At 57.2% G+C, this 230,686-nt stretch carries 198 protein-coding genes, 2 tRNA genes and 1 pseudogene (2 of these 201 cut by a window edge); 76 read left to right on the top strand and 125 right to left on the bottom strand.

Annotation, left to right across the window (positions count from 1 at the left end):
- From FIV03_RS20110 to hflX, 8 genes are all read left to right on the top strand, one after another.
- Positions 1 to 299 carry the 3' end of a nitrogen regulation protein NR(II) gene (locus tag FIV03_RS20110; protein WP_035909465.1) on the top strand. Its footprint begins 841 nt before the window's first position, so the window shows 299 of its 1,140 coding nt (coding positions 842-1,140); its start codon lies beyond the left edge, outside the window; the stop codon is at positions 297 to 299.
- 2 nt (positions 300 to 301) lie between these two features.
- A complete protein-coding gene (gene ntrC / locus FIV03_RS20115; RefSeq protein WP_022998584.1) occupies positions 302 to 1,741 on the top strand; it encodes a nitrogen regulation protein NR(I) in 1,440 nt (479 codons plus the stop codon).
- 383 nt (positions 1,742 to 2,124) lie between these two features.
- A complete protein-coding gene (locus FIV03_RS20120) occupies positions 2,125 to 4,389 on the top strand; it encodes a PAS domain-containing sensor histidine kinase (protein ID WP_152510741.1) in 2,265 nt (754 codons plus the stop codon).
- Positions 4,379 to 5,746: a sigma-54 dependent transcriptional regulator gene (locus FIV03_RS20125; RefSeq protein WP_022998586.1), complete on the top strand. Its 1,368-nt coding sequence runs from the start codon at positions 4,379 to 4,381 to the stop codon at positions 5,744 to 5,746. The genes FIV03_RS20120 and FIV03_RS20125 overlap by 11 nt, the downstream gene beginning before the upstream one ends.
- Before the next feature lie 50 nt (positions 5,747 to 5,796).
- Positions 5,797 to 7,173 (top strand): Trk system potassium transporter TrkA, encoded by a 1,377-nt coding sequence (gene trkA, locus FIV03_RS20130; protein WP_022998587.1) that lies wholly within the window; start codon positions 5,797 to 5,799, stop codon positions 7,171 to 7,173.
- 103 nt (positions 7,174 to 7,276) lie between these two features.
- Positions 7,277 to 8,140, top strand: a complete 864-nt coding sequence (locus tag FIV03_RS20135) for a D-amino-acid transaminase (RefSeq protein ID WP_022998588.1) — start codon at positions 7,277 to 7,279, stop codon at positions 8,138 to 8,140.
- A 187-nt stretch (positions 8,141 to 8,327) separates the two neighbouring features.
- On the top strand, positions 8,328 to 8,585 hold the full coding sequence (hfq, locus tag FIV03_RS20140) for an RNA chaperone Hfq (protein ID WP_173006241.1): 258 nt from the start codon (positions 8,328 to 8,330) through the stop codon (positions 8,583 to 8,585).
- A gap of 120 nt (positions 8,586 to 8,705) precedes the next feature.
- Positions 8,706 to 9,986 carry a GTPase HflX gene (gene hflX, locus FIV03_RS20145; RefSeq protein WP_152511997.1) on the top strand — a complete coding sequence of 427 codons (1,281 nt, stop codon included), beginning with the start codon at positions 8,706 to 8,708 and terminating at the stop codon, positions 9,984 to 9,986.
- A 40-nt stretch (positions 9,987 to 10,026) separates the two neighbouring features.
- Here the strand turns inward: hflX and mazG are convergent, their stop codons facing one another.
- The 8 genes from mazG to FIV03_RS20185 form a co-directional block, all read right to left on the bottom strand.
- Positions 10,027 to 10,848 (bottom strand): nucleoside triphosphate pyrophosphohydrolase, encoded by an 822-nt coding sequence (gene mazG / locus FIV03_RS20150; RefSeq protein WP_152510742.1) that lies wholly within the window; start codon positions 10,846 to 10,848, stop codon positions 10,027 to 10,029.
- A 271-nt stretch (positions 10,849 to 11,119) separates the two neighbouring features.
- Positions 11,120 to 12,265, bottom strand: a complete 1,146-nt coding sequence (locus FIV03_RS20155) for an ABC transporter permease (protein ID WP_152510743.1) — start codon at positions 12,263 to 12,265, stop codon at positions 11,120 to 11,122.
- Positions 12,262 to 13,152 (bottom strand): ABC transporter permease, encoded by an 891-nt coding sequence (locus FIV03_RS20160; protein WP_168693492.1) that lies wholly within the window; start codon positions 13,150 to 13,152, stop codon positions 12,262 to 12,264. The genes FIV03_RS20155 and FIV03_RS20160 overlap by 4 nt, the downstream gene beginning before the upstream one ends.
- Positions 13,153 to 13,304: 152 nt before the next feature.
- Positions 13,305 to 14,111: an ABC transporter ATP-binding protein gene (locus FIV03_RS20165; protein ID WP_152511999.1), complete on the bottom strand. Its 807-nt coding sequence runs from the start codon at positions 14,109 to 14,111 to the stop codon at positions 13,305 to 13,307.
- Positions 14,112 to 14,231: 120 nt separating this feature from the next.
- The gene (hydA, locus tag FIV03_RS20170; RefSeq protein ID WP_152510744.1) at positions 14,232 to 15,689 is read right to left on the bottom strand and encodes a dihydropyrimidinase; all 1,458 of its coding nucleotides are present in this window, start codon (positions 15,687 to 15,689) and stop codon (positions 14,232 to 14,234) included.
- Positions 15,690 to 15,758: 69 nt separating this feature from the next.
- Positions 15,759 to 16,529, bottom strand: a complete 771-nt coding sequence (locus FIV03_RS20175; protein WP_152510745.1) for an endo alpha-1,4 polygalactosaminidase — start codon at positions 16,527 to 16,529, stop codon at positions 15,759 to 15,761.
- Positions 16,530 to 16,629: 100 nt separating this feature from the next.
- Positions 16,630 to 17,886 carry a Zn-dependent hydrolase gene (locus FIV03_RS20180; protein WP_055654352.1) on the bottom strand — a complete coding sequence of 419 codons (1,257 nt, stop codon included), beginning with the start codon at positions 17,884 to 17,886 and terminating at the stop codon, positions 16,630 to 16,632.
- Between the two features lie 46 nt (positions 17,887 to 17,932).
- Entirely contained in the window at positions 17,933 to 19,261 is a 1,329-nt protein-coding gene (locus FIV03_RS20185; RefSeq protein WP_152510746.1) for an aspartate aminotransferase family protein, read from the bottom strand.
- 478 nt (positions 19,262 to 19,739) lie between these two features.
- On the opposite strand from FIV03_RS20185, the gene rutR reads away from it, so the two are divergent.
- The 3 genes from rutR to FIV03_RS20200 all read left to right on the top strand — a co-directional run bounded on the left by rutR (position 19,740) and on the right by FIV03_RS20200 (position 22,998).
- Positions 19,740 to 20,420, top strand: coding sequence for an HTH-type transcriptional regulator RutR (gene rutR, locus FIV03_RS20190; RefSeq protein ID WP_152510747.1), 681 nt, complete (start codon positions 19,740 to 19,742; stop codon positions 20,418 to 20,420).
- Positions 20,417 to 20,878 carry an alternative ribosome rescue aminoacyl-tRNA hydrolase ArfB gene (gene arfB, locus FIV03_RS20195; protein WP_152510748.1) on the top strand — a complete coding sequence of 154 codons (462 nt, stop codon included), beginning with the start codon at positions 20,417 to 20,419 and terminating at the stop codon, positions 20,876 to 20,878. Before rutR ends, arfB begins: the two co-directional genes overlap by 4 nt.
- Before the next feature lie 149 nt (positions 20,879 to 21,027).
- Positions 21,028 to 22,998, top strand: coding sequence for a PAS domain S-box protein (locus FIV03_RS20200; RefSeq protein WP_173013894.1), 1,971 nt, complete (start codon positions 21,028 to 21,030; stop codon positions 22,996 to 22,998).
- Between the two features lie 10 nt (positions 22,999 to 23,008).
- On the opposite strand, the gene FIV03_RS20205 is transcribed toward FIV03_RS20200, so the two are convergent.
- Positions 23,009 to 24,085 (bottom strand): D-alanine--D-alanine ligase family protein, encoded by a 1,077-nt coding sequence (locus FIV03_RS20205; protein ID WP_152510749.1) that lies wholly within the window; start codon positions 24,083 to 24,085, stop codon positions 23,009 to 23,011.
- 235 nt (positions 24,086 to 24,320) lie between these two features.
- Positions 24,321 to 24,815 (bottom strand): GNAT family N-acetyltransferase, encoded by a 495-nt coding sequence (locus FIV03_RS20210; protein WP_152510750.1) that lies wholly within the window; start codon positions 24,813 to 24,815, stop codon positions 24,321 to 24,323.
- Between the two features lie 324 nt (positions 24,816 to 25,139).
- Between FIV03_RS20210 and FIV03_RS20215 the strand changes: the two genes are divergently transcribed.
- Positions 25,140 to 26,006 carry an aminoglycoside phosphotransferase family protein gene (locus tag FIV03_RS20215; RefSeq protein WP_152512000.1) on the top strand — a complete coding sequence of 289 codons (867 nt, stop codon included), beginning with the start codon at positions 25,140 to 25,142 and terminating at the stop codon, positions 26,004 to 26,006.
- A gap of 244 nt (positions 26,007 to 26,250) precedes the next feature.
- Here FIV03_RS20215 and FIV03_RS20220 read toward each other — a convergent pair whose 3' ends face one another.
- From FIV03_RS20220 to FIV03_RS20250, 7 genes are all read right to left on the bottom strand, one after another.
- The gene (locus tag FIV03_RS20220) at positions 26,251 to 26,772 is read right to left on the bottom strand and encodes a regulatory protein RecX (protein WP_152510751.1); all 522 of its coding nucleotides are present in this window, start codon (positions 26,770 to 26,772) and stop codon (positions 26,251 to 26,253) included.
- Positions 26,762 to 27,604 (bottom strand): MBL fold metallo-hydrolase, encoded by an 843-nt coding sequence (locus tag FIV03_RS20225; RefSeq protein WP_152510752.1) that lies wholly within the window; start codon positions 27,602 to 27,604, stop codon positions 26,762 to 26,764. Before FIV03_RS20225 ends, FIV03_RS20220 begins: the two co-directional genes overlap by 11 nt.
- Positions 27,601 to 28,407, bottom strand: coding sequence for a TatD family hydrolase (locus FIV03_RS20230; RefSeq protein ID WP_152510753.1), 807 nt, complete (start codon positions 28,405 to 28,407; stop codon positions 27,601 to 27,603). The genes FIV03_RS20225 and FIV03_RS20230 overlap by 4 nt, the downstream gene beginning before the upstream one ends.
- A 144-nt stretch (positions 28,408 to 28,551) precedes the next feature.
- Positions 28,552 to 29,613, bottom strand: coding sequence for a DNA polymerase III subunit delta' (locus FIV03_RS20235; protein ID WP_152510754.1), 1,062 nt, complete (start codon positions 29,611 to 29,613; stop codon positions 28,552 to 28,554).
- Positions 29,613 to 30,299 (bottom strand): dTMP kinase, encoded by a 687-nt coding sequence (gene tmk, locus FIV03_RS20240; RefSeq protein WP_152510755.1) that lies wholly within the window; start codon positions 30,297 to 30,299, stop codon positions 29,613 to 29,615. The genes FIV03_RS20235 and tmk overlap by 1 nt, the downstream gene beginning before the upstream one ends.
- Positions 30,300 to 30,373: 74 nt before the next feature.
- Positions 30,374 to 31,453: a D-alanyl-D-alanine carboxypeptidase family protein gene (locus tag FIV03_RS20245; protein WP_209009724.1), complete on the bottom strand. Its 1,080-nt coding sequence runs from the start codon at positions 31,451 to 31,453 to the stop codon at positions 30,374 to 30,376.
- Positions 31,454 to 31,653: 200 nt separating this feature from the next.
- Complete coding sequence (locus tag FIV03_RS20250; protein WP_152512001.1) at positions 31,654 to 32,700, bottom strand: septal ring lytic transglycosylase RlpA family protein; 1,047 nt, start codon at positions 32,698 to 32,700, stop codon at positions 31,654 to 31,656.
- 859 nt (positions 32,701 to 33,559) lie between these two features.
- Here FIV03_RS20250 and FIV03_RS20255 point away from each other — a divergent pair.
- The 16 genes from FIV03_RS20255 to FIV03_RS20330 all read left to right on the top strand — a co-directional run bounded on the left by FIV03_RS20255 (position 33,560) and on the right by FIV03_RS20330 (position 48,529).
- Positions 33,560 to 33,649, top strand: a tRNA-Ser gene (locus FIV03_RS20255).
- A gap of 155 nt (positions 33,650 to 33,804) precedes the next feature.
- A complete protein-coding gene (locus tag FIV03_RS20260; RefSeq protein WP_152510757.1) occupies positions 33,805 to 35,067 on the top strand; it encodes an MHYT domain-containing protein in 1,263 nt (420 codons plus the stop codon).
- A 422-nt stretch (positions 35,068 to 35,489) separates the two neighbouring features.
- The gene (locus FIV03_RS20265; protein ID WP_152510758.1) at positions 35,490 to 36,356 is read left to right on the top strand and encodes a xanthine dehydrogenase family protein subunit M; all 867 of its coding nucleotides are present in this window, start codon (positions 35,490 to 35,492) and stop codon (positions 36,354 to 36,356) included.
- Between the two features lie 31 nt (positions 36,357 to 36,387).
- Positions 36,388 to 36,888, top strand: a complete 501-nt coding sequence (locus FIV03_RS20270; protein ID WP_173013995.1) for a (2Fe-2S)-binding protein — start codon at positions 36,388 to 36,390, stop codon at positions 36,886 to 36,888.
- Positions 36,885 to 39,305, top strand: a complete 2,421-nt coding sequence (locus FIV03_RS20275; RefSeq protein WP_152510760.1) for an aerobic carbon-monoxide dehydrogenase large subunit — start codon at positions 36,885 to 36,887, stop codon at positions 39,303 to 39,305. Before FIV03_RS20270 ends, FIV03_RS20275 begins: the two co-directional genes overlap by 4 nt.
- Before the next feature lie 130 nt (positions 39,306 to 39,435).
- The gene (locus FIV03_RS20280) at positions 39,436 to 40,317 is read left to right on the top strand and encodes a MoxR family ATPase (protein WP_152512002.1); all 882 of its coding nucleotides are present in this window, start codon (positions 39,436 to 39,438) and stop codon (positions 40,315 to 40,317) included.
- A gap of 3 nt (positions 40,318 to 40,320) precedes the next feature.
- Entirely contained in the window at positions 40,321 to 41,520 is a 1,200-nt protein-coding gene (locus FIV03_RS20285) for a VWA domain-containing protein (RefSeq protein ID WP_152510761.1), read from the top strand.
- A gap of 87 nt (positions 41,521 to 41,607) precedes the next feature.
- Positions 41,608 to 42,411 (top strand): XdhC/CoxI family protein, encoded by an 804-nt coding sequence (locus FIV03_RS20290; protein WP_152512003.1) that lies wholly within the window; start codon positions 41,608 to 41,610, stop codon positions 42,409 to 42,411.
- A gap of 21 nt (positions 42,412 to 42,432) precedes the next feature.
- The gene (locus FIV03_RS20295) at positions 42,433 to 43,038 is read left to right on the top strand and encodes a carbon monoxide dehydrogenase subunit G (RefSeq protein ID WP_173013895.1); all 606 of its coding nucleotides are present in this window, start codon (positions 42,433 to 42,435) and stop codon (positions 43,036 to 43,038) included.
- Between the two features lie 60 nt (positions 43,039 to 43,098).
- The gene (locus tag FIV03_RS20300; RefSeq protein WP_152510762.1) at positions 43,099 to 43,284 is read left to right on the top strand and encodes a hypothetical protein; all 186 of its coding nucleotides are present in this window, start codon (positions 43,099 to 43,101) and stop codon (positions 43,282 to 43,284) included.
- Between the two features lie 429 nt (positions 43,285 to 43,713).
- A complete protein-coding gene (locus FIV03_RS20305) occupies positions 43,714 to 44,784 on the top strand; it encodes a putative urea ABC transporter substrate-binding protein (protein ID WP_152510763.1) in 1,071 nt (356 codons plus the stop codon).
- Positions 44,785 to 44,857: 73 nt separating this feature from the next.
- Complete coding sequence (locus FIV03_RS20310; RefSeq protein WP_062488743.1) at positions 44,858 to 45,679, top strand: ABC transporter permease subunit; 822 nt, start codon at positions 44,858 to 44,860, stop codon at positions 45,677 to 45,679.
- Positions 45,676 to 46,518: an ATP-binding cassette domain-containing protein gene (locus tag FIV03_RS20315; RefSeq protein WP_152510764.1), complete on the top strand. Its 843-nt coding sequence runs from the start codon at positions 45,676 to 45,678 to the stop codon at positions 46,516 to 46,518. Before FIV03_RS20310 ends, FIV03_RS20315 begins: the two co-directional genes overlap by 4 nt.
- Positions 46,519 to 46,528: 10 nt before the next feature.
- Positions 46,529 to 47,767 (top strand): agmatinase family protein, encoded by a 1,239-nt coding sequence (locus tag FIV03_RS20320; RefSeq protein WP_209009726.1) that lies wholly within the window; start codon positions 46,529 to 46,531, stop codon positions 47,765 to 47,767.
- Between the two features lie 4 nt (positions 47,768 to 47,771).
- A complete protein-coding gene (locus tag FIV03_RS20325; protein WP_173013896.1) occupies positions 47,772 to 48,299 on the top strand; it encodes a hypothetical protein in 528 nt (175 codons plus the stop codon).
- The gene (locus tag FIV03_RS20330) at positions 48,296 to 48,529 is read left to right on the top strand and encodes a hypothetical protein (RefSeq protein WP_152510765.1); all 234 of its coding nucleotides are present in this window, start codon (positions 48,296 to 48,298) and stop codon (positions 48,527 to 48,529) included. The genes FIV03_RS20325 and FIV03_RS20330 overlap by 4 nt, the downstream gene beginning before the upstream one ends.
- A 43-nt stretch (positions 48,530 to 48,572) precedes the next feature.
- Here the strand turns inward: FIV03_RS20330 and FIV03_RS20335 are convergent, their stop codons facing one another.
- A complete protein-coding gene (locus FIV03_RS20335) occupies positions 48,573 to 50,531 on the bottom strand; it encodes a GGDEF domain-containing phosphodiesterase (RefSeq protein WP_152510766.1) in 1,959 nt (652 codons plus the stop codon).
- Positions 50,532 to 51,001: 470 nt separating this feature from the next.
- Here FIV03_RS20335 and FIV03_RS20340 point away from each other — a divergent pair, with 470 nt between their 5' ends.
- Complete coding sequence (locus FIV03_RS20340; RefSeq protein ID WP_152510767.1) at positions 51,002 to 52,651, top strand: alpha/beta-hydrolase family protein; 1,650 nt, start codon at positions 51,002 to 51,004, stop codon at positions 52,649 to 52,651.
- 22 nt (positions 52,652 to 52,673) lie between these two features.
- On the opposite strand, the gene FIV03_RS20345 is transcribed toward FIV03_RS20340, so the two are convergent.
- From FIV03_RS20345 to FIV03_RS20400, 12 genes are all read right to left on the bottom strand, one after another.
- Positions 52,674 to 53,618, bottom strand: a complete 945-nt coding sequence (locus tag FIV03_RS20345; protein ID WP_152510768.1) for a patatin-like phospholipase family protein — start codon at positions 53,616 to 53,618, stop codon at positions 52,674 to 52,676.
- A gap of 296 nt (positions 53,619 to 53,914) precedes the next feature.
- Positions 53,915 to 54,979, bottom strand: coding sequence for a BMP family ABC transporter substrate-binding protein (locus FIV03_RS20350; protein ID WP_152510769.1), 1,065 nt, complete (start codon positions 54,977 to 54,979; stop codon positions 53,915 to 53,917).
- A gap of 98 nt (positions 54,980 to 55,077) precedes the next feature.
- A complete protein-coding gene (locus FIV03_RS20355) occupies positions 55,078 to 55,992 on the bottom strand; it encodes an ABC transporter permease (protein ID WP_077292855.1) in 915 nt (304 codons plus the stop codon).
- On the bottom strand, positions 55,985 to 57,073 hold the full coding sequence (locus FIV03_RS20360; RefSeq protein WP_152510770.1) for an ABC transporter permease: 1,089 nt from the start codon (positions 57,071 to 57,073) through the stop codon (positions 55,985 to 55,987). Before FIV03_RS20360 ends, FIV03_RS20355 begins: the two co-directional genes overlap by 8 nt.
- On the bottom strand, positions 57,073 to 58,638 hold the full coding sequence (locus FIV03_RS20365; protein ID WP_152512006.1) for an ABC transporter ATP-binding protein: 1,566 nt from the start codon (positions 58,636 to 58,638) through the stop codon (positions 57,073 to 57,075). The genes FIV03_RS20360 and FIV03_RS20365 overlap by 1 nt, the downstream gene beginning before the upstream one ends.
- Positions 58,639 to 58,680: 42 nt before the next feature.
- Positions 58,681 to 59,694 (bottom strand): xanthine dehydrogenase accessory protein XdhC, encoded by a 1,014-nt coding sequence (xdhC, locus tag FIV03_RS20370; RefSeq protein ID WP_152510771.1) that lies wholly within the window; start codon positions 59,692 to 59,694, stop codon positions 58,681 to 58,683.
- Positions 59,694 to 62,030 carry a xanthine dehydrogenase molybdopterin binding subunit gene (xdhB, locus tag FIV03_RS20375; RefSeq protein WP_152510772.1) on the bottom strand — a complete coding sequence of 779 codons (2,337 nt, stop codon included), beginning with the start codon at positions 62,028 to 62,030 and terminating at the stop codon, positions 59,694 to 59,696. The genes xdhC and xdhB overlap by 1 nt, the downstream gene beginning before the upstream one ends.
- The gene (xdhA, locus tag FIV03_RS20380) at positions 62,014 to 63,498 is read right to left on the bottom strand and encodes a xanthine dehydrogenase small subunit (protein ID WP_152510773.1); all 1,485 of its coding nucleotides are present in this window, start codon (positions 63,496 to 63,498) and stop codon (positions 62,014 to 62,016) included. Before xdhA ends, xdhB begins: the two co-directional genes overlap by 17 nt.
- Before the next feature lie 337 nt (positions 63,499 to 63,835).
- Positions 63,836 to 64,786, bottom strand: a complete 951-nt coding sequence (locus tag FIV03_RS20385; RefSeq protein ID WP_152510774.1) for a LysR family transcriptional regulator — start codon at positions 64,784 to 64,786, stop codon at positions 63,836 to 63,838.
- 13 nt (positions 64,787 to 64,799) lie between these two features.
- A complete protein-coding gene (locus FIV03_RS20390) occupies positions 64,800 to 65,777 on the bottom strand; it encodes a quinone oxidoreductase (RefSeq protein WP_031268497.1) in 978 nt (325 codons plus the stop codon).
- Positions 65,778 to 66,007: 230 nt separating this feature from the next.
- Positions 66,008 to 66,724, bottom strand: coding sequence for a CDP-alcohol phosphatidyltransferase family protein (locus tag FIV03_RS20395; protein ID WP_152510775.1), 717 nt, complete (start codon positions 66,722 to 66,724; stop codon positions 66,008 to 66,010).
- Between the two features lie 180 nt (positions 66,725 to 66,904).
- Positions 66,905 to 67,780, bottom strand: a complete 876-nt coding sequence (locus FIV03_RS20400) for a DUF2182 domain-containing protein (RefSeq protein ID WP_209010550.1) — start codon at positions 67,778 to 67,780, stop codon at positions 66,905 to 66,907.
- Positions 67,781 to 68,018: 238 nt separating this feature from the next.
- Between FIV03_RS20400 and FIV03_RS20405 the strand changes: the two genes are divergently transcribed.
- The gene (locus FIV03_RS20405; protein WP_152510777.1) at positions 68,019 to 69,221 is read left to right on the top strand and encodes a UbiH/UbiF family hydroxylase; all 1,203 of its coding nucleotides are present in this window, start codon (positions 68,019 to 68,021) and stop codon (positions 69,219 to 69,221) included.
- Positions 69,222 to 69,241: 20 nt separating this feature from the next.
- Here FIV03_RS20405 and FIV03_RS20410 read toward each other — a convergent pair whose 3' ends face one another.
- Together FIV03_RS20410 and FIV03_RS20415 are read right to left on the bottom strand one after the other, a co-directional pair.
- On the bottom strand, positions 69,242 to 69,664 hold the full coding sequence (locus FIV03_RS20410) for a DUF1801 domain-containing protein (protein ID WP_152510778.1): 423 nt from the start codon (positions 69,662 to 69,664) through the stop codon (positions 69,242 to 69,244).
- Between the two features lie 42 nt (positions 69,665 to 69,706).
- On the bottom strand, positions 69,707 to 70,663 hold the full coding sequence (locus tag FIV03_RS20415; RefSeq protein WP_062488760.1) for an AEC family transporter: 957 nt from the start codon (positions 70,661 to 70,663) through the stop codon (positions 69,707 to 69,709).
- Positions 70,664 to 70,888: 225 nt separating this feature from the next.
- On the opposite strand from FIV03_RS20415, the gene FIV03_RS20420 reads away from it, so the two are divergent.
- The 3 genes from FIV03_RS20420 to hspQ all read left to right on the top strand — a co-directional run bounded on the left by FIV03_RS20420 (position 70,889) and on the right by hspQ (position 73,403).
- The gene (locus tag FIV03_RS20420; RefSeq protein WP_152510779.1) at positions 70,889 to 71,854 is read left to right on the top strand and encodes a lysophospholipid acyltransferase family protein; all 966 of its coding nucleotides are present in this window, start codon (positions 70,889 to 70,891) and stop codon (positions 71,852 to 71,854) included.
- Positions 71,855 to 71,936: 82 nt separating this feature from the next.
- Entirely contained in the window at positions 71,937 to 72,977 is a 1,041-nt protein-coding gene (locus FIV03_RS20425; protein WP_152510780.1) for a CoA ester lyase, read from the top strand.
- A gap of 102 nt (positions 72,978 to 73,079) precedes the next feature.
- Positions 73,080 to 73,403 carry a heat shock protein HspQ gene (hspQ, locus tag FIV03_RS20430; protein ID WP_022998644.1) on the top strand — a complete coding sequence of 108 codons (324 nt, stop codon included), beginning with the start codon at positions 73,080 to 73,082 and terminating at the stop codon, positions 73,401 to 73,403.
- A 100-nt stretch (positions 73,404 to 73,503) separates the two neighbouring features.
- On the opposite strand, the gene FIV03_RS20435 is transcribed toward hspQ, so the two are convergent.
- Positions 73,504 to 74,115, bottom strand: coding sequence for an invasion associated locus B family protein (locus FIV03_RS20435; protein WP_022998645.1), 612 nt, complete (start codon positions 74,113 to 74,115; stop codon positions 73,504 to 73,506).
- A 265-nt stretch (positions 74,116 to 74,380) separates the two neighbouring features.
- On the opposite strand from FIV03_RS20435, the gene FIV03_RS20440 reads away from it, so the two are divergent.
- The 4 genes from FIV03_RS20440 (at position 74,381) to FIV03_RS20455 (ending at position 79,898) form a co-directional block, all read left to right on the top strand.
- Positions 74,381 to 76,252, top strand: a complete 1,872-nt coding sequence (locus FIV03_RS20440; RefSeq protein ID WP_152510781.1) for an extracellular solute-binding protein — start codon at positions 74,381 to 74,383, stop codon at positions 76,250 to 76,252.
- A 24-nt stretch (positions 76,253 to 76,276) separates the two neighbouring features.
- On the top strand, positions 76,277 to 77,908 hold the full coding sequence (locus tag FIV03_RS20445; protein ID WP_152510782.1) for a class I adenylate-forming enzyme family protein: 1,632 nt from the start codon (positions 76,277 to 76,279) through the stop codon (positions 77,906 to 77,908).
- Positions 77,909 to 78,020: 112 nt separating this feature from the next.
- Positions 78,021 to 79,103, top strand: a complete 1,083-nt coding sequence (locus tag FIV03_RS20450; RefSeq protein ID WP_209009727.1) for a hypothetical protein — start codon at positions 78,021 to 78,023, stop codon at positions 79,101 to 79,103.
- 120 nt (positions 79,104 to 79,223) lie between these two features.
- Complete coding sequence (locus FIV03_RS20455; protein WP_152510783.1) at positions 79,224 to 79,898, top strand: DsbA family oxidoreductase; 675 nt, start codon at positions 79,224 to 79,226, stop codon at positions 79,896 to 79,898.
- 76 nt (positions 79,899 to 79,974) lie between these two features.
- Here the strand turns inward: FIV03_RS20455 and eno are convergent, their stop codons facing one another.
- Both eno and kdsA read right to left on the bottom strand, forming a co-directional pair.
- Positions 79,975 to 81,249 (bottom strand): phosphopyruvate hydratase, encoded by a 1,275-nt coding sequence (eno, locus tag FIV03_RS20460; protein ID WP_152510784.1) that lies wholly within the window; start codon positions 81,247 to 81,249, stop codon positions 79,975 to 79,977.
- Positions 81,250 to 81,390: 141 nt separating this feature from the next.
- Positions 81,391 to 82,239 carry a 3-deoxy-8-phosphooctulonate synthase gene (kdsA, locus tag FIV03_RS20465; RefSeq protein WP_152510785.1) on the bottom strand — a complete coding sequence of 283 codons (849 nt, stop codon included), beginning with the start codon at positions 82,237 to 82,239 and terminating at the stop codon, positions 81,391 to 81,393.
- Between the two features lie 393 nt (positions 82,240 to 82,632).
- Here kdsA and galU point away from each other — a divergent pair, with 393 nt between their 5' ends.
- The 3 genes from galU (at position 82,633) to FIV03_RS20480 (ending at position 85,563) form a co-directional block, all read left to right on the top strand.
- Positions 82,633 to 83,526 carry a UTP--glucose-1-phosphate uridylyltransferase GalU gene (gene galU, locus FIV03_RS20470; protein WP_022998652.1) on the top strand — a complete coding sequence of 298 codons (894 nt, stop codon included), beginning with the start codon at positions 82,633 to 82,635 and terminating at the stop codon, positions 83,524 to 83,526.
- A gap of 112 nt (positions 83,527 to 83,638) precedes the next feature.
- Entirely contained in the window at positions 83,639 to 84,943 is a 1,305-nt protein-coding gene (locus FIV03_RS20475) for a nucleotide sugar dehydrogenase (protein ID WP_152510786.1), read from the top strand.
- 185 nt (positions 84,944 to 85,128) lie between these two features.
- Positions 85,129 to 85,563 carry a DUF4864 domain-containing protein gene (locus FIV03_RS20480; RefSeq protein WP_022998654.1) on the top strand — a complete coding sequence of 145 codons (435 nt, stop codon included), beginning with the start codon at positions 85,129 to 85,131 and terminating at the stop codon, positions 85,561 to 85,563.
- 36 nt (positions 85,564 to 85,599) lie between these two features.
- Here FIV03_RS20480 and tgt read toward each other — a convergent pair whose 3' ends face one another.
- The 5 genes from tgt to coaD all read right to left on the bottom strand — a co-directional run bounded on the left by tgt (position 85,600) and on the right by coaD (position 89,635).
- Positions 85,600 to 86,754, bottom strand: coding sequence for a tRNA guanosine(34) transglycosylase Tgt (tgt, locus tag FIV03_RS20485; protein WP_152510787.1), 1,155 nt, complete (start codon positions 86,752 to 86,754; stop codon positions 85,600 to 85,602).
- A gap of 9 nt (positions 86,755 to 86,763) precedes the next feature.
- Positions 86,764 to 87,837, bottom strand: coding sequence for a tRNA preQ1(34) S-adenosylmethionine ribosyltransferase-isomerase QueA (gene queA, locus FIV03_RS20490; protein WP_152510788.1), 1,074 nt, complete (start codon positions 87,835 to 87,837; stop codon positions 86,764 to 86,766).
- Positions 87,838 to 88,030: 193 nt separating this feature from the next.
- On the bottom strand, positions 88,031 to 88,504 hold the full coding sequence (locus FIV03_RS20495; RefSeq protein WP_022998657.1) for a peptidylprolyl isomerase: 474 nt from the start codon (positions 88,502 to 88,504) through the stop codon (positions 88,031 to 88,033).
- Positions 88,505 to 88,548: 44 nt separating this feature from the next.
- The gene (locus tag FIV03_RS20500) at positions 88,549 to 89,088 is read right to left on the bottom strand and encodes a peptidylprolyl isomerase (RefSeq protein ID WP_209009728.1); all 540 of its coding nucleotides are present in this window, start codon (positions 89,086 to 89,088) and stop codon (positions 88,549 to 88,551) included.
- A 40-nt stretch (positions 89,089 to 89,128) separates the two neighbouring features.
- Positions 89,129 to 89,635 carry a pantetheine-phosphate adenylyltransferase gene (coaD, locus tag FIV03_RS20505; protein ID WP_022998659.1) on the bottom strand — a complete coding sequence of 169 codons (507 nt, stop codon included), beginning with the start codon at positions 89,633 to 89,635 and terminating at the stop codon, positions 89,129 to 89,131.
- A 165-nt stretch (positions 89,636 to 89,800) separates the two neighbouring features.
- On the opposite strand from coaD, the gene FIV03_RS20510 reads away from it, so the two are divergent.
- The gene (locus tag FIV03_RS20510) at positions 89,801 to 90,217 is read left to right on the top strand and encodes a hypothetical protein (RefSeq protein WP_022998660.1); all 417 of its coding nucleotides are present in this window, start codon (positions 89,801 to 89,803) and stop codon (positions 90,215 to 90,217) included.
- Positions 90,218 to 90,311: 94 nt separating this feature from the next.
- Here the strand turns inward: FIV03_RS20510 and gyrA are convergent, their stop codons facing one another.
- Complete coding sequence (gene gyrA, locus FIV03_RS20515; protein ID WP_055654254.1) at positions 90,312 to 93,119, bottom strand: DNA gyrase subunit A; 2,808 nt, start codon at positions 93,117 to 93,119, stop codon at positions 90,312 to 90,314.
- 226 nt (positions 93,120 to 93,345) lie between these two features.
- Between gyrA and FIV03_RS20520 the strand changes: the two genes are divergently transcribed.
- Positions 93,346 to 93,981 (top strand): MarC family protein, encoded by a 636-nt coding sequence (locus FIV03_RS20520; RefSeq protein WP_022998662.1) that lies wholly within the window; start codon positions 93,346 to 93,348, stop codon positions 93,979 to 93,981.
- Positions 93,982 to 93,993: 12 nt separating this feature from the next.
- On the opposite strand, the gene FIV03_RS20525 is transcribed toward FIV03_RS20520, so the two are convergent.
- The gene (locus FIV03_RS20525; RefSeq protein WP_152510789.1) at positions 93,994 to 94,371 is read right to left on the bottom strand and encodes a hypothetical protein; all 378 of its coding nucleotides are present in this window, start codon (positions 94,369 to 94,371) and stop codon (positions 93,994 to 93,996) included.
- Positions 94,372 to 94,500: 129 nt separating this feature from the next.
- Positions 94,501 to 94,905: a helix-turn-helix domain-containing protein gene (locus FIV03_RS20530; RefSeq protein ID WP_152510790.1), complete on the bottom strand. Its 405-nt coding sequence runs from the start codon at positions 94,903 to 94,905 to the stop codon at positions 94,501 to 94,503.
- A 106-nt stretch (positions 94,906 to 95,011) separates the two neighbouring features.
- Between FIV03_RS20530 and FIV03_RS20535 the strand changes: the two genes are divergently transcribed.
- Complete coding sequence (locus FIV03_RS20535; protein ID WP_152510791.1) at positions 95,012 to 96,025, top strand: zinc-binding alcohol dehydrogenase family protein; 1,014 nt, start codon at positions 95,012 to 95,014, stop codon at positions 96,023 to 96,025.
- Between the two features lie 84 nt (positions 96,026 to 96,109).
- Positions 96,110 to 96,445, top strand: a complete 336-nt coding sequence (locus FIV03_RS20540) for a TraR/DksA C4-type zinc finger protein (RefSeq protein ID WP_152510792.1) — start codon at positions 96,110 to 96,112, stop codon at positions 96,443 to 96,445.
- A gap of 23 nt (positions 96,446 to 96,468) precedes the next feature.
- Here FIV03_RS20540 and FIV03_RS20545 read toward each other — a convergent pair whose 3' ends face one another.
- From FIV03_RS20545 to guaA, 3 genes are all read right to left on the bottom strand, one after another.
- Positions 96,469 to 96,990 carry a hypothetical protein gene (locus tag FIV03_RS20545; protein WP_152510793.1) on the bottom strand — a complete coding sequence of 174 codons (522 nt, stop codon included), beginning with the start codon at positions 96,988 to 96,990 and terminating at the stop codon, positions 96,469 to 96,471.
- A 114-nt stretch (positions 96,991 to 97,104) separates the two neighbouring features.
- Positions 97,105 to 97,878, bottom strand: a complete 774-nt coding sequence (locus tag FIV03_RS20550) for a class I SAM-dependent methyltransferase (RefSeq protein ID WP_152510794.1) — start codon at positions 97,876 to 97,878, stop codon at positions 97,105 to 97,107.
- Between the two features lie 242 nt (positions 97,879 to 98,120).
- Positions 98,121 to 99,692: a glutamine-hydrolyzing GMP synthase gene (gene guaA, locus FIV03_RS20555; protein ID WP_152510795.1), complete on the bottom strand. Its 1,572-nt coding sequence runs from the start codon at positions 99,690 to 99,692 to the stop codon at positions 98,121 to 98,123.
- A 267-nt stretch (positions 99,693 to 99,959) separates the two neighbouring features.
- On the opposite strand from guaA, the pseudogene FIV03_RS32060 reads away from it, so the two are divergent.
- Positions 99,960 to 100,217: pseudogene (locus FIV03_RS32060) on the top strand (tetratricopeptide repeat protein); the annotation flags it as partial.
- A 6-nt stretch (positions 100,218 to 100,223) separates the two neighbouring features.
- Positions 100,224 to 101,159, top strand: coding sequence for a tetratricopeptide repeat protein (locus FIV03_RS20560; protein WP_286202211.1), 936 nt, complete (start codon positions 100,224 to 100,226; stop codon positions 101,157 to 101,159).
- A 19-nt stretch (positions 101,160 to 101,178) separates the two neighbouring features.
- Here FIV03_RS20560 and FIV03_RS20565 read toward each other — a convergent pair whose 3' ends face one another.
- The 4 genes from FIV03_RS20565 to FIV03_RS20580 all read right to left on the bottom strand — a co-directional run bounded on the left by FIV03_RS20565 (position 101,179) and on the right by FIV03_RS20580 (position 106,591).
- Positions 101,179 to 102,471: an RsmB/NOP family class I SAM-dependent RNA methyltransferase gene (locus FIV03_RS20565; protein ID WP_152510797.1), complete on the bottom strand. Its 1,293-nt coding sequence runs from the start codon at positions 102,469 to 102,471 to the stop codon at positions 101,179 to 101,181.
- Between the two features lie 50 nt (positions 102,472 to 102,521).
- Positions 102,522 to 104,024 carry an IMP dehydrogenase gene (gene guaB, locus FIV03_RS20570; RefSeq protein ID WP_152510798.1) on the bottom strand — a complete coding sequence of 501 codons (1,503 nt, stop codon included), beginning with the start codon at positions 104,022 to 104,024 and terminating at the stop codon, positions 102,522 to 102,524.
- Positions 104,025 to 104,228: 204 nt separating this feature from the next.
- On the bottom strand, positions 104,229 to 104,936 hold the full coding sequence (locus tag FIV03_RS20575; RefSeq protein WP_022998673.1) for an RlmE family RNA methyltransferase: 708 nt from the start codon (positions 104,934 to 104,936) through the stop codon (positions 104,229 to 104,231).
- Positions 104,933 to 106,591: a Ppx/GppA phosphatase family protein gene (locus FIV03_RS20580; protein WP_173013997.1), complete on the bottom strand. Its 1,659-nt coding sequence runs from the start codon at positions 106,589 to 106,591 to the stop codon at positions 104,933 to 104,935. Before FIV03_RS20580 ends, FIV03_RS20575 begins: the two co-directional genes overlap by 4 nt.
- A gap of 343 nt (positions 106,592 to 106,934) precedes the next feature.
- On the opposite strand from FIV03_RS20580, the gene FIV03_RS20585 reads away from it, so the two are divergent.
- Positions 106,935 to 107,008 (top strand) — tRNA-Gln (locus FIV03_RS20585).
- A 271-nt stretch (positions 107,009 to 107,279) separates the two neighbouring features.
- Here FIV03_RS20585 and FIV03_RS32065 read toward each other — a convergent pair.
- The 22 genes from FIV03_RS32065 to FIV03_RS20690 all read right to left on the bottom strand — a co-directional run bounded on the left by FIV03_RS32065 (position 107,280) and on the right by FIV03_RS20690 (position 129,596).
- Positions 107,280 to 107,477 (bottom strand): 5-deoxy-glucuronate isomerase, encoded by a 198-nt coding sequence (locus FIV03_RS32065; protein WP_353622176.1) that lies wholly within the window; start codon positions 107,475 to 107,477, stop codon positions 107,280 to 107,282.
- Between the two features lie 27 nt (positions 107,478 to 107,504).
- Entirely contained in the window at positions 107,505 to 107,633 is a 129-nt protein-coding gene (locus FIV03_RS32070; protein WP_353622177.1) for a hypothetical protein, read from the bottom strand.
- A gap of 261 nt (positions 107,634 to 107,894) precedes the next feature.
- Positions 107,895 to 109,739: a 3D-(3,5/4)-trihydroxycyclohexane-1,2-dione acylhydrolase (decyclizing) gene (iolD, locus tag FIV03_RS20595; protein ID WP_152510799.1), complete on the bottom strand. Its 1,845-nt coding sequence runs from the start codon at positions 109,737 to 109,739 to the stop codon at positions 107,895 to 107,897.
- Positions 109,736 to 111,652, bottom strand: coding sequence for a 5-dehydro-2-deoxygluconokinase (gene iolC / locus FIV03_RS20600; protein ID WP_152510800.1), 1,917 nt, complete (start codon positions 111,650 to 111,652; stop codon positions 109,736 to 109,738). Before iolC ends, iolD begins: the two co-directional genes overlap by 4 nt.
- A gap of 51 nt (positions 111,653 to 111,703) precedes the next feature.
- The gene (gene purU, locus FIV03_RS20605) at positions 111,704 to 112,588 is read right to left on the bottom strand and encodes a formyltetrahydrofolate deformylase (RefSeq protein WP_152510801.1); all 885 of its coding nucleotides are present in this window, start codon (positions 112,586 to 112,588) and stop codon (positions 111,704 to 111,706) included.
- Between the two features lie 55 nt (positions 112,589 to 112,643).
- The gene (gene iolG, locus FIV03_RS20610; protein ID WP_152512010.1) at positions 112,644 to 113,645 is read right to left on the bottom strand and encodes an inositol 2-dehydrogenase; all 1,002 of its coding nucleotides are present in this window, start codon (positions 113,643 to 113,645) and stop codon (positions 112,644 to 112,646) included.
- Positions 113,646 to 113,687: 42 nt separating this feature from the next.
- Positions 113,688 to 114,746 (bottom strand): Gfo/Idh/MocA family oxidoreductase, encoded by a 1,059-nt coding sequence (locus tag FIV03_RS20615; protein WP_286202212.1) that lies wholly within the window; start codon positions 114,744 to 114,746, stop codon positions 113,688 to 113,690.
- Positions 114,747 to 114,750: 4 nt separating this feature from the next.
- On the bottom strand, positions 114,751 to 115,569 hold the full coding sequence (locus FIV03_RS20620) for a 3-methyl-2-oxobutanoate hydroxymethyltransferase (RefSeq protein ID WP_152510802.1): 819 nt from the start codon (positions 115,567 to 115,569) through the stop codon (positions 114,751 to 114,753).
- 33 nt (positions 115,570 to 115,602) lie between these two features.
- Positions 115,603 to 116,790: an FAD-dependent oxidoreductase gene (locus FIV03_RS20625; protein ID WP_152510803.1), complete on the bottom strand. Its 1,188-nt coding sequence runs from the start codon at positions 116,788 to 116,790 to the stop codon at positions 115,603 to 115,605.
- Positions 116,791 to 116,793: 3 nt separating this feature from the next.
- On the bottom strand, positions 116,794 to 117,573 hold the full coding sequence (locus tag FIV03_RS20630; RefSeq protein WP_152510804.1) for a TIM barrel protein: 780 nt from the start codon (positions 117,571 to 117,573) through the stop codon (positions 116,794 to 116,796).
- A gap of 4 nt (positions 117,574 to 117,577) precedes the next feature.
- On the bottom strand, positions 117,578 to 117,889 hold the full coding sequence (locus FIV03_RS20635; RefSeq protein ID WP_152510805.1) for a MocE family 2Fe-2S type ferredoxin: 312 nt from the start codon (positions 117,887 to 117,889) through the stop codon (positions 117,578 to 117,580).
- Positions 117,890 to 117,910: 21 nt separating this feature from the next.
- The gene (locus tag FIV03_RS20640; RefSeq protein WP_152510806.1) at positions 117,911 to 118,981 is read right to left on the bottom strand and encodes a fatty acid desaturase; all 1,071 of its coding nucleotides are present in this window, start codon (positions 118,979 to 118,981) and stop codon (positions 117,911 to 117,913) included.
- Between the two features lie 5 nt (positions 118,982 to 118,986).
- Positions 118,987 to 119,943, bottom strand: a complete 957-nt coding sequence (locus tag FIV03_RS20645; RefSeq protein WP_152510807.1) for a sugar phosphate isomerase/epimerase — start codon at positions 119,941 to 119,943, stop codon at positions 118,987 to 118,989.
- Positions 119,940 to 120,944, bottom strand: coding sequence for a Gfo/Idh/MocA family oxidoreductase (locus tag FIV03_RS20650; protein WP_152510808.1), 1,005 nt, complete (start codon positions 120,942 to 120,944; stop codon positions 119,940 to 119,942). Before FIV03_RS20650 ends, FIV03_RS20645 begins: the two co-directional genes overlap by 4 nt.
- Positions 120,945 to 121,047: 103 nt before the next feature.
- Entirely contained in the window at positions 121,048 to 121,875 is an 828-nt protein-coding gene (locus tag FIV03_RS20655) for an ATP-binding cassette domain-containing protein (protein WP_152510809.1), read from the bottom strand.
- A 10-nt stretch (positions 121,876 to 121,885) separates the two neighbouring features.
- Positions 121,886 to 122,974 (bottom strand): ABC transporter permease, encoded by a 1,089-nt coding sequence (locus tag FIV03_RS20660; RefSeq protein WP_083660834.1) that lies wholly within the window; start codon positions 122,972 to 122,974, stop codon positions 121,886 to 121,888.
- 100 nt (positions 122,975 to 123,074) lie between these two features.
- Positions 123,075 to 124,028, bottom strand: coding sequence for a substrate-binding domain-containing protein (locus tag FIV03_RS20665; protein WP_152510810.1), 954 nt, complete (start codon positions 124,026 to 124,028; stop codon positions 123,075 to 123,077).
- A 209-nt stretch (positions 124,029 to 124,237) separates the two neighbouring features.
- Positions 124,238 to 125,269: an ABC transporter permease gene (locus tag FIV03_RS20670; RefSeq protein WP_152510811.1), complete on the bottom strand. Its 1,032-nt coding sequence runs from the start codon at positions 125,267 to 125,269 to the stop codon at positions 124,238 to 124,240.
- 10 nt (positions 125,270 to 125,279) lie between these two features.
- Positions 125,280 to 126,299, bottom strand: coding sequence for an ABC transporter permease (locus FIV03_RS20675; RefSeq protein ID WP_152510812.1), 1,020 nt, complete (start codon positions 126,297 to 126,299; stop codon positions 125,280 to 125,282).
- Positions 126,300 to 126,409: 110 nt separating this feature from the next.
- Positions 126,410 to 127,366, bottom strand: coding sequence for a substrate-binding domain-containing protein (locus FIV03_RS20680; RefSeq protein ID WP_286202312.1), 957 nt, complete (start codon positions 127,364 to 127,366; stop codon positions 126,410 to 126,412).
- A gap of 177 nt (positions 127,367 to 127,543) precedes the next feature.
- Positions 127,544 to 128,563, bottom strand: coding sequence for a sterol desaturase family protein (locus FIV03_RS20685; protein WP_152512013.1), 1,020 nt, complete (start codon positions 128,561 to 128,563; stop codon positions 127,544 to 127,546).
- 10 nt (positions 128,564 to 128,573) lie between these two features.
- A complete protein-coding gene (locus FIV03_RS20690; protein ID WP_152510813.1) occupies positions 128,574 to 129,596 on the bottom strand; it encodes a sterol desaturase family protein in 1,023 nt (340 codons plus the stop codon).
- Positions 129,597 to 129,766: 170 nt separating this feature from the next.
- Here FIV03_RS20690 and FIV03_RS20695 point away from each other — a divergent pair, with 170 nt between their 5' ends.
- Positions 129,767 to 130,795 carry a LacI family DNA-binding transcriptional regulator gene (locus FIV03_RS20695; RefSeq protein WP_152510814.1) on the top strand — a complete coding sequence of 343 codons (1,029 nt, stop codon included), beginning with the start codon at positions 129,767 to 129,769 and terminating at the stop codon, positions 130,793 to 130,795.
- 124 nt (positions 130,796 to 130,919) lie between these two features.
- Here the strand turns inward: FIV03_RS20695 and FIV03_RS20700 are convergent, their stop codons facing one another.
- The 5 genes from FIV03_RS20700 to FIV03_RS20720 are packed head-to-tail and all read right to left on the bottom strand — an operon-like array spanning position 130,920 to position 136,386.
- Positions 130,920 to 132,161: a hypothetical protein gene (locus FIV03_RS20700; RefSeq protein ID WP_152510815.1), complete on the bottom strand. Its 1,242-nt coding sequence runs from the start codon at positions 132,159 to 132,161 to the stop codon at positions 130,920 to 130,922.
- A 6-nt stretch (positions 132,162 to 132,167) separates the two neighbouring features.
- Entirely contained in the window at positions 132,168 to 132,854 is a 687-nt protein-coding gene (locus tag FIV03_RS20705) for a TfuA-like protein (protein ID WP_286202213.1), read from the bottom strand.
- Positions 132,855 to 132,889: 35 nt separating this feature from the next.
- Complete coding sequence (locus tag FIV03_RS20710; protein ID WP_173013898.1) at positions 132,890 to 134,059, bottom strand: YcaO-like family protein; 1,170 nt, start codon at positions 134,057 to 134,059, stop codon at positions 132,890 to 132,892.
- A 52-nt stretch (positions 134,060 to 134,111) separates the two neighbouring features.
- The gene (locus FIV03_RS20715; RefSeq protein ID WP_062488781.1) at positions 134,112 to 134,534 is read right to left on the bottom strand and encodes a hypothetical protein; all 423 of its coding nucleotides are present in this window, start codon (positions 134,532 to 134,534) and stop codon (positions 134,112 to 134,114) included.
- A gap of 25 nt (positions 134,535 to 134,559) precedes the next feature.
- Positions 134,560 to 136,386 (bottom strand): SARP family transcriptional regulator, encoded by a 1,827-nt coding sequence (locus tag FIV03_RS20720; protein ID WP_152510817.1) that lies wholly within the window; start codon positions 136,384 to 136,386, stop codon positions 134,560 to 134,562.
- 281 nt (positions 136,387 to 136,667) lie between these two features.
- Between FIV03_RS20720 and FIV03_RS20725 the strand changes: the two genes are divergently transcribed.
- Complete coding sequence (locus FIV03_RS20725) at positions 136,668 to 137,168, top strand: hypothetical protein (RefSeq protein ID WP_055654213.1); 501 nt, start codon at positions 136,668 to 136,670, stop codon at positions 137,166 to 137,168.
- 216 nt (positions 137,169 to 137,384) lie between these two features.
- Here FIV03_RS20725 and FIV03_RS20730 read toward each other — a convergent pair whose 3' ends face one another.
- The 3 genes from FIV03_RS20730 to doeA form a co-directional block, all read right to left on the bottom strand.
- A complete protein-coding gene (locus tag FIV03_RS20730; protein ID WP_209009730.1) occupies positions 137,385 to 137,999 on the bottom strand; it encodes a GntR family transcriptional regulator in 615 nt (204 codons plus the stop codon).
- Positions 138,000 to 138,109: 110 nt separating this feature from the next.
- The gene (gene argE, locus FIV03_RS20735; protein WP_152510819.1) at positions 138,110 to 139,285 is read right to left on the bottom strand and encodes an acetylornithine deacetylase; all 1,176 of its coding nucleotides are present in this window, start codon (positions 139,283 to 139,285) and stop codon (positions 138,110 to 138,112) included.
- A 7-nt stretch (positions 139,286 to 139,292) separates the two neighbouring features.
- Positions 139,293 to 140,477, bottom strand: a complete 1,185-nt coding sequence (doeA, locus tag FIV03_RS20740; protein WP_152510820.1) for an ectoine hydrolase DoeA — start codon at positions 140,475 to 140,477, stop codon at positions 139,293 to 139,295.
- A 176-nt stretch (positions 140,478 to 140,653) separates the two neighbouring features.
- On the opposite strand from doeA, the gene eutB reads away from it, so the two are divergent.
- The 5 genes from eutB to FIV03_RS20765 all read left to right on the top strand — a co-directional run bounded on the left by eutB (position 140,654) and on the right by FIV03_RS20765 (position 146,166).
- The gene (gene eutB / locus FIV03_RS20745) at positions 140,654 to 141,661 is read left to right on the top strand and encodes a hydroxyectoine utilization dehydratase EutB (protein ID WP_152510821.1); all 1,008 of its coding nucleotides are present in this window, start codon (positions 140,654 to 140,656) and stop codon (positions 141,659 to 141,661) included.
- Positions 141,651 to 142,646 carry a cyclodeaminase gene (locus tag FIV03_RS20750; RefSeq protein ID WP_152510822.1) on the top strand — a complete coding sequence of 332 codons (996 nt, stop codon included), beginning with the start codon at positions 141,651 to 141,653 and terminating at the stop codon, positions 142,644 to 142,646. The genes eutB and FIV03_RS20750 overlap by 11 nt, the downstream gene beginning before the upstream one ends.
- Positions 142,647 to 142,663: 17 nt before the next feature.
- Positions 142,664 to 143,179: an Lrp/AsnC family transcriptional regulator gene (locus FIV03_RS20755; RefSeq protein ID WP_173013899.1), complete on the top strand. Its 516-nt coding sequence runs from the start codon at positions 142,664 to 142,666 to the stop codon at positions 143,177 to 143,179.
- 90 nt (positions 143,180 to 143,269) lie between these two features.
- The gene (locus FIV03_RS20760) at positions 143,270 to 144,766 is read left to right on the top strand and encodes an NAD-dependent succinate-semialdehyde dehydrogenase (RefSeq protein ID WP_152510823.1); all 1,497 of its coding nucleotides are present in this window, start codon (positions 143,270 to 143,272) and stop codon (positions 144,764 to 144,766) included.
- 32 nt (positions 144,767 to 144,798) lie between these two features.
- On the top strand, positions 144,799 to 146,166 hold the full coding sequence (locus FIV03_RS20765) for an aspartate aminotransferase family protein (RefSeq protein ID WP_152510824.1): 1,368 nt from the start codon (positions 144,799 to 144,801) through the stop codon (positions 146,164 to 146,166).
- Positions 146,167 to 146,242: 76 nt separating this feature from the next.
- On the opposite strand, the gene FIV03_RS20770 is transcribed toward FIV03_RS20765, so the two are convergent.
- Together FIV03_RS20770 and FIV03_RS20775 are read right to left on the bottom strand one after the other, a co-directional pair.
- A complete protein-coding gene (locus FIV03_RS20770; protein ID WP_152510825.1) occupies positions 146,243 to 148,459 on the bottom strand; it encodes an ABC transporter transmembrane domain-containing protein in 2,217 nt (738 codons plus the stop codon).
- Complete coding sequence (locus FIV03_RS20775) at positions 148,456 to 150,048, bottom strand: ATP-binding cassette domain-containing protein (protein ID WP_173013900.1); 1,593 nt, start codon at positions 150,046 to 150,048, stop codon at positions 148,456 to 148,458. Before FIV03_RS20775 ends, FIV03_RS20770 begins: the two co-directional genes overlap by 4 nt.
- Before the next feature lie 328 nt (positions 150,049 to 150,376).
- Here FIV03_RS20775 and FIV03_RS31920 point away from each other — a divergent pair, with 328 nt between their 5' ends.
- The gene (locus FIV03_RS31920) at positions 150,377 to 160,558 is read left to right on the top strand and encodes a cadherin domain-containing protein (protein WP_286202214.1); all 10,182 of its coding nucleotides are present in this window, start codon (positions 150,377 to 150,379) and stop codon (positions 160,556 to 160,558) included.
- A gap of 112 nt (positions 160,559 to 160,670) precedes the next feature.
- Here the strand turns inward: FIV03_RS31920 and FIV03_RS20820 are convergent, their stop codons facing one another.
- Positions 160,671 to 161,990 (bottom strand): HlyD family type I secretion periplasmic adaptor subunit, encoded by a 1,320-nt coding sequence (locus FIV03_RS20820; protein WP_152510827.1) that lies wholly within the window; start codon positions 161,988 to 161,990, stop codon positions 160,671 to 160,673.
- 256 nt (positions 161,991 to 162,246) lie between these two features.
- Here FIV03_RS20820 and paaG point away from each other — a divergent pair, with 256 nt between their 5' ends.
- The 3 genes from paaG to paaK are packed head-to-tail and all read left to right on the top strand — an operon-like array spanning position 162,247 to position 164,828.
- Positions 162,247 to 163,041: a 2-(1,2-epoxy-1,2-dihydrophenyl)acetyl-CoA isomerase PaaG gene (paaG, locus tag FIV03_RS20825; RefSeq protein WP_022998693.1), complete on the top strand. Its 795-nt coding sequence runs from the start codon at positions 162,247 to 162,249 to the stop codon at positions 163,039 to 163,041.
- A gap of 12 nt (positions 163,042 to 163,053) precedes the next feature.
- Positions 163,054 to 163,479, top strand: a complete 426-nt coding sequence (gene paaI, locus FIV03_RS20830) for a hydroxyphenylacetyl-CoA thioesterase PaaI (RefSeq protein ID WP_152510828.1) — start codon at positions 163,054 to 163,056, stop codon at positions 163,477 to 163,479.
- Positions 163,480 to 163,517: 38 nt separating this feature from the next.
- Positions 163,518 to 164,828, top strand: a complete 1,311-nt coding sequence (gene paaK / locus FIV03_RS20835) for a phenylacetate--CoA ligase PaaK (RefSeq protein ID WP_152506576.1) — start codon at positions 163,518 to 163,520, stop codon at positions 164,826 to 164,828.
- A gap of 132 nt (positions 164,829 to 164,960) precedes the next feature.
- Here paaK and paaZ read toward each other — a convergent pair whose 3' ends face one another.
- The 8 genes from paaZ to FIV03_RS20875 form a co-directional block, all read right to left on the bottom strand.
- Entirely contained in the window at positions 164,961 to 167,009 is a 2,049-nt protein-coding gene (paaZ, locus tag FIV03_RS20840; protein WP_152510829.1) for a phenylacetic acid degradation bifunctional protein PaaZ, read from the bottom strand.
- Between the two features lie 31 nt (positions 167,010 to 167,040).
- The gene (gene paaE / locus FIV03_RS20845; RefSeq protein WP_152510830.1) at positions 167,041 to 168,114 is read right to left on the bottom strand and encodes a 1,2-phenylacetyl-CoA epoxidase subunit PaaE; all 1,074 of its coding nucleotides are present in this window, start codon (positions 168,112 to 168,114) and stop codon (positions 167,041 to 167,043) included.
- Between the two features lie 127 nt (positions 168,115 to 168,241).
- On the bottom strand, positions 168,242 to 168,754 hold the full coding sequence (gene paaD, locus FIV03_RS20850; RefSeq protein WP_152510831.1) for a 1,2-phenylacetyl-CoA epoxidase subunit PaaD: 513 nt from the start codon (positions 168,752 to 168,754) through the stop codon (positions 168,242 to 168,244).
- A 4-nt stretch (positions 168,755 to 168,758) separates the two neighbouring features.
- Positions 168,759 to 169,535, bottom strand: a complete 777-nt coding sequence (gene paaC, locus FIV03_RS20855; protein ID WP_152510832.1) for a 1,2-phenylacetyl-CoA epoxidase subunit PaaC — start codon at positions 169,533 to 169,535, stop codon at positions 168,759 to 168,761.
- The gene (gene paaB, locus FIV03_RS20860; RefSeq protein WP_152510833.1) at positions 169,535 to 169,819 is read right to left on the bottom strand and encodes a 1,2-phenylacetyl-CoA epoxidase subunit PaaB; all 285 of its coding nucleotides are present in this window, start codon (positions 169,817 to 169,819) and stop codon (positions 169,535 to 169,537) included. Before paaB ends, paaC begins: the two co-directional genes overlap by 1 nt.
- A 16-nt stretch (positions 169,820 to 169,835) precedes the next feature.
- Entirely contained in the window at positions 169,836 to 170,318 is a 483-nt protein-coding gene (locus tag FIV03_RS20865) for a DUF3291 domain-containing protein (RefSeq protein WP_152510834.1), read from the bottom strand.
- Positions 170,319 to 170,323: 5 nt separating this feature from the next.
- Entirely contained in the window at positions 170,324 to 171,316 is a 993-nt protein-coding gene (gene paaA, locus FIV03_RS20870) for a 1,2-phenylacetyl-CoA epoxidase subunit PaaA (protein ID WP_022998701.1), read from the bottom strand.
- 129 nt (positions 171,317 to 171,445) lie between these two features.
- Positions 171,446 to 172,306 carry a PaaX family transcriptional regulator C-terminal domain-containing protein gene (locus FIV03_RS20875; RefSeq protein ID WP_152510835.1) on the bottom strand — a complete coding sequence of 287 codons (861 nt, stop codon included), beginning with the start codon at positions 172,304 to 172,306 and terminating at the stop codon, positions 171,446 to 171,448.
- Positions 172,307 to 172,477: 171 nt separating this feature from the next.
- Here FIV03_RS20875 and FIV03_RS20880 point away from each other — a divergent pair, with 171 nt between their 5' ends.
- Positions 172,478 to 173,623 (top strand): zinc ABC transporter substrate-binding protein, encoded by a 1,146-nt coding sequence (locus FIV03_RS20880; protein ID WP_152510836.1) that lies wholly within the window; start codon positions 172,478 to 172,480, stop codon positions 173,621 to 173,623.
- Between the two features lie 80 nt (positions 173,624 to 173,703).
- Here the strand turns inward: FIV03_RS20880 and FIV03_RS20885 are convergent, their stop codons facing one another.
- On the bottom strand, positions 173,704 to 175,593 hold the full coding sequence (locus FIV03_RS20885; RefSeq protein WP_209009731.1) for a L,D-transpeptidase family protein: 1,890 nt from the start codon (positions 175,591 to 175,593) through the stop codon (positions 173,704 to 173,706).
- Between the two features lie 530 nt (positions 175,594 to 176,123).
- Between FIV03_RS20885 and FIV03_RS20890 the strand changes: the two genes are divergently transcribed.
- On the top strand, positions 176,124 to 176,600 hold the full coding sequence (locus FIV03_RS20890; RefSeq protein WP_152510838.1) for a hypothetical protein: 477 nt from the start codon (positions 176,124 to 176,126) through the stop codon (positions 176,598 to 176,600).
- Between the two features lie 61 nt (positions 176,601 to 176,661).
- On the opposite strand, the gene FIV03_RS20895 is transcribed toward FIV03_RS20890, so the two are convergent.
- On the bottom strand, positions 176,662 to 177,213 hold the full coding sequence (locus FIV03_RS20895) for a single-stranded DNA-binding protein (protein WP_152510839.1): 552 nt from the start codon (positions 177,211 to 177,213) through the stop codon (positions 176,662 to 176,664).
- A 584-nt stretch (positions 177,214 to 177,797) separates the two neighbouring features.
- On the opposite strand from FIV03_RS20895, the gene uvrA reads away from it, so the two are divergent.
- The 4 genes from uvrA (at position 177,798) to trmFO (ending at position 183,815) form a co-directional block, all read left to right on the top strand.
- Positions 177,798 to 180,728, top strand: coding sequence for an excinuclease ABC subunit UvrA (gene uvrA / locus FIV03_RS20900; protein ID WP_152510840.1), 2,931 nt, complete (start codon positions 177,798 to 177,800; stop codon positions 180,726 to 180,728).
- A gap of 244 nt (positions 180,729 to 180,972) precedes the next feature.
- Entirely contained in the window at positions 180,973 to 181,122 is a 150-nt protein-coding gene (locus FIV03_RS20905) for a DUF1127 domain-containing protein (protein ID WP_006933294.1), read from the top strand.
- An 830-nt stretch (positions 181,123 to 181,952) separates the two neighbouring features.
- The gene (locus tag FIV03_RS20910) at positions 181,953 to 182,102 is read left to right on the top strand and encodes a DUF1127 domain-containing protein (RefSeq protein ID WP_006933293.1); all 150 of its coding nucleotides are present in this window, start codon (positions 181,953 to 181,955) and stop codon (positions 182,100 to 182,102) included.
- 294 nt (positions 182,103 to 182,396) lie between these two features.
- A complete protein-coding gene (trmFO, locus tag FIV03_RS20915; RefSeq protein ID WP_173013901.1) occupies positions 182,397 to 183,815 on the top strand; it encodes a methylenetetrahydrofolate--tRNA-(uracil(54)-C(5))-methyltransferase (FADH(2)-oxidizing) TrmFO in 1,419 nt (472 codons plus the stop codon).
- A 129-nt stretch (positions 183,816 to 183,944) separates the two neighbouring features.
- On the opposite strand, the gene FIV03_RS20920 is transcribed toward trmFO, so the two are convergent.
- From FIV03_RS20920 to yajC, 5 genes are all read right to left on the bottom strand, one after another.
- On the bottom strand, positions 183,945 to 184,796 hold the full coding sequence (locus FIV03_RS20920) for a phytoene/squalene synthase family protein (protein WP_152510841.1): 852 nt from the start codon (positions 184,794 to 184,796) through the stop codon (positions 183,945 to 183,947).
- Between the two features lie 25 nt (positions 184,797 to 184,821).
- On the bottom strand, positions 184,822 to 185,199 hold the full coding sequence (locus FIV03_RS20925) for an Mth938-like domain-containing protein (protein WP_022998711.1): 378 nt from the start codon (positions 185,197 to 185,199) through the stop codon (positions 184,822 to 184,824).
- A 10-nt stretch (positions 185,200 to 185,209) separates the two neighbouring features.
- Complete coding sequence (gene secF / locus FIV03_RS31925; RefSeq protein ID WP_152510842.1) at positions 185,210 to 186,160, bottom strand: protein translocase subunit SecF; 951 nt, start codon at positions 186,158 to 186,160, stop codon at positions 185,210 to 185,212.
- A 16-nt stretch (positions 186,161 to 186,176) separates the two neighbouring features.
- Positions 186,177 to 187,787, bottom strand: a complete 1,611-nt coding sequence (secD, locus tag FIV03_RS31930) for a protein translocase subunit SecD (RefSeq protein ID WP_152510843.1) — start codon at positions 187,785 to 187,787, stop codon at positions 186,177 to 186,179.
- A gap of 71 nt (positions 187,788 to 187,858) precedes the next feature.
- Positions 187,859 to 188,194 carry a preprotein translocase subunit YajC gene (gene yajC, locus FIV03_RS20940; RefSeq protein ID WP_022998714.1) on the bottom strand — a complete coding sequence of 112 codons (336 nt, stop codon included), beginning with the start codon at positions 188,192 to 188,194 and terminating at the stop codon, positions 187,859 to 187,861.
- Between the two features lie 243 nt (positions 188,195 to 188,437).
- Between yajC and FIV03_RS20945 the strand changes: the two genes are divergently transcribed.
- Positions 188,438 to 189,310: an ATP-binding protein gene (locus FIV03_RS20945; RefSeq protein ID WP_152510844.1), complete on the top strand. Its 873-nt coding sequence runs from the start codon at positions 188,438 to 188,440 to the stop codon at positions 189,308 to 189,310.
- 119 nt (positions 189,311 to 189,429) lie between these two features.
- Here the strand turns inward: FIV03_RS20945 and FIV03_RS20950 are convergent, their stop codons facing one another.
- The 11 genes from FIV03_RS20950 to nagZ all read right to left on the bottom strand — a co-directional run bounded on the left by FIV03_RS20950 (position 189,430) and on the right by nagZ (position 199,425).
- Positions 189,430 to 190,860: a peptidoglycan DD-metalloendopeptidase family protein gene (locus FIV03_RS20950; protein ID WP_209009732.1), complete on the bottom strand. Its 1,431-nt coding sequence runs from the start codon at positions 190,858 to 190,860 to the stop codon at positions 189,430 to 189,432.
- A gap of 227 nt (positions 190,861 to 191,087) precedes the next feature.
- Positions 191,088 to 191,780 (bottom strand): protein-L-isoaspartate(D-aspartate) O-methyltransferase, encoded by a 693-nt coding sequence (locus tag FIV03_RS20955; protein ID WP_209009733.1) that lies wholly within the window; start codon positions 191,778 to 191,780, stop codon positions 191,088 to 191,090.
- 20 nt (positions 191,781 to 191,800) lie between these two features.
- Positions 191,801 to 192,559, bottom strand: a complete 759-nt coding sequence (gene surE, locus FIV03_RS20960; protein ID WP_152510845.1) for a 5'/3'-nucleotidase SurE — start codon at positions 192,557 to 192,559, stop codon at positions 191,801 to 191,803.
- A gap of 189 nt (positions 192,560 to 192,748) precedes the next feature.
- Positions 192,749 to 194,029 carry a serine--tRNA ligase gene (gene serS / locus FIV03_RS20965; protein ID WP_152510846.1) on the bottom strand — a complete coding sequence of 427 codons (1,281 nt, stop codon included), beginning with the start codon at positions 194,027 to 194,029 and terminating at the stop codon, positions 192,749 to 192,751.
- Positions 194,030 to 194,100: 71 nt separating this feature from the next.
- Positions 194,101 to 194,901 carry a twin-arginine translocase subunit TatC gene (gene tatC, locus FIV03_RS20970; RefSeq protein ID WP_152510847.1) on the bottom strand — a complete coding sequence of 267 codons (801 nt, stop codon included), beginning with the start codon at positions 194,899 to 194,901 and terminating at the stop codon, positions 194,101 to 194,103.
- Positions 194,898 to 195,326 carry a Sec-independent protein translocase protein TatB gene (gene tatB, locus FIV03_RS20975; protein ID WP_152510848.1) on the bottom strand — a complete coding sequence of 143 codons (429 nt, stop codon included), beginning with the start codon at positions 195,324 to 195,326 and terminating at the stop codon, positions 194,898 to 194,900. The genes tatC and tatB overlap by 4 nt, the downstream gene beginning before the upstream one ends.
- A gap of 41 nt (positions 195,327 to 195,367) precedes the next feature.
- Positions 195,368 to 195,592 (bottom strand): twin-arginine translocase TatA/TatE family subunit, encoded by a 225-nt coding sequence (locus tag FIV03_RS20980; RefSeq protein ID WP_022998722.1) that lies wholly within the window; start codon positions 195,590 to 195,592, stop codon positions 195,368 to 195,370.
- A 126-nt stretch (positions 195,593 to 195,718) separates the two neighbouring features.
- A complete protein-coding gene (locus FIV03_RS20985; protein WP_209009734.1) occupies positions 195,719 to 196,843 on the bottom strand; it encodes an ABC transporter ATP-binding protein in 1,125 nt (374 codons plus the stop codon).
- A gap of 14 nt (positions 196,844 to 196,857) precedes the next feature.
- Positions 196,858 to 197,565: an SMC-Scp complex subunit ScpB gene (gene scpB / locus FIV03_RS20990; RefSeq protein WP_152510850.1), complete on the bottom strand. Its 708-nt coding sequence runs from the start codon at positions 197,563 to 197,565 to the stop codon at positions 196,858 to 196,860.
- A complete protein-coding gene (locus FIV03_RS20995) occupies positions 197,555 to 198,394 on the bottom strand; it encodes a ScpA family protein (protein WP_062491667.1) in 840 nt (279 codons plus the stop codon). The genes scpB and FIV03_RS20995 overlap by 11 nt, the downstream gene beginning before the upstream one ends.
- Positions 198,395 to 198,405: 11 nt before the next feature.
- Positions 198,406 to 199,425 carry a beta-N-acetylhexosaminidase gene (gene nagZ, locus FIV03_RS21000; RefSeq protein ID WP_152510851.1) on the bottom strand — a complete coding sequence of 340 codons (1,020 nt, stop codon included), beginning with the start codon at positions 199,423 to 199,425 and terminating at the stop codon, positions 198,406 to 198,408.
- Between the two features lie 117 nt (positions 199,426 to 199,542).
- Between nagZ and FIV03_RS21005 the strand changes: the two genes are divergently transcribed.
- The gene (locus FIV03_RS21005; protein WP_152510852.1) at positions 199,543 to 200,556 is read left to right on the top strand and encodes an alpha/beta hydrolase-fold protein; all 1,014 of its coding nucleotides are present in this window, start codon (positions 199,543 to 199,545) and stop codon (positions 200,554 to 200,556) included.
- A gap of 18 nt (positions 200,557 to 200,574) precedes the next feature.
- Here the strand turns inward: FIV03_RS21005 and FIV03_RS21010 are convergent, their stop codons facing one another.
- Positions 200,575 to 201,498 (bottom strand): DMT family transporter, encoded by a 924-nt coding sequence (locus tag FIV03_RS21010; protein WP_152510853.1) that lies wholly within the window; start codon positions 201,496 to 201,498, stop codon positions 200,575 to 200,577.
- A 132-nt stretch (positions 201,499 to 201,630) separates the two neighbouring features.
- Here FIV03_RS21010 and FIV03_RS21015 point away from each other — a divergent pair, with 132 nt between their 5' ends.
- Entirely contained in the window at positions 201,631 to 202,548 is a 918-nt protein-coding gene (locus tag FIV03_RS21015; protein WP_152510854.1) for a LysR family transcriptional regulator, read from the top strand.
- Between the two features lie 55 nt (positions 202,549 to 202,603).
- Here FIV03_RS21015 and FIV03_RS21020 read toward each other — a convergent pair whose 3' ends face one another.
- The 3 genes from FIV03_RS21020 to FIV03_RS21030 form a co-directional block, all read right to left on the bottom strand.
- Entirely contained in the window at positions 202,604 to 205,000 is a 2,397-nt protein-coding gene (locus tag FIV03_RS21020) for an SPOR domain-containing protein (RefSeq protein WP_173013902.1), read from the bottom strand.
- A 208-nt stretch (positions 205,001 to 205,208) separates the two neighbouring features.
- The gene (argS, locus tag FIV03_RS21025; protein ID WP_152510856.1) at positions 205,209 to 206,978 is read right to left on the bottom strand and encodes an arginine--tRNA ligase; all 1,770 of its coding nucleotides are present in this window, start codon (positions 206,976 to 206,978) and stop codon (positions 205,209 to 205,211) included.
- Positions 206,979 to 207,075: 97 nt separating this feature from the next.
- On the bottom strand, positions 207,076 to 208,293 hold the full coding sequence (locus FIV03_RS21030; protein ID WP_152510857.1) for a deoxyguanosinetriphosphate triphosphohydrolase: 1,218 nt from the start codon (positions 208,291 to 208,293) through the stop codon (positions 207,076 to 207,078).
- Positions 208,294 to 208,447: 154 nt separating this feature from the next.
- Between FIV03_RS21030 and erpA the strand changes: the two genes are divergently transcribed.
- Both erpA and xth read left to right on the top strand, forming a co-directional pair.
- On the top strand, positions 208,448 to 208,789 hold the full coding sequence (gene erpA / locus FIV03_RS21035; protein ID WP_075283952.1) for an iron-sulfur cluster insertion protein ErpA: 342 nt from the start codon (positions 208,448 to 208,450) through the stop codon (positions 208,787 to 208,789).
- Positions 208,790 to 208,856: 67 nt separating this feature from the next.
- Positions 208,857 to 209,639: an exodeoxyribonuclease III gene (xth, locus tag FIV03_RS21040; RefSeq protein ID WP_152510858.1), complete on the top strand. Its 783-nt coding sequence runs from the start codon at positions 208,857 to 208,859 to the stop codon at positions 209,637 to 209,639.
- A gap of 655 nt (positions 209,640 to 210,294) precedes the next feature.
- Here xth and FIV03_RS21045 read toward each other — a convergent pair.
- Positions 210,295 to 211,152: a tetratricopeptide repeat protein gene (locus FIV03_RS21045; RefSeq protein WP_173013998.1), complete on the bottom strand. Its 858-nt coding sequence runs from the start codon at positions 211,150 to 211,152 to the stop codon at positions 210,295 to 210,297.
- Positions 211,153 to 211,739: 587 nt separating this feature from the next.
- Between FIV03_RS21045 and parE the strand changes: the two genes are divergently transcribed.
- The 4 genes from parE to FIV03_RS21065 all read left to right on the top strand — a co-directional run bounded on the left by parE (position 211,740) and on the right by FIV03_RS21065 (position 217,546).
- Complete coding sequence (gene parE / locus FIV03_RS21050; RefSeq protein ID WP_152510859.1) at positions 211,740 to 213,785, top strand: DNA topoisomerase IV subunit B; 2,046 nt, start codon at positions 211,740 to 211,742, stop codon at positions 213,783 to 213,785.
- Positions 213,786 to 213,884: 99 nt separating this feature from the next.
- Positions 213,885 to 214,613, top strand: coding sequence for a sulfotransferase family 2 domain-containing protein (locus FIV03_RS21055; RefSeq protein ID WP_152510860.1), 729 nt, complete (start codon positions 213,885 to 213,887; stop codon positions 214,611 to 214,613).
- Positions 214,614 to 214,912: 299 nt separating this feature from the next.
- Positions 214,913 to 216,361 (top strand): DEAD/DEAH box helicase, encoded by a 1,449-nt coding sequence (locus FIV03_RS21060; protein ID WP_152510861.1) that lies wholly within the window; start codon positions 214,913 to 214,915, stop codon positions 216,359 to 216,361.
- A gap of 123 nt (positions 216,362 to 216,484) precedes the next feature.
- Complete coding sequence (locus tag FIV03_RS21065) at positions 216,485 to 217,546, top strand: GGDEF domain-containing protein (RefSeq protein ID WP_152510862.1); 1,062 nt, start codon at positions 216,485 to 216,487, stop codon at positions 217,544 to 217,546.
- Between the two features lie 74 nt (positions 217,547 to 217,620).
- Here the strand turns inward: FIV03_RS21065 and tenA are convergent, their stop codons facing one another.
- The 9 genes from tenA to FIV03_RS21110 all read right to left on the bottom strand — a co-directional run bounded on the left by tenA (position 217,621) and on the right by FIV03_RS21110 (position 225,828).
- A complete protein-coding gene (gene tenA, locus FIV03_RS21070) occupies positions 217,621 to 218,283 on the bottom strand; it encodes a thiaminase II (RefSeq protein WP_152510863.1) in 663 nt (220 codons plus the stop codon).
- Between the two features lie 32 nt (positions 218,284 to 218,315).
- Positions 218,316 to 218,693: a Fe-S cluster assembly scaffold SufA gene (sufA, locus tag FIV03_RS21075; RefSeq protein ID WP_022998742.1), complete on the bottom strand. Its 378-nt coding sequence runs from the start codon at positions 218,691 to 218,693 to the stop codon at positions 218,316 to 218,318.
- A gap of 73 nt (positions 218,694 to 218,766) precedes the next feature.
- On the bottom strand, positions 218,767 to 219,162 hold the full coding sequence (locus tag FIV03_RS21080; RefSeq protein ID WP_006933232.1) for an SUF system Fe-S cluster assembly protein: 396 nt from the start codon (positions 219,160 to 219,162) through the stop codon (positions 218,767 to 218,769).
- An 11-nt stretch (positions 219,163 to 219,173) separates the two neighbouring features.
- A complete protein-coding gene (locus tag FIV03_RS21085) occupies positions 219,174 to 220,430 on the bottom strand; it encodes a cysteine desulfurase (protein WP_075283955.1) in 1,257 nt (418 codons plus the stop codon).
- 35 nt (positions 220,431 to 220,465) lie between these two features.
- The gene (gene sufD / locus FIV03_RS21090) at positions 220,466 to 221,785 is read right to left on the bottom strand and encodes a Fe-S cluster assembly protein SufD (RefSeq protein ID WP_152510864.1); all 1,320 of its coding nucleotides are present in this window, start codon (positions 221,783 to 221,785) and stop codon (positions 220,466 to 220,468) included.
- Positions 221,786 to 221,799: 14 nt separating this feature from the next.
- The gene (gene sufC / locus FIV03_RS21095; protein ID WP_152510865.1) at positions 221,800 to 222,555 is read right to left on the bottom strand and encodes a Fe-S cluster assembly ATPase SufC; all 756 of its coding nucleotides are present in this window, start codon (positions 222,553 to 222,555) and stop codon (positions 221,800 to 221,802) included.
- Positions 222,548 to 222,883, bottom strand: coding sequence for a TMEM14 family protein (locus FIV03_RS21100; protein WP_152510866.1), 336 nt, complete (start codon positions 222,881 to 222,883; stop codon positions 222,548 to 222,550). The genes sufC and FIV03_RS21100 overlap by 8 nt, the downstream gene beginning before the upstream one ends.
- 199 nt (positions 222,884 to 223,082) lie before the next feature.
- Positions 223,083 to 224,555, bottom strand: a complete 1,473-nt coding sequence (gene sufB / locus FIV03_RS21105) for a Fe-S cluster assembly protein SufB (protein ID WP_031268546.1) — start codon at positions 224,553 to 224,555, stop codon at positions 223,083 to 223,085.
- A gap of 103 nt (positions 224,556 to 224,658) precedes the next feature.
- On the bottom strand, positions 224,659 to 225,828 hold the full coding sequence (locus tag FIV03_RS21110) for a cysteine desulfurase family protein (protein WP_152510867.1): 1,170 nt from the start codon (positions 225,826 to 225,828) through the stop codon (positions 224,659 to 224,661).
- Between the two features lie 300 nt (positions 225,829 to 226,128).
- On the opposite strand from FIV03_RS21110, the gene FIV03_RS21115 reads away from it, so the two are divergent.
- From FIV03_RS21115 to FIV03_RS21125, 3 genes are all read left to right on the top strand, one after another.
- A complete protein-coding gene (locus FIV03_RS21115) occupies positions 226,129 to 226,797 on the top strand; it encodes an alpha/beta hydrolase (RefSeq protein ID WP_022998747.1) in 669 nt (222 codons plus the stop codon).
- Between the two features lie 60 nt (positions 226,798 to 226,857).
- Positions 226,858 to 227,334: a GNAT family N-acetyltransferase gene (locus FIV03_RS21120; protein WP_152510868.1), complete on the top strand. Its 477-nt coding sequence runs from the start codon at positions 226,858 to 226,860 to the stop codon at positions 227,332 to 227,334.
- A gap of 88 nt (positions 227,335 to 227,422) precedes the next feature.
- A complete protein-coding gene (locus FIV03_RS21125; protein WP_152510869.1) occupies positions 227,423 to 228,223 on the top strand; it encodes a GNAT family N-acetyltransferase in 801 nt (266 codons plus the stop codon).
- A gap of 27 nt (positions 228,224 to 228,250) precedes the next feature.
- Here the strand turns inward: FIV03_RS21125 and FIV03_RS21130 are convergent, their stop codons facing one another.
- On the bottom strand, positions 228,251 to 228,733 hold the full coding sequence (locus FIV03_RS21130; RefSeq protein WP_145903564.1) for a DUF2155 domain-containing protein: 483 nt from the start codon (positions 228,731 to 228,733) through the stop codon (positions 228,251 to 228,253).
- Between the two features lie 177 nt (positions 228,734 to 228,910).
- Positions 228,911 to 230,686 carry the 3' portion of a valine--tRNA ligase gene (locus tag FIV03_RS21135; RefSeq protein WP_152510870.1) on the bottom strand. Its footprint extends 1,155 nt past the window's final position, so the window shows 1,776 of its 2,931 coding nt (coding positions 1,156-2,931); its start codon lies beyond the right edge, outside the window; its stop codon occupies positions 228,911 to 228,913.

Raw genomic sequence — 230,686 nt, forward strand, 5'->3', positions numbered from 1 at the left:
TGCGGCTGTCTGTTCCCGGTACAGACGAAAAGGTCAGCCTGCCGTTGGAGTTCTGTGTTCAGGACAATGGACCGGGCGTTCCGGAAGACCTTCTTCCGCATCTGTTTGAGCCGTTTATCACGACAAAGACCAATGGCTCAGGCCTTGGTCTTGCACTCGTTGCCAAGATCATTGGTGACCACGGCGGTGTCATCGAATGTGACAGCCAACGCCAGAAGACTGTATTCCGCATTCTGATGCCCGCATTCACGGGTGACAGCACAGCTTCGTCCGACCGGACCAGCAGAGGAACCGAGTAACCATGCCGACGGGCACGATTTTAGTTGCAGACGACGACGCAGCCATCCGCACCGTTCTCAACCAGGCCCTGTCCAGGGCAGGTTATACGGTGCGGCTGACTTCCAACGCCTCAACGCTCTGGAGATGGGTCTCATCCGGCGATGGCGATCTTGTGATCACCGACGTGGTCATGCCGGACGAAAATATCTTCGACGTGCTGCCACGCATGAAAAAGATGCGGCCGGAGTTGCCGGTTCTGGTGATGAGCGCGCAGAACACCTTCATGACGGCCATCAAGGCGTCGGAAAAAGGGGCGTATGAATATCTGCCCAAGCCATTCGACCTGAAGGAGCTGACCAGCATTGTTCAGCGCGCGCTGGAAGAACCGAAGAAGCGGCCGGCTGTCGACCTTGATGATGCGGGTGAGGGCATGCCTCTTGTGGGGCGGTCTCCCGCGATGCAGGAGATCTACCGGGTTCTTGCAAGGTTGATGCAGACCGACCTGACGGTGATGATCAACGGCGAATCCGGTACCGGCAAGGAACTTGTCGCAAGGGCGCTTCATGACTACGGCAAGCGGCGTAACGGACCATTTGTTGCAATCAACATGGCGGCCATTCCACGGGACCTCATCGAAGCCGAGTTGTTCGGTCACGAGAAGGGCGCCTTTACCGGAGCACAGAACCGCAGCTCCGGCCGGTTTGAACAGGCAGATGGCGGTACATTGTTTCTGGACGAAATCGGCGACATGCCGATGGAAGCTCAAACCAGGTTGCTGCGCGTCTTGCAGCAGGGCGAATACACCACTGTCGGTGGTCGCACTCCGATCAAGACGGACGTCAGGATCATTGCTGCCACCAACAAGGACTTGCGGCACCTGATCAACCAGGGCCTCTTCCGCGAAGATCTTTATTTCCGGCTGAATGTGGTTCCAATCCGCCTGCCACCGTTGCGCGAGCGCGTGGAGGACATTCCGGATCTGGTGAGGCACTTCTTTACGCTCGTTGAAAAGGAGGGGCTGCCGGCAAAGCAGATCGACCAGGGAGCGCTCAATCTTCTGCGCCGGTATCGCTGGCCTGGAAACGTTCGCGAGCTGGAGAACCTCGTTCGTCGTTTGGCCGCGCTGTATCCGCAGGACGTGATCAGCGAAAACCTGCTGGAGCAGGAGTTGAGTCAACCTTCGGTCTCGCCGATGGAAGAGGAATCCCAGGAGACCGTCAATCTCGGTGGGTCGGTCGAGCGTTATCTATCCGGCTATTTCGACACGTTCGGAGATGCCTTGCCGCCTCCCGGCCTCTATCACCGCATCCTGAGGGAAGTGGAGTATCCTCTGATCAGCGCAGCATTGGCGGCGACGCGCGGTAACCAGATCAAGGCGGCAGAGCTTCTCGGGGTCAACCGGAACACACTGCGCAAGAAGATCCGGGATCTCGACATCCAGGTGATGCGGTCCACCCGATAGTCTTTTCAGGACAGGTGGCAAATTGCTGCGGTCAGGCCGAAAGGTCTGGCCGCTTTTTTGTTCCAGGTGCAGGTTGTCGTGACGAGTGGTCTAGTGATTCACAGAGTGGGAAACCGCTAAGGAGAGAATTTCGTCCTCAATATCAGCCTGGTTTCATGGGTTCATCTGAAGGAAAATTCCAATTTCAGGCAGGGCATTCATTTTGTGAATGCTGCAAAAAAAGAATAACGAATTCAGATGTGTGCGATAAAGTGATCGCCTGTCCACCGCAAATTTTCTGCGCCTCTTCTGGTCTGTCGCAATTTCGCAACATTGTGTGATAAGTTTGCCGCAAATACAGCAAGACAGTCCGCATTTGGCGAGCTGAAATCAAAAGAGACCGAATGATACTGGAAGCAGTACAAGAACCCGTCGCTCAATCCAGCGCCGCAGGCAAATTCTGGCGGCGTGTGGGTCTTGCGATCATCCTGCTTGCCCTCGTATCCATCGGTGTCACCTTCGTTATCCTGATGGGGTTGACATCCATCGATCCCACGCGTGAAGTCATCATGGTCGCAATGACCATAAATGGTGCGCTCGCGGCAATTCTCGTGGGTGTCATCGCCTTCGAGATCCTGAAGTTGTGGCAAGCGCGGCGGCGCGGACGGGCTGCTGCTCGCCTTCATGTGCGGGTCGTGGCCCTGTTCAGCGTGGTTGCGGCTGTGCCGGCCGTTCTCATGGCCATTCTGGCGGCGATCACGCTGGACCGCGGCCTTGATCGCTGGTTCGAGGACCGTACGCGTCAGATCATCGACAACGCCCTGACCGTCGCTCAGGCCTATCTTCAGGAACACGCCAGAGTTCTGCGCGGCGACCTGATCGCCATGACCAACGATATCGACCGGGCGAAGGCGGTTTATGAATTCGAGCCGACCCGTTTCGATCAGTTCTTTGCCACGCAGGTTTCGCTTCGCGGTATCCTCGCGGCCTTTATCCTGAACGAGAACGGCGAGGTGGTTACCCGCGTCGTCATAGATCCCAACGCGGAAGTGCCGCTGCCGCCTGCCGACAGTTTCTTCAAGGCGAAATCCGGGGATCCGATCCTGATCGCGCCTGGAAGTTCCAACCTTGTCGGCGGTGTCATGAAACTGTCCGCCTATGACAATTTCTATCTCTATGCCGTTCGCGCCATAGATCCGCGCGTTGTCGAATATCTGCGTCTTGCCGAGACGGGTGCTTCGCAATACCAGCAAATGGAGAATAGCCGTTTTGGCGTCCAGGTGGCCTTTGCTCTGGTCTATCTCGGCGTCGCGCTGGTGTTGCTCTTGTCGGCAATTTGGATAGGTTTCGGGTTTGCCAATCGGCTTGTGTCGCCGATCCGAACGTTGATTTCGGCAGCGGACGAGGTGTCCAAAGGCAATCTTGTCGTCAAGGTTCCGACCGAGAAATCCGGTGGCGACCTCGCCAACCTGGGCGAAACCTTCAACAAGATGACCGGTCAGCTTCTCGGCCAGCGTGATGCGCTTCTGGCGGCGAACGAACAGATCGACCGCCGCCGACGCTTCAACGAAGCGGTTCTTTCCGGAGTGTCCACCGGCGTCATTGGCGTTGACGATGAAGCCTCGATCATGCTGATCAACCGCTCCGCCCTCGAATTGCTGCAGCTGGATGAAGTGCAGATACTCAACAAGTCTCTGATCGAGGTGGTGCCGGAGCTGAACGACTGCATTTCCGATGTCTTGAAGAATGACAGTGACAGGGTTCCGGAAACGCAGATCGAGATTGCGCGGGGCGGACGGCTGCGGACGATCAACGTGCGTATAACGAGGGAGCAGTCTACTCGGCGTGAGCATGGTTTTGTGGTGACGCTTGACGACATTACAGATCTGGTTTCGGCACAGCGCAATTCGGCCTGGGCGGATGTTGCCCGGCGCATCGCGCATGAGATCAAGAATCCGCTGACACCGATCCAGCTCTCGGCAGAACGCATCCGTCGCCGCTACGGCAAACGCATCGAGGAGGACCGGGAAGTCTTCGATCAATGCATCGACACCATTGTTCGGCAGGTGGGCGATATCGGCCAGATGGTGGACGAGTTCTCGTCCTTCGCCCGTATGCGCAAGCCAACGAAGACATCTGGAGATCTGCGCGAGGCGGTGCGCGATGCAGCGTTCATGCAGTCGGTGGCAAATCCGGAAATCAGCGTTACCGCGGATGTTCCGTCCAGTCCGGTAACGGCCGTCTTTGACGCGCGCCTGGTTGGCCAGGCCCTGACCAATGTGGTCAAGAATGCTGCAGAGGCGGTGAGTGCGCGTATCGGAGACGATTTGCCCAAAGGCAAGGTGACCGTGCATTTGCGCGGTGAACTGGAAGACGGCAGCGGCCGGATCGTGATTGATGTCATCGACAATGGCATCGGGCTGCCGGAAGAAAATCGCAGCCGGCTTTTGGAACCCTATATGACAACCCGGGAGAAGGGGACGGGCCTTGGCCTTGCCATCGTCCGCAAGATCCTGGAAGACCACGGCGGTGGCATCGAATTGCTCGACGCCCCCAAAACCAACCCAGAGGACACGGGCACGCTCGTTCGACTGACATTGGCAGCACATGCCGAGATCGAGCCGGAGACCGACCTGCAAAACCAGACTGTGACTGCCCATGGCGCATGATATTCTTGTCGTAGACGACGAAACCGATATTCGCGAAATGATTGCCGGCATCCTGGATGATGACGGTTATGGAACGCGGACCGCGCACGATTCAGACAGCGCCCTGGCCGCAGTGAAGGAGCGCAAGCCTTCGCTTGTCATTTTGGATATCTGGTTGATGGGAAGCCGCCTCGACGGCCTCGCCCTGCTCGATATCTTCCGTGAAACGGATCCTGAAATGCCGGTCGTGATCATCTCAGGTCACGGCAACATTGAAACAGCGGTCTCTGCCATCAAGCGCGGGGCCTACGATTACATCGAAAAGCCGTTCAAGGCAGACCGGCTGGTTCATATCGTCGAACGTGCTCTGGAAGCTTCCAGCCTGAAACGTGAAATCCGCGATCTGAAGCAGCGCAGCGGCGAAACCAGCGAAATCATTGGCAACTCCTCGGCTGCCCACAACCTTCGGCAAACCATCCAGAAGATTGCGGGAACGAACAGTCGCATCCTGATTGTCGGTCCTTCCGGTGCGGGCAAGGAACGTGCTGCCCGGATGATCCACGACATGTCGCCGCGTGCCAAAAGCCCGTTCGTTGTGCTGAACGCTGCAACCATCACGCCGTCGCGGATGGAAGAAGAACTTTTCGGCATCGAGGATGAGAACGGCAATCTACGCAAGATTGGTGCGCTCGAAGAAGCACACGGCGGTACGCTTTACCTCGACGAAGTCGCCGACATGCCCGCCGAAACCCAGGGGAAAATCCTGCGGGTTCTCGTAGAGCAGAGCTTCGCCCGTGTTGGTGGCACACAGAAGGTTCAGGTCGACATTCGCATCCTGTCCTCGACATCGAAAAATCTCGAGGAACACATTGCATCGGGCCTGTTCCGGCAGGATCTCTACCACCGTCTGAGCGTGGTTCCCCTGCGTGTGCCCGGTCTTGCAGAACGGCGTGAGGATATTCCGGTATTGGTGCATCACTTCATGCACCAGATTTCCGGTGCTTCGGGCATTCCGCAAAGGCCTATCGGTGATGACGCCATGGCGGTTCTGCAAACGCATGACTGGCCGGGCAACGTGCGTCAGCTACGCAACAACGTCGAACGTCTGATGATTCTGAGCCGTGGCGATCCGGACAGCACCATCACCGCGGACCTGCTGCCAGCGGAAATCGGCGAAACTCTGCCGAGCCTGCCCACGTCAGGTACGGGAGAACACCTGATGTCCGTGCCTCTTCGCGAGGCCCGGGAGATCTTCGAGCGTGAATATCTTCAGGCCCAAATCAAGAGATTTGACGGGAACATCTCGCGGACTGCCGAATTTGTCGGTATGGAACGCTCTGCGCTTCACCGGAAGCTGAAAACCCTGGGCATGACCTGAGGTACTTCGGGAAGCGATAGGTAACGGCAAGGCGGGAAAGGGATCTTTCCATGAAAATCGTGATTTGTGGCGCGGGGCAGGTGGGCTACGGCATTGCCGAGCGTCTGGCTGCGGAACAGAACGACGTGTCCGTTATCGATTCTTCTCCCCAACTGATCAACGCCATTGGCGATCAGCTGGACGTGCGTGGCTTTGTCGGGCACGGCGCACATCCGGACGTTCTTGCACAGGCCGGGGCCGAAGAGGCCGACATGATTGTTGCCGTCACGCTTTATGACGAGGTCAACATGGTGGCCTGTCAGGTGGCGCATTCGCTCTTCAACGTTCCCACGAAGGTCGCCCGTATCCGGGCGCAGTCCTATTTGCAGGGGCGCTGGCGCAATTTGTTTTCGCGCGATCACATGCCGATCGACGTGATCATCTCGCCTGAAATCGAAGTTGGCGAGATGGTGCTGCGCCGTCTGGCGCTTCCAGGCGCCGTCGAGACTGTCAGGTTTGCCGACGATCAGGTTGTTGTTGTCGGGATCATGTGCGAGGAGGACTGCCCGGTTGTGGACACTCCCTTGCGCCAGCTTACTGAACTCTTCCCGGACCTTGGGGCCGTTGTCGTCGGCCTTTATCGCAATAACAGGCTGTTTGTTCCAAAGAGCAGTGATTCCATTCTGACGGGTGATCTTGCCTATGTGGTTGCCCGCCGCGACCAGGTTCGCAGAACGCTGAGCATTTTCGGCCACGAGGAACCGGAAGCGGCCCGTGTCGTGATTTGTGGTGGTGGCAACATCGGGCTCTATGTCGCCAAGGCGCTTGAACAGCGTCAGTCCGGAACGAAGATCAAGCTTATCGAAGCTTCCCGTGAGCGGGCGATGGCTGTTGCCGATGAGTTGAAGCGATCGGTCATCCTGCATGGCAGCGCGCTGGATCAGACGATCCTGAATGAAGCCGATGCCGGCGATGCCGATACCATGGTGGCTCTCACCAACGAGGATGAAGTCAACATTCTGTCTTCCGTCATGGCGAAGAAGCTTGGCTGCAAACGCTCCTTGTCGCTGTTGAACAATCCGAGTTACCCGGCTTTTGCCAATGCGCTGGGGATTGATGCGTTTATCAACCCGCGCGCCGTAACCATCTCTCGTATTCTCCAGCACGTGCGACGTGGTCGTATCCGCGGCGTTCATTCGCTTCAGAACGGGGCTGCGGAAATTGTCGAGGCGGAAGCGCTAGATACGTCGCCGCTGGTCGGCAAGCCGCTTAGGGTTATCGATCTGCCGTCCGGTATCCGCATTGGTGCGGTTTTCCGCGGCGGCGAGGTGCTTACGCCTAATGGTGACCTGCAGATCCAGGCGCAAGACCGTATCGTGATCTTCGCGGTTGCGAACCGCGTGCGTCAGGTAGAACAGATGTTCCGCGTCAGCCTTGACTTCTTTTAAGGCTGAGTGGCTTCTTTCTGGCCTTGCTTTTGTCTGACCGAAAGGTCAAAACTTTCAAAAATACCAATCGGTTCGTTTCGAACCGTCCTGTTCTGGAGGAACCATGAGCCGGATTGCCTATGTCAACGGCCAGTATGTACGTCATGCCGATGCTGCGGTGCATGTTGAAGACCGCGGTTATCAGTTTGCCGATGGCGTTTATGAAGTCTGTGAAGTCTGGCAGGGCAAGATCGTCGACGTTCCGCGCCATCTGGACCGCCTTGGCCGGTCCTTGAGTGAGCTGCGCATAGACTGGCCAATGGCTCGCAACGCCGTGGAATTCGTGCTGCATCAGGTAGTCCGTCGGAATCTGGTTCGCAACGGACTGGTTTATATCCAGGTGACGCGCGGTGTTTCCAAGCGCGATCACTTCTTCCCGCCGGCGCACGTTGCGCCGTCGATCGTTGTGACCGCCCGTTCGTCCAGCCCGACTGCTGCCAAGGCACAGGCCGAACAGGGTATCTCGGTGTTCAGTTATCCGGAAAACCGTTGGCCGCGCGTTGATATCAAGACCGTTGCGCTTTTGCCGAACGTGCTGGCGAAACAGAACGCCAAGGAACAGGGCGGCAAGGAAGCCTGGTATGTGGATGCCGACGGCAATGTCACCGAAGGCGGATCGACCAACGCCTGGATCGTTACCAAGGAAGGCGTTTTGGTCACCCGGCCGGCCGAGAGCGGGATCCTGCGCGGTATCACACGCGCCGTGGTTCTCGATCTCGTCCAAAAGGAAGGGCTGACGTTTGAGGAAAGACCGTTTAGCCTTGAGGAAGCTTTCGATGCGAAGGAAGCATTCGTCACGGCAGCGACGACTGTCGTGATGCCTGTGACACGTTTGGACGGCAGGATTATCGGAAACGGTCATCCTGGATCGGTGGCAACCCGATTGCGCGAATTGTTCCATACTGCTACTGATTTGCAGGCGGTATGATTCGATTGGCCTTATTGGGTCGAAAGTACGAAACTATTTTAGACCGAGGCAGACGGTCTTGACTGGTGGGCTATACGAAAAGCGGGCGGTGCGTCAAACATAAGTCATTGATACTGAACGGCTTTTGACGGTAGGCTGCTGAAACGCCGGATGCTCGGCCGCATCCGGGGCAAATAGGATAAAAAGACTGATGGCTGAGCGCGCACAAAATCTCCAAGACACTTTTCTTAATCACGTTCGCAAGCAAAAAACTCCTCTGACGATTTTTCTGATCAACGGTGTGAAATTGCAGGGTGTCGTGACATGGTTCGACAACTTCTGCGTTCTGCTGCGTCGTGATGGGCATTCCCAGCTGGTTTACAAACACGCGATTTCCACAATTATGCCAAACGGACCTGTTCAACTGTTCGATCAGGCTGAGGAAAACGCTGAAAAGGCAAGCTGATTGAAACCGAAGTCTCGCGCAGACGATTTTTCTAAATCCAACGGTTCCGAGGAACCTGGTCAGAAATCTCTAAGGTTGAAAGATACTGGGGTAGACCGTCTGCCCCAGCCCTTCCGTGCGATGATTCTGGAGCCGGTTCTGCAGTTGCGTGGCGAATCCGCGCAGACAGAACTTCGCGGCAATCGCAGCCCGGAAGCGCGGCTGGAAGAAGCCCTCGGCCTCAGTGCTGCCATCAATCTCAATATCGCGCATTCCGGCGTTGTCCGGGTCAACAATCCCAAGCCTGCAACCCTGTTTGGCGATGGCAAGGTTGCCGAGCTTGCCGGGATCGTTGCAAGCGAGGATCTGGATCTCGTTGTCATAGATCATCCGCTCACCCCGGTTCAGCAGCGCAACCTTGAACGCCGGCTGAAGACCAAGGTCATCGACCGCACAGGTCTTATCCTGGAGATCTTTGGCGATAGGGCCCGCACCAAGGAAGGTCGGCTTCAGGTCGATCTGGCGCATCTGACCTGGCAGAAGAGCCGTCTCGTCCGCTCCTGGACCCACCTTGAGCGCCAGCGCGGCGGCGCAGGTTTCATGGGTGGTCCGGGTGAAACCCAGATCGAGGCCGACCGGCGCCAGATTCAGGACCGGATCATTGCGTTGCAGAAACAGCTGGAACAGGTTCGCCGGACGCGTGACCTGCACCGCAAGAAACGCAAGAAAATTCCGCAGCCGGTTGTTGCGCTGGTCGGTTATACCAATGCCGGTAAATCGACGCTTTTCAATCGGATGACCGAATCTGACGTTTTTGCCAAGGATCTTCTGTTCGCCACGCTCGATCCGACCTTGCGCAAGGTAGCCTTGCCGCATGGTAAGGAAGTCATCCTGTCGGATACGGTGGGGTTCATCTCCGATCTTCCGACCCATCTGGTCGCCGCATTCCGGGCGACGCTGGAAGAGGTGCTTGAAGCGGATCTCATCCTGCATGTGCGGGACATTTCGCATCCGGACACCGAAGCGCAGGCAGAAGACGTCAAGAAGACGCTGACCGATCTTGGTGTTGACGCGTTGACGGGCGCGCCGATCATCGAAGTCTGGAACAAGATCGACTGCCTTGATCCGGCTTACCGCGACAAGTTGCTGGAAGATGCCGGTGAAGAGGGGCCGATTGCCCTTTCCGCGCTGACCGGCGAAGGGATCGAGCAGCTTTATGCCCGTGTCGATGCTTTCATGGCGCAGCACGACGACATCCTGACTGTGAAGATCCCTGTTGCCGATGGCGCTTTGCTGGCGAAACTTTATCAGATGGCAGAGGTGCTGGAACGCACCGATGCCGAAGATTTCGTAACGGCGGAAGTGCGCGTTTCCGACAAGCAACGTGGCCCGTTTCGCGAGCTTTATGCCGCTTATCTTTAGCTAGTCTGAAGGAAAGCCGGAACGAGCCGAGCAGGGGGAACTATTTGTTCTTCGCTGCCTGCCAGGCTGCTTCCATCTCATCCAGCGTCATCGCTTCAAGTGTCGTGTCCGTTTTCACTGCGTGATCTTCTATGGCTGCAAAACGCTTGCGGAATTTCCGGTTTGTACGCCTGAGAGATTCTTCCGGATCGATGTCCAGATGCCGGGCGAGGTTTGCAAGCGCGAACAACGTGTCGCCGAGTTCGTCGGAGATCCGGTCTTTGTCCGGAGCGGATTTGGCGAGTTCCTCGTCGAGTTCGTGGGTTTCTTCTCTGATCTTGTCCAGAACCAGTCTGGCATCGTTCCAGTCAAAACCAACCCTTGAAGCCCGTCGCTGCAGCTTTTCGGCTTCCTGAAGGGCCGGAAAGGCGGTCGGGACGTCGTCGAGAAAGCCCTTTTGCGCTTCTTCCATGCCGAGCGCTTCCCTGGCGGCTCGCTTTTCCGCTCGCTCTTCAGCCTTGATCCGTTCCCAGATACCTTTGACCAGTTCCGGTTTTTCTCCGTTTTCGTCACCGAAAACATGCGGGTGCCTGCGGATCAGTTTTTTTGTAATGGCTTCGACCACATCGCCAAAGTCAAAGTGGTCGTCTTCTTCAGCCATGCGTGCATGGTAGACGACCTGAAGCAACAGATCGCCGAGCTCCTCGCGCAGTTCCACCAGATCGTTCTTGGCAATGGCGTCCGCGACTTCGTAGGCCTCTTCCAGCGTATAGGGCGCGATGGTCGCGAACGTCTGTTCCAGATCCCAGGGACAACCGGTCACAGGTTTTCTGAGCGCTGCCATGATTTCGATAAGGCGGGAAATGTCGCGGCTGGGTTTCATTGTCGGTCCGTTACTAGAATGAGGTATGCGTCAATAATGCCAAGTCTTGAGCTTAAAATACGAGAGCATTATCGAACCGATTAATCCCAAGATGGCGACAGTCACCCTAAAAATCTTGAAGGGTTTGGAACCGCCCTCGACTACTCCATTGGCTGACTTTTTCCTTTGCCCACGTGCTCGCAAGTCGAGAAGCTTAGACATTACAAAAGCGCAGCCCAATACGATCACGACTAGTGCGACCACAAAGTCAGTTGAAAAAAATGCTGGCAAATCACCCCCTGACGGACGGATGCCAGAACGTGACAGCGCGTTCCAGGAGTGCGACGAGGCCGTAGAATAGCGATCCGGCGAGGGCGGCAACGGCGATTTCTGCCCAGACCATATCGACATTCATGCGGCCGACCTCCGTGGAGATACGGAAGCCCATGCCGACAATCGGTGTGCCGAAGAATTCAGCGACAATCGCGCCGATCAGGGCGAGCGTCGAATTGATCTTCAGCGCATTGAAGATGAAGGGCATGGCCATCGGCAGACGCAGCTTGAAAAGCGTCTGCCAGTAGTTGGAGGCATAGGTGCGCATCAGGTCGCGTTGCATCGCATCAGACGCGGCGAGACCTGATACCGTGTTCACAAGCATCGGGAAGAAGGTCATGATGATCACGACCGCAGCCTTGGACGGCCAGTCGAAGCCGAACCACATCACCATGATGGGGGCGACACCGATGATCGGCAGTGCAGACACCAGATTGCCGATCGGCAGCAGGCCGCGGCGAAGGAACGGCACCCGGTCCACCAGAATGGCAGTGATGAACGCCGAACCACAGCCGATGGCGTAACCGGCCAGAACGGCTTTCAGGAAAGTCTGGCGAAAGTCAGCCCACAATGTTGGTCCGGAATTGGTCAGGCGCACCCATATTTCGGAAGGGGCTGGCAGCAGAACCTTCGGAACGCCCGCGCCGGTGACCACGATTTGCCAAAGTACCAGAAGGGTAATGCCAAAGAGTGCCGGAATGGCGAGGTTGATGAGCCGGGCTGCAAGTGGCGACAGGTTGCGCCATGTGGCAAGTCGCTCAACGAAGAGCCAGGCCGCTGCCCAGGTTGCTGCTACCAGGGCCCAGAAACCGAGCGTGGCCTGCCCGACGTGGTGCGAGGAGGTTGAGATCAGCAGCCAGGCAGCAATGGCGGTAATGATGCCGAGGACAACGTCTCCAAAGGGGTTGCGCATGAAGCCTAGTTCGTAGCGCACACCGGCGACTGCCAGGATGACCAGGCAAAGGGCAAGACGCGGTACATCCATGATGCCGTAGTCCGGTCCGAAGATCGGACTGAACAGGCCAATTACCACCATGGCTACGATGAACCAGGCCAACAGTGCCGGCATATCGAGGCGGCTCTTTTTTTCGGTCATGGTGCTCATCCGGCCATCCCCATGCGTTTCAGCGTGCGCTTCTCGATCATGCCTATCAGGGCAACCAGGGACCCGGCCAAAAAGGCGGCCATCAGAAGTGCCGACCAGATCTGGACAGTTTGGCCGTAGTAGGAGCCGGCAAGCAAACGCGCGCCAAGACCGGCCACGGCACCGGTCGGCAGTTCACCGACGATCGCTCCGACGAGAGAGGCAGCCATGCCGATTTTCATCGATGTGAAAAGGTAGGGCACTGCATAGGGCAGGCGCAGTTTCCAGAACGCCTGGAAGCGTGTCGCCGAATAGGTGTGCATCAGGTCCATGTGAATGACTTCAGGTGATCTCAGTCCCTTCACCATGCCGACCGTGACCGGGAAGAAGGACAGGTAGGTGGAGATCATGGCTTTGGGCAGCAAACCTGAGATACCAACAGCGTTGAGAACGACGATGATCATCGGCGCGATGGCCAGAATGGGAATGGTTTGCGAGGAAATGACCCACGGCATCAATGATTTGTCGAGAACACGCGAATGAACGATGCCAATTGCCAGAAGAATGCCGAGTGTCGTGCCGATCAGAAACCCGAGGAGCGTCGAAGAGAGTGTGATGCCCGTATGATAGACCAGCGACCGCTTTGACGTGATCTTCTTGTTTACAGTCGTGTCCCAGATTTCCACAATCACCTGGTGCGGCGCAGGCAGGACCGGGCGCTCCTGGTAAAGCGTATCGGTGACAAGTTGAGAGAACCCGACATCACTTTGTCCGGCACGCTCATACATGTCTTTTTGGAATGGGGTGTTGAGTGCGACTGCGGCGACATACCAGAGCGCTATGATCGCCAAGACGACGACGGTGACCGGACCGACCGTTCCAGACATCAGACCGGCAAATGGGTTCATGCTACGGGTCTGCGAAAGAGAGGCGTCAGTCATGAATCCGCGCCTTTCCCGCAATCGCAGAAATGCGTTGCCAAACCCTGATCGCAAGACCATCGAGGGCCTGGATTTCCACGGCAGGGTCGACATCAACAAATGTCGCGGGTCGATGCGAATTAGTCTTCATAGGAGTGCCCTGCCTTCAGTCCATCGCGCACCCGGTGGGCGATTTTCAGGAACTCCGGTGTCTCGCGAATATCAAGACTGCGGTCGCGAGGCAGATCGCTTTCGATCACGTCGTAGATACGGCCCGGGCGCGGGCACAGCACGACGATCTTGGTCGACAGGAACACCGCTTCCGGGATCGAGTGGGTTACGAAGACAACGGTCTTGTTGGTCTTGGCCCAAAGCTGCAGCAATTGTTCGTTGAGATGGTCGCGGACGATTTCGTCGAGCGCACCGAAAGGTTCGTCCATCAGGAGCAGATCCGGCTCGACGGCGAGGGCGCGGGCGATCGACGCGCGCTGCTGCATGCCGCCTGAAAGCTGCCAGGGATACTTCTTTTCGAAGCCGGTGAGGTTCACCAACTCCATGTTTCGGGCAATCCGCTGTTGCTGCTCAGCCTTTGAAAGCCCCATGATTTCGAGAGGCAATGCCACGTTCTTGGCAATCGTGCGCCAGGGATAAAGGGCGGCAGCCTGAAAGACATAACCATAGGCCCGATTGAGGCGTGCTTGTTCCGGAGAGACACCATTGACCGTGATGGACCCCGCGGTCGGCTTTTCAAGATCGGCGATGACCCTGAGCAACGTGGTCTTGCCGCAACCCGACGGACCGATGAAGGAAACGAAGTCTCCCTCTTCGATCTTCAGATCGATGTCTGAAAGCGCGTGAACCGGGCCGTCGTTGGTCTCGAATGTTAGCGAGAGGTTCTCGATATCGATCACCCGGTTCGGGCTGGCGCTTTGTTTGTTTTCCACCATTTCGGTGTCCTTTGCGCTGGCAAGTGCAGTCATCAAGTTCCTCGCGGCACGAGTCGGGTCCGGATTGACGTGTTCGTTTCTTGAAGGCCCCGCCTGTTGGAAAGGCGGGGCCGGATTGGATCAGACGCCGCTGGCGGGAATGCCGGTGCGTTCCACCTTACGCGGTGCCGTCAGTTCCTTCCACGTGCTTAGCGCCTTGTTGACGGCCTGATACGGCTTGCGGGCGACAAATTCGCCATGACCCTGGCTGTGGTTGACGGTGCCGTCTTCCACCGCAACGCGGCCACGGGTGAGTGTGTAGCGCGGCAGCCCCTTGACGGCCTTGCCTTCGAAGACGTTGTAGTCGATGGCGGACTGTTGGCTGGAGGCGGAAATGGTTTTCGATTTTTCCGGATCCCAGACGACAAGATCGGCATCTGCGCCAACCAGAATTGCTCCTTTTTTCGGATAGATATTCAAGATCTTTGCAATATTGGTTGAAGTGACTGCGACGAATTCGTTGGGCGTCAGGCGACCTGTATTCACGCCATATGTCCACAACATCGGCATGCGGTCTTCAAGACCACCGGTGCCGTTCGGGATTTTGGTGAAATCGCCAACACCAGTGCGCTTCTGATCGGTGGAAAATGCGCAATGGTCGGTCGCAACCACCTGCAAGGAGCCGGACGCGAGACCTGCCCAGAGGCTGTCCTGGTGTTTCTTGTCGCGGAACGGAGGCGACATGACCCTGCGTGCGGCGTGGTCCCAGTCGGCGTGCTCGTATTCGCTGTCATCCAGCGTCAGATGCTGGATAAGCGGTTCGCCATAGGCGCGGATGCCGTTCTGGCGAGCCCGGCGAATGGCCTCATGTGCCTGTTCCGAAGACGTGTGAACGATATAGACCGGTACACCAGCCATATCCGCAATCATGATCGCGCGATTGGTTGCCTCGCCTTCCACTTCCGGCGGACGGGAATAAGCATGTGCTTCGGGGCCGTTGTTGCCTTCCGCCAGCAGCTTTTGCTGCAAGGTGGCGACGACATCACCGTTTTCCGCGTGCACGAGAGGCAGGGCGCCAAGCTCGGCGCAGCGTGAGAACGAGGCGAACATCTCGTCGTCATTCACCATCAGGGCGCCCTTGTAGGCCATGAAGTGCTTGAACGTGTTGATGCCCTTCTGCTGGACGATAGTCTGCATGTCATTGAAGACCTGTTCGCCCCACCAGGTGATCGCCATATGGAAGGAATAGTCGCAATGGGCCATCGATGACTTGTTGTCCCACATCTGCAGCGCTTCCAGCAGCGACTGGCCGGGCGAGGGCAGGGCGAAATCAACGACCATGGTTGTGCCACCGGCCAACGCGGCGCGTGTGCCGCTGTCGAAATTGTCCGAAGAGAATGTGCCCATGAACGGCATTTCGAGGTGGGTGTGCGGATCGATGCCACCCGGCATGATGTAACAGCCGGTCGCATCCAGGGTTTTGTCACCGGACAGGTTGGGTCCGATTTCGACAATGCGGCCGCCTTCGATTTTCACATCGGCTTCGTAGGAAAGATCGGCAGTTACAACCGTACCGCCCTTGATCACTTTGCTGGCCATTTGTGTTCCCCTTCTCGTTTGTTCACTCGTCCGGTGTGTTGCGCCGGAAATTTCCTTCGTCAGCCTGCCTCATGGACAGGTTTGTACCGGTGATGTCAGATCCCGGTCTTTCAGGATCATTGCAATGTTCTGCTGCGCTGCGACTTCGCAGGCTTCTTGAAAGTCTATCGGCCGGTCCGTGTATTCTGCATCGAAGATCGGCTTGCCTGCCCGGACATAGGCGTTGACGTCGTCGCACCATTTGTCCTGAAAACAGCTTTCGGCGATCAGGAAGTCCATGTGGTTGATCAGATCGGCAGTCAGGTCGGGCACATTCTTCTGCCCGATGCCGAGATCGAGAGAATGGGCAATGGCGGCCAGTCTGGCGACATAGGCAACAACGTCGTCTGCGGTGATCGGAAACCCGCTGTCGTTGTCATGAACGTCCATGTTGTCAGGTTCAATCGCGTCGAAACCCTCGTTCTTGCAAGCTTCGAAACGGGATTTCATGATGGGAAGCAGGACATCAAGGCGGCGGATATCGAGAAAACGCTCGTCCGGCCAGTCTTCGTAGGTTTTGCCGAGCACGTCATCCGGAAATACCTTGAAGTCCTCGGAGGTATTTTCCAGGGTTCCGATGCTGACATAGCAAATGGTGCGGACACCTTTTTGCCTGAGAGCTGCCAGATCCTCCGGTGTCACCAGGTCGGGGTGCAGATCCAGAACCCTGACATTCCTGTCGAGATCGACCGGCTCAGTGAGTTGCCAGTCCCAGCTGTCGCCAACGGAAAAGGCAAAGGCAGGTACTGCGGCCCAAAACTGGGCGCAGACCATTGCCAATGCCTTTCCGTTAAAAGTCATGTTCCTCTCATTTCCCTGTAACGGGCCTCGGTTCAGGTCCGGGGCAGCCAGGTGTTTGCTCAATCCCGTCGCTGACGCGACAGGTTGGCCGATGTTTGTGCTATTCTACGATCCCCGCAGTCTCGACCACCGCGTGGAACAAGACGTCAGCACCCGCTTTCGCCCAATCCTTGGAGATCTCTTCTGCCTCGTTGTGCGACAGACCGTCGACACAAGGGCACATGATCATCGCAGTCGGCGCGACCTTGTTGATCCAGCAGGCGTCGTGACCGGCGCCGGAGATGATGTTTTGATGGGAATATCCGAGACGCTCGGCAGCGTTGCGAACCGCCTCGACGCATCCCTTGTCGAATTCTACCGGGTCGAAACCGCCGACCTTTTCAAATTCGACGTCCAGTCCCATGTCATCGCAGATCTTCTTGGCGCCTGTCTTCAGGCGATCTTCCATATCCTTGATGACGGCAAGATCCGGAGAGCGGAAATCGATCGTGAACACAGCCTTGCCGGGGATCACGTTTCGTGAATTCGGGAAAACCTCGATGTGGCCGGCTGCACCCACGGCATGTGGAGCATGCGACCAGGCGATTTCATCGACCAGTTCCAGAATACGAGCCATGCCGAGGCCGGCATTCTTGCGCATGGGCATCGGTGTGGAGCCCGTGTGGCTGTCCTTGCCGGTTACCGTCACTTGCGTCCAGGAAAGGCCCTGGCCGTGGGTCACGACACCAATATCCTTGCCCTCGGCTTCCAGGATCGGACCCTGTTCGATGTGGAGTTCGAACATTGCGTGCATCTTGGTCTTGCGTGCACCGACTTCTTCATCACCAACCCAGCCGATGCGCTTCAACTCATCGCCGAACTTTAGGCCTTCGTGGTCGGCCCGGTCATAGGCCCAGTCCTGTGTATGAACACCTGCAAAGACGCCAGACGCAAGCATTGCCGGTGCAAAGCGAGTGCCTTCCTCGTTGGTCCAGTTGGTGACCACGATCGGGTGTTTGGTCTTGATGCCGAGATCGTTCATGGTTCGGATGACTTCGAGTCCTCCGAGCACACCAAGAACGCCGTCATACTTGCCGCCGGTCGGCTGAGTATCGAGGTGTGAGCCGACATAGACGGGCAGGGCGTCCGGGTCTGTTCCCGGCCGGGTCATGAACATGTTGCCCATGGTGTCGACAGCCATGGTCATGCCGGCTTCCTCGCACCATTTCTGGAACAGCTTGCGGCCCTCGGCGTCGGCATCGGTCAGGGTCTGGCGATTGTTGCCACCGGCAACACCCGGACCGACCTTTGCCATCTCCATCAGACTGTCCCAGAGGCGTTCTGCGTTGATCCTCAGGTTTTCGCCGGGGGCTGCCATGCTTGTGTCTCCTAAAACGTGTCTTTGTCTCTTGTCTTGCCGGATATCAGTCGATGGCGTTCAGCACGCTGCGCAGCTTGCCGAACAACTCGTCGATCTGTTCCTTCGAAATAATCAGCGGCGGGGACAGGGCGATGATATCGCCAGTCGTGCGGATCAGCAGCCCGTCGTCGTAGGCCTTCAGGAACGCCGAGAACGCCCGTTTCGTCGGTTCCCCTGCAATTGGCGTCAGTTCGATTGCGCCAATCAGACCGAGGTTGCGAATGTCGATGACATTCGGGCAATCCTTGAGTGAATGCAGGCCGTCTTCCCAATATTGGGCAAGGTCAGCCGCACGTGTCAGCAGGCCTTCTTCCTCGTACGTGTCGAGAGTTGCTAGAGCAGCTGCGCAGGCGAGCGGATGCGCGGAATAGGTATAACCGTGGAACAGTTCGATCATGTGTTTCGGGCCGGTCATGAACGTATGATAGATGTCCGATGTACAGAACACCGCCCCCATCGGGACGACGCCGGACGTCAGGCCCTTCGCTGTTGTGACAAGATCCGGCGTTACACCAAAGAAGTCAGTCGCAAACGGTGAACCCAGACGACCGAAACCGGTGATAACTTCGTCGAAAATCAGCAGAATGCCATGCTGAGAGCAAATTTCGCGCAGGCGTTCCAGATATCCTTTGGGCGGGATCAGAACGCCGGTCGATCCGGCAACCGGTTCAACGATGACAGCCGCGATGGTCGAAGGATCATGAAGCTGAATGATACGGATCAGCTCTTCGGCATATTCAGCGCCGTTTTCCGGCATGCCGCGGGAGAATGCATTGCGATCTGGATCATGCGTATGGCGCATGTGGTCGACACCGGTGAGCATCGTGCCGAAGGTCTTGCGGTTGGAGACGATGCCGCCAACCGATATGCCGCCAAAGCCGACACCGTGGTAGCCACGTTCACGGCCAATCAAGCGGGTGCGAGTGCCCTGACCGATCGCGCGCTGATAGGCGAGCGCGATCTTTAGCGCGGTGTCCACGCTTTCCGATCCGGAATTGGTGAAAAAGACATGGTCCAGCGGGGAGGGCATCATGGCCGCGAGGCGCGCAGCAAGTTCAAATGCCTTGGGATGGCCCATCTGGAAGGCGGGCGCATAGTCCAGCTCGGCAATCTGCTTCTGGACCGCTTCAACGACCTTGGGACGGGAGTGACCGGCGTTGCAGCACCAGAGGCCGGCCGTGCCGTCGAGAACCTGTCGGCCGTCGGCGGTGGTGTAATGCATGTCCTTGGCCGACACGAACATGCGTGGGGCCTGCTTGAATTGCCGATTGGCCGTGAACGGCATCCAGAAAGCTTCGAGATTGTTGGTGGCAGCCTGGCTCGATGCTGACATACGTCCTCCTTGCGACCCTTCGTGCTTGAAGCGGCCGACTGTTGCTGATTTGTGATGGAAGGAATAGCACGCGCACTGCGTCAACGGCAGTGCCGACTGCGCTGGTCCTCTCCCCACACTGTTCCCTGGCGTTCCGGATGGGCTTTTGCCTCTTTCCCGTTCGCCTAAATCCTCTGTCTGGCCTTGCAGCCGCCCCGGTTTGCCGGGATTTCCGAACTGGCCGATGGCTGCCGTTTGTTCAAGACATCCCCATTGCGAGGGACGGATCAATCGACTAGCCTTCTGACCATCTGGTCAATTTACCCTAGGAGGGATTTGACCAAATGGTCAAGATGCAAATCCGGTCGTCATGACTAATTTCTGGTCATTCCCTCCGGTGCTGAACTTGCCAGTTGTGAAATCGGTGTTTTTTCCGGAAAAATGCCGTGTGAATTGGGTGTAGGGTTGGGACCCTTCGCGGCAGAAAACGGAACGGTAGATGGCGGATTTGGGCGAGCAGACGCAGGCATCCTTTAAATCAGGCGGGCTTAGCCGGATCCAGGAAAAGAACCGGTCCCTGATTCTGGAGGCGGCGCTTGGCGAGTTTTCCATGAAGGGATTTTCCGGCGCGACAGTTGAGCGGATCGCTGCAGATGCTGGAATGTCGAAGTCCAACCTGCTTTATTACTTCTCCTCCAAAGAGGCGATCTATAGCGCAACGCTGGCCCATATCCTGGAGGTGTGGCTTGCTCCTTTGAAAACGCTCAATCCGGATGGAGAGCCGGCGCAGGAACTGGCTGCCTATATTCGCCAGAAGATCGAAATGTCTGCCAGGTTTCCGGAAGCCTCAAAGTTGTTTGCCAACGAAGTGATGCAGGGCGCGCCACAGATATTGCCGATCCTGCAAACGGATTTGAAGCGTTTGGTGGCCGAAAAAAGTCAGGTGATCGAAGACTGGATTGCGGCAGGCAAGATGCGAAGTGTCGATCCTGTCCATCTCATCTTCACGATATGGGCAACCACGCAGCATTACGCGGACTTTTCGGTGCAGATCAAGGCGTTGACCGGGAAGGACCTTTCCGACGCGGCCTTCCAGGCTGAAACGGTAGCCGCGGTTACGTCGCTTATCTTGAACGGTGTTGGCCTGAAGTTGCCGGCCGAGAGCGATCAGGTAGTATGAGCGGCGAGACGGACGATCCCTTCGCTGCTTCAAAGATTGCAGTGACCGGACGGCTGTTCATCCTCAAGGAGGATCTCACCGAAGATTTCATTCGCGCCTCCGGGCCTGGCGGGCAGAACGTCAACAAGGTCTCCACGGCAGTTCAACTGCGGTTCGACCTTGCCGGCAATGAAACACTTCCCGAAGACGTCAAGACGCGAGCGGCGAGGCTTGCAGGCAGCCGGCTGACTCTTGGCGGCGAGATCGTCTTGCAGGCGGATCGGTTCCGGACCCGCGAACGGAATCGGGAAGACGCGTTGGAGCGTTTGCTGGACCTGCTGCAAAAAGCTACGGAAAAGCCGAAACCCCGCAAGGCCACGAAACCGACCCTCGGATCCAAGAAGCGTCGTCTCGACGCCAAGAAACAACGTGGCCAGATCAAGAAAATGCGTGGCCGTTCAAGTGGCTACGACGGCTAAGGGACATAGAGCGTGGCGTCGATTACAGGGCCGTGCCGTACGTGTACGCAGCAACCCTAGATATATTTACCTATAGTTCACGTTAAACAAGATTCAAGAAGATGTCGCTAGTGTCCTTGGGGAAAACACCAACCTTAAGGCGATTTCTTATGACGTTGTTATTGCCGCAAAGTGACTGGCGAGAAATCGTCGACGCGTTTAGTCGTTCTCAAGCGATCATACAATTCAAACCCGATGGCACAATTTTGGAAGCGAATGAGAATTTTCTCAGGACCTTCGGATATTCTCTGGATGAAATAAAGGGACGGCATCACAGGATGTTCGTGGATTCGGAGTATGCGAATACGCCGGAATATGAGCGCCTCTGGAAAGCATTGGCGAAGGGGGAGTATCAATCAGCTGAATTCGCCCGGATTGCCAAGGGAGGCAAGGAAGTCTGGATCCAGGCAACATATAATCCTGTCATCAGCAGGTCGGGGACTGTTCGGAAGATCGTCAAGATTGCGACCGATATAACCGAGAAGAAGCGAAACGCGCTTGAGGCCCAGGGGCAGATAGACGCGATCAACCGTTCGCAAGCGGTTATTCACTTTGATCTGGATGGCACAATTCTCGATGCCAATCCAAACTTTCTGAAGGCGCTCGGTTATGAGCTTTCTGAGGTAAAAGGCAAACACCACAGCCTGTTCATGGACCCGGAAGAACGGAAAAAACCCGAATACAGGGCATTCTGGCAAGAGCTTGCAAAAGGTACTTATCAAAGCGGGGAATTCAAACGTCTTCACAAGGACGGAAGGGATATCTGGATTCTGGCCTCCTACAACCCGATCCTCGATGCGGCAGGTAATCCGTTCAAGGTGGTCAAATTTGCGACTGACGTAACCTCCGAAAAGCTTCGAAACGCTGAATATGAAGGCCAGATTGCGGCAATCAGCCGTAGCCAGGCGATGATTTCCTTCACCAGGGAAGGGATCATTCTCGACGCGAACGAAAACTTCCTGCGCACGACCGGATACGTTTCCGCCGAAGTGGTTGGTAAACACCACCGGATGTTCGTGTCGCCCAACTACGCGCAGAGCCAAGAATATGCCTCGTTCTGGAAAGACCTTGGCGAGGGCAAACATGCTTCTGCGATTTATCAGCGCTTCAGCAAGAGCGGTGACCCTATCTGGCTGCAAGCAACCTACAATCCGATTTTTGACGCGTCCGGCAAACTCATCAAGATCACGAAGTTTGCCACCGACGTTACGCAGAATATGAAAGCACGGCAGACAGCAATTACGGCTGCAGAGGCGACACTTGGAACCGTTGAGCAAACCGTTGCTTCTGCCAGGGAAATTACCGGCTCTGCACAAGATGTGTCGCGTGGAATGGACGAGGCACAGCGGGCGGTCGATGACATGCAAACCCGCTCCGAAGCAGCCGGAAGATCCACCGAAACTCTCCGCAACGCTGCGGCTTCCATGGACGATGTCGTTCAGTTGATTTCGAAAGTTGCGGATCAGATCAACCTTTTGTCTCTCAACGCAACGATAGAGGCCGCACGCGCAGGCGAGGCGGGACGGGGCTTTGCTGTTGTAGCGAACGAGGTCAAGGATCTCGCGAGCCAGACATCTCAGGCAACAACGCGAATTTTCGCAGAGATCGAGGAGATGCAGACCGTTGCAGGAGCTGTAGATGAAGCGCTGAAGGCGATCCAGTCGTCAATCACCGAAGTGCAGGAACTGGTTCAGGGAACATCAACTGCAGCGGAACAGCAATGTGCTGCCACGGACGAAATCAGCAGCAAGTTGATGCTCGCGTCCGAAAACGTGGCCTCTGTTTGCAGCAATCTGGATAATTGGGTCGTCGGCATGGAAAACCGGCGAAAAAGCGAACGAACCCGTATTCATGAACATGCCGAAATCCGGTTTGGCCAGAATGAGTGCGTGCAGTGTTCTGTAAGGGATATTTCGGAAAATGGGGCGCGGCTTCATCTGGCTAATGCCGGAAATGTTCCGAACCAGTTCACTCTCCATTTCAACGATGGAAAGCCTGAGAGAACATGCCGCGTTGTGCGCCGGGACGGAGACTACATCGGCACTGAGTTTGTGAAGAACGCTCTTGCGTTGAGCGCATGATAGCCAAGTTTCAGATATCCCGTTCTGCCCGGGCAATGCCGTGGGTGATCAGACGATCGATGATCTCTGGATAGCTGACGCCACTTGCAGCCATCGCTTTGGAATACATGCTGATATTCGTAAAGCCGGGTATCGTGTTTAGTTCGTTCAGCAGGAAATTCATTTCCTGCGTCACAAAGAAATCGACACGAGCCATGCCGTCGCACCCCAGGGCTCTGAACGCCTTTGCCGCCAGATCCTGCATCCGGCCTTCGACATCGTGCGGCAATTCTGCGGGCACCTTCAAGGCCGCGCCGTCTTCGTCGACATATTTTGCGTCATAGGTGTAAAAGCCATGGCTTTCGGCAGGAACAATTTCGCCCGGCCTGGAGACGAACAGCGTGCCGTCGCTTTCCTCCAGGACCGCGAATTCGATTTCGCGGCCAAGAACGAACTCCTCGGCAAGAAGCTTGTTGTCGTGCTTGAATCCTTCTTTCAAGGCGGCCTCAAAGTCGTCTGCCGTCTGAACCTTGCTGACACCGACCGAGGAACCCTGGCGGGCAGGTTTGATGAATACTGGCAAACCAAGTTCGCGTTTCAGGAGTTCGAAGTCCGGCACATCGTCCGGCCGAATTGTGAGTGACCTGGCCGTGGGGAGGCCGGCCTCGATGAGAAGCCGTTTTGCAAGATCCTTGTCGAGTGCATTTGCGGACCCTGCGATACCGCATCCAACGAGCGGAACCCGGGCCACTTCAGCAAGTCCCTGTACCGCACCATCTTCGCCATGGAGGCCATGAAGCACGGGAAAGACCGCATCGAGCTTGTCAAAGTCACGAGGCAACCCGTTTTCATCCAGTGCAACCACCCGGCCACGGCCACCTGGAACCGGACAGATTTCAATGCCTGTTGTCGGCCGTGCCAGTTGTCCATTTTCAAAATTGCTCAGCAGCCATTGTCCTTCACGGGTGACGTAGACCGGAACCGCGTCATACTTGGAAGGATCGAGCGCGTTCATGACATTTGTGGCGGAAAGGACCGAGACTTCGTGTTCCGCAGATCGCCCGCCAAACAGGATGGCTACACGCAGTTTTTGAGATAGAAGGGCCAAAAAGGTCTCCAATAGAATCGAATATGCAAATCAAAAGCTGCATCAGCGATAACGCGATATTGCGGCTACGCAAAGTCTGACTGGCGGCGTACTCGGGTCTAGTCCACTGAGACCCGGTTTGGTCTCACGATAAGATAGTGTTGTTAGTAAATGGCACTGTTTCGCCAGGAAAAAGGAGAGGGGGCAGAGATGGCATCCAGAAACGCTATGCTGCCCGGAAAAACAGCACAGGCTCTCACCCTGATGAACTGACCTTCATGGGGAGTATCAAGCCCCATTGTGTCGCCTGGGAGGTGCCAAACACTTCAAAACCTGCCTTCTCATATGCTGAAATGGCACGAGTGTTGTCAGGGTGGGGATCGGTCGCAACGACTGGAACGCCAGCCCCGAACAGTGCCTTCAGGTGCTGCAAGATAAACGCAGGGCCGTGCCCTTTACCTGTCATGTCTGCTTCGCCGATGTACTGATCGATGCCCCGAGATCCCTTGGGAAGCGAGAAAAAGTGGTGATCTTCCCAGCCGTGAACACTGTAGTCCTGCAAGTAGGCGAAGGGGCGCTGGGGTGTCTCAACAATCCAGCGATTCACCCGAGTGTCTTTGAACTTTTGCGCAGTAAAAGGCTCGGCCGAGTCCCACCACTTACGGACATGTGGTCGCGTCTGCCATTCCGACAGGAGAGCTAGATCTGCCGGGGTCACTTCTCGAAATGTGTATCGTTCGCTTGCTGACATTTCAGGACAATATCATACGGACATAAGCACGGGCGTCATGTGCGTCGATACTGTGTGCGGTTCAGGCTAGCTGAGAGGAGTGCAATGTTTTTCGGGAAATAACCCAGTAATAACAGTGCTTTATGGATTTCTGCGGGAAGGGGTGTCCAATCCGGATCTGTGATCTGCCGGACATGGGGGCGTCGTTTGACGCAGATCTTGAAGTGCCGCAAAAGCCAAGTTCACCCGGAAACGACTTCTTTTCCGGGTCATTTAGCTGGCATAAGACGCTGATTTGATTAGGTTTCAAGGTAAGATTTGATTGGAAAAGCAACCGTGGACAATATGGAAATCGACCGACACACAGTTGCGCGTCTCATCCGCCAGCAGTTTCCACATCTTGACCATCTGCCAATTGAACCGGTCTCCAAACAGGGCTGGGACAACACCACCTTCAGGCTCGGTGATGCTCTTTCCGTGCGTTTGCCACGAAATGAATCCTATGCCGAAGCAGTGAAAAAAGAAGCGCATGCGCTGACTGTCTTGAGCGAGCATCTGTCCGTTGAAGTGCCGAGTGTCGTCGCTGTCGGTCTGCCAAGCGAGACATTTCCGCTACCGTGGTCGATAAGGCGTTGGGTCGAGGGAGATACACTTGAAAGCGCTGACGGTGTAGATCCGGAAACAATCGCGGTTTCGCTTGGCAAAACCCTGTGTGATTTGAGAGCGATCGATACGGTTGGCGGGCTCGTTGCAGGCAAGCACTCATTCTATCGCGGTTGCCATCCCAGCGCTTACGGCGACGAAGTTCAAAAGAGTTTGGATATCCTCGGCAGCAAGGTGGACGCAATGCGGTGCCTTGAGGTCTGGCAGCGTGGCATGACGTCAGCCTGGACGGCCAGACCTGTCTGGTTCCACGGAGATGTGGCGGTCGGAAACATCATCGTCACCAAAAGCGTCGTCAAAGGTCTCATAGATTTCGGAACCTGCGGTATCGGTGATCCTGCCTGTGACTTCGTTATGGCCTGGACGTATTTCGGTCTCGAAAGCCGGAAGATCTTCCGGGATGCGTGCCAGGTAGATGATCAGACCTGGCATCGGGCCAGAGCATGGTCGCTCTGGAAAGCTCTGGTTTGCATGTCTGGTCTTTCAAGCCCGGACACCGATGGAACGCAAGCCAAAGCTCTGCAAGCTATCTGCAATGACGTCGACTAGCCGACACTGCCAAAGTCCAGAGCTGGAGCAATGGTGAGATAGGCCGATAGGTGACATTTGTTGCTGGGAAGATGGAGGGCTCCCAATCCACATCACTAATTCGCATAATCAATATTATGGAACATTTATAGCAAGGCGTGTTTGCCAAGCTTTGCCAATGCCTTAGTGATGGATCCGTTTGGCGTTGCCAGTCAGTTTGCGTTTCGGATCGTCATTCTGCGCCTCAGTCGTGCCGTGGCATAGATCAATCGCTGTCGTCCGCGTCGATCACCTTGCGAGCTATTTCAAAGGAAAAGCCCGCCCGGCACATTGCAGCCAGGTCCTTGTCTCGCCGGTCATCTCGATTTGGTGTCTTTCTGAATGGCCCAAGCCGCCTTCGTCTTGCGAAGATCCGAGCGGCTTCCTCGTCGCTGCGTTCGTCTTGTGCCAGCACCGTGTGTATCGTTTCTCTGTCAACGCCTTTGGCAGCCAACTGAGCTTCGATTTTTCGCGTTGAGCCACCACGGCGGCGCAGCCCGGCGGTCTTGGTTTCCGCGTAGGTCTTGTCGTTGACGAGACCTGTCTGAACGCATTTTTCAACGACCGCATCGATCAGGTCGGCATAGTCGGCGGGCTCGAGTTCCAGGCTCATGCAGGCTTTCAAAACCTTGCGTTCAAGAACCTTTCGAAGATTGGCGGCCGATGTCGCATAGCGTTCCAGGTAATGAAGCGCAGACTTGATCAGCCGATCTTCCGTCGGTTGTTTGTAGCGTGGCTTACCAGCCATCGGTGGTTAGAGCGCTTTCTTTGCGTGTGCCTGTGTCTTCAACGGACAGGAGCATACCGTCGTAGGCAGGTTCTATGGTTTCAGGCAGTTCCGCTGACAGGATTTTGTAGTCCAAGTCATTGTGAAGATTGGTGAAAATGGTGCGCCTGGGAGCAATTCTGGAAGTCCAGGACAGCGCATCCGCCAGACAGAAATGGCTTGGATGCGGTCTGCGGCGCAAGCAATCCAGGATCAGAAGATCCAGGTGTTTCAAATGGTTGAGGCTGTTCACCGGAATGTCCGAGACATCGGGAATGTAGGCTGTGTCACCAATGCGAAATCCAAGCGCATTGATCTCTCCGTGGACAACCTCGAAAGGTTCGAATGTTATCGGACCGCCGTTTCCCTCAATGGTGACTGGTGTATCCGGACGAAGATCACGGCGTTCCAGAATGGGCGGATAGTTCGAGCCGGCCGGTGTTTCAAAGCAGTAGCTGAATGCTGTGAGTGCCCTCGCGCTTGTCGCTTCGTCCATGTAGACGGGAACTCTTTTGCCGGATTGCACCCAAAAGGCCCGCAAATCGTCGACACCGTGCAGATGATCGGCATGCGAATGCGTATAGACAACCGCGTCCAGGTGCTTGACGTTGGCAGCCAGCAATTGCGACCTGATGTCGGGTCCACTGTCTATCAACACGGTTGTGCACTCGTTATCCACACGCTTTTCCACAAGAAGCGCACAGCGGCTGCGGCGGTTCTTCGGTTCACCTGGATCGCAATCGCCCCAATCATTGCCGACACGCGGCACGCCTCCGGAAGAGCCGCATCCTAGAATGGTCAGCGTCAAGGTCATGAAGCAATCGCTTTTGTCTGCAGGTTCTGACGAGGCACCTTGCTGAAGAGCCTGAAGAAATTCTCTGTGGTCTGCCGCGCAATCTCTTCTTCCGAAACACCCCTGGTTTCCGCCAGAACCGCCGCGGTCATCGCTGTATAGGCTGGTTCGTTGCGTTTGCCGCGCCTCGGCTGCGGTGCGAGATATGGGGCATCGGTTTCCACCAACAACCGGTCAGCCGGCAATTCACGGGCGATGTCACGGATCTCTTCCGAGCGCTTGAAGGTCAATATTCCGGAGAAGGATACATAAAGGCCAAGCTCTATTCCGGTCAGTGCAAGGTCACGGCCGGACGAGAAGCAATGCAGCAGGGCCGGGAAGGCCCCCTTCCCCATTTCTTCGCGCAAGATGGCTGCCATATCGTCATCCGCGTCGCGTGAATGAATGACCAGTGGCAAGCCGGTGCGCCGTGCGGCTTCTATGTGGATGCGCAGGCCTTCGGCCTGTGCATCGCGCGGAGCCTTGTCATAAAAGTAGTCGAGCCCGGCCTCGCCGATGGCGACCACCTTGGGGTGGTTCGCCAATTGCACGATTTCATCGGCTGGAATACCGCGCTCTGTGCCGGCGTTGTGCGGATGGGTGCCAACCGAACAATAGACTTGCGGGTATTCCTCGGCGATTGCCAGAACCTGGTCGAACTTGCGGATGTGGGTGCAGATGGTGACCATCAGTTCCACGCCGGCCGCCTTGGCCCGCGCGATCAGATCGGCACGTTCACCGTCAAAGTCCGGGAAATCGAGATGGCAGTGGCTGTCGACAAGCATTGAGGATCCAAATGAGTTTGATCGGTATGGCGCATATAGGTGTTGCTGCCACCTTTTAACAAAAGAATCGGGGCTTGCCCAAGTCACGAACTCTCGCTCGTGACGATTTCCAATCTGTGTTGCCGCCTGACGGGCGTTGACGGGTCAGGCTGCGCGCAAAGCGAAGAAAAAATCCAGCACGACCTGTTTCTTGTCGAGATTGAGCGCGTCCGCATCCCGGATCGCCCTGTTCATTTTTTCCCAGATCTCGACGATCCCATGTGCGTCACGCACACCCTTGCCAAGATCCCGGCGCATACGATCGTGCAGCCAGATCTGAACGATGTGCTGGAAGCTTTCCCAATTGTCGGATTGGCCGCGTGCGGCCACCAGGTCCGCCAATGCATGCGCAGCGGCAAGATCGAGTTGTTGCGGCCGGTCTGCGAGCTGACGAACGCCCTTGGCGATTGCTAGACCATCTCCCGAAAGCAATGTGATGGCAGATCGCAAGCTGCCGTCGGCTGTTTGAGCGAGTTCACGAAGGTCATCCGCCGAGGCAACCGATCCGCCAGATAGGTCCTGCAGGCCCTGACCGATCTCCTGCTCGCTTAAGGGATCCAGATCGAGGCGCCGGCATCTGGACCGGATTGTCGGCAGCAGGCGGCCCGGTGCATGGCTCAACACCAGGAACAGGCATCGTTGCGGTGGTTCTTCAAGGATCTTCAAGAGCGCATTGGCGGAACTGATGTTCATGTCGTCCGCAGCATCGACAATGCAGATCCGCCAGGCCTTGGCGGATGCTGTGGTGCCGAAGAAGGAAACGGTTCTTCGCACTTCATCCACCGGCAGGTCGGCTTTGAACCGTTTGGATTTCTCGTCCCAGGGTCGGCGCAAATGCAGAATGTTCGGATGCCCGCCAGCCTTCAGCTGTCGGGACACTGGATGGTCGGGCGCAACCGCAAGATCGCGCGCGGCGGCAACCTGCTGTCCGAATCTGTCCGGATTTGCGATCACGAAACGCGCGAATCGAAAGGCAAGCGTTGCCTTGCCGATCCCCTTCGGACCGCCCAGGATCCAGGCATGATGAAGCCGCTCGGACCTGTAGGCCTCCAGAAGAGCCTGTTCCGTTTTGGTGTGTCCGATCAGGATGTCCCGCTCATGGGGCAACGGATAGCCAGGAAGAGCATCAACTTCAGGAATGTCGATCGGTGCATTGGCACGGGCCATCAGTGCGCCCCTTCAGCAGTGACGCCCGATGCGCCGCCTTCATTCAGGTCGCCGGCAAAGGTTTCCTGCACGGCATTGCGAATGGCTGTTTCAACCTCGGCAGGCTCCTTGGCACCGTCGATCACGGCAAATCGGTAGGATTCGCTACTGGCGAGTTCGAGAAAAAGCTCACGTCTTCGCTGATGGACCTTGAGCTCTTCCCCTTCAAACCTGTCTGGGCCGCCGCTGTCATCAGAGCGGGAACGTTCTGCCACCCGTCCAAGCCCGACTTCTACCGGAACGTCGATGAGGATCGTCAGGTCGGGATAGATGCCTGCAACCGCGGCTGTTTCCAGCAGTTTCAGATAGTCGCGATCGACGCCCGCCTCGCCCTGATAAACCCAGGTCGAATCGGCGTAGCGGTCGCAGAGAACCCAGTCGCCGCGCTCCAGCGCCGGTTTGATGGTGGTATCGACATGGTCCGCGCGTGCCGCGGCAAAAAGCATTGCTTCGCCGCGTGGACCGAGATCCTTTGCGCCGCCAGACAACAGCATTGAACGGATCTTTTCAGCCCCCGGCGAGCCGCCTGGTTCGCGGGTTACGACAACAGATAGCCCCAGACCTTCAAGATAGGTTTTCAGACGGGCGATCTGGGTCGATTTTCCGGCCCCCTCGCCGCCTTCAAAGGTAATGAAATGTCCTGGCACCCTATCCCGGCTCCGCTTGTTCTTGTTGGTCTTTGTCACCGGCTTTAGCAGCAATTGCAATCTTTGTGCACCGTTTACCCGATCCAGCCGAACAGCAGCTCCTGCAGACCGTCCAGAGCTCTGCCGATCAGGGTGCCTTCCGCAACAGCGCCACCGGTTACCAATGGAGACCGGTAGACGATCCCATCCTTGCCGATGACCCGGATTTCGCCAACCTGCTCTCCAGCGTTGACTGGCGCGGGAAGCGGTCCGTTGTAGATAACGCGGATCCTGTAATCGAGTGTGCCTCCTCGCGGCAGCAGCACGTCGACGTTTTTCTCGGACACCAGCGGAACACTGCCGGTCACACCGCCAAACACCCGGCCGTCTGCTACAACATCGCCCGCTGAAAACAACGTCTGAACGGAAAAATACTCCCAGGCGCCTTCGATGACCTCCTTGAGCGTCTGAAGTCGGTGTTTGTCCGACGAAAGTCCCGCAACCGCGGCAATAACCCTGCGTCCATTCCGGTCCACCGAACCGAGGCCGGAATATCCCGCTTCCGCATCATTGCCGCCGCCGAGGCCATCAAGGTTGCGGATTTCTCCGAGCAAGGGGTTCTTGTTGCGCTGAAAAATCTTGTTCCAGGTGAATTCCGGGATTGCGAACATCGGATAAAGATCCGCGTGGCTCTCCAGAATGTACTCGGCAAGCCTTGCCTGATCACGGACTGTGGTCTGGCTTGGGATTTCCGGATAGCCAGTCGGGTTGCCGAAGCGGCTGTTCTTCATGCCGATGGATTGCGCGAATTCGTTCATGCGCACAGCAAACGCTTCTTCGGACCCGTCCAGGCATTCGGCAAGCACGATCGCGGAATCGTTGCCATTGTGAACCAGCAATCCCTTGAGCAAGTCCTCAACCGAGATATCGGATTTGATCGCGGCGAACATTGTGGCACCACGACCCGAGGGAGCGCCGCCGGTTCGCCAGGCGTGTTCACTGACCTTGCAAGTCTGGTCAAGCGAGAGATCGCCTTCTTTCACTGCCTTGAAAACCGTTGCGGCTGTCATGACCTTGGCGAGAGCGCCGGGAGCGAACGGCTGGTCAGGTTCCTTGGCAAACAGGATTGTACCGGAGCCGGGCTCATAGAGGAAAGCCATCGGAGCTTTCGTCACGATTGTTTCGGCTGCATTCCCTGGGAGAGCGAACGCAGAGACGACAAGAAAAGCAGAAAGCGCCCCTCGCCCTACAAGGCGACGAGACGCTTTCAAAAATTCGGATACAGAATATGCGGAGGCCATGAACCGCTTGCCCTATTTATGGATACAGGCGCGGCGTGTGGAAGAAGCCGGACCTACTCCGGGTTCCTGGCCGATTAGCCGTCGTTTTCCAGTTTGACCACCAACTCACGCATCGAAAGGCCCGTGTCGGCCACATTTGAAAGCAGCGAATGCGCGTCGGAAATTCGGCGGTTCGCAGCAAATGAGGAAATTGCACTGCCTGTCACGAGACCTGCGGACGTTCCCGGAGCCGGGACGCGCAGCACGCCGAGTGTTCCTTCCGCAGGTGCAAGACCCGGAGCGGAATAGGCCGATTCGACCGGCTCGAAGCGATTGTTGGAAGCAACCTCGATTGTCGGCTTGCCAGCTAAGAATGCCTGTGCCGGATCGAAGGCAACCGTCAAGGTGGTCTGCTGCGCCCGGAAAGCCGTGGTCGTGGATGCGGTCGTCAGATACGGACGTGCGCTTGGCGCCGGAACAGCTCCGAAGGTGACCTGCGGTGTGACTTGCTGAGGCGCAACCTGCTGCGGTTCTGCCTGTGCCAGCATTGTGCCCGGCATTGTCGCACCGGGTTCAACCGCACCTGGGCCACGGTAAGAGGCCATAAGGAAGCCTTCGTCCTGTCCGTGCAACGGTGCACGGCCGACGTACTCGACCTTTACCTTGCCGATGCCGGCGCTCTTGGTGCCAAGCATCGTTGCCGCGCGTTCAGACAGGTCGATGACGCGGTTGCCGTGGAATGGGCCGCGATCATTGACGCGAACGATCATCGATCGGCCGTTTTCCACGTTCGTCACGCGGGCATAGGACGGCAGCGGCATCGTCGTGTGCGCAGCAGTGAGGGAGTTACGGTCGAAAACCTCGCCGTTGGCTGTCTTGCGACCGTGGAAAGTCGGCCCATACCAGGAAGCCAGGCCGGTCTTCTTGTAGTCCGGATCTTCCTTTGGATAGTACCACTTGCCGGCAATCTTGTATTTCTTGCCGACGATATAGCGTCCGCCACCCTTCGGCACGGGTTGGCCTTCAGCAACCATTTTCGGGCTGCCTTTGACACCATATTTTTCCGGGCTGAATTTTGATTTCTGCTGCTGCGGCGCGGTGCTGCAGGCGGCCACGGCCGAAACCGCTGCTGCCACAATCAATCCCGTGCGCAACTGGGCGCTGAGTTTCCGTGCAGGACGCGATTTACCATCAAGCGTCACAGCTGGTTCCCCTGAAGACGTTCCTGCCACCTGGTTTGTCACCCGGCAAGATTTCCCGCCTGTCCCTTGCATACTGCCGTCCTACTCACTTACGCGCTGGCGGCCCCGCAGCTCACGCGATCATTCCGGCGTGTGGTTCGGTCCACACCGGTTTTCAAGGCATTGTTCCGATCTTCAGATCAGTCCCCGCAAGACGCACGAGCCCCCGCTGCACATCCCGCATATGCCCTTGTTAAAGCGTAGTTTTATTACTTCAAAGTAAACTGCCCGTCGAGGCCGCTGCGTTGCCCAAATTCAACTCTCCACCGGAATTAGACGTCTCCGGGTTTATTTCTCAAGGTCTGCTTGTTGTAACGGTCTGAAATATATGACTAAAAACTGCGTCAATTTGCCTGCTGCCGGCTGTTGCGCACAGGACACAGGTGAGAAGAAATCGTCATTCGGATCAGTTGTGACGTACATCACATTCAGACCTGTCAAATCAGCCTAGGGTGAACTCATTGCTGATGACCGCCCTGTCACAGCAATGCTGGACCCCACCTCCAGCTTCGGCCGCCGGTTCAAAACCCTGCCCACGACACCGGACCGGCGGCCCCTACCCTTTGGCGATGTTCCTGCGCCCGCACTGCCCGTCCTGCCCCTGTGTGCAAGCGGCGCGGGAACATCCCAAAGGAGCTTGATTCTCCCGCACATCCACACGATTTCGCCCGCCTGAACTTCATGCTGGTGATTCCGGCTTGACTTTCCGAGTGAGAAAAAGGAAACGGTTTGCACAGTCGGGCCGCCAAGGCACCGGCATGGTGAGGTGGCCGAGTGGTTTAAGGCAGCGGTCTTGAAAACCGCCGTGCGTGAGAGCGTACCGTGGGTTCGAATCCCACCCTCACCGCCATTCTTTTCTCAGCACGTTTCAAATTGATCCCGCCGCTGATGGACGTATACGTCGGCATCACGCGCAATTTGATGCGGATTTCTGTTTCCCCTATCATCTGATCCGGAGGAACCGTCGCTTGATGCGGCGGCGGCTACTGGGAGGAGATAGCCGGCATGTCAGTGATGCACGAGCCCTGGCTTGTTGCGCTGTCCCTGGTGATGGCCTTTCAGGGCAGTTTCGTGGGCTTGAACCTTGCTGTTCAGGTTCGCAGCGCAATTGACTCGAGACGTCGGCTGTTGCTTGCAGGGGCAGCATTGACCGTGGCCCTTGCCATCTGGTCCATGCATTTCGTCGGAATGCTGGCAGCCCGTCTGCCCGTCGCCGTCGATTTTCTCGTTCTGCCGACACTGTTGTCGTTTCTCGTCTGCGTACTTGTTGTCGGTATTGCTGTTTTCGCAGCTAGCAATGCGCGGCTGACCCCGATTCGCCTCGGCTTATCTGCCTTCGTCATGGGAAGCGGCATCTGCACCATGCATTATCTTGGCATGTATGCCCTGCATGGTTCGCTGCAAATGGAGCACGATCCGGCCTACGTCTTTGCAAGCTTCCTGATTGCCTTCAATGCGGCTGGCCTCGCCATGTGGCTTTTGTTCGGCCTTGGCCGACGTCCTCCTCTCGTCTTTTCTGCAGCTGTGCTGGCGCTTGCGATTTCAGCCATGCACTACACGGCGATGGCAGGATTGACCTATGAAACGTTGCAACCGGTTTCAGGTACTCTTGCGCCGGCCCTGAGCCCCGGAATGCTAGCGATTCTCGTGTCCTGCGTAGCATTTCTGGTGTCGGGGCTGTTTCTTCTGGCGCTCGTTCCCGCCCAGGAAGACCAGACCAAGGACGGCATGGTCAGGAACCAGCTGCCAGAGGAAGAGCAGCGAGAGGCACGTGAAGACAGGCAGAGCCAGTCAGCGCAAGCCGCAATGACTGTTGGCAGCAAATCCGCATCCGGATTGCAGGCGGCGGCCCAAGCGATCCGGCCTGGTCAGCCACTTGGCAAGGGAATGCTGCCGATCGAGCGGGACGGCCAGAAGACCAAGATCGGCGTGCTGGACATATATGCCATTCACGCGGACGCCCATTACACGCGTCTTTACGATGGCAGCAGAGAATTCTTCTGCCCCCTTTCCATCAGCGAAGCGGAACAGCAGCTTGATCCGCGCACATTCAACCGTGTCCACCGCAGCCACATCGTCAACCTCAGCCGCGTTGTCAGCTACAAGCGCTCCGGTGACGGAGGCGTCCTTATCCTGGCGGGCCAGGCGGGGCAGAGTGTTCCTGTCAGCCGGTCTCGTTGGGGGCGCGTGAAAGCGCGATTGAAGACGCTTGGCCAAAACAGGCATCAAAGCCACACGGGGCATGAACAGCCGGCTGCCGCCCAATAGCCAGATCATCGGATCGGTTCACTTTAGGTGTTGCAGTGCATGCAAGGCCGCAAAACACGCCGTTCGTGCAAATGCGCATCAAACGGACACTCTTCATAGTGGTGGTGTTTGCGGCTTGGGCTTCTATTGTAAGCTATTGTAATTAGATGCCCTTCTTGAAAGCATCTGAATTTACACCGTGAAATGCGTCAGAAAAGCTGTCGCATTTCGTGCAAGGCGGCACGTCATCCGTGTGGCCAGACAGGTTGTTTGTGCAAGCGTTCTTGAGTGTGCGCCGCACTGTTCCGCACCCTTTTCCAACGTGAACAATTCGGCCGTTTCCAGCGTCCGGATACGACGTTGCCGGTGGAAGGCGAAAGCAATCGCTTTTCGGGAAGACCGGCATCCGGCCCTGAGGTGGCCGGCAGAGGGAGGAGAAAGACGTGATACCTGGTGCATTCACCTATCACCGGCCATCGTCCGTGGCGGAAGCTGTCGCGATCCTGGTCAGCCATGGCGACGAAGCGCGGCCACTGTCCGGTGGCCATAGCCTGATCCCCATGATGAAGTTGCGCATGGCAGCGCCGGAACATCTGGTCGACCTTGGTGGCATTGCCGATCTCAAAGGCATTTCCGACGATGGCGGCACGATCACCATTGGCGCCATGACCACGCAGCATGAGCTGATCGCCTCGGATCTCTTGGCGTCAAAACTGCCGATCATTCGCGAAACGTCACTTCTCATTGCCGATCCGCAGATCAGATATGTCGGCACCCTTGGCGGAAATGTCGCCAATGGCGATCCGGGCAACGATATGCCGGCGCTGATGCAGTGCCTGAATGCGACCTATGTTCTGACCGGGCCGGACGGCGAACGTGAAGTCCCTGCACGCGACTTCTATGAGGCGGCCTATTTCACGGCCCTTGCGCCTGAGGAAATTCTGACAGCCGTTCGTATACCCGTCCCGCCTGCAGGGCACGGCTATGCCTATGAAAAGCTGAAGCGCAAGGTTGGCGACTATGCGACAGCCGCAGCTGCCGTCGTCCTGACGATGGAAGGCGGCAGTGTGTCCTTCTGTTCGATTGCCCTCACCAATGTCGCGGATACACCGCTTTTTGCGCAGGAAGCCGGAGTGATCCTGGCTGGTTCGACGCTCGATACGGCAACTGTTGCCCGCGCGGTCGCGGCGGCTGAGGCGATCACCGAGCCCGCTTCGGACGGACGTGGACCTGCAGAATATCGCACCAAGATGGCAGGCGTGATGTTGAAGCGGGCGCTCGCGAAAGCCGCAACACGCGCAACCAGTTGAACCAGGATCGAGGGAACCGACAATGAGCGATATTGAACAGATCCCCGTCACCATGACCATCAACGGCAAGAAGGTGCAGCGTTTTGTAGATCCGCGCACGCTTCTGATCCATTTCCTGCGAGAGGACCTCAACCTCACCGGACCGCATATCGGCTGCGAGACGTCCCACTGCGGTGCCTGCACGGTTGAGCTGAATGGCATCTCCGTGAAGTCCTGCACCATGTTTGCCGTCCAGGCAGACGGCGCGGAACTGACGACCATCGAAGGCATGGCCAATGCGGATGGTACCTTGTCAGCGCTTCAGGAAGGCTTCCGGCAGATGCACGGGCTGCAGTGCGGCTTCTGCACCCCGGGAATGATCCTTCGTGCACACACGCTGCTGAAGGAAAACCCGAATCCCACGGAAGAGGAAATCCGCATGGGCATTTCGGGCAATCTTTGCCGTTGCACCGGTTACCAGAACATCGTCAAGGCGATCCAGTACGCCGCTGCGAAGCTGAATGGCACTGAATTTCAGGAGGCTGCAGAATGAACGACATGACCCCGACACGGGAACAGCGCGAAGCCGCGCTGGAAGGCATGGGCTGCAAGCGCAAGCGTGTGGAAGATATTCGCTTCACGCAAGGCAAGGGCCAGTATGTCGATGATGTGAAACTGCCCGGGATGGTGTTCGGCGATTTCGTTCGTTCTCCCTATGCCCACGCCAAGGTTACGAAGATCGATGCTTCCGAAGCGTTGAAACTGCCTGGCGTGATCGCCGTCCTGACGGCGGAAGACCTGAAAGGCGTCAATCTTGCGTGGATGCCGACACTCGCCGGTGACGTGCAGATGGTGCTGGCCGATGGCAAGGTGCTGTACCAGAACCAGGAAGTCGCCTTCGTGGTGGCCGAGAACCGCTACATCGCCGACGATGCCATTCAGCTGGTGGAAGTCGAATATGAAGAGCTTCCCGTCCTGACGGACCCTTTCAAGTCGATGGATCCGGATGCGCCGGTTCTGCGGCCTGATCTCGACGGCAAGATGGAAGGCGCACACGGGCCGCGCAAACACCACAACCACATCTTCACCTGGGAAGTCGGCGACCAGGAGGAAACCGACAGAGCCTTTGCTGAAGCCGATGTCACCATCAAGGAGCTGATCTCCTATCATCGGACGCACCCCTCACCGCTCGAGACCTGTCAGTGCGTTGCATCGATGGACAAGATCAAGGGTGAGTTGACGGTCTGGGGAACGTTTCAGGCACCCCATGTCATCCGTACGGTGGCATCTCTGCTCTCGACTATTCCGGAGCAGAAGATCCATGTCATCGCGCCGGATATCGGCGGCGGTTTCGGCAACAAGGTCGGGGCTTATCCGGGTTACATCTGTGCCATCGTTGCCTCCATCGTCACCGGCGTGCCGGTGAAGTGGGTCGAGGATCGGATGGAGAACCTTTCGACAACGTCCTTTGCTCGCGATTATCACATGACCGCGGAAATCGCTGCGAAGAACGACGGCACCGTCACTGGTCTCAAAGTACATGTTCTGGCTGACCATGGCGGCTTTGATGCCTGTGCCGATCCGTCGAAATGGCCGGCTGGTTTCTTCAACATTGTAACCGGGTCCTACGACTTCCCGTCAGCGCATCTGGCTGTCGACGGGGTCTATACCAACAAGGCACCGGGCGGCGTCGCCTACCGCTGTTCGTTCCGTGTGACGGAGGCGGCCTATTGTATCGAGCGGGCGATGGATATCCTGGCGCAGAAGCTCGACATGGATCCGGCGGACTTGCGGATGAAGAACTTCGTCAAACCGGAGCAGTTCCCCTATCACTCGGCCCTTGGCTGGGAATATGACAGCGGCGACTATCACACCGCCATGCAGAAGGCGATGGACACGATCGGCTATCGCGAGCTGCGCGCTGAGCAAAAGGCCAAGCAGGAAGCTTTCAAGCGGGGGGAAACCCGCGAGATCATGGGCATCGGCGTGTCGTTCTTTACAGAGATCGTCGGTGCCGGACCGTCGAAGAATTGCGATATCCTCGGTGTCGCAATGTTCGACAGTGCCGAAATCCGCGTGCACCCGACCGGCTCGGTGATTTCCCGCATGGGCACCAAGTCGCAAGGCCAGGGGCATGAAACGACCTGGGCGCAGATCATCGCCACTGAAATTGGCATTCCGGCCGCCGATATCATGGTGGAGGAAGGCAACACGGATACCGCGCCTTATGGGCTGGGGACCTATGGTTCACGCTCCACACCGGTTGCCGGTGCCGCTATTGCGCTTGCGTCTCGCAAGATCCGCAACAAGGCACAGATGATCGCGGCTCACATGCTGGAAGTATCCGAATACGATCTGGAATGGGACGTGGACGGCTTCCAGGTGAAAGGCAATCCGCAGGCACGCAAGTCCATGAAGGAGATTGCCTGGGCTGCCTATCACGCTCCGCCACCAGGCATGGAACCGGGCCTTGAAGCGGTCAGTTATTATGACCCGCCCAACATGACCTATCCGTTCGGTGCCTACCTCTGTGTAATGGATATCGACGTCGACACCGGCGTTGCAAAGACACGGCGTTTCTATGCGCTGGACGACTGCGGCACCCGGATCAACCCGATGATCATCGAGGGACAGGTCCACGGCGGTTTGACCGAGGCCTTTGCCATCGCGATGGGTCAGGAGATCCGCTACGACGAGATGGGCAACGTGCTGGGGGCGTCCTTCATGGACTTCTTCCTGCCGACAGCTGTCGAGACACCTCACTGGGAAACGGATTTCACCGTCACCCCCAGCCCACATCACCCGATCGGGGCAAAGGGTGTGGGCGAAAGCCCGAATGTCGGCGGTGTGCCGGCCTTCTCCAATGCGGTGAACGACGCCTTCAAGTTCCTCGGGTCGACCCATATCCAGATGCCGCATGACGCCTGGCGGATCTGGCAGGCGGCCAAGGACCTGGGTGCGCACGCATAAAGCACTTCTTACCGCAGGCTGGCTCCTCCGGGACAAAGCCTGCGGTGACGTTCCGGTCGTCCTCATGTGAATGATCCTGGATCAGCGCCTGAAAGACGATGGAAGCGGCCTTTTCACCGAACGGACCAGCATGACCCAGACCAAGGATCAGATAGCGCTACAACTCGCGGATGCCGGTTATATCGCGGACGAAGGTCTTGCGACGGCACTTCTGCTGACCGGAATGCTCGGGCGACCGCTGCTTCTGGAAGGCGAAGCCGGTGTCGGCAAGACGGAAGTGGCGAAGGCTCTGGCGCGGCTGGAGAACACCGATCTCATACGACTGCAGTGCTATGAGGGCCTCGACCGTTCCGACGCCATCTACGAGTGGAACTATCAGCGCCAGCTTCTGGCCATCAAGGCGCGGGAAGGGTCTGGCGACAGTGCGGAAACTGTCGAGGAAGCGATTTTCTCCGAGAAATATCTTCTGGAACGCCCCCTTCTAGCGGCCATTCGAAAAGACGTGCCGCCGGTTCTGCTGATCGATGAAATCGACCGGGCAGACGAGGAATTCGAGGCATTCCTGCTTGAGATCCTGTCTGACTTCCAGGTGTCGATCCCGGAACTCGGCACGGTTCAGGCAACAACTATCCCGCGCGTGGTTCTGACCTCAAATGGTACGCGCGAACTCTCGGACGCATTGCGCCGGCGTTGCCTTTATCATTTCGTCGATTACCCCTCGCCCGACCGCGAAACCCGAATTCTGCTGGCGTGTGTCCCGGATCTGGATGCTGCTCTCGCCCAACAGATCGCCGAACTCATGAACAAACTGCGCAAGGAAGACCTTGTGAAGGTTCCAGGCGTTGCCGAAACCATCGATTGGGCGGCGGCTCTTCTCGGCCTTGGAGCCAAAAACCTGCACGAGAGCCGGGAGCTTGTCTTTGAGACGCTGTCTTGTGTCCTGAAAACCCGGGAGGACAGCGCCAGGGTCAGCCGCGAAGTCACCGACAGGTTGCTTGGAAAGGTGGCTTGAGCAATGTCCGGCCTTTTCCTTGAAACCAGAGCAGACATCGGGCCGATCCTGAGGCTGCGTCTGGCAGGGTTTGTCCGCTCACTGCGCGACAGCGGCTTCAAGGTTGGATTGGCCGAGACCCGTGATGCCAGCCGGTTGCTGTGTTCGCAGGTAATACAGCGCCCTGGAAGCCTGAAGGCTGCCTTTCGCAGTCTTTTTTGCGGACGCTTGTCCGACTGGCACCGTTTCGACGACATCTTCGATGCCTATTGGATCGGCAAGGGTGTCAAATCTGGCGTGAAGGTTACCGGGACGAGTACGCGCAAGGGCATGAAGACCATTCGCGAGCTGATAGACGCAAGTGGTAACCGCCAGGAGACAATTGCGGGCGACGTCGAACGCCTTCCCGGTGAAGAGGATGAAGCGAGCAACGACGCTCCCTCCGGGCGGCGGGAAGGCGCGAGCATTGCCGAAAACCTCGGCAAGGTGGATTTTCGAGATCTCCACGATCCGGACGCCCTTAAGCAGGCCCATGACCTTGCCGAACGTCTTGCCCGTGCGATGCGCATACGACTGACCCGCAGGGATCGTCAGAAACGAACAGGCCGAAAGCTGGATCTGCGCCGAACCATCCAGCGTTCCATTGCTCATGGCGGGACCCCCATCGAGCTTGTGCGTAAAGGCCCACGTGAGAAACAGCTCAGGCTGGTTATCCTGCTCGATGCGTCCGGATCGATGAACAACTACACGGGTGTCTTCACACGGTTTGTGCACGGCTTGCTGGATAACTTCCGCGAAGCCGAGGCGTTTGTCTTCCACACACGCCTTATGCACGTCTCGTCGGCTCTTTCCGAGCGCGATGCAGGCCGCGCTCTTGATCGCATGGGCCTGATGGCACAGGGGATCGGGGGCGGCACGAAGATTGGCGCGGCGCTGGCCGACTTCAACAGATGGCACGCCGCCCGTGTCGTCCATTCGCGCGCCTGCGTCCTGATCCTGTCGGATGGCTATGACACAGGCACGCCGGAAGCACTTGGCGACGAGATGGCACGGTTGCGGCGGCGATGCAGGCGCATTGTCTGGCTCAACCCGCTGCTTGGCTGGCAGGGCTATGAACCGACAGCCGGAGGCATGGCCGCCGCCTTGCCTCATGTCGATTTCTTCGCGCCAGCCCATAACCTCGCCAGCCTTGAAGCCCTAGAGCCTTATCTTGCGAGACTTTGAACGATGGGAGATGTCGAGATGAAACATTCCGTTCCCGTGTCCGGCAAAGAGGCCGCGCCAGAGGTCGTGCAGGACCTACCCCGCCTGATGAACCGTTTGCAAGGTGACAACGAACCCTTCGTTCTGGCAACCGTTGTACGCACCATATCGGTGACCGCAGCCAAGGCGGGCGCGAAGGCCGTCATCGACAGGAATGGGGATATTGTCGGCGGCTGGATCGGCGGTGGCTGCGCAAGATCGGCTGTCATCAAGGCGGCAAGGTCCGCTTTTGAAGATGGTCAGACACGATTGATCTCCCTTCAACCGGCAGACCTGCTGGCCGAGATCGGCGTAGAAGCCGGTGAAGAGCGCGAAGGCATTCAATTTGCCAGGAACATGTGCCCAAGCCAGGGGACCATGGATATCTTCATAGAACCGGTTCTGCCGCGGCCCATGCTTGTCATCTACGGCGCCAGTCCGGTTGCCGTGGCCCTTGCGAGCCAGGCGCCGTCCATCGGGTTTGACCTGACCTTCTGCGCACCTGCAGAAGACCTGCCCGTCTTTTCAGGTGCGGGCAAAAGAGCAGAAGGGTTTGACAGTCCCATTCACAGCAACGGGCAGATCTACACTATTATTTCGACCCAGGGACGTGGCGATCTGGTGGCCCTGAAGGCAGCTCTTCTGACGGATGCGCGCCACATCGGGTTTGTCGGGAGCCGCCGGAAGATTGCAGCCCTGAAGGAGAAGTTGCGCGACGAAGGCGCAGCGGATCAGACCCTCGACCGGATCAAGGGGCCCGCAGGCCTCGATCTGGGAGCCATTGCACCGGAAGAAATTGCGCTCTCTATCCTGGCGGAACTTTTGATGATCCGCCGCAGCGGACACCGCCAGACCAACATCCATCACGTTTGACCCCACCAGGGAAGCAACCACATGCAAATGAACGACAGCCAGCGGATCGAAGCCCCCAAGCATAAGGTTTGGGAGGCTTTGAATGATCCGGAAGTCCTGAAGGCCTCTATTCCGGGATGCGAAGACCTGATCAAGCTTTCCGATACTGAACTGGAAGCGAAGGTACGTCTCAAGGTGGGCCCGGTAAAAGCAACTTTCGGCGGCAAGGTGACGCTCAACGATCTCGACCCGCCGAACGGTTACACCATTGAAGGCGAAGGCTCTGGTGGGGTCGCCGGGTTTGCCAGAGGTGCCGCCAAGGTTCATCTGGAAGAAGACGGTCCTGATGCGACGATCCTTCACTACGAGGTTGATGCGAAGGTTGGCGGCAAGCTGGCGCAGCTTGGTGTCAGACTGATCGATTCAACCGCCAAACGGCTTGCCGGTGAGTTTTTTACCGCCTTCGGCGAACAGGTCGCCCCGGGAAAACCGGCTGCGACGAACGAAGTGGAAGCCGATACCGCGCCAGAAGACGCTTCTCCTTCCGGCGGCGAAGAGAAAAAGGGATGGATCAAAGGCCTTTTCACCGGCAAGAAAAAGCAGGACGTAGCTGGTGACGAGGGTAAGGTCGACGAACCTGCGGAATAAATCCCGACTGCAAGAGCTGCTTGCCTGGCTCTTGCAGATGTTCAAACCGGAGGAATTGTTATGGCACATACCGAAGTTCAAGCCATGAGTGGCATTCGCGAAGTGACGCGTGATCCATCGCTGGTTCTTGCACTCGTCACCGGTTCGGCCTTGACCGGATTTTTGCTGGTGGCGCACGCCTGTTGTCTGGGCATCACCGAACAGCATTTCCTGCCGTTGGTTCAGATCTGCTCTTTCACTGGCTGAGACTGTTTTTCGATAGATCAGCACAGCCTGCTTAAGGTCTGGGCATGGTGCATTCTTCACCATGCTGCCCATATTCTGCTCAGAATATCATTTGCCTCTGATTGGTTTCGACGAGCTCAATCCAGATTCTATTTCTTAAATTATTGAAACAATGTACGAATTTTTCGCCTTCGCCTTTCTGGCATTCCCCTTGCTTTGGTGATGATGTGCAGCGCGCCTAGGGATCCGGTCGCAAGACGACGCAGGACCGAGAGGTGCAAGCCGGTTGAGAGGCATATGCCGACATAGACCGGTGACACGGCGGGACAAAAACCCGGGAGACAACTGCACGAGGTTTCGCGCGCGCGAACCTGCTCCCGGCCGTGCGCAAAAACCTCATGACGTAAGTCCGGTTCTGATGACCGGGCCCAAGACAGGAGACGCGCACAGATGTTGAAATCGATTGCCAAAGCTTCCCTCCTCGCCGCAGCGCTGACGCTGCCTCTTTCTCTCACTTCGGCCAGGGCCGAGGAAAAGACGGATTTCAAGGTCTGCTGGTCCATTTATGTCGGCTGGATGCCCTGGGGCTATCTGCAGGACAGTGGCCTCATGAAGAAATGGGCCGACAAGTACGACATCTCCGTCGAGATCGTTCAGATCAACGACTACGTGGAGTCCATCAATCAATACACCGCAGGAGAATATGACGGCTGCTCCATGACCAATATGGATGCCCTTTCGATCCCGGCTGGCGGCGGTGTCGACACGACTGCGCTTATCGTCGGTGACTATTCGAACGGTAACGATGGCATCATCCTGAAGGACAAGTCCGAACTTGCCGATATCAAGGGACAAAGCGTCAACCTGGTGGAGCTTTCCGTCTCCCACTACCTGCTTGCACGGGCACTCGACACGGTTGGTCTCAGTGAACAGGATCTGACGGTCGTCAATACCTCAGATGCAGACATGATCGCTGCCTATCAGACGCCGGATGTCACGGCGGTGGTCACCTGGAACCCGCTCCTGTCTGAAATCGAAGCGGAATCAAATGCCACCAAGGTTTTCGACAGCTCTGGCATTCCGGGTGAAATCATCGATATCATGATGGTCAATACCGAGACGCTTGCGGACAATCCTGCCTTCGGAAAAGCCCTTGTCGGAGCGTGGTACGAGCTGATGGCGATCATGTCGTCCGATAGCGACGAGGGCGTCGCTGCACGCACCGCCATGGCCGAAGCCTCCGGCACGGACCTTGCCGGGTACGATGCGCAGCTCGCGACCACCAAGATGTTCTACACGCCCGCAGAAGCGGTCGAGTTCACCAAATCCGCAGAACTTCCCGAGACGATGAAATTCGTTGCCGAGTTCCTTTTCGACAAGGGCATTCTGGGTGAAGGGGCACCCAGCCCCGAATTTGTCGGCGTCTCTTTCCCGGATGGCTCGATCTATGGCGATACTGGCAACGTGAAACTGAAATTCGACCCGAGTTTCATGGTGATGGCCGCAGAAGGCACGCTCTAAGCATCCACTGCTGATCCGGCGGTTCCGGTGCCTCGGCGCCGGAGCCGCAGCCATAGACCGATCGGACCGTTTCATGCGTATCATCAACCGGAAACCCTCCCGGGTCACCGCCCTGGCGCTTGGGCTCCTGCCATTCGTGCTGACATTGGTCGCCTACGCGATTGCCAGCCATTACCGGCGGCTCGACAATCCGGCGGACAAGCTTCTCCCCTCCATCACCAGCATGGGAGAGGCCTTCTGGCGCATGGCGGCAGTGCCGGACCGGAGGTCGGGAGATCTTCTGCTCTGGCTGGATACTTTCGACAGTCTCTGGCGTCTCGGGACGGGGATGGCAGTGTCGACCCTTCTGGCGATCTCCCTTGGCATTGCAATCGGCTTCATTCCCCATATCCGCAGCGGACTGGCGCCTTATCTCGCGACATTCTCGCTGATCCCGCCGATCACCATCCTGCCGATCCTGTTCATCACCTTCGGCCTTGGCGAACTCGCAAAAGTCGCCTTGATTGTAATTGGCACGGCACCAGTGATGATCCGTTCCACGGCCCAAGCGGTTCTGGACATTCCCCGAGAGATGATCATCAAGGCGGAAACACTTGGGGCCAGCGTCTGGCAAATGGTTACGCGGCTCGTGTTGCCGCAGGTGCTCCCGCACCTGATCACCAGCCTGCGGCTCTCACTCGTGCCTGCCTGGATCTTTCTGATTTCGGCTGAGGCCATCGCGTCCACATCCGGACTTGGCTACCGCATCTTCCTGGTGCGCCGTTACCTCGCGATGGATGTGATCCTTCCTTATGTCGTCTGGATAACGCTGCTGGCGTTCCTGCTCGACAGAGCCTTACTGCTGTTGTCCCGCCGCGCATTTCGCTGGCACCATCTGGGAGGTGACGCGCTATGAGCACTGCGTCCAAACTCTCGGTCCAGAGCCTGGCAAAGTTATACGACGGCGTGCCTGTTCTCGAACGGGTCAACCTGGAAGTCCAGACCGGGTCTTTCTGCACGATCGTCGGGGCATCCGGCTGCGGAAAATCAACATTCCTGCGGATGCTGCTTTCCCAGGAACATCCAACCCGTGGACAGATCCTCCTGGACGGCGCTCGCTTGCCACTTGAGCCGACACCCGACCGCGGGATCGTCTTCCAGAAATACTCGGTGTTTTCGCATCTAACCGTGGCCGAAAACCTCATACTTGCACAAGAGTTTGAAACGTCGCGTTGGACCGGGCGGCTTTTTGGCAATTCCCGCAAGTCGGCTTTTCAGTCAACCGACGACCTGCTTGACAGGATCGGTCTGCGACCGGCGTCAAACAAATATCCTGCGCAGCTGTCCGGTGGCATGCAGCAACGTCTCGCGATCGCCCAGGCCTTGATCAAGAAGCCAAGTATCCTGCTGCTCGACGAGCCTTTCGGCGCGCTAGACCCGGGTATACGCGTCGATATGCATGAATTGCTTCTGGGGCTCTGGAAAGAGTTGTCCATGACGGTGTTCATGGTGACGCACGATATTCACGAGGCCTTCAAGCTCGGCACGCGTCTGCTGGTGTTTGACAAGATCCGCCACGACCCGCAGGCGCCACAGGCTTACGGCGCGACCATCACCTACGATCTGCCGCTCAAATCGCCAACTGGAGCCTCCCTGCGGTCTCCGGAGGCCATCGCAGGTGCAATTGGGGCTCCACAGACTAACCAGCCCACTCCGTCTTCCCAAAGCATCCACACCCCAAGCAATCAGGAATGAGGACCATCCCATGAGTTTCAATCGAGCCTCGGGCCCCAGGACGCACCACCTTGCAGCAGGTCAATTCACCCGAGACCCCAGCCGAAGACAGCATCATCCTGACTTCGACAAACTCCAATTGCGAGGTTGGAAGGCCGCTGAGAAGGAAGGTGCCCTGCCCTCTGCCGCGTGGGAAAAGGAAAAAGCCTGGGCACTGCGAATGGGACTGACAGGATCGGATAGTCTCACCGACAAATCGATCCCGACCTTTGCCCGTGGAGAACTGCCCCACTATGCGGGGATCAACACCTTCCTGAAGGCACCCTATATCGAGGATGTGACAAAGGTCGGGGCTTATGATGCCGCCGTCATCGGCATCCCTTTCGATGGGGGCACCACTTACAGACCCGGCACACGGTTCGGACCGCAAGGAGTCCGGAAGATTTCCGCGCTCTACACGCCCTACAACTACGAGATGGGTGTCGATCTTCGGGAACAGATGACGCTTTGCGATGTCGGTGACATCTTCACCATTCCTGCCAATATCGAAAAGACGTTTGACCAGATAACGCGGGCGGTCTCGCATGTCGCGTCGTCCGGAGCCTTGCCGATCATGATCGGCGGGGATCATTCAATCGGCTTTCCTTGCGTACGCGGGATTGCCCAGTGCACGTCCAAACGCATTGGTATCGTGCATTTCGATCGGCATATCGACATTCAGGAAAAGGATCTGGATGAGCGGATGCATACGACGCCCTGGTTCCACGCGACAGATCTCGTCAACGTACCGGCCGTCAATCTGGTTCAGATCGGTATCGGAGGCTGGCAGGTACCGCGCGAAGGTGTGGAAGTTGCCCGGGAGCGGAACACCAACATCTTCACCATGCGCGATGTTGAGGAACTGGGATTGGCGGAAACGGCCGCACGGGCGCTGGAACTGGCATGGAAGGACGCAGATGCAGTCTATATCTCGTTCGATATCGACAGTGTCGACTGCGGGTTCGTGCCCGGTACAGGCTGGCCGGAACCAGGTGGCTTCCTGCCGAGAGAGGCACTTGAGCTGGTGTCGCTGGTCGCGAAGGAAGGCATCTGCGGTCTGGAGGTCGTAGAAGTTTCACCACCTTACGATTGCTCCGATATCACAGCCCTTCTGGCAACTCGCGTGATTGTAGATGTTCTCGGGACCCTGGTTTCCCATGGTAAAATGGGCTCCCACAAATCCATCATCGACAAGCCGGTGTCCATTCCGGCCGGTCCGGACGTGGAGTAAGGCGATGGCGCGACATCATCACGGCCACGATCACCATGCTCATCACGATCATGGACATGGTGATCACCAGCATCACCGCCACCATACTCACCACACACATGACCACGATCACGGAGGTCTCGCCGGACATAATCACGGGGCGGCGGACCATCTGCATTCTCATGTTCATGGGGCCTCGCATGCGGACCGGGCCGAAGAACTGCAGGCACTTGCGGTGAGCTTCATCGACGGCTTTCGGGCTGCCGACGACAAGACCAGTTACCTGCGTCTTGCCGGCGTCCCATTTCACCGCCCTGGTACCGACGGTCTTATACAGCACCTTGTCGACGCAAAGATCGTCAGCAATTGGCAGGTCGGTACAGCCTCGCCTGCCTTTGCTTCCCGAGAACTCGTCTACATGAGTTTTCCAGGTTCAATGGTCCAGGCCCGGGAAACCATGACCTTCACCTTTGTATCCTTGTCGCAACGGTCAGACATTGACCTCATCGACATCCTCACCACTCGTCTGGCCCATGGAGATATCGCAGAATGAAACAGCTTTTGACGACGTCAATTCTTGCATTGGCGTCCACCCCCGCACTTGCACACCCTGGTGCGCACGATCATCTGGCCGGTTGGGAAGGCGCAGGAGAGCATCTGCTTGGCTCGCCATTTCATCAGCTACTGCTCGTGGTGGCTGTCAGCGGGTTGGTTCTGGCCGTTTCCCTGGTCCGGAAGTCGAAAAAGACAACCAGGAAACAGCCTGTAGAACGCAGGTCCTGAGGGTCTCTCCCCTTACAGCGGGGCCTTGATACCAACCGTGGTATCAGAGCCCCGCCAGAGTGCTTTTGGAATGATCCGAGAAGAACAGGGTCGTTATGTCATCGATCGCCATCGGACCGCCGAACAGGTAGCCCTGGCCGATGGTGCAGCCGATATCGACCAGTACATCGCGTTGCTCGACTGTCTCGATGCCTTCGATCAAGACCTGAGAGCCCATGGTTTCGGCAATACCAAGGACCATCTTGAGAATATCGCGAATTTTCTTGTCCTTGACCGCCTTGGTGGCGAACGACCTGTCGATCTTGATTTCGTCCCAGTCAAAGTCCGTCAGGTAAGACAGGGCGGAATAACCGACGCCAAAATCATCCAGCGAAATACCGATACCCAGTGATCGCAACTCAACGAGTGTTGTCTGAATGCGGCGCAGATCGCTCATCAGGGTTGTTTCGGTCACTTCCAGTTTCAGCCTGGAGGCTGGCAGACCGGTACGGCCGAGGCATTCGTCGAGCATTGCGACGACGTCGTCGCTCAGAATCTGCGCAACAGAAAGGTTGACCGACAGGCTCAGGTCCGATGGCAACAACTGAACTTCGGAACACGATGTCTCCAGGATCTTCCATCCCAGCGATACGATATCTCCATTGCGTTCGGCGATCGGGATGAATTCCGATGGTGAAATCCAGCCCAGTTCGGAATGGTACCAGCGTGCCAAAGCTTCCACGCCGAAGATACGTCCGGTCATGAGATTGAACTGTGGCTGGAAGTGCGGAAGGCATTCGTTCGCCTCAATGGCGCGGGCAAGTGCGTTTTCGACGATTGTACGCCGTTCCATTTCCGCGCGCATGGCCGGTTCGTAGGTCACGACGCGGCGGCGGCTGTAGCTGACGGCGTTACCAACCGCGAGATCCGCATTGCGAATGATGTCTGTGGCATCTCGCTCGACGGTGGAGGAATCCGCATAGCCGATAGCTGGTGAAATCAGGAAGGATCCGAGTGCCGTCGGGACCGGGCGCAGGAAGATGTCGTGGATCCGGTTTGCGACGACAGAAGCAGTCAGCCCAACCTCCTCATCATTCACGGTCATGAGGAGAAAACCCTTGCCTCCTGAGCGGGCAAGGCAATTTACACCTTCCATCCGGTCTACCGCGTGACGCAACAGGTCCGCAGTCGATGCCAGGATGGCTTCTTCCGTTACAAGGCTGAACTTGTTGATAGCCGGCAGTCTGGACTCCAGATCGATGTTGAGAATGCTCAAGGTCTGGTCAGGAGCGAGTGTCTCGTGAGTAGAGCGCACGATCTCTGCAAAGACGCGGGAATTTACCAGACCTGTAACACCGTCGTGGTCCAGCCGGTGCTCCAGAAGCCTGGTTTGCTCGCGGCTTGCCTCTGCCTGTCCTTGCAGCACCTGGCTGCGCTTGTTGGAGAACCAGATCCAGCCAAGGCTGACCAGAAGGAAAACAACAACGAGCGCGTCTTGTACAATCTGGTGGAAATGAAAGGTTTTTCTCGCCGCCGACATTTGCTTGGCAGCTTCCTGGGTCACCATCTGATTGATTTGCTGAAGGGAACTTCCTATCCCCTGCAAGATGATCAGAGCATTGCTCACGGAGGTCTGGTCATCGAGCGTATCCAGGAACGGCTTCAGCCGGTTGCTCGTACGAACGATGTGGACCAGTTTGTCCTGAATGTAGTCCGACGGCCCCACAATTTCGCTGTAGGCGTCGCTGGGCCACGTTTCGAAGGCGTTCAGCAGTGCTTCGTAGGTTTTTCCGGCCTCTGCAGCATCTTCCGGGCTTTTCAAGGCACTGTACCGTGCAATCAGCTTTTCCAGGGCCGTAGTGTTAAAGCGCAGCGTGTCGTAGAGGACCGAACGTTCCAACTGATCCTTGTGAAGGTAGTCGGCTTGCGCACTATAGAGCGAGTAGGCGTTTACACCGAGCAAAAGCGTAAGGGAGGCGCAAAGCGCCGGAAATCCTATTCGCAACAGTTTATCAAAAATCATTGGCTCAACCGCCCTGATGACAGATTACACCGCTCCAATTGGAGCTTATCGATAGTCCTTTCCGGCCCAATGTCTCTGTCACAGACGAACCGGTTCCCCCCGGCTTGCCATTTCCGGTATCAGCGGCAGGCCATCTACCTGCTGCGCTGGACCAGCGGTGGATTACGCCCGATTGTTAGCGCCGCAAACTTTCACGAAACTTGCGAGTAAAAAACGGTTGTAGACCCCAATCGCGGAAAGATCTTTTTGCCCTTCAATCCACGATGTAGGAATTTAGACCCGACAACGGTTAAGACCGTCTAAATGCCAAAAGACGCAACGTAAATTGTGCTTGGTTTTGCGGTGGATAACGGGGATGGGCACAAGATTGCTGTCATGCTGCCATTGTTTACCCAAGGTTGTCTTGACGCGTTCATTTCAAAACGAAATCCTGCAGCTGGATCATGAAATCGTGTTGGGAGCGGGGGCAAATGCCGATCTTAAGGACACTCCGAGATGGGCTTACGCCAACCGGGCTCATAGTAGCAGTCAGTTTCTTCGGTGCCGCCCTGACGCCGTCGATGATGCCGAGGGAGCCAATTGTACAAGCGACCCTCGCCGCCGTGGCAGCGACGTTTGGCTATGAAGTGACCCTTCTGGCAAGGAGTGTCTGGCGTTATCTGGAGTTGCCGGAACCCAAGGGACGTTTGTGGGCACTCTGGCTCCTTGCAGCTTGCGGCATCAGTCTTGCGATCATGGTCTATAGTCTGTCGAAAGCTGCCAGTTGGCAGAACGCGACCCGTGAAGCTGTCGGTTTGCCGCCACTCGAGAGCGCAGCGCCATTCTTCATCGTCACCGTTGGCGTGTTGATCGCACTTTTCTTGTGGCTGGTTTTCCGGGTCGCAGGTGCCTTGCGTAGAGCCGTCGCTGGTGTTCTGGACAAGTTGCTTCCAAGGCGCGTGGGCGTGGTCCTGTCCATCGTTCTTGTTGGCTGGTTCCTGTGGGCACTTGTCGATGGAGCCCTTGTACGCAATGCGTTTCGCATGGCCGATACGTCTTTTCTGGCTGCAGACCTGCTGCTTGAACCTGATATCGAAAAACCTGCAGATCCCGAAAAGACCGGCAGTACCCAGTCGCTGGTCAAATGGGACGAGATGGGGCGATGGGGTCGTCACTATGTTGCGACTGCTCCGACTGCAGCAGAAATCTCCGAATTCTTGCCGGATAATGCCGTTGATCCGATCAGGGTCTATGTTGGACGAAGGTCTGGTGCCACCGCAGAAGAACGCGCTCAACTTGCCTTGCAGGAACTAATCCGCGTTGGCGGATTTGACCGGTCGGTTCTTGTGGTCGTGGTACCACCCGGCACCGGTTGGATGGACCCGGGAGCTCACGACACAATCGATTTCATGCTTGGCGGTGATGTGGCGACGGTGGCTGTTCAATATTCCTATCTGACCAGTTTTCTGGCGCTGCTTGCCCATCCAGACTACGGGGTAGATCAGGCTCGAGCCCTCTTCAACGCGGTCTATGCCCACTGGACGCAGCTGCCCAAAGACAGTCGACCGGAGCTTTATGTTCACGGGCTCAGTCAGGGGGCCTTCAACTCCCAGGCAACACTTCCCCTGTTTGACATGTTGGGTGACCCGATCCAGGGCGCCTTCTGGGCCGGGTCACCTTTCTTCTCGCGCTATTGGTCGGAGGTCCGGGACCGGCGGAAGGGTGACAGTCCGGCATGGCGTCCGAACTACGGAAACGGCTCGCTTGTCCGGGTGATGGATCAATATGGCGGACTGGAGGGAAACTACGCACCCTGGGGGCCAATTCGTGCGGTATTTCTGAACTATGGTAGTGACCCTATCGTAAACTTCACGTTCGATACGGGATTCAGGCCGCCAGCCTGGATGGCCTCACCGCGTGCACCGGATGTTTCAGAAAAACTGTCCTGGTTTCCCGTGGTGACAATGCTTCAGATTGCGCTGGATTCCATGTTTGCGCTGGATGTTCCCAGATACGGGCACTACTACATTGCGCCTGATTACATCGACGGATGGGCTGCAGTTGTCGATCCGGACGGCTGGTCACCAGAAAGAGCGGAAGCGCTGAAAAAGATATTCGAGCGCCGTGATCCTGCGATCTAACGCCCGGAACCAATTGGTTCGACTATCGATTTTCCAAAAGGCTGGCCAGGCCACGTTTAAAGGTTTCTCCGGCTGGTTCTGCTGCTTTTACGATGTCTGCAACCTTGAAGAATTCCATGGTCTTGAAACGGCCGACTGGTGGTTCAATCAACAAATCAGGTTGATTGCAGGCCAATTTGGCGGCGACCAACGAGTGAAGGGTGATCGAGAACGAGCCGATCCAGGTTTCCAGGCCGGTTGGAAGCCCGCTTTTTCGTTCTTCGAAATTGCTGCCAGTGACATCGACAGCAACCGTCGGAATGCCGTCGTCTTGAAAGACATCAAATGGTGTCGGGTTGACGAAGCCCCCGTCTATCAGAACCTGGCCATCTATTCTGACAGGCGTCAAAAGCATAGGGAGAGCAGACGAGGCTGCAATTGCAGGCAGCAGGGCCCCCTCCTCCAGAACCACCTGCGACTGGGTATAAAAATCCGTCGCAACGATCTTCATTGGCAGTTTCAAATCCGAGAACTGCTCGGCGAGGTTTGCAGGAAAAACCGTTTCGAAAAGAACAATCGGATCTATAATCGCCGGACGGACGACATTGAAGAGCGACGACCAGGTTCGGCCATCCTTCAGAAACAGCTTTTGAATCAATTGCGTTTTCTGGGTAAAGAGATCAATAGCAAATTGCCGGATCTCTCGACCGCTCATACCGCTGGCATAAAAAGAGCCCAGGATCGACCCCATTGATGTTCCGGCAATTTCTACGGGTTTGACACCCAGGTCATCCATCGCTTCCAGAATGGGAATATGAGCGAATGCCTTTGCGGCTCCGCCACCAAGAGCCAGCCTAAACCCTTGGGCAGAGCTTCGGCTGTGTTTCGTCGTGTCTGCCGCTGGGGCGCTGCTGGTTGAGGCCAAGCCAGCCATGCTGCCAGATCCAACAGCGGCCGCGGCGAGCATCAGTTCTCGTCTGCGGATCATTCGTCAAAGGTCCGTATTGTGTGCATGCCGGCGATCCATCCTGGATGGAAACGAAATTATAGTTTCATTTGTAGAGGTGTCGGTGCTGCTATTCAACGTTGCGGCGATTTCTGCGCAAGTCTTCAATCAGAACGATCTCGATGGGTAGCAGTCGGTGAGCGCATTCAATTTACCCCCATCACACGGGGTGTTTCGGCTTCGGCATGTACGCACTACGGTCAGACATCCGGTCACCAGAATTGAAAACGGCCCGGAACCGCTGGCTCCGGGCCGTCCTGGATAGGTGATTACCGCGATTATTGCGGCAGTTTGTCGTCGATACCCTGCACGTACCAGTTCATGCCGAGAATGGCTCCATCGTCGAGCGCGACGCCATCTTCAGCGGCAACTGAGCCGTCTTGCTTGGTGATCGGGCCGGTGAACGGCTCCCAACCGCCGGAGATCTTGGCTTCGGTTTCCTTGGCCATTGCAACGACATCATCCGGAAGATTGGTGTAAGGCGCCATCACGACGTGACCTTCGGCAAGGCCTGCCCAGGTGCTCTTTGGCTCCCAGGTGCCGTCTATGACTTCCTGGATGCGCTCGATGTAGTACGGACCCCAATCGTCGATGATTGCCGTGTACTGGGCTTCCGGTGCGAACTGGATCATGTCGGATGCCTGACCGAAGCCATGCACGCCACGTTCCTGAGCTACCTGAAGCGGTGCGGTGGAATCGGTGTGCTGCGTGATGATGTCGGCACCCTGATCGATCAGCGCCTTTGCAGCGTCGGCTTCCTTGCCCGGATCGAACCAGGAATTGACCCAGACAACCTTCAGCTTGAAATCCGGGTTGACGGATTGAGCACCGAGCAGAAACGCATTGATGCCAGAGACGACTTCCGGGATCGGGAACGAGGCGATGTAGCCTGCGACGCCGGATTCGGACTGTTTGGCGGCGATCTGACCGATGATGTAACGGCCCTGGTGGAACTTGGAGTTATAGGTCGCGACGTTGTCGGCAGTCTTGTAGCCGGTCGCGTGTTCGAACTTCACGTCCGGAAACTTCTTGGCGACCTTGATCGTCGGGTTCATGTAACCGAAGGACGTGGTGAAGATGACATTGCAGCCTTCACGGGCGAAACGCTCGATCGCGCGCTCTGCATCCGGACCTTCCGGCACACTTTCAAGATATGCGGTTTCCAGCTTGTCGCCGAAATGCTTTTCCGCATCGAGACGGCCCTGGTCGTGCTGATAGGACCAACCGAAGTCGCCAACTGGTCCAACGTAGATAAAGCAGGCTTTGACGTCTGCCGCGTTTGCGGCAGAGCCGGCAGCTGCGAAGGCAACGGCGGCAACGGTTGCTTTCAAAAGAGATTTCATCTGGTTCTTTCCCCTCTGTTTCGATCTCTCTGTTGCGATCTTGTTCAAGGCCAAGCCCCCGATCGCACCGGGGCCGGGCCAACCGGTTGCTGGGAGGCTTACCGGTCTGGAACGAATGGCTTGCCGAGACAGGCTGGCGTGTTGACGAGCGTCAGTCTGCGGTTTGCCGAAATGAGCACAAGCACCAAAATAGTCGCAAGGTACGGCAAGCTGGACAGCAGTTGGGACGGAATGTCCAGCTCAACTGCCTGGGCGTGCAGGTTCAGGACGCTGACTGCACCAAACAGATAAGCGCCAATTACCACGCGCAGGGGCAGCCACGACGAGAACACGACCAATGCCAGTGCAATCCAGCCTCGGCCTGCTGTCATGTTTTCAACCCACTGAGGCGTATAGGCAAGCGACATGTAGGCACCCGCAAGACCTGCACAGGCGCCGCCAAAAAGAACCGCTGCGAACCTGATGCGAATAACGGAATAACCAAGAGCGTGAGCCGACACGTGGTTATCGCCAACAGACCGAAGTACGAGGCCAAGCCGGGTCCGGAACAGGAAATAGGCGACAGCGATGACCAAGGCGAAACTCACATAAACGAGCGCGTCCTGCTGGAAGAAGACAGGCCCGAAGAATGGAATGTCGGACAGCACAGGAATGTAGAGATCCGGCAGTTTCAAGCCTGGAATGCCGATGAAGGCCTCCCCTATCAGGCCCGAGAAGCCGACGCCGAGGATGGTCAGGGCAAGACCAGTTGCCACCTGATTGGTTACCAGGACAAGCACAAGGAAGCCGAAAAGTGCCGACATGGCCATGCCGGCGGCAATTGCCGCAAAGACGCCAAGCGTCCCGGATCCGGTCTGATTGGCGACGGCGAAACCGACTACGGCCCCCATGATCATCATGCCCTCGACACCAAGGTTCAAAACACCGGAGCGTTCGACCACGAGTTCGCCGATAGCAGCAATCAACAGCGGTGTCGCTGCGGTGATAACGGTCAGGAGAACGGCTTCAAACATGGGAGACCTCCCCTGCCGAACCGCGCCGGCCGACAAATCTGATGCGATAGAGGATGAGTGTGTCGCAGGCGAGCACGAAGAACAGCAGAAGGCCCTGAATGACACTGGCAATCTTGTTGGAGACACCCATAGCCGATTGCACCGCTTCTCCGCCGATATAGGACAATGCCAATACGAAACCCGCGACGATGATACCGAAGGGGTTCAGCCTTCCCAGAAAGGCGACGATGATGGCTGTAAAACCATAACCGGGAGAGATGGTCGGGAGGAGCTGGTTGAGCGCGCCGGATACCTCCATCGTGCCGGCAAGGCCTGCAAGACCACCGGCAATGGCGAAGGAAAACAACGTCAGTTTCTTGGCAGAAAAACCGGCAAAGCTGCCTGCGCGAGGGCTTTCGCCCATCACCCTGATTTCGAAACCCTTGATGGTCTTGCCGAGGACCACCGCAAGCACGACTGCGACGAGCAAAGTGATGGGGGCCGCATAGCTGAGTGACGTTCCGGGAATGGTCGACAAGGTGGCGGCGTCGGAGAAGATCGCCGATTCCGGGAAGTTGTAACCACCTGGATCCCGCCACGGTCCGCGAACCAGGTAGTCCAGCAGGAGACTGGCGACATAGACCAGCATGAGGCTGGTCAGGATTTCGTTGGTATTGAACCTGGTTTTCAACAACGCCGGGATCAGGGCCCAGAGTGCCCCTCCGATAGCGCCGAAGGCCATCATCAAGGGAAGCGTGGCAGCACTTTCGAAGTCCGGCATCAGAATGGGCAGTGCAGAGCCGAACAGCGCGCCGACGACAAACTGGCCTTCAGCACCGATGTTCCAGTTGTTCGACAGATAGCACACCGACAAGCCGCAGGCGATCAGGATGAGCGGTGTTGCCTTGGCGATTGTCGCGTTGAGAGACCATTCTTGTGTCAGAGGTTCGATGAAGAACTTATATAATCCGAACAATGGGTTATGTCCGGATATTGAGAAAATGAGTCCGGCTGCGATTGCGGTCAGACCAACAGCGATCAATGGCGACAGCAGTGCCATCTTCCGGCTGTGTTCTTTTCTTTTGACGAGTTCGACGCGCATCAGGCAACCTCCCCTTGCGCTTCCGCGCCGCCTGCCATGAGCAGGCCGACCCGCTCGCGGTTCATGTCTGAAGTCGGCTCGGCCGCAGACAGATAGCCTCTGGAAATAACCGCAATCCGATCGGCGATTTCAAAGATTTCATCCAGGTCCTGGCTGATCACCAGCACCGCGGATCCGGAGCGGGCAAGATCGATGAGTGCCTGCCGGATAAGAGCGGCGGCACCGGCATCGACACCCCAGGTTGGCTGGTTCACGATCAACACACCAGGTTTGCGGTCCAGCTCGCGGCCGACTACAAATTTCTGAAGATTGCCCCCTGAAAGGGAACGCGCTTCCGGATCGTCATGGGACATGCGCACGTCGAAGGACTTCTTGATGCGCTGTTCCATCTTGCCTGCATTGGCATTGGAGACAAAGAAACCACTGACCAGCTTGTCACCGGTGCTGTGGCGCGTCAGAACGATGTTCTGCGATAGTTTCATGCCCGGTACGGCGCCGTGGCCGAGACGTTCTTCAGGCACGAAAGCCGCGTTCTGCCTGCGTCGCCAGGTAATGTTCCTGTTGCCGCAAGGCTTGCCATCCAGAACGACCATGTCGGCTACCACTGGCATTTCACCGGAGATCGCGTCGAAGAGCTCACCCTGGCCGTTGCCTGCAACACCGGCGATCGCGACCACCTCACCGGCCCTGAGATCCAGCGAAACCTTGTTCAGCGCTGTTGCGAATGGCGTTGCGGCTTTTGCGGACAGGTTCTTCAGGGCAAGCCGGGTTTCGCCGATCTGCGGCTTTTGAGAGCTGGCGCTTACGGAGGCAACGTCGGCTCCCACCATCATGCTGGCCAGAGATGCCGGTGTTTCCTTGGTCGGGTCACATTCGCGCACCACCTGGCCATGCCGAAGGATCGTCGCGTGGTGACAGATGCGTTTGACCTCTTCCAGCCGATGGCTGATGTACAGAACGGCACAGCCTTCCTTGGCCAGACGCTCCAGCGTCAGGAAGAGAAGATCCGCTTCCTGGGGCGTGAGCACCGATGTCGGCTCGTCCATGATGATCAGCTGCGGTTCCTGAAGCAGGCATCGGACAATCTCGATACGCTGGCGGATGCCGACCGGCAAATCCGCGACAATGTCGTCCGGATTCAGGGGCAAGCCGTAGTCGCGCGACACGGATTGGATCCGATTGGCGAGTTCAGACATTCGCCCCGGATTTGGCAATGCCAGCGCGATATTTTCTGCAACCGTCAAGGCTTCGAACAGCGAAAAATGCTGGAACACCATACCGATGCCGAGTTCGCGAGCAGCTGCCGGGTTGCCGATGTCGACCCGTTGGCCCTGCCAGAGAATTTCACCGCCATCCGGCTCCAGTGAGCCGTAGAACATTTTGACGAGAGTCGATTTGCCCGCGCCATTTTCGCCAAGGAGTGCGTGTATTTCACCCTTGTTTATGACGAGATCGACCCTGTCGTTCGCCAGAATGTCGCCAAATCGTTTGGTCAGGCCCCGGGCATCGAGCAAAGTATCCTTTCCGGATCTGCTTTGCCGCGCCGTGCCGCCGTCCCCTGTCATCGTTTCTGTTTCTGCCACGCCGTCCCCCAAGCGAATGCCGCCTTATTGACCAAGTGTTAGTTTTTGTGCAAGCCCCCCGCCTGCAGCTGCCTGTTGATGATTTCCAGCTTCGTCCCGAACCAGCAGATCGACAGCTATTCCTGCAGCGATTGCAGCGGGTTGTTTTGATTTGACTGAAGTCACCCCGACGGGACAGACCATGTTTGCCGTCAAAGTGTCATTCAGCCCCCGGGCCTTCAGTCGTTTCAGGAAGCGAGCCCTCTTGGTTTTGGAGCCGATCACACCGCAATAGGCAAAGCGTTGTTGAAGCAAGGCACGTGCCATGATGTCTTCATCCAGGGCGTGCGAGTGGGTCATCGCCAGGACAAAGGCGCCATCAGGGGCTTGTTCAAGGCAGGCAGCTGGATCAGAGCTTGCAACTTTCCTGACATTTCCCGGAACCGCAGCCGGAAACTGGTCCGCCCTGCTGTCTATCCATGTCACGCTGAATGGCAGAGGTGCGAGCGCCAGGACAACCGCTTTTCCTACATGCCCTGCACCAAAAAGATAAAGATCGCGCCGCTTGCTGCCAAATTGCTCGATCAGCAACTGCTTGCCCGTTTTTTGGTCAAGTTGAAGGAGGAAGCGGTTCGCAGGAACGTCCGGCAGCAGATCGCGTGTCTGCACCACACCGTTCACAACACTGGCCTCGGTGGAAAACTGCGTTCCGTCGTTCTCCCGAAGCGAGAGTGTCTGAGCCATTTCAAGCGATGACGTTGTCAGCACCTCGATTGCGATTTGCGTACGTCCACCGCAGCACTGACCGAGGTCCGGGCCAAGCGAGACATTGTGGAGCTCGAAGCTGGCCACGCCATCCCGGAGAGCTTTGTGGGCACGGCGGATGGCTTCGAACTCAAGCGTGCCGCCACCAATCGTGCCATAAAATCCACCACCAGCCGTTACAACCATACGAGCACCGTCTTCACGCGGTGTCGAGCCATCGGCACGAGCAACGGTAACGAGTGCACAAGCGCCGTTTCGCGTCAAACAGTCGGCAATGTGCCCCCACACCTTCATCAGGAGATCTTCCTCCGGCGCATATCCTGGACGGCTTTCATGATTGCTTCAGGCGTTGCCGGCGCGTCCAGATTGGGAACAACTCCTGGGCTAAGGCTCGCGACGGCATCATTGATCGCGCAAAACACCGCATTGGCCAACATGACAGGCGGTTCGCCAACGGCCTTGGACCGGTAAACGGTTGCCTGAGGATTGCCGCTGCCTTCATAGAGACGAACGTTGAATTCTTCGGGAATATCGGATGCTGTCGGGATCTTGTAGGTCGAGGGAGCGTGGGTACGAAGGCGGCCCTTTTCGTCCCAGACCAGTTCTTCGGTGGTAAGCCACCCCATCCCCTGAACAAAGCCACCTTCGATCTGCCCCAGGTCAATTGCGGGGTTCAGCGAATGGCCGACATCGTGAAGAATATCCACCCGGTCGACGGTCATCTCGCCGGTCATCGTATCGATCGTCACCTCGGCGCATGCGCCTCCAAAGGCAAAGTAATAGAAGGGGCGCCCGGTAGCGCTTTCCCTCTCCCACGTTATCCCTGGCGTTGCGTAAAAGCCTGCGTGTGAAAGCTGAATACGTGCCATGTGCGCCAGCTTGGCAACTTCCGAAAGGGCAAAGCTCTGGTCACCGACAACCACCTTGTTGTCGCCGAAGAAGATTGCTTCCGGTCCGCATTGATACAGTTCGCACAGGAAGGTTATCAGTCGGTTCTTGATTTCCTTCGCCGCCAGCTTGGCGGCCATGGCGTTGAGGTCTGTGCCGGAAGATGCAGCCGTTGGGCCCGTGTTGGGAACCTTTGAGGTGTTGGTGGCGGTGATGCGTACCTTGGTCAGGCTGACACCGAATTCTTCCGCAACAACCTGCGCAACTTTCTGATAGAGTCCCTGGCCCATCTCGGTGCCACCATGGTTCAGGTGAATCGAACCGTCGGTATAAAGATGAACGAGCGCACCGGCCTGGTTGAGATGTTTCAGCGTGAAGGAAATGCCGAACTTAACCGGTGTCAGGGCCAGGCCCTTTTTCAGAACAGCGTTGTTTTCGTTGAAGAAGCGCACATCATCACGTCGTGCCCAATAGTCTGAACTCTCTTCCAGTTGGGCGATCAGGTCATGCATGACCTGAAACTCTTCCACCGGCATGCCGAAAGGCGTCAGGTTCCGTTCCCCGTCATAGAAATTCAGCTTGCGGATTTCGAGCGGGTCCTTGTCGAGACTGATCGCGATCGCATCGATCATGCGTTCGGCAGCGAGCATACCTTGCGGTCCACCGAACCCGCGGAATGCGGTGTTGGAGCAGGTGTCCGTACGCAGGCGCCGGGAGCGAATGAGCGCATCCGGGTAGAAGTAGCTCGAATCGGCATGAAACAGCGTTCGATCGTTCACACCGAGTGAAAGATCGACCGAATAACCGCAACGGGCCAGAAACTCCATGTCGACGGCGCGGATGCGACCTTCGCTATCGTGGCCGACCTGCCAGTTGACCTTAAAGTCGTGCCGCTTGCCGGTCATGATCATGTCGTCGTCGCGGTCGAGGCGGATCTTGCAGGTTCGGCCCGTGTGACTGGCAGCGACGGACGCCAGGGCAGCCCATTGGTTCGCCTGCGATTCCTTGCCACCGAAACCGCCTCCCATGCGGCGAACCTCAGCCGTAACAGCGGCATCGGGTACACCAAGCACCTTGGCAACCGTGTGCTGAATTTCGGTGGGGTGCTGGGTCGAGGAATACACCAGCATGCCGCCGTCTTCCTGTGGCTGGGCCATGGCGATCTGGCCTTCCAGGTAAAAATGCTCCTGTCCGCCTATTTTCATGCTGCCAGTGAGGATTTCCTCGGCTGCGTTCATGCCGGTTTCAGGCGAACCACGCCGGAACTGATAATCCGGAAGCACTGTGGTGTCGGCGCCGACAGCGTCCTCAGCCGTCAGGATGGGGGTGATCGGTGCAATATCGATTTTTGCCTTCAACGCTGCTTTGCGCGCCAGGTCTCTTGTTTCGCCAACGACAGCGAAGGCGACCTGCCCGTAAAACAGGATTTCATCCTCGGCGAAAACAGGATCATCGCCAAAAGCGGATGAACAGTCGTTCTTTCCCGGGACATCCTTCGCGGTCAGGACGGCAACCACACCTGGAGAAGCCTGGACTTCTTCAAGATCCATTGCCAGGATCCTGCCCCTGACAGCCTGTCGTGACCAGCCGGGCACCACGTGAAGCGTGCCAACGGGTTCGACCATGTCGTCGATATAGGTCGCCGTACCGGAAACGTGTTTTGTCGCGCTGTCATGCGGCAACGCCTTGCGGACATGCTTCAGGGGTGTTGTCAGGTCGTTGGGATCAAGCTGCGCGGTCATGGCCTGCCTCCCGCTTGGCAAGCACACGTAGTTCTTCCGGTGCGGTGCCGCTGACCTCCATAAGAGCCTTTGCGAGCAACGCCCGCGCCGTTTCCATTCGGTACTCGGCACTTGCGCGCATATCTGTCAGTGGCGTGTAATCGGACAGCAATGCCTGCATGGCCGCGCCCCAGGTGGACGGATCGTCCAGCGAAGCTCCTTTCAAGGCAGCTTCCGCACCGGTTGCCCGTTTCGGTGTTCCAGCCATGCCGCCAAAGGCGATCCGGGCATCCGTAACCACGCCGTCTCCATCCACCGTCAGGCGGAATGCCCCCATGACGGATGAGATGTCCTGATCGAAGCGCTTGGTGATCTTGTAGCAACGGAAAGCCTGATTTGCAGAAAGCCGGGGCACGAAGAGACCGGTTACGAACTCTCCCGGTCTACGATCCTGCTTGCCATAGTCGATGAAAAATTCTTCCAGCGGCAGCGCCCTCGAGCCTTCTGCGGAATGCAGTTCCAGAGTTGTCCCCAGAGCGATCAATGCAGGGGGCGTGTCGCCGATCGGCGAGCCATTGGCAATGTTTCCGCCGACTGTTCCCGAGGCGCGAACCTGCTTCGAGCCGATCCGGCGCCAGAGTTCACCCAGGTTTGATGAAATGCCGCTCATGGCTTCTTCGGTCGCGGCATAGCTAGCCGTTGCGCCGATCAGCACCCCGGACGGACTGTCTTCCACACGGTCGAGGCCCTCTATTCGGCCAAGCCAAATCATCTTTGGCAAGTCGCGCAGATGCTTCGTTATCCAAAGACCGACATCTGTCGCCCCGGCAACGAGGGTCGCATTGGGGTGCTGGCCGTAAAGTGCCGCCAGACCGTCAAGCGTTGCCGGCGAGGAAAAGAAGCAGTCGCTATCTCCGATGAAGACATCGCTGCTGTCGGAAAGTTGTCGCAACTGTTCCCGCGTTTCATGAGCCCGCCACGAAAAAGCATCGTCTGCAGCGTCAAAACAAGAGTCCAACGCGGCGTCGATAATCGGTCTGTATCCCGTGCAGCGACACAGGTTTCCGGCCAGCCATTCTGTGACGGTCTTGCGTGATTTTTCCGCCCCTGCGTCATGATAGAGCGTGAAAAGCGTCATGATGAAGCCGGGCGTACAGAACCCGCACTGTGAGCCATGCATCTCGACCATCGCGGCCTGAACCGGGTGGAGCCTCGTATCGTCGGAAAGGTCTTCGACAGTCACCAGTTCGGCGCCATCGATCATGCCGAGCAACTGGATGCAGCTGTTCACGGGCTGATAGACCAACTTGCCGTCGATCAATCGGCCAAGCGCGACGGTGCAGGCCCCGCAGTCGCCCTCGCCGCAGCCTTCCTTCGTGCCGGTTTCGCGGCGGCGGAGGCGCAGGTAATCGAGAACGGTTTCCGTTGGACCGACATTCGCAAGTTCAACGACTTCACCACCTTTAAGGAAACGGATCGTGTCACGCATGGGCCTGCTTCCCTATCTTGGCCAGCAGCTGACCGGAGACATTTGATGCGTAACAGTTTGAACATTCCGCACGCTTGAGGTGCTTTGCATCACGAGCCGCAATAAGGTGGTCATGGCGTTTCCGGTGCGAAGAATGCTGACCAGGTGCCTTACCCATGCTCCACAGCCTGCTCATCAGGCCGCTTTCGGGCCTCACCCGGGCTGTATTCAGATCGTGCGTTGGTAAACGCCCCATCAGTTTTCTCCCTCGCACGGCGCATTGCCGCAAAACTGTCACAAAAAAATGTGCCTTAAAAAAACATGGAACCAAAGCGCTCATTTGAGACCGCAATGTTGCCTATTTGGCATCAAGAGCTGAAAGTTGGTCCCTCAAAGCGAACACGGCATGGTCGAAAAACATGCCCGGCGCAAGCGCAAGTGCACGCAGAGACGACGTTACCACACAGAGCCGGTCGGCCTGAAGCGGCGTATCGGACAAAGGTTTGAAGATCAGGAATCCGTTGGCAAGATCATCTTCGCAACCGATCATCGTCTGAAAGCCAATTACCTGTTCCTCCCTGGCAAGGGCTCGCATCAGCCTGAGCGAATTGGCTTCCACATATGTGCGCGATGCACCGGGTATTCGGCTTCGTACGATGTCGAGGCGAGTGCGCAGTGACAGTCCCTCTGCGGGCAGCGCCACCGGATATTTCAGGCAGTCCTGCAGTCCAAGTGTTTTCGCGTCGGCCAACGGATGATCCGGACGCATGAGTGCGCCGATCACGAGATCATGGTGAAAGGCTGTTGTGAGCGCCGAGGTCTCCGGAGGGTCGAAGGTGAAGCCAACGTCGGCTTCAGCGGCCTCCACCTTGCGGGCGGCTTCTCTGGATGAGGAAATCGAGACATTCACGTGAATGCCGGGATAGCTCTTGCGAAACGTGCTGATGACCGCCGGGAGGAGCTTTTCGGCGACGCTTTCGACGCTTGCAATCGAAACCGTACCGCGTCGCAGTCCCTTCAAAGCGTCGAGTTCGGCGACCGTGCCCTCGAAATCGGAATAGGTGCGCCGGATATGTGCCAGCAGCAATTCTCCGGCTTGCGACAGACGCAGGCGCCGGCCGACACGGTCAAACAACTGCAGTCCGAGCGCCTCTTCCAGCCAGAGAACCTGCCGGTTGATGGCAGATGACGCCACGTTGAGCTCCCGGGACGCGGCGCGGATCGAGCCGGCCTCGGCGACGGCCAGAAAATAGCGCATCGCCGGGCTGTAAAGATTTCGAGAAAGATCCTGTGCTCGTCCGGACCGCATGAATTTTCAGCTCTTAGGGGATCAGGACCGTGGTACCTGTGGTCTTGCGGCCTTCAAGGTCCTGATGCGCCTGGACGGCATCGGCAAGCCTGTATTCCTGGTTGACGCCGATCTTGACGATGCCTTTCTGGACGACATCGAACAATTCGCCCGCGGTTGCTTCCAGTGCTTCGCGGCTGGCGATGTAGCTGAACAGCGTCGGCCGGGTTGCGAACAGAGAGCCTTTCTGGGCGAGGAGCGCCAGGTTGAAGTCGGCAATTGGCCCGGAGGACTGACCGAAAGTGACCCAAAGGCCCCTCGGTTTCAGGCAGTCGAGCGATCCGGGATAGGTGTCCTTGCCGACGCTGTCATAAACAACATCGCAGCCCTTGCCGCCTGTTATATCCTTTACCCTGTCGACAAAGTTTTCAGTCCGGTAGTTGATCACGTGCTGGTAGCCATGTGCCTTTGCAAGTTCGACCTTTGCTTCCGAACCGGCAGTACCGATGACAGTGGCGCCGAGATGTGCTGCCCATTGACCGGCAATCAGGCCGACGCCTCCGGCAGCAGCGTGAAACAACAGTGTCGTGTCCGGGCCAACGGAATAGGTCTGGCGCAGAAGGTACTGTGCCGTCATGCCCTTCAGCATCATGCCAGCAGCGGTCTTGTCGTCGATCCCGTCTGGCAGGACGACAAGACGATCTGCAGGCACGATTCTTTCCTGCGCGTAGGCACCGAGCGGGCCAACATAGGCCACACGGTCTCCGGGGCTGAGATGTGTCACACCCTCGCCGACTGTCTGTACAACCCCTGCCCCCTCGTTGCCGGGGCTGAACGGCACGCCGGCAGGGGCTGGATAGAGGCCGGAGCGGAAATAGGTGTCGATGAAATTGAGGCCAACTGCTGTGTGGCGGATGCGTGCCTCGCCCGGGCCGGGCTCACCGACTTCGATATGTTCCCAGCGCATGACATCCGGTCCACCGGTTTCGTGTACGCAGATTGCTTGAACCATGACTTTATCCCCGGGATGATGGGCCGACACCGATTTGGTCTTGCGGCAATTGAAGTTGGCAAGACCATAAATGATTTCAACGCCATCGGAAAAGGTCATTCCGAAGCATAAATGGCATCAAGCGTTCGTGACGCTTCTTTCCGGCCAGCGCCTCAAGAAAAAGTGCGGCACGACACCGGCGCCTTAGGTCGCGCCAGTGCCAAAACTGGATTTGGAATGTAGGGAAAGGGTCAGTCGACCCTGTCGAGCAATTGCTGAACAGCAGAGACCAGTAGCAGATAGAAACTGGCTGCCGTGAACGCCCATGCGAGCGGGCCGTTCAAAGCCATACCGTCCAGAATGGCGTAAGCGGCCAATCCCATCCAGAGCAATGTCACCGGCAAGGTAATCATGCGCCAGCGACGCACGCGGACAGGATGGACAAAGCGGACAGGAGCGAACGTCAATGCGCAGCACAAGAGCACGAACATGATCGTGAAGCTTTGCGATGGCGACAGAACCATGAGGCCGAAAACGACCATGTTCCATCCGGCGGGAAAACCCTTGAAGGAGCCGTCGGGTGTCTTCATGCCGTTGTCGGCAAAATAAAGAGCGCCGGTAAAGACCACGAGCCCGCCACAAATCCAGTTCCAAGGGCTTGTCAGCATCAAGCTCCAGGAAAGCGCGAAAGCTGGAAGAAACACGTAGGTGGCGTAGTCGATCACGAAATCCAGCGAGGCACCGGACCAGCGAGGCAGACGCTCTGCAATCTTGTAACGGCGCGCCAGCGGACCATCGATGCCATCGATGAAAAATGCCAGTCCAAGCCAGGCGAACATCTCCGCCCAGTTCTCGCGCGCACCTGCCAAGAGGGCAACAAGAGCGATCGGAGCACCGGAAGCCGTCAGGATATGGATCAGGAACAGAGCGGGCTCAGTCCTCTCTTTACCTGGTGTAATATCCGCCACGGGGTTCCCTCACTTTATGATCTGAACGCAGTAAACTGGTGCACTTGCGTTCTGAGATGTGTGCGGTTCACGATTGACCCGCTGGCCCATGGATCACACACTGACGCTGATACGGTCCTTTATTGCAATCGTATGACAGTGTGAACCTAAAAAACAGTCCCCGCACCAATAGCAGTGAATTTAGGTTGCCGCATTTCCCAAAAGGATGAGGGAAACGAGGATACCTGCCCAGACCAGCAGAACAGCCCCGATGGCAGGCGGGAGAATGCGGCTCGGGAACGTTTTTTCAATTGCCATCAACGCGCCGAGCAGCGCGATCCAGACAATGTTCATCAGGCCGACCGCGAACATGACTGTCATTACCGCCCAGCAGCAGCCAAGGCACACCCAGCCCTGCACCAGTCCTTCCCGCAAGCCCGACATCGCTCCCGGCCCAGCATCGTTATTGGCAAACACCCAGCGCGGATACCAGCAGCGCCGGAGACAGGCTTTCTTGGAGGGAGTGAACTGATACAAACCCGCGGCAAAGAGGACCGATGTCGTCAGAGCCATGCTTGCAGGTGCCATCATATCCGTCATGGCGCCTGCCCGGGACAAAGCCCATTGCGCCGCGGTTGCTGCGACCGCGTAGCCAAGCCAGACCGCCAGATAGCCGAACATTGCGGTGATAACGAGAAGTACCGGCGTTGCCGTGCTGCCCGGCTCTGCCGAAATCTCGGTGTAATAGGCCCGAAGCATCGGCACCGCCGTAGGCAACATCATGGCAATGGCCATCATTGCCCACATCAGAAAGATCTTCACAAGATCAACCGTCGTCATGTCCGCACCTGGCATTCCAAATGTTGCGCTGGTCGGCAGGCAAAGAACCGCAAGTGCGGCCCGCGCTTCCGCAGGCAAACCTGCGAACTGGTTGAAACTGTTGAGAATCACCATGCCGGGTCCGGCTTCGCTCATATCCATGACCGGTACCATGTCGGCAACCATTGCAATCAGATATGCCCAGCCGGCGGCGGCCAGTATCGAGACCAGCACAAGCACCAGCGGCCAGCCACGCATGTTTTGTTCCGGCTTGGCGGAACCGGCCTGATTGGAAGGTGTGCGGGTCAAACTCGTCATTTCGGCCTTAAGGTGGCGTGTTGGTCCTGGGTCTTGAGACGTCTTAGCGGATTAATCGAAGCAGGCATTTGATCTTACTCATGGTCGACCTTGAATGCCCTGCGTGTATTCGTCCCGTTGATTTTGAGCCCACAAACAGCAATTTAGATCTCAAGATCAAATCAGATGGAATTTTACCATGTCCAGCAGCCACGCGCCGGAACAGTTTGACATTGCAATCGTCGGCGGAGGGCCATCCGGGCGAATTGCTGCTCTTGCTCTGGCCCAGCAGGGGCTTTCCTGCGTCCTGATTGCCCCCTCAATGGAAATCAAGGATGGCCGGACAACCGCGCTGTGGCAGCGTTCCATCGATCTGTTGCGCGATATTGGCGTCTGGTCGGACATAGAAGGCAACGCCGCATCCTTGAAGAAGATGCGCATGATCGACAGCACGGGGCGGCTTTTTCGTGCACCTGAAGTGGTCTTCGACAGTTCTGAACTTGGCTTGGAAGAGTTTGGTTTCAATATCTTGAACAGTGAACTTAATGTAGTGCTTGAAAAATTCTGTGCTGCGCAAGCCGGGCTTGAAGAGATTTCGGAAACCGTCGAGAGTGCCGAGTTCGGAGACGAACACGCTACTCTCGTCACCCGTGGGGGTCGGACGATTTCTGCCAAATTGGCCGTAGCCGCAGATGGCCGCCGGTCAACACTGCGTGAAGCGGCAGGGATTGAAGTTAAAAGCTGGTCGTATCCGCAGGTGGCTGTTGTTCTGAATCTTGAGCACCGGCTTCCACACCAGCAGGTCTCGACCGAATTCCATACTGCGACTGGTCCGTTCACATTGGTACCTCTCCCCGGCAGACAGTCGTCACTTGTTTGCGTGGAAACTGCGGACGGTGCTGCAGATCTGTTGGCGATGACGGAGGAGGACCTGGAAGCGGAACTCGAACGGCGGGCACATTCGATACTGGGTCGTTTCAAACTGTCTACGAAACCACAAAGTTTTCCACTTTCAGGACTGACTGCCACTTCCCTGGTTGGGCCGCGTCTGGCGCTTGTGGGCGAGACCGCGCATGTCTTTCCGCCCATTGGCGCGCAGGGTCTGAACCTGTCGTTGCGTGATATCCGGGACCTCATCTCCGTCGTGGCATCGGCGGTGCGCGCGCGCGCCGACTTTGGTGGCAAGACCGTTTTGAGTGCTTATGAGAAGAAACGGTTCAGCGATATCCGGACACGGACAAACGCGGTGGACATGCTGAACAGATCACTGCTGACAGGCTTTCTGCCGGTCCAGGCTGCGCGAAGCGCGGGCATGTATCTGGCCGGCAAGATTGGTCCGTTGCGGCGCTTGCTCATGCGGGAGGGCATTGCACCGGGAACCGCGTTTCAATTGCATCGATAGACGGTTTTCCGGTTATGCTTTCAAACACGTGACCGTGCTGCTGATCGCTTGGCGCTGTGATACGTCAGAGCCATGGCGATCATCTGGCGGAGTGCATCTTCTGGCAACGGCCGACCTTGACTGAAGTGAACGCTTCTATCGCCGCCAAAGACGAGATCCGGAAACATTGTGCGCCAGTCAGACACCAGTGAAGATTGACAATTGACATAGAGAGCAACATCCCCTGCCCCGGAATTGTCCCGGTCTATCCGGATTGTCGTTCCGGTTTTCGGGCGCTTCGTCAGATAGCTGGCCTGACCCCATTTCAAGGTTTCTTCCAGTTCTCCGATATCGTCGCGCTGCGTCGCCGTCTCGGTGATCAGTGACCTGATGGTCAGCAGTCTTTCGCGGATATCCGGCGGGTAACTTTCGAATATCGCAAGGACTTCCGGATTGTCTTTCACCACAAGCCCTCTTGTTGATACCGGGATGTCTGGTTTGATCTTCTAGCCACCGGTTGGAAGGAAACCGCTCGTCAGCGCCCAGATGAAACCGGTAACGGTGACGATCGACAAGGCCGTTCCTATCAGTACGAAGCTCGACGCCCGCTGAACATACGTCCCATATTGCTGCGCGATAACAAAGACGTTTGTCGCCGGCGGCAGGCAGGACATCAGAACTGCAGTTGCGATCCAGTTGGGATCGAAGCCGCCAAGCCATGTCAGGAGCAGAAAAATCAGGATCGGGTGCAACAGCAACTTCACACCCAGCACCAGCGGCAGTTCCAGCGGTATCCGACCGATCGGACGAAGCGCAATGCTGACGCCCATGGCAAAGAGAGCGCAAGGTGCTGCCGCATTGCTGAGATAGCGCAAAAGCGTATCTATCGCTTGAGGTGGCTTGATCTCCAGCGCGGCGGCAAAGACGCCGGCAATCGTAGCCAGGATGAACGGATGGGTGAAGATCCTGACAACAATCTTCTTCAAGGTCCCAAGGATCGATTCTTCTTCGGTACCGGCCAATGCCATCATCAGCGGTGCGAGAATGAACATCAGTGCGTTGTCAAAGGCCAGAATGAGCGCGGTCGGTACGGTTGCCTGCTCACCCAGAACAGCCAGCGTCAAACCCGGCCCCATATAACCGATGTTGGAATAGGCGCCGGCAATGCCCAGGATCGTGGATTCGCCGATGTTGCCGCGTGTTGCGACCACACCTATGCAGAAGGAAATCGCGAACACGATGTAGGTCGTGAAGGTCGTGGCGGTAATGTAGGACGCATTTGCGAGCTCTTCGATCGGCGTCTCAGACAACAGACGGAAGAAGAGCGCCGGAAGGGCCAGGTAGATCACGAAGAAGTTCATCCAGCTCAGGCCTGCTTCGGGCAGGTTCTTGATCTTGCCGGCACCGAAGCCGAGAAGGATCAGTCCGAAAAACGGAAGAGCCAGTGAAATGACGTTCTGCATTCAAATACCAAAGATGAAGACGACGCGTTGTATCGCGGTTGGTTGGGTTTGAAGGCGCTTGCATCTTGCGCCTGGCTTGGATATGGACGCGTGACTTGGAGGTCACCTCGGTGATCCGCATTCCAATCAGGTCTGAGGGCGCATCGCAAGGCCCCAATCAGTCGGACAAGGTCGGAAGTGCCCTCTTTTCAGGACGGGCGGACAACATGAAAGCATTCGGTCGTAATGTCCCGCAAAAAAAAGCATCGTAAACACCCGAAGCTCACAGCTGTGCAAAACCGGGTGGAAGGCTTTGCGCTGACGTTGGCCATCTGGCTGTTCCGCCTGATCCCCGTAGACGTTGCCTCCTATGTCATGGGCGCCTTCTGGCGTCGGCTGGCACCGTTCAATCCCAGACACAAGCGTGCTCTGCGCCACTTGAAGAAGGCCTTTCCGGGCATGCGGCGCGCGGAACGAGAACTGATTGTGCGTGGGATGTGGGAGAACCTCGGCCGCGTGGCAGCCGAAACATTCCACATCGACCGGCTTCTGAAACAGGATTACCGGTTTGAAGCAGTTGCGGATGAAATCACCGGACAGGTTCTGAACGGCGAGCGTGCCTGTTTGTTCGTTTCATTCCACAGCGCAAACTGGGAATTGTGTGTTCAGCCCGCCGTCCGGCGCGGTATCGAGATAACGGGCGTCTATCAGGCTCTGCGCAATCCGGAGGCCGACAAGGCCCTGCAGGCGCTGAGGAAAGACCTCTACAAAGGCGGTCTTTTGTCGAAAAGCCACCAGACAGCTCGCAAGATCCTGGCGACCCTGAAAAGCGGCGGTATCGTCGCGATGATGGGAGATCTCAGGGAAACGCGCGGCGTGCAAGTGCCCTTTTTCGACCAGATGGCATACGCCACGCCGGTCCCGGCTTCGCTCGCCCGGTCCTGCAAGGTGCCGATTGTTCTCGGCCGGGTCGTACGCAAGAAAGGTGTGCATTTCCGGATTGAGGCCCAGGCCGTCGAAGTACCTGTAACGGTTGACAGGCAGGCGGATATCGAGGTCGCAACAGCAAGGATCCACGCAATTTTCGAAAGCTGGATCCGCGAACACCCCGAACAATGGATGTGGATCCACAAGAAGTGGGCGCCTCCAGGTAAAACGTCTGCCCAGAAGCAGGCCCGGCGCGCAGCAGCGGCTCGCCTGGAAGACGATTAAGCCTGTTCTCCTTTCGGGGTATGGTTGCAGCGCAGCATTGACGTTATAGCTATTCCTCAAACTGGTGGAGGGCAGCTGTTTCATGAAAACCCCAAGCGCATTCTACAAGCCGCTCGCAATCGGCGCGCCGGACCCGTATCGCGAACTTCCCGTCTCGCTGGAGCGCATGATCCATTTCGTCCCTCCGCATATTGAAAAGATGCGGTCCAAGGTGCCGGATCTCATCAAGAACGTCGATGTCGTACTCGGCAACCTTGAAGATGCAATCCCCGCCGATGCCAAGACGGACGCCCGGAAGGGCTTCATTCAGATGGCGCAGGATAATGACTTCGGCACCACTGGCCTGTGGACCAGGGTAAATTGCCTCAACAGTCCCTGGTTTCTCGACGACCTTCTTGAGATTGTTCCTGCGGTTGGAGAAAAACTCGACGTGGTGATGCTTCCCAAGGTGGAAGGTGCCTGGGATATTCATTATCTCGACCAATTGCTTGCGCAGCTGGAAGCCAAGGCTGGTCTTTCCAAGCCGATCATGATCCACGCCATTCTGGAAACGGCCGAAGGCGTCAAGAACGTCGAAGAGATTGCAGCAGCCAGTCCGCGGATGCATGGCATGAGCCTGGGACCGGCAGACCTTGCGGCTTCGCGCGGCATGAAAACAACACGTGTGGGCGGCGGCCATCCCGACTATGCGGTCCTTTCAGATGCTGACGGCGCAGGTGGCCGAACCGCTTATCAGCAGGATCTTTGGCATTACACGGTCGGAAAGATGGTCGATGCCTGCCTGTCTTACGGCCTGAAGCCTTTCTACGGCCCGTTTGGTGATTTTTCCGATGCGGCAGCCTGCGAAAGTCAGTTCCGCAATGCATTCCTGATGGGTTGCCTTGGCGCGTGGTCCCTGCATCCGACACAAATCCAGATCGCGAAGAAGGTTTTCTCTCCGGATCCGGGCGAAGTCGCCTTTGCCCGCAAGATCCTTGAGGCTATGCCGGATGGAACCGGTGCCGTGATGATCGACGGCAAGATGCAGGATGACGCAACCTGGAAGCAGGCAAAGGTGATCGTCGACCTTGCAAAACTGGTTGCATCCAAGGACGCGGAACGCGCGGAGGTCTACGGCCTTTAGACTTTCGCAAGGCTCGTCGTCTAAGGTTTAATGTTACAATGCTTGCACGCCGGCTGCCGACACGGTATCCCGGCAGTGCATGCAGTATGCGGACGAGTAACCATGCGAACGGCAAAATTCAGAATTGGCCAGGTCGTCCGGCACCGGATCTACCCCTTCCGTGGCGTTATTTTCGATGTCGATCCGACCTTCAGCAATACGGAAGAATGGTGGAACGCCATCCCGGAGGACGTGCGTCCTTTGCGCGACCAGCCGTTCTATCATCTCCTCGCCGAGAACGAGGAGACCGAATATGTGGCCTATGTCAGCGAACAGAACCTGGAAGCGGATATGACCGGGGAACCGGTGCGCCATCCGCAGGTTGAAGAGATTTTCGAGGAACAGACGGACGGCTCATATCTGCCGCGCAGCGTAGAGATCCACTAATCGTCCCAATTCCCGGCGGTTTTCAGTCTTGATCTTCGAATACAAAAAAGGCCGGAACTTTCAAAGTTCCGGCCTTCTTCAATTCTGGCAAAGCAGCCTGTTACTGGCTTTGCTTCTGAGCGTCGATCAGCTTCTGACGCGCTTCGTCAGCGCGCTTCTGCAATTCGCTCTGCAGTTCTTCCTGACGCTTTTGCAGCTCGGCAATGTTCATCGGCTCGCCGTCGTAAACCTTGGTGAAGCCGATCAGAGTCATCTTGAAGACGATTTCCTTGGCTTGCTGGTTATACGGAGCCACAATCACCTCACCACCCTGCTTCATGGTGTTGATGAACGAGTCATCAATCGCCAGTTCAGCGTAGCAGGCATTGGGTGCGCAGATGCTGTACTTGCCCTGTACGGGCTTGCCATCATCGATTTGAATGCGCACACCCGGCTGGATAAGAACGCCGGTCGGTACAGCGACCAGCAGTTTCTTGCGGGCTTCGCCCTCAGTTTCCTGAATAGCAATGTTACTCAGGAACTGTCCGGTATTTGTGCGCAATTCAATCGAAATAAAGCAGATTTCCTTCTGCGTGTTCGGATTGGTGTTACACGCTTTCGTCCATGGGCTTTTTTCTTCCTGGGCGATTGCGGGTGCACCTGCAAAAGAAGATAGGGCTACGAACGCACCTACTGCACATCCGAACAATCCTCTTTTCAAAACACTCGTCATCGATACGTCCTCAATCGTGCGTGTACGAAACTTTCGCGTTGTTCTGAGCCATTCCGGAACCAACCGCAAGGCCCGTAACGACATTCAAACCGTGAAACCATGGTAAGACACTTAATTTGGGCGAGAGGGTGGCCGATTTGCAACGCACCCCTGTTGGCGAATTGAAACCTGAATATCTTGCGGTTTGTTGCTTGTCCCGGGCGCGTCCGTAGGAACCCTGTGCTACTGTAATCGCTGAGAATCAACAGAATCTCCGGCGGTGGTGATGCGTAGTTCGATAGTTTCCGGTCTTCTTTTTCATGCCGGCAAGGCGATCGGTTTGGCAACCTCGTCTGCATGCCTGCTTGCCTTGGCAATCAGCCTGCCCGTCAGCGCGGACGATGAAAACGTGCCCTGGACGCATGCCATCGCCATGCACGGGACACCAGCACTTGGACCTGACGAACCATTTCCCTATGCCAACCCCGCTGCGCCCAAGGGCGGCACAATCACACTTGGTGTACAGGGAACCTTCGACAGCCTGAATTCCTTCATTGTTCAGGGCGGCTGGACCTCGGCACGTGGAATGCGCGAACGCGAATTCGGCAACAACATACTGGAAAGCCTGATGGTCCGCTCGTACGCGGAACCTTTTTCCCTTTACGGTCTTCTGGCGCAACGTGTGCGCATGCCGGACAGCCGGGAGTGGATCGAGTTCGAGCTTAATCCGGATGCAAGGTTTTCCGACGGGACACCAGTCACAGTCGATGACGTCATCTTTTCTCTGGAAGTGATCCGCGACAAGGGGCGCCCGCCCTATCGAAACTGGTATGCGGCTATCACCGAAAAGCAGGTGACCGCACCCAACCGGCTGAAGCTGGTATTCGAAAACGGTGACAATCGCGAACTGCCGCTGTTAATCGCGTTGGCTCCAATTTATTCCAAGGCAGCCACCGATGCGGAGAATTTCGACAAATCGTCGTTGAACCCGCCCATCGGCACAGGGCCGTACACCTTCAAGACGATCGAGCCAGGCAGGCTCGTCGTTTATGAGAAGAACCCGGACTATTGGGCCAAGGATCTGCCTGTCAAAGCCGGTTTCGACAACTTCGACGAGATCCGGGTGGAATATTTCCGCGACGAGACGACCTTGCAGGAATCCTTCAAGAAGGGCCTGGTCCAGGCGTTGCAGTTCCGGGATCCTGCCCGTTGGGCAACGGGGCTAGATTTTCCGGCAGTGAAAAATGGCGAGGTTCTCAAGCGGGCAATTCCGCTCGGGATTCCCGCCGCCATGCAGGGCATCGCATTCAACACCCGCAAAGACCAGTTCTCCGACCCGGCCGTGCGCAAGGCCTTGCGCATGCTGTTCGATTTTGAATGGGTGAACCGCAATCTCTATTACGGACTTTACACGCGCACGGCAGGGTACTGGGACAATTCCGAGCTTTCATCGATCGGCCGCCCGGCAAGCGACCGGGAAAAGGAATTGCTGGCTCCCTTCCCTGACGCCGTCGATCCCGAAGTGATGGACGGCACCTGGCGTCCGGCGGAAGCAGACGGTTCAGGACGTGACAGAAAAGTGCTGCGGGCAGCGCTGGAAGCCTTCGGCAAGGCCGGTTACAGGCTCAAGGACGGAAAACTCCTGCACTCCGAGAACGGCAATCAGCTTTCGTTTGAAATTCTTGCCAAGAATGAGGACGAAGAAAAGCTGGCTCTTGCCTATATCCGTACTCTTGAGTTGCTCGGCGTATCTGCAAGCGTACGCAGTGTAGATCCGTCGCAGTTCGAAGACCGCAGGACGAAACGCGAGTTTGATATGGTGTTCAACACCTGGTTCTCCTCGCTGTCTCCCGGCGCCGAGCAATATGGACGCTGGTCATCAAAAGCAGCGGAAACGGAAGGATCCTTCAACTTTGTGGGCGCACATGAACCGGCGATCGATGCGATGATCGACGAGATTGTCGGTGCAAGAAGCCGCGATGACTTCGTGGCTGCGGTTCGCGCATTCGACCGCGTTCTGATTTCGGGAGCCTACGCAGTCCCGCTTTATCATGTCGCGGACGATTGGGTGGCGCACTGGAAGCAGATCGTTCCGCCGCAAAACGAGTCGCTCTACGGCCACGAGTACGACACCTGGTGGTCGGCCACGGCGCAATAATCGGACCAATGGACGAAAAATAAAATGAAAGCCACGCCTGAAAGCCTGTCCACGGAGTATCATGAAAGCGGAGCCTGGTCCGATGTGCCGCTTGATGAAATGTTCCGCAAGACAGCCGCAGAACACCCCGACCGGCTTGCGCTGGTTGATGCTCCTGACAGGGCTACCTGGACAGGTGGTGCTCCCCGAGCGTTGAGTTATGCCGAAGCCGATCGGGAAATTGATCGTCTTGCCGCTTTCTACACGACCGTCGGACTGTCATCTGATCATGTCGTCGGTGTCCAGGCTCCCAACACGGTCGATACCGTAATCGCGATCCTGGCAGCCCTGCGAGCAGATCTGATCATTTCTCCCTTGCCATTGCACTGGCGGCAGAAGAACGTTCTGGAAGCCTTGAACTCCATAGGCGCCAAGGGATTTGTCGCGGCCGACCGGGTAGAAACACGCGAGGTTGGTGTTGCCGCACGCGATGTTGCTGCGGATCTGTTCTCGTTGCGGTTTGTTTTCGGCCTTGGCAAGGACGTTCCCGATGGATTGATTGAATTGGGGCCGATGCTTGCCGAAATGGGTGAAGATCTGAAGTTCACTCCGAGTGAGCGCCCTGATCCGGCTGACCACACAGCGACCATCTGCTGGAGCCGAAGCGGCGAGGAAAACGTTCCGGTTACCCGCTGCCATAACCATTGGGTATCGGTCGCACATATGATCGTGCAGGAAGCTCATGTGCGCGATGCCAGCGTGATGGTCCTCCCCTATTCGCTCAGTGGCTTGACCGGCCTGGGTGGAGGACTGGTTCCCTGGTTGCTGACCGGCGGCACCTTGCATCTGCACCACCCGACTTCACTTGCCAATCTCGCTGCTCATGCCAACGAGGTTCAGGCGGATATCGTCATGACACCCGGGCCGCTGGCACAGACGCTCGACCGTAAACTTGAAAACACCAAGACGACGCTACTTGCAGCCTGGAATATCGCGGCCCCGCATCCGACGACTTTCGTTGCGCGGCGCCGTCTGATCGATCTTCACATCGCTGACGAATTCGCACTCGTTGCCAAGGCGCGAGGTCCCTCGGCGAAGATGAAGGCCACCGCGCTGGGAAAGCATAGCGGGCCGATCGGGTGTGAAAGCGGGCCAGCCCTTCTTGAGATTGCGGTCACCGACGAGGTGGATACGCAAGCTCCAACGCTTCTGGTGAAGGGACCCATGGTTCCCGATGTCGGGTGGCGAACCATCAATGGTGACCAGCGGCGCGTCCGCTGGGAAGGAACCGGTTTTCTGAATACCAACATCAAGGTTGAACTGACGGATGGCGGCATTGCTGGTTTCGGTATCCCGGGCCAATATGCCCTTGGTACCGGCAACCTTGAAACGGTGGATGTTGTCTACGCAGGGTACCCGGGCGTCAAGGAAGCTGCCGCCTTCATAGTGGAAGACCCTCTCCTCGGAGCCAGGATGTACGCAGCGCTTGTACCCGAGGCCGGGAACGTTCCTGATGCGGGTGCCTTTTTCGCGTATCTGGATGCCGAAGGCGTGGACCTTGCCAAGATCCCCCATCGTGTGTTGATTTTACAGTCTCTGCCGCGGAACGAGGATGGAACCATCAGCCGTGAACGGCTGACCATGCGGACACAGCGATTGCCTGCTGCCGTGGCGTAGGTGGGGATAAGGAATGGATGTTGAAACCTCGCTTTCCTGGCGCGGCCCGTATTGGTATGCGGGACGTCGGCCAAGGCGGAGCAGCAATGGTGATGCGCCAGAAGATTTAGACGTGTCGCTTATCAGCATGTTCGACCGTCGCAGCAAGCTGCCCATGGCGCTGCCTGCAGCGATCGTGGTTGATATAAGCATCCTGGAAGACGACCGCAGAGACGAATTCTTTTCCTGGCTGCTTCCGCAAATCAGACGCCTTCCAAGTGAAGTCCCTTTCTACATCCTCACCGGAAGCGACGATATTCTGCCCCCCGGTCTGCAACCGACTGCAATTATCGACAAGGTCGTTCCCGATGAAGTCCTGCTGATGTTGATATGCATTCATCAGCGCGCATTGCTTCGGTCAGAGGAAGCACAACTTCGCAGACGTATTTTTGGCAGGATTCCGGGTTTCGGGAGCGCGCCGCATCATTCAGGAACCAGCAGCCTGCTTGTCGTTGGCCTGAGCGGTCGGTTCCTGGAATGGCAGGACGCCAGTGAAGAAAAGGTCGAGGTTGTCGGTGCATTCGACGGCAGCATGGCGGTTGAATTCATGTCCAAGCGTGCATTTGACGCCGTGGTCATTGATGCCCCCTTCGAAGATGCCGTCGACTATATGCAGCAGATCCGCCGGGATGCCCGTTTCGCGGGGTTGCCGGTTCTGGCTGTCTGTGAGCGGGAGGAAGATCTCGTTCAACTGTTCCGAAACGGAGCTTCGGACGTGCTGGTTGGAGAAAACCGCAAGGAAACCCTCGCCCGCCGGCTAAACTCCGCCACCCGCTTCGGCAAGAGGCGCCGTCTTGCAGACCGGGTGCTCGCGGAAAGCCACATGTGGTTGCGTCAGCAGATCCACCAGGGCGGACTTGGCGTGGATGATTATACGAACTATCTCGAAGCCTGCAGCAATGGCCTTGCGGCGCGTGGCCTCGATCTTTGGGAAATGAGGCTTCAGCCGGAAAACTTCGGCATTGCCGTCACTTCCGCTGAAGAACTGGAAGACATCAACACGACATTGCTGTCCATCGCGGACGCCACCAGCCGTGACGAGGACCTTGTCTGCCTGGTCAAGGACTTCGGGCCGGTTGCCGTCTTGAAGAACGAGGCTGGCACGACAAGGCTGCAGAAGCGGATCAGCTCGATCCTCACACACACTGTTCTGTGAACAGACGCTGGTCTGTATGCGTCTTTCGTCGATTGCCTTAACACTGCCGCGAATTTGGGGTTGGCATATTTGTCAGAGTCTTTAGCCTGACAAAAATATCTCCAACGTTCTGGATGTCCGATGACCCTATCATCCGCCCTTACCGTCGATGTCGTATCCGATGTGATGTGCCCCTGGTGTTTCATTGGAAAAAGACGCCTTGAAGCGGCGTTGAAGTCGGTTCCGCAGCTCGATGTGCTGGTTCGTTGGCACCCCTTTCAGCTTGACGCCACCTTGCCGAAGACTGGCAAGGACAGAAAACAGTATCTGAGCGACAAGTTCGGTGGTCTGGAGCGGGCGGATACGTTCTACAAACAAATCCGTGCAGCGGGACAGGAGGAAGGCATCAACTTTGCCTTCGACGATATCACCTTGTCGCCGAATACCCTTGATTGCCACAGACTGATCCTTTGGTCACGTGACGACGATCTTCAGGACGAAGTCGTGGAGCTTTTGTTCAAGGCCTATTTCCTGAACGGAGAAGATCTGACACGCCCCGAGGTTCTTGTGCGAATTGCCGAGGAAGCGGGGATGCAGTCCGATCTGGTGGAGCATCTATTGGGAACCGAAACCGATCTCGACAAGGTCGAGGCCCAGATTGCCAACGCTCAAAAGTCCGGGATCACGGGTGTGCCATGTTTCATTATCGATGGCAGGTTTGTTCTGGCAGGAGCTGAAAAACCGGAAACAATAGCCGCAGCGCTTCTGCATGCCGACGAAACACGGACCGATCCGCAGGCAGCAGTTTCCAATTAAAAGCAGCTTGAGTTGCCGAAACAAAAAAAGCCCCGCACGAATGCGGGGCTTTTCTGATTTTGATGACCTGAAAAGATCAGCCGCGCAGAATGGAACGACCTGCATAAACCGCCTGTGCGCCCAGTTCTTCCTCGATACGGATGAGCTGGTTGTACTTTGCGAGCCGGTCGGACCGTGCAAGTGAACCGGTTTTGATCTGGCCGCAGTTGGTGGCAACCGCGAGGTCAGCAATGGTGCTGTCCTCGGTCTCGCCGGAGCGGTGGGACATAACAGCGGTGTAGGCAGCCTTGTGTGCGGTCTCGACGGCGTCCAGCGTTTCGGACAGCGTACCGATCTGGTTGACCTTGATCAGGATCGAGTTGGCAACGTCGAGGTCGATACCCTTGCGCAGACGCTCGGAATTGGTGACGAAGAGGTCGTCGCCGACCAGTTGGCATTTATTGCCGATAAGGTCGGTCGTCGCTTTCCAACCGTCCCAATCGTCTTCTGCCAGACCGTCTTCGATCGAGATGATCGGGTAGCGGGAAACGAGGTCGGCGAGATATTTTGCCATTTCCTCAGGAGCCAGCGTCTTGCCTTCACCTTCCAGCACATATTTGCCGTCCTTGAAGAACTCGGTCGATGCCGCGTCCAGTGCCAGGAAGACATCTTCACCTGGCTTGTATCCAGCAGTTTCGATCGCCTTCATGACGAAGCCGATAGCTGCGTCGGTCGATTCCAGATTGGGAGCAAAGCCGCCTTCGTCGCCAACATTGGTGTTGTGGCCGGCTGCGTTCAGTGCCTTTTTCAAGGTGTGGAAAATTTCAGAACCCATGCGCACGGCATCGCCAAGGGACTCGGCGCCAACCGGCATGATCATGAATTCCTGGAAATCGATCGGATTGTCGGCATGCGCGCCGCCATTGATGATGTTCATCATGGGAACCGGAAGCGTGCGCGCAGACGTGCCGCCGACATAGCGGTAGAGCGGCAGACCGGACGCCTGGGCAGCGGCGCGGGCTACAGCAAGCGATACGCCCAAAGTGGAGTTGGCACCAAGACGCGACTTGTTGTGTGTACCGTCGAGATCGATCATGGCCTGGTCGATCTGAAGCTGATCTTCAGCGTCCAGACCGCCAACTGTCTCGAAAATTTCTCCGTTCACGGCATCAACTGCATTCTGGACACCCTTGCCCATGAAGCGGTCGCCGCCATCGCGCAGTTCGACAGCTTCGTGTGCACCGGTGGAAGCTCCGGACGGAACGGCTGCCCGGCCGAAGGAACCGTCCTCCAGGAAAACGTCGACTTCTACGGTCGGGTTACCACGGCTGTCAAAGATCTGACGGCCGATAACATCGATAATGGCGGTCATGGAAAGAACTCCCTTGTCGCATGCACCTGAATTGACGGTCTGCCGGAGAAATTCCGGCCGTTTGGAAGCCGGAGCACCGGCGTTTTTCCGGAGCTCTTGCCCCACAAAGGAAAGCCGCACACGAGGCGCGGCTGAAATTGACTATTCTGCAGCGGCTGCCGGTGCCTTGACGACGTTGTCGAGTGCCTTCAACTGGGCCAGCAACGCTTCGAGTTGATCGAGCGGCACCATGTTCGGTCCATCGGACGGAGCGTTGTCCGGATCAGGGTGCGTTTCGATGAAGAGACCAGCTACACCCACGGCCACTGCAGCACGCGCAAGAACGGGTACCATTGTCCGGTCGCCGCCGGTGGAAGCGCCCTGCCCGCCCGGTTGCTGCACGGAATGTGTTGCATCAAAAATAACCGGCGCGCCGGTCTGAGCCATGATCGGCAGCGAGCGCATATCGGTAACAAGCGTATTGTAGCCGAAGCTGGCGCCGCGTTCGGTCAACATGACATTGGTATTGCCCGAACCTGTCACTTTCCCCAGAACATTTTTCATGTCCCAGGGCGCCAGGAACTGGCCTTTCTTGATGTTGACCACGCGGCCGGTCTTTGCGGCAGCCACAAGCAAGTCCGTCTGACGGCAGAGGAATGCCGGGATCTGCAGGACATCGACAACTTCCGCAACCGGCGCGCATTGCTCGGGGCTGTGCACATCGGTCAAGACCGGCATGCCGAATTTTTCCTTCACTTCCGCAAAGATCGGCATGGCTTCTTCCATGCCAACACCCCGTTTTCCTGCAAGAGATGTCCGGTTGGCCTTGTCGTATGAGGTCTTGTAAATGACGCCGATTCCGAGACGATCCGTAATTTCCTTGATCGCGGCTGCGCATTCCAGCGCGTGCTCGCGGCTTTCAAGCTGGCAAGGGCCGGCAATGAGGCTGAAAGGCGCATCATTGCTGAAGGTTACATTGCCAACGGAAACTACGCGGTTTGCCTCGGTCATTTTCCACCTTATGCCATGCGGTTGCCGCTTGAGCGCAGCAACTCGTTCAGGAAACAAGTCCGATCTCGGAACTTGCGGAGTTCCATAGCGCTCTTTTCGCCTGCCCGCAACATCGCTCTGGCGGAAAGCAGGTAGCTCTTAAATCGATTTAAAAGTGCGTAGTCTCACCCCGACATAAAATGATCACTTTGTCGAAGTTATTGCGTTAGTATTGCAGTGCACAAGCTTGCAACCGGCCATAGACCTGAGGGTCCGGCTGATTGCCACTTGGGCTAACTGCAACGTCGCGCCCGCGGACGATCTGAGTTTAGAACGTGTATTCGACGGCTCATGTGATTATTAGTGGGTAAAAGAAGATTGAGTTCGTATTTGTAGACCATCGGAAGGCCTGACATGAACAAGCCCATTCGCAAAGCGATCCTGCCCGTGGCAGGTCTTGGCACTCGGTTTCTGCCCGCGACCAAGGCAGTGCCGAAGGAAATGCTGACGATCGTTGACCGTCCGATCATCCAATATGTGGTGGATGAAGCACGGGCCGCAGGCATCGAACATATCGTTTTCGTCACCGGGCGAAACAAACAGGTTATCGAAGACCATTTCGATATGGCCTATGAGCTGGAAGATACCCTCAAGGCAAGAAACAAGACTGCTGCTCTGGAACTACTTGAAAAACACCGCCCGGTTCCGGGTGCCACTTCCTTCACCCGTCAGCAGGCCCCGCTAGGCCTCGGCCATGCTATCTGGTGCGCCCGCGATATTATCGGCAACGAACCCTTTGCCATTCTGTTGCCGGACGTGATCATCAAGTCTCAGGTCAGCTGCCTCAAGCAGATGGTAGACCTCTATCAAAATACGGGTGGCAACATCATCGCCGTGGAAGAAGTTCCCGAAGACCAGACAGATCAGTACGGCATTGTGGAACTCGACGGAGAACTCGGTGCAAATGCGCACAAGATCTCAAACATGGTCGAAAAGCCCGCGCCCGGTACGGCGCCTTCCAATTTGATGATCACCGGCCGCTACATTCTACAGCCGGAAATCTTCGATCTTCTGTCCAACCAGGGCAAAGGCGCAGGTGGTGAGATCCAGTTGACCGACAGCATGCTCGCCTTGATGAAGGAACAGCACTTCGCGTCGCTCAAGTTCGAGGGTCGGAGCTACGACTGCGGTAACAAGGCCGGCTTCCTGAGCGCCAATATCGCATTCGGCATGGACGATCCGAAACTTGCTCGGGAACTGGTTCCGTTCATGGAAGAGATCATTCGCAAACCCTTGGCCGCCGAATAATCTGCGATCGTTTTCACTGCGGGCTTGAAAAGGCTCGCCAGAAGCCTTTAGGAGTGGGCCGGGTCTTGCGAAAGACCCGGCCCTTTCCGTTTGCTCCAATCCCGGATGCCTCATGCACGACACTTCCATTCACTCCACCAAGATCGCGGTTATCGGTCTGGGTTATGTCGGCCTGCCCGTGGCGGTGGCCTTCGCTGCGAAGGGTTTTGACGTTCTCGGGTTCGATATCAACGAAAGCCGGTTGAACGAGTTGCGCAGCGGTCAGGACAGCACGTCGTCCGTTGATGACGCGGATTTGCAGCAGGAAACGCTCGTTTTTTCCAGCAACGAAAAGGATCTGAGCGATAGGGATGTCTTGATCGTGGCGGTGCCGACACCGGTCGATCATGCCAAACGACCTGACCTGTCGCCTTTCAGAAACGCAGCAGCAACCGTCGGCCGCAATCTGAAACCGGGGGCCATCGTTGTCTTTGAATCAACCGTGTATCCAGGGGCAACCGAAGAGATCGCTGTTCCCGTCCTCGAGAAGGAATCGGGGCTGCTCTTCAACAGGGATTTTGCCGTTGGTTACTCGCCAGAGCGCATAAATCCCGGCGATACCGAGCGAGGGTTTGCGGACATCACCAAAATTGTTTCGGGTTCCAGCCCGGAAACAGCCGAAACGCTCAACACGCTCTATGGAGCCGTTGTCACGGCCGGCATTCATCTTGCCCCGTCGATCCGCGTAGCGGAAGCGGCAAAGGTGATTGAGAACACACAACGCGATCTCAATATCGCTCTCATGAACGAACTGGCGATGCTCTTCCACCAGATGGGCATCGATACCCGGGACGTGTTGAAGGGGGCTTCGACCAAATGGAACTTCCTGCCGTTCCAGCCGGGGCTGGTCGGTGGGCACTGCATCGGTGTCGATCCCTATTACCTGACTCACAAGGCACACGAGATCGGCATGACACCTCAGGTTATTCTGGCGGGTCGCGGTACCAACGAGGCAATGCCGGCATTTATCGCAGGCAAGATCATCCAGGAAAGCGTGAAGCTTGGCATGCCCATGCCTCCGAAAGTTGTCGTCCTCGGCATCACCTACAAGGCGAATGTGCCAGATACCCGTAATTCCAAGGTCGTCGATCTCATCAGGGAGCTGGAAAAGTTTGGGGCACGTGTTCAGGTCTGTGATCCACTTGCACATCCCGATGAGGTTGTCGCCGAATATGGAATCACCCTCACCCGGGAAGAAGACCTTGATGCTGCGGATGTTGCCGTGCTTGCGGTCCCGCATCGGCATTTTTTCCAAGATGAAACCGGCTGGCAGGTCCTGAAGGACGTTCTGAAAGATCAACGCGGCCTGGTCGCTGACATACCGGCGCTTTTGGATCGCTCCACTTGTCCGGACGGGATCCAGCTCTGGCGCCTTTGATTTTACAGGACTATTTGCCGGCTTTGGCGTGAGTCGGTATGCGTCACGAGAATTCGCAGTTCAAGGTCTGCCGAAAAACAGATCAAACTGCCAGGAATTGCCGCAAGGATTTGCTTGTATTTTAGCAATCTGAAAAGGGTTTCGAGCCGTATACTGATCGGGTTTCAGGAAAGGAGACACCGAACATGGCTCATGCTCGTTTCTGGAAGATGGTGGCGGTGGCCGGCGTCAGCGCGTTGCTGGCTACAGGGTCTGTCCGCGCCGAAGAAGGGCTCGACAGCAGTGCCTTTCACAAGATCATCAAAAATCAGATGAGTGCCTTTGCGACAGGTAATGCCCAGGCAGCCTTCTCGTTCGCAACCAGTTCCTTGCAACAGCGGTTTCAGACACCAGAGTTCTTCATGGAAATGGTGCGGCAAGGCTACCAACCTGTTTACAAGCCTCAAAGCGTAACGTTCGGCCGGTCGAAAATGACCAAGCTCGGGCCAACGCAGGAAGTCTATGTAACCGGCCCAAATGGCCAAAACTGGCTGGCTCTCTACAGTTTCGAGCAACAGGATGACGGCAGTTGGAAGATTTCCGGCTGCTATCTGACGAAAGCGGACGGATTTTCCGCCTAGTCAGTTTCAGCCTGAGCTTGGATTGAGAGTGCCGGGTTACAGCGCGGCAATATCGCCGCGCGCCCAGTCTTCCTTGGTCTTTGAGTAGAAGTCTTCGAAAGACCCGGCCTCGATCGCGTCGCGCATGCCCTGCATCAGGAACTGATAGTAGGCGATGTTGTTCCAGGTGAGCAGCATGCCCGCCAGTCCTTCGCCAGCCCGCACCAGATGGTGCAGATAGGCTCTGCTGTAGACACTAGACGCGGGACAGGTGCTCGCCTCGTCCAGCGGGCGTGGGTCGTCTTGATGACGGGCATTCTTGAGGTTGACCTTGCCATAGCGCGTATAGGCCAGACCGTGACGACCTGCCCGGGTCGGCATCACGCAATCGAACTGGTCAATGCCGCGCTTCACGCTTTCCAGAAGATCGTCCGGTGTCCCAACGCCCATCAGGTAACGCGGCTTGTCCACTGGCATCACAGGCGTCGTGATGTCTAGCATGCTCAGCATCACGTCCTGAGGTTCACCAACCGCCAGACCACCAACCGAATAGCCTTCAAACGGCATTTTGCCGAGTTCTTCTGCCGAGCGAATACGAAGATCGGGTTGATCACCCCCCTGAACGATGCCGTAAAGCCCCTGCCCTTTTCCTGGTCCACCCATGGTTTCGAACTGGTTGCGAGAGCGTTCTGCCCATCTGAGAGACAGCTCCATTGCTCTTTGGACTTCTTCACGGGGGCTCGGCAACTTGATGCATTCGTCCAGCTGCATCTGGATATCTGATCCGAGAAGTCCCTGTATCTCGACAGAACGTTCCGGTGTGAGATGGTACTTCTGACCGTCAATGTGGCTTTGGAAACGCACACCGTCTTCATCCAGCTTCCGCAGCTGGGCCAGCGACATCACCTGGAATCCACCGCTGTCGGTCAGGATCGTGTGAGGCCAGTTCATGAAGGTGTGCAGTCCGCCAAGTCTGGCGACCCGTTCGGCAGTTGGGCGAAGCATCAGGTGATAGGTATTGCCGAGCACCACGTCTGCACCGGTTTCCCTCACCTGTTCCGGGTACATCGCCTTCACGGTTGCCTGAGTGCCCACCGGCATGAAAGCGGGTGTACGCACGACACCGTGGGGCGTCGTGATTTCGCCTCGCCGCGCAGCGCCGTCCGTGGTGATCAGCTTGAAGCTGAAGGTCTTGCCGGTTTTTTCGGTCATGATTGGTCCTCAGACAGCGCCTTCCTGCGGGAAAAGCAGGGAAGCGTCGCCATAGCTGTAAAAACGGTATTCCTGCGAAATAGCGTGTGCATAGGCACGCCGCATCGTGTCCAGGCCCGAAAGAGCCGACACCAGCATGAACAATGTAGAACGCGGAAGATGGAAGTTGGTCATCAACGCGTCGATCGCCTTGAAGCGGTAGCCGGGCGTTATGAAGATCGAGGTTTCACCCGCAAAGGCGGCAATGGCGCCACTTGCCTGGGCGGAGCTTTCAAGGATCCGCAGGGATGTCGTGCCGACGCTGACAACCTTGTTTCCCCTTGCCTTGACGGCCAGAAGTGCGGCGGCGGTCTCTTCGGAGATTTCGCCCCATTCTGCGTGCATCTTGTGATCTGCCGTGTCTTCCGCCTTTACCGGCAGAAAGGTGCCAGCTCCGACATGCAGTGTTACGCGGTGCTGTTCGATACCGCGCTCGCTCAATGCCTCCAGCAGGTCAGGCGTAAAATGAAGACCCGCAGTCGGTGCGGCAACGGCACCGTCCTTTTCGGCGAATATCGTCTGATAGTCCTTGCGATCCTGGTCGTCTTCGCCACGCTTTTGCGCAATATACGGTGGCAAGGGTATGTGTCCAACGGATGCGATTGCAATGTCCAGATCAGGTCCGGACCGGTCGAAAGTCAGCAATACTTCACCGCTGTCGCCCTTTTCGGTCACTTCCGCCGTTAGCCGTGTGCCGACCCCTTCGAAAAGCACGGTATCGCCAACTTGCAACTTCTTTGCCGGCCGGACGAAGGCCTTCCAGCGGTCCGGCCCGGTGCGCATGTGCAGCGTCGCCCCGATGCCAGCGGTAATATCTCCTCGCAGGCGTGTTCCTTCAAGCTGTGCGGGTATCACCTTGGTATCGTTGAAAACCAGCGCATCACCGGGCTCCAGCAACAGCGGCAATTCGCGAACACCCGTGTCGGACAGTTCAGGTTCAGCACCTGGTTTAACGACAAGCATGCGAGCGGAATCACGTGGCCGAGCCGGGCGCAAGGCGATCCGTTCGTTGGGAAGAACAAAGTCGAATTGGTCGACGCGCATGGTAATTTGCTACTGACGGATCTCTGGAAGGTTTCGGGGTGCGGCGCCATTCCATCCAGAGCGGCAACCGGACTTTCAGTCAGCGGCTCTTACTGGCGACGGCGGAGCAGGTCAACCGTCTGAGGGTACATCCAAAACAAAACAGCGCGGATGACTGATCCGCGCTGCATCGTTAAAGCCACTTTCAGGTGGTTCAGGCCGCGTCGGCCGCCACTTTCAAGGAGACGATATTGTCCGGATTGGAAACCGGTTCGCCACGCTTGATCTTGTCGACATTGTCCATGCCTTCGATCACTTCTCCCCAGACGGTGTACTGACCGTCGAGCCAGGGTGCATCGGTAAAGCAGATGAAGAACTGGCTGTCACCGGAGTTCGGGTCCATTGCGCGAGCCATGGAGCAGGTGCCGCGCACGTGCTTCTCGTTGCTGAATTCCGCTTTCAGTTTCTTGCCGGAACCGCCAGTGCCAGTCCCCTGCGGGCAGCCGGTCTGTGCCATGAAGCCGTCGATTACGCGGTGAAAGACGATGCCGTCGTAAAAACCTTCGCGGACCAGTTCCTTGATGCGTGCGACATGCGTCGGCGCGAGGTCCGGCTTCAGTTCGATAACAACCGGTCCCTGGCTGGTTTCCATGAGAAGTGTGTTTTCGGCGTCTTTGATTTCAGCCATCGAGTATCTCCTTGGGTATTTTCGAAATTGTAGTCGCTTGAACGTTATTGTGCGTCCGAGGCGACCTGCATCTTGATGATCTTGTCCGGATTTGCCGGCGGTTCGCCGCGGGTGATGTTGTCGACGAATTCCATACCGTCGACGACTTCACCGAATACGGTGTACTGGCCATTCAGCCAGTCGCCATCGCCGAACATGATGAAAAACTGGGAATTGGCGCTGTCCGGGCTTGCGGAACGTGCCATGCCGAGCGTGCCACGCTTGAACGGTGCGTTGGAAAACTCAGCCTTCAGGTTAGGTTCGCTGGAACGGCCCGTGCCGGTGCCCGTCGGGTCACCGGTCTGGGCCATGAAGCCGTCGATGACGCGATGGAAGACGATACCGTCGTAAAAACCTTCGCGGGAAAGCTTCTTGATCCGCTCAACGTGAGCCGGAGCAAGGTCCGGACGAAGCTGTATGACGACGCGCCCGTCCTTCAAATCGAGATAAATTGTGTTTTCCGGATCGGTGCCTTGGGCATTGGCGGCCGAAGGCAGGATCAGAATTGAAGCCAGAACGGCAAAAATTGCAAGAAAGCGCGACACTGGAGACTCCTAAGGTTCAGGTCTAGAGCTTGGCTTTGAATTACGCGCCGGGTTTCGCGCGCGATCTCAATGGTTCGGCAACCGGTTCCGGCACAAAAGCGGAGATTTCTCCGCCCATCTTCGCGATTTGACGTACCAAGGTGGCCGTGATGTGGCGCACGTTCGGGGAAGCCGGAAGAAATACCGTACGAATGTCCGGTTCCAGCGTGCCGTTCATGCCGGCCATCTGCATCTCGTAGTCAAGATCCGTGCCGTCCCGCAGACCGCGCACCAGGTAAGCGGCGTTTTGCTGGCGTGCCGTTTCGATGACCAGATTGTCGAAGGCGATGACATCAATCCGTTCAGCTTCCTCCGGGGTGAATTCCGAACGAGCCGAAGCATGGATCAATTCAACCCGTTCCTCGAAGGAAAACAGGGGGGACTTGCCGGGGTGAATTCCGATGGCAACCACCACCTTGTCCGCCAGCGCAAGCGACTGACGCAATATATCCATGTGGCCATTGGTGACGGGATCGAAGGATCCAGGATAAAGCGCAATACGATTCATGGCACCTTCCTTACTCTGCCTGCACCTGCCTAACAAGTAGAACGCAGGCATGAACGCGTCTTTTGCCAGTAACTGACATTGTGTGACGACCGTCACAACTCTCTTTGCAAACCTGGGTCAAAGTGGCTCCATCGAAATCAATTGGCGTGAGCAGGAGCCAGCATCATGAGGAGCACTACTACAATCGACCGGACCGCAACGGCTATCGCGGTGCGTCCTTTCGCCTTTCAGGCAAAGGCAATCGATCCGGCCGGACAATTCAAGATGGCCGCTATTTTCGTTCTTGCGTTGTTGACGATGATTGCCGCTGGCATGATGAGCATGCACCCGAGCAAAGCATCGCAGGCAGAAGGTCTGACCAGCCTGGCAACTCAGGGACTTGCTTCCACCAAGTCCGACCGCGCTGTGCAAATTCCGGCATCAAAGGCTTGTGAAACACAGGCTTGGGGCGCTTGGAGCGAAGACTGTGCAGCTGCACTGACCGGTGCGAACCGTGTACGCAACGTTTCCTTCGTCACCGTCGAGAAAACTGCACCAACCGTAAATGAAACAATTCTGGCCCGTTACCCCGTGGCCAACTGAGCTTCGTCTCAGACCTCCCTCCCCGTAACGGCAAACAGCGGCTCAGGTTCCACCCTGGCCGCTGTTGTCGATTTCAGGCCTAGCCAATCAGAGATCAGGCTTCAGGAGGCGTTTCATCGCCTTCGGCGGAATCGTTCCCGGCGTCATTCTCACCCGGTTCAGCTGAACCCTCAGCCTCTCCTTCCAGGGCGTCTTCGAGTACATCGTCTTCATCGACTTCGGAAATCCCTTCGACCGCAACGACCTTTTCATCGGCTGCCGTCTTGAAGACGATCACGCCCTGGGTCGCACGTCCGGCGATGCGGATACCGTCCACCGGACAGCGGATCAACTGGCCACCATCCGTCACCAGCATGATCTGGTGGCTGTCTTCGACAGGGAAAGACGAGACCAGACCGCCATTCCGGCTGTTGACGGCCATGGCCGTGATGCCTTTGCCGCCTCGGCCGGTAACCCGGTACTCGAAGGAAGACGTCCGCTTGCCGTAGCCGTTTTCAGAGATGGTCAGGATGATCTGCTCGGCTGCACTCATCTGAGCGTAACGCTCCTGAGGCAGATCGCCGGCAACTACGCCCTCTTCGTCTGCGCCGTTACCGTTCTCATCTGCTTCACCACGCATTGCGCGGGAAAGCTTCAGGTAGGCGGCGCGCTCTTCTGCCGTCACATCGATGTGGTGCAGGATCTGCATGGAGATCACACGATCCTCATCGGCCAGACGAATTCCGCGGACCCCGACGGAATTACGACCGGCGAAGACACGTACATCCGTCACGGGGAAGCGGATACACTGACCGAAGTTGGTCGTCAGCATCACATCGTCATGTTCAGAACAGGTGTCGACGCCGACAATCCCGTCACCGTCTTCCAGCTTCATGGCAATCTTGCCGTTCCGGTTGATGTTGACGAAATCGGACAATTTGTTGCGTCGGATGGTGCCACGTATGGTCGCGAACATCACATCCAGATTTGCCCAGCTGTCCTCGTCTTCCGGCAATGGCAGGATCGAGGTGATCTGTTCGCCCTGTTCGAGAGGTAGCAGGTTGATCAATGCCTTTCCGCGCGAGGTCGGCCCGCCGAGTGGAAGACGCCACACCTTCATCTTGTAACAGATGCCGCGCGAGGAGAAGAACAGAACCGGCGTGTGGGTATTGGCGACGAACAGCCTGGTGACGAAATCCTCGTCCTTGGTCGCCATGCCGGACCGGCCCTTGCCTCCGCGTCGTTGTGCACGGTAGGTCGCCAGCGGCACGCGCTTGATGTAGCCACCGTGAGACACCGTCACGACCATGTCTTCGCGCTGGATCAGGTCTTCTTCGTCGAAATCTGCCCCGCCTTCGATTATTTCGGTTCGGCGCGGAGTTGCAAATTCTTCCTTGATCTCAAGCATTTCGTTGCGGACGATCTCCTGGATCCTGGCCCGTGAGCGCAAGATGTCGAGATAGTCGGAAATTTCCGCACCGATCTTGTTGAGTTCTTCCTCGATTTCATCGCGGCCCATCGCCGTCAGGCGCTGCAGACGCAGATCGAGAATGGCTCGTGCCTGTTCTTCAGACAGTTTATAGGTGCCATCGTCCTGCACCATGTGGCGCGGATCGTCGATCAGAAGAATGAGCGATTCAACATCCTTTGCCGGCCAGTTGCGCTCCATCAGCTGCGCTCTCGCCGTTGCCGGGTCCGGTGCGCTGCGGATGAGCTTGATGACTTCATCAATGTTGGCAACTGCGATGCCCAGGCCCACCAAGATGTGGGCACGGTCACGGGCTTTCTTCAGCAGGTAGCGTGTGCGGCGCTGGATCACCTCCTCACGGAAGGAGACGAAGGCGCGCAGCATGTCGGAGAGGTTCATCTGCTCCGGCTTGCCGCCGTTCAGAGCAACGATGTTGGCACCGAACGATGTCTGCAACTGGCTGAAACGGTAGAGCTGGTTCAGGATCACGTCCGGAACCGCATCGCGCTTCAGCTCGATCACGACCCGCATGCCCGAGCGGTCGCTTTCGTCACGGATGTCCGAGATGCCCTCGATACGCTTGTCGCGCACCAGTTCGGCAATCTTCTCGATCATCGTCGATTTGTTGACCTGATACGGGATTTCCGTGACGATCAGCGCCGTCCGGTCCTTGCGTACTTCCTCGACGTCGACTTTCGCCCGCATGACGATCGAACCGCGGGCCGTTTCATAGGCACTACGGATACCCGACCGACCGAGGATCATGCCACCCGTTGGGAAATCCGGGCCTGGAACGATCTGCATCAGTTCTTCGAGGGACATCGCCGGATTTTCCATCACGGCAATGGCGGCATCGATCACTTCGCCCAGGTTGTGCGGCGGAATGTTGGTTGCCATGCCGACTGCGATACCGCCGGCCCCGTTGACGAGGAGGTTCGGGAACTTGGCAGGAAGGACGACGGGCTCGCTCTCGGAGTTATCGTAGTTTTCCTGAAAGTCGACCGTCTCCTTGTCGATATCGTCCAGCAGTTTGTGGGCGACTTTTTCGAGACGGCACTCGGTGTAGCGCATGGCCGCTGCTGGATCGCCGTCGATGGAGCCGAAGTTGCCCTGCCCGTCAATCAGCGGTAGCCGCAGCGAGAAATTCTGCGCCATGCGCACCAGCGCATCGTAAATCGCGCTGTCGCCATGCGGGTGATACTTACCCATGACGTCACCGACCACGCGGGCCGACTTGCGATAGGGCTTGTTCCACTCGTAGCCGTTTTCGTGCATCGAGTAGAGAATGCGCCGGTGAACCGGTTTGAGGCCGTCGCGGACGTCAGGCAGCGCACGCGACACGATCACGCTCATCGCGTAATCGAGATAGCTGCGCTTCATTTCATCGACGATGGAGACCGGTTTGATATCGGACGGAAGACCGTCAGTGGGCGTGCTGTTGTCCTGGTCAGCCAAGGAAGACACTCATTTCATTGTTATTGCTTGCTCTTTTATATCCGATTCAAGACGCCGCTCCAAATTCTCGGCGCTTTTCCACCTAAGTAATAAGGGTTTAATTTCAATGCTTTACGAGGAGTATACACAGGGGGCAAAAATCATTTGGCTTGAGAACATGCCAGCACCTCGCAAAGCACTATAGTAAGGCGACAAAAGCGCCTGAAAAACCGGTCCGGGAATCGCCATGCTCGACTACTACATCAACGCCTTCGCGACCTTATTTGTCACCATTGATCCGGTCGGTCTGGCCCCGATGTTTCTTGCAATTACGGCTGGCATGAGCAAGCACGACAGGCGCAAGGTCGCCATTCGGGCGACCATCACGGCGGCGGCCATCCTCCTTGTATTTTATGCCTCCGGACAGACGGTTCTGAATGTACTTGGCATCTCCGTTTCCGCATTCAGGGTCGCCGGAGGCATCCTGTTGTTCCTGATCGCGATCGAGATGATTTTCGGCAAGCGCCAGGCGCGTAAAACCGAAACCGCCGAAAAGGCGATGGAATCAGAAGCGCATCATGGAACGATCAATGAACTCGCCATCTTTCCTTTGGCGATACCGCTTATTTCGGGACCTGCGGCAATCTCCGCGATCATCCTGTTGTCCAGTCAGGCTCCGGATACCCTTGCCTATGCAGGCCTCGGCGGCGTCATCGCGATCATCCTGCTGAGTTGCATGGGTGCCTTTCTCTTGGCTGACAAGATAGAAAGGCTCCTGGGAGAAACCGCGCAATTGGTGATCACCCGTCTTCTTGGCGTGCTGCTGGCAGCTCTATCCGTACAATTCGTTGCGGACGGCATTTTGGCCTTTATCCGCACCTGACTGAGGCAACGCTTAACGGTCCAGGTCCAACTTGTATTCTTGTGGTGAAACACCATGCACCGTGTCTCGGGCCCGGATGATGACCTGTGACACGCCCTCTGGAATCGTGATGCCCGATTGGGATCGCGTGAAGGGTTGTTCGTCGACATGGGGGTGAAGGAGCACTCTCTCGCCTAACAATTCTCCGTCTGGCGTAAAGATCTGCCAGAGGTCGGCGTAGTGATCCCAACCCGTGTCGTCATGCCTGAGCGTTACCGCGAAGGTCCACGAGCCTGCAGATCCGGTTGCTTTTGCCGAGACAATCTCGACCTCACCTGCCCGTGCTGAGCACGCTCCGAACACCGAGGACAGGAACAACACCGCAAGCACTGTCGAACATCTTAGGTTCATGACGCATTTCTCCCCTGGATTTCGCGGGAGCATCCTCGCAACGGGCTGAGAATTGACAAAGTCACGAATGCGTCAGGGAGGCTCAACGGTTTGCGAACGACAAACGAAACCCATCAGCCTGAAAGTTCGTCAGCCTGCCTGCTGAAGGTGGCTGTCCCGTTTAAACCCTTTTGGCCAGAGCGTCTTGTTTTCGTTCCCCCAGCGTGCAAGGGCCTTCACCACTGGTTCCAGCGAGACGCCTAGGTCGGTCAGTTGATATTCAACCTTCGGTGGAACAACGGGATAGACGGTCCTCACAATCAATCCGTCAGCTTCCATACTACGGAGTTGAGCGGTCAAGATCCGTTGTGTGATGTCCGGAAGCGCTTTCTGGAATTCGTTGAAGCGCATGACATCTTTTTCCATCAGCAGGAACAGAATGACGCCTTTCCACTTGCCGTCGATCAAACTGAGCGCTGCTTCGACAGCACAGCCCGGATGGCAGCCATAAACGTCCTTGACCAGTTTGGGTCCTGATTTCCTAACGGTATCCATATTGTGCCTAAGGTTCTTTTTTGTGAGTTACGGCTAGAATTGTGCATTCTTGCGCCAAACGATTTTATGTTCAATTTGATTGGTACGCAAATCAGGAGAACACAGCATGCGTGCCATCGGATTTTTTGAACCGCTTCTTATTGATGACCCGAAGTCGTTGACTGATCTCGACCTTCCAAGGCCGGTGCCTTCCGGAAAGGATCTTCTCGTTGAGGTCAAGGCTGTTGCGGTCAACCCAGTCGACACCAAGGTGCGGCAATCCCGAACTTCGCAAAACGGCGTGCCCGTCGTCCTTGGATACGACGCAGCCGGGCTCGTCACCGAAGTGGGACCTGACGTTACCAGCTACAAGGTGGGCGACGAGGTCTATTATGCCGGCGACATCACCCGGGACGGAACCAACTCGGAGTACCATCTCATTGATGAACGCATTGTGGGCCGCAAACCCACGAGCCTGAGCTTTGCGGAGTCAGCTGCCATGCCCTTGACGGCGATCACCGCCTGGGAAGCCCTGTTCGACCGGCTGAAGGTGAATGACCCGGTTCCTGCTGGCTCGAACACTCTCCTGATCATTGGCGGATCGGGTGGCGTCGGTTCCATAGCAGTTCAACTCGCTCGTCAATTGACGAACATGACAATTATCGCAACTGCTTCAAGACCGGAGAGCCGTTCCTGGGTGAGCGAGCTTGGTGCGCATCATGTTCTCGATCATTCAAAACCGATGGCGCCTCAGATCGAAGCCCTGGGACTGGAAGCCCCCGGCTATATTTTTTCGACAACGCACACAGAGCAACACGTGAACGATATTGCAGAATTGATCGCGCCACAGGGGCGTTTTCTGCTCATCGACGATCCCGACAACGTCAGCATTGGGCCCTTCAAACTGAAGGCGATATCGATCCACTGGGAGATGATGTTTACCCGTTCCATGTACCAGACGACCGATATGGATGAGCAACGCAAGCTTTTGAACAACGTCGCTGACCTTGTTGATGCTGGAAAGATCAAGACCACGTTGACGGAAGTGATTGAACCCATCAACGCAGATAATCTGCGCCTGGCGCATCAGAAGATTGAAAGCAATAAAACCATTGGGAAGATCGTTCTAGCCGGGTTTTAGGATCAAGGGATGCCGTTTAACCGGTGACACCTGCCCCTTGCACATTCAGGCCGCCATCTTCATGCTTTCGTTGGAGGCTTGGAGATGGCGGAACACAACGTTGAAGACATTCGGATCAAGCTTTTGTCGCTCAAGACCGAACTTGAAACATTGAGCGAGCTGTCCGGGGAAGCCCGTGCCACGGTGGAGCTAGATCAGCAATCTGTCGGTCGATTGTCGCGTATGGACGCGCTCCAAGGGCAAGCGATGGCACAGGCATCCGAGCGGCAGCGCCGGGCGACTATCCAGAAAATCGAGGCAGCCTTATCAAGGTTGGAAGCTGGCGAATACGGCGACTGTGTGGAGTGCGGTGAAGAGATTTCCGAGAAGCGGCTACAGGTAGATCCTGCCGCAGCATTCTGTATCAAATGCGCAAGATAGTGAGACAAACTTCTTAGTCAGGCCTATCGCACGAAATGTCGACGCAAGCCTGTCAGGAAATCCGACACTTTTCGTGAAATCTCAACCAGCGGGAACGCCCTCAACCGAGCTTCCGTCCAGTCCATCTGCGGAGCAAGCTGCATCTGCAGGTCGATTAGGGCTTGTCGTTCCCCAATACCAAGTGGAAGTTTTTCAGCCGCTGCCAGGAGCAGCAGTTTCTCATGAATTTGCCGCAGGACGGAAAGCGCCTCTCCCATCCGTTCCGTAAGTCCGGGATCATCCCGCCATGTGTGCCCGTGAAACACTTCCTGCGTCACACGTTGTCCTGCACCGTGACAATCATAGCTAATGCATCCACTGAAACCGAGACGCGACCTGTCATCGAAGATGGCACAACGTCCGCAGCTATCCAGGTTCGGGCAAACCTCGCCTGCTGCCTTGTCGATACCAAAGGACTCTGATCGGTCAAATGCAAAGACAACACAGCAAAGGGCTGCACAAGAAGCACAGTCTGGTGTCAGATCCGGTAGCCGTGGTGTATTCATTCACGCTCAAATCTCAACAAGGCGCTAGGTCACCAAATTCGAGAGCTCATGTTGCGATCTTTCGAAAGCCTGTTCGGTATTCAAATCTATTAAGTTGAGCAATCCAGTCTCTTTTCAAGAAGCGACTTCTTCACTGTCAGCTCTGACTGCCATGAAGGACTTGGTCAAAAACAGGAATTTTTCCTGCTTGACCAGTGCATCATCGAAAAGCGCCTTGAACATGGACTTGCTCAGCAGGCGCGCACTTTCGACGATTTCGACAGCCTCATCGGTATTGGCCCCCTTTGCCCAGTGCCCCAAGGAAAAATGAGCAACAAGCCAGACCCTTATAGGCTTCGGCAGCCAATGGAAAAAGAGCGTCATGCAATGCGGCTCAATGGGGAACCAGAAATTTGGTGTCTGGACAAAATAACCGCCGTGGAAATCCCGGATGTTTGACGCAAACCGCTTCATTTGCGCCCAGTCGCCAACATGCTCGATTACCGAATTTGAATGGATCAGGTCATAGTCCTGCGGGTCCAGGTAACTCCAGATGTCTTCTGTGGCGTTACCTGTCAAAAAATCAAATCTCCCGTCCGCCTCAAAGACTTGAGATCCCGGAAGATTCAGAAGGGTAATCTGTACGTTGTTGCGATCAAGAAAATCTTTGTCGAGGATGTTCCAATATTGAACTGTCCCGCCAATATCTAGTATTTTTACACGGCCTTTCTCAGAAAAATTATTCTCTATCAAATCACAAAAATACTTAATTCTCTTTTTTCTAGCTGCTTTACCGAGACTGAAGCCATCATTTTCATATCCAGAAATAATTTTAGTTAATTTACTCACTTCAATCATTCCTATCTTTAGTTGGTAAAGCAACTGATCGAGCAACAGTTCAAGCACCATTTATATGAGCGCGCGCAAATATTCAGTTAATCGAAACGAATTGCAGTTCGCTCACACCATCGAGGTGCAATAAACAAAAGCAAATGCACGAGCACAATCACTGACCTTTCGCCAATGCATGCAGCCTCGACAATCGTTCGTGCAATCACATTCCAGCGTTCGCAGAGTTACCTGCGATATTTCGGTCCGCACACGTCAAGACCCGCCAAGCGACGTCGGGTCCAAGTGATCCAAAGCCTTGCTTATTCCCACTCAATAGTGCCGGGAGGTTTGGACGTAATGTCATAGGTTACGCGGTTGATGCCCTGTACCTCATTAATGATACGGGTTGCCGTCTCACCCAGGAAATCATGCGTGAAGGGGAAATAGTCGGCAGTCATGCCGTCAACTGACGTCACGGCTCTCAACGCGCAGGCGTAGTCGTATGTCCGGCCATCGCCCATGACACCCACGGTACGCACAGGCAGTATCGCTACAAAAGCCTGCCAGATGTCGTCGTAAAGATCGTGCTTGCGGATCTGGTCGATATAGACCGCATCTGCCTTTCGCAGGATTTCCAGTTTTTCGCGGGTGATTTCACCCGGACACCGAATGGCAAGTCCAGGTCCCGGGAAGGGGTGGCGGCCGATGAACTTCTCGGGAAGTCCGAGTTCACGGCCAAGCGCCCTCACCTCGTCCTTGAAGAGTTCACGCAGCGGCTCGACCAGCTTCAGTCCCATCTTTTCCGGCAACCCGCCGACATTATGATGCGACTTGATGGTGACCGACGGACCTCCGGAGAAGCTGACGCTCTCAATCACGTCCGGATAGAGCGTACCTTGAGCGAGAAACTCAGCGCCCTCAATCTCATTTGCATGTTTCTGGAAAACGTCGATGAACAGTTTTCCGATGATCTTGCGTTTGGTTTCCGGGTCGGAAACACCGTCCAGCTCTCCCAGGAACAGTTCGCTCTCATCCGCATGGATCAAGGGAATGTTGTAGTTATCCCTGAACATGGACACCACTTCTTCCGCCTCGTTCAGGCGCAACAAGCCGTGGTCCACGAAGACACATGTGAGCTGATCCCCGATCGCCTCATGGATCAACACAGCAGCAACGGAGCTGTCGACACCACCGGACAGACCACAAATGACCTTCTTGTCACCGACCTGCTCGCGGATGCGCGCAATGGCATCGTCCTTGTAGGCTCCCATTGTCCAGTCACCGGTAAAGCCGGCAAGTCGGACGAAATTCTCATATAGCTTCTTGCCGTTCGGCGTGTGGTGCACTTCCGGGTGAAACTGTACGGCGTAGAAGTTTCTCTCCTTGTCCGCGGTAATCGCGTAGGGAGCGTTTGGCGATGTGCCGAATACCTCAAAGCCTGGTGCGATCCGGCTGACATGGTCGCCATGGCTCATCCAGACCTGTTCTTTCCCGTCGGCAAACCATCCATCCAGGATCGACAGTTTGTTCTCGACAGGTGTCACGAATGCTCTGCCAAACTCGGCCGTGCCGCCACCGCCGGAAATCTTGCCACCGTCAACCTGTCCGCCCAGCTGCTGCATCATCACCTGTTGGCCGTAACAGATCCCCAGGATCGGAACGCCCATTGTGTAGACACTTTCCGGCGGACGCGGTGAACCGTCTCGCGTAACCGAATCCGGCCCACCTGAGAAAATTACCGCTTTGGGCGAAAACTCGCTCAAAAAGGCGTCGGTAACATTCTGATATGGATGGATTTCACAGTAGACATTTAACTCGCGCAGGCGCCGCGCGATGAGCTGCGTGACCTGGGAGCCGAAGTCGATGATAAGAAGGCGCTGATGCTGGGTCATGGCCAGCTTCTAACCGGTCTTTTGAGTAAAATGAACCCGAATTTCACAGCCGATGCTGTCCCGCACAAGATTTTGCTGCCAACTCCGGTTCCGCGGCTTTCTTGTGTCGTAACTTTGGCAAGCAAATGTTTCCGGCGGACAAGCTGTGTACGGCTGAATTTCGCTTTTGACCGGCGCGCGCCTGCTCCTTAGGTTAACCATAAGCCCCCGTGCTTCGTCTCCGGTGAGACAAGCTGCTGGCAGGTGCTTTTAGGATAACCGACCCAGATGACCGCAGCTGCCCGTAAAGCGTTTGAAGAAGCCGTAGCCCTTGAAAATGCGGGCAATCTTGACAGGGCGCTGGTGTCTTATCTGAAAGCCCAGGAACTGTCGCCGGACGACACGGAAATTGCCTACAGAACGGCATCCGCGTTGCTCCAGACCGGGTATCTGGACGAGGCGCAATCGCAGTTACGCCGCATCGTGTTTGCCGAACCGGACCACCTGAACGCTCGCGCGAGCCTCGGGAACTGTCAGCTTCTGCTCGGTGACATGGCAAACGCCCGGCAAAATTTTGCTGATGTGCTCTCCCAAGCACCGGATAATCGAAACGCCCTATACGGTCTTGCCAGTGTTTTGCTGAAAGAAGACAAACCCGAAGAAGCTTCCGTTCCGGCCCGACGCCTGGTCGAGCTATTGCCGGACACTCCAGCTGTCTTGTCTCTTTTCGCAGACACGCAAGCGCGTGTTGATCAAAAGGCAGCAGCGATCGCTGCTTATCGGAAAGCGCTGAAGGCCGATCCGGACTACGGACCCGCGCTCATTGGCCTGTCGCAGACATTGCTGCTGCGTAAACGCTTTGACGAAGTGATCGAACTGACGATCCGGGCAAGTGAGCGAGCGCCGGCAGACCCGCTCCCTCTGGACCTGTTGTCCGATGCACTCGCCGGGAAAGGCGCCCTGGAAGATGCTCGTGAAGCGGCGCTTGCCGCGTTGAAGCTATCTCCGAGATCAATACAGACCCACGTTCGGCTGAGCAGTATTGCGCGTAAGTTTGGAGATCATGGTGCAGCTCTGAAACACGCCCTGGCCGCGCACGATCTCGACAAATCTGCAAAAGAACCTCTGAATGCACTTGGAGCCGCCCTCGCCGCACTCAAATATTCCAACCAGGCCAGATCCGTCCTGACAGCCATGTCTCGAGGCGACGGTCTGGAGCCGGCCATTCGAGAACTCGTCGAAGGCCTGGTTGTCGCCGAAAGGAAATCAACGGAAGCAGGTCCTGTGAGTTCCACTGCAACTTCAACTAGGGAAGAACCCTCGTCAGATAGTCCTGACGCTGCTGCAAAAATCGCTCAAGAAGCAGAAACCAAACAGGAAATTCAACACCAGGAAACCCTGGAGCCCGTGACTTCGAAGAAGATGCTAGCAACAGACGGCGATCAATTGCCGAACGTTCTCGGGCTGCGCCGTCAGGACAGATCCTGACGGCAAAAACTGTCTGAACTCACTGCACCCGCTGGAACAGCGCAATGAAGAAACCGTCCGTTTGGGTAGACCCGGGCGTCAGCAGAATGTCGCCACGGTCGGAAACGTATTTCGGGAACCGTGCATCCGGCAGAGTTGTTTTCCAGATATCCAGCGCTGAAACAGACTGGAACGACGGAAATTGCTCCAGGAACCAGTCCGCCTGGGCCTGGTTTTCCTCACGCAGGACGGAACAGGTCGCGTAGGCAAGACGTCCCCCCGGCTTGACGTATCTGCTCGCACTTTCCAGTACACGGCGCTGGTCTTCGATACGATCCTGCAAGGCCTTTTCTGCCAGCTTCCACTTGGAGTCCGGTCGGCGACGCCACACGCCGGTCCCCGTGCAAGGGGCGTCAATAAAAACCAGGTCCATCTGATCGACAAGATCGTCGAGGCTTGAAGTTGCCGGATCCTTCACCTGAATGTTTCGTACACCGGCCCGCTGCAGTCTTTCGTGGATTGGAGCAAGCCTGAGACGGTCGGCGTCATAGGCGTATAGCTGACCCTTGTTCTGCATGGAGGCAGCAAGAGCCAATGTCTTGCCACCACCGCCAGCGCAAAAGTCCAGCACTTGTTCACCAGGTTTGGCTTGCGCAAGATGAGCCGCCAGTTGGCTGGCCTCGTCCTGCAATTCAAACCAACCCTTTCGGTAGCCTTCCTCAGCCTGAACATGCGGCATGCGGCCAAGATCAGGCTTGGCCTCGATGCGCGCACCAACTGGTGACAGCGGTGTTGCATTTGCCCCGGTATGAGCCAGCCGCTTGAGAACCTTGTCCCGATCAGATTTGAGCGTATTGGTTCTCATGTCGACCGGGGCGCGTGTTGCCAGCGCCTGGCCTTCTTCAATGGCTCTTTCGCCGAAGACGGTCTCAAAATGCGGCCAAAGCCATTCCGGAATATCTGCCTGTTCAAAAGGCGACGGCGTGCTGTCAGGCTCCTGCGACAGGCAAGCGATTTCATCAGCTGACAATGCAGCCGGAGCATGATGGTCCTGCTCAAGAATGTCGCTTAACGCCTGCAGGCCTTTGCCCCAACCCAGGCAATAGGTCGCAAGAACGACGGCTCTTGCCGAACCGTCTTTCATTCTTGCACCAAGTGAAGCCTTGTTCCGAAGTGCGTCAAACACGAGATTGCCGATGACCGTCCGGTCACCGGAACCTGCAAACCGGTGCGCGGAACCCCAGTCTTTCAGGGCTAGCTGCACAGGCCTGTGCCGCGTTTCCACTTCAGTCAGGACTTCAATTGCCGCCGCCAGGCGTCCGCCATCTTTCATGCTGATCCTTTGCGGGGCGCCTGTAGCAAAGCGCCCCGATACCGAGTGGTTTAAACGTTGGACGGGTAATTTGGGCTTTCCCGTGTAATCGTCACATCATGGGCGTGGCTTTCCCGCAGGCCTGCACCAGAGATCCGCACAAAACGCGCCTTTTCCTGAAAATCAGGAATGTTGCGGCCGCCAACATAGCCCATGGCAGCCCTCAAGCCACCTGCAAGCTGATGCAGAACGCTGCCAAGCGCACCTTTGTAAGGCACCTGCCCTTCAATGCCTTCCGGTACAAGTTTGAGACTGTCGCGTACTTCCGCCTGGAAATAGCGATCGGCCGACCCCCGCGCCATGGCGCCGACGGACCCCATGCCCCGATAGGATTTGTAGGATCGTCCCTGGTGCAAATAGACCTCGCCCGGACTTTCTTCGGTGCCTGCCAGAAGGGAGCCGACCATGACGGACGCCGCCCCGGCGGCAATCGCCTTGGCAAGGTCGCCGGAAAATTTGATGCCGCCATCAGCGACCACCGGCACGCCTTGCTTGTCCGCTTCGTTCACTGAATCCATGATTGCCGTTAGCTGCGGAACGCCGACACCAGCGACAATTCTGGTGGTGCAAATGGAACCCGGGCCAATACCGACTTTTACCGCATCTGCACCGGCATCGATCAAAGCCTTGGTTGCGTCACTGGTCGCCACGTTGCCTGCCAGTACCTGCACGGAATTGGAAAGGCTTTTTACCCGGCCGACCATGTCGAGAACCTTCTGGGAATGGCCATGGGCCGTGTCGACCACAAGAAGGTCCACGCCTGCGTCAATCAGACGTTCTGCACGGGCAAACCCCTCTTCCCCGACGCTGGTTGCCGCTGCAACGCGCAACCGGCCCTGATCGTCCTTGGACGCATTCGGATTGAGCTGCGCCTTTTCCATGTCCTTGACGGTGATGAGACCGATACAGTTCCGGTTGTCATCCACGACCAGAAGCTTTTCGATGCGGTTCTGATGAAGGAGCCGCTTGGCGTCATCCTGGCTGACGTTCTCGTTGACAGTAACGAGACCGTCCTTCGTCATCAGTTCATGGATTTTCTGGTCGGGATTGGACGCGAACCGCACGTCCCTGTTTGTCAGGATGCCAACCAGCTTGCCAGTGGCCTGACCGCCTGCTCCGCCGTTTTGAACGACCGGAACGCCGGAAATGCCATACCGTTTCATCAGGTCAAGAGCGTCCTGCAGGGTCGCGTCCGGCCCGATGACCAGCGGATTGACCACCATCCCGGATTCGAACTTCTTGACCATCCGGACCTCTTCGGCCTGCTGGTCGAGAGAGAGGTTGCGGTGAATGACACCAATGCCACCTGCCTGAGCCATAGCGATTGCCAGACGGCCTTCGGTAACTGTGTCCATTGCCGACGAGATGATCGGAATATTGAGTTCAAGTTCCCGTGTGACCCGGGTGCGCAGGTCAACTTCACCCGGCATGACTTCCGAGTGGCCAGGGATCAGCAAGACATCGTCGAACGTCAGGGCTTGCTGTCCAGTGGTAGGGACATAGAAGGATGCCATTGCCAATTCCCCTTTGTAAAAAAATAGCTGAGACGCACGCTTTGATCAAAAGCCTGCATCTTTCGAGTCGCTTCGGCTGTGCCGGAGAAGTTGGCGCGGGTCAATAACACGCAGGTGACAGAAAGAAAAGGGGGTGACGCCCGCTATGAGGCGTTCCCCCTGTCAGTCTCGGCAAACCGGCTTCCCTGTCGACTTGAAAACGGTTCAGTCCGGATCAAGATCACTTCCACGAAAGCCCTTCGCGATCACATAAAGTTCCGGGCTTTCCTTGCGACTCGCCGGCGGTTTCAGATGGGCGACCGATTTGAATTCGCGTTTCAGGTCGTTAAGCAGTGCATTTTCCGTCCCGCCCCGAAAAACCTTCGCCAGGAACGAGCCTCCCGGAACGAGGTTGCGTCTCGCGAAATCGATTGCGATCTCGAATAGATGCGTCGTGCGCAAATGGTCGGTCTGCTTGTGGCCGGTCGTCGGTGCCGCCATGTCGGACAGAACGACATCGGGCTTGTGGCCACCGAGCGCTTCCAGCAAGGCGGCTGGAGCATCGTCGTCCAGAAAATCCTTTTGCAGGAATGTCGTTCCTCGCACGTGGTCCATTTCCAGATAGTCGATCCCGACCACCTTGGGCGCTTCCACGGAAGACTGCACCCTTTCCACCGCAACCTGACACCAGCCACCCGGTGCGCAACCAAGATCGACCACCCGGTAACCGGGTTTCAGCAATTTGTGCTTGTCGTCGATCTCTATCAGCTTGTAGGCAGCTCGCGACCTGTAACCGTCCATCTTCGCGCGGCGCACGTAAGGATCGTTCAATTGCCTCTGCAGCCAACGCGTGGAGGATTCGCGCCGACCAGCGGACGTCTTCACCTTGACGTGGAGACCTCGGTCGCCTGTTCCCTTTTTGCCCTGACTCATGTTCTGTTCCCTTGGCGCCCGCGATTATGCCGAGAGCCGTTTTTGCGGTGCGACCAGACACCATCGGCCGCCATCAATTCTGTAAGAATGCCTTCGCGCAGTCCTCTGTCCGCGACGCGCAGACGCGAGCAACTCCAACGGCGGCGGATAGCTTCCAGGATGGCACAACCTGCCAGAACAAGATCAGCCCTATCCGCACCAATGCATGGATTATCCACGCGCGCCTCATAAGGCATGTCGCGCAGCTGATCAATCATTCTGGAGACGTCCCCATCTTCCAGCCAGGTTCCGTCGACCCTGCGCCTGTCATAACGTTTCAGGCCCAGGTGCACACCTGCCAGTGTGGTGACCGTACCAGATGTTCCGAGCATATGGACCCTACCCGACGCGATTGCTTCGGTCAGGTTATTAGCAAGATTGAACGCTGCCAGATGTTCGGCGGCATCTTCAATCATCGCCTCGAAGATATCCGGTGTCACGTGAACACCGCCATGCCGCTCTGCAAGGTTGACGACGCCGACCGGCAACGAGATCCAGGACCGGATGAAGCGGGTCAATGCATAGCCTCGCGCACCACATCGGTTGCGCAGGTCCAGCCAGACGATCTCCGAGGACCCTCCGCCGATATCGAACAGAATCACGCCATCGGCGTCGTGATCCACAAGCGAAGCGCATCCGGCGACTGCCAGGCGGGCCTCTGTCTCGCGGTTGACGACTTCGAGCGCCAAACCTGTCTCCGCTTTCACCCTTTCGATGAAGTCAGCGCCATTTTCAGCTGCCCGGCAGGCCTCCGTCGCGATAAGCCTGGAGCGAGCAACCCCTCTGTCGGCAAGTTTCCGGTGGCATTGGGCAAGAGCGTCGATTGCCCGTTCCATGGCCGCATCGCTCAACATTCTGTTCGAGCCGACACCTTCTCCCAGGCGCACTATTCGGGAATAGGCGTCGACCACACGAAATCCGCGATCTTCAGGTCGGGCGATCAAAAGCCGGCAATTGTTGGTCCCAAGATCAAGCGCAGCATAAAGCGGAGAGTTGTTCCTGCCCGCAGACCGATCATATGGTGCCGGATTACGAGAACCGTCGACCTGTTCCTTCCGGCTTGCTGACGGGCGATTTTCACCATCCCGACGCACGCGCAAATCAGGATTACGGTGGGAGGGTGTACCGGTACTCTTTTCGAGTGTCTTTGAGCTGACAACGATGTCGCCATCGTTTGTCCTTGCAACAGGTGCTGCTTCCGCTCCGTTGGCGGACTGTTTGCGCCGCCGGCCGCGTCTGCGGGCTGCCTTCTTTCCCTTCAGGCTCGTCGTGGTGTCAGTTTGTCGTTCCGCACCATCCTGGTTCAGCCCGCCTGCCTGGACGTTTTGCACGCCCTCACCAGTGGCTGCCCGTCCGCGCTTCCGTTTTTTGCGACGCTTCTGGGAAGTGGACGCACCATCACCCCTTCGCGCAGGCTGTTCCTGCGCGGCGAGTGCTTGATCGACGGGTCCGGTTACAGCACTGGACGGAATTTGCCCGTCCGTTTCAGGCACTCCGTTGACGACACCGTTTGCCTGTGTCGCAGAGTTGCCTTTGGGGCGCTTGCCAGACTTGCGCTTTCGGCGCCGTCTGGATGTTCCCCCGGGCTCCCTGGGAGCCCCGCTGGTTCCGGACACATCAGGGGTACGACGCCCTTTCTCGGGCGGTTCCTGACCTGACTGAGTCACGTTTTTGCCTTTCAGATCTCCAGTGCTGCCGCCGTTTTTCAAGGGGCGCTGCTGGGGACTGCGTCTTTCGTTGACAAAACTGTAACAGGTTGCCCCTCGCCGGAAAAGCTTTCCTTGAAACGAATGCATACAGTCTTTCGCGAGACTTTCCACAGGCATGCAATTTCACAAAAAAGTCGTCGACGGGTCTTGCAATCGTGAATGTGATGGATGTATATGCGGCACACCAATCGAGAGCGACCCATCATTTCGCCCTTTACCGACGATTGGCAGCTCGCCATATGAGCATTGTTGGGGAATAGGTTAACGGTAGACCCACGGACTCTGACTCCGTTAGTCCTGGTTCGAATCCAGGTTCCCCAGCCAACTCTCTTTCAAGTCATCGATATTATTGAGATAATCGGACTGACAAATCCGTACTCTCAGTAGATTCGACCGACTGATGCCCAAAACTGGTCCCCGGAACTGGTGCCCAAAAGCGCCTTCCGGCTCAAGGATATCGGGCTATGGCTCGTCGACACGACATTTAGAGTCACATACGACGCGGAAACATCTGGTGCCGGCGCCCTCACCTTCCAGTCCCTCTTTCTCAATCAGACCTTAGCCGGAAGCTGTCATTCAGCCTGAGACAATCGGATCACCACAGGGCTCGGTTCATGGCGCGGCGCCTGAACTCCAATGCATCGCTCAGATTTACTTGGCGAGACCAGATCGTCGGATCGGGGCGGTGATAATAGATTTCTTCCAGATAGGTGATGCGCGGAAAGTCGTCCTCGTCATGGCGATGGCTTGGATAGGACGACCGGTGGCCGGCACGCGTGAAAACCTCCGTCACCCACAGGCTGTCGCAATGGGCCTCGTTTTACATGTCGAAGTTGTTGATATAGTTGGTGTTGATGCCCTTGTCCCGCTCCCTGAGGCTGATGGCGTTCGGGCCGATGCGGCATGCTTCCTGCCCGCCTTTGCCGGGTGCCGAATAGACTGTGATCACGCAACCGGTCTCCACCGTCGCGCGCCAGTCCGTGCCGTTGGAAAGGTAGAAACAGTGTCGCGGCAGATGATCGGGTTTAGTTAGCGCCCCAAACGGATTCATCACATATTCGAACCTCATCCTGAGGAGGACCTTCAGGTCCGTCTCGAAGGATGGGCGGCACGCTCAGGATCAAGCGGCCCATCCTTCGAGACAGCGCTTACGCGCTTCCTCAGGATGAGGTCTTGAGAGAGGAGATCGGTGTGCTGCGGTGCCTCTCCCTCAATCGACCAGGTTCTGGTGCTTCAGCGCGTCGACATAGCCCTCACGGGCCTTGTTGACTTCGGTCCGTTCGGAGACCTCCGGCACGGCGACGTCCCACCAGTGACCGCCACCGTTCTCGCCCGGCCCGTGCATCGGGTCCGTGTCGATGACGATCACCGTCGGAATGGCCCGGTCCTTCGAGACGAGGATCTGCGCTTCCAGATCGGCGATGTTCTTCGCCTTTACCGCGTGGGCGCCCATGGCGGCCGCGTGGGCGACGAAGTCGATGTCCGGCTGCGCCTCGACATTGCAGTTTTGATAGAGGTTGTTGAACTGGTTGCCGCCGGTGCCCATCTGCAGCCGGTTGATGCAGCCGTAGCCGCGGTTGTCGGTGAGCACCACCGTGAACGGCACCCGCCGCATGACGGCAGTCGCCAGTTCCGAGTTTGCCATCATGTAGGATCCGTCACCGACGAAGCAGACGACATCCCGCTCCGGCTGCGCCAGCTTGATGCCCATGGCACCGGCAATCTCGTAGCCCATGCAGGAATAGCCGTATTCCATGTGATAGCCGCCCTGCGGCGCCTGCCACAGAAGCTTCAGGGCGCCCGGCATGGTGCCGGCCGCGCACATGGCGATGGTTTTTTCCGAAGACGTCCGCTGCACCGCGCCGATAACCTCGGCGTCGAGCGGCAGGTAGCCTTCGGGCACATCGGTCCGTGCACTGCAGTGGGCATCGACCTTGGCCAGCCAGTCGACACGGGACTGCGGATTGAAAGCCGATTTTGTTTCTGCACCGAGTGCAGCTGAGATCTTCTCCAGAGACACCTTCGCATCGCCGATGACACCGACGGCGCCATGCTTCAGGGCGTCGTAGCCCTGAACGTTGATGGAGACGAGCTTGCGGCCCGGTTCCTTGAAGAGCGCCCAGGAGCCGGTGGTGAAGTCCTGGAAACGGGTGCCGATGCCGATGACGAGGTCCGCGCTTTCGGCAATCTCGTTGGCGCAGGCCGAGCCGTCGACCCCGGCAGTGCCGAAGTTCATCGGATGAGACTGGGCCAGCGCCGACTTGCCCGCCTGGGTCTCGATCACCGGAATGCCGTGCCTGGTCGCAAACGCGCCAAGAGTTTCTTCAGCCTGCGAATAGATAACGCCGCCGCCGCAGACCAGAACCGGGTTCTTCGCGGATTTGATGAGGGCGACAACATCGGCGATGTCCCGGTTGTCAGGTTCCGGGCGTCGGATGCGCCAGACCTTCGGCTCGAAGAAGCTTGCCGGATAATCGAAGGCTTCTGCCTGCGTGTCCTGGCAGAAGGCCAGGGTCACCGGGCCGCAGTTGACCGGGTCGGTCATCACGCGGAAGGCGCGCGGCAGGGCCGTCAGCAGGTGTTCCGGGCGGCTGATGCGGTCGAAGTAGCGCGATACCGGGCGGAAGCAGTCATTGGCCGAAACCGTGCCGTCGTCGAAATCCTCCACCTGCTGCAGCACCGGGTCGGGTGCCCGATTGGCAAAGACATCGCCGGGGATCAGCAACACCGGCAGGCGATTGACATGGGCAAGGGCTGCGGCGGTCACCATGTTGGTGGCGCCGGGGCCGATGGATGAGGTGACGGCCATCGCCCGTGTGCGCTTCTTGGCCTTGGCATAGGCGATGGCCGTATGGGCCATCGTCTGTTCGTTCTGGCCGCGCCAGGTCGGCAGGGCATTGCCGGCCTGCTCAAGCGCTTCGCCCAGACCGGCAACATTGCCATGGCCGAAGATCGCCCAGATGCCGTCGATGAAACGCTCGCCGTCCTCGGTCATCTGTGCGGAGATATACCGCACCATGGCCTGCGCGGCAGTAAGGCGGATTGTGCCGGTCATGCAACTTTCTCCTGACATTGAGCCCTGGCGCCATCCCAGATCCGGCAGAGGCGGGCATACTTGTCCTTCATGCACGCAATAGCGGTCGCATCATCGGCCTTGCCTGCCAGCCAGTCCCGCGCTGCGTCCGCGAAAATAGTCCGGCCGACGGCAAAACCCTTCACCAGCGGGAAACGGGCGGCCCGTTCGAAAGACGCCGCCAAGTCAGCTTCAGGCGCCTCGAGACCGAGAACCACGATGCCCCGCGTACGCGGATCGTTGCGCTCGATGGCCTCGACAGACTTTGACCAGGCTGCATCGGTCTTGAAAGGTTCGAGTTTCCACCAATCGGGATAGACGCCAATGTCGTAAAAGCGCTGGATCACACGTGCCGTGGTATCATCGTCAATGGGTGCGACCTTGGAGGGGATGACTTCCAGAAGGAATTCCAGCCCGTTGCGGCGCGCGGCCGAGAAAAGCCGCAACACCGTCTGTTCCTGGTCAGCCCAGGTGGTCGCATCGTCGTCCGGATGGGCAAAGCACAGGCACTTGACGACATGGTCGAGCGGCCATTCGGAAAGGCCCCCATAGTCAGGTCCAAGCTCCGGTTCGAGGGTCAAAGGACGGGAACCGGGCCATTCCACCGGACGACCGATCCAGAGCCCGGTCCCTGCGGCCTTGTAAAGCGCGTCGCGTCCGAGGCGGCCATCGCAGAGAATGCCGTAGCCCGCCTGCCCGCTCGCAACTTCCCCCGCAGCCTGAAGGCAGAGTTCCTTGAAGCGGCCGATCTTTTGCTTCGTGGCACCCTCCATCTGCTCAAGCTGCATGCGGTGATCAAAGGCAAAGACCCGCATTTCCGGCCAGACGCCGTTACGATTTGTCGCCCAATGCACCTGTTCCAGCTTGACGTCGTTGCGCAGGTCAGGCTGCCTGATGCCACGAGAGAAGAAGAATTGTAGCTCTTCCCAGCTCGGATACGCGGGCGTGCAGCCATGGCGGGACACAGCGAAGGCGCCGCACGCGTTGGCGTATTTGAGCGCCACCGGCCAGTCCTCGCCATCGAGCCAGCCTTTCAGGAGACCGGACATGAAACCGTCCCCTGCGCCAAGCACGTTGAAGACCTCGATCGGGAAGCCTGGTCCGGAAATGCCGTCGTCAAGATCGTCCGGGATCTTGCCGGTGAAGGCGACTGCGCCTTTTGCACCACGCTTGCAGACAAGGGCGGCGTTGGAGACCTTGCGCACCGCCCGAAGGGCTTCCACCGTATCGGTCGAGCCACCCGCGATGTGGAATTCTTCTTCCGTGCCGACGATCAGGTCGAAGAGATGTAGCGTCGACTGCAGCTTGGCGGTGACGGCGGCGCTTTCGACAAAGCGGCTTTCGCCGTCGCCATGCCCCGCGACACCCCAGAGGTTCGGCCGGTAGTCGATGTCCAGAGCGGTCTGCAGACCATGTTCACGGGCAAGACTGAGAGCCTTCAGGACAGCGGCTTCCGTACGCGGGTGACTGAGATGGGTACCTGTTGCCACGACCGAACGGGCATCGCGAATGAGGTCCGGATCGATATCGTCTTCCGTCAGTCCCATGTCGGCGCAATTCTCGCGGTAGAATATCAACGGAAACTGTTCCTGATCGCGGATACCGAGCAGCACGAGTGCGGTCAATCTGTCCGGATCAGTCTTGACCCCGCGCGTATCGACGCCTTCCCGCTCCAGCTCTTCACGAATGAACCGCCCCATATGCTCGTCACCGACGGCGGTGATCAGGCCGGACTTCAGGCCAAGCCGCGCCGTGCCGCACGCAATGTTGGTGGGCGAGCCGCCGATATACTTGTTGAAACTGCCCATGTCCTCAAGACGCCCGCCAATCTGGGCGCCATAGAGATCGACGCTGGATCGTCCAATGGTAATGACATCGAGTTTCTTCTGGGTCATGGGGCAATCCTCTCGCGTTTTAAAACGCGTTCTCTTGTTCTTGGGCCATCGTCAGCCCATGCGTTCGGAAGCAAAGGAACCGGGCGACGGAGGGAAGACGACGGTCTTGTCTCCGTTCAGAAACACACGGCCGTGGATGTGGGCATGGATCGCTCTGGCAAGAACCTGTGCCTCGACATCGCGACCAAGCGAGACATAGTCGTCCGGCGACTGGGCATGGGTAACCTTGATCGTGTCCTGCTCGATAATCGGACCCTCGTCGAGATCCGCCGTGACGTAGTGAGAAGTCGCACCGATGTTTTTCACGCCCCTATCAAACGCCTGCTTGTAGGGATTGGCACCCTTGAAGGACGGCAGGAAGGAATGGTGAATGTTGATAATCCGCCCGGACATCTTGCGGCACATGTCGTCCGAAAGGATCTGCATGTAACGGGCAAGAACCACCAGTTCGGCACCGGTTTCTTCCACCACATCCATGATGCGCGCCTCCGCTTCGGGCTTGTTCTGCTTGGTCACCTTGATGCAGTGGAAGGGAATGTCGTGGTTCACGACCACCTTCTGGTAATCCATGTGGTTGGAAATCACGCCGACGATGTCGATCGGAAGTGCGCCGATGCGCCAGCGATACAAAAGATCGTTCAGGCAGTGACCGAAGCGCGAGACCATGATGATGACCTTGCGCTTGACGTCCTCGTCGAAGAATTCTGCCTCCATGCCCATCTTGCCGGCGATGGCGGCAAAGCCCTGGCGGAGTTCATCGAGGCTGCGTCCCTCTTCCGAACGGAAGCTGACACGCATGAAAAAATTGCCGGTATGGACGTCGTCGAACTGGGCGCTGTCGGTGATGTTGCACCCCTCCCCGGCGAGAAAGGTCGAAATGGCAGACACGATCCCGCGGGTCGAGCGGCACTGAACGCGAAGGGCGAAACGGGTCATCTTCTTACATGAACTCCTGGCGGGACTATGGGCAGCCGGAGCTGCCCGCCCCTTATTACGGGTAGACGCTGTCGAGGCTGACGGGTGTGCCCTGGCGGGCGGAGAGCGTTGCCGCTTCCGCCATGGCAAGCGCGGCAACGCCGTCCTGCAACGTCACGGGCAAGGGTTTGCCGCCGGTCACGGCTTCCACGAAGGCAGCCCACTCGGCTTTGTAGGCAGGCATGTAACGTTCGAGGAAAAAGTAGGTCGGCTTGGCACTGGAGACCCCGGCAGCCGTGGACTTAACTACCGTGTTTTCCAGCATGTTCTCCGCTTGCAGCAGGCCGTCCGATCCCAGCAATTCGACACGCTGGTCGTAGCCGTAGACAGCACGGCGAGAATTGCGGATGACGGCGAGACGACCGTCGGCATAGGTCATGGTGACGATGGCCGTGTCGACATCGCCGGCGGCACCGATCTCGGGGTCGACGATCGACGTCCCGACTGCCGAGATCGTCACCGGCAACGCGCCCATGATGAAATTGGCCATGTCGAAATCGTGGATCATCATGTCCCGGAAAAGACCGCCGGAGACTTTCACGTAGGCAACAGGCGGGGGAGCGGGATCGAAGGAGGTGACGGCCAGCATTTCCCCCTTGCCAATGTCACCAGCCTCGAAAGACGCTTTCAACGTTGCAAAATTCGGATCGAAACGGCGGTTGAAGCCGATCATCACGGGCTTGCCACTCGCCGTCGCGGCCTCAAGACACGCCTGGGCTCGTGCCAGACTGAGATCGACCGGCTTCTCGCACAGGACCGCCTTGCCAGCGGCGGTTGCTGCCTCGATAAGGTCCGAATGCGTGTCCGTCGAGGTGGCGACCAGAACGGCGTCGATGCTGCTGTCGGCAATGATGTCTTCCGAGCTGCAGGCATTGGCACCGTATCTCTCGGCAAGGCTTTCGGCTGCCGGCATGTTCACATCGGATATAGCGGCCAGCGCACTGCCCGGATGCCCGGCAATGGCGGCAGCGTGCACCTGACCGATGCGTCCCGCCCCGAGAAGACCAACTTTCAGCATTTTCATGGGTCCTTTCAACGACCTGTGCGCCTGATACGGCGACTAAAGAGAGATCGACCGGCCTTCTGCGGCGCTTTGTCTTGCGGCATCGAGCACTGCGAGCGTTCTGGTGCCCTCTTCGGCTGTGACAGGCGGCAGACCACCGCCGAGAACAGCGTGGGCAAAGGCTTCGTAATAATCGTGGTAGCGGCCCTGCTCGGATTTCACCGGAGAAACACCCTTTGCGGTGCGCAAGGCCCCCCAGTTGGCCGGAGGCTCGAAGCCCCAGTCCTTCAGATTGTTGACTGGTCGCTTGCCGGCAAAGATCGACTGGGCCTGTATGTCCATACTTTGCGCGACGTAGCCGCCCGCATCGCCATAGGCGCGCAGTTCGCGCGTGTTGAGGTGATTGAGCTTGCTTGCGGAGATATGCGAGTGCGTACCACTCTCGTGCCGGAGCGTGATCGTGAAGCCGGCGTCTGTCCTGCCTTGAGGCAGGTCGACAAAGTCGAGCTGGGCATCGACGGTAACCGCAGGCCCCAGCAGCCACAGCATCTGGTCGACCAGGTGGCTGCCGAGGTCGCGCAGCAATCCCCCGGCAGGTCCCGCTTCCAGTGTCGCCGGATCGTCGAAATCCATGCGCGAGTGGATCCGCCAGATCTTGCCGAGGCTGCCGTCACGAATGACCTTTGCCAGCGTCTGTATATCTGAATCCCAGCGCCTGTTCTGGAAAACACCCAGGACAACGCCTTTTGCTTTCGCGGCGGCATCCAGTTCCCGCGCCCCTACCGCAGAAGGCGCGAAGGGCTTGTCGGCGATGACATGAAGATCGGCTTCAATTGCCTCCAGTACCAGATCTCGCCTTGTCTGTGGCGGTGTGGTGATCGTTACCGCGTCGATGCCACCGGCCGCGATCATGTCGGAGAGGCTTGCAAAGACCGGAAGATCCGGAAAGTCTTCCCGGACCGACTGGATGGTCGCGGGAGCCCGCGCAACGATGCCGGTCAGTTCCACACCCTCGGCGGCCATCATGAAAGGTGCATGAAAGTGCTTGCCGCCGGTGCCATATCCGACCAGACCGATGCGCATCGGACGGTCCACTCTTGTTTCCGCTTCCAGCATGAGATCAGCTCCTGACCGTCTTGAGAAACGTGTCATATTCCGCATCGGCCATCGCGACAGTGTGCTCGGATGCCGGATAGGCGCCGGAATGAACATCGCCGATGAATTCCTTGAAGGCGGCGACACGCTCCTTCTGCAGACGTTCAAATTCGACCGCGAAGTTGCGATAGGTCTTGGCATGACGCGGTTTGTGACCTGCGGTATGACCGAGAACGTCTTCCGTGAAGAGATACTGGGCATCTGCGCCGGGGCCGGCTCCCATGCCCAGCATGATCATCGAGGTGTTTGCGGATATCCATGCCCCGACCCGGTCGGGAACGACTTCCAGTTCGGCTCCGAAACAGCCGATGGATTCCAGCTTTTGGACCTGCTGCCAGACAGACGCGGCTTCTCCGGCTGTCTTGCCGACGGCCCGGAAACCGGTCCAGGTGATGTAGGACGGGATCAGCCCGACATGGGCGACGATAGGAATATGGTTGTCGCAAAGTACTTTCTGGACATCGAAGGAAGCCGCGCAATAGAAGCAGTCTCCCCCCATCGACGTGAAGTGATAAGCTGCCTGGAGATAGTCTTCCGCAGTTGCCAGGTGGCGGCCGTCGAACGTGCCCCAGCCGCCATAAGGTAGGCCGACCTGGACAAAGCAGCGGCCGGCTGCCTTGCGCATCTCGGGTGAAAAATACTTGCCCTCGATCGACAGCATGTCGATACCGGCTTCATCGGCCGCCGCCGCCTCTTCCAGCGTTGTGACGTAGAGCATGGAGAGCTTTTTGCCCGCGGCCTTTTTCGCGCGGATATCGGCAACTGTGGTTCTGTTGCGGTCCATGACGGGAATTCCCCTTTTTCTTGGGCTATGTGCTCAGGCGGCCCTAAGCAGGCTCTTGAGATTGACGGTGGGATCGGAAAAGGCGCTTTCATCGAGCAAAGCGCCCCGGTCGATAAGCTTTTCCGCAAGCTTGATATCCTTGGCGATCGCGTTGCCGCTGCCGATACCGGCGACAGCTATCAGGCGGCCTGAGGCATCGGCCTGGAACAGCACGAAGGCGTTGTCGCTGATGTTCCGGCGCACCGAGGCGGAAGAACTATCGAAAAGACCGGCAACCTGGAGGGAAAGATCGTATTGGTCCGACCAGAACCAGGGAATGCGTGCGTAGTCCGATGTCTCACCCAGCATCGCTGCGGCGGCATGTGCACCCTGTTCCTGGGCCGCCTGCCAGCTTTCCAGGCGTACATTTGCTCCTGCCCAAGGGAAATTGCAGCAGTCACCAGCGGCGAAAACGTCATTGGCTGATGTCCTGAAACAGGCATCGACCCGAATACCGTTGTCGACTTCAAGACCTGCCGCTTCTGCCAGTGCAGTGTTGGGCAAGGCGCCGGTTCCAGCGATCACGAGGTCAAAATGAATTTTGGTGCCGTCCTTGAGCGTGATCGACCCGGTATCCGCAGAAGCGACCTGTGCCCCTGTGCGCAAATCGACACCTTCGCTCAGGTGCCGCCCATGCACGACCTCGGCGATCGCCTCAGGAACGGCCCGGCCCATGAGCCGGGGCGCCGCCTCTAGCACCATGACATCTGCCCCGGCCTGCCGGGCGGTCGCTGCCAGTTCCAAACCAATGAAGCCACCGCCAATGATCCCGACCCGCTTGCCCGGCTCAAACCGGGAAAGGATAGTGCGGGCATCGTCCATAGTGCGCAGCGTCAGGCAATTCTCCATGCCCGGAAAAACCCGGGGTCGGGCCCCGGTCGCGATCAGCAGTTTGTCGTAGCCGAGTATTTCACCACCAGTGAGGCTCACTGTTTTGGAATTTGTATCGATCACCTCGACCTGCTCACCAAGTCGAAGATCGATGGCCTTGTCCGTATAGGCCTCTTGGCTTCTGATCAGCTTGGGCTCGAGCAACCGATCCTTTGAAAGCGGCGGCCGCTCATAGGGAAGCACCGCTTCGGCACTGATCAATGTGACCAAGCCTTCATAGCCCTTGCCTCGCAGCTCGAAGGCTGCCCGTACACCACATTCGCCTGCGCCAATGATGACGATACCGCTCATGACTTACACCGTGAATGCTGACCGGAAGGCATGAAGCGCCTTCTCCGGGTCGCCGGCGGCAAAGGCTTCCAGACCGACCGGACCTCGATAGCCCATGTCGTTCAACGCCTTGGCAACGCCGGCATAATTGATTTCGCCCGTGCCCGGTTCGCACCGGCCCGGATTGTCTGCTACCTGCACTTCTCCGATCCACGGCAGGCACTTCTCGCACCAGCGGATCAGGTCCCCTTCCCCGAGCTGCGTGTGATAGAGGTCGAGATTGATGCGGAGTTGTGGACGGTCGACGGCAGAAACCAGCGCGAGCACGTCTTCAGTCGTGCCGAATGGGCAGCCCGGATGATCGAGCAGGTTGAGGTTTTCCAGCGTGAAAACCACCCCCTCCTCTTCAGCAAGGTCGCAGATACGGTTGAGCGTGTCCCTGGCCTTCAGCCACATCGCCCCAGTCACAACATCCGTTTGCGCGATCGGTATGCCACCGTCCCCCAGGCCCGTTCCGTGAAGGTTGAGCCGGTGCACGCCGAGCCGCTTGCCGATTGCAGCCGTTTCTCGCGCCGAGCGCAGCAGCGTGTCGGCACCTTCATTGTCCGCAAGACGCCCCTCGAGATAGCCGTTCATGATGGTGAACGTGGCACCGGATCTCTCCAGCGCATCCAGGTCGTGGTCCGGCCAGTTCCACAGGCCGACACCAAAGCCGAGTTCGGTGAGGTGTCTGCAGCGCCATTCCATAGGTTTGTCGCGCCAGATCATTTCCGCACAGGCGGCCAGTGTGAAGGGTTGTTTCATCGAACTAGATCTCGATCAATACCCGGCCATCTTCGACCTTGACCGGGTAGGTATGGAGGTTTTCACAGGCAGGTGGGGTTTCGACCTCGCCTGTGGTGAAATCGAAAATGCTGGAATGCTTGGGACACTCGATGGTGTTTTCCATCACCAGACCGTCCGCCAGGTGTACGTCCTCATGAGTGCACAAGCCGTCGGTGCAGTAGTATTCGTCCTTGTCATTGCGATAGATCGCGAAGGTCCGGCCTGCGTGATCGAACCGGATGGCTTCCTCTGCGTCGATGTCATCGGCGGAGCAGGCATCAATCCATTGGCTCATGGTGTCATCCCTCGTGTTTTTTCAAGCTGCGGAAACGGTCGCAGGCGGGTGGTCTTGATAAGGTGCGGCGGAGCCTGGCAGAGGACGCCGAATGTGAAAGTCCGGGTTGGTGCGCTGGCGCAGCAGCGCCGGCCACATTTCGCGGAACCCTGCGGCAATCGACCGACAGGGTTTGGGGAGATCGAACGCTATCTCCTCGTGAAGTTCGGGAAGGCGGAAGTAGGGAACGAGCGGAAACATGTGATGTTCCACGTGGTAGTTCATATTCCAGTAGATGAAGCGGCTGACCGGGTTCATCAGGACCGTTCGGCTATTGAGGCGATGATCCGTGACGTTGTCTGCCAGCCCGCCATGCTGCAGCCAGCCGCACATCACCATGTGCCAGCAACCGAAAAGCCTGGGCAGACCGATAAGCATGAGCGGCAGGATCGACCCCATCGCGATTGCGCTGGCAAGTGTGGCGGCGTAGATCGACACCCAGATCCGAGCGGTCATGATGACCGATCTGTAGGAGCTTTCCGGCATGTAGGTCGCTTCATCCGGCAGGATCCGCCCCGATGCGTGGACGCACATCCGCTTCAGGCCGTCCCAGACGTCGGTCAGGCCAACCAGATTGGCGACGATCTTCAAGATGTCCGTCGGTCGCATGATCGCGATTTCCGGATCCCGGCCAACGATGATCGTGTCGGAATGATGCCGGGCATGACTGAACTTCCAGCAATGGGGATCGCGTATCATGCAGAAACAGGCGATCTGGTAGACCAGCCTGTTCATCCAACGGGTGCGGAAAGCGGTGCCATGACCACATTCGTGCCAACGGCTGTCCATGGCAGAGCCATAGAGCACACCATAGGCAAGCCAGAACGGGATCGACCACAAGCTTGGCCAAAGAGCGATCCCGCCAGCAGCGAAGCCAATCATCAGCGCAAAAAGCAGAACCGTGTCCCGGATTGCGGGCTGGTCGGCGCGCTGCATCAACGCCTTCATGCGCTTCTTGGGCACCGGGGTCCGGTACCAGTTCATCGTGACCAGGCCTTCCGCTACGGCGCGGTCGGCGTCCGGTCCCACGAGGCTGTAGTCACGGGTCCGCATCGTTCTCAGATCTCCTGCGGCTTGAAGTCGGACGGAGAAACCGGCATCACGCCTTTCAGAAGCACGACCGATTTCTCAAGCCCTTCCAGAGAGTTGAGGAGAACATCCTCGTGCTCGATGGAGAGCCAACCGTCGTAGCCGGCCATCTTCAGTCGGTAACAGAACTGCCGCCACCATTCCTCGCCATGGCCGAAGCCGAGCGTGATGTAGGACCAGCTACGTGCCGGAATATCCATCAGGCTGCCGTTTTCCAGCAGCGAGGTGACAGCCTGAACCGGTGCGTTCAGCAGCGTGTCCTTGGCATGGACGTGATAGATCGCGTCGCCGAGGGCTTCAGCTGCGACAAGCGGATCCGCGCCCATCCAGAAAAGATGGGACGGATCGAGGTTCGCCCCGATGACCGGACCGATTGCATCGCGCAGCTTCAGAAGCGACGGCACGTTGTAGACGCACTGGTTGCCGTGAAGCTCCAGGGCAATGCGCTCAACACCGTGCTCCTTCGCCAAAGCTGCAATCTCGGTCCAGAAAGGCAGCAACACGTCTTCCCACTGGTAACGCAGGATGGTCTGTGTTTCCGGAGGCCAGGACGACACAACCCAGTTCGGCATCCTGTCCGCAGCGCTGCCCGCCGGCAGGCCGGACATGGTGCAGACGGTCTTGATGCCCATGGCGCCCGCGATACGGATTGTGTCCTTCAGGCACTGTCCCTGTTCCGGCTGGGTCGGATGCAGCGGATTGCCGTTGGCGTTGAGGCTGATGATCTCCAGACCTGTGTCGGCAAAAGCCTTCAGGAAGCTCTTCTGCTTCTCAGCGTCCTTCATGGCAGCAAGGTCAAAGTGCGGTGCCGTTGACCATCCACCGGTATTCACCTCGATACCGGAGACCTCCATTCTGGACGCGTTGGCGAGCAGATCCTCGAAGGACATGCCGCCCAGACTGTCGGAAACGAACCCAAGTTTCATGCGTAGAACTCCGGCTTGGCAATCATCTGAACGGGCGCTCTTTGGCCTGCCTTCAGCGCGGCCACGCCCGCTGTGGCAACAACCGCTGCGGCGTAGCCGTCCCAGCAGCTCGATGCGATTTCGGGGAACCGGCCCGTTTCGACGAATTTCAGGAAATCCCGGTTCTGGCGGCGGTAGGCCTCGCCGTAGCGCGGACGCCAGTCCGGGGCGTAATGAGTGCGGGACGTCAGGGCGATGTCGAGCCGGGAATGCACCGGATCGGCGAGAGAAATGGCAGCCTTTTCACCCACCAGCTCCGCGCGCACGTCATAGCCGTAAGACGCGTTGTTGTTGATCTCGATGTTGACGAGCTGACCGGCCGTGGTTTCGACCACCATGAAGACCGGTCCGACCTTTCCGCCGGCTCCCTTGGGCGCGAAGGTGGATATGCCGACATACTCGGTGCCCAGCACAAAACGGGCGACATCGAATTCATGCGGGGCGGAATTGGTGATCGCCATATCCGCCGTGAAATCCGCTGCAGGGGTTTCCACGTTGCGGTGGAAGTTGTGCATCATGATCGCCTGGCCAAGCGTTCCGGTCGACAGCGCCTGCTTCATTTCGGCATAGGACTGGTCGTAGCGGCGCATGAAGCCGAGCTGCACGAATTTTTCGCCGGCTGCCTGTTCAGCTTCCATGACCTGAAGACACTCGGCGGAAGACTGAGACAGAGGCTTTTCGCACAGCACCTTCTTGCCCGCCCTGATGCAGGCGAGACTGAGCGGTGCGTGGGTGAAGTCCGGGCTCGCAACGATTACGGCATCGACATCACTGCGGGCAATCACGCTTTCCGGGTCGGTGGCGACATCTGCGGCACCGAGGCTTTCGGCAACCTTTCGTGCGCGTCCTTCGTCCATATCGCAAACAACCTGGAGCGTTGCTCCAGTGAGATCTTCAGCCACAATTCTGGCATGGTCGGCACCCATGAGGCCCGCCCCGATAACGGCAATTCGCGTTGTCATCTTGGTTCTGCTTTTAGCGTTGAGGTCTACCGGCGGCCTGCGGGATAGACAGGCCGCCGGCGGGAGGAGAAAGAAGGCCAGACAAACCTTCTTTCACATGATTTCATTCTGCCGCCGGTGGCGGTGGGTGGCCTTCGTGAGACTCCATGTAGCCTTCGATGCTGGCCTCGAGGTCTGCCATGGACTCACCGCCTGCCATCAGGTCCGCGATCTGTTCGCGGGTCTTCTCACCCTTGCGGAAATCAGCGGCAACAGCACCGCGAATGAGAACCGCGAAGTGATCGCCGACCGCCATGGCATGCATCACCTGGTGGGTGATAAAGATGACCGCGAGGCCACGTTTCTTGGCTTCGTTGACAATGCGCAGGACGTGTGCGGCCTGCTTGACGCCAAGTGCTGCCGTCGGCTCGTCCAGTATGAGGACTCGTGCCCCGAAATAGACAGCCCGTGCGATGGCGAGCGACTGGCGTTCGCCGCCCGACAGACCACCGACCAGACGGTCGCCATCCGTAATCCGGGTGATGCCGAAATCCTGCACCGACTTGACCGCCACCTCATTGGCCTTCTTCCGGTCGAACACCTTGAACGGGCCCCAGCCCTTGGTTGGCTCGACACCGGCAAAGAAGTTCCGCCCAATCGACATCAGCGGATAGGTCCCGCCGAACTGGTGAACGGTCGCGATCCCCATTTCCTGGGCATCTTTCGGCCGCGCGAAGTGGACCGGTTTTCCGTCCATCAGCATTTCGCCACGGGATGGCTGGTGCACGCCCGAGAGCGTCTTGATGAGTGTCGACTTGCCGGCACCATTGTCGCCGAGAAGGCAGAGGACTTCTCCTTCGTGCACTTTCAGGGAAATTTCGTGCAGGACGTCGATCGGGCCGAAGGACTTGTCGACGTTACGCATTTCCAGAACGGGTGTTTTGTCTGACATGGCTAGGTCCTCACTTTTTCTTTGTGGTCGACGCGCTCGTCGCCATGTTTCGGAACGTGTCGTTCATCAGGACTGCGATCAGAAGCATCACCCCGATGATGAGGTTCGACAGGTTTCGGTCAAAGGTCGTAAAGTTGATGCCCTGCTGGACGATCGCGAGCGTCGCGGTGCCGAAGGCAATGCCCAGGACGTTGCCGAAGCCACCGGTGAGAAGCACGCCGCCGACGACGACCGCGATGATCGTGTTGAAGATCATGGTGAATTGCGTCGTGGTGCTGGCGGAGTTCGACAGAATGGTTTCACTGATGCCGACAAGGGAGGCAGCCATTGCGGTCAGCATGAACAGGCCGATCTTGAGCTTGTCGATCGGGATACCGGCATTGCGCGCGCTGTCCTGGTCGCCGCCGAGCGCGAACACCCAGTTGCCCCAGGGCGAGACATGCAGGAAATAGTAGCAGGCGACGATCATCAGCAGCCAGATGAAGACCGAGCTTTGCACCCCTTGCCATAGCGTGATCGCGTTGTCGGCACCGCCAATCCGGAACGTGTGATAGGTGCCGAAGACAAATTCCGAGAGCCCATCGGTGTTGCTGTCTGGCAGGCCGAGCTGCGTGGTGTCCGTCAGCAGGATCGACAGGAACAGGGTCAAGCCGCCAACAGCGAAGAGCGTCGCAAGCGTGACGATCAGCGATGGCACTTTGGTCCGCGTTACCAGCATGCCGTTGATCCATCCGATGCCCCCTGCAATGAGCAAGGTAACCAGGATCCCGACCCAGATGTTCAGCCCATAGAACCCCACGGCAATTGCAAGTGAGATCTTGGCCGCCGGCACCATCGCACCGACGGAGATATCAAGCTCTCCCGCGATCATCAGAAAGCCGATCGGTATGGCGATGATGCCCACCGTCGATGCAAAGTTCAGCCAGCTGGCGGCTCCGAGAGGGCTGAGAAAATTACGATCCCAGCCGAAATAGCTGAAGAACAGGAAGATGATCAGCAGCCCGGCGAATGCACCGACTTCAGGACGGCGAAACAGTCCGAGAAGGTCGAAGCCGTCGAGGCTCGGCACCGAATTGTTGTTTTGTGTGGCGTCGGTCATTGTGTGTGTCCCTGCAGTGCTGCGGTGGACTGCCCGGCAAGCCGTGCATGAGTGTTCAGGCTTGCCCCGGCCGCTTGGTCCGGCCGGGGCTGTTCGAGTGTCAGCGTGCGCCGAGCTTGACGCCTTCCAGCGCGCTTTCGATGTTCGAAGCATCGACGATGGCCGGACCGGTGAGAACCGGATCGGTCGCGATTTCGGTACCGAACTTCAGATGCGCGAACAGCATCGAGGTGGCCAGGAAGCCCTGCAGGTAAGGCTGCTGATCGATGGCCATGGTCTGCTGGCCTTCAGCAATCCGCTCCAGAACGGCTGGGCTCATGTCGAACGTTCCGATCATCTGCTTGCCGCCGATCTGGCCGACAGCGTTTGCGGAAGCGTCAGATGCCCAGGCTGCGAGGTTGATGACGGCGTCGATGGACTGATCACCGATGAGTTCGGCCTTGATCGATTCCGCGGTACCGGTCACGTCACCGTCGAGATTGGCCGGAACGCGCAGGGTTGTTACCTTGGCACCTGCTTCGGACGCTCCGTCAGTCACGCCCTTGCAACGTGTTTCAAGGTTGACGGCACCAGGCACCTGAATGTGGCAGAGGATGTGTTTTGCGCCTTTTTCGGCCAGATACTTGCCGCCCGCGACACCCGCGACGTATTCGTCAGAGCCGAAATAGTTGATCGCACCGAGGTCGTCCTTGACGTCCTGACCGGCGTTGTACTGCATGATCACGATGCCCTGCTCGGCAGCGGCCTTCAGGGCCGGCACCTGTGCATCCGGTACCCAGACCGGAATGGCGATACCGTCAACGCCCTGCGCGACAGCCTGGTTGATCAGGGTTACAAGATCCGGGCCGAAATTGTCGTAGTTCGGGGTGCGCAGATAGTTGACCGTACCGCCGTTTGCCTCAACCATCAGCGTCGCATCGTCAACGCCCTTCTTGATCAGGTTGAAGAAGCCGTCTTCGATCGAACCTGCGATCACGGCGATGTTCTGCGCCATGGCGCTGGTTGACATCATGACGGCAACCGTTGCCGCTACAATTGTCTTTCCGAATTTCATTTTACTTCCTCCCATAGACCGTCGACTGACGGGGTCTTCTCCAGTGTTGGGTCGATATGGGCACCACCAGTTCCTCCCAGATGATGCCCGTTCCTTGCCTGTCCTTGCGTCCGGTTCGGCTGAGTTATTTGCGAACCCGTCAGTCGGTGCCAGGCAAATTCTTGGTCTTGTCACATCGCGTGTGCCCTGATCTTGTCCTCACACTTCAATCAGGCTTCCTTGACGATAGGTTTTGGCGCTTTTTCGCGTTTCTTCGCTCCGGGCGCATACGAGAGCGCAGCGCGCCGAAAAATCTCGTTCAGGGCAACCGCGAAAAGCAACATCAGGCCGACGATAAGGTTCGACCAGTTCCGGTCGATATCGGTGAAGTCGATGCCCTTGGTGACAATCGCGAAGGTGATCGTGCCAACGAAAACACCCGCGACCGAGCCGTACCCGCCGGTCAGAAGCACGCCGCCGACAACCACACTGACGATGATGTTGAAGATGTCGTTCATGCCACCCGAGACCTGTGCGGAGTTGAACAGGATTGCGTGGCACATCCCGACGAATGAGGCAGAGGTGGCGGTCAGAATGAACAGCAGAATGGTGATACCGTCGACCGGGATCCCGGCATTGCGTGCGCTTTGCCTGTCGCCGCCTATTGCGAAGATCCAGTTGCCGTATTTGGTCTTGTGCATCACGAACCAGAAGACGGCCGCGATAATCACCCACCAGACAATAACCACCTGATGACTGCCGCCGAACATCAGATGACCAAAGACTGTCTTGGCCCAGTCGGGGGCATTCAGCGGTACAGAAGCGCTGCCTGTGAGAAGTTTTGAGCCAGCCAGGACAATGCCTTGCATGGCCACCAGTGTAGCCAGGGTGATGATCAGCGTGGGCACAGTCGTGCGCACAGCGAGGACGCCGTTGATCGTTCCGACAATCACGCCGATGGCGAGCGCGCCAAGCACCGCGAAGATCATCGGCAGTTCGTAGTATCCGGAGATAATCGCCGTCGTCATCGCGCCGGCGGGGATCATGGCTCCGATGGAAATGTCGATCTCGCCGGAAATCATCAGCAGACCAACCGGGATCGCGACGATGCCGATACGCGCAGCGTAGTTCACCCAGCTCGCAGCGTTGAAGAGCTGTCCGAGATCGACACCGCCGATCACCACGTAGAAGGCGATCACACCGATCAGGCTCAGGATGGCGGCGGTGGCGGGTTTACGGAATAGGCTTGCGATCATGTCCATTGCTCAGCCCTCACTTCTTCTTCGCCGCCGCGCTCGTGGCGAGCGCTCGGAAGGTATCGTTGGACAGGACCGCCGCCAGCAGGAGGGCGCCGATGATGATCGAACCGATGTTCGGGTCGAGCGAGGCGAAGAAGATGCCCTGGTTGACGACTGCGAAGGTCATGGTGCCGAGCACGATACCGACAATCGAACCCGAGCCACCGGTGAGCAATACGCCACCAATCACCACGCACATGATCGAGTTGAAGATGAAGGCCTGTCCACCAGCGACCTGGGCAGTCTGATAGGTCATGACCTGCACGACACCGACAAAGGCAGCCGCAAATCCGGAAGTCATGAAGAGACCGATGGTGACCTTGCTGGTCGGTATTCCGGCATTGCGCGCACTCTCGCGGTCTCCGCCGATCGCAAACGCCCAGTTCCCAAGTGGGGAAACATGCAGGAAATAGAAAAAGACAGCGACGAAACCCAGCCACCAGAGGATTGCAACGTTGAACATGCCATTGATGAACTGGCCGAGCAGTGCCTTGGTCAGCGGGTCCGGGACGTAGGAAACGCTGGTAGAGCCACGGATCAGAACCGCGAAGCCGAGCGTCAGTCCCATGACCGCAAACATCACACCGATGGTGACAATCAGCGAGGGGATCGGCGTGCGGGTGACGAGAACGCCGTTCACGAAGCCGACCAGCAATCCGACGCCGAGGCCACCTGCGATCCCGACGAAAGCCGGCAGATCGTAGTGGCCAGACAGCATCGCCGTCATCATGGCCGACGCCGGCACGACGGATCCGACCGAGATATCGAATTCCCCGGCAATCATCAAAAGACCTACGGGAAGCGCGATGATGCCGACTTCTGCTGCAATGTTCAGCCAGCTGGACCAGCCGGGAGCACCCAGAAAGACGGGTCCGCCGAGAATGGCAAAGAAGGTGTAGACGACGACGAAACCGATCAGGGACCCGGTTTCGGGACGACGGACCAGCTGGCCTGGCGAAAACCCCTTTCCACGAGTTTGCGTTTGCGTCGACATCTTGAGCGTTTCCTGTCTGCGCCTGTTGTGCGATGGGGCCTGGCGCTGTTTGTTTTTTGATTTTTGTTGGGTCGCCCTGAAAGCGGGCGACCCGATCGTTCCTGAGATTCCTAGCGGGCGCCGGCTTCGACACCTGCAATGACCAGGTCAACGTTGCTGCTGTCGATGACGCCCGGACCGGTGAGAATTTCACGGGTCGGAATGGTCGTGCCGTACATGACGTGGTTGTTCAGGATCGACACTGCGAAGAAACCCTGCTGGTAACCTTGCTGGTCAATTGCGCAGGCTTGGGTGCCTTGCTGGATGTTGGCCAGGATAGAGTCGTTGAAGTTCATGCCGCAGACATGAACCTGTCCCTGCTTGCCAGCCTGCTGGATACCCGAGACAGTCGCGTTGGTATCGCCGTCGCCGATCGCGAACATCGCGTCGATGTCCGGGTTCTGCAACAGGTGCGCCCGCACGGCCTGGGCAACGGCAGTCGCATCGCCAAAGGCAGTCGCCGGCAGCTGCAGGACTGAACCGGTGCCACCGGCGGCGGCAAGGCCATCGTTGAAGCCGCTGCAGAACGCTTCGATATTGGCAGCCCCCGGCAGCGTGTTGACGCATGCGCCGTTCTTGTGGCCGGCCTTGCCGAGGTATTCCCCACCAGCATAACCGGATTTGTAATCAACGGCCCCGACATAGTTCATTGCACCCAGACGGTCGGCCGCCTCGATACCGCCCGCGTTGTAGATCACGAGCGGAATGCCGGCATCGACAACAGCCTTGAAAGCCGGATCCATGGCTTCAGGAACCCAGTCCGGACCAACAATCGCATCCGCCCCCTGATCGATCGCCTGGCGGATCAACTCAGCTGCATCCGGGCCAAGGTTGTCGTAGTTCTGCGGGCCAAGCCAGGTAACGGATCCGCCCTGGGCTTCAGCAACCTTGCCGGCGTCTTCCGCACCCTTTTTCACCCGTGACCAGAACGGATCGTCCGGCTTGCCACCAATGACGAAGATGTCCGCTGCGATTGCATTGGTGGCGATGATCGCGGTAGCGGCCGCCACCACAAAGGTCTTGATCAGTTTCACTTCAGTCTCCTCCCTAAAGCCTTTGGCGAACAGGTCTCCTCAGAGCTTGGTACATTTGGGCGACACCCTTGTTCCTCCCGGATGCGAGCCCTCTCAACTTGCTTCGATCACCTTCCGATCCATCGCTCGCGTCGCGAAACAACTGGCAGGTGCCAAGCAATTCCGTCTCGGCTATTCCGCCGGCACTTCCGTGTTGCGCTGTCTTGTCCGCGCTTTCTTCTGGCGAAAACGTTCCTTCATGCGCTCGTCGGCTTCCTTCGTACCGTCGTGCCAGGTACCGAACCATCGGTCCCAGGGCAGAACGCCGTCGTCGCAATAGTTCACCTCGAAGTACTTGTGGTGCAGGTAGTGCGCGTAGGCGTGGCTGTTGACGGCCGTTTCCTCGGTGACTTCCAGCTTGTCGAAGCCGATGTGTCCCACCACCGCGCCATAGGCTGCCAGGTTCCACTGCCAGACAACGACGAACGGGTTCGACCAGAGCACCAGGTGATAGAAGAGCGTTGCGAAATAGAGCAGACCTTCAACCTTATGCATCGACATGGACGACCACGGGCTCGGATTGATCGAGTTGTGGTGGACCGAATGAATCCAGCGGTAGAGCGGGCCCCAGTGAATGGCGCGGTGAATGAAGAAAAAGTGGGCTTCATGCAGAAGCGGCGACACCAGGATCATTGCAACGAACCAAACCGGGTTGCCGTCCAGGCTCACCATCGGCACCGCTCCGGAGGCAAACAGCCAGAGCACCAGAACCTCCACGGCTGTGCCGATCGGAACCGTCACGAGGATCGTGCGCAGGAAGTTGTCGAGGTTCTGGCTCTTGAACCAGAAAACGTCCGAGGGCTGTTCCGCCGGAAAGTTGCCGTTGTACTTGAAGCGTCTGGCCTGCTTGCGCTGAACGTAGTAGCGCAGTTCAAACGCACCATAGAAAAAGAAGATGCCGCCCATGTTCACGGCAAGAAGCGTCATCGTCCAGCCCCAGGAGAGGACCGACATCGCTTCTTGCGACGGCAGAACCAGGAACCAGTAGGCCAGCGAGATGGCGAAGAAGGTCAGGTTCCAGCCGCTCAGGTAATCCTTGAAGAACCGCAGCGCTGCCCTGAGGGTTACCCTACCGCTCCAGGGAAGCTTGAGGGCATCGTTCGGGCGCCAGTTGCCACGTTTGTCACGGGTGCCGAAATGAAGATCGTCCATGGTCTCGCCCTCACCCTGCAACCCGAGACCGGGAAGCCTTGGCATTGACGCGTTCCTTCTTCTTGCGGAAGCGCTCCTTCATCTGTTCTTCGGCTTCTTTCGAGCCGTCGTGCCAATAGCCAAACCACTTGTCGAGCGGGATCAGGCCATCTGCGCCGTAGTTCACCTCAAAGTATTTGTGGTGCAGGTAATGGACATAGGCATGGCTGCCGAGAGCCTTCTCGTCGGTCAATTCGAGCTTGTCGAAACCGATGTGTCCGTTGATCGCGCCGAAGCCGGTGCCATGCAGCTGAAACAGCATCACGATCGGGTTTGACGGGATGATCAGGTGCCAGAAGATTTCGGCAAAATAGAGCGCCGATTCCACCGGATGCATCGACAGCGACGACCAGGGGCTCGGGTTGATGGAGTTGTGATGCACGGAATGGACGTGTTTATAGAGGAACGGCGTATGGATCAGCCGATGAATGCAGAAGAAATGCACTTCGTGGATCGCCGGAACCAGCAACACGAGCAGGCTCAGCCATAGCCAGTTGTCTTCCCAGTTCAGCCAGGTTGCCCAACCGTTTGCAAACACCCAGAGCGCGACAACTTCACAAAGCGTCCATAGTGGGATGGACACCAGATAGGTGCGCAGGAAATTGTCCAGGTTCTGGCTCTTGAACCAGAAAACGTCGGATGGATGTTCCGACGGGAACTTGGCATTGTACTTGAACCGAGTGCCCTGCTTGCGCTTTACGTAGTAGAAGAGCTCGACCGCGCCGTACATGACGAAGATGCAGACTGCATTTACCGCGAACAGCCACAGCGCCCATCCCCAGGACAGTGTCTTCAGAGTTGCGACGTCGGGGATGACAAAGAACCAGTAAAGCAAGGCCGTCGCCATGTGGAAGGCATTCCACGGCCACAGATACTCCAGGAACCAATGGCCGATCTCCTTGAAATTGCCCCTCCAGAACGGTGCAATCTGCGCCAAGGCGTTTGGCGACCAGTTACCGCGCTTGTCGCGGGTCCCGTATTTGAGATCGTCCATTTTTCCTCCCGACCGATGTCTGAGACGCCGCTGGAGCGCCGCACCGGATTGACAGGAGGATGCCTGAATGACACAAAAATAATCAATACGCATCAGAATGGAATATTTATTTCATACCAAATTGTTTCAATGATATAGAATAATGAGACAAAATGAGATAACCAAACATCATGACACGACCAACGATCAAGGATCTGGCGGACGCCGCGGGTGTTTCCGTCTCGACTGTGAACCGGGTGTTGAGCGATGCCTCTTCGGTACGCAAGCCAACAAGAGAACGCGTTCGGCATGCCGCAGAGCGCATCGGCTTCTATGGTCTCGGCACCATCGACTACTCAATCCGCGAGAGTGCCGAAGTCCATCGCCTCGGCATCCTGCTGCAACAGGGCAACCGGTCCTTCTATCGCGATCTCGGCGCTGTGCTTACCGAGGCAGCAGAAGACTACCAGGACGGCCGGGTGGAGCTGGTTGTGGAGTTTCTCGACGACCTGTCCCCGAACAACGTCGCCGACCGGCTTCTGGCGATCTCCGGCGATTGCGACGCTATTGCCCTGGTGGCGGCGGAGCACCCGCTGGTTTCAGAGGCGATCGATACGGTGCTGCGCGCGGGTACACCGGTCTGTGGGCTTGTCGCGCCGCTCTCCGCCCGCGGCAATGTCGGCTATATCGGCCTCGATCACTGGAAGGTCGGACGGACCGCGGCCTGGGCCTTTGACAGGATGTGCCGTGAACGTGGCAAGATCGGCATCCTTGTCGGCAACCACCGTTACAGAAACCAGGACCTCAACGAAAGTGGCTTCCGCTCATATCTGCGCGAACACAATTCCGGCTTCACCTTGCTGGAACCACGCTCAACCTTTGAATCCGCAGCCGTGGCGCGCGAAATGACCGAGGAGCTCTTTCAGGAGCACCCGGACATGTGCGGCTTGTTCATCTCCGGCGGCGGTATCACCGGCGCTGTCGCTGCCCTGCGCGACATCAATCCGGGCAGGGATTTCGTCAGCGTAGGTTATGAACTGATAGACGTGACCCGAACCGCCCTGATCGACGGCGTCCTGACCATGGCCATCTGCCACCCGATGAAGGAAGTAGCCCGCGAAACGATCACAGCCCTCGTAAAGGCCAAACGCACGGGCTCGGATGTCGGCGCGCAGAGCGTCACTCTGGGGTTCGAGGTATACACGTCGGAGAACGTTTAGGGGGCTCAACTTCGTTGGTTCAGGGTCGAATCCAGTATCCCAAGCCAACTTCTTCTTCTGAAAAAACCTAGCCAGATGCTGAAGACGCACCTGTCCGTGTCGGTTTACATCTAGGTCCGTTCGATCAAGTTGCTTGCCGTCTGATTACCTTACTGGCACAGCGCAGTGCGCCGTTTGCGTGGGCAAGGCTTTCCCAGCCGAAGACCAGCTTGGGATCGAAGCCGAGACCCTTCCAGATCCTGGCGTTCTCCACATCGAATTCCGTAAACCTGCGGTCTTCACCGAAGCATGGCAACCACATGATTGGTTTGCCATTTTCCCCTCGCACCGCATTTTCCAGAAGAACGTTGTTGTAGAGCCGCGGTCTGACGGCGTTCTTTACGTCGACCCCAAAGGGAACTGGATTGCGGATGATTTCGAAACCCTGGTCCCTCAACCAGTGTTCCGATGCATCGAGAAGTCTCTTTTCCCGCTTTGCCTTGCTGATGGCTTCTGGAGCCACGCCAACCGGGTCTGCCAGCAATAGCAGGTGCTTGCCGTTGTGGCGCAAACCTGTTGGAGAAACATATCTGTCGACATGGCTTTCGCACCGCTCAATGGTCGTAACCAGATCCGGCCGTAAATGAGAAAATGGAAGGTCAACGAGCAGATCATTCGCTGTTTGCCGGTCCAGTTCTCCCTCACGGTTCGAAACTGCAGTGTTCTTGCCGGCCCTGCTTTCTTGAGAGTCGCCGGAGGGCTTTTCGAACAGGTCTTGTCTTCGGTATCCCCAATAGCAGACAGGCCTGTTATCGAGTTCACCGATACGCCGATCTGCGGCAAGCAAAGTGCTGTCACCGCCATACTTGCCGGAGGCTGATCTCAACCGGCTTGTGTGACCGATGAGGCGAAAGCCCTCCCCAACGATCTGGTCCCCACCCGGCAAAAAGAGTGGCAGATCGTGGCAGGCGACAGAGAGGTGTTCGGCCAGTAACCCCGGCAGGATACCCCTGGGCCAGTCGCATGCTGGAGCGGCAATCCGCAGGTCGTTGCCTCGCATTTGTACCAGGATGGAATCCTGTGCCCAGATATCTGCACTTTCAAGCGGCATAGCGCCTGCCAGGACAATGTCATAGCGACATTCGGTCTGTTTTTCGATCCAGCTTCTTGCAGCCGTCTCGTTAAATGCATCGGCAAATACCAGGATTGAAACGCTCGAAGGCATGGCCTTGAGCAAATTTCCGATGGCAGCGAGTATCTTTTCGGCGTGAGGATTGCCGGGATCAAAGACCTTTTGAGGTAGTGAGATCGCTATCGTTTCAATCAGACCGCCACAATCCGGCACGATCGACCATGTGGTCCTGGCTTTCACAATCTCCATTTTCATTAGCTGTCACCTGCCGAGAATTTCTTTTTCAAGTGACTTGAGAAAAAGAGTGTTCTGTATTTTCCAACTGTCCTGACCATCATGCGTCTCAATCTCGATGTTCTCTTTCAGATTGGTCAGGAGCTTTTGAGCGTCTTGCCGTTTCAAGCTCTGCTCGAACTCGGGCAGGCACTTCAGAAAGTGAGCCCCTTCAGCTTCGGAAAGTCCTGTTTCGCTCAGCACTCGCACCCAGGTGCGCGTGGAAAAATGCAAACCGGTTGCAGCTTTCAGCATTGCATCATGTGCGCTTTCTGCAATGAACCCGCCTTGCAAAGCTGCAGACAGCGTCGCCTCCGCATCCACCAGCGCCAGTGTGAGCGGGCAATAGCCCAGTTCTGCCGGAGCGTGCGAAACAGCAACATCCGCATCCGATTGACGCCTTCCCGCTTGATAGTCTGCAAAAATTGCCCCGACACCAACCATCCCGAAAGCGAAACACTCTGCAGCCCGTAATGCGCCCATGCTGGCCGCGCCGTACACCCTGCAGCCCTCCTTTAGGGCGACCAGGATTTCCTTGTGCCAGACAGAAGGGGTGGAGTTGAAGTAGCCATCAATCAATCCGATTACGCGGCGCCCCTGCCCCACGGCTCGCAGAATGTCTCCGCGTGCGGCAGGTGGGAACACGTCCAGGTCGTCAAAAAGATCGCCGGCCAAGCCGTGAACGCTCGGTCCTGCAAAAACGACGGGTTTCAACATGCAGTGCTCAGCACTTCCGTCGTCAACAGTATCGAGTTCATGGACATTTCGGAGAAGCTGCCGGAATGGGCGTCAAGGCCTGTGACGATCGTCCTCACCACGTGAACGTCCGACACCGGCGATTTGAGCGGGAACATGTAGGCATCTTCAATGCCGGCCGCCCGCATCAGCTTCAGGACGTCCTGCCACCCCATGGACGACTGCCTTGCAGGGCGAAACTCAGCCTCAAGTTTGGCAAGAGGAATGAGTGGTGGCTGGTTCCTGGCTACGCCATCCTTGGACTGCTGGAAACGATCCATCGCAAGGTCGTCGCGCGCACCGGCAATGTCCGTCAGACGTGACTGCACCGCTTCCAGCAGGGCTGCGAGTATCGCCTCGGCAACATTCGTCCGGCAGGCAATTCCGGCAGGAGCACGCGAAATGACGCCAGATGGCCCATTCACCTGCCGCGAAATGACAGCGGCAATGACCGGAAGTTTCACGCGTCCCGGAAGGGCGTAGATGTGAAGATCAAGCCCGGCTTTTGAAACCTTCTCCAGAATGGCGTCGAGATCGGCGTTCGCGCCCTCGTAGTCGGTGACCTCCCGGATATTGTTGACGAACAAACCAAAGGTATCGATCACACTGGACGCGTCATGTTCCACGAGTTCAAGCAGGGCGTGTTCGATGGCCTTGTCGATCGAGAAATGCGCCGCCAACCCCTGGGATGTCATACGGAAGGCATGACGGTCCCATGGCATGTCGCTACGCATGTCCATCCCGACCAACTCGTAGGGCGCAAAGCGTTGCTCGCCGGATATCAGGGACGTTCCGGGAACCCAGGCACGCTGGCGGGTCGGGTCGAGCTGATGCGGGTTGACCCTTGCAAGATCAAAGAACGGAATGACGCTCCTTTGCTGGCGCGCCATGTCTTCGATCGTCGCGAACTCCGTGACGTGCTGCCGCGGTTGTTCGGCGACAGCACATTCCACGGCTTCCATGATCGCTGAAATCTTCGCCTGATCGTCGGTCACACCTTTTCCCTGGGAAACGGAAAGAGACCTGGAATTCGGCCTGGTTGCGAACCAGACCGGTATCCCGATCGTGTCCAGCCCGGTGATCTCACCCAATCTGGTTATGCCGAAGCTGCGCAGGAATTGCGGAGAGAAAGGATCGGATTGCACAGCGAATACCTCCTGTAGCGGTGCGATTTTGTCAGTCAGGCCGCCTTCCGGATCAATCGTCCGAAAGCACGGCGTCCTGAAGCGTGTCGGGATTACCGGAATCAGAACCGGAGCCGGTCTTGGAAACCGGATCCTGGATCGGTGCCCAGCTCAGCCTGTTGAGGTCCCAATCGCTGTCATCGACATCAGTAAGGAAGGCAAAATCGACATCCGAGATCGTGCTGCCCTGCTTGATTGCCTGGTAGATACCTTCCGACTCGACCTGGCTGAGGCTTGTTTCAGGATTGCCGTCGCTTTCGGCGAACAGAACCCGGGCAGCAGCGGCGATGCGTGCATAGCCGTCGACACCGGCATTTTGCGCTTCGTAAGCCAGAATTGTCTGATGCGACACACGAGACACGCGCAGCGGATCCATCCGCAAAAAAACAACACCGTGACCACGTTTTCCGATCACGTAAAATGACGAATTAGGCATAATTTTCTCCTGTAAATGGGTTTACCTAGTCGAAGCCGGCGAGTTTCAGACCTTCCAGAAAGATCTTGTTGTTCTCTGGATTCTTGTCTGGTTGGAAACGAACGATTTCCTGTGCGGTCATCCCCGGATAAACATCCATGAGACGCCGCGCATATTGTCTTGCGCTCTCAATTTGCCCGTCGAGAGCGAGGCTTGCCGTCAGGACGCGCAATGCGGGTTCCTCGTCGTCCATCTGCTTGCACAGCCGGACGGCCTCTGCGTAGTCGGCCAGCTTGAAGGCGATGCTCGCACCCGCCCACCAGTAGATGTCCGGTGCAAGTGGATTGAGATCGATCGCGTGCTTGAAACGCTTCCAGGCGTCCTTGGGCTTGCCGAAATGCGCAAGCGCATCTGCGTGCTGTATGAGCAGATCCGAAGAGTTGGGGCTCAAGGTTTCGGCTTCCTGGAACTTGGCTTCCGAGGTCGTGTAATCACGTTGATAAAGCGCGATGACCGCAGCCATCCAGTAGCCGATACCGGCCGTCGAATCGATCTCGATGGCTGCGTCCGCTTCCGCCTTGGCGCGGTGAAGAAGGTGCGGATCAGTTCCCCCGAGAAGCAACCATTCCAGTTGCATCGTCTGCGCTATGCGAGCGCGGGCGATGGACAAGTCCTTGTCGTACGTGAGGCCTTGCCGGAATTCCTTTCGAGCCCGGCGGATCATGCTCAGATTACAGGTCTTGATGAGGTTCTGCCCGCGCAGGACGTGCAGATAGCTCTGGGCATTGATCGACCGGCCGGAGTCGAGCATCTGTCGTTCGATCTGCTGAGCGAGATTGGCTGCCACGGTTTTTGCGAGAAGCCGGAAGGTATAGTGAAGGTCTTCCGGCTCCATCGAATACTCCGCAGACCAGATGATCTCCCCGGTGCCGTCATCGATAACGGTAAAGGAAATCTGTTGGCTGCCCGGGAGCAGAAAACTCTGCACGGAGTAGTTGGACCGAATTTTTTCCCAATTGCTGATATTGCCGCCGCGAAAGTCACGCATCGTACTGAATGGCGAGACCACGACAAATGTCTTGAACCTGGAGAAACTGTTCGCGACGTCCTCGACGAATGCCTCGGCAAGCTGCGCATTCGGATGTTGATCGATGTGGCGGGGCGAGGAAAAGGCAACTCGCGGAACCGGTGGTTTGGGAGTTGCCGGACGCTCCTCAACCGGTTTGACGCCCGTCGGCGCGACCCAGACAGTTCCCGAAGGCTTGCCGCTTGTATTGCCAGGCAAACGAGGCAAAGCGGGATTGAGAACCGAATTCATCAACCGGTCGATACGATCGACGCCATCCTGATCACCACACCTGCCATAAGCTTTTGAAATGATACGATAGCATTCGGGGCTGTCAGGTTCGAAAGCCAGAAGCCGATCAGCGATCTTGCCGATGTTGCCGCCACGATCCGCTCCGAAGCGTGTCGTTTCCTCAAGGGCTGCTGCTGCTCTGTTAAACAGTTTCTCCCTCAGGCTCGCGCGCTCGGTCAGCAGCCAGAGGTTCAGCTGTTCACCTTCGAACTCCATGCCATCGAGCAGTTCACCGGTGAACTGCTCTATCCCGGACATCATGCCTTCAAGGTCGGTTGCCTTGCAGGACTGGAGAAAAGCGGCCAGATCGGAACTCTGCGCTCCGGGCCCAAGACTGATTCTGGTCTGGGTTGTTTCAATGAGCGGTCCGGCTTCGGGTTGCCTGCTTTGCACCCTCACAAGCAATTGCCTGAGGTTTGCCATGGCCCTGGTTTGGGCGACATCCTCCCAAAGCAGGGCAGCCGCCTTTTGACGAGCAAGCTCGTTGCCCGGAACAAGCAACAATACTGCAAGCAACGCGTATCCCTTTGCAGGAAACGGGGTATTCCGCGAGTAATACACTGACGGAACGCCAAGTAGTCGAATATTAGTGCCTGAACTACTTTTATTCATCACGTTGCCCCCTGGTAATTTTTTCTAACACAGTTCCCCTCACAGAAGAACACCACTGCCGTGACGGAGTCACGCCTGTGTGACGGCGCTATTGGGAATGTAGCTTTGCCGAAGGGACGAAGAGTGATCACGCTTCGCGGCCAATAGCAAAAACTACGTATTATCAGATAGTAAGGAAACCATTCATGTCTGGTAAGATCTCCTTCAGGAGGACCTATGCAGGGTACGGAGACAATGTACGACCATTTGAGAGGGCTAATGACATAGGGTCCGTTATTACGGAATTTCTTTGGTACGAAGGTTCCCCATTTTATCCTCTTGGCGATTTGATCTCCGCAAATATCAGTTCCGTCTGGCTTGGTGCGGGAGAGCCGACGAAAGACGACGAAGACAATCTGGATCTCGTTTTCAAAATGCCTGAAAGCGACGGGGGCAATTTTTTCGAAATCGTCCTCAGGTCGAACGGTGGCACTTCGTATGGTGGCTGGGCCTGGGGTCAGGATCTGGAAGTAACCGACACGGTGGTTTCCGGTCACAGAGTGCTTGTCGCACATGCAAACGAACTTAGTGTATTTCTCGAATATTCTCTCGAAAAAGGAAAATACGTTCAGAGAAACGTAGAATCCGATTGCAAGATCACGACTTCTACAGTCAGAAAACTGACGAAAATGGCAAAGAGACACTGAATTTTTTAGGAATAACTGGGCACACCGAGCGTATTTGAGGTGAAAACGCCGCTTTTGTTTGAGGTCATTGAAAGGATTACCCGTTCAAAGAAGTTCGTTCATCTTCTTTGAAAGCCCGGGCCGCTCCCGGAAGCAACTGATTGTATCCCACCACAATCGCTTCCGGGGGCGGTCTTATTCGTTCAACCAACCCCGGAAGTTCCAAGAAGCCCTTGGCTAACCGGCCATCCGGTCGGTGCTTTGTCGTGTAGCGGTTTTCAGTCGGTTGAACCCCATGGAGAGATGTGCTCGCCTAATCAAGGCTGCGGCCTGGAAGTCTCCAAGTCGCACAGCATTCGAAATTTCCGCGATTTCGCCGCAGAAGATGGCGACCTCTGTTGGCAGGTCCTTCTCATCTATCAAAGTCAGCCAGATGCGACAGGTCTTGTAGAACAGCTTTTCAGAAACTTCGCGCAGCGGCATGTTCAGTGTGAGCTGCAAGAAGGCCTGAAAGAAATCGATATTGAGTCGGGCAAAAACCGCACGATCCGGTGTTGAGCTCAATCGCTCCGCCCGAATTTTGAGACTGTTGAATGTGGCTTCCAGTTCCGAGTCGAGAGAACGCGGGCCCAACCTGCCGGTCAATTCATTCAGCTCAAGCCTGAGTTCATAGACCTGCGCCAGCTCTTCCAGATCCACTTCAGTCACCAGTGTGCCTACGCCTTGCTGCGACAACAACAACCCGTCTGCTTCGAGTATCTGCAGCGCCTTGCGCAATGGCGAGCGACTGACACCGAATTCAGATGCCAACGCCTCTTCACTCAGTTGCGTTCCAGGCGGATAGACAAGCATGCAGATCCGGTCTCTCAAAACGGAATACATGATCTGAAACCGTTCCTGAGCGCTTGCAGCCTGGCTCAACAGTTCTGCAACGTCGGCCGTCGCTGTTATGTCCTGATCGGTCATGAGGCCTGTAACAAGGTCCTTTCCAGTCCCGTGAGCATGTCGAGACATTTTTCGAGCTGGTCAACCGCCAGATATTCATCAGGCTTGTGCGCCTGTGCGATGGAGCCCGGGCCACAAACCACAACGGAAAGCCCCAGGGCCTGAAACAACCCGGCCTCAGTGCCAAATGAAACGACATCACACAGGTTCGCGCCGGTGAGCGATGTAACGATGTCCCGTGCTTCGTTTTCCGGCATCACGGCCAGTCCGGCGACTTCTCCTATAATTTCCGTGACAATCTCAGCATCGGGATAGACGGACGTCATTTGAGGCAACAGCACGTCCTGGCAATAGGCTTCCAGGGCAGACTTTATCTCAAGTGCGTCCTGCATCCGAACCGGGCGCATTTCCCACTCCACCGCGCAATGCCGAGCAATGACATTGCGTGCAGAGCCGCCGTCTATCCGGCCCACCTGAAGTGTCGTCCACGGCGGTGAGTAGCGCTCGCTGTCCGGACCTGACTTGTCCTTCATGGTTTCGGCCAGTTCCATCATCCTGGAGATGAAAGCGGCGGCGACGTGGATAGCGTTGACACCCTTGTCCGGTTCGGAGGCATGCCCATCGGTGCCGTGGAACGCTGTCGTATATTCGTAACACCCCTTATGCCCCTCAATGACCCGCATTTCCGTCGGCTCACCGATAATCGCTACGGAAGGACGAATATCACTACGCTTCAGTTCCTCAACCAGATGCCTGGCGCCAAAGCAGCCGACTTCCTCATCATAGGTCAAGGCGACATGCAGCGGACGTTTCAGGTCGAGTAGCGCATAGTCCTGCGATTTCGCGAGGACCGCAGCAATATAGCCTTTCATGTCGCAACTGCCTCGTCCGTACAGCAAGCCGCCTTCTTCGCGCATCTGATACGGGTTGCATGTCCACTCTACGGGATCTGCCGGGACGACGTCCGTGTGCCCTGACAAGACAATTCCGCCGGAGACATTTGGGCCAATTGTTGCGAACAGGTTGGCTTTCTTGCCGGTCGCATCCTTGGAAACCGTCACTTGAGCACCAGCTTCACGAAGCAAGGTCGCGGCGAAGCTGATCAATTCAAGATTGCTGTCTGCCGAAACCGTCGGAAAACCGATCAGGCGATCCAGTATGGAAATCGTCCGGGTCAACAAGTCCGAGCGCATATGCACCTCAGGACTTCACGAACAATCTGCGCGGCCTGTTGCACAGGCATTCTGCAGGTCCGTTTTCCTTGATGAGGATGCTTTCGGTGATTTCCAGTCCCCAGCCATCCATCCAAAGCCCCGGCATGAAGTGAAAGGTCATGCCGGGCTTCAGAACAGTGTTGTCTTCTTCGCGAATGGAAATCGTGCGTTCGCCCCAATCAGGTGGATAGGAAATGCCGATCGGGTACCCTGCCCGCGCGCCGCGCTCGATCCCCGCGGCCTCAAGAGGCTTCGCCAATGCACGTGCGATGTCACCCGCGGTATTGCCGGCCCTTGCGGTGTCCAGGCCGGCTTCGAGCCCCTCGACCAACGCCTTTTCGGCATCAAGCAGGTACTGTTCCGGCTTGCCAAGAAAAACGGTGCGGCACAACGGAGCATGATAGCGGCGGAAACAGCCGGAGAGTTCGAAAAATGTCGCCTCGCCTTCCTGCATGAAACGTCCATCCCAGGTCAGGTGTGGAGCGGACGCATCCGCGCCACTGGGAAGCAGCGGTACGATAGCCGGGTAGTCCCCCCACGCATCATCTAGTCCACGGATGGCGTCGGCGTAGATCTCTGCAACAAGGTCGGCCTTGCGCATACCCGGCACAACACGCTCCAAGACACCGTCCATGATTTTCTCGGAAATCCTGGCTGCCTTGCGCATGAACACGAGTTCTTCGTCGGATTTGACCGCCCTCAACCAGTTGACCATGCTTGTGGCGTCGATGAAATCAGCGTTCGGCAACTCGTTCTGCAGCGTCAGGAACGCCTTGGCCGAGAAGTAGTAGTTCTCAAGTTCAACACCAATCTTCTTGTTCCCATACCCCCTCAATTCCAGCAGCCTGGCAAGGTCCTGCATGGGATGGCGTTCAGACGACTGAATGAAGTGATCAGCGTAGGAAGCGACGCGTGCATCGTCCATCCAGACGGTTCGACGGGCACCATTGGCGTCCTGCCTGCGTCCCCACCAGATCGGCTCTTCGTCCAGAAAGACAACGACACCCTGGTGCACATAGAACGACCACCCGTCATAGCCGGTGGTCCAGGCCATATTGGAGGGGTCCTCGAGAAACAGGACATCTATTCCCCGTTTTGACATGTCGCTACGGACAAGATCGAGACGGCGTTGATACTCGGCACTGCTGAAAGGAAGGTCGTGACCTGGCATGGTTGGGCCTCGTCGTTTATTTGTACACAAATAAGAACTCAGCCATTTTAAAAATCAAGAAAAATAAACACACCAGAACATCGTCTCTTGCACTTTCTGGGTCATTTGTACACAAATGAGAATGTTCCCCCTTGCAGGATCTTCATGATGACCACGAGCGATACCGGTAACAGTCCATGCAATTGACGCTCACGGATATTTTCGAAGCGCGAAAAGCCATCGCCGAGCGAGTGGTCAGGACACCCCTCCTGCCCTCACGATTCATGACCGAACAAACCGGACAGCCATTTTTCCTGAAGATGGAGACGATGCAGCCAACAGGCGCGTTCAAGTTGCGCGGTGCGACGAACGCGGCCCGTAATGCGCCCGAAGGCACCACGACGCTCACATGCTGCTCGACCGGAAATCATGGCCGCGGTGTTGCCTATGCGGCACGGGAACTTGGATTGAAGGCCGTGATCTGCATGTCTTCCCTGGTTCCGCAGACCAAGCTGGATGGCATCAGAGCCCTTGGGGCTGAAACTCGTATCGTCGGCAACAGCCAGGACGATGCTCTTGCCGAGTGCCGTAAGCTGGGTCAGGCAACCGGCGTCTTTGAAATCTCACCGTTCGACGATCCATACGTGATCGCGGGGCAAGGCACTATCGGGCTTGAGATTCTGGAAGATGTTCCAAACCTCGACACCCTTTTGGTTCCTCTGTCGGGAGGCGGGCTTGCCGCGGGTGTCGCGCTTGCCGCAAAATCCATCAATCCACAGGTCCGGGTTGTCGGATTGACCATGGACAGAGGCGCGGCGATGAAAACATCGATCGACGCCGGCCGGCCAGTGGAAGTGCCAGAGGTGGCAAGTCTCGCGGATTCGCTTGGAGGCGGCATTGGCCTCGACAACCGGCTTTCCTTCGCAATGTGCCGGGACCTTCTGGACGAGATCATTCTGGTGACTGAAGGCGAAATCTACCGGGCCATGCAGGCTCTTTATTACGAGGATAGTCATGTCGCGGAAGGCGCTTGCGTGGTTGGCATTGCAGCAATCCTGGCCGGAAAGCTGACCGCGCCAGAAGGTCCGGTCGCAACGATCATTACGGGTCGAAATGTCGACATGGTTCAATTCACAAAGGTCATGACCGGTCAGGACGTTATGCTTGGGGACTATCTGTTGGAGGGAAAACGCTATGGCGCATGAAATCAGGCTGGTGAACGAGGCCGATCTGCGCCGGGCTGTTCATCTTGATCTTGAAGTCATTGACTGCATTGAAAAAGCATTTGCAAAGCTGGCAACCGGAACAGTCGTGATGCCTCCCGTACTGTCCATGGCCCTGCCGGAGGTGAATGCGGAAGTCGATGTGAAAACCGCCTACGTTCCAGGTCTCGACGGTTTCGCGATCAAGGTATCTCCCGGCTTTTTCAACAACCCTGCTCTCGGGCTTTCAAGTCTCAACGGGTTGATGGTGCTTTTTTCGGCGCAAACCGGTCTGGTACAGGCTGTCTATCTGGACAATGGTTATCTGACCGACATCCGCACGGCTGCAGCCGGAGCGGTGGCGGCGCGCCACCTTGCACCTGCAGACGTTTCAACGATCGGCATTCTGGGAACCGGCGTTCAGGCCAGGTTGCAGCTGATTGCGGCAGCAAAGGTGCGGCCTGCGGAAAGAGCGCTGGTCTGGGGACGAGACCGTGACAAGGCCAGAGCCCTGGCCAAGGATATGTCTGCAGCGCTCGGGATTGACGTGGTCGCAACTGAAGACCGGCAGCAACTGGTTGCCGACAGCCAACTTGTCGTCACCACGACCCCAGCTAAGGAGGCTATCCTGGGCGCGGATTGTCTTCATCCCGGCTTGCATATCACTGCAATGGGATCTGACCAGGAGGACAAGAATGAACTTGCCCCGGAAATACTGGCTAAAGCCGATGTCCTTGTCTGTGATCGGATAAGCCAGTGCGAAAAACTCGGAGAGCTGCGTTCCGCCCTTGAGAACCGCACCTTGCTGGATGTGAACCGTGTACGTGAACTCGGTGAAATTGTTTCAGGCAAGGCGCAAGGCAGGACTGGTGATGCCGATATCACAGTCTGCGATTTGACCGGCACCGGCGTTCAGGATACGGCCATTGCCACGCTTTCTCTTGGCAAGGTCAAGAAGGCAAATGCGGGCACGATGCTCGTTTCCTGAACCGGCAAGAGACATTGATGCTGAAACTGGACAACCGAGACCTGGAAATCCTGAAGGTGCTTGCCGAGGAAGGACGCATTTCCAAAGCGGATCTCGCTAAGCGCATAAATCTTAGCCCGAGCCCGTGCTGGAAACGCCTTGAGAGGCTTGAGGCTGCTGGAATCATCGAGGGATATGGCGCGCGATTCTCGCTCAAGAATATCGCGCCTCATGTCACCGTCTTCGTGACGCTCGAACTGGAACATCACCGCGCAGAATATTTTCAGGCCTTTGAGCGGGCAATCCGCAATTGCGATGAAGTCGTTGCCTGCTGGGCGATCGGTGGCGGGCTCGACTATCTGATGCAGACCGTCACGCGTGACATCGACAGTTATCAGCGGTTCATGGATGCCCTGCTCGACCGCGGCCTCGGTGTCGTTCGCTACTTCACTTACGTGGTGACAAAACCGGTGAAACAGAGCGCTGCTCCAGCACTCGATAAGTTGCTGGCCGGCATGCTTGGAACAGATACGACTGCCGAAAACTCCGAATAAGAACGAAACAGCTGCCAAACTTGTCGAGAAAAGGCGTTTCGTTCCCGGGGGCCGTTCTAGGCTCTGCTCACCACTTTGGAGAGCAACGCCATGCAGTCCCGAATCCTTGCCGAGACATCCCTTGAAAGCTCGCTTTTTCACCGGATCGACAACCGTCACCTGGTAAAGCACTTCGCCTATGTCGGTGGACGTTGGGCAGCGGCACGTGATGGTGCCGTGTTTCAGGTAACCGATCCGGCGGACGGAAGCCTTCTCGGGGAAGTGACATCTCTTTCCGGCGCAGAATCCGCCGAAGCAGTCGATGCCGCCGATGACGCCTTTTCGAGTTGGTCCACCTTGCTGCCTCAGGAAAGAGCATCCTTTCTGTTGGCCTGGCACGACTTGATCTTGGAAAACAAGGAAGATCTGGCACGTCTGATGACGCGTGAGCAGGGAAAACCGCTTTCGGAATCCCGCGGCGAGATCGATTATGCAGCCTCCTTCGTATCGTTTTACGCCGAAGAGGCAAAACGACCGAATATCGAGAGCATCACTTCCCACTTGCCTGATGCAGAGATGGAAGTCTGGCGGGAACCTGTTGGCGTTGCCGCATTGATCACACCGTGGAACTTTCCCTGCGCAATGATCACGCGAAAAGCAGCTGCCGCACTCGCAGCCGGCTGTACCGTTGTTGTGCACCCTTCGCAGGAAACGCCGTATTCCGCACTCGCCCTAGCTGAACTTGCTGACCAGGCAGGGCTTCCGGCAGGTGTTTTCAACGTGCTTCCCGGGAACGCGGAAGACATCGTGAAACCGTGGATGTCAGACCCGCGCGTCAGAGCGGTTTCCTTCACCGGATCGACTGGTATCGGGCGGCTTCTTTATTCGCAGGGTGCTCAGACTGTAAAACGACTTGTGCTGGAGCTCGGCGGTCACGCCCCCTTCCTCGTGTTTGCAGATGCTGATCTTGACCATGCCGTTGATCAGGCAATCGCGGCAAAATTCGCAACATCCGGTCAGGATTGCCTCGCGGCAAATCGCATTCTGATTGAAAGACCGGTCTACCAGGCGTTTTGCGAGGCCTTCACCAACCGTGTTGAAGCCTTGTCTGTCGGACCAGGGCTTGAAGATCCTGACATCGGACCGCTAATGCATGAGCGGGCGATTGCCAAGCAGGAGGACCATGTTCGTGATGCGCTCGCAAGAGGTGCGCGCCTCCTCACCGGTGGCTACAGTCACACGGCCGGCCCATTGTTTTTTCAGCCGACCGTTCTGGCGGACGTTCCCGCCGATGCATCGATCTTCCGGGAAGAAACATTTGGTCCGGTGGCAGCCCTGGCATCCTTCGATACGGAGGAGGACGCCCTTGCACGGGCAAACGACACCGAATATGGCCTTATCGCCTATCTCCACACGCAGGACCCGCGCCGCATCTACCGTGCAAGCCGCGCGCTTCAATACGGCATGGTTGCCGTCAACCGCACAAAAGTGACCGGCTACCCGATCCCCTTTGGAGGCGTGAAACAATCCGGCCTTGGCCGCGAAGGTGCCCGCTACGGACTGGAGGCCTTTACCGAAATCAAATACGTCTGCCGGGACTGGAGCTGACCTGGCCCAACCAACACTAGAAGGACTTGAATATGCTCAAGAACGACCAACTGGATGCCTGGGACAGAGAGAACTTCTTCCATCCCTCGACCCATCTTGCCCAACATGCGCGCGGAGAGAGCCCTAACCGGATCGTCACCGGTGGCAGCGGCGTCTATATCGAAGACCGTGACGGCACCAAACTACTGGATGCATTCGCCGGTCTTTATTGCGTCAACGTCGGCTATGGCCGTTCCGAAATTGCTGACGCCATTGCAGAGCAGGCTCGTGAACTGGCCTATTACCACGCATACGTCGGCCACGGCACCGAAGCCTCCATCACGCTTGCACAGATGGTGATGGAGCGAGCACCCGACCACATGTCCAAGGTCTATTTCGGACTGGGTGGATCGGATGCGAATGAAACCAACATCAAGCTGGTCTGGTACTACAACAACATTCTCGGCCGCCCGGAAAAGAAGAAGATCATTTCGCGCTGGCGCGGCTATCACGGTTCTGGCCTGATGACCGGTTCTCTGACGGGCCTCGAGTTGTTTCACAAGAAGTTCGACCTGCCGCTTTCACAGGTTCTGCACACGGTCGCACCCGACTATTTCCGCAGGGAAGACCTTTCCCAGTCCGAAGCCGAATTTGTTGCCTATTGTGTTGCTGAACTGGAAACCCTGATCGAACGTGAAGGCGCTGACACCATTGCAGCCTTCATTGGCGAACCGGCCCTTGGTACGGGCGGGATCGTACCGCCCCCAGCAGGGTACTGGGAGGCCATTCAGGCCGTGCTCAAGAAACACGACATTCTGCTGATCGCAGATGAAGTTGTTTCGGGCTTTGGCCGTCTCGGCACGATGTTCGGATCAGACCACTACGGTATCCAGCCGGATTTCATCACCATCGCAAAAGGCCTGACATCGGCATACGCTCCCCTGTCCGGCTCCATCGTTTCCGACAAGGTCTGGAAGGTGCTGGAGGACGGTACCGACGAATTTGGCCCGATCGGCCATGGGTGGACCTATTCCGCACACCCGATCGGTGCCGCAGCCGGCGTTGCGAACCTCAAGCTTATTGACAGTCTCGGCCTGGTGGCGAACGCCAGCTCCGCAGGTGCCTACTTCAAAAGTGCACTTACGAATGCACTCGCAGATCATGCCAACGTTGGCGACATCCGCGGTGACGGCCTGCTTTGCGCGATCGAATTTGTATCGGACAAGGCCAGCAGAACCTATCTCGATCCGGCAAGCAAAACCGGCCCACAGGTTGCAGCTGCCCTGTTGAAGGAAGGCGTCATCGGCCGAGCGATGCCGCAGGGGGATATTCTGGGGTTCGCCCCTCCCCTGTGCATCACTGAAGCTGAAATCGACAAGGTTGTTGATGCAACCGTGAAAGCAGTGAAATCCGTCTTCTAAGAAACGACACCTACAAAAGACAAAGCCCGTCGGAGCAGTCCGGCGGGCTTTTTGGTATCTTCGGTGGGAAAGCTGCCTATCCGGCTTTCGCGGTCTGTCCCATGAGTGCTGGTACAACTTGTTCCGGTGGCCCCATCATCGCAATCTGGCCACCTCTGAGCACGACCACCCGGTTGGCCATCTTCATGTGGCTAGGCCGCTGGGTGTTGATGAGGATGGTCGCCTTGCCCTTGAGTTCCTCGATCATCGCCATGAATTTCTTGTCGCCCTCGAAATCGAGATGTGTTCCCGGATTGTCGAACAGATAGAGCGGTGCCGCCTTCACGAAGGCGCGGGCCAAAACAATGCGCTGCTTCATGTTGTCCGGGATCTGCTTCAGAACCTCGCCATTGAGGCGCGTTTCAAGTCCGTTGAAGTTCTCCTCCAGGTAGGACAGCAGGCCAAGTTTGCCGGTGACCTCGATCAGGCGCTCGTCGCTCGCACCCGGATCCGACATCAGCAGGTTCTGTTTTACCGTGCCGTAAAAGAAGTCGAGATCGTCGGGTGCATAGCCAATGGAGGAGCGCCACTCCGCCGTATCCAGCTGGCGAACATCCAGACCGTCGAACAGGATGGACCCCACCTGCGGCTGGAACAAACCGATGACAGCCTGGAACAACGCTGTTTTACCCGAGCCACTCGGGCCCGTGATGGCAACGGTTTCGCCTTCCTTTACGGTCAGCTCAAGGCCCTTCAGCGAGGCTTCTGTTGCCCCTGGATACCTGAGGACGAGTGAGGACACTTTCAGATCACCGCGAATGTCGCGTGTGATTTTCGGCAGATGCCCCGGCTCGCGCTCGAGCTGCACTTTCATGAGGTTGTTGATCTGTTCGATCACCGTGCGGCTTTGCGCGAGCTGCGTAATACTGAGAAATGCCTGGTTCATCGGGTTCAGAACCCGCCAGCTCAAGGCCATTGTGGCAATCAGGGCGCCCAGGCTCATTTCCCCTTCCATGACACGTATTGCACCGATACCCAGAACCAGGACACCGCAAATGGTCATCAGCGTCTGTGAAAGTGTCTGCAGTACATGCGTGATGTGACGCGCATGGATGTTGAGTTTGTTGAAGTTGGTGGAAAGCGCCGAAAACCGCTCCAGCCAGATGTCTTCTACGGAGAGGTTCCTGAGAGCCCGCTGGTTGCGAAAGGTCTCGATCATGAAGCTGTTGAGTTTCGACTTCTGCTCGCCAACGGCAGCGACTTCGCGTTGGACCTTCGGCAGGACATAAACGGCCAGCAGCGTGTAGATGGTCAGCAGCGCGAGCGGTGGCAGCGCAACAGGTCCGCCGATCAGGAAGATCGCGACGATGAAGATCAGCGTGAAGGGAATATCGACGATCGCGTTGAACAGCGAACTCTGGAATATGTCTCGCACGCTGTCGAAATAGCGCAGCCGCATGACCTGCGTGCCGATCGGTGCTTCGGACAGCATCGCATATGGAAGATGCAGGATGCGCTCAAAGGTCTTGTTGCCGACAATCGCATCGACCCGTCCGCCGAGATAGGATTGTAGCCATGTCTTCATCCTGCGCAGCGCAACTTCGCAAAGAAGAATGATTCCAACGCCGACCGCCATGGTCAGAAGCACTTCGGTCGATTTTGCTCCCATTGCCTTGTCGTAGATCGCCATGATGAACAACGGCGGTGCAAGAGCGAGAATGTTGAGAACAAATCCGAGGGCCAGAATGGAGATGATACTGGTCCGGAACCGTTTGGATACGGTCGAGAACCAGCTTCGGTTGTTTTGAACCTGCCCCTGTTCCTCAGTGTCTTCGGCAGCGAGATAGATCTCGCTTTTCAGAATATCGGCAGCAGGAACGGAAATTGCCTCTCCCTGGCGACCGGAATAGGCGCGAAACTCACCCGTTCCGGTTTTTCCGACGAGAACCTGAACGTCGTCCCTGGTTACACGAAGACACGGCATCTGTGCATGGGTCAGTTCCCCGGCACTTCCATGAAAAGGTGTCGTCTTGACTGTCAGGCGGCTAAGAACAGTCCGCAAGACCTGGAAAGTTTCGATCCGGTCAAAGTGCGGCAATGCCTCGAACAGAAGCCGGTCATTGCCCTGCCAACGCATCTCTTGCAAAAGCGGGATCAGGCACCTTTCAGCGGGTGCCGCCCCGTCTTCAGGAAGTCCTAGCCGACCTGTCGCGGTTCCATCGGCAGCCAGTTCGGCCGACAGATCGCGCCACTGCCGGTGCACGGCGTTGTCGGCAGCGTGGACGTCTTCAAGGTTGAATAGAGGTCTGCTCACGCCGGCATCCCCATTTTCTGAGGTGTACCGGTTACGTTCATCGTGCCGAGGTCATGCACGCTGCCGTCCCTGAGTTCGTATTGGTGATCCGCGACTGCCAGCATGGAGGGACGGTGGCTGATGATGATAACCGTCAGATAGCCCTTCAGACGGATCAGCGCATCGACAAGCGCCTTTTCTGCCTGTTGGTCCAGTTGCGCATTCGCCTCGTCCAGGATCAGGATCTTTGGCTCGCCCGCCAATGCCCTTGCAATGCAGATACGCTGCAAGGTAGCCGCAGGAACCTTGCCACCCAGATCTGACCCAAGCTGCGTTTCATAACCGCGCGGCAAGAGGTGGATTTCCTTTTCAAGCCCGATCAGCTTCGCCGCCATACGCGCATGAGCGATGTCGGATACGGCACCGAACATCGTGATGTTTTCAAGGATCGTGCCGTTGAAGATAGCAGACTGGTTGTCGACATAGGCAACGGTCTTGCGCAGTGCATGCTGGTGGAGGCCATCATAATCCTGCCCGCCGATCATGACCTTGCCGGTCGTCGGCGTCATTTCACCGGTCAGCAATTTCATGAGTGTGGACTTGCCGCTGCCGTCCGCACCGCGGAAACCGACGAATTGTCCAGCTTCAATTGTCAGGTTGATGTCCTCGAACACCCGGCGCTGGCTTTCGCCCAGTTCGACCGACACGTTGATCAGGTGAATAGAACCATCGGTATCGACCGTCAAAGGCTCCTGCTGTGCAACCTCCGGCAGCTTGAAGAGCGAATTGACCTGAGCGTAGTCGTGCTTCAGTCGTTGCATGTCTGTCAGCTGGTTGATCGCGCGAAGGAATGGCTGAACGAACTGACCGGACAAGAGTGTGCTGGCTGCGACACCGCCGACGCTGAAATTGCCATAGATGGCCATCAATGCCCCGCAAATGACGACAAAGATCGTCGTGAGGGTTCCGAAAAGTGCGGACGCGTCCCTCGCCTGGCCGGACAAGCGCATATATCTGGAACTGAGCTCTGCCGTTGCCCGCTGCAATCGCTCGAAACGGCGCATGATCAGTGCTTCCATAGCCTGGGACTTCACGGTCTTGGCGCCGGACAGAACCTCGAGGATGAAATCGGATTTGCGATCGTCCTGATCTGCCCGGTCGGCGACAACCTGCTGCAGCACCTTGTTTCTGTTGAGGGCAAACAGCATGAAGATGCCCAGCAAGGTGATCGGCACCAGCGCCAGCGGCCCTGCGATGAAGATGAGCGCCGCCAGGAAGATACCACCCGCAGGCAGATCGATGGCGAGAAGGCGGTTCTGGTCACCATAGTGATCTGCAACCGATTGCAACGCCCGAAGCTGGTGCACCTGCACGGAAACAGGCGTTTTGGCAAACTGGGAAGGCTCGGCATCGAGCACCCGGCGGAAAAGTTCTGTGTGCGCCTGGTGATTGAACCCTGCCCCGAGCCTGCCGACAACTGCAGTACGGGAGACCTTGATGACAGCATCGGCAATTAGAACGACAACGACCCCGAGAATGAGCACAAGCAAAGTGTCGGTGGAAGCATTTGGCAGAACGCGGTCATAAACCTGCAGAATGGCCAGCGGCATAGCCAGCCCCATGATATTTGCGAAAACGGAAGCAACCACGACGTCGCGCGGCAATCCGGGCGAAGAAATCCAGTGTCCGGACGGAGAATGCCGGATCCTCAGACGAGGCAAAAAGAAAGATGAAAATACCGATTTCAGCATATGCGGGCCAGAGTCGTGTAGCTACTCGCTCAAACTGTGCTGATCGGGTTTAAAAAGCGTTTACCCTACGCCGTGTTTCCTGAATTTTATTAGAACTAAACTTCAGAATCCAAGAGCAATTTTGCGCTTTGTTAAGGACGCCGACGTTCATTGGCATGATCGGAAATTGTGCGGACGTGCGACCGAAATGGCAAGCGACACTCAGAATCGAGACACCCAGGAAAACACCTCGGCAGAGGGCAATACTACGGAAACCAGGACGACCCTGAATTCCGATAGCATCCTGCATTCGGGGCTTCTCGATAATCGGGATGAGCATCTCGACAAGGCGCACGACTATCATCTCGACCAGGACATGGGCGAATCCATGGAGCAGGTCAACGCCAACCTGCACCTTGGAAGCGACGAGGAAGAGCAACGCTACGGCGAACAGGAAGACCCATCGTCCGGCGCGCAAGGTATCGGGTTTGAGGATGACGGCACGGAGCTTTCTGCCCTTGAAGACAGCGATGCAGTCAATGCATACGCAGAGCAATTTTCCGACAATTCAACTGGTACACAGGACTATTCAGGTTCGAACGGCGACGATTTCCCGTTGGGTGGCGGTACGTCCGCAAGCATCGCTTCTGCTCTGGATGATGGATCGAACCAGACCTATTCGAATGGCCCTGCGACCAACCCGGGCGACGGCACCTTCAGCAGCCAGAATGGCCAGGTGCAGTCAGGCGCAGGTTTCGATGACAGCAACGACGACCGAGCTGCTGGCATTGTCGCTTCCGATTTGTCTGCGGTCACCGATATCGATGCAACTGAAAACGCCGTTGACGAAAATTCAGCAGTCGGATCTGCAACCGGCATTCAGGCAAGCGCAACTGCCGGAGAAGGGGCAAGCGTTACCTATAGCCTCCTGGACGATGCGGGTGGCCTGTTCTCCATTGATCCCGAGACGGGCATCGTTACGGTAGCCGGTTCGCTCGACGCCGAAACCGCTGGCAGTCACCAGATCATTGTGCTTGCAACCGGATCCGACGGAGCGACGCAAACCGAAACTTTCACGATCAATATCCGTGACGTGAACGAATACGACGTCAGCCCGATCAGCACGGTCGGCGCTGTTGCGAACACAATTTCCGAAGGTGTAGACAGCGGCAGTCAGGCTGGCATCACTGTTGTGGCGACCGACCGGGACGTGAGCGACAGTGTCTCCTACTCCATAGACGACCCGCGCTTTGTCATCGATGACCAGGGTGTGGTCAGCATTGCCGAAGACGCCGTGTTTGACGCTGAAACCGAAGCGACTGTCTCCTTCACTGTGACCGCCACCTCCACCGACGGCTCGCAGTCCACGCAAAGATTCACATTGAAGGTCGAAGACGAAAACGAATACGCTACGTCCGCAGTTCAGGACACAGACACTTCCGCCAACACCATCGCGGAAGATGCTGCTGCTGGTACGCAGGTAGGCGTCACTGCATTCGCCGAAGACAAAGATGCAACGGACACCGTCTCCTACTCCGTCGATGATGCCCGATTCACTGTTGATGAGAATGGCGTGGTGCGGGTTGCTGATGGTGCTAGCTTCGACGCGGAATCTGAAGGCTCCATCGATATCAGAGTGACAGCCACCTCGACCGATGGCTCAACCTCGGAAGAGACCTTCACGATCACGGTGTCTGACGTCGATGAGTATGACGTCACAGCAGTGACCGATACGGATTCTTCGACCAACACCATCGCGGAAGATGCGAGCGCGGGCACCCAGGTTGGCGTGACTGCACTTGCGACGGATGCAGACGCCACAGACACCGTCTCCTACTCCGTCGACGACGCACGTTTCACCATCGATGAGAACGGCGTGGTTCGGGTTGCTGACGGTGCAAGCTTCGATGCTGAAACTGAAGGGTCCATTGACCTCACTGTCACGGCGACCTCAACCGACGGCTCGACCTCGGAAGAGACCTTTACGATATCGGTGTCCGACGTTGATGAATATGACGTCACGGCTGTCACCGACACGGACGCATCTGCCAATACCATTGCAGAAGATGCTGTCGCAGGCACACAGGTTGGTGTCACCGCATTCGCCGAAGACAAGGACGTAACGGACACCGTCTCCTACTCCGTCGATGATTCCCGCTTCACAGTTGATGAAAACGGTGTCGTACGGGTTGCCGACGGCGCAATCTTCGATGCCGAAACCGAAGGGTCCATCGACATCATCGTGACGGCGACCTCAACCGACGGCTCGACCTCGGAAGAGACCTTCACGATCTCGGTGTCTGACGTTGATGAGCATGACATCACCGCGGTGACCGACACAGACACTTCCGCCAACACCATCGCGGAAGATGCAACCGTCGGCACGCAGGTTGGTGTCACCGCATTCGCCGAAGACAAGGACATTACAGACACTGTCTCTTACACCGTAAACGATGCCCGCTTCACCGTTGACGAAAACGGCGTGGTTCGGGTTGCCGAAGGTGCGAGCTTCGATGCCGAAACCGAAGGCTCCATCGATATCACCGTGACGGCGACCTCGACCGACGGCTCGACCTCGGAAGAGACCTTTACGATTGCGGTTTCCGACGTCAACGAAAGCGCAGTGTCCGCTGTCACCGACACGGACTCCTCCGCAAACACCATCGCGGAAGGTGCGACCGCTGGTACGCAGGTTGGCGTGACCGCACTAGCAACTGATTCAGACGCCACCGACACCGTTTCTTATGCAGTCAACGACAGTCGCTTCACCATCGACGATAACGGAGTGGTTCGGGTTGCGGATGGGGCGAGCTTCGATGCGGAAACCGAAGGCTCCATCGACATCATCGTGACGGCGACCTCCACCGACGGTTCGACCTCGGAAGAGACCTTCACGATCTCCGTTTCAGACGTTGATGAGTATGACGTCACCGCCGTGACCGACACAGACGCATCTGCCAATACCATTGCAGAAGATGCTGTCGGAGGCACACAGGTTGGTGTCACCGCATTCGCCGAAGACAAGGACATCACCGACACGGTCTCCTACACCGTCAACGACGCCCGCTTCACGGTTGATGAAAACGGTGTGGTTAGGGTTGCCGACGGCGCAAACTTCGATGCCGAAACCGAAGGGTCAATCGATATCATCGTGACGGCAACCTCGACCGATGGCTCAACCTCGGAAGAGACCTTCACGATCTCGGTATCTGACGTCGATGAGTATGACGTCACCGCAGTGACCGATACGGACTCTTCGGCCAACACCATCGCGGAAGATGCGAGCGCGGGCACCCAGGTTGGCGTAACTGCACTGGCGACGGATGAAGACGCCACAGACACTGTCTCCTACTCCGTCGACGACGCACGTTTCACCATCGATGAGAACGGCGTGGTTCGGGTTGCTGACGGCGCAAGCTTCGATGCCGAAACTGAAGGGTCCATCGACATCATCGTGACGGCGACCTCCACCGACGGCTCGACCTCGGAAGAGACCTTCACGATTGCGGTTTCCGACGTCAACGAAAGCGCCGTGTCCGCTATTACCGATACCGATTCTTCCGACAACACCATCGCGGAAGATGCAAGCGCGGGCACTCAGGTCGGCGTGACCGCCCTGGCAACTGATTCAGACGCCACCGATACCGTCTCTTATGCTGTAAACGACAGCCGCTTTACCATCGACGAAAACGGTGTGGTTCGAGTTGCGGATGGCGCAAGCTTCGACGCCGAAACCGAGGGCTCCATCGACATCATCGTGACGGCGACCTCCACCGATGGATCAACTTCGGAAGAGACCTTCACGATCTCCGTTTCTGACGTTGATGAGTATGACGTCACCGCCGTGACCGACACAGACGCATCTGCCAATTCCATTGCAGAAGATGCTGTCGCTGGCACACAGGTTGGTGTCACCGCATTCGCCGAAGACAAGGACATCACCGACACGGTCTCCTACACCGTCAACGATGCCCGTTTCACGGTGGACGAAAACGGTGTGGTTCGGGTTGCAGATGGCGCGAGCTTCGACGCCGAAACCGAGGGCTCCATCGATATCATCGTCACGGCGACTTCGACTGACGGTTCGACTTCGGAAGAGACCTTCACGATTTCCGTTTCAGACGTCAACGAAAGCGCAGTCTCCGCTGTCACCGACACGGATTCTTCCGACAACACAATTGCAGAAGATGCAAGCGCAGGCACCCAGGTCGGCGTGACGGCCCTGGCAACGGATGCTGACGCCACCGACACTGTCTCCTACTCCGTCGACGACGCACGATTCACTATCGATGAGAACGGCGTGGTTCGGGTTGCTGACGGCGCAAGCTTCGATGCCGAAACCGAAGGGTCCATCGATATCACTGTCACGGCGACCTCCTCCGACGGTTCGACCTCGGAAGAGACCTTCACCATCGCGGTGTCTGATGTTGATGAGTTTGACATTTCAGCTGTTACCGATGCCGACACTTCTGCGAACACCGTAGCGGAAGATGCTGTGGCAGGTACCCAGGTTGGTGTGACCGCATTTGCCGAAGACAAGGACGTCACAGATACTGTCTCATACTCGGTGAACGATACGCGCTTCACTGTTGATGACAACGGTGTCGTCCGTGTGGCTGAGGGGGCGAGCTTCGATGCAGAAACCGAAGGTTCTATCGCCATTATCGTGACGGCGACCTCAAGCGATGGATCGAGCTCTAAAGAGACCTTCACAATCGCTGTTTCCGATATCAATGAAAGTGCCATTACTCCCGTAACTGATACGGACGCAGCGGCAAATTCGATTACCGAAGATGCCGCTGCCGGAACGCAGGTTGGTATCACGGTTCTTGCGACCGACAGCGACATCACTGACACGGTATCCTACTCGGTAGACGATAACCGGTTCACGGTGGACGAAAACGGCGTAGTCCGCGTTGCAGATGGTGCTTCTTTCGACTTTGAAAGCGAACCCAACATCACTCTGACGGTGACCGCGACGTCTTCAGACGGCTCCACGTCTTCGGATGCATTCTCGGTTTCAGTAACCGACGTTGCTGAAGACTATCAGCTCGAAGACGGCGGCCAGACCTTCACCGATGTTTCTGTCGCTGAAACCAGCATCACCGGCGGCTCCGGTGACGATACCATTGTGGCACACGCCGACGGTGGCAACGTCGATGGCGCAGATGGCAACGACACGATTTCCGGAAACAATGCTGCCGATACTCTTGCAGGTGGTGCGGGTGACGACACGATCGAAGGTGGCGCCGGGAATGACACGATCTATGGTGAAAATGCACCTGTGTCCGGCACCTGGCACTACCAGGTTTATGACCACAACTTCAGTGGCGATGCCGGCCAGACTGTCGACATCTCCTCAGGCACGCTGATCGACGAGGGAACGACGGATGCGTTCGACCTGGACACAATTGTCCAGGGTGCACGCGGGTCGGCTGATAACCCTGAAGATTTTGGTGTCATTCTGACGTCCAACTTCACCGCCACAGATGGCGGCACCTATCGTTTCTCCACCCGCTCGGACGATGGATCCACCATCGAGATCTTCGATGCCTATGGCAACCGACTGACGTTCACCAACCAGAACGGTACGCAGACCGACTATCTCGACAACGATTACCACCAATCAGCGACCACCCGCTGGGCGGACGTTGATCTGGAACCGGGTGAGATCTACACCATTGTCGTCAAGGTCTGGGAGAACCAGGGACAAGAGGTTCTCGATGCAACGGTAACGCCTCCGGGCGGAACGTCAGTAGACCTGTTCACCTCCGATTTTGTCAGTGCGGCCGCGGTTATCCCGGGCGACGACACGCTGATGGGCGGTGCCGGCGACGATATGATCGACGGCGGGCTGGGTACTGACACAGCGGTCTACAGCGGCAATTTCGCTGACTACACCATTACCGAGAACGAAGGCATCTTCACCGTTACGGACAATCGTCCAGGTTCTCCCGATGGTACCGACACCGTCGTGAATGTTGAAAACTTCCGGTTTGCCGATGGCGATGTTCTTTCGGGCGATTTGATCGCGCAGGATATTTCTGCCGTTACCGACAAGGACAGCAGCGCAAACACGGTTGCGGAAGACGCTACTGCAGGAAAGGCTGTCGGCGTCACCGCGTTCGCTGAAGATGGAAACACGTCAGATACTGTGTCCTACACCGTAGATGACGATCGCTTTGTCGTGGACGAAAACGGCGTTGTCCGGGTTGCGGATGGGGCCAGCTTCGACGCGGAAACTGAAGGTTCCATCGACATCGTTGTAACCGCCACGTCTTCCGATGGCTCGGCTTCCGAAGAAACATTCACGATTGCCGTGTCCGACGTTAACGAATACGACGTCTCAGCCGTTTCCGACACCGACGCCGCGACGAACACGATTTCCGAAGACGCATCTGCCGGGACACAGGTTGGCATTACAGCACACGCGAGTGACGCGGATATCACCGCGTCTGTGAGCTATTCCGTCGATGACAGCCGCTTTACTGTCGATGCGAATGGCGTCGTCCGTGTTGCCGATGGCGCCAGCTTCGATGCAGAAACCGAAGGATCCATCGACATTGTCGTGACTGCCACCTCCTCTGACGGTTCCACGTCGCAGGAGACCTTCTCGATTGCCGTTTCCGACGTCAACGAGGGCGCCGTTTCAAACGTCACCGATACGGACACCTCTGATAACACGATTTCGGAAGCAGCAACTGCCGGCACTCAGGTTGGCATCACAGCCCTGGCAACAGATGCAGATGCCTCTGACACGGTTTCTTACGCCGTTAATGACACGCGCTTCACAATCGATGAAAACGGTGAGGTTCGTGTTGCAGATGGTGCCAGCTTCGACGCAGAGACCGAAGGGTCCATCAACGTTACCGTGACCGCGACGTCTTCTGACGGCTCGACTTCAACGGAAACCTTTACCGTAGCGGTGTCTGATGTCGACGAATTCGACGTTTCCAGCGTGACTGACGCAGACATCTCGGCAAACACAATCGCAGAAGATGCGACCGCAGGCACACAGGTTGGTATCACGGCGTCGGCAAGCGATGCCGATGTCTCGGATACGGTTTCCTATGCTGTCAACGACAGCCGCTTCACCGTGGACGAAAACGGCGTGGTTCGGGTAGCGGAAGGTGCGAGCTTTGATGCGGAAACCGAAGGGTCAATCGACATCATCGTGACGGCAACTTCAACCGATGGCTCAACCTCGGAGGAAACCTTCACGATCGCCGTTTCCGACGTCAATGAAGTTGCCGTATCCGCGGTGACCGACATCGATGCGACGGCCAATGGCTTCGCGGAAAATGCTGCCGAAGGCACCACAGTCGGTATTACTGTTCAGGCAACGGACAGTGATGTGACCGACACAGTAACCTATACGGTGTCCGATAACCGGTTCACCGTTGGCGACGATGGCCTGGTAACGGTAGCCGCCGGAGCAACGTTTGACTACGAGAGCGAACCGACCATCAACTTGACGGTGACCGCGACGTCTTCTGACGGCTCCACGTCTCAGGAAACCTTTGCTCTTTCGGTTGCCGACGTCGCTGAAGCCTATCAGATGGCCGAAGGTCAAACGACCTTTACCGACACCGGCGTCGCCGAAACATCCATCACCGGCAACGACAGTGCCGACACGATTACCGCTCATGACGACGGCAGCACCATCTACAGCGGAGCGGGCGACGATACGATCTATGGCGGCGCAGGCAATGACACCATCATGTTCGGCGAAGGCAACGACGTCGTTTACGGCGGTGCGGGCGACGATTTCATCGATGATGAGCGCGGCACCCAGCCGAACACCGGTGACAACTACCTGGATGGCGGCGAAGGTAACGACACCATCTTTGGCGGCAGCGGGAACGACACACTGATCGGCGACGCAGGCAACGATAGCCTGTCCGGCGAAAATGACGACGATACCCTTCAGGGTGGCTCAGGCAGCGACAAGCTGTACGGCGGCGCCGGAAACGACACGCTCGAAGGTGGGGCTGGCAACGACTATATCGACGGCGGAAGCGGTACAGACACCGCAATCTATTCCGGTAACCGTTCCGACTATACCGTTACCGAAAACGCGAACGGCACCTACACGGTAGTCGACAACCGATCCGGCTCGCCGGACGGAACCGACACTGTCGTCGGAGTTGAGAACTTCCGTTTCGCGGATGGCGACATTCTTGCAGGCGATCTTGTCGCGAAAGATATTTCCGCGGTTTCGGATACGGACGGTTCTTCCAACAGCATCGCTGAGAACGCAGGCGCTGGCAGCACTGTTGGCGTAACAGCCTTTGCCGACGACGCGAACACCTCTGACAGTGTGACCTATACTGTCGATGACGACCGTTTCACGGTTGACGAAAACGGTGTGGTCACCGTCGCGAGCGGTGCGAATTTCAACTACGAAACCGAGACGGAAATCACGATCACCGTTACGGCAACTTCCACAGACGGATCGACATCGCAGGAATCCTTCACTCTGGATGTCATGGATGTGGCAGAAGACCTGCAGCTTGCAGACGGCGGCGCCACCTTCACTGACGCCGGTGTGTCTGAAACATCGATCAGCGGCGGGTCTGGCAACGACACGATCACTGCCCATGACGACGGTGGCAACCTTTATGGTGGCGCAGGTGATGACACGCTGATTGGCGGTTCAGGCAACGATACGCTGTCCGGTGGAGCGGGTTCCGACACGCTTCAGGGCGGCGATGGCGATGACACGTTGATTGCCGGCGACGGCGCTGCCCCAACAAACGGTGGAACCAATACGGTTGGCGCCACCTACTCTCTCATCCACCTGGGAACCATGGCGGATGTCGACACGGACGAGAACAACGGCGTCAGCGAGAATGCCTCCAGCCTGCTGGGATCTTATGGCGATGCAGGTACCCCCCTCTACACGCAGACGGTGAGAGCAACCGCAAACGACACCAATGGTGACGGGGTACTGGCGGACAACGATTTCAACGGCACGGCAGAGACCCTGACTATCGGCGGCACGAACTATGCCCTAGATTCCCTGCAGACCTTTGATGCGACAGTCACGTTCACGGACGGAACCACCGGAACCATCTCGGCGGTCGTCATTCAGCTCGACAATGGTGATGTCTATCTGGCTCCGGAATACATGTCGAATGCGGATTCCGACCTGCTTTCCAGCAAACCTATCGTTGGAATTTCACTTGATACGCTGACCATCAACGACGCTAGCATGTACGCCAACAGGCTTGACACCGAGTACCAGGTTCCGGGCGACACGCTCGAAGGCGGTGCAGGCAACGATACACTGATTGGCGGTGACGGGGCGGACATGCTGGAAGGCGGCTCCGGCAACGATACCATCGACGGCGGCAAGGGCGCGGATACCGCCATCTATTCCGGGAACTGGGAAGACTACAACATCGTCCAGAACGAGGATGGAAGCTACACGATTTCCGATCTTCGCTCCGGCGCTCCTGACGGTATCGATACGGTGTCCAACGTCGAGAACTTCAGGTTTGCCGACGGAGAAATCCAATCGGAACATCTGATCGATCGCCCAATTAGTGATGTGACCGATACCAACGCGTCCGCCAACACAATCCACGAACTGGATGGTGCCGGCACACAGGTTGGGATCACTGCTTTTGCCGATGACCCGAACGGCGATGCAGTTACCTACACTCTGAGTGACGACCGCTTCGAGATCGATGCCGACGGCAATGTCACGATTGCAGACCATGCGTTCTTCGACAGCGAGATTGAAAATTCGATCGATCTGACGATCACCGCCACTTCCGCGGATGGATCCCAGTCGAGTGAATCCTTCTCGATTGCCGTTACCGGCGAATATGACGTCACCTACAACGATACTGACGAAAGCAATACCGGCAGCGGTGCAGGCTACGACTATACGTACCACCTTGACGGCGCCGGCGGTGATGACGTTATCGAGGGCGGTTCAAACAACGACAGGATCGAAGGCGGCACAGGCAACGACAACATTTCGGCTGGTGACGGCCGCGACCTTATCTTCGGTGGCGACGGGCACGACAACATCAGCGGTGGCGCTGGAGATGATGTGATCATCGGTGGTCTTGGCAACGACAACCTGAGCGGTGGCGACGGTTCCGACCTTTTCATGTACGGCCTGGGCGACGGCAGTGACACCATCAACGCAGGCATGGGGGCCGGTTGGACTGACGTTATCGATCTGGGTGGTGGTCCAGGGATCACTGCCGCCGGCGAATACGGTACGGACTGGACGGTGACGATCACCAACGGCTCGATCGAGACAACAGACCTTGAAGGCGGCAGGCTCGACCTTTCCCAGGATGCCGACGGCTACATCGACTTTGCAGACGGCAGCCGCGTCAACTTCAACGATGTTGAGGAAATCCGCTGGTAGCTGATGTCACCGGACAGCGGTAACTGACGAAAAGCCCCGCCGGAAACGGCGGGGCTTTTCATTTATCTGCCAGAGACAGTATTCGGAAAATGGGATCTGGATTTGACCCGGCTCAACGCTCGCTGAGCGGATCTCCGATTGCGCGGGTGACCGGCTTCAACATGTACTGGAGCACGGACTTGGACCCTGTGACGATCTTTGCGTCGACGACCATGCCCGGTGAGATTGTTTCAGCGCGCGCACCCTGCCCGATCGTGTTGGTTTTCAGCGGGATCATGGCCTTGAAATAGTAGTTTCCGTATTCGTCCCGAAAACTTGACGCCGAAATGACGGAAACTTCTCCCTTCAAGGTGCCTTCGATGTTCGGGTCGAAGGTCGTAACGGCGATTTCCGCCTCGTCACCGACATCCACATGGCCGATATCGCGCGGTGAAACACGAACCTCGGCAACAAGATCGCTATCGCTCGGCACAATTTCGGCAACCACATCGCCAGGCGCCAGTACACTGCCCGGACCTTTGAGATAAAGCGCCTTGATGTGCCCGCTGACCGGAGCTCGCACGAACAGTCGGTCGTACCGGTCTTTCTGTTTATCGGCTTCGAAAGTCAGCTCACTGCGCTCCTGCGCAACCCGGCTGCGCTCCACGGCCTGCTCCTCTTCGGCTACGGCAATCGAACGTTCCAGGCTGGCGGTTGCCTCCGTCAACTGTGCTCGAACGCTGCCGCTCATACCGTTCAGTTCGCTCAAAAGGCTCTGGGCATTTTGAAGAGACGACTTGGCTTCCAGAAAGCGCCGCTTGGATGTGTAACCCTGTTCGAAGAGGTTTTCCTGGATCTTGTACTGTTCCTGCTGGATCTCGATCTGGGTTTCCTGCAGGGCTATCCGTTCAAGGATACTGGCTAGCTCCGCCTGCTTTTCGCTCACCCTCGCCTTCAAGGCCTGCTGTTCTTTTTCCAGTGCCAGGCGTTGCGCGTCATAGGCAGCCTGTTGCGCTTCGCTGAAACCTGCATCGGCGCCTAGTCTCAGGCCATTGGCGGCGCTGCCAAGACCCGGATTTCCGAGCCGCTGCTCTTCGGTCGCCAGAAACTTCAAGCGAGTCTGGACCTTCTCGAGATCACTCGACGCCGCGGTTTCCTGCAACCGAACGATGGGGGTGCCTATTTCAACCAGTTGGCCTTCCTGAACCAACACTTCTGCAACGATGCCACCTTCCAGGTGTCCGACAGTCTGCACCTTGCCTGCCGGAACAATTTCCCCTGTCGCACTGGCGACTTCACGCACCTGACCGATTGCCGCCCACGCCAGAAAAGCCGCCGCAGTCAGCGACAAAACCTGCAAAACGCGCCGGTACGCGACTGGCGGCGGGCCTTCCTCAAGTTCCAGAGGAATGTCCAACGAAAAATTGTCAGCGGTGGTTTTACGGATAAACATGTTGCCCTAGCGCTGGCCGAAACTGGGCTAACTATTGACGATTAAAGTAAATATCAGCTGAATCGGGCTGACCATATTTTAAGCGCCTTTTCTCACAAGAGTTGAAAACCGGACGTGTTGCCAGTGGCGAACCGACCAAAGTGATTTGGCGTACCGGAAAACTGCATTCTGCCTTTGACCAGAACGGTTCGTCGTGCATTAATGTCACAACATTATCGATTTTCATGCAAAAGGTGTGATGCTTTGGGAGGGGCGCATGACAGACCGTGATACTGTGCTCGCTGAACAGCGGGATGGCTGTCTTTTTCTAACACTCAACAGACCGGACCGGCTCAATGCCTTCAACGAAGCCATGCATCATGCGCTTCGCAAGCATTTGACCACAGCAACGGAAGACAGCTCAATCAGGGCTGTGCTGCTGACCGGGGCCGGCCGCGCTTTCTGCGCTGGTCAGGATCTTTCCGATCGCGACATGCGCGGAGGTGGCGAGGCACCTGATCTCGGCGTAACACTCGAGACACTTTACAATCCCCTGGTTCGGCAAATCAGGGCTCTCAGAAAGCCTGTCATCTGTGCGGTCAACGGCGTTGCCGCGGGTGCAGGCGCCAATGTAGCGCTTGCCTGCGATATCGTCCTCGCCGCCCAGTCTGCCCGTTTCATCCAGGCTTTCTCCAAGATCGGCCTGGTGCCCGATTCGGGCGGCACATGGTTGCTGCCACGCCTGATTGGAGAAGCCCGTGCGAAGGCACTCGCCATGACGGGCGAACCGTTGGGGGCCGAGACAGCTGCCTCTTGGGGCCTCATCTGGAAGGCAGTTCCGGATACGGACCTCATGACGGAGGCCGGGACGCTGGCAACGCAGCTGGCCGCGGGGGCAACCACCGGCCTTGCGCTTACCAAGGAACTGATACAATCGGCAGCAGACCAGTCACTCGATCGGCAACTGGACGCCGAGCGCGATAGCCAACGTCAGGCAGGACGCACGAATGATTATCGGGAGGGCGTCACCGCTTTCCTTGAAAAGCGGTCCGCCCGATTTACCGGCGCTTGAATGAGGCACAGAATGACACCGGATGAATTTGCGCGCGCCTGCGCCGATCGCATGTGGTCGCAGGATACGGCGACACAGCACCTGGACATGAAACTTGAAGATGTACGTGCCGGACATTCGTCGATGGCGATGACGGTTACGAAGGCCATGACCAACGGCCACGGCATTTGCCACGGCGGCTATATCTTCACGCTCGCCGACAGTGCCTTCGCTTTTGCCTGCAACACGTACAACCAGGTTACGGTTGCCCAGCATTGCGACATCACGTTTCTGGCACCGGCCCATCTCGGAGACCGCTTGACGGCTACGGCCAGCGAGAAATCGCGTACCGGCCGATCCGGCCTCTACGACGTGACGGTGGCCAACCAGAATGGCACTGTCATTGCCGAATTCCGCGGCAATTCCAGAACGACCAAAGGTACAATCTTGCCGGAATGACGGCGAGCGGCCAGACGGGCTGCTCAAGGGAGGAAAATATGGAAAATCTGGCTCCGCGACCGGGAGATCTTGAGCCTATTGAAACAGCCAGCCGGGACGAATTGTCGGCCCTGCAGCTGAAGAGACTGCAATGGTCCCTCACCCATTCGTATGAAAACGTTCCGCTTTTCAAGCAACGCTTCGACGAGAAAGGCGTACACCCTTCCGACCTGAAGACCCTCTCGGACCTGTCGAAATTTCCGTTTACGACCAAGAGCGATCTCCGGGACAATTATCCGTTCGGTTTGTTCGCTGTCCCGCGCGACAAGATCGTACGCGTACACGCCTCCTCGGGCACGACCGGCAAACCGACGGTGGTTGGCTACACAGCCAACGATATCGACATGTGGGCCGGTCTCGTCGCCCGCTCCATTCGAGCCTCTGGCGGCCGATCGGGTGACATCATCCATGTTGCTTATGGCTACGGTCTCTTCACCGGCGGACTGGGTGCCCATTACGGCGCAGAAAAACTAGGCTGCACGGTTGTACCGGTCTCCGGTGGCATGACGGAACGCCAGGTGACACTTATCCAGGACTTCAAACCGCGCATCATCATGGTGACGCCGTCCTACCTGCTGTCCATTCTGGATGAATTCCGGCGGCAAGGCATCGATCCTCGGGAAACGTCGCTTGCGACGGGGATCTTCGGCGCCGAACCCTGGACCAACGCAATGCGCAAGGAAATCGAAGACGCGTTCGACATGCATGCCGTCGACATCTACGGCTTGTCGGAAGTGCTTGGACCGGGCGTTGCCAACGAATGCGTTGAAACGAAGGATGGTCTCCACATCTGGGAAGACCACTTCTACCCGGAAATCATTGATCCGGTGACCGGCGACGTTCTGCCCGACGGCGAAATTGGAGAGCTGGTCTTCACCACGCTTACCAAGGAAGGCCTGCCAATGGTCCGCTACCGCACGCGCGACCTGACCAGGCTGCTGCCCGGCACGGCCCGGTCCATGCGGCGAATGGAAAAGATCACCGGCCGATCTGACGACATGATCATTCTGCGCGGCGTCAACGTATTCCCGACTCAGATCGAAGAACAGATCCTGAAATGCGAAGGCCTGTCGCCGCATTTCCAGATAGAGCTCTCCCGCTCCGACCGCCTGGACGTCATGACAGTGCACGTCGAAGCCCTGCCGACAGCAGCAACAAGTGACGCACGTCAGGCATCGGCGAAGGAACTCTCTCATCACATCAAGAGCGTGGTCGGCGTATCCGCAAGGATCGATGTTGCCGAGCCCGGCAAAGTGGAACGTTCCGCCGGCAAGGCAAAACGGGTCGTCGACAACAGACCCAAGGAATAAGGAAACACGTAGGCCAGGCGTTCGGAGGACGTTTCTCCAAGACATCAAAATCAGCCGGTCCTTTCCAGACCTTTCGCCAAAGAAAAAGGCCACCTGATCAGGTGGCCTTTTTCATTTGGATATGTGGTTGACTTACGCAGACATCGGCCATTCCTTGGCGACCAATGTCAGAACGTCGTACTGGGCAACAGCTTCATCATTCTGGTTGGTCACAAGACAATCCCACCGCACTTCGCCATAGTCTGCTGAAATACGCGGCGAAATCTCCTTGGCGGTCAACTGAACCTTGAGTGCATCACCTGCGTTCACCGGCGTCATGAAACGCAGATTATCAACGCCGTAATTCGCCAGCACCGGACCTTCATCAGGATCGACGAACAGACCGGCGGCGAAGGAAACAATCAGATAGCCATGTGCCACGCGGCCTTCGAAGAACGGGTTCCGTTTCGCAGCGGCTTCATCCATATGCGCATAGAAGGTGTCGCCGGTGAACTTGGCAAAATGCTCGATATCTTCCAGGGAAACTTCCCGTGCCCCGGTGTTCAGCTGATCGCCGATCTTGAGGTCGGCCAATGACTTGCGGAACGGGTGCCGGCTGTCTTCCTGACCTGGTGCACCGGAAATCCAGCGGCCGGTCACTGCGCCCAGCAAGGCGGGCGTTCCCTGGACCGCCGTCCGTTGCATGTAATGTTTGACCGAGCGCAGGCCGCCAAGTTCTTCGCCGCCACCTGCCCGGCCCGGTCCGCCGTGCACAAGCATGGGCAAGGGAGAACCATGTCCGGTTGAAGACTTTGCACTCTTCCGATTGCCGATCATGACGCGTCCATGGAAAGGCGCCATGCCGAGAACGGCTTCCTCGGCAACCAAGGGGTCGTTTGTGAACAGCGAGGCAACAAGAGAGCCCTTGCCCTTGTGGGTGAGTTCGACCGCTTCCTCCAGCTCGTCGTAGGGCATCAATGTCGCAACCGGTCCGAACGCTTCGACCGAATGAATCGCTTCTGCGCTCATCGGGTTGGCGCAATGCAAAAGTACGGGAGCCGCGAACGCGCCGGTTGCGGGGCTTGAGCCGTCAAGATCAGAAACGATCTCAGCTTCCACCTTCAGATCACTTACGCGCGCAAGCACTTCCTCACGCTGACCGACTGAAGCGAGTGGCCCCATCGACACCGCTTCGTCTCGCGGATCTCCGATCACGGCCTTCCCGAGCCGCTTACCGAGCGCATCAGCAACCGCATCGGACAAATTGCGCGGCACGATGACCCGGCGGATCGCAGTGCACTTCTGCCCTGCCTTCACGGTCATTTCCCGGGCAACTTCCTTGATGAAGAGGTCAAATTCGGGATCTTCAGGGCTGACATCCGGCCCCAGAACCGCAGCATTGAGGCTGTCGGCCTCCATGGAGAAGCGAACGGAATTCTGCACGATTGCCGGGTTCCGACGCAGCATTTGTCCGGTGGCGGCGGATCCGGTGAAGGTAACAACATCCTGTCCCGAGACATGGTCGATCAGATCTCCCGCCGACCCGCAAAGAAGCTGAAGCGAGCCTTCAGGAAGAATGCCGGTCGCCAGAATGTGGCGAACCATCAGCTCGGTCAGATAAGCAGTCTGGCTGGCTGGCTTGACCAGGCAGGGTACGCCCGCGATCAGGGCGGGGGCGATCTTTTCCAGCATTCCCCAGCAGGGGAAGTTGAAGGCGTTGATATGAACGGCAATACCGCGCAGTGGTGTCAGCACATGCTGCCCTGAAAAACTATTGTCCCGTGACAGCGGCTCCACCGCACCTTCGACGAACACCCGGGTGTTCGGCATCTCGCGACGGGCCTTGGAGGAATAGGCGAACATGGTGCCAATGCCGCCTTCAATATCGATCCAGCTGTCCTTGCGCGTTGCCCCGGTCGCGAAACTCTCCTGGTAGAAGATTTCCTTTTGCTCGGTCAGCGCCTGCGCAAGGGTTTTCAGCATCAAGGCGCGCTCGTGGTAGGTCATCTTGCGCAAGGCCTTGCCACCGGTGTCACGCCCCCAGGCAAGTGCCTCGGCAAGGTCCAGACCGGATGCGTCGATCGCGGCGACAGGCGCACCGGTTGCAGCGTCAAGCAGTGGCTTTCCCTCGGCTTTGCCTTGCCTCCAGCTGCCAGCGAGATAGCTTTCCAAAACGCGGACTTTTTGCGGATGAACGGTCATATTGAATTCCAGTTCTTGAAACGGAATGGTCTCAGGCGTCGTAAGTCACGACGAGGCGTTTGCTCAGCGGCCGCGACTGGCATGTCAGAACGTAGCCATCCCGAATTTCGTCGTCTTCCAGAGCATGATTGGCCGCCATTTCGACCTCACCTTCCAGCACCTTGCCGCGGCATGTGGAACACACGCCTGCACAGCAGGAATATGGTGCATCGATGTTGTGACGATGCGCTGCTTCCAGAATGGTCTCGCCCGGTTCCATGTGGATTTCCCGCGTGGTGCCGTCGATGGTCAACCGAAGATCGGCCTCCTTCGCTGAACCTTCAATGACCTCCGGCCGCAGCCGTGCCGGCAAACGCCCCGGCTGGTCGGACTTGAACAGTTCCTGCCGTATCTTGTCCGCCGCAACACCGCGCGCTTCCAGGCTGCCACGAACGGTTTCCATCATGCCGTGAGGACCGCAAAGAAAAGCAATATCAATGTCCTGAGGATCGATCAGCGTATCGAAGAGATCGTTCAGCTTCTCCTCATCGACGCGGCCGGAAAACAGCTCGGTGTCCTGCGCATCGCTTTTGAGAATGTGGATCACTTGCAGGCGACCGAGATACCGGTTTTTCAGATCCTCCAGTTCCTCTCGGAACATGATCGAGGATATCTGCCGGTTGGCATAGACCAGTGTGAACTGAGAATTCGGCTCGCGGGCCAGTACTGTCTTCAGGATCGACAGGATCGGTGTAATGCCAGATCCACCGGCGAAACCGACGTAGAAACGTGCGAGATCAGGTTCGATCGGGGCGTTGAAGCTGCCGAGTGGCGGCATGGCCTCGACCATGTCTCCCGGCCGCATGCTTTCATGCGCCCAGCAGGAAAAAGCACCTCCGTCGACGCGCTTGATCCCGACCTTCAGGGCACCGTCTTCGGTCCCGGCACAGATTGAGTAGCAACGGCGCACCTCGTGTCCGTCGAAGTCACGCCGGAAGGTCAGATATTGCCCCTGCTCGAAACGGAACAGATCCTGTTCCTCAGACTGCGGCTGAAGGGTCACAACGACGGAATCTCTCGTATCCGGCGTTACGTCAGTCACTGTCAGCGCATGAAACCGCGACATGCATGTCCTCCCGAAACATGATCTGCTGCACCCTGCCGATATCGACAAAAACGGATGCCAAAAAACTCAGGACGGCCAATGGAATCTTTTCACCTACCCGTGCGTCCCGACCAATTGCAGTGCCCTCTCAGTGGCACTTGAAGTAATCGAATGGCTCCAGGCACGACCGGCAGCGATAAGCCGCCTTGCAGGGCGTGGAGCCAAACTGGCTGACCTTTTCCGTGTTTTCCGAACCACAGCGAGGACAGGAGACCTGAAAGCTCCCCTGACCTGTCAGCCGCGCGACCCTTCCGGCTGCCGAACTGTCCGAACCGGTTCCGTCTACCGGCGGTGCAATGCCGTAGGCACGCAATTTCGCCCGGCCCTCCTGCGTCAGCCAATCGGTCGTCCACGGCGGACTGAGCTGCTGCTGAAGACGCACCTTGGAAACTCCGCATTCCAGCAACTTGGTTTCGATGTCCAGATTGATCACCGCTGTTGCCGGGCAGCCGCTGTAGGTCGGCGTAACGGTTACAACAAGCGTTTCGTCTTGCCAGGAGACGTCACGAATAACGCCCAGGTCCGTCAGGGACAGAACCGGAATTTCCGGATCGGGGATCTCGGAAAGCCATTGCCAAACCGTGTCCATGGAAACAGGCATCGGATCACCAGGTTGCGCCGGGATAGGCCCGCTGCAGGAACTGCATTTCTGCCAGCATGTGCCCCAGGTGTTCCGAATGACGACCAGTCAAGCCGCCCATATGGGCGAAGTCGCTTTCCGGCAAGGTAAGCGTAGCCTCATCCAGAACAGCTTCGACTGTTTCTTTCCATTCCGCTTTCAAGGAGGCCGCATCTGGAGCAAGCCCTGCTTCCGCCATCGCGGTGTCGATGGCGTCACTGGCGAACATTTCACCGGTGTAGGGCCACAACGCATCAAGAGCCTGCTGCATGCGGCGATGGCTCTCTTCAGTACCGTCTCCTAGACGGATCACGAGGTCCGCGGATCGGTCGAGATGGTAGGCAACCTCCTTGCCAGCCTTCGCTGCAATGGCAGCGATCCGCTCGTCCTTCGAGCTTTTCAGGGCCTCGAGCAAGGGAACCTGATAAGCATCGATCAGGAACTGCCTCATCAACGTCTGGCCAAAATCACCATTTGGCTGTTCTGCCAGCAGGAAGTTGCGAAAGTCCCAGGCGTCACGAAGGTAAGCCAGCTCATTTTCGCCGCGCCCCTTGCCTTCGACTTCACCGGCAAGGCCCAGCCACATACGAGCCTGCCCGATTAGATCGAGCGCGACATTGGCGAGCGCGATATCCTCTTCCAGGACAGGAGAATGCCCGCACCATTCCGAAACGCGGTGCCCCAGAACAAGCGCGGTATCGCCTCTGCGCAGTAACCATTCGAAGAGAGTGTCGCGTGCGACTAGTTCGTCTTTTCTGGTCATCACATTTTTCCGACTTCATCCGGAATGTCGTAAAAACTTGGGTGACGATAGATCTTGTCCATGGACGGCTCGAACAAGGAATCCTTCGCGCCCGGATCAGAAGCAGTGATCTGTGCCGACGGCACGACCCAGATCGAAACGCCTTCCTTGCGGCGCGTATAGACGTCGCGCGCATTCTTGATCGCCATTTCAGCGTCCGGTGCATGCAGTGACCCTACATGGCGATGATTGAGACCATGCTGGCCGCGAATAAAGACCTCCCAGAGGGGCCATTCCTTTTTCATGATTTCCTCCGAAATGTCAGGCTACAGAACTTGAGCATCGTGCCGACCGCCACAGATTGGCGTCTTTCACATGCTCCCAGCCGAAGGCAAGATCCGTTGACCCGTGCTCGTTCAGATAGTCGAGCTTCTGCCAGGCTTCTTCGAGCGTTGGCACATGGCCGGCGGCAACCGGCCACATGACAAAATGCATGCGCTCCATCACTTCAAACCATTCCGCCCGTCGGTCGTAAATGCGTTTGTGAACGGTCTTGAACACGAAGTTTTCCAGAGACCCGACGTCCGTCCATACCGAAAGGTTCGGGATGACCAACGGGTCGCTTTCGCGCGTCATGGAAACCGCGTTGCCAGCCTCATCCTTCAAGCGCCAGACAAATCCGTTGCTGCGTTCGGCGGCGGCGTTTACCCGGTTCAGATTGTTGACGAAATCGGCAATCCGCGGATCGTTGATATCGTAACGGAGCCGAGCCACATTCAATTCAGCCAGGTGAGTTTCGGTCATGGCGCTTACTCGGCCGCGGTTCTGGCAGCGACCCGCTTGTCAGCATGCGCCATCAACCCGTCACGCACCCAGGCACCATCTTCCCAGGCCGTCACCCGGGCTTCCATACGTTCCCGGTTGCAAGGACCGTTGCCCTTGAGAACTTCGAAAAACTCGCTCCAGTCCGGTTCGGAAAAATCGTAACCGCCCTTTTCCTCGTTCCACCTGAGGTTCTCGTCAGGAACTGTCAGCCCGAGATACTCAGCCTGGGGAACGGTCTGATCGACAAACTTCTGGCGCAGCTCGTCGTTGGTGTTGATCTTGATCTTCCAGGCCATCGACTGGGCGGAATGGACAGAGTCCTTGTCCGACGGACCGAACATCATCAACGACGGATACCAGAACCTGTTCAAGGCATCCTGCGCCATGCGGCGCTGCGCTTCCGAACCCTTCGCCATCTTCATCATGATGTCGTAGCCCTGGCGCTGGTGGAAGCTTTCTTCCTTGCAGATACGGATCATCGCCCGCGAGTACGGCCCGAAGGACGTGCGCTGCAAGGGCACCTGGTTCATGATTGCCGCGCCATCCACCAACCATCCGACGGCACCGATATCGGCCCACGTCAGGGTTGGGTAATTGAAGATCGAGGAATATTTCATTTTGCCGGCGTGGAGCAGCTCGATCAACTCGTCGCGGCTGACGCCGAGGGTTTCTGCCGCACAGTAGAGATAAAGGCCATGGCCTGCCTCATCCTGAACCTTGGCGAGCAGGATTGCCTTGCGCTCGAGTGTAGGCGCACGGGTTATCCAATTGCCTTCCGGCAACTGGCCGACAATTTCCGAATGAGCATGCTGACCGATCTGACGGATCAGGGTCTTGCGATAGCCTTCCGGCATCCAGTCCGTGGGTTCGATTTTCTCACCACGGTCAATGCGTTCCTGAAAGGCTCTTTCCTCGTCCGTCATCTCCGCGAGAGAGAGAACTTTGGTCGAGTCGGTTTTTACCATCTGGGCATACATGACGCCTCCTTTCGTCATGTTGAATTTCCAAAAGGATACCTCACAACACATCACAGAAAAAGCATGAAATTAATTATTTTTGTGATGTTTTGTCGCCTGCTTCAGAAAATTGGTGAAACACCTTAGACCTCAATGAGTTAGGGAAAGTGACCGCATACGTTCCTGCACCGCATCCGGAGTGGCCGGCAGTGGGCCGTCCTGATTCAACAGTTTCCGACCGATGTAACTGTCGGCTGCAGGAGAAAGGCCAGCGTAGAGCGCGGCGAACAACGAACGCGCTTCATATCCGGCCCAGTCTGCCGGCAGGACCGAGCGTGGCAGGCGGGGATCCCGCAGGCGAATGCCACGATAGGCATGCACCAATGCCAGTCGGAACAACAGTGCTGACGGAGGCGCAACACCATCTGCGATCAGGTTCTGCATGGGTTTGAAGTGCGAGACGAAGCCTGTGTAGTCCCGAGCCAGCAGCTCCAGTCCGAATGAGGAAGCAGCTATTTTTTCCAGTTCACCTGATTTCAGGTTCAAAGCCGATGCGCGAAACGCAGTACCAAGGACGGGGCGTCCCGGTCTGTCGGCACCGATGTAGACATTTCCCTCAAGTGACGCGAAACCAAACCGCATCAGAACGGCCTGATCCGCTGCTTCCGTACAACGGGTCAACAGCCAGCCACAATCCGGATCCTCAGGGCCATAGAACAAGTCTGCCGCCAGGTGATATTCCTCCCGGGCATCCGGCGTCAGAGCGTAAAAGCTTCGCCTGCCTTCCCTCTCACCTTTCAACTGGCCTTTTGAAACCAGGCGAGACACCGCGGTCCTGACAAGCGATTCATTAACACTGAAGCCGGCGCAAAGGCTGATCAAGTCTCCCATCCACAGCACGCCGCCACGCGGTTCAACGATATCGCCGTAGATGGTCACGATCAGCTGCGCAGCCTTGGGCGGAAAGGGCCGCAGGAAACTGTCAGCAAGTATTTCGGTTCCGGTGTGCATGAAGCTTCTGATCCGTCAGCATTTTTCTAAAGCTTATCTGTACGGCGGCTGCAAACCAAGATGTTCACGGATGCTCTCGACAACATTCCGGCGAAAGTGGACTTGAAAACCCGATTTTTGAACGTTATAAAATAACACGTTATAAAATTACATCATCCTGAAGGCCCTCCTATGCCCCTCACCTTCTCCGCCATCAAGAACAGCGCCTGCATGTCACTCAATCTGACGGCTCCCGCAGCAGCAGCACTTGTGACCCTGACAGCGAATGCGCACGCCGACGCCCCAAGTGTCGTCACGTCCATCAAACCGATCCATTCCATCGCGTCGGCTGTTATGGAAGGTGTCGGGACGCCCTATGTTCTTGTCGACGGCGCCTCCTCTCCTCATGGCTATGCGCTGAAACCGTCGCAGGCATTTCTACTACAGGGAGCCGATGTGGTGTTCTGGGTTGGGCCAGAACTGGCTCCCTCGCTGAAGAAGCCGATCGAAACCATGGCCAAGAATGCTGTAACGGTCGAACTGATCGATGCGTCTGGAATTCATCAACTCGACATTCGCGAAGGTGCCAGCTTCGACGCCCATGATCACGATCATGACGATGGGCACAGTGGCGAAGAGCATGCGCATGATCATGCAGAAGAAGATGACCACGAACACGCTGGCGGCGAACATGATCACGAAGAAGGCGAACATGAACATGCCGGCCACGAACATGATGACGACGACAGCCACGCCGAGGCCCATGACCACTCGGGTCACGACCACGACGCAGAGCATCAGCACGCGGCACATGAGGCTGTCGATCCGCATATCTGGCTGAACCCGGAAAACGGCATCGAGATCGCAAAAATCATGGCAGATACCCTGGCGAAACAGGATCCTGCCAATGCCGAAACCTACAAGAAGAATGCAGCGGCGTTTTCCAAGCGGATCGCGTCACTCGATCAGGACATTTCCGCTGAACTGGCTCCGTTTGCAGACAAAAAGTTCATCGTCTTCCACGATGCCTATCATCATTTCGAACATCACTATGAAATCGAGGCCAGCGGATCGGTTACCGTTTCTCCGGAAGCTCTGGCGAGTGCAGACCGAATTCAGGAAATCCAGGGCAAGATCAAGGACCTCGGCGTAAGCTGCGTTTTTCAGGAACCGCAATTTGACGCAAAGCTGGTTTCGGTTGTTCTGGAAGGCAGCAGCGCACGGTCAGGTACGCTTGACCCGCTGGGCACCGATCTTGAAAATGGCCCGGACCTTTATCCGCAACTTCTGAAGGGGCTTTCAAGCTCTCTGAAGGAATGCCTCGGCGGCGCCTCCTGATATTGCCTCTTCGAGAGGGCAAACAAAAAAGCCGCCGGAGGTCACCCCTTCGGCGGCTTTTTTTGTTCTGTAATGCCAGATCAGGAGGTTCTGACTTTTTCCCGTTCTGCTTCGGTTTTCTCGATGGCTTTCAACAGATGCATGTCCCTGTCGTAGACGTCGGTATAGAATGCAACCGTCCCGTCCAGCTCAGGCCACGCCGTGAAGTAGGACACATAAACCGGAATATCACCGGTCACCTGTTCTTGCTGGTTCTGACCGCCCGAAATACGCGAGCTCACGTAATCCTTGGATTTGCCGAGAACCGCAGCGGCCATGGCCTTCGGATCCTGCAGACGGATGCAGCCATGGCTGTATGCGCGCATATCCTTGTTGAAGAGGTTCTTTGACGGCGTATCGTGCATGTAGATGTGATGCCTGTTCGGGAACAGGATCTTGACTTCGCCAAGCGCGTTCGAGCTACCCGGGTACTGGCGGACGTTGACCGATTGCTGTTTGGAAGCAACCGCGTACCAGTCGACTGCAGAAGACGAAACCTGCCGGCCGCCTGGTGTCGTTACCTCATAACCGGCGCGGTCGAGATAGCTCGGGTCGTTTGCCAGTTTCGGCAGCATTTCATTGACAATGATCGAATACGGCACACCCCAATAGGGATTGTATTCAACGATTTCGATCTTGTCGTAGAAGAAGTTGGTCTGATTGGATTTCTTGCCGACAACCACCCGCATGCTCAATGGCGCTTCGTCAGGCGCGGTATAGGTCGCGGTGAAGGCAGCCTGATTGATGAAAACCTTGCGTTCGCCGAGCTCTTCGGGAAGCCAGCGGCTGCGCTCCATTGCCAGTTCGACCTTGGCGATCTTCGCTGCGTTGGTTTCGCCGACCATCGCATTGATGGTATTCTTGCCGATGATACCATCCGGCGTGAGCTTGGCTTCCTTCTGGAAAGCCTTCACCAGCTCAACGAGTTCCGGAGAATAAAGTTCAGCGCCATCATAGGCAGTCAGCGTCTCTCCATGAGCCGTCTTGAGTTCCTCTGAGCCGTTCTTGGCGATCGCGGCGACGATGTTCTTCATTTCCGGGCTGGATTTGCCAGCCTTCAGGAAAGTGCCGGGCGCGATGACGATCTGGTCGGCGTCTTCATCTTCTGCTCGCAAGCGGGCCAACTCTTCGGTCAGCTTGCGGAAATGTTCACTCTGAGGCTGCGCTTTGCCAACTGCTGTTTCGGCATTGGCCGCTGCCTTGAAGCCTTCCAGGGCTGCAACGAGATCGACTTCATGCCTCGGAAGATCGTGATATTCTGAAATCCGGTTCGGATCGACACGTCCGCGCCTGGAATCCAGAACATATGTCAGAACGGCTGCACTCATCTCCATCTCGAACCGCATCGTGGCGGCATCGAGTGCCTCTCCTTCAAGACCTTCAGTAACGGGAAGATCGACGACATAGTCTTCCGGGTTCAGCGCAAATTTGCCTGTTTCAGCGAGACTGCTGCGGACCGCGATAGCCTTTTCTGTCGGCTTACCGTCTTTCACCCAGACGAAATCGGGATGCTCACGATAGAATGAAATGACTGCAGAACCCACTTCCGGAAGGACGGTGAGCGACATGTCTTTCAATGCAGGACGTGCCGTGTCGAATGCGGTCAGAACGACCGGAGCCTGTGGCAGGCTATCGCTTTCGGTGCTCGGGGCATCCGTCGATTCAACGGGCTGGACATCAGGCTTCACCTCGGCGGACTTGATCTCCGACAGTTCAGCCAGCGAAACCTTCTTCCAGCTGTCGGCCGTGTAATTGAGGTAGCGCGGCGCAGAGACCTTTGCGGTAACAACCTTCTTGCGAAGATCCTGCTGGCGCTCACGCTCCTGCTGCCGGCGATGCGCTTCCGGATTGAACAGACGCTGGAACAACCCCTGCGCGGAAGCAGGCTCAACCGAGACCAAGTTAAAACCGGAAAAAAGCACCGTTGCCATCAAGCCAGCCCTGAGGGACGTCCCCAGGACAGAACGTTTCGGTTTTTTCCTGGTACATTCGCTCAGTGCCATTGCATTCGCTCGCATTGTCTAAACCCGCTTATTTTAAATCTTTTCGAACCTGACGCCTTGCCCAAGTCACCAGGGTTTTATTGCTTCCCTGCAAGGATCGAAGGCTGTTCGGCATATCCGCCGAGGATGTTCTTCATCCGAGCGTGATATGGCAACGCAGTTACCGAGCATCCGGTCCCGCGACCCGATTCCCGGAAACTGCGCCCGTAAACCGTTTGATACTATAACAGGGTTCATCAGATGGTTAAGGGGCGCCGTCTTACACAGGTTTGAAATCAGTCGACTGTGACGATTATGCCTCGTTGCTGACAGTACAACTGCCCACCATCACGGTGCCAGAAACGGCAGAACTGCAGCCGTTTGGAAAAACAACCTGGCGTGATTGGCATCACGCCGCCTACTTCGTCAAAGGGGTATCTACGGCTTCACGAGTACGTGAGACATTACCGGAGAGCCAAATGCCGTTTCAATTCAATGTTGGTGACCATTCGTCACCGATCTGGAAATACACAAGTTTCAACTCTTCCCAGTATTCAAAGCTGAAATGGGCCAGAAACAAGCTTTTCAAGATGGTCAAGAACAACCCGGGATGTAATGCCTATTTCCGGACGCTGCCCAAGGGGCGAAGCTTGTCGGACATGATCAGCGACAGCTCGATTTGGGTGAATTACGGACCGACCATTTCACCGCTACATGGGGAAATCCACGTTCCTTCCGGGGAAATCGCGGTTGGTGACCGGGCTTTTAAAATGGGCAGGTGGATGGTGCTGGCCACCATCATTCATGAATTCGCGCATCACAACGGCGCCCCGATTACGGGTGGCGACACACGCGCAGAAGAAGCCGTCTATCACTGCGGTCTCGGCAGTGCGAAGGAATATTACGACGGCGTCGATGACCCGAGCACGCCTTACGACCCAAACGTCGGCGGTTGATCAACATACCCTGGTGCGCGGCCCCAAAGCATGGGACCGCACCCGGTAGGGCAGAAAAAGATCAGAACGGAATTTCGTCGTCCATGGGGCCGCCACCGCCGCCGGACGGACCGCCGTAACCGCCACCGCTGCTGGATCCGCCGCCGTAGCCACCACCGAAATTCCCACCGGAACCGGAACCACCGCCGCCGAAGCCACCTCCGCCGCCTTGTGAGTCATTGCCGTAATCGGGAAGACCGCCGGATGCACCGCCACCTTCGCCGCGGCCGTCAAGCATGGTCAGGTTGGAGTTGAAGCCCTGCAGCACGATCTCGGTGGAGTACCGGTCCTGACCGGACTGATCCTGCCATTTGCGGGTCTGAAGCTGGCCTTCGAGATAAACCTTTGATCCCTTGCGCAGGTATTGCTCCGCAACTTTGCAAAGACCGTCGTTGAAGATCACGACACGGTGCCACTCCGTCTTTTCTCGGCGCTCACCGGTGTTTCGGTCGCGCCAGGATTCCGACGTCGCAATCCGGAGATTGGCGATCGGGCGGCCATCCTGCGTACGGCGGATTTCCGGGTCTGCTCCCAGATTGCCGACCAAAATTACTTTGTTGACGCTGCCCGCCATACTGAACTCCTGTTTGTTTTTCGTTGACCCCGCCGACGATGTTCGTGTGCTTCTCCGGCACGTGTCGATAAACGGTCAACGTTGCAAGCTTTGCTGCTAGAAACCAGAACCCTAACGGCACGCCAACAGCTTCGCCGCTATTTTCGCCAGGCTTCACTCATTTTCCACAAGGCAGCTCACAAACTGCCGCCTGGTTCATCCGCCTAAAATTCGAGCAAAGTCGACAGACACAATCCTTGATTGCGCCAAGTTACAATTTGCTCCACTTTTGTTCCAATCAAGCCCCGATTTTTCTGTCAGGACATTATCTCATGAACTGCGAGGTTTCGGTCACCTATTTCTGCTCGGCTCCTGACGCGGCAATCGTTAATGTACTTGTTTTGTTCTTATCATTTCTGTAAAAGCGATTCAATCAGGCATCGCATCGACAAGTGCCTCAGGCACGATATTGAAAATGCCTCACTGGAAGCTCCGCCCGAAACTGCTATATCGGGGCAAACAGACATCATCGGCAATGGACCATCTTAGCGTATGCGCGAGCAACAATCGGCTTTGGGCGACGCATGCGGTCAGGAAGAACGACAATGAAGACAGCCAAGGGATCGCAGTCGGAAGTAGCCTGGAAGGCGGACCCAACACGGGTCATCAGCATCCGTGGCGCACGCGAGCATAACCTCAAGGGCGTCGACCTGGACCTGCCCCGCGACAAGTTGATTGTCATGACCGGCCTGTCTGGCTCAGGCAAGTCGTCACTCGCCTTCGACACCATATATGCAGAAGGACAGCGGCGGTACGTGGAAAGCCTGTCCGCCTACGCACGTCAGTTCCTGGAAATGATGCAGAAACCGGACGTCGACCAGATCGACGGACTGTCGCCGGCAATCTCCATCGAACAGAAGACCACGTCCCGCAATCCGCGCTCCACGGTCGGAACGGTTACGGAAATCTACGATTACATGCGCCTTTTGTTTGCGCGTGTCGGCGTTCCCTATTCCCCAGCCACTGGCCTGCCGATCGAAAGCCAGACCGTCAGCCAGATGGTCGATCGTATTCTGGAGCTGGAAGAAGGTGCCCGACTCTACCTGCTCGCGCCGATGGTTCGCGGCCGCAAGGGCGAGTACCGCAAGGAACTTGCCGAGCTGATGAAAAAGGGTTTCCAGCGCGTCAAGATCGACGGAACATTCCATGAGATTTCCGAGGCCCCTGCCCTCGACAAGAAATTCAAGCACGATATCGACGTCGTCGTAGACCGTATCGTCGTGCGTGACGATATCTCCGGTCGGCTTGCCGATTCACTGGAAACGGCGCTGAAACTTGCTGATGGCATTGCAATTGCCGAATTTGCCGACAAGACCGACGAGAACGGCAACCCGGAACGGCTGATCTTTTCCGAAAAATTTGCCTGCCCGGTATCAGGCTTCACCATTCCGGAGATCGAGCCGCGCCTTTTCTCGTTCAACAATCCTTTCGGTGCCTGCCCCACTTGTGACGGCCTTGGAACGACACTCGCCTTCGAGGAGGACCTGGTTGTTCCTGACCACTCGCTTTCCCTGCGCGAAGGAGCTGTCCTGCCCTGGGCGAAGACAGGATCGACTTCACCTTATTATGCCCAGACGCTGGAAGCACTCTGCAGTCATTTCAAGGTTTCCATGGCAACGCCCTGGAAGGATCTTCCTTCGGAAGTGCGCGAGGCAATCCTTCATGGAACCGGCAATGCGAAGATTGAATTCGTCTATGATGACGGCGTCCGCAGCTACCGGACAGAGAAGACCTTTGAAGGTGTAATCGGCAATATCGAACGGCGCTGGCGCGAGACGGAATCCACCTGGGTTCGCGAGGAACTGGCAAGGTTTCAATCCGATCATGCCTGCCCGGCTTGCAGCGGGTTCCGTCTGAAGCCGGAAGCGCTTGCCGTCAAGATCGCCGGCAGGCATATCGGTCAGATCACCGAACATTCCATTCGCGATGCAAGTCTCTGGTTTGAAGCCCTGCCGGAGCAACTAAACGACAAACAGAGCGAAATCGCAGGCCGCATCCTGAAGGAAATTCGCGAGCGGCTGAAGTTCCTGAATGACGTTGGCCTTGAATATCTCACCTTGTCCCGGTCTTCCGGAACACTGTCAGGCGGCGAAAGCCAGCGTATCCGCCTCGCCTCGCAGATCGGCTCGGGGCTGACCGGAGTTCTTTATGTACTGGATGAGCCGTCCATCGGCCTTCATCAGCGCGACAACGCCCGTCTTCTGGAAACGCTGAAACACCTGCGCGACCTCGGCAATACGGTGATCGTGGTCGAGCATGACGAAGACGCGGTGCTGACTGCCGATTACGTTGTCGACGTCGGACCAGGAGCGGGTGTCCATGGCGGGCAGATCGTCGCCAAGGGCACTCCCTCCGAAATCATGGCCAATCCCAATTCGTTGACGGGGCAGTACCTGTCTGGCTCCATGATGGTTTCGCGCAACGACGAGCGCAGAAAAATCAACAAGAAGCGGAAGATCTCCGTTCGCGGCGCCCGCGGCAACAATCTGAAGGACATTGACGTTGACGTGCCGCTCAGCACATTTACCTGTGTCACCGGTGTGTCGGGTGGCGGCAAGTCCACGTTCCTGATCGATACGCTCTACAAGGCTGCGGCTCGTCGCCTCAATGGCGCGCGGGACAACCCTGCCCCGCACGATCGCATCGAAGGCCTGGAAGTGCTCGACAAGGTGATCGACATCGATCAGTCACCGATCGGCCGGACACCCAGATCCAACCCGGCGACCTACACCGGTGCCTTTACCCCGATCCGTGAATGGTTCGCCGGCATGCCTGAAGCCAAGGCCAGAGGCTATCAGCCCGGTCGGTTCTCTTTCAACGTCAAGGGAGGCCGCTGCGAAGCCTGTCAGGGCGACGGCGTCATAAAGATCGAAATGCACTTCCTGCCGGACGTCTACGTCACTTGCGACGTATGCAAAGGCAAACGGTACAATCGGGAAACGCTCGAGGTCGAGTTCAAGGGCAAGTCGATTGCCGACGTGCTCGACATGACCGTGGATGAAGCCGCCGTGTTCTTCTCCGCAGTTCCTGCAGTGCGCGACAAGATGGAGACCCTGGCACGTGTCGGTCTCGGCTACATCAAGGTCGGCCAACAGGCGACCACGCTTTCAGGTGGTGAAGCGCAGCGCGTAAAGCTTGCGAAGGAACTCTCCAAGCGCTCGACGGGGCGTACGCTATACATTCTGGATGAACCCACGACAGGCCTGCATTTTCACGACGTCGCAAAACTGCTGGAAGTGCTGCACGAACTGGTTGATCAAGGCAACACGGTTCTGGTGATCGAGCACAATCTCGAAGTCATCAAGACGGCAGACTGGATTATCGATCTGGGACCGGAAGGAGGCGACGGTGGCGGTACGGTGGTTGCAACCGGACGCCCTGAAGACGTTGCCGAGGTTTCGGAAAGCTACACGGGACAATTCCTGCAGGAACTGCTGCAGCGACGTCCGCAACGGGCGCACGACGCTGCGGAATAAGTCTTAACCAGTCTCCAGTTACGTGACGACAGGCACGTGTGCACCGCACACATGCCTTTTTCATTTGTATTTCCGCACGTTCCACGAATCATCCCGATTCTGGCTGCGCAAGCTTTGCTGCATTGCATCAAACGCATGTCAGGCATGCAGAGATGGCACTTCTTTTATTTCGAGTGGTGAAATATATCATTGGACAACAACGGCGCGGAACGCACACGCGTTTCGATAATTAAGGAATAAGAAGATGTTTGACACCGTGCGCCAAAAGTACAGCAACTGGGTAAGCTACCGCCGTGCGGTTGACGAATTGTCCCGCCTTTCGGCCCGTGAGCTTGCTGACCTCGGCATCTGCCGCAGCGACATCAAATTTGTCGCACGTCGTCAGATTGGCTGAATGAAATAAAGAGATCGCGTCCCTAGGCATCCTCCTCCCAGCCGACGGGCGTGTGACACGCAGGGCATCCTCCTCCCAGCCCTGTCACGTCGAAACGTCGCCCGCCAGCACCTCCTCCCGCTGGCGGGCGTTCGTTTTTCTGGCGTCCTGAATTCCTCCCATGCCTGTCTGGTCAGGCAAGAGACACCTCAAAATTCTGACGCTCCAACGCCAAGTGCGACATCCGGATGTGTTCAACTTTCTCCAAGTCGATGTCTCTTCTCTTGCGGTGAAAGCTCGTTCATTCCTCCAAGCGAAGCGATCCCAGTGCGAACGCCCAAGCGATGCGGGTCGGCACAAAAAGGTGTCCACAAGCTGGGTCGTTACCCGAGATGGAATCGCATTCAGATAAATGATTGTCTTCGCTTGTTGCGATGCCGTGTTTTCGAATGGGCCGGTATATCGACAACCTGTTTTACAAACTCGACCGTCTTCTCCGTCTATCGCCGCCAGCCTTCCGTCAGCGCAGATCACTTGTGCGTGCCAGGTCAGTTCAGAGTTTTCAGGCGACACCAAATGACGGACTGATCCGTAAAAAGGAACCGTCCGGACGGCATTTTCATTTCGCACCTGCGAACACTCAAATCATGGCAGCTATGCGAGACATGCGGGCCGTTATGCCATTTCAACCCCATTAAGGCTTTTTTAATCTGCATTTTTTGCATATCAGCTTCGCGATTTCCCCTCTACCTCGCACTGCACAAAACACCTATCTTCCAGCCTGTAAGAGATGAACGGGCCAGACGCCGATCCGCGGTGCCATGGCCATGAGATAGCGAAAGGCCTAAACCATGATCGATACTGTTGTTCGCAAATTCAATAACTGGAAACGCTTCCGTCAGACCTATGACGAGCTGTCCAACCTGTCCAACCGCGAACTGGACGACCTGGGCATTGCCCGCTCCGACATCGCCCGCTACGCGCGCATGTCTGCGAAATAACAAAGCTTCGCGGTCAGAAGGTATCCTCCTCCCAACCTGATGACCGCATCTTCCGCGCTCCATGCGTGGAACTCCAAAAGCGCCTGCCGGTACCTCCTCCCACCGGCGGGCGTTTTTTTTGTTTTGTCGGCAATCATATCGGCGCCTGACTTCAGACCATTCGGTCACATCGATATGGCGCACATTGCGGTCGCCCGACTTTGCCTGTAATCAGGGCGGCAAAGCAATTGTCCGGATCCACCTTGCCGCAAGTCGGTGACGAAAGGCGGCCGGAACAGGTCCCAGGGACACAAAATGACCCCCATCCATATCATTGGCGGCGGCCTTGCCGGTTCAGAGGCTGCCTGGCAGATCGCACAAGCCGGATTGCCCGTCGTCCTCCACGAAATGCGCCCTGTCCGCAAAACGGATGCTCATCAGACCGAAGGTCTTGCCGAACTGGTCTGCTCGAACTCTTTTCGTTCAGACGATTCCGAGCAAAACGCCGTTGGCCTGATACATCATGAACTGCGTCAGCTCGGTTCGCTCATCATGTCTTGCGCTGATGCTCATCAGGTACCTGCCGGCAGTGCACTTGCCGTGGATCGGGACGGATTCTCGAACGCCGTCACGACCGCGCTTCAAAATCATCCGAATGTGACGATCTCGCGTGAAGAAGTCGCGGGTCTGCCCCCCTCTGAATGGGAAAAGGTCATCATTGCAACGGGACCGCTGACCTCACCGGCTCTCTCGGCAGCAATCCTGGAAAGAAGCGGGGAAGATGCTCTTGCATTCTTCGACGCTATTGCACCGATCGTCCATTTCGAAAGTGTCGATCTTTCCAAGGCCTGGTTCCAGTCCCGCTATGACAAGGTTGGGCCTGGTGGAACTGGCAAGGACTATCTCAACTGCCCGCTGGACAAGGTGCAATACGAGGCCTTTATCGATGCGCTTCTTGAAGGTGAAACAGCGGACTTCAAGGAATGGGAAGAAAACACGCCCTACTTTGATGGTTGCCTGCCAATTGAAGTCATGGCTGCCCGCGGCCGCGAAACACTTCGGCATGGCCCGATGAAACCCATGGGCCTGACCAACGCGCATAATCCGGAGGTGAAGGCCTACGCGGTTGTGCAACTGCGTCAGGACAATGCACTCGGCACGCTCTACAACATGGTCGGTTTCCAGACAAAGCTGAAATACGGTGCCCAGGCCGACATTTTCCGCATGATTCCAGGCCTTGAAAACGCACAATTTGCCCGTCTTGGCGGACTTCACCGCAATACCTTCCTGAACTCTCCTAAGGTTCTAGATGGAACCTTACGGCTCAAAGCCGATCCTCGGCTGCGGTTTGCCGGTCAGATCACCGGCTGTGAAGGCTATGTGGAATCGGCGAGCGTCGGCTGCCTTGCCGGACTGTTTGCAGTCCTTGAAGCCCGCGGTCAGGAGATCGTCCCACCACCTGCGACGACTGCCATGGGTGTGCTGCTCGGTCATATTACCGGCGGACACATCACACGGGACGAAGGTGCCGGCAAACCGGGCTCCTTCCAGCCGATGAATGTCAATTTCGGCCTGTTCCCCGAAGTGGACGCACCAACCAAGGATGAAAACGGCAAGCGACTGAAAGGCAAGGACAAGACCCGTGCCAAGAAACTTGCGATGACCAATCGGGCGAAGACCGACTTCTCGGACTGGCAGGCCAAGTTGGACCTTGTGAAACAGGCTGCAGAGTAATCAGTACCGATTGGCCCAATGATCAGGCATGTGCGGCCGGATCGAGTGCATTCTTGATAATTTGCAAACAGGTGCTTTTTCTCGCGGGAAAGCGCCTGTTCGCGTGTCTGGAAATCAGCCCATACGGGATCAGATGGCCTTCAGTACGTTCCCGGACGCTCGCCAGAGTATCCATTGCCGCCTGAGTTGAGACATCTCCGCGACCTGCTTCAACGGATCCAGTTCTTGCCGTTCCAGTTTTTTCAGGAATGGCTCCACAAGAACCAGTGGCAGGTAGGCTGCCTCACAGGCGGTTGGTACATCCTCCGACGCCTGACGCACACGGCCGAGGTGATGGCGGACATGGCCGCGCATTTCAGCAAGCACTGCCCGAAGTTCAGCCGTCGTTTCGCCTCGAAACACTGGCTGGACGTCAAGGTTGTGCCGGTCACAGACGTCCTTCGGCAAATACATCTGCTGCCGCGATGCATGCCATGGAAGTGCGCGCATCAAACCGGTCAGCGCATACGCCACGCCGGCGTGCCCCGCGGCCGTTGCCGTGCCTGCCTCCTTGCCATCATTCAAGACAAGGCAAGCCAGCTGGATCACACCGGAAACGGTTTCACCGGCGTAACCTTCCAGATCGTTGAGAGTTGTCATCTGGTCGTTGTAGAGGTCAAAGACCCTTGCCTCCGCCATTGCCACAAGGCTTTCTTTCGGCAATTCGTATCGGTCGATCGTCTGCAACAAGGCACTGGCAACCGGATTGGACGCAACAGCTCCATGTTCCGTGCCTTCGAGCAGGTCTCGCCACCATTGAAGCCGAACTTCACCAGGAAGCGGTTCCGACACCAGTTCTCGAATGCGGGAAATCTCGGCGCTGTAGGCATAGAGCGCCATCAGGCCATTGCGATGGGTTTCTGGTGCTAACAACGCACTGAGATAGCGGTCCTTGTCAAATTGACGAACCACATCGGCGGCATGATCAAAATCGGTCGTCATAGAGCCCGATAGCCTTTGAGGTGCTTCAGTCGACAGCGATCAGTGCAGCTGCGACAGCCCGGTCTTCCGACAAAAGCACATTGAAGGTCCGAAGCGCGGCGCCTGTCGACATAGGATCGGACAATATGCCCGCCTCCCGAAACAGCGTTTTCAGTTCTGCAGGCAAAGGTCGAAGTTCCTTGCCGGTTCCGACCAAAAGCACTTCAATGTCCGCCTGTTCTTCCAGAACCTTCTGAAAGGCTTCAGGAGTAAAGGCGGACGCATCGCTAACGTCCCAGCCGTAAATTCCGCTCGGAACGCATAACAAGGATCCGCGATGAGACATCCCGGCAAACCGGAAGCCGCCGTTGCCATAGGCTTCGAGCGGCGCCCGACCGGGAAAATGCGCATCGCGGATTTCCATCGTACCGTCCCTAAGCCGACGCTTTCGCCTTTGGATCCTTTTCGCCGTCGTCGTCCTTCGGAGACATGGCCTCCGCACGGAGATTGAACAGGATCAGGAAAGGAGCCGCCAGGAAGATCGACGAATAGGTGCCGATCACGATACCGAAGATCATTGCCAGGGTGAACGACTGGATGACCTCACCGCCGAAGATGTAGAGCGCGAAAAGCGCCAGCAGCGTTGTGAGAGACGTCATGGTCGTACGAGACAGCGTCTCGTTGATCGACATGTCGAGCACTTCCGTCAATGGCCGCTTCTTGTATTTGCGCAGGTTCTCGCGAATACGGTCATATACGACCACGGTATCGTTGAGTGAGTAACCGATGATGGTCAGAACGGCCGCGATACTGGACAACGAGAAATCAAGCTGCAGCAGGACGAACAGGCCAATGGTAATGACCACGTCGTTTGCCGTTGTCAGGATGGCCCCAACCGCAAACTGCCACTCGAACCGGAACCAGATGTAGAACAGGATCGCCAGCAACGAGGCGGCAACCGCGATTGCACCTGCCTGAGCCAGCTCACCCGAAACACGCGGGCCCACAACTTCGACGCGGCGGAAATCCACTTCCTGACCTTCGAAAATGGTTCGCACCTTGCCGATAACGGCCTGCTGAGCAAGTTCGCCACCCGGCTGTTCTTCAACACGGATCAAAATGTCGTCCGACCCGCCGAATTCCTGCACCTGGACATCCCCAAGGTTCAGGGAAGACAGATCGGAACGGATCGAGGCGATATCGGCCGGGCCATCGGTCTTGATTTCGATGATTGTACCGCCCTTGAAGTCGATGCCGTAGTTCAGCCCGACGGTAAAAAAGGCGGCAACGGAGGCGATCACCAGTACGATGGACAGCGGAAAGCTGACTTTCCGCAGCCACATGAATTTGATTTTGGTGTTGTCCGGAACAATTCTCAGCAACATTTGAAAGTCTCCCGGATCAAATCGGCAATTTCGACGGACGGCGGTGGCGGAGCCAAAGGGCTACCAGCAACCGGCTGAACGTGAATGCCGAGAACACTGTGGTGAAGATACCGATGGCCAATGTCACGGCGAAGCCCTTGACCGGACCCGAGCCGAGCTGGAACAGGATCACGGCGGCGATCAGGGTCGTGATGTTGGCATCCAGGATCGTACCAAGGGCACGGCTGAAGCCTGCATCCACCGCAGAAATGACAGATCTCCCTGCCCTTGCTTCTTCGCGAATACGCTCGAAGATCAGCACGTTCGCATCCACCGCCATACCGATCGTCAAAACAATACCTGCAATGCCGGGCAAGGTCAGTGTTGCCTGTAGCATTGTCAGCGCACCGAAGATCAGGAAGATGTTCACCATCAGCGCAAGGTCGGCAATGATGCCGAAGCGGCCATAGGCCAGGATCATGAAGACGATCACCAGACCGCCGCCGATGATCGACGCCAACTTGCCCGCTTCAATGGAGTCAGCGCCGAGGCCTGGGCCGATGGAGCGTTCTTCGATTACGGTCAATTTGGCCGGCAATGCACCGGCGCGCAACAGCACGGCAAGGTCGTTGGCGCCCTCCAGCGTGAAGCTGCCGGAAATCTGACCTGAACCACCTGTGATCGGCTCACGGATAACCGGCGCGGAAATGACTTCATTGTCGAGCACGATTGCGAACGGACGGTTGACGTTCTGCTGCGTGATCTGGGCGAACTTGCGCGCGCCGGACTGATTGAAGCGGAAGTTCACAACCGGCTCGTTGTTGCGCTGGTCGAAGCTGACTTGAGCATCGACAAGGTCTTCGCCCGACAGGAGCGGCGCTTCCTCGAGAAGATAAGGAATGGGCGGATCATCAACCGAAGTCATGATGACAGTGCCCGCAGGCGGACGGTTCTGAAGCGCCTGTTCGCCGGACATGGACGTATCGACCATGTGGAAGGTCAGCTGCGCCGTCTGGCCGACGAGATCTTTCAAGCGTTCCGGATCATCTTCACCGGGCGCTTCGACCAGAATCCGGTCGGCGCCCTGGCGCTGGATGCTGGGTTCTGTAGTCCCCAGTTCATCGACACGACGCCGGATGACCTCGATGGATTGCTGGACGATATTCGTCATGCGATCCTCAAGGCCACGCTCGGAATAGGAAAATCGAACCAGACCGTCTTCCGTCACGGTCATGTCAAACTCATTGACCGCCTGACCGCCAAAAACACTGGAGGCCAGCGGGTTGACGAGTGGTTGCAGACGCTCTTCCGCATCGGCCAGCCGGGTCAGATCGCGAATACGAACCTGAGCGGCGTCTCCCTGAACTCCGAGCCCCGTATACCCAATGCGCGGATCTTCGCGCAGAGTTGACCGGATATCGCCGACAAGCGCCTTCATGCGCTTCTGGATGTAATCCTGCTTGTCGATTTCATAAAGCAGATAGGCACCGCCCTGAAGGTCGAGACCGAGAACCATCTGGTTCTTCGGCAGGAAGTCCGGCCAGCTTTCAAGTTGTTTTTGGGAGAAGAAATTCGGCAGCGTGGTCAGGATGCCAGCGGCAACCACAAGCACGATCAGCGCGATTTTCCAGCGTGCGAAATAGAGCATGGTCAAGCCTTAAATGCAGCCAGGCCGATCTGAACCGGCCCGGCGATATCATCGAAGCGGCGGGGATCGCGTTACGCGTTTTCCTTGGCCGGTTCGGTTTTGGAGCGCACTTCCTGCACCATGGAACGTACGAGACGAACCTTGACGCCCTCGGAAAGTTCGACCTGCACTTCACCGTCGTCTACGACTTTGGAAACCTTGCCGATCAGGCCACCGGTGGTCACGATGGTGTCACCGCGGCGAAGGTTGGCAACCATGTCCTGATGCTTCTTCATGCGCTGACGCTGCGGGCGGATGATCAGGAAATACATGATTGCGAAGATCGCCACGAAAGGCAGGATCTGGATCAAGAAACCGGAAGCGCCTGCCGGACCGGCTGCCTGCGCGTAGGCTGGGGTGATAAACATTCACTTCTCCTAAGTGGCGTTTTTGATGACCACCGACCCCTCTGTCGGGTCTTCGGCAAAAACGCTCTCATTCTGGTGGCGCGGACTATAACTGCGGCACGCCTCATTTCAAGCTTTGCAAGCAGTTTCCAGCGTACCGGTATGGGAATAACTGACGTTTTCGTGTTTCCCGCACCGTGTTAATCCTGCCATCACTTAATTCAGGGCCTGACATGGGCCTTTTTGACAGGGCTTGCAAGAAGAATGAACGCTGAAAACGACCTCACCGCATTAAATGCAAAACTCGATTCCCTGATCGACCTTATCGCACGTGCGGTGCCGGCCCGTCCCGGCAGCCCGGATTTTTCGGTTGCGGACGCTTTCGTCTGGGCGCCTGATCCGGGTGAGCTGCTACCGGTTCAAAAGGTCAATCGCGTCGATATCACGTTGCTTTGTGCGGTTTCCCATGTGCGTGATCTTCTTCTCGACAATACGCGCCGGTTTGCGAAGGGATTACCTGCAAACAACGCGTTGCTGTGGGGCGCCAGAGGCATGGGCAAATCCTCATTGGTCAAGGCAGCCCATGCAGCTATCGCCGCCGAAAACGCATCCACCGGCTTGAAACTCATTGAAATACATCGAGAAGACATCGAGTCGCTGCCCAAGCTCATGAACCTCATCCGTGACGTTTCCTGCAGGTTCATCGTCTTTTGCGACGACCTGAGTTTCGACAATGACGACACCTCGTACAAGTCGCTCAAAGCCGTTCTTGAGGGAGGGATCGAGGGTCGGCCTGACAACGTCATTTTCTATGCCACTTCGAACCGTCGCCACCTTCTGCCAAGGGACATGATCGAGAACGAACGCTCGACAGCAATAAACCCCGCAGAAGCCGTTGAAGAAAAGGTTTCTCTGTCGGACCGGTTCGGGCTTTGGCTCGGGTTTCACAAATGCAGCCAGGACGACTACCTGGATATGGTGCGCGGCTATGCCGCACACTTTGAGCTGAAGATCGAAGCCGACGAATTGCGGGCAAAAGCGCTGGAATGGGCGACGACGCGCGGCAGCCGGTCGGGCCGTGTCGCCTTTCAGTTCATTCAGGATCTGGCCGGCAGGCTCGGCAAGACGATTTCCTGAAATGACAAAGCCCGGCGCAAGGGCCGGGCTGATTGACAAGATTCACGGTTTTTGGCCACGGACTGGCCTTTCTCATCCGGCGGATCGCAAGGTCCCACCGGATACGAGAATAGTTAGCGTCAGCGTCGCGGCAGGTATTTCAGCGGATCGACGGGCTTGTTGCCCTGGCGCAGTTCGAAATGGAGCTGCGGCTGGTTGACTGACCCAGTCGCGCCCGCCAGCGCAACCACGTCGCCCCGACGGATCGTATCGCCCCGCTTGACCTTCAACTCGCTGTTGTGCGCATAGGCCGAGACCCAGCCGTCATTGTGTCGCACTAGGATCAGGTTACCGTAGCCCTTCAGTTCGTTGCCTGAATAGATCACAGAGCCGTCGTCCGCAGCATGAACAGGTGTTCCTTCAGGAACCGCAAGATTCACGCCCTCGTTCTTGCCACCACCCGGCTTCGCGCCGAAGTCGGAGATGATACGGCCGCGAACAGGCCACCGGAACTTCGCATCCGCACTATCGTCTTCCTGAACATTGGCAACGACAGTTGGCGTTTTGATCGGTTCCGTGGGCCGGGCTTCCTGCGTGAGAGCAGGTTGTGGCAGCTTGGTTTTCTCTACCGTTCCCGAAGGTGCCGCAGCAACGGGCTGCGAACCGGCGGATGAAGTCTCCGGCTGACGGCGCGGCGTCGGCACGCTTGAGGCAGACGATCCGGACGAAATGGAAGCTGTCGTCAGAGTTTGATCGGATCCACCGGGCTTGCGCCTCGGCAAGGTGCTGACGCGGACAACGTCGACCTTGCCCTGGCTGATATCAGCAAAGGTCGGCTGCTGACCGTTCTTCTGATCGGGCCTCGGCATCGTTCCGACAGACGTCGGCACGGAGCCAGTCACAACATTATCGCTTCGTCCAGCTGTCGGCAGCTTGACCTTGCCACTTTCGCCTTCAGTCGTGCTCGTTGAACCGTTTCGTTCCGCGTAAACGTAAGTCGGGATGATGACGCTCTGGCCCGGCTGTACCTTTGCCGGGTCGTCAATGCCATTGACAGCAACAATAGCCTGGATCGGAACGCCATACCGGCGTGCCATGGAATTGATGGAATCACCCTGACGCATTTGCACCCGGGTTCCGCCGGCAGACGTCCACCCTTTCCAGCTCCTCACATTCCCGGCCGATGCCACTGCTTCAGGTGCGGGCTGTGTCGCTACTGGTGCTGCGCGGACAGGTGCAGGACGCTGAGCCGTCGTCACCGGCGCCGGCAACGGCGCAGACTGGACTGACGGTGCCCTGTTCGGAATGGATCCCGTTGTCACCGGCTGGGACGAACTTTGTGGAAGCCCTGCGGCGGTCCCTCCAGGCCCATTCACGATATCCCGGTATGTCGGCTGCTTCTGGCCGCCGTTGAGAATATCCCGCTGATTCTGGGTATTGCCCGTATAATAGGGTGGTTCACCAAATCGCTCGACCGCGCTGGAACATCCCGCGAGAGCAACAGCAACCAGCGACACTGTCGCCACCTTGCCCATCAGATCCCTGCGGAGGGTACGCTTCCGCTTCATCATTGCCTTAACTCTAACCGCTGACTGTGGCTGTTATGGTTAAGAGTAGACGGCAGTAAGGTTTATAAAGGCTAAAGACGGTTGACGCTTTCGCTGAAAAACAACGATTTCTCAGTATTGAAGCAAACCAGAAAGCCAGCAATCGCGCCGATTATAGTAAATTTGAACAGGCAAGTGGTCGAGTAAGCTCAACGAATGCATGGGCCCAAGAATCGGCATGAAACATCGTTCTAGAGCTTCTTGGCGTTTCCCGGCTGCAACATGACCGTCCGCACCATCATCAGCGTTTCCGCGGTCACAACACTCTCGGTTTTCTGGAACTTGATCAACGGCTGGGCCTTTTTTGCCTGACCAACCGGCGCGATCAGGATGCCTCCCGGTTTCAGCTGCTGCAGCCAAGGGTCTGGCACTTCTTCCACTGCCGCGTTGACGACAATCCTGTCGTAGGGGCCTTTCTGGCGAATCTCGCTCAAACCGTCGGCCTGCCGGGCTTTCACGTTCGTCAGTTTGAGCGCCTCAAAACGCCGTGTTGCCAGATCCGTCAAGGTGGCGAACCTGTCGAGCGTTTCGACCTGGGCTGCCAGATGGGACATAACGGCTGCCTGATAGCCGGAACCGGTCCCTATCTCCAGAACCACGTGACTGGAGGCGATTGCAAGCGCCTGTACCGTGAAGGCAACGATTGAAGGTGCCGAAACGATCTGCCCGCATTCGATCGGCAGCATTGCGTCTTCATAAGCAAGACTGTGATGGCGTGCAGACAGGAAAAGGCGCCGAGGGACGCGTTCAATTGCAGCCAGTACGTCCCTCGCCCCGACACCGCGCTGTCGCAGTGCCAGAACCAATGCAGCGCGGGCTTCCGCTTCATCCGGCAAAGCGGACGCCATCGTCCTGTTTTCCTTGCCGGGCAATTGACCGGCCATGAACCGTTCCCCCTCAGGGTTTACCCCAAAGCCTCCGCCAAGTGTGTCACCAGGTCGTGGGCTGTCAGATCTATGCGTAGCGGCGAAACGGAAACATATCCATCCGCAATTGCCTGCAGATCGGAATTATCAAGTACGGATTTGCCGCGATCCTGAAAACGCAGCCAGTAATAGGGATAACCACGCCCGTCCGAACGCTCGTCGATGGACAGTCCGCTTTGTTCGTGGTGCCCCTGTACGGTAACCTTGATCCCCTTCACGTCCTTGGCATCACAGGCCGGAAAATTGACATTCAGCAAAGTATATTGCGGAAGTTCGAAATCGATCAGCCGACGGAAGAGCGCTGGTGCGTGGGCTTCAGCGGTCGAATAGTCCGGCTCGGCACGCACATCCCAGTTGTAAGCCTGTGAAACGGCGATCGACCTGATCCCGAGGATGGCTCCTTCCATCGCCCCGGCAACGGTTCCGGAATAGGTCACGTCTTCAGCGAGGTTCTGGCCCCGGTTGATACCCGACAGCACTAGATCCGGTAAACCGGGAAGCACCTTTCGCACGCCCATGATCACGCAATCGGTTGGCGTCCCTTTCAAGGCATAGTGGCGGTCATCGATCTTACGAAGGCGCAGCGGGTCGCTCAGTGTCAGGGAATGGGCAACACCGCTCTGGTCGGTTTCAGGAGCGATTACCCAGACATCGTCGGAAAGAGTCCTGGCAATGTTTTCCAGAACCGTCAGCCCGGGAGACTGAATTCCGTCGTCATTGGTGATGAGGATACGCATCTCGATCTTTGCTCCGTTTTCCCACGAGCTCTTCTGATATCAGGTCCGAAGAGCCCCAAATGAAGATGGACGGCAAACTTGCGCGGTTGCCGTCCATTGCATTCAAAATTCCGGCGGTATGCTGCGACTGAATGCCAGCGCTCCGGATCCAGACAATCCCGATCAGGCCGCCGTTCTCGCCGGTTCCGCTCAGCCGATCTTTTCCAGACCACCCATATAAGGCTTCAGAACGTCGGGAACGGTGATGGTGCCATCGCCATTTTGATAGTTTTCCAAAACGGCAATCAGAGCCCGGCCAACTGCGATACCCGATCCGTTGAGGGTGTGCACGTGGAGCGGTTGCTTGGAGTCGGTAGGCCGGAACCTTGCATTCATTCGGCGCGCCTGAAAGTCGCCGCAAACGGAACAGGACGAAATCTCGCGGTAGGTATCCTGCCCGGGCAGCCAGACCTCGATATCGTAGGTCTTGCGTGCGCCAAAACCCATGTCGCCGCTGCACAAGGTCATCACCCGGTAATGCAGGCCGAGTTTCTGCAGAACTTTCTCCGCGCAGCCCAACATGCGTTCCAGCTCGTTGAGCGAGTCTTCCGGCTTGGTAACGGACACGAGTTCGCATTTCTGGAACTGATGCTGGCGCAGCATTCCGCGCGTATCACGCCCGGCAGACCCGGCCTCGGACCGGAAACAGTAGGTGAGCGCGGTCACACGAAGCGGCAGTTGATCTTCTGGGAGGATCTCACCAGCAACCAGATTGGTCAGCGGTATTTCGGCCGTCGGGATCAGGTAGTGATCCGTAGTGGTCTTGAAGAGATCTTCCTCGAATTTCGGCAGCTGACCGGTCCCGTAGAGCGGATCGCTATGAACCAGAAGCGGCGGCGAAACCTCTATATAGCCGTTTTCCTGGGTGTGCAGGTCAATCATGAACTGGCCAAGAGCACGTTCCAGCCGGGCAATCTGACCCTTGAGGATCACGAAGCGCGACCCAGACAGCTTGGCCGCTGCGGCAAAGTCCATGCCGCCGAGGTCTTCGCCCAGCTCATAATGTTCTTTCGGAGCTTCATTGAACGTGAAGACCGGTTTTTCACCGTGCGTCTTCAGAAGCACGTTGTCGGCTTCATCCTCGCCCACAGGAACATCGTCATGCGGCAGATTGGGGATGACAGCCATAGCCGCTTCCAGATCGGCAATGAGCTTACGCTCTTCTTCTTCACCCGACTGAATGAAAGCCTTGATCTGTGCGACTTCGTCAATCAGCTCCTGCGCACGCGCGTCATCGCCCGAGCCCTTGGCCTTGCCGATTTCCTTGGAGGCGGCGTTGCGCCGTTCCTGGGCTTCCTGAAGTCTGGTGATATGGGAGCGGCGGGAATCGTCCAGTGCGATCAGCTTGGCTGCGGAAGCTTCATAACCCCGTTTAGCCAAAGCCTGGTCAAAGGCGACTGCGTTTTCCCGTATCCATCTAATATCAAACATCTTCGCTTCCCGAACGACGGTCGTTTCAATCCATTCCGTCTGTCAATCCGGGAAGCGTAGCGATCAAGGCTTCAAGCGGCCGCATCCTCGGCTTCGCGTTGAGCCTCCCTTTCGGCACGCTGGCGTTCCACCAGTTTGACGGACAGAATGGAGACTTCGTAGAGAAGCAGCGTAGGCAGCGCAAGACCGATCTGCGAGATCGGGTCGGGTGGTGTCAAAATTGCAGCAGCAGCAAAGGCACCAACAATCGCATATTTGCGTTTTTGACGAAGCGTATCGGAGCTCACCAGGCCTGCCCTGCCGAGCAAGGTCAGCACCACCGGCAACTGGAACACCAGGCCGAAGGCGAAGATCAGGATCATGATCAGGCCCAGGTATTCACTCACCTTGGCAAGATGCTGAATGGCGACCTTTCCCGTTGCCGCAGCCTGTTCCTGAGACAGGAAAAAGCCCATGGCCATGGGCATGACCAGGAAATAGACGAGACAGGCGCCGATCAGGAAAAGCACAGGCGTTGCGGCCAGAAACGGCAGGAACGCACCGCGCTCATGCTTGTAGAGCCCGGGCGCCACGAACATGTAGATCTGGCTGGCCACGACAGGAAAAGCCAGAAAGAGCGCGCCGAAAAGCGCGAGCTTCAGCTGGGTGAAAAACCATTCCTGTGGCGCGGTGAAGATCATCTCCACCGGGTGGCCCTCTCCTGCAGCACGCAGATACGGCACAGTCAGGATGTTGTAGATATCCGTGGCGAAATAGAAGCAGATAACAAACATCACGAGGATCGCACCGATCGACCACATAAGTCGTTGGCGCAGTTCGATCAGATGTTCGATCAGTGGCGCCTTCGAGGCGTCGATTTCGTCCTGGCTCATGCCTTTACATCTTCCGTCACCGGCGCGGTTTTCGGCTTTGCCTCGGTCTCAGCCGGGGCTGCTTCCGTAGGAGACACCTTGTCCGCATTTGCGCTGTCTGCCGGCGGCGACGCCGGTTCGCTGGCTGCCACTTTTGGCTTGTCGGCTTTCTTGGTCGCGTCTTCTTCGATGGATTTTTTCAGATCACCCAGCGGATTGAAGTTGGCAGCCGATTCGACCTGCTTCTTCATGTCCGCGATATCGGCCTGTTGTTCGGCCTCACGCAGCGCGTCGTTGAAGGTCGACTGGAACTCACGCGAAAGCTTTCGCATCTTCCCAATCGTCTGGCCAAGTGTGCGCAGCATGCGCGGCAAATCCTTTGGCCCCACGACGATGATCGCCACACAGGCGATCACCAATAGTTCGGTCCACCCGATATCGAACATGAGATGTATCGTCCCTTAAGGAGACGCGATGCAGATTGAGATCAGCTCGCTTTTGTCTGATCTTCGGCGTTCACGGACGATGCCGTTTCGCTGCTCTTGTGGTCGATGGTCTTCGGAGAGTCGGCTACGTCGTCTTCGGCCATGCCCTTCTTGAAGCTTTTGATTCCCTTCGCAACATCACCCATGAGATCGGAAATCTTGCCACGTCCGAACAGCAGAACAACGACCACTGCGATGATCAAGATCTGCCAAATACTAATGCCCATACGCCAAACTCCTGATAATCGGCTTTAAAAGCCCTTAGGCCCTTCTTACAAAAACGGCCCACTCCCTGCAACATGCCAGTCTATTTGATTTCGATCACTTAGACGGAATGATAAGTTGCCCTCCCCTTAGACTTGGGAAGGTGAACGCGGAAAAACAAGCACGTCTTTCGGATCAGTCGTGACGGCAACGTCCATTCCACGCTCCCAGGGACTGCCCGCACGAACCCTTGCCTGAAGGGGATGATTGAGCCCGTCTATTGCAATAGACAACAAATCGACCTCCCCGACGAATCGTTTCGAACGAATTCTGCCGGGAACACCGCACAATCCGGCATTGTTCAGGACAACGCCTTGTGGCCGAACGCAAACATCAACCTTCTGCCCCGGGGACAATCCCTCCGACGACAAGACGCCGACCGGCGTTTCGACACCTGCCGGGGTCACAACACCTTCCAACTGGTTCAATTCCGAAAAGAACCTGGCGGCAAACAGATCGACGGGCGCCTTGTAGAGGTCTGCTGCCGTGCCGTGCTGAACCAGGCGGCCTTGGCGCATCAGTGCGATCTTGTCGCCCATGCGCATGGCTTCTTCCGGATCGTGGGTCACAATGATGCAGGTGGCACGCGTTTCGCGAATAACCGCGAGCGTTTCATCGCGCACATTGTCTCGAAGACGTTTGTCGAGACCCGAGAATGGTTCGTCCATCAGGAGAATACCGGGCCGGGGAACCAGTGCACGGGCCAGCGCGACACGCTGCTGTTCACCACCGGAAAGCGCGTGAGGATAGTCGGCTGCATAGTCCGCCAGACCGACGCGACCGAGTGCGCTCAGGGCGGCGGTCTGGGCTTCCCGCCTTGGCATATTGGTCAGGCCGAACATTACATTCGCCAGAATGCTCATATGCGGAAAAAGCGCGTAATCCTGGAACATCAGGCCGACACCGCGCTTTTCGGGAGGCTGAAACAGTTCATCGCCGGCGATTTCCCGACCGTTGATCAGTACCCTGCCCTTGCTCTGACGCTCAACGCCTGCGGCAATACGCATCAATGTGGTCTTGCCGCAGCCGGAATGACCAAGCAGACAAAGGATCTCGCCCGGTGCGATGGACAGGCTCAGGTCCTGAACCGATGTCACGCCATCATAATCGTGAGACACATTCTCAAAGACGAGACCAGCGGCGATGGTTGCCCCGGCTGTTCCGGGCGCACCCCAGCTCAGCGTATGGCCATTGCCATTGGTTGAATTCGGCATCTTGCGATCGGGCATCAGGATCCGGCGGTCTCGTCCGCGTCATCATCGTCAAACAGAGACCCGTCTTCTAGTGGATCCTCATCTTCCGTCAATGCGATATCGTCATTGGGTGTCGGCACAAGGAACGAGGCCGGCACGGCGCTGTCCAGAAGCCCCGCTCCCTTCAGCTCCTCAAGTCCTGGCAAGTCTCGGACATTCTCCAGACCGAAGTGGATCAGGAATTGATCGGTGGTTCCGTAGGTGACGGGACGGCCGGGAGTTCTGCGGCGTCCCCGCATTCGTATCCATGTCGTTTCAAGCAGAACATCAAGCGTTCCCTTGGACGTGGAAACGCCTCGAATTTCTTCAATCTCGGCGCGTGTGACCGGCTGATGATAGGCGATGATTGCAAGCGTCTCGAGTGCTGCGCGCGACAATTTGCGCTGCTCTTCGACGTTCCGGTGCATCAGATAGGCGAGATCCTCAGCCGTTCGGAAGCACCATTTCCCGGCAACCCTGACCAGATTGACACCTCTTGAGGCGTAGGTGTTCTGCAACTGCTCGAGAAGGCTCAACACATCCGTGCCTTCAGGCAGACGTAGTGTCAGCTCTTCAAGCGACAGCGGCTCGGACGAGGCGAACAGCAACGCTTCGACCATGCGAAGGCCGGCCGGATCCAGAGGCTTTGATGGAGCGGTTTCCTCGTCGTTTTCCAACTGCAGAAGATCGAAATCAGACGCCATGATCCGGCTCCTTCATGACGGCACGGATATAGACCGGGGAAAATGGTTCGCCCTGCCGGATTTCGACCTGACCTTCGCGCACCATCTCGAGACTGGCGCTGAAGGTGCTTGCGACAATCGTCGCCCAATCCTTGTTGTCGTAGAGATAATCGCGCAGATAGGCATTCATTGGGGCCCATTCACCGACCCGGCCAACCAGTTTGGTGAGCAGTTCGCGCGCTTCCTGCAGCGACCATACCGTCCTGCGCAACACGCGCACGGAGGTTACGGATTGCCTTTGGCGCTGCGTGGCATACGCAGACAGCAGATCGTAGATGGAAGCGTCCCAGATACTCTTGTGTTGCACCGACATGGTTTCAGGTTCACCACGATGGAACACGTCCCGACCCTGCCTGTTCCGGGTCAGGAGTTTTTCGGAAACCTCCCGCATGGCTTCCAGACGCCGCAAACGGAAAGCGAGAGCCGCGGCAAGTTCCTCACCTGTCGGCTCGTCTTCATTCTTCTGCTCAGGCAGCAACAGTTTGGACTTCAGGAAGGCGAGCCATGCAGCCATGACCAGATAGTCCGCGGCCAGCTCCAGCCTCATCCTGCGGGCTTCGGCCACGAATTCCAGGTATTGTTCGACGAGTTCGAGAATGGAAATACGCGCAAGGTCTACCTTTTGCGTTCGCGCCAGGCCTAACAGGAGGTCGAGCGGACCTTCGAAACCTTCCACATCGACAACAAGTTGCGGATCGGAACTCGCACGCTCCTCGGGAGTGCTGACAGAACTGAGAAGATCGTAGGAACCATCCTGCTGTCGCTTCGAGCTGTTTTCCAATTCCGCCATTGCCGCTCCGGTCAAACGCCCTGCCAGCCGGTCAAGGAGTGAAACTCATCAAAGGCCGCAAGCCTGTCAAATTCCGGATCGGGAACCTGGAAGCCGCTCAAGGCCGTCTCGCATCGCCGCCTGGCTTCACCCGAAAGCTCGGGCACCACCTTCGCGACTGCAATCATTTCATCCATATCACCATTGCAGTGCAAAACGATGTCGCACCCTGCCTCGATGATCTTGCCGGACCGTTCCTCGAAGCTGCCTCCAAGCGCCTTCATGGAAATATCGTCGCTCATCAGACAGCCGTCGAAGCCGATTTCACCCCTGATGATTTCCTGAATGACCTTCGCGCTTTGCGTCCCGGCTGTATTCGGATCGATCCCCTCGTACACAATATGGGCTGTCATCCCCAATGACACGTGAGAAAGGGCCTTGAAGGGCCGGAAATCCACGCTTTCCAAAGAAGAAATGGCCGCGTCGACACGCGGCAGCTCCAAATGACTGTCGACACGTGCGCGTCCGTGGCCCGGAATATGTTTGATTACGGGCAAGACGCCCCCCGCCAGAGCACCTTCCGCCATCGCCTTGCCGAGCGTTGCAACGACTTCCGGGTCCTGTGAAAACGCCCTGTCTCCGATAGCATCGACAGTTTCAGGGAACCTGACATCCAGACAAGGCAGGCAATCGACAGTTATACCGACCTGATTGAGATCGTCCGCTATCAGCCGCCCGGCAAGCCAGGCAACTCTTTGTCCTGCTGCAGCGTCCCGGTCGTACAGATCACCGTACGCCTTCGCTGCGGGATACTTTGGCCAATGAGGTGGCTTCATCCGTTGCACCCGGCCACCTTCCTGATCCACCAGAACGGGAGCATCGCTCCGGCCTACAGCATCTCGAAAAGCCGACGTGAGTGTCCTGACCTGTTCCGGCGTTTCGATGTTGCGCGCGAACAGGATCAGTCCCCAAGGGTCTTCCTGCCGGAAAAAGTCGATTTCGGAACTCGTCAGGGTCAGTCCGGCACACCCGGATACAAAGGCTTTGGTCATTGATCCGGCTTAGCCGCAGTGCCGGGAGCCGTCAAGAAATGCAAGTGCTGCCTCTTGCACCCTAGTCACTATCTTGCAATCTAGATGCCCTTCGTCCCAGATCTGATTGGAGCCCCCATGCGCGCGCGTCTCGACATTCCTGCCGGCACCCTGCACCGTTTTTCCCATAGATCTGAAATCCTTGGACGAAACCGGCTGGGAGATACGGCAACGCGCGAGATCCACGTCTATACCCCGCATGGTCATGACGGCAGCGGCTTGCCGCTTCTGGTGGATATCGTCGGATTTACCGCCGGTGGCCCGGCGCACACGAACTGGAAGAATTTCGGAGAGAACGTACCGGAGCGGCTCGACCGGCTCATCCATGACGGTGCCATGCCACCTGTTGCAGTCGCATTTCCCGATTGTTTCACGCGTCTTGGCGGGAACCAGTACATCGACAGCGACGCAATGGGGCCCTGGGCAACCTGGCTGACAACCGAAATGCTGGAAGATGTTGAAAATCGCTTCAAGTGCGGCGGCACCGGCAAGCGCGGTATCTTCGGAAAATCCTCAGGTGGCTACGGCGCGATCATTCACGCGATGAAACACTCAGACGTCTGGTCTGCCGCCGCCTGCCATTCCGGTGACATGGCGTTTGAACTTTGTTACCTGCCTGAAATGCCAAGCGCATTGAGGGCAATTGCAAAAGCGGGTTCAATCGAAGCCTTCGTCAGGGATTTTGAAAAGGGTCCGAAATATCCGGGCAATTCACTTCATGACCTGATGACCTTTGCCATGGCTGCAACCTACGATCCGGATCCCGATCCGGAGGTCTTTTGCGGTATCCGGCTGCCTGTCGATCCGGAAACATGCGAACTCATTGAAGAACGCTGGAATGCCTGGCTGAAGTGGGACCCTGTGCACATCGTAGGTGATCACATCGATGCGCTGAAATCCTTGAAGGGGCTATGGATCGAATGCGGTGATGTCGATCAATACAACCTGGTCTATGGTGCGCGCCGCCTGCACAGGAAACTGAGCGAAGCCAGCGTTGACCACGTCTATCAGGAATTCAGCGATAATCATTCCTCAGTGGATTACCGGCTGGATGAAAGCCTGCCGTTTCTTGCGGAAAAGCTCAGTCAGTGACCTTTGGCGCCAGGCATCTCAGGAAGCCTGGCGGAACTTTCTGAAAGGGTTCGGCAGCGTCAGAATAGCACCTCCTGCCACAATCAGAACGGCCCCAAAGACAGCGACGCGAGTGGGAACTTCTCCCCAGACTGCAAAACCGAAAACAGCCGACAACACCACTGTGCCGTAATACACGGGGGCAAGTGTTGCCGCCCCTGCTCGTCTGTAGGCCGAAATATTCATGGACTGGCCAATAATTGCCAGTGGACCCATCCAGGCAAAAATCAGCAAATCGTTCCAGGAAACTCCCTCTTTGACGATCAGCCAAAGGACCGGCCCACTCAACAGCACCGCGGCAAAGACATTGACATATGCCAGGATCGTGACGGTGTCCTCGCGCTGGGCAATATAGCGCATGATCAGGGCTTCGCAGGCCATGAACACGGCGCCCATGAGCGCTGACATGACACCAGCCAGTGCAAGCTCGTCATAACCCGCAGAACCTTCCGCAGACCGGACCACGAGATATGCACCGGCAGCGCACAGGACACCTGCGACCCAATGACGACCGGTGATCACCTCCTTGAGGACAAGACCAGCCAAAACGATGGCGATGATACCTTTTGTGAGGCCGATTGCAGTTGCGTCCGCCAAGGGCAGAACGCTGGCGGCGTAAATGGAGCAGGCAAGTCCGCCAACACCACAAAACGCTCGCATGAGGTGCAGTTTCCAGAGCGGGCTGACACGCGTGAACACCGGAACACGCTTGACGGCAGCAACACTCACGATCGTTGCAGCTCCCCCAATGAACCGAAGCCATACCAGCACAGCGACCGGCAACAAACCTCCAGACAGTTTGCCTGCGGCAAATATCGGTGTGAAAGCAGCCATGCCGGCAAGTGCAAGCAACAGGGCAAGCAACGTGTTTTCCGGGCGGTGATAGACAGAGTTCTGTGACATTCAGCGGTTCCAGGTAATTTCAGGAAAGTCCTATCACTGCTCTGGCAGCCAAATCAGTCGTGAAAACCCCATAACGGGTATGCGTATACGCATCACATTGCTCCTCTCCCTGTATATTGGTATAACCTACCCATGAACTGGGATGATCTGAAACTGGTTGATGCGGCTGCCCGCATGCGCTCTCTCTCCGGGGCGGCAAAGGCACTGAACATTAGCCAACCGCAACTAAGCCGCCGCCTGAAGAGCTTTGAAGACCGGATAGGCGCAAGGCTATTCGACCGTACGCCGACAGGACTGAAGCCGACGGATGCCGGGCTGCGCCTGATCCCACTAGCAGATGACATGCGCAAGAAGGCGGAGGCGGCAGCACGGATCCTGCCTGATTTGTCCGGATCGGCACTAAAGGTTGTTCGGGTCGCCGTGGACGAAGTCCGTGCGCGGGTTCTGACTGACCGGTTTGAACTGCTGACAGGCCTGCTCGATGGTGTCGAGCTTGAACTGATATCAAGCCACCAGCATGTCAATCACCAGTCACGCAGTATTGAGCTGCAGATCCGCAATTGCCTTCCGGAAACCGACACGTTGATTGCACGGAAAATCGGTGAATTGGCCTATGCAATTTACGGTTCGGCTGATTACGTCGCAAAACACCCCGCCGCCAGAACACCGGAACGTTACAAGCTTTGTACATGGCTTGGCTTTGCTCCAGACGACCTCTGGTATCCCTCGCAGATGCGCTGGCTGGAAACCCGGCTGGCACAGATGCCGAAACTGCGCTCCAATACCATGACGACTCTCATGAACATGACCGCATCGGGAGCCGGATTGTGTCTCTTGCCGGTTTTCATGGGCGACGGTAACCGCGAGCTCGTCAGATTGACTGAGCCGCTTGCGGAACTCACGAACGTCGAACACATCATCGTTCACCGGGACTTGCGCCGGGAACCCGCCGTGCGCCAGGCCATGGATGCCATCGCCGAGGTCTTCCGTCACATGGCACCGCAGTTGCGCGGCACCTCGTTGAACGAACCCGTCGCAGCAGCAGAATAAAACGGCCGGGAATACCCGACCGTCTTACTTACGCTTTTCGATTGTGTAGTCTGTCTCAGGGCTGTCTGCGAACGAAGCAGTCACCACCGGCTGCCTGGAGGCTTTCGCACAAGCCAATTGCTTCATCGCGCGACCCGGTCGGGATCCGCGCCCTGTAGAACACGCCCCTGTCTTCAACGGTCGCTGCAACGATCACCGCGTTCCGATTGCCCAATACAGCCGGGAACCGCCGTTGCAGTCCTGAGTAAGCGTCGCTTGCAGCGGCTTCAGAACGTTGAGACGTTACCTGAACGATATAGGTCCCAGACGGGATACTGCCGCCGGAGGTGCTGGCAACAGGCGCCGGTGCTGCGGGCGCAGTTGTTGCCGGGGCAGCAGGCTGTTGCGTCAGGTTAAGCGGACTATCGTTCTGCTGCGCCTGCACCGGTGTGGTGACGGCTGGAGCACTGGCAACCTGGACAGGTGCATCCGGTTTCTTGCGTGGCACAACTGACGGCACCGGTGCAGCAGGTTCACTTGCAATCGGTTCCGGCGCTACGTCAGCACCGGTTACGATTGCCGGTGTATCGGGCTGAGCCGGTTCCGGTGCAGTGGCTGACGAATCTGCAGGCGCGACATCCGCACCGGTCACGACAGGTGACGTGGAAACCACCCGCGAACCGTTCTCGCCGGAAGCCGCATCAGGCTCCGCAGGTGCCGCCGGTTCAGGCTGCGCCGGTGTCGCCACGGCAGGTTCTTCACCTTCAGGAATGATGGTTCCGTCCGGTCGCACGACCACAGTCCTTACCCGTTTCGGAGTTCCGGGAACGAGATCGGCGTCGCCATTGGTGCCAGCAGGTGCCGGCGGCAGCTCTGCGGGTTGTGGAGATTCTGTCGGGATAAGCCTGTCTGGTCCGGCTACACCAGTGCCGTCGACCCGATCATAAATAAGCTTGCCGGCCTGATCGTTTGCCGAAGCCTGGCTCTGCTCCGGATATACCTTGAGCGGCTCCTGCAGACCGCTGATGACCGGTGGCGGACCACTGGGTACAGGAACGGCGTCGCTATCGAACAGAAAGAAGCTTGCGCCACCCAGGACAGCAACGCCAAGCACTCCAGCTGCAACGAACAAGCCTTTCCGGGATTTTTCGCCCGCATGCGGTATCGCGTTGCGTTCAGCTGCCGAGTGAGGCGGCAGGACGCCAGCACCTGTAAGGCTTGGATCGCTTTCCTGCATTGCCCGTGCAACCGCATCAAGGTCATAACCTTCCGGCGGTGGCGGCGTTTCGTCGTCTTCCGATTGAGGAACCGCCTCAGCTGCGGCCGGCCAAGCCATATCGTCCAGATCCGGCTCTGTTGACGAAGTGTCCTGCGACGATGGATCGAACGATCCACCAACAGGCTTTCGAGACGTTGGGGCCGGGAAATCAAGATCGGCAAAAAGGGCGTCTATGCCGGCAGGATCTCCTGGCTGTTCCGGCGCGGCGGCCTCCGCCTTTTGCGCGGCCGGTTCGGACTGAACCGGGTTCAGCGCAGCAAAAAAGTCATTCTCGTCTATCTGCGGACGCTGCCCGGTTACCGGCTGCTGGTAGCTGGAGGTTTCGAATACCTCCTCATCCCCAGCAACTGCCTCAACCGGTTCATCGTGCTGCACGCCGCCAATCCGGTAGTCGTCCGATGGACGAGGCGTATCAATTGGCTTCGAAATGCTGGACGCTGCGGTCCCAATGGCGGGAGACACGGACGGTGCGCTCGGCACCTGTGTTGCGCGGGTCAAGCTATCAGAAGCGGCAAAATCCGTTTTGTCGCGGGAGTATGAAGATGCCGTTGGCATCACAGGTACTGAGGGAGTTTGAGGAGCAGCCTCTTCCACCTCGTCTGCATATCCCATATCGGGCGTGGTTGCCGGGTGTGTCTCGTCCACGGACTGACGCAAGGCGCCGATCAACTCGTCTTCCAGCTCTGCCGTCAGATTCTGTTCGAGATCCATGGCAACTGAAGGTGCGAGATAGGATTTGTCGTTTGCGCCCTCCGGCTCAGCCTGCACTGGGGCAGCCTGCGGCGTGCGAAACTGCACGACATGATCCACCGGAGCATGTGACGCGCCGACCGGGGGAGCGACTGGTTGTACAGGTTCAGCTACCTGCTCCGGCTCGCTCGGCCAAAGCGAAGAAACGTGGGAAGAAGGCGTCACTGGAGCGGGTTGAACCGGCTCTTCCAGCTGGAAAGACTGCTCGAAGCTGGACGGCGGTGTAGCCGCGTAGAAATCATTCCTGGAGGCGCTGTGTGTTCCTTCAGGTTCTTCCGCGAAGTCCGCGCCAGCAGTGGCTTCAGGAGTATTCGACACCGGACGAAGATTTGAAAACGAAGGTTCGATGCGCGACGGCGCCGGGGTGGATTGTGCAGGCGCATCGCCTGCCACATCGTCCAGCCCCGCAAAATAATCTGTACTACCAACGCGGCCGCTGCTCACATTTGCCCCCGATTGCTTGTTCTTGTGGACAATCCGGGCCAATTCAACCAGCGGATCCTCCGCGGCCGGCCGTTCGCCGCCCGCCTCGTTTTGCGAGGCGCGCAAATCTGATCGCTTTGTTTCGTAGTCTTGTGACATGAGCTTTACGAAAACCGGTCCACTTCAAGTCGCTGGCGAGCCATTTAGTCGTTCCCAGCGGCCATTAAAACTAGCGCATTTCTTCAGGAGCATTCACGCCGAGAATCATTAGACCTGAAGCGAGCACCAAAGATACTGCACGAACCAAAGCAAGACGCGCTAGGGTTAATTTCAAGTTACCGGCCTGAATAAAACGTAAATGAGGCAATTCGTAGCCTTTATTCCAGTGGCCATGCAAAGAACTAGCGAGTTCATGTAGATAAAACGCAATTCTGTGCGGCTCATGTGTTTCTGCGGCTGCTTCGACCACTTTCGGCCATTCCGCCATCTTGGCGATTAGCTCCTGCTCGCCGATGTCATCCAGCAGGGTGAAATCGGCCCCGGCAAGATCATCAACCGCATACCCGGCTTCCTTGAGTTCATCGGCCGCCTGCCGCAACACCGAACAGCAACGCGCATGGCCGTATTGAACATAGAAGACCGGATTGTCTTTCGATTGTTCCGTAACCTTTTTGAAGTCGAAGTCCAGCGGTGCATCATTCTTGCGGAACAGCATCATGAAGCGAACCGGGTCCGGCCCGACTTCATCCACGACATCGCGAAGTGTGATGAAATCGCCGGAGCGTTTCGACATCTTGACCGGCTCGCCGTCACGCATCAGCTTCACAAGCTGGCAGAACCGGACGATAACTTCCGTCTTGCCGTCGGAAATCGCCTTTCCGACTGCCTGAAGGCGTTTGGCGTAGCCACCGTGATCGGCACCAAGAACGTAGATCGTTTCGGAAAACCCGCGCTCGAACTTGTCCTGAAAATAGGCGACGTCGGCAGCGAAATACGTGTAGGAGCCATCGGACTTCTTGAGAGCCCGGTCGGTATCGTCTCCAAAGTCGCTTGCGCGAAACAGTGTTTGCTCGCGGTCTTCCCAGTCATCAGGAACCTGACCCTTGGGTGGCGGAAGCGTGCCTTCGTAAATCAGCCCCTTGTTCCGGAGAGTTTCGAGCATGTGATCGATCTTCGAACCGTTGCCCGAGCCGCGATCATGCAAGGTTCTTTCGGAATAGAACACCTCGTGTTCGACACCGAGCGCTGCCAGGTCCTGCCGGATCAACTCGAGCATGGCGGCGATCGCCCGCTCCTTTACCAGCGGCAGCCATTCGCTTTCTTCCTTGCTTGCCAGCGACGGACCGAACTCCGCTTTGAGTTTTTCACCGACGGGCTTCAGGTAGTCGCCCGGATAAAGGCCAGCCGGAATATCGCCTATGTCCTCTCCGAGTGCCTCGCGGTAACGCAGGAAGGCGCTACGGGCCAGCGTATCGATCTGCGAGCCTGCATCGTTGATGTAGTATTCCTTGACCACGTCATTGCCGGCAAATGCCAGAATGTTCGCCAGGGCATCACCCACGACCGCTCCACGAATATGACCGACGTGCATCGGACCTGTCGGGTTCGCGGAAACATATTCAACGTTGACCTTCGGAGCAGGAGAACGTTCCTGTGCTCCGAAGCGGATACCCTGATCCAGTACGCTGCCCAGAACCTTGTGCCAGACCCCCTGGGCGACACGCAGGTTGATGAAACCAGGGCCTGCGATCGTCGTCTCGGTAATTTCCGGATCAGCGTTGAGCTTGGCAACAAGCTGCTCGGCAAGATCGCGCGGCTTCATGCCGAGTGGTTTTGCAAGCACCATTGCAGCATTGGTGGCAAGGTCGCCATGTGCCGGATCACGCGGAGCTTCCACGACGACTCGCGAAAGATCTGGCGCCTCTCCATTTGCATCTTTTAAATCAAGGTCTTGGAGAGCGTCTTTGACGCGCAGCGTGAAGTCCGCGAAGATATTCATAGAACACCGGTCAAGTTTTGGTTTTCAAACACAAAGCCCCCGCGCGCTGCGAAGGAAAAGCCTTCGGCGCCACGGGGCTGTAAAGTTGCCTCTGCGCCTACCCCAAATCAGGAGTGTCGTCAAACAGTCTGCGGTGCTCTTCGATAGCGTATCGGTCGGTCATTCCGGCGATATAGTCGCAAACCAGTCGCGCGATTTCCGTTTCACCCAGGTTGCCAAGGCCACTGTTCCACGGTTTCGGCATGAGGTCCGGTTCCGCAAGGAACCTTGCGAACAGGTCCCGCACAACCCTGGCAACCAGCTTTCTAACGGCAAGAACATCTTCATGCCGGTAGACCCGGGCGAACAGGAACCGTTTCACTTCCTTTTCCGCAGCGGTCATGTCCGCAGAGAAACCGACGAGGCAACGTCCCGCCATGCGAATCTCCTGGACGCTTTGCGGAGCAACGTCGTTCAGATTACGCACCGCTTCGCGAATGACATCTTCAACCATGCGCGTGATCGATCGCCTGACGATCTCGTGGATACGTCGGCTCTCTTCGAGACCCGGATATTTGCCGTCGACCTCGGCAAGGATGTCGGCCAGGAACGGCACATCGCGCATGTCTTCGATCGCAAACAGCCCTGCCCTCAATCCGTCATCGAGATCATGCGCGTCATAGGCAATATCATCGGCAATGGCTGCGGCCTGTGCCTCTGCGCCAGGCCAGGTATGCAACAGGAGGTCCTGTTTCCTGGCATAGTCGCGGATTGCAAACGGTAACTGGCTGTCCTTGAACTTTCCGAGCGGCGCACCGCTGGCATCAATCAAGGGGCCGTTGTGCTTGACCAACCCTTCCAGGGTTTCCCAGGCCAGGTTCAGACCGTCGAATTCGGCATAACGCTGCTCCAGATGAGTGACGACCCTCAGTGATTGCGCGTTGTGGTCGAACCCGCCGAAGGGTGCCATGCACTCATGCATGACGTCTTCGCCTTCATGCCCGAACGGCGTGTGACCGAGATCATGTGACAAGGCCAGGCATTCCGCCAGATCTTCATCAAGCCGCAAAGCGCGTGCCAGCGAGCGCGCGATTTGCGATACCTCGATGGTGTGGGTCAACCGTGTGCGAAAATGGTCACCTTCGTGATAGACGAAAACCTGCGTCTTGTGCTTGAGCCTACGAAACGCGGAGGAATGAATAATCCTGTCCCGATCCCGCTGGAAGGGTGTCCGCGTCGGGCTTTCAGGCTCGGGGAAGAGTCTGCCCCGGCTTTCCAGAGGGTTTTCCGCATATATTGCGCGGGATTGTCCCCCAAATCCGATATCCGCTTTCATCAGTTTCCAGCCATCCTTCACAGAACCGGTCTGCGTTTGCTGTTGCTCGGGCCGCGGGCAACACATTGACGCGGGCGGCCTCAAAACATACTTATCTGAACAAATCAGGTTTAACGTTCCCGCACATTGCCGGAACTAAGCGAGTCGGTGAAAGATGACCGAAACACTTGAAATTGGCGTAACAGTCAGCGACCGCGCTGCCAAGCGCATTGCTGCGATTTTGTCCAAGGAGCCGGGCGGCAGCATGCTGCGTGTCAGCGTTGAAGGCGGCGGCTGTTCCGGACTGCAGTACAAATATGACGTGGTCGACAGCCGCGAAGACGACGACCTGGTGATCGAAAAGCCGGGGGCAACGGTTCTGATCGACTCCATTTCCCTTCAATACATGAGCGGATCGGAAATCGATTTCGTCGATGATCTGATTGGCCAGTCATTTCAGATCAACAACCCGAATGCGGTCGCCGGATGTGGCTGCGGCACCAGTTTCACGATCTGACACTGTTGCTATACCCATTTGACGCCGGTTGCCCCGGCAGTTTCGAACAATTGAGGCAACCGCGCTCATGAAAATTGCGACCTGGAACATAAACGGCGTCAAGGCACGTATCGACACTGTCCTTGAGTGGCTCAAGGAAGCGTCTCCGGATGTCGCCTGCCTTCAGGAAATCAAGTCCGTCGACGAGAACTTTCCCCGTCAGCCGTTTGAAGACCTCGGTTACGCCGTCGAAACACACGGCCAAAAGGGTTTCAACGGTGTGGCGCTTTTGTCCAAGACGCCGCTGACTGATATTCAGCGCGGCTTGCCTGGAAACGATGCGGACGAACAGGCCCGTTATATTGAAGGCAGTCTGTCGACGGATAGCGGCCAGGTTCGAATCGGTTGCCTCTACCTTCCCAACGGCAATCCGCTGGGAACAGAAAAATTTCCGTACAAGCTCGAGTGGATGGACCGCTTGATTGCGCACGCTCAAAAGCGGCTTTCAGAAGAAACGCCATTCCTGCTTCTGGGGGACTACAATGTCATCCCCGATCCCTTAGATGCCAAGAACCCGCAGAACTGGCTGGAAGACGCTCTCTTTCAACCTGAGAGCCGGCAACGCTTCCGTGCCCTCACCCACCTCGGCTTGACCGAAGCAGTCCGGTCCTGCAGCGAAGCGCCGGAAACATTCACGTTCTGGGACTATCAGGCAGGTGCCTGGCAAAAGAACAATGGCATTCGGATCGATCATATTCTGATGTCGCCGCAGGCCACAGACCGGTTCTCAGGGTGCGGTATCGACAAGCATGTGCGCGGCTGGGAAAAGCCGTCGGATCATGTGCCAGTCTGGGTGAAGCTGGCTGCTTGAGACTGAAACTGCCTCCAAAAATCCGGCTCCACCGCTGATGCAGGCGTGAAGCGCGGTGCGTGCCCGGAAACCGTGCTTGCAGTCGGCTGACGTCATGGTAAGCTTTTTTCCATCATGGGATGACGCTCAGCCGACCAACATCCGCGACGGCGACATGCGGAACAGACACACCGGTAACGACTTCGATTGCCGGGCGTTCGGTTTTTACGGTCACCGCCTTGTTGTTTTCCGGACTGATTTTGGGTCTGGTTCTTGGGACAGGCAGCACAGCTCGGGCGCAGGACGTCTCGTGTACCTGCCGATACAAGGGCGAGAAATACGGCGTAGGTGAATCTATCTGCCTGAAGAGCCCGTCCGGGCTGCGAATGGCGACTTGCGAAATGGTGCTGAACAACACGTCCTGGCAAATCAGCAACGCGCCTTGTCCACTGACCCAAATTCTAAGCCCTGCGATCGATAAAAGGACGACAAGTCGTCCGACGACACCAAGTCATCCGTCAGGTTGAAGACCCACTCGCAAGATAAAGCTGATTTTCTGCAGCCTTGGCACGCTCCTGCTTCGAACCCGAGCAGAGCTGGGACGGCTTGTGCGAAAGCCATCCAAGACGCACGATCACACCCACATAGTGCTCAGATCGGGCTCTAGAGCTTGAGGTTATTGTGCGGGCAACTGCTGTGCTGTGAGCACGTCCGGGCGATTTTGCTTCAACCATCCGTCAGCCATTGATCTGGCCATCTGCCTGACTGGTTCGGGCGAAACCGCGAAATACTGCTCGTGCATGGAATGGATCCAGCTGGCATCCGTTCCCTTGGCCTGTTCCCGGGCAACGGTCATCCACATCAGGCCGCGAGCTTTTTTCTTGTCCGACGTACCGAGTGCATAGAGCGTTTCACCAAGGCGTGCCTGGGCGCCAACATGCCCCTTGAGCGCGGCAAGATTGTACCAACGAACAGCCATGCGGCTGTTGTTTTCCTGGTACATGCGGCCAAGTTCATACTGGGCATCGGCATCGCCGAAATAGGACGCGGCATGCGTGAAGATCTGACGGGCACGCGATTCATTCTTGGGCACAGCGCCGTCGATGCCGTTCAGATAGTAGGAACCGAGCGCAACGAAGGCGCTTGAGACGAAGGGAGCATCCGGTGCATCGGGACGATCTTCACCGTGCTCACGAACAATCTGGCTGTAATATTCGAAGGCCTTGAGGTCGTCTTCCTTGACGCCGTCGCCGGAGGCATACATTTCACCCAGCTTCCAGGCGGCCATGGGCTGACCGTTTTCGGCGGCATACTGCAGCGAACCAAGCGCAGCGGCCTTGTCGCCGGAATAATATTGGCGGGCACCGGCCCGCAGTGCTTCAGACGGGGAAAGATCGTTCGGACCGATCGCCCGTGCAGGCGCCGGCTGACCGTCAAAGGCGGCCACAGGCCCTGTCAGGCCGATCAGGATCAACGCACCGAGCACGGTTCCGGCTCTTCCCATGCGTTGAAGCTTTGTGCTGTTCTTAGGCATCCCAGTCACACTATTATCCGTCGGCAACGAAACAGATCCCCGACGGACTTTCTTGTTTTTTGTCCGCGCCAAGCGCATTTTCTGTCTCTTCGGCCCCAAAGCATATGCCTGCAGGACCCACTGTTTCGGAGTGGCCTAAATTGGCCGATCATTTCGTCTTAAGTTGGGCCATACGACGCCGAAATAAGACCATTTCCTGACACTTTTGTCCGGACTGTGAACCACTTCAGGTGTTGAACCCGATCTGGTCGTCCCAGACATTAGCGTAACGGGTGACGGGCAAACATGGCCGAACAGGGGCAACGGTGGCAAACCGGGGCCCTGCAAATGACTCTGTCAGTAACTGTTGCGGAATTGGCACATATTGTGACCGCCCCTCTCCCATTCAAGACCCTTATTTCAACACAGGCGGGTTGATGATGTGTTTCCAGGTCGGATTTTTGGGCCCCTGGCTGTTGAAAACGGGGGCTTTTGGCCAATTACCTTTGCCGTTCTATCTTTGTCCTTCAAACTGAGACATGATTCGGTGTAGGTAACAGCGCTGAGTTTGTAGAAACTGTGACCCAAGACCCATCAGGCGATACGGAATGAGCGCAAAAGACGATCTGTTTGCAGGCAACGCGGCGGTCTCTGCCCCAATGACACAAGATGAGCCCGCCCCAGCTCCGCAAAAGCCGCGTCCCGTTGCGCCTGTCGCGGTCAGCGACGATTATTCAGCGGCCGACATCGAGGTTCTCGAAGGGCTCGAGCCGGTTCGGCGCCGGCCAGGCATGTATATCGGCGGCACCGACGAAAAGGCGTTGCATCACCTCTTTGCCGAAGTGATCGACAACTCCATGGATGAAGCGGTTGCCGGCCATGCGACGTGGATCGACGTTTCTCTTTCCGGCGATGGCTATCTGACGATCACCGACAACGGCCGCGGCATTCCTGTCGATCCTCATCCGAAGTTCAAGGACAAGTCCGCTCTCGAAGTGATCATGACGACGCTGCATGCGGGCGGCAAGTTCGACAGCAAGGTCTATGAGACCTCTGGCGGTCTGCACGGTGTCGGCATCTCCGTGGTCAATGCGCTGTCAGAGGAACTGATTGTAGAGGTCGCGCGCAGCCGCAAGCTCTATCGCCAGATTTTCCGCCGCGGTCACGCCCAGGGCCCTCTCGAGCTGGTTGGCGACACCCAGAACAGACGCGGGACCCAGGTCAGCTTCAAACCAGACGATCAAATCTTCGGCAAAGGCGCCAAATTTGTCCCGGCGCGTCTTTTGAAGATGGCGCGGTCCAAGGCCTATCTCTTCGGCGGTGTCGAGATCCGCTGGCACTGCGCGCCTGAATTGCTGTCTGAAAAGGACGAAACACCAGCCGAGGCCGTGTTTCACTTCCCCGGCGGGCTTCGCGACTTTCTCAACGAGAGACTGACCAAGGAACGCCGTGTCGTCGACGACGTGTTCTTCGGCCGCACCGACAACGCCGGCAAACACGGGTCCGTGGAATGGGCCGTGAGCTGGTTTGCCGGCGACGGCTTTGTCAGTTCCTACTGCAACACCGTGCCGACACCGGAAGGCGGAACTCACGAAGCGGGTTTTCGATATGCCCTGCTGCGTGGTCTCAAGGCATATGGCGAACTGACAAACAACAAGAAGGCATCCATCATCACCGGCGATGATGTGATGACATCAGCCGGCGGAATGCTGTCCGTCTTCATCCGTGAGCCCGAATTCGTCGGCCAGACCAAAGACAAGCTGGCGACCAACGAAGCCACTCGCATTGCGGAGACGGCTGTCCGTGATGCATTTGACCATTGGCTGACGGCCTCCCCCAACCAGGCAAACAAGCTTCTGGAGTGGGTGATCGATCGCGCGGATGAGCGTTTGCGCCGTCGCCAGGAAAAAGACGTCGCCCGCAAGACAGCCGTGCGCAAGCTGCGCCTTCCTGGCAAACTTGCCGACTGCTCGGCAAACCAGTCCGATGGCACCGAACTCTTCATCGTGGAGGGTGACTCGGCAGGTGGCTCGGCCAAACAGGCGCGCAACCGTTCCAACCAGGCCGTCTTGCCCTTGCGCGGCAAGATCCTGAACGTCGCAAACGCCGGGCGCGACAAACTCGTCGCCAACCAGCAGCTTGCCGATCTCATCCAGGCCCTTGGCTGCGGCACGCGCTCCCAATACCGGGAAAGTGACCTGCGATACGAGAAGATCGTCATCATGACGGATGCTGACGTCGACGGCGCCCACATTGCATCACTTTTGATTACTTTCTTTTACCGCGAAATGCCGGAACTTATCCGTGGCGGCCATCTCTTCCTGGCCGTGCCACCCCTCTATCGCCTCAGCCAGGGGGGGAAGAGCCTCTATGCACGCGACGATGCCCATAAAGACGAATTGATGGAGACCGTCTTCAAGGGTAAATCCAAGGTGGAAATCGGCCGTTTCAAGGGTTTGGGTGAAATGTTGCCGGCTCAGCTGAAGGAAACGACAATGGACCCGTCCAAGCGGACCATGCTGAAGGTCGTTGTCGAAGAAGAAGCTGTAACAGACACCAACGACACCGTTGAACGGCTGATGGGCAACAAGCCGGAAGCGCGCTTCCGGTTCATTCAGGACAACGCTGAATTCGCTGAGGATCTTGATATTTAGCCGCAACAGCAGGTATTTTGATCTATATCTTTTTTTGAAGAGGTTGGGCGGGCGTATATTTTTGCCCGCACTGCCTATTTGACCGGTCGGAAACGTAGCATGTTAAACCGGATGTATTCGATACTGGACAGACGGCTTCGCCCCTTGCGAAATCATGTCTTCCTGGCTTTTCCCAAGCACAAGATCGCCTTTGCCCGTATCGCGGAACCTGCTTTTCAACTTCTGCGCCCGGTTCTTCATTGCCTTGCCGGGACAGACAAGCTCAAGGCCCTTTCCGGTTTTGATCTTCGGACCGCCGCCACGGAACGGCTGCTCTTCCACGGGAATGTAGAGTTACTGACAGCACGCGAACTCAAACGGCGGCATCCCGAAATGAAAGTCGCAGCCTGGGTTCAGGATCCGATGCACCGGCTGGCCTACTGTTACGAGAAAGTCATCCTGAGTGCCGATCCACTTCCGGCCTATTATGAAGAGCGCCAGTTCAATCAGGACATGACACCTCAGGAGTTCGTGTCACACGTTGCGTCGATCTCGGACCTGGAAGCAGACAATCTGTTTCGCAGCCAGACAGCTGCCCTCACCTACAAAGGAATGTTGACGGCCGATCTGATCTTGCAGCTTGAAGATTTCGACCAGTCATTCGCGACTTTTCTTTCGGAAAGCTCGCTGAGGTTCCGCACGAAATCTCCTGTCGCGTATCACGTGGACAATTTTGTCGGCAGGGACACGCTGCTGTCGTTTACCGAAGACGGCCTGGTTCAGCAGCTGCGGCGGCGCTACAAGTCAGACTACGACCTGTTCTACAAACCGACGGCTCTTTCTGCCTGACGCTGCGCAATTTTACGTATCGAATACCGGCTGAAACGATACTTTCGGAAACACATACCATTGTTTGCGCCTGCATTTTGGGCAACGCATACTGATTTTGCAGCCGATTTCATGAACCAACTTGGTTGCACTATTAACTGAGATGGCAAATCGTACTCGGAATTACTCGATTTTCTTGAGATTTTACCTCTCAAGCGCATTGACACCTGAGCGCATGAATGTAGGGTGTGCGCACATTGGCACCGGCGGTTCCCACGGCGCCGCCGATTAACAATCACAACATTCGGGCAAAGCGCTCCATGGCATTTAATACTCTCGGTCTTAGCGAGAAGGTCCTCGCTGCAGTTGAAGCAGCAGGTTATAAGGAACCCACGGCAATCCAGTCGGGAGCCATTCCGCAGGTGCTTGAGCGCCGCGACATCCTTGGCATTGCCCAGACCGGGACCGGCAAGACCGCAAGTTTCACATTGCCCATGCTGACGCTGCTCGAAAAGGGCCGCGCTCGTGCGCGGATGCCGCGCACGCTCATCCTGGAACCGACGCGCGAACTCGCTGCGCAGGTTGAAGAGAACTTTGCCAAATACGGCACCAACCATAAACTCAACGTTGCCCTGCTGATCGGCGGTGTGTCCTTTTCCGACCAGGACAAGAAGCTCGACCGTGGCACAGATGTTCTGATCGCGACGCCTGGCCGTCTGCTTGATCACTTCGAGCGCGGCAAGCTGTTGTTGCAGGGTGTTGAAATCCTCGTCATCGACGAAGCCGATCGTATGCTCGACATGGGCTTCATTCCGGATATCGAGCGGATCTGCAAACTGATCCCGTTCACCCGTCAGACTCTTTTCTTCTCGGCGACGATGCCACCGGAAATCCAGCGACTGACAGAAACTTTCCTGCAGAATCCGGCCCGTATCGAAGTCGCACCGACCTCGTCGACGGCTGAAAATGTCGCTCAGTTTCTGAAGGCGGCCGAGTCCAAGGACTACGAAAAGCGCGCAGCCCTGCGCGAACTGCTGGAAGGTGCTGAAGACCTCAAGAATGCGATTGTCTTCTGCAACCGCAAACGGGACGTGACGACGCTTTACCGGTCTCTGGAGCGTCATGAATACAACGTGGGCGCGCTCCATGGTGACATGGACCAGCGCACACGCATGATGATGCTGGACAACTTCCGGAAGGGAACGATCAAGCTTCTTGTCGCGAGTGACGTTGCCGCGCGTGGCCTCGATATTCCCGAGGTCAGCCACGTCTTCAACTTCGATGTTCCGAGCAATGCCGAAGACTATGTCCACCGGATCGGCCGGACGGGCCGCGCCGGACGCAAGGGCACTGCCTTCACGCTCGTAACCGGTGAAGACCAGAAATACCTCGATGCCATTCAGACATTGATCAAGAAGGACATCGACTGGCTGGGCGATGCGATAGATTTCGAAGCTGCCGCTCAGGAACGCAAGGCACGCCGCAAGGCCGGCAAGCCTTCCAGGAACGCACGGTCGAGCAACGACAACGAGGCTGCAGAACAACCCAAGCCTTCCAATCGTCGCCGGTCGCAGAGCAAGCCACGCGAAGTCGTGGAAGAGCAGATGGAGGAACTCCCGGAAATGCTGAACCCGACACCGGTCTCAAACCTGCCGCAACGGCAGAGTGGCAAGCGCTCCAGAAACGATAAACTGGAACCTGCCTTCGGTGCTGGCGTTCACATTCCTGCGTTTCTTCTGCGTGAGCCGCGGCCTAAAAAGGCCTCGTAACGCCGAATTCTCTCCAGGTTTTGCCTTAAGCTTAACGGCTCCTTAAACCTTCCAGCCGAGTTTAAAACCTAGTTCTTGTGTCCGTGTGGGGCGGATTCGCAAGGCATGGGTGAGAGAAACTTGATGGCGGATGAAGACGACCATAAGCGGACTATCCAGTATGGAGAGTCCGCAATCAGTTACATCAAGAAGAATGTGCTGCCAGCCTACCCTCGTTCTTACGAGCTTTGGTACACTTACGCGGCTGGATACAATCAAGGCCTGAACAGGGCCGTCAATGAATCCATAAAATCCAACGGCAGGATCAGCACCGACGAGATGCTGACCCTTTATGGCCGTTTCCTGTCGCCGACACGGCTCGGTGATCGCCTGGACGAAGTTGGCTCCAAGGTTTCCCGGGAAGTTGAAGAACTGGTCGATACGCTAAAGCTGAGTGCCGACGCCACGTCCGATTATGGCACCGCGCTCGAGCAGGCAGGCGAAAAGATCAGGTCGGTTTCCGATCCGGAGAAACTACAGAATTACGTCACACATCTGGTGAAATCGACCCAGAATGCAGTTGCTTCCAACCGCAAGCTGGAGAGCCAGCTGCTGGAGTCCAAGAAACACATTGAGAACCTGCAGTCGTCACTGGAAGCGATCCGCTACGAATCCCTGACGGACGAGTTGACGACACTCAACAATCGCAAGCACTTCGAGAACTCGATTGAACGTGTCATCGATCAATCAAAGGAGAGCGGTCGTGGCTTCTCCTTGCTGATGACCGACATCGATCACTTCAAGAAGTTCAATGACACCTATGGCCACCAGACTGGCGACCAGGTTCTGCGACTTGTCGCACTTGCGGTTAAACAGAACATCAAGGCACAGGACATCGCCTGCCGGTATGGCGGTGAGGAATTTGCGATCATTCTGCCACATGTCGGGCTCGAAGATGCCGCCGAAATTGGCGAGAACATCCGAAATGCGGTGATGTCCAAAGAACTCGTGAAACGTTCAACGGGAGAAAATCTCGGCCGTGTGACGATCTCTGTCGGCATCGCAACCTACGAGAACATCGATACGGTCCATTCCATCGTTTCGCGCGCGGACGAAGCGCTTTACCTTGCAAAAGATTCCGGTCGAAACCTTGTGAAGACTGAAAAGGATCTTGCAGGGGTGGATCAACGGGAAGACGTTGCCTGACCCAAGGCATCGTCCCTGATCAAGTATCAAGTTTCTAAATTCATTGGAAAAACAGGGGCTGAGCAGAAACTGTCTCAGTCTTTTGCATTCAGCCCCATCTGCCAGAAATCACTTTCCAGACGGCAGGCCTTCTCGAATATGGACAGCACGCGCGGGTATCGATGCTCCGTCAACGTCTGGCCTGCAGTTCCGTCTAGCCAGGCGATAAAGCCCTTTGCGAGTTCCTGATAGCCTTCACTGGCGTATTCCCGGATCCAGCGTGTGTAGGGATTGCCATCGGTGTCGCAGCCTTCCGCGGCCAGCCTGGCTCCAATTTCCGCGTATCCAATCACGCAAGGCGCAAGAGCGGCCTGGAGGTCCAGGAGATCACCAGCCATACCGGCATCGAGCACAAAGCGCGTATATGCCACTGTGGGCGTGTCTTCTGGTGCCTGCTCGATCATGTCACGCTCCATGCCCCAACCGCGGCACATCTCGACATGTAGGTCGAGTTCATCATCCAGAATCGCCTTTACCCCCTCCAGTGACTGACGCATGTCGGCGACTGACGGGCTTTTGTAGACGCCAAGCGCATAAGCGCGGGCGAACTGGATGAGAAACAGATAGTCCTGAACCAGGTAGTGCTTGAAACAAGATAACGGCAGCGTACCCGCGCCAAGCTGCTGAACAAATGCGTGATGGGTGTAGTCGGACCACTGCGGGCCGGCGTCGGCCTTCAGCCGCTCGAAAAGGCTCATGAAAATCTCATCGAATAGATAGAAAGGCGCGTTCAGCGTGCCAGGGCGTTCAGGTCCGCAGCCTGAAGCGAAACGGATTCCCCACAGCCACAGGCAGACACTTCATTCGGGTTCTTGAAGATGAAGCCGGAACGGAACTTGGTCACTTCGAAGTCCATTTCCGTGCCGAGCAGAAAGAGCACGGCAGAAGGATCCACGAAGAGTTTCGCCCCCTTGTCTTCAACGGCATCATCACCTGGCCGCGCCGCATCCACCATTTCCATGGTGTATTCCATACCGGCGCAGCCGCCCTTCTTGATACCAACACGCAAGCCGATGGCATTCTTGTCGGAATTCTCGACAAGTTCCTTCACGCGCTCGGCGGCGGCGTCAGTCAGGGTCATCACCTGGAATTTAGCGGCGGAAGCCATATGATCCTCGTTCAGTGCAGCGAATGCTAAACCTGATATGGGGTTTCAGCTTATCCGATTAAAGGCTTGAAGCTCAATACCAGTTGAGCGCAACCTTCGCTTCATCAGACATGCGATCAGGTGTCCAGGGAGGGTCGAAGACCATATCGACGTTGACCGGTCCCACCCCTGCAACCGCAGAAACGGCATTTTCCACCCAGCCCGGCATTTCGCCAGCCACAGGGCAGCCAGGGGCCGTCAGGGTCATGTCGATGTTGATCGACCTGTCATCCTCGATATCGACCTTGTAGATCAGGCCAAGCTCATAGATGTCACACGGAATCTCCGGATCGTAGACCGTCTTCAAAGCACCGATGATATCGGTGGTCAGCTGGTCGAGTTCATTTGCCGGAATGGCGCTCTTGGCCGAGACTTCCGTCTGCAACTCTTCGCCGTCCGCGCCGGTATCGATTGTGGTAGCGTTTTCCATGGGGTCCGTCCTTACCCGAAAAAGCTCTGAGCCTTCAACAGGGCTTCATACAGCGCGTCCACTTCCGCACGCGTGTTGTAAAGCCCGAAGCTTGCCCGACATGTAGAGGTCACACCATATCTTGCCAAGAGCGGCTGTGCACAATGGGTTCCTGCCCGCACAGCGACCCCTGCCCGGTCGATGATCGTGGCAACGTCGTGTGCGTGGGCGCCCTGCAGTTCGAACGAGACAATTGCGCCCTTGTCCGGCGCATCCCCGAAAATTCGCAAAGAGTTGATCTCGCGCAGCTTCCGGTGGGCATAATCCTTCAGATCTGCTTCGTGGCGTGCAATGTTTTCTCGGCCTATCGCATCCATATAGTCGAGAGCCGCGCCAAGACCGATTGCCTGCACGATCGGCGGCGTCCCGGCCTCAAATCTGTGTGGCGGTTCATTATAGGTAACAAGGTCCTCGGTCACGTCGAGGATCATCTCGCCGCCGCCATTGAAAGGACGCAAGGCTTTCAACCGATCCGGCTTGCCCCACAGGACCCCGATGCCCGACGGCCCATAGACCTTGTGTCCAGTGAAGACGTAGTAGTCGCAATCGATATCCTGAACGTCGACAGGAAGATGCACGGCCGCCTGACTTCCGTCCACAAGCACCGGGATGCCGCGTTCATGTGCGATCCGGCAAACTTCCTTCACCGGAACGACCGTGCCCAGAACATTCGACATGTGCGTGAGCGCAACCAGTCTTGTCTTGTCCGTCAAGGTATCAGCAAAGGCATCGAGATCGAACGAGCCATCTTCGCGAACATAGACCCATTTCAGCTTCGCACCGTGACGTTCACGGTGAAAATGCCAAGGCACGATGTTGGAGTGGTGCTCCATGATCGACAGAACGATCTCACCGCCATCGGCAAAATAGTCGGGCCCGAGACCATATGACACCAGGTTGATCGCCTCGGTCGTGGACTTGGTGAAAACCACCTCATCGACGGATCCGGCATTCAGGAAACGGCGCACTTTCTCGCGCGCGGCTTCATAGTTGTCCGTTGCGGTATTCGACAGGAAATGCAGGCCACGATGAACGTTGGCGTACTCCTCCGAGTAAGCCTTGGTCACCGCATCTATCACCTGCTGGGGTTTCTGGGCGGAAGCACCGTTATCCAGATAGACCAGCGGCTTGCCGTAAACCTCCCGCGACAGGATCGGAAAATCCCGACGGATGGTTTCGACGTCGTAACCGGTGTTGCCGGTTGTTTCTTCTGCGGTCGCGACCGTCATGCGGCGCTGCTCCTTATTCCCGTTCGCTTCAGATGTCAGTGATTGGCAAGCCAGTCACGCACGCGCGCTTCCAGGCCTTCGGTCACATCATCCTCGCCGTATTCTTCAATCGCTTCGGACAGGAAAGCGAGTACCAGAAGGGTCTTTGCCTCGTCTTCCGGAATGCCACGGGCGCGCAGGTAGAAAAGCAGGTCCTCATCGATCTGTCCGCTGGTCGCACCGTGAGCGCACAATACGTCGTCCGCGAAAATCTCCAGTTCCGGCTTGTTGGCCATTTCCGCGTCCTCGGAGAGGAGCAGAGCCTGGGTCATCATCTCGCCATCGGTTTTCTGCGCATGCTGGGCAACGTTGATGCGACCCTGGTAGACACCCCTGGCCTCGCCGTCCAGCACGGTCTTGAAGAACTCGCGGCTGTTACAGTGTGGCACAGCATGATCGACGATCAGCGTCTGATCAGCCAGCGATTTACCGCCCGCCATGGTTACGCCGTAGATCTTCGCTTCCGAATTTTCACCGGTAAAGTTGATGAATTGCTGGTTGCGCGTGAACTGCGGTCCGGCAATGAACCCAAGCGATTTCAGCTCGGTTTCAGCGCCTAGCGTAGCAATTGTCGTGAACAGCTGCGCGGCGTCCGTCTTGCCGACGATCAATCGCGTGGCAGCAAGCGCTGCCTTGTCGGCGAGATCGTAGTCAAACACCGTGTTCAGTTCGCCTTCGCCGGTATCTCCGACAAAGGTTTCCAGAAGACGCAATTTTGCGCCTTCGCCAAGTTTAATGCGGTTGCGGACGGCCTGAGCGCCCTTGGAAGTCGCCACCTGAACCAGCTCGACCGGCTTGGACACTTCCACGCCCGCCTCGACTGTCACGACGACGCCGCCTTGGAGGAAGGCAGTGTTCAAGGCAACGACACCGTCGGACGGTCCCGTCTTTGGCGACGCAATCAGCTGGGTGCCTGTTTCGCCGGCAAGAGCATCGGCAACGTTTGTCAGGGTTACACCTTCGCCTGCGAGCGCTTCCACGTCCGAAAGCTCGGCAAGATAGGACCCATTGGCAACGACGATGCGGTACCGGTCGAGATCTCCGAAGCCGTCCTGTGTCTCGATCAGCTTGCTGGCAATGGCTGCGTCAGTTGCACCCGCAAGGGAGGCAGCCGACTTCATGTAGGCACGCAGGTCGGAATACTTGTATTCCTCTACCCGGCGATGCGGCAGTCCACGGTCCCGAATCTGGCCGAGCGCCGCTTCGCGGAGAGCCTTGACGGCAACCGAGCCGGCCAAACCGTCTTTCGCGCTGTCGAAACGCTCCAGCAGGTCGCTTTCCGCCTGGGTGTGTTTGATGGGTGCGCTGGCGTTCATATCGCTTTGCTCCCTCAGGCGGCCGTGTCGATGTAGTCGGCGTAACCGTTCTTTTCCAGCTCCAGCGCCAGGTCCTTGTCGCCGGTCTTGACGATGCGGCCCCTGGACAGAACGTGGACGACATCCGGAACGATGTGGTCAAGCAGACGCTGATAGTGGGTGATCACCACCATGGCGCGATCGGGACCGCGCAGCTTGTTCACGCCTTCAGAAACGATCCTGAGTGCGTCGATGTCGAGGCCGGAATCGGTCTCGTCGAGAACGCAGAGCTTCGGCTCCAGCAAGGACATCTGCAGAATTTCCGCACGCTTCTTCTCGCCACCGGAGAAGCCCACATTGAGCGGACGCTTCAGCATGTCCATGGAGACGTTCAGGTGGCCGGCAGCCTCCTTGACGCGCTTCATGAAGTCCGGGATCGACAGCGTGTCCTCACCGCGTGCCTTGCGCTGTGCGTTCATCGCCGTCTTGAGGAATTCCATGGTGGCAACACCTGGAATCTCGATCGGGTACTGGAACGCCAGGAACAGGCCCGCAGCAGCGCGCTCATCCGGCTCCATCTCAAGAAGGTTCTCTCCGTTGAACAGGATCTCGCCTTCGGTAACCTCGTAGTCGTCCTTGCCGGCCAGGATGTAGGACAGCGTCGACTTGCCGGAACCGTTCGGGCCCATGATGGCGTGTACTTCGCCTGCATTGATGGTCAGATCGATGCCGCGCAGGATCTCTGTTTCGTCTTCCGCAATGCGGGCGTGCAGGTTCTTGATCTCAAGCATTGTTTGCTTCCGTCGTCTCGTTCGTTTTTTCTTTTTCGATCGCCAGTTGGCGAAGATCCTCAGCTCTTTTCTTGCGTGTCGTGATGACTTTCCTCGTTTTCACCGCGACATGGGCCAGAGCGATCACGGCCGTAAATCCTGCTGCGTAAACCGCCATCTGACGGTCGACAAAGATCAGCAGGAACGACACGAACAGCAGGATTCCAAAAACTGTCCCAAAGATGAGTTCGGAAAGATACAAGTGCATGTATTTTCCCTGATCCTGGAGCCCGTCCTGCCCTTCCATTCGGCGTTTCGCAGCCAATATCTGTGACTGCGCAACAGCCAAGTCATGTGTCTCCGACCCGTGTCCCAAAGCTTCGCTCCTGCCTCAGACCGTTTTGAAAATCATGAACCCGCCAGCAGAAACTGCTTCGTAACGGTGATCTTCCCGACGATCACGGAATTTATTCCGTCCAGTTCTTCGGAGCCCCCACAATTCCACTAACCCAACGGGCCGATGGAGGCTCATGGTCGCCATCATCAGCTCAGCCCACGGATCCTTCCAGGCTGATCGAGATCAGCTTCTGTGCCTCGACGGCGAATTCCATCGGCAGCTGCTGGATAACGTCCTTGACGAAACCGTTGACGATCAGCGCCACGGCTTCTTCTTCGGAAAGGCCGCGCTGCAGGCAGTAAAACATCTGGTCGTCCGAGATCTTCGAGGTGGTCGCCTCGTGTTCGAACTGGGCCGAGGCATTCTTGCTCTCGATGTAAGGCACTGTGTGAGCACCGCAGTCCTGACCGATCAGAAGCGAGTCACACTGGGTGAAGTTGCGCGCATTCGAGGCTTTCCGGTGAGCGGAAACCAGGCCACGATAAGTGTTCTGGGACTTGCCTGCGGAAATGCCCTTGGAAATGATCCGGCTGGAAGAGTTCTTGCCCAGATGGATCATCTTTGTGCCACTGTCGACCTGCTGATAGCCGTTGGAAACCGCGATCGAATAGAACTCACCACGCGAATTTTCGCCGCGCAGGATGCAGGACGGGTATTTCCAGGTAATCGCTGATCCTGTCTCGACCTGCGTCCAGGAGATCTTGGAATTCTTGCCGCGGCAGTCGCCACGCTTCGTGACGAAATTATAGATGCCGCCCTTGCCGTCCTTGTCGCCCGGGAACCAGTTCTGGACGGTGGAGTATTTGATCTCCGCATCATCCAGGGCCACCAGTTCAACGACAGCGGCATGAAGCTGGTTCTCGTCGCGCTGAGGTGCCGTACAGCCTTCCAGATAGGAGACGTAAGCGCCCTTCTCGGCAATGATCAGCGTGCGTTCGAACTGACCGGTGTTCTGTTCGTTGATACGGAAATAGGTCGACAGTTCCATAGGGCAGCGAACGCCTTCAGGCACATAGACAAAGGATCCATCCGAAAAGACAGCCGAGTTCAGCGTCGCGTAGTAGTTGTCGGTCACCGGAACGACGGAGCCGAGATACTTCTTCACCAGATCCGGATATTCGCGCAGTGCTTCGGAAATGGAACAGAAGATAACGCCGGCCTTCTTCAGCTCTTCCTTGAACGTGGTCACGACGGAAACGGAATCGAACACAGCATCGACCGCAACCCGGTTCTTGGGCTCGACACCGGCCAGGATTTCCTGCTCGCGCAGCGGAATACCGAGCTTTTCGTAGGTCGCCAGCAGTTCCGGATCGACTTCGTCCAGGCTTTTCGGGCCTTCGACGGATTTCGGAGACGCCCAGTAATAGAGGTCGTCGAGATCGATCTTCGGGTAGGAAACGCGCGCCCAGGTCGGCTCTTCCATCTGCTGAAAGCGGCGCAGCGCATCAAGGCGCCATTCCGTCATCCATTCCGGCTCGTTCTTTTTAGCCGACAGAAAGCGAACGGTTTCCTCGGATAGGCCTTTGGCGCCTTTTTCCGACTCGATATCGGTCACAAAGCCGTATTTATACTGGTCGACATCGATGGCTTTCACCGTATCGATGGTTTCCTGTACAGCTGGCATGTCTTGCCTCCATTCAACAGGCCTCGTGCCTGCTTTTGTTATTTCCTGCAGGGACCTTGTCACCTGCGCCATGTCTGGCAGCGAAGCTGCCTAAATCTTGTCGTCAAGCCGCCTGATGACGTGCTTGCGGATTGAGCCTGCCGACGATTTTCGGCCACAGCTCAAGGAACCTGTCGATATCGGCGCCGCTGGTATTCCACCCCATGCTGATACGCAAGGCGCAGCGGGCAAGATCTTCCGGAACGCCCATGGCTGTCAGCACATGAGACACGGACACCTTGCCGGAAGAGCAGGCTGAACCGGATGAAACCGAGATATGGTCGAGATCGCAGGCGATCAGCGCGGTTTCTGCCGGAATGCCCGGAACGGCAAAGCAACAGGTGTTGGACAGTCTTTCAGCCTTGTCGCCAAAAATAACTGTCGAAGGACAAATCGCGCACAGCCCGGCTTCGAGCTTCGCCTTCATATCGCTCAGATGGCGCGTATCGGCCGATTCTTCAAGAGCGGCCTTGCTGGCAATGCCGAAGCCGGCGATTGCCGAAACATTCTCCGTTCCGCCGCGGCGCCAGTTTTCCTGACCACCGCCAACCATGAGTGGCGCAGGTACACGGGCCGTTGAACGCACCACAACCGCACCGATGCCTTGCGGACCACCGAACTTGTGAGCAGACAGCGTCAGGACATCTGTCTTCCAGCTTTCCAGATCGATCGGCATCCGGCCGGCAGCCTGAACCGCGTCGACGTGAAAGTAGTGGCCGTGTCTTTCGGCAATGGCACCGATTTCGGCAAGAGGCTGGATGACACCGGTTTCATTGTTGGCAGCCATCACGGAAATGAGGCTTGGCCCGGCGTCCTTGACAGCCAGTTCGAGGGCACCGAGCTCAACACGGCCATCGCTGTCGACAGGTATGACCACCTGATCGGAAACCGCAAAGCGTCCGCCAGTCATCACGGAAGGATGCTCAATAGCGCTCCTGAACAACTTGTCGAGGTAAACGGGCGCTCCCTGGTCCTGCCAGGCCGGTGAAAGCGCCGTCATGTTCGCTTCCGTTCCGCCGGAAACAAATGTCACTGCACGGTTCCTGGCGTTGCAAAGACGGGCGACCTGTTCGCGTGCGGTTTCAATGCGTCCACGCGCCTTGCGGCCGTGAGCGTGAACGGAGGATGCGTTGCCTGCATCATTCAGCACCTCGATCATGACCTCACGCGCGGTTTCGCGCAAAGGCGCGCCGGCGTTGTGGTCCAGATAGATCGGGGCTGACTGCTGCTGCATAGCGCCTCTTACGCTTGAACTCGAGTTTCGCAAAGAATCGAATTTTCGCTTTACTATCAGCTACATGTGCGAAAAACCTTGAATTTTTCCGCCATGATGACGATAACTGCCCCCAACCGGTCGAACCGAGCATCGTCTGCCTGCTGAGGGATGGTGCGAACTTTCGAATAATTCTAAACAGGGTTCTAGAAACTCGGAGACAAAGAGTCAAGTTTAGACTTACGGGAAACCACGTATCGTGAGCCCAAATTACCGCGCGATCTTCCTCTGCGCGACAAAATGACAAGGACATAGCGTTTCATGCCTGAGGTGATCTTCAACGGTCCCGCCGGCCGGCTTGAGGGCCGGTTCCATCCCGCCAGAAAACGCAACGCACCCATTGCCCTGGTTCTGCATCTGCATCCGCAATTCGGCGGCACGATGAACAACCAGATCGTCTACCAGATGTACTACATGTTCGCCCGGCGCGGATTTGCAGTGCTGCGTTTCAACTTCCGCGGCGTCGGCCGTTCGCAAGGCTCCTTCGACCATGGCCAGGGCGAACTGTCCGATGCAGCGGCGGCCCTCGACTGGGTGCAGACCGTTCATACAGACGCCCGCGCCTGCTGGATTGCCGGTTTCTCGTTCGGTGCCTGGATCGGCATGCAGTTGCTGATGCGCCGCCCTGAAGTGGAAGGCTTCATCTCGGTCGCCCCACCGGCAAACCTGCACGACTTCTCGTTCCTGGCCCCCTGCCCGTCCTCCGGCCTGATCATTCATGGTGATAACGACAAGGTCGTTCCGCAGAAGGATGTGCAGACGCTGGTCGACAAGCTTAAAACCCAGAAAGGCATCGTGATCGATCACGAAACCATTCCGGGAGCCAACCATTTCTTCGAAAACGATATGGACGAGCTCATGCAGCGTTGCGGCACATATGTGGATGGGCGGCTTGGGCTGACGCCATCCGATTACGTCGACATCGACTGACACGACACCGAAGCCCGCCACCCGGCGGGCTTTTCATTTGTCCGAACGCCTGCGGTTCTCATGCCCGTCTCAACAGACAGTCTCGTCATCCGCTCGGCAAAGTCCGAAGATTTCGAGGGACTTTGCGCGCTCTATGCCCAACTGATTTCCAACGACATTGCCGCTGATGATGATTTTCGCCGCGAAACTTTTCACCAGATCCTGACACAACAAGGTGTCGATTTGCTTGTCGGAAAACTGGCAGGCACATTGGTTGCGACCTGCATGCTGATTGTCGTGCCCAATCTGACACGTGGCTGCGCACCATTCGCCCTTGTTGAAAATGTCATTACACATTCCGACTGGCGAGGGAGCGGAATTGGAAAGGCACTACTTCGTGCTGCCACCGACAAGGCGTTTTCGGCCGGGTGTTTCAAGGTGATGTTGCTGTCGGGTACAGCCAACAAGGACGCTCATCGGTTCTACGAGAGACTAGGGTTCACAACCTCCAAGACTGGCTTTGAATTGCGCGCTCCAGGGTACCCTGCACGCAATTGAGAGCAAGCGCCAAGTCCTTGTAACAATTAGCAGACTGGACAGACCGGTATTTGCCTGCCTTGATTTTCCAGATTGAGAACCGGGAGGCATGAACACGATGGCTGGCTACTTCGGGACCGAACAGCAAATCAAGCTCCAGCAGCGAGCTGAAGAACGTTACGGCTGGAGCATGAAGACGCCCGGAGCCTGCTGCAATGTACGCACGCTCGGTACGGACGATCCTGATGCCCTGGGGGTCGACACCATCTTCGAAGTACTGGCAGAAGATGGCGTGTTCGGGTTTCGTCTTCTTGAAAAAGTCCGTCAGCCCGACCTGGAAAACGCTCTGACGGATAACGGCTACCGGCTGGACACCTGGGATGTCTTCGTGGGCGACACAAATGCGATCCGCGCCGCAACAAGGCCCACCCTTTCAACCGCCCTTCCAGGCGGCATTCGCGCATTTTCAGAGCTTGACGGCGCAGAGGGGCCACTGACGCGTTCGTTCCAGGAATTCATGGCAACGGCTGGAATCGCTCCGTTCTCAGGATCGTTCCTGAACGGCGATCATGGTGCGGTTGTTTCCGTCGGGTTGATGGATGACGCAGGCAGTCTTGCCGCTTGTGCCCACGCCTATCTGCCGCACAATCATCACAGCCCCTATCACAGTTATGCCTGGGGTGGTCTCGTTGCCGTTGCGCCCGAACAACGCGGTAAAGGGCTTGGCACTTACGTCAATGCGCTGATGGCGGACGCAGCACTGACACGGCTTTCTGCGACACATGTCTATGAACTGGTCGCGGCAACGAACACAACATCACGCCGAATGGTCGAAGGTTGCGGGCTGTCGTTGTCGCAAGAACTCTATTCCGGGCTCGCTACCAGGGGAGCAGAACGGTTTACACGATAAGACCCAAAGTCGTTTTCCGACTTCTGCCTACCCCTGGAAGGGTTTCGGACGCGGTACGCCCGGACCAGTATCCAGACCGTCGTCAGGTCCAGCCAACGGGTCTTCACCCTCTGCAACGGTGCCTTTGATCGGAGGACCGGCATAATCTTCTGGCGGCGGAACGCTTGAGGCAAGTTTACAATCGGTCAGCCAGATATCGTACACGGGGTGCTCAACCGCGTGGAGGCCCGGGCTGGCTGCAAACATCCAGCCGGAATAGATCCGCCGTACTTCGTTGTTGAGTGTGATTTCATCGACCTGAACAAAACCGGTCGTAAGAGGCGATTCCGTCTGAGGGCGCGTGTGACAGACCCTCGGCGTGACTTGCAGCGCACCGAACTGGACGGTTTCACCAATGTAAACATCGAAGGAGATGATACGTCCGGTGATCTTGTCGAGGCCCGAAAAGACAGCGACCGGGTTTTCGATCTTTTGAGCGTGTGCAGAAACCAGGGGCATGACCATCGCCATCGCCGCGATTCCAAGGCCTGCGCCCAGGCGCTTTACCGCTTTCATCGTGTCAAACTGGTCCGCCATCAGCTTCAATTCGATTCCTCAGGTGCTAAGCATACGTGTGTTCTTTTATGCGGCGCTAGCACCGAATTGCGGCCCGGAAAAGACAAAGCTCGTTCCGGGCCGAGAAATGATCTAGCCGATTTCCGCCAGACGACTGAGCGCCGTCTGGACCTTCTCCAGCTTTTCCTTGGATTCGGCAACTTTTTCGCGTTCGCCGTCAACAACCTCTTCGGGGGCCTTGGCAACGAATGCCGGGTTGGAAAGCTTCTTCTCGATCTTCGAGATCTCACCTTCCAGCTTGCCGGCTTCCTTCTGAAGCCGGGTCTTTTCGGCACCTAGGTCGATGACCCCGGCGAGTGGCAGACAGACTGTGGCTTCGCCGACAATAATCTGGGCCGCTCCGGAGGGAGCTGCATCAGCCAGGGAAACGGCCTCTGCCCTTGCCAGACGAAGAATGGCAGATTCGTGGGTCTTGAGCCGGGCCTTGGTCTGGTCACTGGCCCCTGCGACGACCACTGAGACCTTCGCACCTGCCGGAATGTTCATTTCCGCGCGAACAGATCTGATTTCGGAAATCAGATCCACGAGCCAGTTGATCTCACCAGCCGCAGCCTCATCGGAAACCTTGGCCTCCGGCCATGCAGTCAGCATCAGCAGGCCATCGTGCGCGTTGCCTTCGTCTCCGAGACGCTCCCACAGTTCTTCCGTCAGGAACGGCATGATCGGATGCAGGACCTTCAGAATTTCGTCCAACGCCCATGCTGCCGTTGCCCGGGTTTCGGCCTTGGCTGCTTCATCTTCACCGTTGAAGATCGGCTTTGCGAGTTCCAGGTACCAGTCGCAGAACGTGTTCCAGGTAAATCGATAGGCAGCACCGGATGCATCGTTGAACCGGAAGTCCTCGAGTGCCTCGGTAACCTCGGCGATGCAGCGGCCTGTTTCCGTTGCGATCCAACGGTTGAGCGTGTGCTTGGTTGCTGCCGGGTCGAATCCTTCCATCCGTGCACAGCCGTTCATTTCGGCGAACCGGGCAGCGTTCCAGAGTTTGGTCGCAAAGCGCTGACCGCCTTCGGCTGCCTGATCGGACATCCGAAGCATCCTGCGGGCCTGCACCTCCTGGCTTGCAAGCGCAAACCGGGTAGCGTCGGCGCCAAAACGGCCGATCAGATCGAGAGGATCGATCACGTTGCCGGTCGACTTGGACATTTTCTTGCCCTTGCCATCAACAACGATCGAGTTGAAGTAAACCGTGTGGAACGGCACTTCGTCCATGAAATGAATGCCCTGCATCATCATCCGGGCAACCCAGAAGAAGATGATGTCGAGACCCGTGATGAGCACATCCGTCTTGTAGTAGCGCTCGAGTTCCGGCGTCTTGTGTGGCCAACCAAGCGTCGAAAACGGCCAGAGCGCAGAGGAGAACCACGTGTCTAGGACGTCCTCATCGCGCGTCAGCGCCTTGCCGCCGGCCATTGCAACGGCCTCTTCCTCGGAATGCGCGCAGTATTCCTTGCCATCTTCATCGTACCAGACGGGGATCTGATGGCCCCACCAGAGCTGGCGGGAAATACACCAGGGCTGAATGTCGTTGAGCCAGTTGAAATAGACCTTGTCGGCGTTGCCAGGAATGAGCTTGGTCGTGCCGTCCTGAACGGCTTTCAGGGCGGGAGCCGCCAGTGTCTTGGCATCGACAAACCATTGGTCCGTCAGCATCGGCTCAATGACGACCTTGGAGCGGTCGCCGAACGGCTGCATGATCTTCTTGGATTCAACCAGCGGCAACCGCTCCGGCGCTTCCGCGCCTTCCTCCAGCGGCCGAACGACGGCCCGGCCAAGCGTGTTCCATTCAGGGGCCTGCCCCTTCATCCAGGCAACGTCCGGATGATCCGCCGGCGCCGTAACTGCCAG

Origin of the sequence: Labrenzia sp. THAF187b, assembly GCF_009363375.1 — a bacterium.
In the GTDB taxonomy this organism is placed as follows: Bacteria; Pseudomonadota; Alphaproteobacteria; order Rhizobiales; family Stappiaceae; genus Roseibium; species Roseibium algicola.

Bases quoted from the DNA above. Each gene is read 5' to 3' on its own strand.
- ntrC (WP_022998584.1), top strand. From the start codon at position 302: ATGCCGACGGGCACGATTTTAGTTGCAGACGACGACGCAGCCATCCGC.
- FIV03_RS20120 (WP_152510741.1), top strand. From the start codon at position 2,125: ATGATACTGGAAGCAGTACAAGAACCCGTCGCTCAATCCAGCGCCGCA.
- FIV03_RS20125 (WP_022998586.1), top strand. From the start codon at position 4,379: ATGGCGCATGATATTCTTGTCGTAGACGACGAAACCGATATTCGCGAA.
- trkA (WP_022998587.1), top strand. From the start codon at position 5,797: ATGAAAATCGTGATTTGTGGCGCGGGGCAGGTGGGCTACGGCATTGCC.
- FIV03_RS20135 (WP_022998588.1), top strand. From the start codon at position 7,277: ATGAGCCGGATTGCCTATGTCAACGGCCAGTATGTACGTCATGCCGAT.
- hflX (WP_152511997.1), top strand. From the start codon at position 8,706: ATGATTCTGGAGCCGGTTCTGCAGTTGCGTGGCGAATCCGCGCAGACA.
- mazG (WP_152510742.1), bottom strand. From the start codon at position 10,848: ATGAAACCCAGCCGCGACATTTCCCGCCTTATCGAAATCATGGCAGCG.
- FIV03_RS20155 (WP_152510743.1), bottom strand. From the start codon at position 12,265: ATGAGCACCATGACCGAAAAAAAGAGCCGCCTCGATATGCCGGCACTG.
- FIV03_RS20160 (WP_168693492.1), bottom strand. From the start codon at position 13,152: ATGAACCCATTTGCCGGTCTGATGTCTGGAACGGTCGGTCCGGTCACC.
- FIV03_RS20165 (WP_152511999.1), bottom strand. From the start codon at position 14,111: ATGGTGGAAAACAAACAAAGCGCCAGCCCGAACCGGGTGATCGATATC.
- hydA (WP_152510744.1), bottom strand. From the start codon at position 15,689: ATGGCCAGCAAAGTGATCAAGGGCGGTACGGTTGTAACTGCCGATCTT.
- FIV03_RS20175 (WP_152510745.1), bottom strand. From the start codon at position 16,529: ATGACTTTTAACGGAAAGGCATTGGCAATGGTCTGCGCCCAGTTTTGG.
- FIV03_RS20180 (WP_055654352.1), bottom strand. From the start codon at position 17,886: ATGGCAGCCCCCGGCGAAAACCTGAGGATCAACGCAGAACGCCTCTGG.
- FIV03_RS20185 (WP_152510746.1), bottom strand. From the start codon at position 19,261: ATGTCAGCATCGAGCCAGGCTGCCACCAACAATCTCGAAGCTTTCTGG.
- rutR (WP_152510747.1), top strand. From the start codon at position 19,740: ATGGCGGATTTGGGCGAGCAGACGCAGGCATCCTTTAAATCAGGCGGG.
- arfB (WP_152510748.1), top strand. From the start codon at position 20,417: ATGAGCGGCGAGACGGACGATCCCTTCGCTGCTTCAAAGATTGCAGTG.
- FIV03_RS20200 (WP_173013894.1), top strand. From the start codon at position 21,028: ATGACGTTGTTATTGCCGCAAAGTGACTGGCGAGAAATCGTCGACGCG.
- FIV03_RS20210 (WP_152510750.1), bottom strand. From the start codon at position 24,815: ATGTCAGCAAGCGAACGATACACATTTCGAGAAGTGACCCCGGCAGAT.
- FIV03_RS20215 (WP_152512000.1), top strand. From the start codon at position 25,140: ATGGAAATCGACCGACACACAGTTGCGCGTCTCATCCGCCAGCAGTTT.
- FIV03_RS20220 (WP_152510751.1), bottom strand. From the start codon at position 26,772: ATGGCTGGTAAGCCACGCTACAAACAACCGACGGAAGATCGGCTGATC.
- FIV03_RS20225 (WP_152510752.1), bottom strand. From the start codon at position 27,604: ATGACCTTGACGCTGACCATTCTAGGATGCGGCTCTTCCGGAGGCGTG.
- FIV03_RS20230 (WP_152510753.1), bottom strand. From the start codon at position 28,407: ATGCTTGTCGACAGCCACTGCCATCTCGATTTCCCGGACTTTGACGGT.
- FIV03_RS20235 (WP_152510754.1), bottom strand. From the start codon at position 29,613: ATGGCCCGTGCCAATGCACCGATCGACATTCCTGAAGTTGATGCTCTT.
- FIV03_RS20260 (WP_152510757.1), top strand. From the start codon at position 33,805: ATGTCAGTGATGCACGAGCCCTGGCTTGTTGCGCTGTCCCTGGTGATG.
- FIV03_RS20275 (WP_152510760.1), top strand. From the start codon at position 36,885: ATGAACGACATGACCCCGACACGGGAACAGCGCGAAGCCGCGCTGGAA.
- FIV03_RS20280 (WP_152512002.1), top strand. From the start codon at position 39,436: ATGACCCAGACCAAGGATCAGATAGCGCTACAACTCGCGGATGCCGGT.
- FIV03_RS20285 (WP_152510761.1), top strand. From the start codon at position 40,321: ATGTCCGGCCTTTTCCTTGAAACCAGAGCAGACATCGGGCCGATCCTG.
- FIV03_RS20290 (WP_152512003.1), top strand. From the start codon at position 41,608: ATGAACCGTTTGCAAGGTGACAACGAACCCTTCGTTCTGGCAACCGTT.
- FIV03_RS20295 (WP_173013895.1), top strand. From the start codon at position 42,433: ATGCAAATGAACGACAGCCAGCGGATCGAAGCCCCCAAGCATAAGGTT.
- FIV03_RS20300 (WP_152510762.1), top strand. From the start codon at position 43,099: ATGGCACATACCGAAGTTCAAGCCATGAGTGGCATTCGCGAAGTGACG.
- FIV03_RS20305 (WP_152510763.1), top strand. From the start codon at position 43,714: ATGTTGAAATCGATTGCCAAAGCTTCCCTCCTCGCCGCAGCGCTGACG.
- FIV03_RS20310 (WP_062488743.1), top strand. From the start codon at position 44,858: ATGCGTATCATCAACCGGAAACCCTCCCGGGTCACCGCCCTGGCGCTT.
- FIV03_RS20315 (WP_152510764.1), top strand. From the start codon at position 45,676: ATGAGCACTGCGTCCAAACTCTCGGTCCAGAGCCTGGCAAAGTTATAC.
- FIV03_RS20320 (WP_209009726.1), top strand. From the start codon at position 46,529: ATGAGTTTCAATCGAGCCTCGGGCCCCAGGACGCACCACCTTGCAGCA.
- FIV03_RS20325 (WP_173013896.1), top strand. From the start codon at position 47,772: ATGGCGCGACATCATCACGGCCACGATCACCATGCTCATCACGATCAT.
- FIV03_RS20330 (WP_152510765.1), top strand. From the start codon at position 48,296: ATGAAACAGCTTTTGACGACGTCAATTCTTGCATTGGCGTCCACCCCC.
- FIV03_RS20335 (WP_152510766.1), bottom strand. From the start codon at position 50,531: ATGATTTTTGATAAACTGTTGCGAATAGGATTTCCGGCGCTTTGCGCC.
- FIV03_RS20340 (WP_152510767.1), top strand. From the start codon at position 51,002: ATGCCGATCTTAAGGACACTCCGAGATGGGCTTACGCCAACCGGGCTC.
- FIV03_RS20345 (WP_152510768.1), bottom strand. From the start codon at position 53,618: ATGATCCGCAGACGAGAACTGATGCTCGCCGCGGCCGCTGTTGGATCT.
- FIV03_RS20350 (WP_152510769.1), bottom strand. From the start codon at position 54,979: ATGAAATCTCTTTTGAAAGCAACCGTTGCCGCCGTTGCCTTCGCAGCT.
- FIV03_RS20355 (WP_077292855.1), bottom strand. From the start codon at position 55,992: ATGTTTGAAGCCGTTCTCCTGACCGTTATCACCGCAGCGACACCGCTG.
- FIV03_RS20360 (WP_152510770.1), bottom strand. From the start codon at position 57,073: ATGCGCGTCGAACTCGTCAAAAGAAAAGAACACAGCCGGAAGATGGCA.
- FIV03_RS20365 (WP_152512006.1), bottom strand. From the start codon at position 58,638: ATGACAGGGGACGGCGGCACGGCGCGGCAAAGCAGATCCGGAAAGGAT.
- xdhC (WP_152510771.1), bottom strand. From the start codon at position 59,694: ATGAAGGTGTGGGGGCACATTGCCGACTGTTTGACGCGAAACGGCGCT.
- xdhB (WP_152510772.1), bottom strand. From the start codon at position 62,030: ATGACCGCGCAGCTTGATCCCAACGACCTGACAACACCCCTGAAGCAT.
- xdhA (WP_152510773.1), bottom strand. From the start codon at position 63,498: ATGCGTGACACGATCCGTTTCCTTAAAGGTGGTGAAGTCGTTGAACTT.
- FIV03_RS20385 (WP_152510774.1), bottom strand. From the start codon at position 64,786: ATGCGGTCCGGACGAGCACAGGATCTTTCTCGAAATCTTTACAGCCCG.
- FIV03_RS20390 (WP_031268497.1), bottom strand. From the start codon at position 65,777: ATGGTTCAAGCAATCTGCGTACACGAAACCGGTGGACCGGATGTCATG.
- FIV03_RS20400 (WP_209010550.1), bottom strand. From the start codon at position 67,780: ATGCGTGGCTGGCCGCTGGTGCTTGTGCTGGTCTCGATACTGGCCGCC.
- FIV03_RS20405 (WP_152510777.1), top strand. From the start codon at position 68,019: ATGTCCAGCAGCCACGCGCCGGAACAGTTTGACATTGCAATCGTCGGC.
- FIV03_RS20415 (WP_062488760.1), bottom strand. From the start codon at position 70,663: ATGCAGAACGTCATTTCACTGGCTCTTCCGTTTTTCGGACTGATCCTT.
- FIV03_RS20420 (WP_152510779.1), top strand. From the start codon at position 70,889: ATGTCCCGCAAAAAAAAGCATCGTAAACACCCGAAGCTCACAGCTGTG.
- FIV03_RS20425 (WP_152510780.1), top strand. From the start codon at position 71,937: ATGAAAACCCCAAGCGCATTCTACAAGCCGCTCGCAATCGGCGCGCCG.
- hspQ (WP_022998644.1), top strand. From the start codon at position 73,080: ATGCGAACGGCAAAATTCAGAATTGGCCAGGTCGTCCGGCACCGGATC.
- FIV03_RS20435 (WP_022998645.1), bottom strand. From the start codon at position 74,115: ATGACGAGTGTTTTGAAAAGAGGATTGTTCGGATGTGCAGTAGGTGCG.
- FIV03_RS20440 (WP_152510781.1), top strand. From the start codon at position 74,381: ATGCGTAGTTCGATAGTTTCCGGTCTTCTTTTTCATGCCGGCAAGGCG.
- FIV03_RS20445 (WP_152510782.1), top strand. From the start codon at position 76,277: ATGAAAGCCACGCCTGAAAGCCTGTCCACGGAGTATCATGAAAGCGGA.
- FIV03_RS20455 (WP_152510783.1), top strand. From the start codon at position 79,224: ATGACCCTATCATCCGCCCTTACCGTCGATGTCGTATCCGATGTGATG.
- eno (WP_152510784.1), bottom strand. From the start codon at position 81,249: ATGACCGCCATTATCGATGTTATCGGCCGTCAGATCTTTGACAGCCGT.
- kdsA (WP_152510785.1), bottom strand. From the start codon at position 82,239: ATGACCGAGGCAAACCGCGTAGTTTCCGTTGGCAATGTAACCTTCAGC.
- galU (WP_022998652.1), top strand. From the start codon at position 82,633: ATGAACAAGCCCATTCGCAAAGCGATCCTGCCCGTGGCAGGTCTTGGC.
- FIV03_RS20475 (WP_152510786.1), top strand. From the start codon at position 83,639: ATGCACGACACTTCCATTCACTCCACCAAGATCGCGGTTATCGGTCTG.
- FIV03_RS20480 (WP_022998654.1), top strand. From the start codon at position 85,129: ATGGCTCATGCTCGTTTCTGGAAGATGGTGGCGGTGGCCGGCGTCAGC.
- tgt (WP_152510787.1), bottom strand. From the start codon at position 86,754: ATGACCGAAAAAACCGGCAAGACCTTCAGCTTCAAGCTGATCACCACG.
- queA (WP_152510788.1), bottom strand. From the start codon at position 87,837: ATGCGCGTCGACCAATTCGACTTTGTTCTTCCCAACGAACGGATCGCC.
- FIV03_RS20495 (WP_022998657.1), bottom strand. From the start codon at position 88,504: ATGGCTGAAATCAAAGACGCCGAAAACACACTTCTCATGGAAACCAGC.
- coaD (WP_022998659.1), bottom strand. From the start codon at position 89,635: ATGAATCGTATTGCGCTTTATCCTGGATCCTTCGATCCCGTCACCAAT.
- FIV03_RS20510 (WP_022998660.1), top strand. From the start codon at position 89,801: ATGAGGAGCACTACTACAATCGACCGGACCGCAACGGCTATCGCGGTG.
- FIV03_RS20520 (WP_022998662.1), top strand. From the start codon at position 93,346: ATGCTCGACTACTACATCAACGCCTTCGCGACCTTATTTGTCACCATT.
- FIV03_RS20525 (WP_152510789.1), bottom strand. From the start codon at position 94,371: ATGAACCTAAGATGTTCGACAGTGCTTGCGGTGTTGTTCCTGTCCTCG.
- FIV03_RS20530 (WP_152510790.1), bottom strand. From the start codon at position 94,905: ATGGATACCGTTAGGAAATCAGGACCCAAACTGGTCAAGGACGTTTAT.
- FIV03_RS20535 (WP_152510791.1), top strand. From the start codon at position 95,012: ATGCGTGCCATCGGATTTTTTGAACCGCTTCTTATTGATGACCCGAAG.
- FIV03_RS20540 (WP_152510792.1), top strand. From the start codon at position 96,110: ATGGCGGAACACAACGTTGAAGACATTCGGATCAAGCTTTTGTCGCTC.
- FIV03_RS20545 (WP_152510793.1), bottom strand. From the start codon at position 96,990: ATGAATACACCACGGCTACCGGATCTGACACCAGACTGTGCTTCTTGT.
- FIV03_RS20550 (WP_152510794.1), bottom strand. From the start codon at position 97,878: ATGGTGCTTGAACTGTTGCTCGATCAGTTGCTTTACCAACTAAAGATA.
- guaA (WP_152510795.1), bottom strand. From the start codon at position 99,692: ATGACCCAGCATCAGCGCCTTCTTATCATCGACTTCGGCTCCCAGGTC.
- FIV03_RS20560 (WP_286202211.1), top strand. From the start codon at position 100,224: ATGGCAAACGCCCGGCAAAATTTTGCTGATGTGCTCTCCCAAGCACCG.
- FIV03_RS20565 (WP_152510797.1), bottom strand. From the start codon at position 102,471: ATGAAAGATGGCGGACGCCTGGCGGCGGCAATTGAAGTCCTGACTGAA.
- guaB (WP_152510798.1), bottom strand. From the start codon at position 104,024: ATGGCATCCTTCTATGTCCCTACCACTGGACAGCAAGCCCTGACGTTC.
- FIV03_RS20575 (WP_022998673.1), bottom strand. From the start codon at position 104,936: ATGAGTCAGGGCAAAAAGGGAACAGGCGACCGAGGTCTCCACGTCAAG.
- iolD (WP_152510799.1), bottom strand. From the start codon at position 109,739: ATGACCGGCACAATCCGCCTTACTGCCGCGCAGGCCATGGTGCGGTAT.
- iolC (WP_152510800.1), bottom strand. From the start codon at position 111,652: ATGACCCAGAAGAAACTCGATGTCATTACCATTGGACGATCCAGCGTC.
- purU (WP_152510801.1), bottom strand. From the start codon at position 112,588: ATGACCCGTTTCGCCCTTCGCGTTCAGTGCCGCTCGACCCGCGGGATC.
- iolG (WP_152512010.1), bottom strand. From the start codon at position 113,645: ATGCTGAAAGTTGGTCTTCTCGGGGCGGGACGCATCGGTCAGGTGCAC.
- FIV03_RS20615 (WP_286202212.1), bottom strand. From the start codon at position 114,746: ATGCTGGAAGCGGAAACAAGAGTGGACCGTCCGATGCGCATCGGTCTG.
- FIV03_RS20620 (WP_152510802.1), bottom strand. From the start codon at position 115,569: ATGGACCGCAACAGAACCACAGTTGCCGATATCCGCGCGAAAAAGGCC.
- FIV03_RS20625 (WP_152510803.1), bottom strand. From the start codon at position 116,790: ATGAGCGGTATCGTCATCATTGGCGCAGGCGAATGTGGTGTACGGGCA.
- FIV03_RS20630 (WP_152510804.1), bottom strand. From the start codon at position 117,573: ATGAAACAACCCTTCACACTGGCCGCCTGTGCGGAAATGATCTGGCGC.
- FIV03_RS20635 (WP_152510805.1), bottom strand. From the start codon at position 117,889: ATGAGCCAATGGATTGATGCCTGCTCCGCCGATGACATCGACGCAGAG.
- FIV03_RS20640 (WP_152510806.1), bottom strand. From the start codon at position 118,981: ATGCGGACCCGTGACTACAGCCTCGTGGGACCGGACGCCGACCGCGCC.
- FIV03_RS20645 (WP_152510807.1), bottom strand. From the start codon at position 119,943: ATGAAACTTGGGTTCGTTTCCGACAGTCTGGGCGGCATGTCCTTCGAG.
- FIV03_RS20650 (WP_152510808.1), bottom strand. From the start codon at position 120,944: ATGACAACGCGAATTGCCGTTATCGGGGCGGGCCTCATGGGTGCCGAC.
- FIV03_RS20655 (WP_152510809.1), bottom strand. From the start codon at position 121,875: ATGTCAGACAAAACACCCGTTCTGGAAATGCGTAACGTCGACAAGTCC.
- FIV03_RS20660 (WP_083660834.1), bottom strand. From the start codon at position 122,974: ATGACCGACGCCACACAAAACAACAATTCGGTGCCGAGCCTCGACGGC.
- FIV03_RS20665 (WP_152510810.1), bottom strand. From the start codon at position 124,028: ATGAAATTCGGAAAGACAATTGTAGCGGCAACGGTTGCCGTCATGATG.
- FIV03_RS20670 (WP_152510811.1), bottom strand. From the start codon at position 125,269: ATGGACATGATCGCAAGCCTATTCCGTAAACCCGCCACCGCCGCCATC.
- FIV03_RS20675 (WP_152510812.1), bottom strand. From the start codon at position 126,299: ATGTCGACGCAAACGCAAACTCGTGGAAAGGGGTTTTCGCCAGGCCAG.
- FIV03_RS20685 (WP_152512013.1), bottom strand. From the start codon at position 128,563: ATGGACGATCTTCATTTCGGCACCCGTGACAAACGTGGCAACTGGCGC.
- FIV03_RS20690 (WP_152510813.1), bottom strand. From the start codon at position 129,596: ATGGACGATCTCAAATACGGGACCCGCGACAAGCGCGGTAACTGGTCG.
- FIV03_RS20695 (WP_152510814.1), top strand. From the start codon at position 129,767: ATGACACGACCAACGATCAAGGATCTGGCGGACGCCGCGGGTGTTTCC.
- FIV03_RS20700 (WP_152510815.1), bottom strand. From the start codon at position 132,161: ATGAAAATGGAGATTGTGAAAGCCAGGACCACATGGTCGATCGTGCCG.
- FIV03_RS20715 (WP_062488781.1), bottom strand. From the start codon at position 134,534: ATGCCTAATTCGTCATTTTACGTGATCGGAAAACGTGGTCACGGTGTT.
- FIV03_RS20725 (WP_055654213.1), top strand. From the start codon at position 136,668: ATGTCTGGTAAGATCTCCTTCAGGAGGACCTATGCAGGGTACGGAGAC.
- FIV03_RS20730 (WP_209009730.1), bottom strand. From the start codon at position 137,999: ATGCTTGTCTATCCGCCTGGAACGCAACTGAGTGAAGAGGCGTTGGCA.
- argE (WP_152510819.1), bottom strand. From the start codon at position 139,285: ATGCGCTCGGACTTGTTGACCCGGACGATTTCCATACTGGATCGCCTG.
- doeA (WP_152510820.1), bottom strand. From the start codon at position 140,477: ATGCCAGGTCACGACCTTCCTTTCAGCAGTGCCGAGTATCAACGCCGT.
- eutB (WP_152510821.1), top strand. From the start codon at position 140,654: ATGCAATTGACGCTCACGGATATTTTCGAAGCGCGAAAAGCCATCGCC.
- FIV03_RS20750 (WP_152510822.1), top strand. From the start codon at position 141,651: ATGGCGCATGAAATCAGGCTGGTGAACGAGGCCGATCTGCGCCGGGCT.
- FIV03_RS20755 (WP_173013899.1), top strand. From the start codon at position 142,664: ATGCTGAAACTGGACAACCGAGACCTGGAAATCCTGAAGGTGCTTGCC.
- FIV03_RS20760 (WP_152510823.1), top strand. From the start codon at position 143,270: ATGCAGTCCCGAATCCTTGCCGAGACATCCCTTGAAAGCTCGCTTTTT.
- FIV03_RS20765 (WP_152510824.1), top strand. From the start codon at position 144,799: ATGCTCAAGAACGACCAACTGGATGCCTGGGACAGAGAGAACTTCTTC.
- FIV03_RS20775 (WP_173013900.1), bottom strand. From the start codon at position 150,048: ATGCCGCTGGCCATTCTGCAGGTTTATGACCGCGTTCTGCCAAATGCT.
- FIV03_RS31920 (WP_286202214.1), top strand. From the start codon at position 150,377: ATGGCAAGCGACACTCAGAATCGAGACACCCAGGAAAACACCTCGGCA.
- FIV03_RS20820 (WP_152510827.1), bottom strand. From the start codon at position 161,990: ATGTTTATCCGTAAAACCACCGCTGACAATTTTTCGTTGGACATTCCT.
- paaG (WP_022998693.1), top strand. From the start codon at position 162,247: ATGACAGACCGTGATACTGTGCTCGCTGAACAGCGGGATGGCTGTCTT.
- paaI (WP_152510828.1), top strand. From the start codon at position 163,054: ATGACACCGGATGAATTTGCGCGCGCCTGCGCCGATCGCATGTGGTCG.
- paaK (WP_152506576.1), top strand. From the start codon at position 163,518: ATGGAAAATCTGGCTCCGCGACCGGGAGATCTTGAGCCTATTGAAACA.
- paaZ (WP_152510829.1), bottom strand. From the start codon at position 167,009: ATGACCGTTCATCCGCAAAAAGTCCGCGTTTTGGAAAGCTATCTCGCT.
- paaE (WP_152510830.1), bottom strand. From the start codon at position 168,114: ATGTCGCGGTTTCATGCGCTGACAGTGACTGACGTAACGCCGGATACG.
- paaD (WP_152510831.1), bottom strand. From the start codon at position 168,754: ATGCCTGTTTCCATGGACACGGTTTGGCAATGGCTTTCCGAGATCCCC.
- paaC (WP_152510832.1), bottom strand. From the start codon at position 169,535: ATGACCAGAAAAGACGAACTAGTCGCACGCGACACTCTCTTCGAATGG.
- paaB (WP_152510833.1), bottom strand. From the start codon at position 169,819: ATGAAAAAGGAATGGCCCCTCTGGGAGGTCTTTATTCGCGGCCAGCAT.
- FIV03_RS20865 (WP_152510834.1), bottom strand. From the start codon at position 170,318: ATGACCGAAACTCACCTGGCTGAATTGAATGTGGCTCGGCTCCGTTAC.
- paaA (WP_022998701.1), bottom strand. From the start codon at position 171,316: ATGTATGCCCAGATGGTAAAAACCGACTCGACCAAAGTTCTCTCTCTC.
- FIV03_RS20875 (WP_152510835.1), bottom strand. From the start codon at position 172,306: ATGCACACCGGAACCGAAATACTTGCTGACAGTTTCCTGCGGCCCTTT.
- FIV03_RS20880 (WP_152510836.1), top strand. From the start codon at position 172,478: ATGCCCCTCACCTTCTCCGCCATCAAGAACAGCGCCTGCATGTCACTC.
- FIV03_RS20885 (WP_209009731.1), bottom strand. From the start codon at position 175,593: ATGGCAACGGTGCTTTTTTCCGGTTTTAACTTGGTCTCGGTTGAGCCT.
- FIV03_RS20890 (WP_152510838.1), top strand. From the start codon at position 176,124: ATGCCGTTTCAATTCAATGTTGGTGACCATTCGTCACCGATCTGGAAA.
- FIV03_RS20895 (WP_152510839.1), bottom strand. From the start codon at position 177,213: ATGGCGGGCAGCGTCAACAAAGTAATTTTGGTCGGCAATCTGGGAGCA.
- uvrA (WP_152510840.1), top strand. From the start codon at position 177,798: ATGAAGACAGCCAAGGGATCGCAGTCGGAAGTAGCCTGGAAGGCGGAC.
- FIV03_RS20905 (WP_006933294.1), top strand. From the start codon at position 180,973: ATGTTTGACACCGTGCGCCAAAAGTACAGCAACTGGGTAAGCTACCGC.
- FIV03_RS20910 (WP_006933293.1), top strand. From the start codon at position 181,953: ATGATCGATACTGTTGTTCGCAAATTCAATAACTGGAAACGCTTCCGT.
- trmFO (WP_173013901.1), top strand. From the start codon at position 182,397: ATGACCCCCATCCATATCATTGGCGGCGGCCTTGCCGGTTCAGAGGCT.
- FIV03_RS20920 (WP_152510841.1), bottom strand. From the start codon at position 184,796: ATGACGACCGATTTTGATCATGCCGCCGATGTGGTTCGTCAATTTGAC.
- FIV03_RS20925 (WP_022998711.1), bottom strand. From the start codon at position 185,199: ATGGAAATCCGCGATGCGCATTTTCCCGGTCGGGCGCCGCTCGAAGCC.
- secF (WP_152510842.1), bottom strand. From the start codon at position 186,160: ATGTTGCTGAGAATTGTTCCGGACAACACCAAAATCAAATTCATGTGG.
- secD (WP_152510843.1), bottom strand. From the start codon at position 187,787: ATGCTCTATTTCGCACGCTGGAAAATCGCGCTGATCGTGCTTGTGGTT.
- yajC (WP_022998714.1), bottom strand. From the start codon at position 188,194: ATGTTTATCACCCCAGCCTACGCGCAGGCAGCCGGTCCGGCAGGCGCT.
- FIV03_RS20945 (WP_152510844.1), top strand. From the start codon at position 188,438: ATGAACGCTGAAAACGACCTCACCGCATTAAATGCAAAACTCGATTCC.
- FIV03_RS20950 (WP_209009732.1), bottom strand. From the start codon at position 190,860: ATGATGAAGCGGAAGCGTACCCTCCGCAGGGATCTGATGGGCAAGGTG.
- FIV03_RS20955 (WP_209009733.1), bottom strand. From the start codon at position 191,780: ATGGCCGGTCAATTGCCCGGCAAGGAAAACAGGACGATGGCGTCCGCT.
- surE (WP_152510845.1), bottom strand. From the start codon at position 192,559: ATGCGTATCCTCATCACCAATGACGACGGAATTCAGTCTCCCGGGCTG.
- serS (WP_152510846.1), bottom strand. From the start codon at position 194,029: ATGTTTGATATTAGATGGATACGGGAAAACGCAGTCGCCTTTGACCAG.
- tatC (WP_152510847.1), bottom strand. From the start codon at position 194,901: ATGAGCCAGGACGAAATCGACGCCTCGAAGGCGCCACTGATCGAACAT.
- tatB (WP_152510848.1), bottom strand. From the start codon at position 195,326: ATGTTCGATATCGGGTGGACCGAACTATTGGTGATCGCCTGTGTGGCG.
- FIV03_RS20980 (WP_022998722.1), bottom strand. From the start codon at position 195,592: ATGGGCATTAGTATTTGGCAGATCTTGATCATCGCAGTGGTCGTTGTT.
- FIV03_RS20985 (WP_209009734.1), bottom strand. From the start codon at position 196,843: ATGCCGAATTCAACCAATGGCAATGGCCATACGCTGAGCTGGGGTGCG.
- scpB (WP_152510850.1), bottom strand. From the start codon at position 197,565: ATGGCGTCTGATTTCGATCTTCTGCAGTTGGAAAACGACGAGGAAACC.
- FIV03_RS20995 (WP_062491667.1), bottom strand. From the start codon at position 198,394: ATGGCGGAATTGGAAAACAGCTCGAAGCGACAGCAGGATGGTTCCTAC.
- nagZ (WP_152510851.1), bottom strand. From the start codon at position 199,425: ATGACCAAAGCCTTTGTATCCGGGTGTGCCGGACTGACCCTGACGAGT.
- FIV03_RS21005 (WP_152510852.1), top strand. From the start codon at position 199,543: ATGCGCGCGCGTCTCGACATTCCTGCCGGCACCCTGCACCGTTTTTCC.
- FIV03_RS21010 (WP_152510853.1), bottom strand. From the start codon at position 201,498: ATGTCACAGAACTCTGTCTATCACCGCCCGGAAAACACGTTGCTTGCC.
- FIV03_RS21015 (WP_152510854.1), top strand. From the start codon at position 201,631: ATGAACTGGGATGATCTGAAACTGGTTGATGCGGCTGCCCGCATGCGC.
- argS (WP_152510856.1), bottom strand. From the start codon at position 206,978: ATGAATATCTTCGCGGACTTCACGCTGCGCGTCAAAGACGCTCTCCAA.
- FIV03_RS21030 (WP_152510857.1), bottom strand. From the start codon at position 208,293: ATGAAAGCGGATATCGGATTTGGGGGACAATCCCGCGCAATATATGCG.
- erpA (WP_075283952.1), top strand. From the start codon at position 208,448: ATGACCGAAACACTTGAAATTGGCGTAACAGTCAGCGACCGCGCTGCC.
- xth (WP_152510858.1), top strand. From the start codon at position 208,857: ATGAAAATTGCGACCTGGAACATAAACGGCGTCAAGGCACGTATCGAC.
- FIV03_RS21045 (WP_173013998.1), bottom strand. From the start codon at position 211,152: ATGCCTAAGAACAGCACAAAGCTTCAACGCATGGGAAGAGCCGGAACC.
- parE (WP_152510859.1), top strand. From the start codon at position 211,740: ATGAGCGCAAAAGACGATCTGTTTGCAGGCAACGCGGCGGTCTCTGCC.
- FIV03_RS21055 (WP_152510860.1), top strand. From the start codon at position 213,885: ATGTTAAACCGGATGTATTCGATACTGGACAGACGGCTTCGCCCCTTG.
- FIV03_RS21060 (WP_152510861.1), top strand. From the start codon at position 214,913: ATGGCATTTAATACTCTCGGTCTTAGCGAGAAGGTCCTCGCTGCAGTT.
- FIV03_RS21065 (WP_152510862.1), top strand. From the start codon at position 216,485: ATGGCGGATGAAGACGACCATAAGCGGACTATCCAGTATGGAGAGTCC.
- tenA (WP_152510863.1), bottom strand. From the start codon at position 218,283: ATGAGCCTTTTCGAGCGGCTGAAGGCCGACGCCGGCCCGCAGTGGTCC.
- sufA (WP_022998742.1), bottom strand. From the start codon at position 218,693: ATGGCTTCCGCCGCTAAATTCCAGGTGATGACCCTGACTGACGCCGCC.
- FIV03_RS21080 (WP_006933232.1), bottom strand. From the start codon at position 219,162: ATGGAAAACGCTACCACAATCGATACCGGCGCGGACGGCGAAGAGTTG.
- FIV03_RS21085 (WP_075283955.1), bottom strand. From the start codon at position 220,430: ATGACGGTCGCGACCGCAGAAGAAACAACCGGCAACACCGGTTACGAC.
- sufD (WP_152510864.1), bottom strand. From the start codon at position 221,785: ATGAACGCCAGCGCACCCATCAAACACACCCAGGCGGAAAGCGACCTG.
- sufC (WP_152510865.1), bottom strand. From the start codon at position 222,555: ATGCTTGAGATCAAGAACCTGCACGCCCGCATTGCGGAAGACGAAACA.
- sufB (WP_031268546.1), bottom strand. From the start codon at position 224,555: ATGCCAGCTGTACAGGAAACCATCGATACGGTGAAAGCCATCGATGTC.
- FIV03_RS21110 (WP_152510867.1), bottom strand. From the start codon at position 225,828: ATGCAGCAGCAGTCAGCCCCGATCTATCTGGACCACAACGCCGGCGCG.
- FIV03_RS21115 (WP_022998747.1), top strand. From the start codon at position 226,129: ATGCCTGAGGTGATCTTCAACGGTCCCGCCGGCCGGCTTGAGGGCCGG.
- FIV03_RS21120 (WP_152510868.1), top strand. From the start codon at position 226,858: ATGCCCGTCTCAACAGACAGTCTCGTCATCCGCTCGGCAAAGTCCGAA.
- FIV03_RS21125 (WP_152510869.1), top strand. From the start codon at position 227,423: ATGAACACGATGGCTGGCTACTTCGGGACCGAACAGCAAATCAAGCTC.
- FIV03_RS21130 (WP_145903564.1), bottom strand. From the start codon at position 228,733: ATGGCGATGGTCATGCCCCTGGTTTCTGCACACGCTCAAAAGATCGAA.